Source organism: Streptomyces sp. NPDC001732, from assembly GCF_053596315.1.
Window position 1 is genome coordinate 57,672 of sequence record NZ_JBSFFY010000009.1, and the last position, 162,490, is coordinate 220,161.

Annotated in this window: 151 protein-coding genes and 2 pseudogenes; 75 read left to right on the forward strand and 78 right to left on the reverse strand. The window is 70.9% G+C overall.

Translation table 11 applies throughout. From position 1 onward, the window contains the following. Positions 1-88 precede the first annotated feature (88 nt). Both ACWCXX_RS12375 and ACWCXX_RS12380 read right to left on the reverse strand, forming a co-directional pair. Positions 89-1,411, reverse strand: a complete 1,323-nt coding sequence (locus tag ACWCXX_RS12375; RefSeq protein ID WP_451126280.1) for a PhoH family protein — start codon at positions 1,409-1,411, stop codon at positions 89-91. A 371-nt stretch (positions 1,412-1,782) separates the two neighbouring features. Next, on the reverse strand, positions 1,783-2,544 hold the full coding sequence (locus ACWCXX_RS12380) for an isoprenyl transferase (protein WP_451126281.1): 762 nt from the start codon (positions 2,542-2,544) through the stop codon (positions 1,783-1,785). 197 nt (positions 2,545-2,741) lie between these two features. On the opposite strand from ACWCXX_RS12380, the gene mgrA reads away from it, so the two are divergent. Next, positions 2,742-3,782: an L-glyceraldehyde 3-phosphate reductase gene (gene mgrA, locus ACWCXX_RS12385; RefSeq protein WP_451126282.1), complete on the forward strand. Its 1,041-nt coding sequence runs from the start codon at positions 2,742-2,744 to the stop codon at positions 3,780-3,782. Positions 3,783-3,997: 215 nt separating this feature from the next. Here mgrA and ACWCXX_RS12390 read toward each other — a convergent pair whose 3' ends face one another. The 4 genes from ACWCXX_RS12390 to ACWCXX_RS12405 form a co-directional block, all read right to left on the reverse strand. Then, on the reverse strand, positions 3,998-4,540 hold the full coding sequence (locus ACWCXX_RS12390) for a hypothetical protein (protein WP_451126283.1): 543 nt from the start codon (positions 4,538-4,540) through the stop codon (positions 3,998-4,000). A gap of 163 nt (positions 4,541-4,703) precedes the next feature. Further along, the gene (locus tag ACWCXX_RS12395; RefSeq protein ID WP_451126284.1) at positions 4,704-5,162 is read right to left on the reverse strand and encodes a hypothetical protein; all 459 of its coding nucleotides are present in this window, start codon (positions 5,160-5,162) and stop codon (positions 4,704-4,706) included. A gap of 99 nt (positions 5,163-5,261) precedes the next feature. Further along, complete coding sequence (locus ACWCXX_RS12400; RefSeq protein ID WP_451126285.1) at positions 5,262-6,068, reverse strand: class I SAM-dependent methyltransferase; 807 nt, start codon at positions 6,066-6,068, stop codon at positions 5,262-5,264. 73 nt (positions 6,069-6,141) lie between these two features. Next, positions 6,142-7,020 (reverse strand): prepilin peptidase, encoded by an 879-nt coding sequence (locus ACWCXX_RS12405; protein WP_451126286.1) that lies wholly within the window; start codon positions 7,018-7,020, stop codon positions 6,142-6,144. A gap of 97 nt (positions 7,021-7,117) precedes the next feature. Between ACWCXX_RS12405 and ACWCXX_RS12410 the strand changes: the two genes are divergently transcribed. Further along, positions 7,118-7,507 carry a DUF192 domain-containing protein gene (locus tag ACWCXX_RS12410; RefSeq protein ID WP_451126287.1) on the forward strand — a complete coding sequence of 130 codons (390 nt, stop codon included), beginning with the start codon at positions 7,118-7,120 and terminating at the stop codon, positions 7,505-7,507. 128 nt (positions 7,508-7,635) lie between these two features. Here the strand turns inward: ACWCXX_RS12410 and ACWCXX_RS12415 are convergent, their stop codons facing one another. Next, a complete protein-coding gene (locus tag ACWCXX_RS12415; protein WP_451126288.1) occupies positions 7,636-8,220 on the reverse strand; it encodes a helix-turn-helix domain-containing protein in 585 nt (194 codons plus the stop codon). Positions 8,221-8,430: 210 nt separating this feature from the next. Here ACWCXX_RS12415 and ACWCXX_RS12420 point away from each other — a divergent pair, with 210 nt between their 5' ends. From ACWCXX_RS12420 to ACWCXX_RS12440, 5 genes are all read left to right on the forward strand, one after another. Further along, a complete protein-coding gene (locus tag ACWCXX_RS12420) occupies positions 8,431-9,579 on the forward strand; it encodes a zinc-binding dehydrogenase (protein WP_451126289.1) in 1,149 nt (382 codons plus the stop codon). Further along, positions 9,576-11,006, forward strand: a complete 1,431-nt coding sequence (locus ACWCXX_RS12425; RefSeq protein WP_451126290.1) for an APC family permease — start codon at positions 9,576-9,578, stop codon at positions 11,004-11,006. Before ACWCXX_RS12420 ends, ACWCXX_RS12425 begins: the two co-directional genes overlap by 4 nt. A 196-nt stretch (positions 11,007-11,202) precedes the next feature. Further along, positions 11,203-13,212: a hypothetical protein gene (locus ACWCXX_RS12430; protein ID WP_451126291.1), complete on the forward strand. Its 2,010-nt coding sequence runs from the start codon at positions 11,203-11,205 to the stop codon at positions 13,210-13,212. A gap of 99 nt (positions 13,213-13,311) precedes the next feature. Beyond that, positions 13,312-13,884: a hypothetical protein gene (locus ACWCXX_RS12435; protein WP_451126455.1), complete on the forward strand. Its 573-nt coding sequence runs from the start codon at positions 13,312-13,314 to the stop codon at positions 13,882-13,884. A gap of 20 nt (positions 13,885-13,904) precedes the next feature. After that, complete coding sequence (locus ACWCXX_RS12440) at positions 13,905-14,354, forward strand: DUF3592 domain-containing protein (protein ID WP_451126292.1); 450 nt, start codon at positions 13,905-13,907, stop codon at positions 14,352-14,354. A 96-nt stretch (positions 14,355-14,450) separates the two neighbouring features. On the opposite strand, the gene ACWCXX_RS12445 is transcribed toward ACWCXX_RS12440, so the two are convergent. From ACWCXX_RS12445 to ACWCXX_RS12455, 3 genes are all read right to left on the reverse strand, one after another. Further along, positions 14,451-15,179, reverse strand: coding sequence for an Imm52 family immunity protein (locus tag ACWCXX_RS12445; protein WP_451126293.1), 729 nt, complete (start codon positions 15,177-15,179; stop codon positions 14,451-14,453). Between the two features lie 73 nt (positions 15,180-15,252). Beyond that, a complete protein-coding gene (locus ACWCXX_RS12450) occupies positions 15,253-17,568 on the reverse strand; it encodes a Tox-REase-5 domain-containing protein (protein WP_451126294.1) in 2,316 nt (771 codons plus the stop codon). Positions 17,569-17,884: 316 nt separating this feature from the next. Beyond that, complete coding sequence (locus tag ACWCXX_RS12455; protein ID WP_451126295.1) at positions 17,885-18,478, reverse strand: hypothetical protein; 594 nt, start codon at positions 18,476-18,478, stop codon at positions 17,885-17,887. A gap of 342 nt (positions 18,479-18,820) precedes the next feature. Here ACWCXX_RS12455 and ACWCXX_RS12460 point away from each other — a divergent pair, with 342 nt between their 5' ends. From ACWCXX_RS12460 to ACWCXX_RS12490, 7 genes are all read left to right on the forward strand, one after another. Then, positions 18,821-19,324 (forward strand): DinB family protein, encoded by a 504-nt coding sequence (locus ACWCXX_RS12460; protein ID WP_451126296.1) that lies wholly within the window; start codon positions 18,821-18,823, stop codon positions 19,322-19,324. A gap of 88 nt (positions 19,325-19,412) precedes the next feature. After that, complete coding sequence (locus ACWCXX_RS12465; RefSeq protein ID WP_451126297.1) at positions 19,413-19,805, forward strand: helix-turn-helix domain-containing protein; 393 nt, start codon at positions 19,413-19,415, stop codon at positions 19,803-19,805. Between the two features lie 123 nt (positions 19,806-19,928). Further along, complete coding sequence (locus tag ACWCXX_RS12470) at positions 19,929-20,339, forward strand: VOC family protein (protein ID WP_451126298.1); 411 nt, start codon at positions 19,929-19,931, stop codon at positions 20,337-20,339. A 103-nt stretch (positions 20,340-20,442) separates the two neighbouring features. Beyond that, positions 20,443-20,988, forward strand: coding sequence for a VOC family protein (locus ACWCXX_RS12475; RefSeq protein WP_451126299.1), 546 nt, complete (start codon positions 20,443-20,445; stop codon positions 20,986-20,988). 188 nt (positions 20,989-21,176) lie between these two features. Then, complete coding sequence (locus tag ACWCXX_RS12480) at positions 21,177-23,801, forward strand: MFS transporter (RefSeq protein WP_451126300.1); 2,625 nt, start codon at positions 21,177-21,179, stop codon at positions 23,799-23,801. A 167-nt stretch (positions 23,802-23,968) separates the two neighbouring features. Then, the gene (locus tag ACWCXX_RS12485; protein WP_451126301.1) at positions 23,969-24,442 is read left to right on the forward strand and encodes a carboxymuconolactone decarboxylase family protein; all 474 of its coding nucleotides are present in this window, start codon (positions 23,969-23,971) and stop codon (positions 24,440-24,442) included. A gap of 253 nt (positions 24,443-24,695) precedes the next feature. After that, complete coding sequence (locus tag ACWCXX_RS12490) at positions 24,696-25,268, forward strand: dihydrofolate reductase family protein (RefSeq protein WP_451126457.1); 573 nt, start codon at positions 24,696-24,698, stop codon at positions 25,266-25,268. Positions 25,269-25,343: 75 nt separating this feature from the next. Here ACWCXX_RS12490 and ACWCXX_RS12495 read toward each other — a convergent pair whose 3' ends face one another. Continuing rightward, positions 25,344-25,643, reverse strand: a complete 300-nt coding sequence (locus ACWCXX_RS12495; RefSeq protein WP_451126302.1) for a hypothetical protein — start codon at positions 25,641-25,643, stop codon at positions 25,344-25,346. A gap of 349 nt (positions 25,644-25,992) precedes the next feature. Between ACWCXX_RS12495 and ACWCXX_RS12500 the strand changes: the two genes are divergently transcribed. Further along, positions 25,993-26,709 carry a DUF899 domain-containing protein gene (locus ACWCXX_RS12500; protein ID WP_451126303.1) on the forward strand — a complete coding sequence of 239 codons (717 nt, stop codon included), beginning with the start codon at positions 25,993-25,995 and terminating at the stop codon, positions 26,707-26,709. On the opposite strand, the gene ACWCXX_RS12505 is transcribed toward ACWCXX_RS12500, so the two are convergent. Both ACWCXX_RS12505 and ACWCXX_RS12510 read right to left on the reverse strand, forming a co-directional pair. Next, positions 26,622-26,948: a hypothetical protein gene (locus ACWCXX_RS12505; RefSeq protein ID WP_451126304.1), complete on the reverse strand. Its 327-nt coding sequence runs from the start codon at positions 26,946-26,948 to the stop codon at positions 26,622-26,624. The two genes, ACWCXX_RS12500 and ACWCXX_RS12505, sit on opposite strands and share 88 nt — an antisense overlap. 142 nt (positions 26,949-27,090) lie before the next feature. Further along, positions 27,091-27,477 carry an ATP-binding protein gene (locus tag ACWCXX_RS12510; protein WP_451126305.1) on the reverse strand — a complete coding sequence of 129 codons (387 nt, stop codon included), beginning with the start codon at positions 27,475-27,477 and terminating at the stop codon, positions 27,091-27,093. 456 nt (positions 27,478-27,933) lie between these two features. On the opposite strand from ACWCXX_RS12510, the gene ACWCXX_RS12515 reads away from it, so the two are divergent. Both ACWCXX_RS12515 and ACWCXX_RS12520 read left to right on the forward strand, forming a co-directional pair. Then, positions 27,934-28,785, forward strand: a complete 852-nt coding sequence (locus ACWCXX_RS12515) for a helix-turn-helix domain-containing protein (RefSeq protein ID WP_451126306.1) — start codon at positions 27,934-27,936, stop codon at positions 28,783-28,785. A gap of 11 nt (positions 28,786-28,796) precedes the next feature. After that, a complete protein-coding gene (locus tag ACWCXX_RS12520) occupies positions 28,797-28,988 on the forward strand; it encodes a hypothetical protein (protein ID WP_451126307.1) in 192 nt (63 codons plus the stop codon). An 80-nt stretch (positions 28,989-29,068) separates the two neighbouring features. Here the strand turns inward: ACWCXX_RS12520 and ACWCXX_RS12525 are convergent, their stop codons facing one another. From ACWCXX_RS12525 to ACWCXX_RS12590, 14 genes are all read right to left on the reverse strand, one after another. After that, a complete protein-coding gene (locus ACWCXX_RS12525; protein ID WP_451126308.1) occupies positions 29,069-29,704 on the reverse strand; it encodes an OmpA family protein in 636 nt (211 codons plus the stop codon). Between the two features lie 23 nt (positions 29,705-29,727). Next, positions 29,728-30,342, reverse strand: coding sequence for a hypothetical protein (locus ACWCXX_RS12530; protein ID WP_451126309.1), 615 nt, complete (start codon positions 30,340-30,342; stop codon positions 29,728-29,730). A gap of 31 nt (positions 30,343-30,373) precedes the next feature. Continuing rightward, on the reverse strand, positions 30,374-30,982 hold the full coding sequence (locus ACWCXX_RS12535) for a pilus assembly protein TadG-related protein (protein ID WP_451126310.1): 609 nt from the start codon (positions 30,980-30,982) through the stop codon (positions 30,374-30,376). Then, a complete protein-coding gene (locus tag ACWCXX_RS12540) occupies positions 30,982-31,212 on the reverse strand; it encodes a hypothetical protein (protein ID WP_451126311.1) in 231 nt (76 codons plus the stop codon). The genes ACWCXX_RS12535 and ACWCXX_RS12540 overlap by 1 nt, the downstream gene beginning before the upstream one ends. Before the next feature lie 245 nt (positions 31,213-31,457). Then, entirely contained in the window at positions 31,458-32,567 is a 1,110-nt protein-coding gene (locus ACWCXX_RS12545) for a response regulator (protein ID WP_451126312.1), read from the reverse strand. A gap of 52 nt (positions 32,568-32,619) precedes the next feature. Continuing rightward, a complete protein-coding gene (locus ACWCXX_RS12550) occupies positions 32,620-33,936 on the reverse strand; it encodes a sensor histidine kinase (RefSeq protein ID WP_451126313.1) in 1,317 nt (438 codons plus the stop codon). A gap of 51 nt (positions 33,937-33,987) precedes the next feature. After that, the gene (locus ACWCXX_RS12555; protein ID WP_451126314.1) at positions 33,988-34,875 is read right to left on the reverse strand and encodes a DUF5936 domain-containing protein; all 888 of its coding nucleotides are present in this window, start codon (positions 34,873-34,875) and stop codon (positions 33,988-33,990) included. Between the two features lie 14 nt (positions 34,876-34,889). Beyond that, positions 34,890-35,828, reverse strand: coding sequence for a type II secretion system F family protein (locus ACWCXX_RS12560; protein ID WP_451126315.1), 939 nt, complete (start codon positions 35,826-35,828; stop codon positions 34,890-34,892). A gap of 10 nt (positions 35,829-35,838) precedes the next feature. Further along, a complete protein-coding gene (locus ACWCXX_RS12565; RefSeq protein ID WP_451126316.1) occupies positions 35,839-37,176 on the reverse strand; it encodes a CpaF family protein in 1,338 nt (445 codons plus the stop codon). A gap of 58 nt (positions 37,177-37,234) precedes the next feature. After that, on the reverse strand, positions 37,235-37,633 hold the full coding sequence (locus ACWCXX_RS12570; RefSeq protein ID WP_451126317.1) for a TadE family protein: 399 nt from the start codon (positions 37,631-37,633) through the stop codon (positions 37,235-37,237). Continuing rightward, entirely contained in the window at positions 37,630-38,022 is a 393-nt protein-coding gene (locus ACWCXX_RS12575; protein ID WP_451126318.1) for a TadE family protein, read from the reverse strand. Before ACWCXX_RS12575 ends, ACWCXX_RS12570 begins: the two co-directional genes overlap by 4 nt. Before the next feature lie 126 nt (positions 38,023-38,148). Beyond that, on the reverse strand, positions 38,149-39,429 hold the full coding sequence (locus ACWCXX_RS12580) for an AAA family ATPase (RefSeq protein ID WP_451126319.1): 1,281 nt from the start codon (positions 39,427-39,429) through the stop codon (positions 38,149-38,151). A gap of 7 nt (positions 39,430-39,436) precedes the next feature. Next, positions 39,437-40,144: a Flp pilus assembly protein CpaB gene (cpaB, locus tag ACWCXX_RS12585; protein WP_451126320.1), complete on the reverse strand. Its 708-nt coding sequence runs from the start codon at positions 40,142-40,144 to the stop codon at positions 39,437-39,439. Between the two features lie 75 nt (positions 40,145-40,219). Then, complete coding sequence (locus tag ACWCXX_RS12590) at positions 40,220-41,086, reverse strand: hypothetical protein (RefSeq protein WP_451126321.1); 867 nt, start codon at positions 41,084-41,086, stop codon at positions 40,220-40,222. 737 nt (positions 41,087-41,823) lie between these two features. On the opposite strand from ACWCXX_RS12590, the gene ACWCXX_RS12595 reads away from it, so the two are divergent. After that, positions 41,824-43,560, forward strand: a complete 1,737-nt coding sequence (locus tag ACWCXX_RS12595; protein ID WP_451126322.1) for a chitinase — start codon at positions 41,824-41,826, stop codon at positions 43,558-43,560. 273 nt (positions 43,561-43,833) lie between these two features. Next, the gene (locus ACWCXX_RS12600; protein WP_451126323.1) at positions 43,834-46,167 is read left to right on the forward strand and encodes a serine/threonine-protein kinase; all 2,334 of its coding nucleotides are present in this window, start codon (positions 43,834-43,836) and stop codon (positions 46,165-46,167) included. 61 nt (positions 46,168-46,228) lie between these two features. On the opposite strand, the gene ACWCXX_RS12605 is transcribed toward ACWCXX_RS12600, so the two are convergent. Continuing rightward, positions 46,229-46,480: a hypothetical protein gene (locus ACWCXX_RS12605; protein WP_451126324.1), complete on the reverse strand. Its 252-nt coding sequence runs from the start codon at positions 46,478-46,480 to the stop codon at positions 46,229-46,231. Between the two features lie 605 nt (positions 46,481-47,085). Here ACWCXX_RS12605 and ACWCXX_RS12610 point away from each other — a divergent pair. After that, a complete protein-coding gene (locus tag ACWCXX_RS12610; protein ID WP_451126325.1) occupies positions 47,086-49,044 on the forward strand; it encodes a protein kinase domain-containing protein in 1,959 nt (652 codons plus the stop codon). A 102-nt stretch (positions 49,045-49,146) separates the two neighbouring features. Here ACWCXX_RS12610 and ACWCXX_RS12615 read toward each other — a convergent pair whose 3' ends face one another. The 4 genes from ACWCXX_RS12615 to ACWCXX_RS12630 form a co-directional block, all read right to left on the reverse strand. Continuing rightward, positions 49,147-50,661: a GntP family permease gene (locus ACWCXX_RS12615; protein WP_451126326.1), complete on the reverse strand. Its 1,515-nt coding sequence runs from the start codon at positions 50,659-50,661 to the stop codon at positions 49,147-49,149. A gap of 267 nt (positions 50,662-50,928) precedes the next feature. Further along, positions 50,929-51,339, reverse strand: a complete 411-nt coding sequence (locus ACWCXX_RS12620) for a RidA family protein (RefSeq protein ID WP_451126327.1) — start codon at positions 51,337-51,339, stop codon at positions 50,929-50,931. Positions 51,340-51,345: 6 nt separating this feature from the next. Further along, positions 51,346-52,107 (reverse strand): IclR family transcriptional regulator, encoded by a 762-nt coding sequence (locus ACWCXX_RS12625; protein ID WP_451126328.1) that lies wholly within the window; start codon positions 52,105-52,107, stop codon positions 51,346-51,348. Continuing rightward, positions 52,104-53,108, reverse strand: coding sequence for a sugar kinase (locus ACWCXX_RS12630; protein WP_451126459.1), 1,005 nt, complete (start codon positions 53,106-53,108; stop codon positions 52,104-52,106). Before ACWCXX_RS12630 ends, ACWCXX_RS12625 begins: the two co-directional genes overlap by 4 nt. A 198-nt stretch (positions 53,109-53,306) precedes the next feature. Here ACWCXX_RS12630 and ACWCXX_RS12635 point away from each other — a divergent pair, with 198 nt between their 5' ends. Together ACWCXX_RS12635 and ACWCXX_RS12640 are read left to right on the forward strand one after the other, a co-directional pair. Further along, the gene (locus ACWCXX_RS12635; protein WP_451126329.1) at positions 53,307-54,647 is read left to right on the forward strand and encodes an alanine racemase; all 1,341 of its coding nucleotides are present in this window, start codon (positions 53,307-53,309) and stop codon (positions 54,645-54,647) included. Positions 54,648-54,847: 200 nt separating this feature from the next. Then, positions 54,848-56,479, forward strand: coding sequence for an N-acyl-D-amino-acid deacylase family protein (locus ACWCXX_RS12640; protein ID WP_451126330.1), 1,632 nt, complete (start codon positions 54,848-54,850; stop codon positions 56,477-56,479). Positions 56,480-56,567: 88 nt separating this feature from the next. Here the strand turns inward: ACWCXX_RS12640 and ACWCXX_RS12645 are convergent, their stop codons facing one another. Beyond that, a complete protein-coding gene (locus tag ACWCXX_RS12645; protein WP_451126331.1) occupies positions 56,568-57,425 on the reverse strand; it encodes a siderophore-interacting protein in 858 nt (285 codons plus the stop codon). A gap of 84 nt (positions 57,426-57,509) precedes the next feature. Between ACWCXX_RS12645 and ACWCXX_RS12650 the strand changes: the two genes are divergently transcribed. Further along, positions 57,510-58,325: a TetR/AcrR family transcriptional regulator C-terminal domain-containing protein gene (locus tag ACWCXX_RS12650; protein WP_451126332.1), complete on the forward strand. Its 816-nt coding sequence runs from the start codon at positions 57,510-57,512 to the stop codon at positions 58,323-58,325. A 189-nt stretch (positions 58,326-58,514) separates the two neighbouring features. Here the strand turns inward: ACWCXX_RS12650 and ACWCXX_RS12655 are convergent, their stop codons facing one another. Together ACWCXX_RS12655 and ACWCXX_RS12660 are read right to left on the reverse strand one after the other, a co-directional pair. After that, on the reverse strand, positions 58,515-59,375 hold the full coding sequence (locus ACWCXX_RS12655; RefSeq protein ID WP_451126333.1) for a S1 family peptidase: 861 nt from the start codon (positions 59,373-59,375) through the stop codon (positions 58,515-58,517). 201 nt (positions 59,376-59,576) lie between these two features. Beyond that, entirely contained in the window at positions 59,577-60,443 is an 867-nt protein-coding gene (locus tag ACWCXX_RS12660; RefSeq protein WP_451126334.1) for an AraC family transcriptional regulator, read from the reverse strand. A 214-nt stretch (positions 60,444-60,657) separates the two neighbouring features. Between ACWCXX_RS12660 and ACWCXX_RS12665 the strand changes: the two genes are divergently transcribed. From ACWCXX_RS12665 to ACWCXX_RS12675, 3 genes are all read left to right on the forward strand, one after another. After that, on the forward strand, positions 60,658-61,491 hold the full coding sequence (locus tag ACWCXX_RS12665; RefSeq protein ID WP_451126335.1) for an arylamine N-acetyltransferase family protein: 834 nt from the start codon (positions 60,658-60,660) through the stop codon (positions 61,489-61,491). A gap of 404 nt (positions 61,492-61,895) precedes the next feature. Further along, positions 61,896-63,107 (forward strand): pyridoxal phosphate-dependent aminotransferase, encoded by a 1,212-nt coding sequence (locus ACWCXX_RS12670; protein WP_451126336.1) that lies wholly within the window; start codon positions 61,896-61,898, stop codon positions 63,105-63,107. Between the two features lie 99 nt (positions 63,108-63,206). Then, the gene (locus ACWCXX_RS12675; protein WP_451126337.1) at positions 63,207-63,611 is read left to right on the forward strand and encodes an SCO4983 family protein; all 405 of its coding nucleotides are present in this window, start codon (positions 63,207-63,209) and stop codon (positions 63,609-63,611) included. 115 nt (positions 63,612-63,726) lie between these two features. Here ACWCXX_RS12675 and ACWCXX_RS12680 read toward each other — a convergent pair whose 3' ends face one another. The 3 genes from ACWCXX_RS12680 to ACWCXX_RS12690 all read right to left on the reverse strand — a co-directional run bounded on the left by ACWCXX_RS12680 (position 63,727) and on the right by ACWCXX_RS12690 (position 67,211). After that, on the reverse strand, positions 63,727-64,842 hold the full coding sequence (locus ACWCXX_RS12680; RefSeq protein ID WP_451126338.1) for a tetratricopeptide repeat-containing glycosyltransferase: 1,116 nt from the start codon (positions 64,840-64,842) through the stop codon (positions 63,727-63,729). A 45-nt stretch (positions 64,843-64,887) separates the two neighbouring features. Then, complete coding sequence (locus ACWCXX_RS12685; protein WP_451126339.1) at positions 64,888-66,291, reverse strand: DUF2079 domain-containing protein; 1,404 nt, start codon at positions 66,289-66,291, stop codon at positions 64,888-64,890. Between the two features lie 197 nt (positions 66,292-66,488). Further along, on the reverse strand, positions 66,489-67,211 hold the full coding sequence (locus tag ACWCXX_RS12690) for a peptidylprolyl isomerase (protein WP_451126340.1): 723 nt from the start codon (positions 67,209-67,211) through the stop codon (positions 66,489-66,491). A gap of 382 nt (positions 67,212-67,593) precedes the next feature. Here ACWCXX_RS12690 and ACWCXX_RS12695 point away from each other — a divergent pair, with 382 nt between their 5' ends. From ACWCXX_RS12695 to ACWCXX_RS12715, 5 genes are all read left to right on the forward strand, one after another. Beyond that, positions 67,594-68,616, forward strand: a complete 1,023-nt coding sequence (locus ACWCXX_RS12695) for a collagen-like triple helix repeat-containing protein (RefSeq protein ID WP_451126341.1) — start codon at positions 67,594-67,596, stop codon at positions 68,614-68,616. Between the two features lie 181 nt (positions 68,617-68,797). Then, on the forward strand, positions 68,798-69,901 hold the full coding sequence (locus tag ACWCXX_RS12700; RefSeq protein WP_451126342.1) for a hypothetical protein: 1,104 nt from the start codon (positions 68,798-68,800) through the stop codon (positions 69,899-69,901). Positions 69,902-69,992: 91 nt separating this feature from the next. After that, complete coding sequence (locus tag ACWCXX_RS12705; RefSeq protein WP_451126343.1) at positions 69,993-71,225, forward strand: toxic anion resistance protein; 1,233 nt, start codon at positions 69,993-69,995, stop codon at positions 71,223-71,225. Next, complete coding sequence (locus ACWCXX_RS12710) at positions 71,222-72,862, forward strand: substrate-binding and vWA domain-containing protein (RefSeq protein ID WP_451126344.1); 1,641 nt, start codon at positions 71,222-71,224, stop codon at positions 72,860-72,862. Before ACWCXX_RS12705 ends, ACWCXX_RS12710 begins: the two co-directional genes overlap by 4 nt. A gap of 103 nt (positions 72,863-72,965) precedes the next feature. Continuing rightward, the gene (locus tag ACWCXX_RS12715) at positions 72,966-73,556 is read left to right on the forward strand and encodes a hypothetical protein (RefSeq protein WP_451126461.1); all 591 of its coding nucleotides are present in this window, start codon (positions 72,966-72,968) and stop codon (positions 73,554-73,556) included. 28 nt (positions 73,557-73,584) lie between these two features. Here ACWCXX_RS12715 and ACWCXX_RS12720 read toward each other — a convergent pair whose 3' ends face one another. Both ACWCXX_RS12720 and ACWCXX_RS12725 read right to left on the reverse strand, forming a co-directional pair. Continuing rightward, positions 73,585-75,327, reverse strand: coding sequence for an Ig-like domain repeat protein (locus tag ACWCXX_RS12720; protein WP_451126345.1), 1,743 nt, complete (start codon positions 75,325-75,327; stop codon positions 73,585-73,587). A 337-nt stretch (positions 75,328-75,664) separates the two neighbouring features. Further along, a complete protein-coding gene (locus ACWCXX_RS12725; RefSeq protein WP_451126346.1) occupies positions 75,665-77,488 on the reverse strand; it encodes a phosphoenolpyruvate carboxykinase (GTP) in 1,824 nt (607 codons plus the stop codon). 212 nt (positions 77,489-77,700) lie between these two features. On the opposite strand from ACWCXX_RS12725, the gene trhA reads away from it, so the two are divergent. Next, the gene (gene trhA, locus ACWCXX_RS12730; protein WP_451126347.1) at positions 77,701-78,396 is read left to right on the forward strand and encodes a PAQR family membrane homeostasis protein TrhA; all 696 of its coding nucleotides are present in this window, start codon (positions 77,701-77,703) and stop codon (positions 78,394-78,396) included. Positions 78,397-78,447: 51 nt separating this feature from the next. Next, the gene (locus tag ACWCXX_RS12735; protein ID WP_451126348.1) at positions 78,448-79,080 is read left to right on the forward strand and encodes a TetR/AcrR family transcriptional regulator; all 633 of its coding nucleotides are present in this window, start codon (positions 78,448-78,450) and stop codon (positions 79,078-79,080) included. A 244-nt stretch (positions 79,081-79,324) separates the two neighbouring features. Here ACWCXX_RS12735 and ACWCXX_RS12740 read toward each other — a convergent pair whose 3' ends face one another. Continuing rightward, positions 79,325-81,340, reverse strand: coding sequence for a thioredoxin domain-containing protein (locus ACWCXX_RS12740; RefSeq protein WP_451126349.1), 2,016 nt, complete (start codon positions 81,338-81,340; stop codon positions 79,325-79,327). A gap of 199 nt (positions 81,341-81,539) precedes the next feature. Here ACWCXX_RS12740 and ACWCXX_RS12745 point away from each other — a divergent pair. After that, positions 81,540-83,313, forward strand: a pseudogene (locus ACWCXX_RS12745) (tetratricopeptide repeat protein). A gap of 201 nt (positions 83,314-83,514) precedes the next feature. Here the strand turns inward: ACWCXX_RS12745 and ACWCXX_RS12750 are convergent. Further along, the gene (locus tag ACWCXX_RS12750) at positions 83,515-83,751 is read right to left on the reverse strand and encodes a hypothetical protein (RefSeq protein ID WP_451126350.1); all 237 of its coding nucleotides are present in this window, start codon (positions 83,749-83,751) and stop codon (positions 83,515-83,517) included. A 1-nt stretch (position 83,752) separates the two neighbouring features. Next, positions 83,753-84,634 carry a mycothiol conjugate amidase Mca gene (gene mca / locus ACWCXX_RS12755; protein WP_451126351.1) on the reverse strand — a complete coding sequence of 294 codons (882 nt, stop codon included), beginning with the start codon at positions 84,632-84,634 and terminating at the stop codon, positions 83,753-83,755. Between the two features lie 97 nt (positions 84,635-84,731). Here mca and ACWCXX_RS12760 point away from each other — a divergent pair, with 97 nt between their 5' ends. Together ACWCXX_RS12760 and greA are read left to right on the forward strand one after the other, a co-directional pair. Next, a complete protein-coding gene (locus tag ACWCXX_RS12760) occupies positions 84,732-85,148 on the forward strand; it encodes a DUF4307 domain-containing protein (protein WP_451126352.1) in 417 nt (138 codons plus the stop codon). A gap of 251 nt (positions 85,149-85,399) precedes the next feature. Further along, positions 85,400-85,897, forward strand: coding sequence for a transcription elongation factor GreA (gene greA / locus ACWCXX_RS12765; RefSeq protein WP_451126353.1), 498 nt, complete (start codon positions 85,400-85,402; stop codon positions 85,895-85,897). 242 nt (positions 85,898-86,139) lie between these two features. Here the strand turns inward: greA and ilvA are convergent, their stop codons facing one another. Continuing rightward, the gene (gene ilvA / locus ACWCXX_RS12770; protein ID WP_451126354.1) at positions 86,140-87,369 is read right to left on the reverse strand and encodes a threonine ammonia-lyase; all 1,230 of its coding nucleotides are present in this window, start codon (positions 87,367-87,369) and stop codon (positions 86,140-86,142) included. 186 nt (positions 87,370-87,555) lie between these two features. Between ilvA and ACWCXX_RS12775 the strand changes: the two genes are divergently transcribed. From ACWCXX_RS12775 to ACWCXX_RS12790, 4 genes are all read left to right on the forward strand, one after another. Continuing rightward, entirely contained in the window at positions 87,556-88,086 is a 531-nt protein-coding gene (locus ACWCXX_RS12775) for a MarR family winged helix-turn-helix transcriptional regulator (RefSeq protein WP_451126355.1), read from the forward strand. 201 nt (positions 88,087-88,287) lie between these two features. Then, positions 88,288-88,785 carry a sigma factor-like helix-turn-helix DNA-binding protein gene (locus tag ACWCXX_RS12780; protein WP_451126356.1) on the forward strand — a complete coding sequence of 166 codons (498 nt, stop codon included), beginning with the start codon at positions 88,288-88,290 and terminating at the stop codon, positions 88,783-88,785. Further along, positions 88,782-89,030 (forward strand): hypothetical protein, encoded by a 249-nt coding sequence (locus tag ACWCXX_RS12785; protein ID WP_451126357.1) that lies wholly within the window; start codon positions 88,782-88,784, stop codon positions 89,028-89,030. The genes ACWCXX_RS12780 and ACWCXX_RS12785 overlap by 4 nt, the downstream gene beginning before the upstream one ends. A gap of 110 nt (positions 89,031-89,140) precedes the next feature. Next, complete coding sequence (locus tag ACWCXX_RS12790) at positions 89,141-89,332, forward strand: DUF1059 domain-containing protein (RefSeq protein ID WP_451126358.1); 192 nt, start codon at positions 89,141-89,143, stop codon at positions 89,330-89,332. Between the two features lie 116 nt (positions 89,333-89,448). On the opposite strand, the gene ACWCXX_RS12795 is transcribed toward ACWCXX_RS12790, so the two are convergent. After that, positions 89,449-90,594 carry a cystathionine gamma-synthase gene (locus ACWCXX_RS12795; protein ID WP_451126359.1) on the reverse strand — a complete coding sequence of 382 codons (1,146 nt, stop codon included), beginning with the start codon at positions 90,592-90,594 and terminating at the stop codon, positions 89,449-89,451. Positions 90,595-90,661: 67 nt separating this feature from the next. On the opposite strand from ACWCXX_RS12795, the gene ACWCXX_RS12800 reads away from it, so the two are divergent. Next, positions 90,662-91,765 (forward strand): hypothetical protein, encoded by a 1,104-nt coding sequence (locus ACWCXX_RS12800; protein WP_451126360.1) that lies wholly within the window; start codon positions 90,662-90,664, stop codon positions 91,763-91,765. Between the two features lie 116 nt (positions 91,766-91,881). On the opposite strand, the gene ACWCXX_RS12805 is transcribed toward ACWCXX_RS12800, so the two are convergent. Continuing rightward, complete coding sequence (locus tag ACWCXX_RS12805; RefSeq protein ID WP_451126361.1) at positions 91,882-92,112, reverse strand: hypothetical protein; 231 nt, start codon at positions 92,110-92,112, stop codon at positions 91,882-91,884. 358 nt (positions 92,113-92,470) lie between these two features. Here ACWCXX_RS12805 and ACWCXX_RS12810 point away from each other — a divergent pair, with 358 nt between their 5' ends. Both ACWCXX_RS12810 and ACWCXX_RS12815 read left to right on the forward strand, forming a co-directional pair. Next, complete coding sequence (locus ACWCXX_RS12810; protein WP_451126362.1) at positions 92,471-93,022, forward strand: DinB family protein; 552 nt, start codon at positions 92,471-92,473, stop codon at positions 93,020-93,022. Positions 93,023-93,380: 358 nt separating this feature from the next. After that, the gene (locus ACWCXX_RS12815; RefSeq protein WP_451126363.1) at positions 93,381-93,836 is read left to right on the forward strand and encodes a YrdB family protein; all 456 of its coding nucleotides are present in this window, start codon (positions 93,381-93,383) and stop codon (positions 93,834-93,836) included. Positions 93,837-93,936: 100 nt separating this feature from the next. Here ACWCXX_RS12815 and ACWCXX_RS12820 read toward each other — a convergent pair whose 3' ends face one another. Then, entirely contained in the window at positions 93,937-94,815 is an 879-nt protein-coding gene (locus ACWCXX_RS12820; protein WP_451126364.1) for a hypothetical protein, read from the reverse strand. A 293-nt stretch (positions 94,816-95,108) separates the two neighbouring features. Between ACWCXX_RS12820 and ACWCXX_RS12825 the strand changes: the two genes are divergently transcribed. Next, positions 95,109-95,984, forward strand: a complete 876-nt coding sequence (locus ACWCXX_RS12825; RefSeq protein ID WP_451126365.1) for an endo alpha-1,4 polygalactosaminidase — start codon at positions 95,109-95,111, stop codon at positions 95,982-95,984. A 132-nt stretch (positions 95,985-96,116) separates the two neighbouring features. On the opposite strand, the gene gdhA is transcribed toward ACWCXX_RS12825, so the two are convergent. The 3 genes from gdhA to ACWCXX_RS12840 all read right to left on the reverse strand — a co-directional run bounded on the left by gdhA (position 96,117) and on the right by ACWCXX_RS12840 (position 98,535). Next, positions 96,117-97,496, reverse strand: a complete 1,380-nt coding sequence (gene gdhA, locus ACWCXX_RS12830; RefSeq protein ID WP_451126366.1) for an NADP-specific glutamate dehydrogenase — start codon at positions 97,494-97,496, stop codon at positions 96,117-96,119. Positions 97,497-97,728: 232 nt separating this feature from the next. Then, positions 97,729-97,896, reverse strand: coding sequence for a hypothetical protein (locus tag ACWCXX_RS12835; protein WP_451126367.1), 168 nt, complete (start codon positions 97,894-97,896; stop codon positions 97,729-97,731). A 126-nt stretch (positions 97,897-98,022) separates the two neighbouring features. Next, positions 98,023-98,535, reverse strand: a complete 513-nt coding sequence (locus ACWCXX_RS12840; RefSeq protein ID WP_451126368.1) for a hypothetical protein — start codon at positions 98,533-98,535, stop codon at positions 98,023-98,025. 170 nt (positions 98,536-98,705) lie between these two features. Between ACWCXX_RS12840 and ACWCXX_RS12845 the strand changes: the two genes are divergently transcribed. Further along, the gene (locus ACWCXX_RS12845; protein WP_451126369.1) at positions 98,706-99,263 is read left to right on the forward strand and encodes an RDD family protein; all 558 of its coding nucleotides are present in this window, start codon (positions 98,706-98,708) and stop codon (positions 99,261-99,263) included. Between the two features lie 269 nt (positions 99,264-99,532). On the opposite strand, the gene ACWCXX_RS12850 is transcribed toward ACWCXX_RS12845, so the two are convergent. The 7 genes from ACWCXX_RS12850 to ACWCXX_RS12880 form a co-directional block, all read right to left on the reverse strand. Further along, the gene (locus ACWCXX_RS12850) at positions 99,533-100,798 is read right to left on the reverse strand and encodes a L,D-transpeptidase (protein WP_451126370.1); all 1,266 of its coding nucleotides are present in this window, start codon (positions 100,796-100,798) and stop codon (positions 99,533-99,535) included. Between the two features lie 282 nt (positions 100,799-101,080). Next, positions 101,081-101,509, reverse strand: coding sequence for a hypothetical protein (locus tag ACWCXX_RS12855; protein WP_451126371.1), 429 nt, complete (start codon positions 101,507-101,509; stop codon positions 101,081-101,083). 113 nt (positions 101,510-101,622) lie between these two features. Continuing rightward, positions 101,623-103,173: a histidine ammonia-lyase gene (gene hutH, locus ACWCXX_RS12860; RefSeq protein ID WP_451126372.1), complete on the reverse strand. Its 1,551-nt coding sequence runs from the start codon at positions 103,171-103,173 to the stop codon at positions 101,623-101,625. A gap of 157 nt (positions 103,174-103,330) precedes the next feature. Next, positions 103,331-104,491, reverse strand: a complete 1,161-nt coding sequence (locus ACWCXX_RS12865) for a diguanylate cyclase domain-containing protein (RefSeq protein WP_451126373.1) — start codon at positions 104,489-104,491, stop codon at positions 103,331-103,333. Positions 104,492-104,582: 91 nt separating this feature from the next. Further along, the gene (locus ACWCXX_RS12870; protein WP_451126374.1) at positions 104,583-105,395 is read right to left on the reverse strand and encodes an enoyl-CoA hydratase/isomerase family protein; all 813 of its coding nucleotides are present in this window, start codon (positions 105,393-105,395) and stop codon (positions 104,583-104,585) included. Between the two features lie 155 nt (positions 105,396-105,550). Next, the gene (locus tag ACWCXX_RS12875) at positions 105,551-106,726 is read right to left on the reverse strand and encodes an adenylate/guanylate cyclase domain-containing protein (RefSeq protein ID WP_451126375.1); all 1,176 of its coding nucleotides are present in this window, start codon (positions 106,724-106,726) and stop codon (positions 105,551-105,553) included. A gap of 210 nt (positions 106,727-106,936) precedes the next feature. Next, positions 106,937-107,800, reverse strand: coding sequence for a biotin--[acetyl-CoA-carboxylase] ligase (locus tag ACWCXX_RS12880; RefSeq protein ID WP_451126376.1), 864 nt, complete (start codon positions 107,798-107,800; stop codon positions 106,937-106,939). Between the two features lie 134 nt (positions 107,801-107,934). Between ACWCXX_RS12880 and ACWCXX_RS12885 the strand changes: the two genes are divergently transcribed. The 4 genes from ACWCXX_RS12885 to ACWCXX_RS12900 all read left to right on the forward strand — a co-directional run bounded on the left by ACWCXX_RS12885 (position 107,935) and on the right by ACWCXX_RS12900 (position 110,674). Beyond that, a complete protein-coding gene (locus tag ACWCXX_RS12885) occupies positions 107,935-109,518 on the forward strand; it encodes an acyl-CoA carboxylase subunit beta (RefSeq protein WP_451126377.1) in 1,584 nt (527 codons plus the stop codon). A gap of 14 nt (positions 109,519-109,532) precedes the next feature. Then, positions 109,533-109,742, forward strand: a complete 210-nt coding sequence (locus ACWCXX_RS12890; protein ID WP_451126378.1) for an acyl-CoA carboxylase epsilon subunit — start codon at positions 109,533-109,535, stop codon at positions 109,740-109,742. 146 nt (positions 109,743-109,888) lie between these two features. After that, complete coding sequence (gene mmpB / locus ACWCXX_RS12895) at positions 109,889-110,020, forward strand: morphogenic membrane protein MmpB (RefSeq protein ID WP_451126379.1); 132 nt, start codon at positions 109,889-109,891, stop codon at positions 110,018-110,020. Between the two features lie 42 nt (positions 110,021-110,062). Beyond that, positions 110,063-110,674, forward strand: coding sequence for a nucleoside triphosphate pyrophosphatase (locus ACWCXX_RS12900; protein ID WP_451126380.1), 612 nt, complete (start codon positions 110,063-110,065; stop codon positions 110,672-110,674). A 350-nt stretch (positions 110,675-111,024) separates the two neighbouring features. Here the strand turns inward: ACWCXX_RS12900 and ACWCXX_RS12905 are convergent, their stop codons facing one another. Continuing rightward, complete coding sequence (locus tag ACWCXX_RS12905; RefSeq protein ID WP_451126381.1) at positions 111,025-111,477, reverse strand: hypothetical protein; 453 nt, start codon at positions 111,475-111,477, stop codon at positions 111,025-111,027. A gap of 420 nt (positions 111,478-111,897) precedes the next feature. Between ACWCXX_RS12905 and ACWCXX_RS12910 the strand changes: the two genes are divergently transcribed. Beyond that, complete coding sequence (locus tag ACWCXX_RS12910) at positions 111,898-113,652, forward strand: acetyl/propionyl/methylcrotonyl-CoA carboxylase subunit alpha (RefSeq protein WP_451126382.1); 1,755 nt, start codon at positions 111,898-111,900, stop codon at positions 113,650-113,652. A 219-nt stretch (positions 113,653-113,871) separates the two neighbouring features. Then, on the forward strand, positions 113,872-114,471 hold the full coding sequence (locus ACWCXX_RS12915) for a TetR/AcrR family transcriptional regulator (RefSeq protein ID WP_451126383.1): 600 nt from the start codon (positions 113,872-113,874) through the stop codon (positions 114,469-114,471). 159 nt (positions 114,472-114,630) lie between these two features. On the opposite strand, the gene ACWCXX_RS12920 is transcribed toward ACWCXX_RS12915, so the two are convergent. Together ACWCXX_RS12920 and ACWCXX_RS12925 are read right to left on the reverse strand one after the other, a co-directional pair. Then, positions 114,631-115,611, reverse strand: a complete 981-nt coding sequence (locus tag ACWCXX_RS12920; protein WP_451126384.1) for a DeoR/GlpR family DNA-binding transcription regulator — start codon at positions 115,609-115,611, stop codon at positions 114,631-114,633. 186 nt (positions 115,612-115,797) lie between these two features. Further along, a complete protein-coding gene (locus ACWCXX_RS12925; protein ID WP_451126385.1) occupies positions 115,798-117,237 on the reverse strand; it encodes an NAD(P)H-quinone dehydrogenase in 1,440 nt (479 codons plus the stop codon). Between the two features lie 324 nt (positions 117,238-117,561). On the opposite strand from ACWCXX_RS12925, the gene ACWCXX_RS12930 reads away from it, so the two are divergent. The 3 genes from ACWCXX_RS12930 (at position 117,562) to ACWCXX_RS12940 (ending at position 120,629) form a co-directional block, all read left to right on the forward strand. Next, on the forward strand, positions 117,562-117,999 hold the full coding sequence (locus ACWCXX_RS12930; protein WP_451126386.1) for a gamma-glutamylcyclotransferase: 438 nt from the start codon (positions 117,562-117,564) through the stop codon (positions 117,997-117,999). A 101-nt stretch (positions 118,000-118,100) separates the two neighbouring features. Beyond that, positions 118,101-118,925 carry a purine-nucleoside phosphorylase gene (locus tag ACWCXX_RS12935; RefSeq protein WP_451126387.1) on the forward strand — a complete coding sequence of 275 codons (825 nt, stop codon included), beginning with the start codon at positions 118,101-118,103 and terminating at the stop codon, positions 118,923-118,925. 63 nt (positions 118,926-118,988) lie between these two features. Further along, positions 118,989-120,629 (forward strand): phospho-sugar mutase, encoded by a 1,641-nt coding sequence (locus ACWCXX_RS12940; RefSeq protein WP_451126388.1) that lies wholly within the window; start codon positions 118,989-118,991, stop codon positions 120,627-120,629. Between the two features lie 106 nt (positions 120,630-120,735). Here ACWCXX_RS12940 and ACWCXX_RS12945 read toward each other — a convergent pair whose 3' ends face one another. Further along, positions 120,736-122,181, reverse strand: a complete 1,446-nt coding sequence (locus ACWCXX_RS12945; RefSeq protein ID WP_451126389.1) for an NCS2 family permease — start codon at positions 122,179-122,181, stop codon at positions 120,736-120,738. Positions 122,182-122,466: 285 nt separating this feature from the next. Here ACWCXX_RS12945 and ACWCXX_RS12950 point away from each other — a divergent pair, with 285 nt between their 5' ends. From ACWCXX_RS12950 to ACWCXX_RS12960, 3 genes are all read left to right on the forward strand, one after another. After that, positions 122,467-123,144, forward strand: a complete 678-nt coding sequence (locus tag ACWCXX_RS12950; RefSeq protein WP_451126390.1) for a helix-turn-helix domain-containing protein — start codon at positions 122,467-122,469, stop codon at positions 123,142-123,144. Positions 123,145-123,357: 213 nt separating this feature from the next. Next, positions 123,358-124,134 carry a TetR/AcrR family transcriptional regulator gene (locus tag ACWCXX_RS12955; RefSeq protein ID WP_451126391.1) on the forward strand — a complete coding sequence of 259 codons (777 nt, stop codon included), beginning with the start codon at positions 123,358-123,360 and terminating at the stop codon, positions 124,132-124,134. A gap of 71 nt (positions 124,135-124,205) precedes the next feature. Continuing rightward, a complete protein-coding gene (locus ACWCXX_RS12960) occupies positions 124,206-125,156 on the forward strand; it encodes a DMT family transporter (protein ID WP_451126463.1) in 951 nt (316 codons plus the stop codon). A gap of 129 nt (positions 125,157-125,285) precedes the next feature. Here the strand turns inward: ACWCXX_RS12960 and ACWCXX_RS12965 are convergent, their stop codons facing one another. Then, on the reverse strand, positions 125,286-125,969 hold the full coding sequence (locus ACWCXX_RS12965) for a PH domain-containing protein (RefSeq protein ID WP_451126392.1): 684 nt from the start codon (positions 125,967-125,969) through the stop codon (positions 125,286-125,288). 181 nt (positions 125,970-126,150) lie between these two features. On the opposite strand from ACWCXX_RS12965, the gene deoC reads away from it, so the two are divergent. From deoC to ACWCXX_RS12980, 3 genes are read left to right on the forward strand one after another with little or no spacing between them, the layout of a single operon-like run. Beyond that, positions 126,151-127,113 (forward strand): deoxyribose-phosphate aldolase, encoded by a 963-nt coding sequence (deoC, locus tag ACWCXX_RS12970; protein WP_451126465.1) that lies wholly within the window; start codon positions 126,151-126,153, stop codon positions 127,111-127,113. Between the two features lie 5 nt (positions 127,114-127,118). After that, positions 127,119-128,558, forward strand: coding sequence for an aldehyde dehydrogenase family protein (locus ACWCXX_RS12975; protein WP_451126393.1), 1,440 nt, complete (start codon positions 127,119-127,121; stop codon positions 128,556-128,558). Further along, complete coding sequence (locus tag ACWCXX_RS12980) at positions 128,548-129,453, forward strand: aldehyde dehydrogenase family protein (RefSeq protein ID WP_451126394.1); 906 nt, start codon at positions 128,548-128,550, stop codon at positions 129,451-129,453. Before ACWCXX_RS12975 ends, ACWCXX_RS12980 begins: the two co-directional genes overlap by 11 nt. 124 nt (positions 129,454-129,577) lie before the next feature. Here the strand turns inward: ACWCXX_RS12980 and ACWCXX_RS12985 are convergent, their stop codons facing one another. Next, positions 129,578-129,997, reverse strand: a complete 420-nt coding sequence (locus ACWCXX_RS12985; RefSeq protein WP_451126395.1) for a hypothetical protein — start codon at positions 129,995-129,997, stop codon at positions 129,578-129,580. Between the two features lie 63 nt (positions 129,998-130,060). Here ACWCXX_RS12985 and ACWCXX_RS12990 point away from each other — a divergent pair, with 63 nt between their 5' ends. Continuing rightward, entirely contained in the window at positions 130,061-130,795 is a 735-nt protein-coding gene (locus ACWCXX_RS12990) for a uridine kinase (RefSeq protein ID WP_451126396.1), read from the forward strand. Positions 130,796-131,118: 323 nt separating this feature from the next. Here ACWCXX_RS12990 and ACWCXX_RS12995 read toward each other — a convergent pair whose 3' ends face one another. After that, positions 131,119-131,898 (reverse strand): SigE family RNA polymerase sigma factor, encoded by a 780-nt coding sequence (locus ACWCXX_RS12995; protein ID WP_451126398.1) that lies wholly within the window; start codon positions 131,896-131,898, stop codon positions 131,119-131,121. A gap of 192 nt (positions 131,899-132,090) precedes the next feature. Between ACWCXX_RS12995 and afsQ1 the strand changes: the two genes are divergently transcribed. From afsQ1 to ACWCXX_RS13020, 5 genes are all read left to right on the forward strand, one after another. Next, positions 132,091-132,768 (forward strand): two-component system response regulator AfsQ1, encoded by a 678-nt coding sequence (gene afsQ1, locus ACWCXX_RS13000; RefSeq protein ID WP_176729344.1) that lies wholly within the window; start codon positions 132,091-132,093, stop codon positions 132,766-132,768. Continuing rightward, positions 132,765-134,303 carry an ATP-binding protein gene (locus ACWCXX_RS13005; RefSeq protein WP_451126400.1) on the forward strand — a complete coding sequence of 513 codons (1,539 nt, stop codon included), beginning with the start codon at positions 132,765-132,767 and terminating at the stop codon, positions 134,301-134,303. The genes afsQ1 and ACWCXX_RS13005 overlap by 4 nt, the downstream gene beginning before the upstream one ends. Further along, on the forward strand, positions 134,300-134,923 hold the full coding sequence (locus ACWCXX_RS13010) for a hypothetical protein (protein WP_451126402.1): 624 nt from the start codon (positions 134,300-134,302) through the stop codon (positions 134,921-134,923). Before ACWCXX_RS13005 ends, ACWCXX_RS13010 begins: the two co-directional genes overlap by 4 nt. A 207-nt stretch (positions 134,924-135,130) precedes the next feature. Next, the gene (locus ACWCXX_RS13015; RefSeq protein WP_451126404.1) at positions 135,131-135,685 is read left to right on the forward strand and encodes a VanZ family protein; all 555 of its coding nucleotides are present in this window, start codon (positions 135,131-135,133) and stop codon (positions 135,683-135,685) included. A 93-nt stretch (positions 135,686-135,778) separates the two neighbouring features. Continuing rightward, complete coding sequence (locus ACWCXX_RS13020) at positions 135,779-135,979, forward strand: PspC domain-containing protein (RefSeq protein ID WP_451126406.1); 201 nt, start codon at positions 135,779-135,781, stop codon at positions 135,977-135,979. Positions 135,980-136,055: 76 nt separating this feature from the next. Here the strand turns inward: ACWCXX_RS13020 and ACWCXX_RS13025 are convergent, their stop codons facing one another. Next, positions 136,056-136,388: a hypothetical protein gene (locus ACWCXX_RS13025; RefSeq protein WP_451126408.1), complete on the reverse strand. Its 333-nt coding sequence runs from the start codon at positions 136,386-136,388 to the stop codon at positions 136,056-136,058. 163 nt (positions 136,389-136,551) lie between these two features. Next, complete coding sequence (locus ACWCXX_RS13030; protein ID WP_451126409.1) at positions 136,552-137,703, reverse strand: adenosine deaminase; 1,152 nt, start codon at positions 137,701-137,703, stop codon at positions 136,552-136,554. A gap of 102 nt (positions 137,704-137,805) precedes the next feature. On the opposite strand from ACWCXX_RS13030, the gene ACWCXX_RS13035 reads away from it, so the two are divergent. Both ACWCXX_RS13035 and ACWCXX_RS13040 read left to right on the forward strand, forming a co-directional pair. Then, complete coding sequence (locus ACWCXX_RS13035) at positions 137,806-138,567, forward strand: alpha/beta hydrolase (RefSeq protein ID WP_451126411.1); 762 nt, start codon at positions 137,806-137,808, stop codon at positions 138,565-138,567. An 821-nt stretch (positions 138,568-139,388) separates the two neighbouring features. Beyond that, complete coding sequence (locus ACWCXX_RS13040; RefSeq protein WP_451126413.1) at positions 139,389-140,039, forward strand: hypothetical protein; 651 nt, start codon at positions 139,389-139,391, stop codon at positions 140,037-140,039. 111 nt (positions 140,040-140,150) lie between these two features. Here ACWCXX_RS13040 and ACWCXX_RS13045 read toward each other — a convergent pair whose 3' ends face one another. Continuing rightward, complete coding sequence (locus ACWCXX_RS13045; protein WP_451126415.1) at positions 140,151-141,104, reverse strand: LysR family transcriptional regulator; 954 nt, start codon at positions 141,102-141,104, stop codon at positions 140,151-140,153. A gap of 62 nt (positions 141,105-141,166) precedes the next feature. Here ACWCXX_RS13045 and ACWCXX_RS13050 point away from each other — a divergent pair, with 62 nt between their 5' ends. From ACWCXX_RS13050 to ACWCXX_RS13060, 3 genes are all read left to right on the forward strand, one after another. Next, the gene (locus ACWCXX_RS13050) at positions 141,167-142,501 is read left to right on the forward strand and encodes an MFS transporter (protein ID WP_451126417.1); all 1,335 of its coding nucleotides are present in this window, start codon (positions 141,167-141,169) and stop codon (positions 142,499-142,501) included. A 238-nt stretch (positions 142,502-142,739) separates the two neighbouring features. After that, positions 142,740-143,456: a L,D-transpeptidase family protein gene (locus ACWCXX_RS13055; protein ID WP_451126419.1), complete on the forward strand. Its 717-nt coding sequence runs from the start codon at positions 142,740-142,742 to the stop codon at positions 143,454-143,456. 235 nt (positions 143,457-143,691) lie between these two features. Then, positions 143,692-144,684, forward strand: coding sequence for a sigma-70 family RNA polymerase sigma factor (locus tag ACWCXX_RS13060; RefSeq protein WP_451126421.1), 993 nt, complete (start codon positions 143,692-143,694; stop codon positions 144,682-144,684). Positions 144,685-144,907: 223 nt separating this feature from the next. Here the strand turns inward: ACWCXX_RS13060 and ACWCXX_RS13065 are convergent, their stop codons facing one another. Further along, positions 144,908-145,303 carry an STAS domain-containing protein gene (locus tag ACWCXX_RS13065; RefSeq protein WP_451126423.1) on the reverse strand — a complete coding sequence of 132 codons (396 nt, stop codon included), beginning with the start codon at positions 145,301-145,303 and terminating at the stop codon, positions 144,908-144,910. A 406-nt stretch (positions 145,304-145,709) separates the two neighbouring features. Between ACWCXX_RS13065 and ACWCXX_RS13070 the strand changes: the two genes are divergently transcribed. Further along, positions 145,710-149,015 carry a S8 family peptidase gene (locus ACWCXX_RS13070; protein WP_451126425.1) on the forward strand — a complete coding sequence of 1,102 codons (3,306 nt, stop codon included), beginning with the start codon at positions 145,710-145,712 and terminating at the stop codon, positions 149,013-149,015. Between the two features lie 117 nt (positions 149,016-149,132). On the opposite strand, the gene ACWCXX_RS13075 is transcribed toward ACWCXX_RS13070, so the two are convergent. The 9 genes from ACWCXX_RS13075 to ACWCXX_RS13115 form a co-directional block, all read right to left on the reverse strand. Then, entirely contained in the window at positions 149,133-149,723 is a 591-nt protein-coding gene (locus ACWCXX_RS13075; protein WP_451126427.1) for a Uma2 family endonuclease, read from the reverse strand. A gap of 114 nt (positions 149,724-149,837) precedes the next feature. Further along, positions 149,838-151,115 carry a thymidine phosphorylase gene (locus ACWCXX_RS13080; protein WP_451126429.1) on the reverse strand — a complete coding sequence of 426 codons (1,278 nt, stop codon included), beginning with the start codon at positions 151,113-151,115 and terminating at the stop codon, positions 149,838-149,840. 145 nt (positions 151,116-151,260) lie between these two features. Next, a complete protein-coding gene (locus tag ACWCXX_RS13085) occupies positions 151,261-151,659 on the reverse strand; it encodes a cytidine deaminase (protein ID WP_451126431.1) in 399 nt (132 codons plus the stop codon). Then, a complete protein-coding gene (locus tag ACWCXX_RS13090) occupies positions 151,656-152,921 on the reverse strand; it encodes an ABC transporter permease (RefSeq protein WP_451126433.1) in 1,266 nt (421 codons plus the stop codon). Before ACWCXX_RS13090 ends, ACWCXX_RS13085 begins: the two co-directional genes overlap by 4 nt. Continuing rightward, complete coding sequence (locus ACWCXX_RS13095) at positions 152,918-154,036, reverse strand: ABC transporter permease (protein WP_451126435.1); 1,119 nt, start codon at positions 154,034-154,036, stop codon at positions 152,918-152,920. The genes ACWCXX_RS13090 and ACWCXX_RS13095 overlap by 4 nt, the downstream gene beginning before the upstream one ends. Further along, the gene (locus tag ACWCXX_RS13100; RefSeq protein ID WP_451126467.1) at positions 154,033-155,616 is read right to left on the reverse strand and encodes an ABC transporter ATP-binding protein; all 1,584 of its coding nucleotides are present in this window, start codon (positions 155,614-155,616) and stop codon (positions 154,033-154,035) included. Before ACWCXX_RS13100 ends, ACWCXX_RS13095 begins: the two co-directional genes overlap by 4 nt. Positions 155,617-155,846: 230 nt before the next feature. Continuing rightward, a complete protein-coding gene (locus ACWCXX_RS13105; RefSeq protein WP_451126437.1) occupies positions 155,847-156,896 on the reverse strand; it encodes a BMP family lipoprotein in 1,050 nt (349 codons plus the stop codon). A 364-nt stretch (positions 156,897-157,260) separates the two neighbouring features. Beyond that, positions 157,261-158,490 carry an amidohydrolase gene (locus ACWCXX_RS13110; protein WP_451126469.1) on the reverse strand — a complete coding sequence of 410 codons (1,230 nt, stop codon included), beginning with the start codon at positions 158,488-158,490 and terminating at the stop codon, positions 157,261-157,263. A gap of 400 nt (positions 158,491-158,890) precedes the next feature. Beyond that, positions 158,891-159,304: a hypothetical protein gene (locus ACWCXX_RS13115; RefSeq protein WP_451126439.1), complete on the reverse strand. Its 414-nt coding sequence runs from the start codon at positions 159,302-159,304 to the stop codon at positions 158,891-158,893. A 380-nt stretch (positions 159,305-159,684) separates the two neighbouring features. Here ACWCXX_RS13115 and ACWCXX_RS13120 point away from each other — a divergent pair. From ACWCXX_RS13120 to ACWCXX_RS13130, 3 genes and pseudogenes are all read left to right on the forward strand, one after another. Continuing rightward, positions 159,685-160,059 (forward strand): annotated as a pseudogene (locus ACWCXX_RS13120) (replication initiator); the annotation flags it as partial. After that, positions 160,059-160,283 carry a helix-turn-helix domain-containing protein gene (locus ACWCXX_RS13125; RefSeq protein WP_451126441.1) on the forward strand — a complete coding sequence of 75 codons (225 nt, stop codon included), beginning with the start codon at positions 160,059-160,061 and terminating at the stop codon, positions 160,281-160,283. The pseudogene ACWCXX_RS13120 and the gene ACWCXX_RS13125, both read left to right, overlap by 1 nt. Then, positions 160,283-161,593, forward strand: a complete 1,311-nt coding sequence (locus ACWCXX_RS13130; RefSeq protein WP_451126443.1) for a tyrosine-type recombinase/integrase — start codon at positions 160,283-160,285, stop codon at positions 161,591-161,593. Before ACWCXX_RS13125 ends, ACWCXX_RS13130 begins: the two co-directional genes overlap by 1 nt. A gap of 155 nt (positions 161,594-161,748) precedes the next feature. Here ACWCXX_RS13130 and ACWCXX_RS13135 read toward each other — a convergent pair whose 3' ends face one another. After that, positions 161,749-162,258, reverse strand: a complete 510-nt coding sequence (locus ACWCXX_RS13135) for a DUF5958 family protein (RefSeq protein ID WP_451126445.1) — start codon at positions 162,256-162,258, stop codon at positions 161,749-161,751. Positions 162,259-162,490: the final 232 nt, after the last annotated feature.

A 162,490-nucleotide genomic window follows, 5' to 3' on the forward strand; every position in this document is an offset into this window, starting at 1 on the left:
AAGTGATTTACGAAAATGCCGCCGCAGCACGGTGCCGCCCGGCTAAGCTACTGCGCTCGCCGGGCGGCACCAACTGTCGTATCCCGTATCAGATCTGGCCTTCCTCCAGCATTTCGGTCACCAGTGCGGCGATGTGCGAACGCTCGGAGCGGGTGAGCGTGACGTGCGCGAAGAGCGGATGCCCCTTCAGCTTCTCGACCACGGCGACGACCCCGTCGTACCGGCCGACCCTGAGGTTGTCCCGCTGGGCCACGTCATGCGTGAGCACAACCCGGGAATTCGACCCGATCCTGGACAACACGGTCAGCAGGACGTTCCGTTCGAGCGACTGCGCCTCGTCGACGATCACGAAGGCGTCGTGCAGCGAACGGCCCCGGATGTGGGTGAGCGGCAGGATCTCCAGCATGCCGCGCCCCAGCACCTCCTCGATCACCTCGCGCCCGGCGACCGCCGAGAGCGTGTCGAAGACCGCCTGCGCCCAGGGGCTCATCTTCTCGGCCTCGGTGCCGGGGAGATAGCCCAGCTCCTGCCCGCCGACCGCGTACAGCGGACGGAAGACCATCACCTTCTGGTGCTGCCTGCGCTCCAGGACGGCTTCGAGCCCGGCGCAGAGCGCCAGCGCCGACTTGCCGGTGCCGGCCCGGCCGCCCAGGGACACGATGCCGACGTCCGAGTCGAGGAGCAGGTCGAGCGCGATGCGCTGTTCGGCGCTGCGGCCGTGGATGCCGAAGACCTCCCGGTCGCCGCGCACCAGGCGCACATTGCCCTCGGCGGTGACCCGGCCGAGCGCCTTGCCGCGCTCGGAGCGCAGGACCAGCCCGGTGTGCACGGGCAGTTCGGCGGCCTCCGGCACGTACAGCGTCTCCTCCCCGTAGAGGAGGTCCACCTGCTCCGCGCCGAGCGGGAGCTCCGACATGCCCGTCCAGCCGGAGTCGGTGATGGCGAGTTCGGCGCGGTACTCCTCGGCGAGGAGGCCGACCGAGGACGCCTTGATGCGCAGGGGCAGGTCCTTGGAGACGACCGTGACGTCGTACCCCTCGGCCTGGAGGTTGCGTGCGACCGCGAGGATCCGTGAGTCGTTGTCCCCCAACCGGTAGCCGGCGGGCAGCACTCCGGGATCGGAATGGTTGAGCTCGACGCGCAGCGTTCCGCCCAGGTCTCCGAGCGGGATCGGGGCGTCCAGCCGGCCGTACCTGACCCGGAGGTCGTCCAGCAGGCGCAGGGCCTGCCTGGCGAAGTAACCGAGCTCCGGGTGGTGCCGTTTGGCCTCCAGTTCCGTGACCACGACGATCGGGAGCACGACTTCGTGCTCGTCGAACCGGGCCATGGCGTTCGGATCGGCCAGCAGCACGCTGGTGTCGAGAACGTAGGTGCGCCTGTCGGGAATGCGGCGCTTTGTGCTGGTCACCACGGAAGGACGTACCCCCTCGGACGAGGTTGGGGTGCGACGGCGTCGCGGAGCATCCCAATGGGAGAGAACGGACCGGGCTCTGGCCCCGTTGCGCGGGCCGAGCACCGGCCCTCCGCGTCGGCCGCACGGTGTGTACGGTCCTTCGTGTGCAAAGGGCCTCCCGGGCGAGCGGACTCCATGCCGCTCTTCTGGACACGACATCCGCCTGGTTCCTGACCGGATGTCGACCTGTCAGGGGTATTCCCTCGAACCCGCGAAGCCATGCCGCCCGGGGCGGGTGAGCTGGGAGTTGTGCCCCGGGCTCCTGTGGCCCGGGGTGCCGTCCGCACCGTTCCGTTCCCGCGCCGCAGGGGCCGGGGACGGACGCGGCGTCAGCCGCCGTAGCGGCGGTGGCGGGCCGCGTAGTCGCGCAGGGCGCGCAGGAAGTCGACCCGGCGGAAGGCCGGCCAGAAGACCTCGCAGAAGTAGTACTCGGAGTGCGCGCTCTGCCAGAGCATGAAGCCGGACAGCCGCTGCTCGCCGCTGGTGCGGATGACCAGGTCCGGGTCGGGCTGGCCCCGGGTGTAGAGGTGCTCGGAGATCAGGTCGGTGGAGACGATCTCCGCCAGGTCCTCGAAGGACGTCCCCTTGGCGGAGTGCTCCAGCAGCAGCGAGCGGACCGCGTCCGCGATCTCCTGCCGCCCGCCGTAGCCGACGGCGACGTTGACCAGTATTCCGTCGACCCCGATCGTGGCCTGCTCGGCCTCCTTGAGCACGGTCTGGGTGTGGGAGGGCAGCAGGTCGAGCGTGCCGACGTGGTGGACCCGCCAGCGGCCGTCCGCCGCGAGGTCGCGCACGGTGTTCTCGATGATCTTGAGGAGCGGGGTCAGCTCGGCCTCGGGCCGGTCGAAGTTGTCCGTGGACAGCAGCCAGAGCGTGACGACTTCCACGTCCGTCTCGCTGCACCAGCCGAGGAGTTCCTTGATCTTGTCCGCGCCGGCCTGGTGGCCCTGCGCGGCCGTGCCGCCGGACGCCTTCGCCCAGCGCCGGTTGCCGTCGAGGATGACGCCGATGTGCTTGGGCACCTGGGTGTGGTCCAGGCGTGCCTCCACCCGGCGCGCGTAGAGCCCATACACCAGGTCACGCAAGTTCACTGAGTTCACCTCTCGGTTCCGTGCGGGCCCGCCCACCCCTGTGCCCGGGGTCCGGGGTCGCCCCCTGGGGTCACCGCGCCGGTACACAGGGTCCGTCGCCCGCCGCGTCATGACGGCCCCCGAAGCCGCCACATTACTGCGCAAGCGGCACACCGTCCCAACCCGGTCTGTCACAAGTCCGTGATAAGGAGAGAAACGTGACTGATTCCCCTCTCCATTACCTGGCCGCCGACACGCGTTACGCCTCCATGGAGTACCGCCGCACCGGCCGCAGCGGTCTCAAGCTCCCTGCCGTCTCGCTCGGCCTCTGGCACAACTTCGGCGACGACCGCACGCTGGACTCCCAGCGGGCGATCCTGCGCCGCGCCTTCGATCTCGGTGTGACCCACTTCGACCTGGCCAACAACTACGGGCCGCCGCCCGGCTCCGCCGAGCTCAACTTCGGCAAGATCTTCCACCAGGACTTCGCCCCGTACCGGGACGAGCTGATCGTCTCCACCAAGGCCGGCTACGAGATGCACCCGGGCCCGTACGGCGAATGGGGCTCCCGCAAGTACCTGCTGTCCTCGCTCGACGCCTCGCTGAAGCGGATGGGCCTGGACTACGTCGACATCTTCTACTCCCACCGCTTCGACCCGGACACCCCGCTGGAGGAGACGATGGGGGCGCTGGCCTCCGCCGTCCGGCAGGGCAAGGCGCTGTACGTGGGGGTGTCCTCGTACAACGCGGAGCAGACCGCCGAGGCGGCCCGGCTGCTCCGGGAGATGGGTGTCCCGGCGCTGATCCACCAGCCGTCCTACTCGATGATCAACCGCTGGATCGAGGACGACGGTCTGCTCGACACCCTGGAGGAGGCCGGCATGGGCTGCATCTCCTTCGTACCGCTCGCCCAGGGCCTGCTCACCGGGAAGTACCTGACAGGCATCCCCGAGGGCTCGCGCGCCACCCAGGGCAAGTCCCTGGACCCCGGCCTGCTCTCGGAGGAGGTGCTCCGCCGGTTGAACGGGCTGAACGACATCGCCCGGCGGCGCGGCCAGTCGCTCGCCCAGCTGGCGCTCGGCTGGGTGCTGCGCGACGGCCGGATGACCTCCGCCCTGATCGGCGCCTCCAGCGTGGGGCAGCTGGAGGAGAACGTCGCGGCGCTCGCCGGGCCCCCGCTGTCCGCCGAGGAATTGGCCGAGATCGACACCTTCGCCGTGGACACCGCGGGCACCAACATCTGGGCCGGACGGAGCTGACGGAGGACGGACCCGCGGGGCCGGCTCACGACCGGTGCGCGACCGGTCCCGCGGCCCGAAAGAAAACGGGCCGGTCCGTGGGGGGGGATACGGACCGGCCCGAGGGGGGGGTTTCCACCATAACCCTTCGTAAGTGCTGCCGCGTGCCACGCCACTCCACAATTACTCTCCGGGTTCACCGAACTCCGTTGCGCGCACATCGCCGGATTGACGTCTCAGTGGCCCCCGACCGGCTTCACGCAGCCGGTTCCCTCCAGGTACTTGCCGTGCGCCTCGGCCTTGACCAGCCCGTTGACCATGCCGTCCAGCGAACCCTCCACGCAGATCCTGCCGAGGTCGAGGACGAAGGTGGTGCGGTGGGTGCCGAAGGTGCCGGTGGAGACGGACTCGGACGGGTAGCCCAGGCCGGTGAGCGCGGCGCGGATGCGGGGTTCGGTGCTCCTGCGGCCCTCCGCGAGTCCGGACAGGCCCGCCACGACCTTCTTCGCCTCGGCCTCGCCCCGCTCCCGGTCGGCCGGGGACAGTTCGGCGGTGGACTGGAAGGCGTGGTTCTCCCGGTACTTCGAGGCGTCGCTGCCGTCGACCGGTTCGTCGTGGGAGGAGGCGTCCCCGGAGGGCGGTCCGCCGTTCGCACCGGGCCCCTCGGTCCCGGCTCCGGTTCCGGCCCGTTCCGTGCCGCAGCCGACGAGGAGAACGGGGACGAGAACGAGTGCTGTCGCGGTGGCGAGAACCCTGGCCGCGCATCTCACAGAGGTCATGCGCCGAGTATGGGACAGGCCCCGGACCGGCGGACCGGCGTCTCCGAATCGTCCGGATCGCGGTCGGCGACCGGACGGGGGCGGGGCATTGTGGGCACCACCCGGAGGGGGCGGGGCGCGGGGCTGTGGCCGGTGGGACCGGAGTGAGCGGGGTGAGTGGGGGTCAGGCGGTTGCCGGGGCGCCGCGGTGGCCTCGGGTGAAGCGGATCGTCATGGTGTCGCCGCCCAGGACCACGAAGCTGCCGCCCTCGCAGCGGATGACGGCCTCGCGCACCTCGCCCCGTTCGTCGCCGTGTTCCTCGGTGCGGGTGACGGTCCAGCCGCCGTCGGGCGGCGGCGGCAGGTTCGTCACGGCGGCGAACTCCCACTGGCCCGAGGGCACGCACCAGTCGGGCAGCCGGGGCCAGGTGCCGGGGGCGATCCGCAGGGTCCCCTCGGACGCGCAGGTCAGGAGCACCGACTGACCGTCGGCCAGCAGGAATTCGACGGCTTCCGGTTCCCCGACCCGGCCCTCCGGCCGGTAGAAGACACCGAGCACCCCGACGATCCGGGCGCCCCTGAGCCAGTCGGCCCTCCCCTGCCGCGGGACCCGCGGTGTTCCGTCCCCGTTTCCCGTCCTCATGGCGATCCCCTTCCCGGCGCTCACCGTCCAGGGTCGCACCCTTCGCGGGGAGCGGGGCTCCGACCGGCCGGGGCCGCGGCCCGCTCCGTACCCCGGCGACTACTCCGGTTTGCGGGCCTCGATCAGGAAGCGGGTGGTGTGGGCGACGAACGGGCCCTCGGTCTCGATCCGGTGGTGCAGCGCGGCCAGCTGCGAGCGGTACTCCTCGACGGTGAAGCCCGGCACCATCCAGATCACCTTCCGCAGGAAGTAGACGACGGCGCCGATGTCGAAGAACTCGGTGCGCAGCCGCTCCGCCCGCAGGTCGACGACCTCCAGCCCGGCCGCCTCGGCCGCGGCCCGTGCCCGCTCGGGGTCGCGGGCGCGGCGCACCTGCGGCGGCTGCGGGCCGAGGAAGTACTCGACGAGCTCGAAGACGCTGGCCGGGCCGACCTGCTGCGAGAAGTACGTACCGCCGGGGGCGAGCACCCGTGCGATCTCCTCCCACCAGGTGGTCACCGGGTGCCGGCTGACCACCAGGTCGAAGGCGTTGTCGCCGAACGGCAGCGGCGGCTCGTCCCGGTCGGCCACCACGGCCACGCCGCGCGGGTGCAGCAGGGCGGTGGCGCGGGCGACGTTCGGCGGCCAGGACTCGGTGGCGACGGCGAGCGGCGGCAGCTTCGGCACGGACGCGAGGACCTCGCCGCCGCCGGTCTGGATGTCGAGCGCGGCCCGTGCCCGCCCCATCCGGTCCGCCATGGCGCGGGCGTACCCCCAGGAGGGGCGCTGTTCCGTGGCCCGGCCGTCGAGCCAGGAGAAGTCCCAGCCCTCCACCGGTACGGCGTCGGCCTCGGCGACGAGGGCGTCGAACCGGGCGCGTTCGGCCGCCGCCGCGCCTGCTGCTTCTTCTTCGGGTGTACCGGCCATACGGCGATGGTGTCAGCCGGGCACGGGCCCGCGCGACCGCAATACTCCGGGGCCGCCGCGGATCACGGGCGGGTCAGGCGGCCAGGGCGCCGAGCAGGATGCCCAGCAGCGCACCCGTGATCATGAACGGGCCGAACGGGATGCCGGTCTTGCGCCCGGCCCGGCGCAGGACCATCAGCCCGAACCCGTACGCCGCGCCGAGCAGGAACCCGGCGAAGCCTCCGGCGAACAGCACGGCCCAGCCGTACCAGCCGAGGGCCACGCCCAGCGACAGGGCGAGCTTGACGTCGCCGAAGCCCATGCCGTTCGGGTTGATGAGGAAGAGCAGGAAGTAGAAGCCGCCGAGCGCGGCCCCGCCGAGCAGCCCGGAGACCCACGAGCCGCCGTGCTCGGGGAGCAGCGCCGCGACGCCCAGGAGTACGGCGACGGCGGCTGCGGCGGGCAGGGTCAGCCGGTCGGGCAGCCGGTGGACGCGGCGGTCGATGGTCGCGAGGAGCACGCCGACCGGGGCCAGCAGCAGCCAGACGGCCAGTTCGGGGCGGGCCCCGGTGGCGGCGGCGAGCACGGCGCAGGCGAGCGCGGTGACGACGGGGACGAGGGCGCCGGGGGCGTAACGCGCCGGATGCGTGGGGGCCGGGGTCGTGGGGGCCGGTGGCAGGGAGCCGACCGGGCCCTCATCCGGGGCGTGCGCCTCCTCGCCCGGAGTGCCCGGTCCCTCGTCCGGGGTGCCCGGTCCGGTGCTCGCGACGACGGGCACGGGCGCGGCGGCGCACATCGGGCAGCGGGTGGAGCCGAGCCAGCCGCGGGCGATCCCGGTCAGGGGGTGTCCGGCGGGGCAGGTGTCGCGCCAGGCGTCGTCCGGTTCGACGGAGAACCGGTAGGCGGCGCGCGGGACCAGCAGTCCGGCCGCTGCGCCCCAGAGTGCGGCGAGCACTGTCAGCATGGCGTCCACGGAGCCGACCCTAGGCGGGTGCCGGACACGGGTCATGGGCCCTGGGACCCACTGCGCACCGTTCCGGACCCAGTGGCCGTCACCGGGCGCTACCTTCATGGCCATGGCTCAATGGCGCAATGGCAGCGGCACGTTGACGGTCACCGACGCACAGGGAGGTCAGGGGCAGCAGATTCCGTTGCGGATCGCGGCCTCGTACCGGGCCCGCAGCCGGGGGCTGCTCGGGCAGGACGGGATCGACGGTGCTCTTCTGATCACCCCGTGCGGGAGTGTGCACTGTTTCGGGATGCGGTTCACCATCGATGTGGCGTACCTGGACCGGAAGTTCAAGGTCCTGGCGGTGCGCACGATGAAGCCGGGACGGCTGGGGATGCCCCGGCTACGGGCCCGCCACGTGATCGAGGCGGAGGCCGGGGCGATGGAGAAGTGGGGGCTGCGGCCGGGGGCGCGGGTGGAGATCGTCCAGAGCGTGGTCGACGGCAACTGAGCCGACCGTGACGTGCGTCGCGCAACAGCCGTTGCGCGACGGCCCTTTTCGCGACGAGCGTTCCGTGACGCCCCTCGTACGACGCCCCTTTCGTGAGGGGCCGGGCCGCTCCCCGCCCCCGCTCCCCGCTACGGCCGGAGCTTGGTGCGGGAGAGCGGCAGGGCGGGCGCGATCGACCAGAGGACCTCGGCCTCGTCCTCGCCGGGGTTGTCCCAGGCGTGCGCGGCCCGCGCCGAGAACGTCGTCGAGTCGCCGGCCTCCAGGAGCCGGGGCTCGCCGTCCACGCTCAGCCGCAGCGTGCCGCGGACCATGTAGGCGAAGACCGTCTCGGCCTCCAGGCTGTACGCGCCGCCGGAGCCGCCGCCGGGCCGCAGGATCGTCCGCATGACCTGGACGTGCCGCTCCTCGGCGGGCGTGAGGAGGAACTCCTCGATGCCGTGCCCGCCCATCTCCAGCCTGGCGCCCAGACCGCTCTTGACGACGTCCTGGTCCGGATAGTCGAAGAGCGTGGCGATGCCGGTGCCCAGGGCCTCGCAGATGCGGATCAGGGTCGGGACGGAGACCGAGGTCTTGCCGCGCTCGGCGAGGCTGACGAATCCCTTGGTCACACCCGCCGCCTCGGCGACCTGAGCGAGCGTCAGCCCCTGCGTCAGGCGGAGCTCGCGCAGCCGCGGACCGATCGTGGACATGTGGCTGTCAGGGGCTTCGGACATGGCGGACACGCTACCTGTCGGGGTCGTCACCGTCGGTGGCCGGGGGAAAAAGCAGGTCGGAAAGGTCTTTACCCATCGAGTTTAGTGCTGTAAAACTCTGACGAAAGTTTAATGGCACTAAACAGAGTGCCCCGACGGTCGCCGCGCCTCCCCCTCGCCGGCCGCCGCACCCCTCCCCCGACCGTTCCGCACCACCCGAGGAGTAAGCCGATGAGCTCCCCGTCCTCCCAAGAGAGCACCGCGCGCACCGTGCGTGGCGTCGTCTTCCGCTCCCCGGACCAGGAGGTGGCCGTCACCGAGGTCACCCTGGCCCCGCCCGGCCCCGGCGAGGTCGAGGTCGCCGTGACGGCGGCCGGCGTCTGCCACTCCGACCTCCACGTCCTGCGCGGCGAGTGGGACCACCCCACCCCGGTCGTGATGGGGCACGAGGGCTCCGGCGTGGTCACCGCGCTCGGCGAGGGCGTCACCGGCCTGGAGACCGGCGACCACGTCGTCCTGTCCTGGGTCCCCTCCTGCGGCACCTGCCGGTTCTGCCTCGCCGGGCGCCCCGCCGCGTGCGCCCTGGTCGCCGAGGTCGTGGCGCCCGGCGGGGTGCTGTACGACGGCACCAGCCGGCTCTCCGTCGACGGCGAGAAGGCCCACCACTACCTGGGGGTCTCCTCGTTCGCCGAGCGCGTCGTGGTCCCCGCCTCCGGTGCGATCAAGGTCCGCGAGGACGCGCCCCTCGACGTCATCGCCCTGGTCGGCTGCGCCATCGCCACCGGGGTCGGCGCGGTCCGCAACACGGCGGGCGTCGAGGAGGGCGCGACCGTCGCCGTCATCGGCTGCGGCGGGGTGGGCCTGTCCTGCGTGCAGGGCGCCCGGCTGGCGAAGGCGGGCCGGATCGTCGCCGTCGACGTCGTCCCGGAGAAGCTGGAGCTGGCCCGCGGGCTCGGCGCGACGGACACCGTCGACGCCCGGGACGGCGACGTCGTCGCGGCGCTGGGCGCCCTGGTCCCGGAGGGCCTGGACTACGTCTTCGACGCCATCGGCAAGATCGAGACCACCGAGCAGTCCATCGCGGCGCTCGGCCAGGGCGGCGCCGCCGTCATCGTCGGCCTCCCGCCGGCCGGCCGCACCGCGCGCTTCGACCCCCTCGCCCTCGCCGAGGCCGACCAGCGCATCCTCGGCTCCAACTACGGCTCGGTCGACGCCGCCCGGGACATCCCCGAGCTGGTGGACCTCGTGGTGTCGGGCGAGCTCGACGTGGAATCGATGATCTCGGCGCGGCGTCCGCTGGACGAGGCGGGCGACGCACTGGCCGACCTCGCCGCCGGTCACGCCCTGCGCCAGCTGCTGATGATGGAGGACCGGACATGAGCACCGCCGGAAAGCAGGCCACCGCCGCGAAGCCGGCCGACGGCCTGGCCCACCGCTCCGTCTCCACCTTCGAGGTCGGTGCGCAGAGCGTCGCCAACGTCGCGCCCAGCGCCGTCATCGCGTTCGCCCCCGCCAGCATGGCCGCGTCCGCGGGCAACGGCGCCTGGTTCTCCTTCTTCCTCGCCATGGCCGCCGTGCTCGCCATCGCGTACTGCATCTGCGTCTTCGCCCGCAGGCGCGCCGGGGTCGGTTCGCTGTACGCGTTCTCCCGGCTCTCGCTCGGGGCGTCCGGCTCCTTCGTGACCGGGTGGGCGCTGCTGATCGGCGCGGTGTGCATCGGTTCGGGTTCGCTCGCGGGCGCCGGGTACTACACGGCGCGCGCCCTCGACCAGATCGGCATCGGGATCTTCACCGGGATCACCGGGCAGATCCTGCTCGACCTGCTGCTGGCCGCCGTCGCGATGCGGCTGACGATCGCCAGCGTGCGCACGGCGGCCCGGGTCGCCTCGGTGCTGGAGGTCGTGTCGATCGTCCTGATCGTGGTCGTGCTGCTGCCCGCCTTCCTCAAGAGCGGCAACATCATCGACACCGACCAGCTGAGCCTGAGCGGTTCCACCCTCGACGGCATCGTCTTCGCCGTGGTCCTGGGCGTGCTGGGCTTCGTCGGCTTCGAGGGCGCCGCCTCGCTGGGCGCCGAGGCCACCGACCCGTACCGGGCGATCCCCCGCTCGGTGATGGGCAGCGCGGTGCTGGCCGGGGTGCTGTACATGTTCGCCACGTACGCCCAGGTCGCCGGGTTCGGCGGGGCGGACGCGCTGGGGAAGAGCTCCGACCCGATGGACGAGCTGGCGGAGATGTCCGGGCTCGGCTTCCTGAAGTTCTTCCTGCACGCCGGGTTCGCCGCCTCGTTCGTGGCCGTGGTGATGGCCTGCATCACCGTCGCCGCCCGGCTGCTGTTCGGCATGGCGAACGAGGGCGTGATGCCGGCCCGGCTCGGCCGCGCCCACCCGCGCCACCGCACCCCGTCCGCCGCGATCTGGACCGTCACCCCGTTCGTCGCCGTTCCGGCGGTGCTCGTGGTCGGAGCCGGGACCGCACCGCTGAACGCGACGTCGTACATCGACACCATCGGTGTCTTCGGCTACATGCTCAGCTACACCCTGGTCTGTCTGGCCGCCCCGCTGTTCGTGCGCCGGATCGGGGCACGGGGGCTGCTGGTCGCCTGGACCCTCGGCCTGATCGGGGCCGCCGCCATGGTCTACGTCTTCTACCGCAACCTGTGGCCGGTCCCGGAGTCCCCGCTGAACGTGCTGCCGTACGTGTTCGTCGGCGCGCTGGTCGTCGGGATCGCCGGATTCGCCGTGCTGAAGGTCCGCCGCCCGGAGGTCGCCGAGCGCGCCGGAACATTCGCGGACGACCTGGACTGACCCCCGGGCCCACCTCCCCGGCACCCGGTGCCCCGCTCCCCCGCCCCCGCGGGCGGGCGGGGCACCACCCGTTGGGCCCGACTTTGGGGCCAAGGGCCCAGGTCACCCGGCTCGTACATCCGTACGCTCACGCTCGAACCCGAAATGCAGAACTGCGGGCTCGGGCAGGGCAAGTGGACGTCGGAGAGGGAGAACCGTGACTGGTGGCGGGGGCTGGGGAAGCGGAAGCGCGGGCCACATACCGCCGGGCAGCGGGGGGGCCGGTTCCGGCCCGAGCGGTGGCGTGTTCTTCGCGCTGACCCGCAGCTGGGCCGCCGGCGCGCTGGTGTACATCGCCGCCGGGTACCTCATATCGCGCGGGCTCGTCGAGATGCTGGCCACCGAGGAGCGGCTGGCGAGTTTCGGCTGGCGCCTGGGACTGCTGCACGTACCGAACGTCATCACGACCGTCCTCACGGTGCTGGCCGCCGCCCGCGTCCTGCCCGACGAGCACCGCGAGTCCCGCCTCGTGTCCCTGTCGGCCTCCCTCGGCGTCCCGCTGGCCGCGTTCGCCTACGGGCTCGCCGTGTCCTGGCACGTCGTGGACGTCGAGGGCACGTTGATGCCGATCGTCTCGCTGGCGACCGGCGCGGCGGCCGGGCTGGCCGTCGACCGGCTCCTGGAGGACCGCGCGGACGAACCGGCGCCGGCCCCGTACCACCCCTACTCCTGGCGGGACGGCGGTGCCACCGCCATGGAGTACCTGGGGGTGGTCGTCCTCGTCGTCACCCTGATCGGCGCGATGTCCATGGCGGGCGTCGGCGGCCAGATCGGCGAGCGCATCCGCTGCGCGATCAGCGCGCTGGGCGGCGGCGGTGGCGGCTGTTCCACGGGCGGCGACGGCGGCACGGAGAACACCGCCAAGCCGAAGACGGACGCCGACTACGAGCCCAAGATGTGCCAGGTCTCCAGCATCACCGACACCGTCGGCGGCAAGGTGAAGATCGGCTGGTTCGAGTGGGGCAACGAGTACGGCTTCCAGCAGAAGGTCAGCCAGGCCAACACCGACGTGAACGGCGACGGCAAGGTCGACGAGAACGACAAGCTGGTCTACATGACGTTCACGGACGCCGCCTCGGCCGGTGCCACCGCCAGCACCCCCGGCGTCAAGCTCGGCAAGCTGGGCAAGGCGGACGTGGACGTCGGCGGCGGCATCAAGATCACCAACGGTGACACCTGGGTCTTCAAGAGCGAGGAAGAGGCCCAGAAGATGCGCGACGACATCGAAGAAATGAAGATGTGGGAGACCTCCACGAAGTACAGCGGCGGCTACGGCGGCGGCTGGTACTCCGGGATGAAGTGGGCCGACAAGAAGAAGCAGGTCGAGGACCAGATCGGCGACAAGAAGATCTCCTACTCGACCATCGGCCTCAACGGGTACGTGGACGGCGGCCTCTCCATCAGCGCGGGCGACGAGTCCGAACTGGGCGCGAAGCTCGGCGGCAAGGCGAAGTTCTCCCCCGAGGTGACCATCACCAAGGACGACGTCAACGGCAACGAGTCGTACACGTACACCGCCAAGCTCGAACTGGAGGGCAAGGTCAGCGGTTCGGCCGGCCCGCTCGGCGGCACGGCCGGCGTGAAGGACAGCCGGACCGGGGCGATCACCGTCACCCGCGACCAGAAGACCGGCAAGATCGTCCGCATCGACATGACCCAGACCCTCGAGGGCGGTTCGACCTCCAACAAGGGCGAGGTCAAGGGCGACAACGGCGAGAAGGGCAAGGACAAGCGGGGCGGCAAGGCCAGCGGCACCGACTCCTCCGGCGAGACCGGCATCCAGGTGCAGACCAACTCGATCGTCTTCGGCAAGGACACGGACAAGGCCACCGAGGACAAGCGGGCCATCGCCGAGCAGTGGCTCGACGGCTCCGGCAACAACACCGCCCCGTTCGAGTACATGTTCGGCGACCACTCCATGCAGGAGCGGCCCACCGGCGGCGACCCCTTCGAGCAGCTGATGTTCGAGGACGGCCTGTCGAGCTCCATGAAGTACAACGGCCTGACGGACGCCCAGGAGTTCGGCTTCGAGGTGTCACTCGGCATGAGCCTCGGGTTCTCCATCTCCGACGAGCACAAGAAGGAGACACTGACCGACGCGGAGTTCCTCGGGGCCCCGCAGGGCGACAAGCGCTCGTACCTGCCGTACAGCTACTGCGCGAAGTAGCTAAGGCCGGTGCGACCGGATGGAACCGGGTACGGCTACGGTGCGCGGGTGACCGCGGCTACCACGCACGACGACAAGGCGAAGGCGATGACGACGACGATGAAGATGTCCCGGGCGATCGGCGCAGCTGCTGCCGCCGCCATCGGCCTCGCCCTGCTCGCCGGCTGCGGCGGCGACACCGCCGCCGTCCCGGAGGGCTGGGGCACGCTCGACACCAAGAGCCTCTCCGTCGGCTACCCGGAGAACAAGGGCTACAAGGAACAGGCCGAGGCCGACCTCGCCAAGGCCAACGCCGCCGTCGCGCTCAAGAAGGAGGGCGGGCTGCGCACCGGCATGGTCTCCGTGCAGCTCGACTTCGCCACGGGTGTGGACGACGCCGCCGAGGCGGCAGCGGCGGCGGGCGCCGGGATCGGTCTCGGGGCGACCCGCAAGGAGACCGAGGACGTACGGCTCGCGGGTCCGGAGGGGGCCCGCGACGCGCGCCGGATCGACTACGAGTTCACGTCGAGCGGCAAGGACGGGACCCCGGCGCCCGGCACCCGGATGACGGGCGTCGTGGTGGCCGGTGTCGATTCCAAGGACGTGCCGTTCGCCGTCCGGCTCAACGCCGTGAAGGGGGCGCTGAGCAAGCAGGACCTCGACGCCTTCGTCGACTCGATCACGGTCAAGTAGCGGGCCGGGAGCACCCGTCCATGCAGATCCTGCCCGGCGGCACGGCCACGTTCCTGCTGTTGTTCGGCCTGTTCCTCGGTGTGTTCGCGGTCCGTTCGGCGCTGCGCCTGAACCGGGTGCTGCGGCTGCTGCGGCACGGTGAGCGCGCCGAGGGCCGGTGCGCGGACCGCCGGACGGTGGACCGCGGCCCCGGCGCGGACCACCGTTACGCCACCGAGTACGTCTTCGCGTTCCGCACCCGTGACGGCCGCGACATCGAGTTCACCGACCACGCCCCGGGCCCGTTCGGCTTCGAGGTCGGGGCACCGGTCCGGGTCAGTTACGACCCGGCCGACCCCGCCCGGAGGGCCACGGTGGCCGGGCCCGGGGCGTGGGGGCCGGTACTGATGCCGGTGGTGTTCACGCTCGTGCCGGGGGTGTTCGCAGTGGGGCTGCTGCTGGGGTTCGCGGCGATGCGCGGGTGGCTCTGAGACGTACGTACGCCCCGGGAAGTGCCCCGCGCACTCCCGGGGCGCGTGTCCGCCCGGTAGGTGCGCGACGCCCCGCAGCCGTCGGAACGTGGCGCGTCAGAACGTGGCGCGGTCGAACGGCTGCGGGAGCTTCTCCAGCGCCCCGGCCGCCCGCAGCAGGGCGTTCGCCTCGACGATCGTCTCGATGGAGGGGGACTGGGCACCACCGCGGGTGAGGTCGACGACCAGCCCGCCGTGCGCGGTACGGACGTACGTACCGGGCAGCCCCTCGGGGGCGAGCGCGGCGCGGCCGGCGGAGAGGAAGACCGCACGGCCGCAGCGGGGGTCGCTGTTCTCCAGGCCGAACCGCTCGGCCACCGCCCGGTACTGGGGCCTGTCGTACACCTGGCCGGCGTCGATCTCCCAGTGCTCCGCGAGGACGCGCAGGATCTCCGGAGCGCGCCGGACCGCCTCCGCGGTTTCGTCAACCTCGCGCGACCTGAAGGCGAGCGAGACGGAGTTCACCGCGTAGTGCGAGGTGCTGCCCGCGTGAATCGCCATGGACACGCGCGCCGCACCGGGGTTCTGCGCCCACAGCGACGCCGTACGACCCACCACGTCGAGGTCGGGGCCCGTGCTCTTGCGCTCGATGTACTCCACCAGCGCGGGGACCGAGGGCTCCAGCACGGGATCGGACGGGAGGTCGTCACCGGCCTCGTGCCACACGTCGAACGTCGGGCCGTCGATGTCCTTGAGCGCGGTGAGCGTGCCGGACCAGCGCTCGGCGATGCCCGGCACGGATTCCCCGCGAAGGCCCCAGAAACCGTTGACTACGACGTTCAGCACGACACGTTCTCCCTCGGGCTCCGGTCCGCGGTTCGCCACCCCCGTACGGCGTTCAGCCGGTCATGTCCGGCGCTCAGCCGGTCACGTCCCCCGGGGTGTGGATCACCTTAACCGGGATGCCCCGGTCCTCGAACATCTCTCGCGCCGCCTCGGCGACGTCCGGGTCGGACAGGTGCCACTCGACCGGCTTGCCGCGTGCCGCGTCGACCTGCCGGCGTGCCTGGTCCGCCCACCGGTCGGCGACCTTCGAGGTGAGCGTCCCGGTGTCGGCGTTGTAGTAGTCCTTGCCCCGGTACCCGTACTTGGCCTCCAGGTAGGTGCCCCGCGAGGCGTCCCAGCCGTCGAAGTCGACCGGCTTGCCCGTGAGCTTGTCCAGCGGCACCCGGTACTCCTTGCCGCGGCCCACCTTGGAGATCTGCTCCTGGTAGCGGGCACCCATCTCGGTCGGGTAGCTCCAGACGCCCGGCCCGATCTCCTGCCAGTTGCCCTCGCCGCCGTCCTTGGCCCCGGCCGGCGGGTCCTTCAGGTCCTTGTACCAGGCCGGCTTCGGCTGGTTCTGGGCGCGCTCCAGGTCCTTCTTCCGCTTCGCCGCCTTCGCGGCCGCGGCCGCCTCGTCGGCCAGCCGCTGGGCCTCGTCGGCAGCCGCCTTCTTCTCCGGGTCGACCTCGCCGCAGTCCTTCGTGAAGAACCCGACGGGCACGGCCGTGCGTGCTCCGGCCAGGACCCCGGTGCCGGTGCCGGGCAGCCCCGGCCCGGTGCCGCCGCCGTACGGGACCCGTACGCGACCGCCCATGCCGACGGTGCAGCCCTTGACACCGGCTTCCTCGGCGGCGTCGTCGGCGTGCCGCTGCGCTTCCTTCGCGGCCTTCTCCGCGGCGTCGACGTCGCCCGCCTTGGCGGCCTTCTTCGCCTTGGAGGCGGCCTCCGACGCCTTCTCGGCGACCTCGCCCAGCTTGCCGAGTTTCCCGAGCTTGCCCAGCTTCCCGAACTTGCCGACGAGCTTGGCCTCGCCGTACCCCGGGATGAAGAGCGAGCCGATGTTCCAGAGACCGGTGCCGATCGCCTGGCCCTCGTTGCCCTCCTTCCACATGTCCCGGACCTCGTCGCCGATGAACATGTCGTCGAGGACCTTGAGGCCGGTGCCGCCGGACGCCTTGGTCCAGTCCCAGATCGCGCCGAGGTAGTCGCCCTCGGACCACTTGTCACCGGCGTCCTTGGAGTCCTGGCTCCACTTGTCGCCGAGGCTCTTGCCGTAGTCCATCAGGCCGTTCCACGCCTCGACGGGGTGGAGGACCGTGCCGATGGTGCCGGTGATGTCGCCCCACAGGCCGTCGCCGACCAGGCCCTTGAAGAAGCCTCCGGTCTGGTGCGCGGCGCAGGAGAAGAACGCGCCGATGCCCGAGGTGCAGCTCTCGTCGGACTTGTCGTCGCCGCCGTCCCCGTCGTCGTCCGGGACGTCGCCCCCGTCCACCTCTCCCGAGGTGTCCACGTCGTCGCCGCCGTCGTCGACCTGGGTGGTGTCGCCGCCGGTGGAGCCGGAGCTGCCGGAGCCGCCCGAGGCATCGGAACCGCCCGAGGCGCCGGAGCCTCCGGAGCCGGCCGTGGTTCCTCCCGCTCCGTCGGAGCCGCCCGAGCCCGAACCGCTGGAGCCGCTGGAGCCGCTGGAGCCCGAGCCTCCGGAATCCGAGCCGCCCGAGCTCGTACCGCCGGTGGCGACCGAGCCGCCGGAGTCCGTGCCGCCGGCCGCGTCGGAACCGCCCGAAGCCGTGCTTCCGCCGGACGAGGCACCGTGCCCCGCCTCCACGCCGCTGCCGGGGGCGGGGCAGGCGCTGCCGGTGAGGCGGCAGATCGCGTCCTGCATGCCGCCGGTGATCTGGGCGCCGATGCCCGTGACGACGAGCCCGGCGATGAGGGCCACGACCACCAGGACCATGCCCAGGTATTCCATCGCGGTCTGGCCGTCGTCGCGGCGCCACCTGATCATGCGGGCGATGCTGAACCGCCGGTGCGGGGCGCGCTGTTCGGGGCGCAGGTCGAACCACTCGCGCGAGCTCGCCCGGAACAGCAGGACGACCACGACGAGGGGCATCACCAGCTGGGTGACGCCCCGCCCGCCCCCGCCCTCGCCGAGGGTCGACAGCGCTCCGACGACGAACCAGACGTGTACGGCGAGGAGCCCGCGCCAGATCCAGACGCCGCCCGTGCGCACGTAGAGCGACAGCACGAAACCGACCACGCCCGGCAGCGCCGCGTACAGCAGCAGCCCGAAGAGCTGGCCGTCGACCTCGTTGACCGCCGACGCCACCGTCAGGACACCGGCACCGCCCAGCACCGCGGCTGCGAAGAGCAGCCGGACGAGGATCAGCACCGCCTGCAACGGCCGCGGCAAGGACTGTCTGCCCTGCCGAGTCACGGCGACGCCACCACCGTCGGCGCCACCCGAAATCGCAAATCCGCCTGTGCCAGACACGACGAGTCCCCCAGCTTGCCGGTGTGCGGCCACAGTTCAGCCACTCCACGCATCCGACCACACCGACACCCTTCGGGGCATGGGCCCCAGGGCCCAATGCAACGCTCAAATTCGCCGATTCCCGCGGGAGTTACGGAGCAATGGAGCAAATAGGACACCCATTGGTGCCTCGTCGATGCCTCTTCGGCCCCGCCGTCCGCTGCTGCCGGCGCCGGTGCTGCTGCCGCCGCTGTCGCTACCGCACGGGGACCTCGCTGCCGAACAGCATCCAGGGCGACTGGTCGTAGGAGGCCACACCGGACAGCTGCGGCTGCACCGCGGCGATCTCGTGCCGCACGGCGAGCGTGTCGGGCCAACTGTCGAAGTACGTCGTCCCGTCGACGACGACACCGCTCCAGTCCGTCGCCGCGGAGGCGCCCTCGCGGTCGACGACGAACCCGATGCAGAGCACGGAGGCCCGCCCTATCGCCTCCCGGATCGCCCTCGCAGCCGCCTCCTGCTCGTCCCGGTCCAGTCGGCCGAACCCGAATTCCAGCGCGACGACTCCGTCCCGCATCCGGTAGACGCGGGCGGGAACCTCGGTGCCGCCGCTCGTCCACAACAGGAAGTCGACCGTGTCGAGCCGTTGCAGCCCGGCCAGCAACACGAGTTGCTCCCTGGTCACCCAGGACGGAGGGACCCGGGAGCCGGGCCCCGGCCCGAGCAGTGTGACCCGCCGGGTGACGGGATGCCCGAGCCGCAGCCCCGCCGCGTCGAGGTCGCCGAAGAGCGACTCGGCGTCCGGGCGGCTCCAGCCGAGATGGTACGAGTAGAAGAAACCGTCACTCATCGACACATCACCCCATGAACGGATACAGGTGGAGGGTGCAGATCAACGTGCGTGCGGGCGCGCCGGACAGACGCCCGTGACGGCGCCTGATCAGGTGTGCTCACGATTGGTCACGCATGAGCGTAATGAGATCCATCCGTGCAGGCGTGGGCCCACGGACCCAGGGACGGACCTCAATGCTCCGGCCCCGGTACCGGTTGTTTCGCCACCGCCTCCGGGGCTGCGCGGGCACCGGCCCACCCGCTTCACGCGATCGCTTCGCGCGCCCGCTTCGTACGCCCTCTTCGCGCGATCGCTTTATGCGGTGGACAGCCACCGGCCCATCGCTCATGGTGTACGCCGATGACACGCACCGACACGCCTCCCGCATGGGACGAGCGCACCCAGCTGGCCACCTTCCTCGACTACACCCGCGACACCGCACGCGCGAAGTGCGAGGGCGTCTCCCCCGACGACGCCCGCCGGGCCCCGCTGCCGGGCTCTCCCCTGATGACGATCGCCGGGCTGATCAACCACCTCAGCTGGGTCGAGTACTACTGGTTCGAGGTGGTCTTCCTCGGCGGGGAGGACGAGGGCCCCTGGACGGACGAGGACCCCGACCGCGAGATGCGCATCGCGGTGGACATGCCGCTCGCCGACGTCCTCGCACTGTACGAGGAACGGACCACCCGTTACCGCGAGTTGGTCGCCTCCCACGACCTGGACACCCCGGCCCGGCGCCGACGCGACAACGGCACGGCTCCCGACCTGCGCTGGATCGTCCTGCACCTGACCGAGGAGACCGCCCGGCACAACGGCCACCTCGACATCATCCGCGAGATCGTCGACGGCACCACCGGATCCTGATCCGGCACCACGGCTGCGACGTCCGCCCCGGCACCGCGCGGAGCACCCGTCCGGGAACACCGGGCGGATGCCGTGGTGTGATGGCTTCGTGAGCCGCGCCACCGAAGACACCAACCGCCGCATGCTCCGGGCCCGGGACGCGATGGACCGCGCCTACGCCCAGCCGTTGGACGTCCCGGCCCTGGCCCGGATCGCCCATGTGTCGCCGGCGCATTTCGCCCGCACCTTCCGGGCGACGTTCGGCGAGACACCGCACCGCTATCTGCAGCGCCGCCGGGTGGAGCGTGCGATGTTCCTGCTGCGGGAGACCGACCGATCCGTGACGGACATCTGCTTCGAGGTCGGCTTCGGCAGCCCGGGAACCTTCAGCCGTACGTTCCACGACATCGTCGGCCGGTCTCCGCGCACGTACCGCAAGGAGGCGGCGGCCGCGGGCGTGCCGACGTGCTTCATGATGGCGTGGACGCGGCCGGGCGCCTGATCCCCGGCACCGGCGCCCCGCAACCCGAAGGTCCCCGGCACCGTCCGGCCCCTCCCGCACCCGCTCTCCGGTCGAGCAGTTTCGGATAAGTTTTCGCCGGGCCCGCCTCGTAACGTGGTGCACATGTTCAACGCCATCACGCACTCGCAGATCTACGTCCTCGACCAGGACGAGGCCCTCGACTTCTACGTCGGCAAGCTCGGGCTGGAAGTCGTCGCCGATGTCGACATGGGCTTCATGCGCTGGCTGACCGTCGGCGTCCCGGGCCACCCGGAGCGCCAGATCCTGCTGGAGAAGCCGGGTGCCCCGGCGATGTCCGAGGAGACGGCGCAGCAGGTCCGCGACCTGGTGACCAAGGGGGCGACGGGCGGCTGGCTCATCCTCACCACGGACGACTGCCGCAAGACGTACGAGACGCTGCTGGCCCGGGGCGTCGAGTTCACCGAGGAGCCCACCGACCGCCCGTACGGGACGGACTGCGGTCTCCGCGACCCCTTCGGCAACCGCCTCCGCTTCACCCAGCCGAAGGGCTGAGCAACCGTCGCGTCCCCGTCCTTCCTCGATACAGGACCGGATCTGGCCTATTGGGTTCCTACGGTCGTCACGTTCCGAAGGACCACGAGGAAGGACGTGACCGATGAACCGCATCGCCCCCGAAGGCCGTACCTGCGTCGCCCCCTGGGTGGTGACCGACGACACCGGTGCCCTGTTCGACTTCCTCACCGCCGCGTTCGGCGGTGAGGAGCTCGCCCGGGTACCGGTCGAGGACGGCAGCATCGGCCACGGCGAGATCCGGATCGGCGACACGGTCGTGCTGGCCTTCGACCGGCGGTCCGACTGGCCGGTGATGCCTTCGCTGCTGCGGGTGTACGTCCCCGACGCGGACGCCGCCATGGCCGCCGCCGTCGCGCACGGGGCGCGGGTGGTCACCGAGATCTCCGACAGCGCGTGGGGGGACCGCGGCGGCAGGGTGCGGGACCCGTTCGGCAACATCTGGTGGGTGGTCGGCCGGGTCGAGCAGGTCGCGCCGGACGCCGCCTGGGAGCGGATGTCCGAGCCGAAGTACGTCGAGTCGATGCGCACGGCCCAGGAAACCCTGGACGCCGAGCTCAGCGGTCGCGCGTCGGGAGTGGCGAGCGCCCCACTGCGCCCGACGGGCCTTTCGGCCCGCCCGACCGACTGAGACGCCCGGCGGACCGAAAGGTCCGACGGGCCGAGGCGGCGTCCGGCAGACCGAGGTGGCGCCCGGCGGACCGAGGTGGCGCCCGGCGGACCGGGGTGGCATCCGGGCGCATCGCCGGTTCACCACGACGTGCCACAACTCACCACGACTCGCCACCGCGGCCTGGGCACCTCAACTACCTTGTTACCGTGGACCAGTTGATCACCGAAGACCCGACGCATATAGGCCCGTACCGCCTGATGGCCCGCCTGGGCGCCGGCGGCATGGGCCTGGTGTACCTCGGCCGCTCGGAAGCCGGACGGACCGTGGCCGTGAAGGTGGTGCAGGCCGAGCACGCCCAGCATCCGGAATTCCGCAAGCGGTTCGCACGCGAGGTGGCCGCGGCCCGGCGCGTGGGCGGGACCTGGACGGCGGCCGTGCTCGACGCCGACACCGAGGCGCAGGTGCCCTGGGTGGCGACCCAGTACATTCCCGGGCCCGATCTGACCACCGTGGTCGCCAAGGACTTCGGGCCGCTGCCCGAGCATTCGGTGCGCACCCTCGCCAACCGTCTCGCGGTGGCCCTGCAGTCGGTCCACGGGGCGGGCCTGATCCACCGCGACCTGAAGCCGTCCAATGTGCTGGTGACGGTGGACGGCCCCCGGGTCATCGACTTCGGCATCGCGCGGGCCATGGACAGCCTCGCCGGGGACAGCCTGCACACCCGCACCGGAATGCTCATCGGCTCCCCCGGCTTCATGTCGCCCGAGCAGGTGCGCGGCCTCGAACTCACCCCGGCCAGCGATGTGTTCTGCCTGGGCGCCGTCCTCGTCTACGCCTCCACCGGCCGCCTCCTCTTCGGTGCCACGGAGACCGGCCTGAACGCGCACCTCTTCCGGATCGCGGAGGAGGAGGCGGACCTGACCGGCGTACCGGAGTCGCTCGTCGATCTCGTACGCGCCTGCCTCCACAAGGACCCGGCGCAGCGGCCCACCCCCGCCGACGTGGCCGCCCGCACGGCCACCGACCGGGACGGCGAATGGCTGCCCGGCTCGGTGCTCGCCCAACTCGGGCGTCACGCGGCTCAGTTGCTGGACTTCGCGCCGGAGACGAGGACCGCGCCGGACCCCCGCGTCCCGTCCCAGCCCGGTCCCGCCGCGCAGCCCGATCCCGCCGCACGGCCCCAGCCGTCTTCCCCGCCGCCCGCGTACGCCCCGACGGTGCCGGCCGGCCCGCCCCCGTCGCCGGGGTTCGGCGCCTTCGGGGGCCCGGGGCCCGGCGGCCTGCCGGTCTCCCCCGCCCCGGCCGATGCCCAGGCCCCGCACCCCCAGCGGTGGTGGGGGCTGGGGGTGGCCGCGCTGGCTCAGCTGCTGGTGCTGGTCGGCACGACGGTCACGAGCGTGGCGCTCCCGTCCGTCCATGCCGATCTGGGCCTCTCCCTCGACTCCCTGGGCTCGATGTCCCTCGCCTACGGCCTGGCGTTCGGCGGACTTCTGCTGGTCGGCGGGCACGTCACCGACCTCCTGGGCCGCAAACGGGCACTGGTCATCGGCCTGATCGGTTTCGCGGTGGCGTGCGCGGTCGGCGGCTCGGCCCCTTCCTCCGCCGTGCTCATCGGGGCCTACGTCCTGCAGGGCGCGTCCGCCGCGCTGCTCTCCTCGGGTGCGCTGGCCCTGGTGTCGGCCGACTTCACCGAGCCGGGGGAACGGGGCAGGGCTTTCGGGATCTACGCGACGGTCGTCGGCGGCGGAACGGCGATCGGCCTGTTCTCGGCCGGCTGGCTGCTGGAGAACCTGAGCTGGCGCTGGGCCCTGTACATCTACGTTCCGATCGCCGTGCTCGCGACGATCGGCGCCGCCCTGGTGCACGACAACCCGGCCCGTACCCCTGCCCGTACCCCGGCCCGCCTCGACCTGCCGGGGCTGCTGTTCGGCTCCGTCGGGCTCGTCGTCCTCGTCCTCGGCTTCGACCGGGTCGATGCGCACGGCTGGACCGACCTCCTGGCCCTGGTCGTCCTCGCCGGCGGAGTCGCTCTGCTCGCACTCTTCGCCTGGTGGCAGACCCGAACGACCACCCCGCTGCTGCCGCCGTACGTCTTCGGGGACCGCAACCGGGTCGGCTCCTGCCTCGCCCTGTTCCTCATCGGCCTGTGCCTGCTCGTCCAGCACATGATCCTGACCAGGTATCTGCAGGGGGCCCTCGGCTACACGCCGTCCGGGATCGGCCTGGCCCTGCTGCCCCTGGCCGGTGCGATCCTCGTCGCCTCCCAGGTCTCCGCCCGGCTGTACCGCTTCCAGGCACCCCGCAACATCGTCGTGCCGGGCCTGGTGGCGGCCGCGATCGGCATGGCGCTCCTGACCGGTCTCGACGCCGACAGCACGTACATCGCCCAGGTCCTGCCCGGTCTTCTCCTCGTCGGCTCCGGCACCGGCCTGGCCTTCGTACCGCTCTTCTCCCTCGCGACCGGCGGGATCGGCGGGATCGCCCCGCAGCACGCCGGTGGGACCTCGGCGATGGTCAACATCGCCCGGCAATCGGGGGCCTGGGCCGCCTCTCCCCTGTTCGGCGGCATCCTCGCCTCGGCGGTCTCCGCCCGGCTGGAACGCACGCCGGACATGCCCGAGGGCCTGGCCGACGCGGCCGAGCAAGGCATCCTGATCAGCCCGCACAGCCTCCCGGAAGCGCTGTCCGCCGCCGTACGGAAGACGAACGAGGCGGTCCTGGACGGCTACTCCGTCGCCTTCTGGTGGGCAGCCGGCCTGACGCTGCTCGCGAGCCTGCTCGCCGGCCTGCTGATCACGGCCAGGGCCCCGAAGACCTTCCCCATCCCCTGACGCCCCCGTCCCCCGGTGCCCCCGCGCGCCGAGTACGCCGGGAGACTCACGTCTCACGCCGGGTGCGCCGGGTGCGCCGGGAGAGTCACGTCACATTCACCCCTGTCACATCTTGCCGGGCCGTTCCGTCAAGGAGGTGTAGTCATCGAAACGGCAAGGAGTGCACCATGGACGCCCGTCTGAACCTCTTCGAAAACCAGATCGCGACCAAGTTCCTGAGGCACATCGTCTCGGCGGGCAAGGTGGTCGCGGACTCGACGCTGCCGCCCACGACGCAGCATCTGATGGAGCTCCGCGCCAGCCAGATCAACGGCTGCGCCTTCTGCACCGACATGCACAGCAAGGAGGCCGCCCACGTCGGGGAGACCTCGACCCGTCTCAACCTGGTCGCGACCTGGCGCGAGGCCACGGTCTTCACCGATGCCGAGCGCGCCGCCCTGGAACTGACGGAACAGGGCACCCGCATCGCCGACGCCGCCGGTGGCGTCACGGACGAGGCCTGGGCGAATGCCGCCAAGCACTACGACGAGGACCAGCTCGCCGCCATGCTGTCGCTCATCGCCCTCATCAACGCCTTCAACCGGCTGAACGTCATCAACCAGCAGCCCGCCGGCGACTACCAGGTCGGCCAGTTCGGCTGAGCAACCCCTCCGGGTCGACGCCCCGGGCCCCCTCACCGGGCCCGGCGCGTCGGCCCACCCCTCTCCACCGGCACGGCAGGACCCCTGGCTCCGGACGATTTTTGCCACAGGCGTACGTGCGACGACCGATGAGTTTCCCGGCGCTCCGCAGTCGTATGGGCGATGGTTGGTGCACCGCAGCCGCGAAACCGCTCGAAGCGTGCCCCGACCGGACCTGGTACGAGCACGCCACATGACATGGGGAGACCTCAAGATGCGCACCCTGATCAGCACCGCTTTCGTCTCGCTCGACGGCGTCGTGGAGGCCCCCGGCGGAGAGCCCGGATACCGGAACTCGGGGTGGACCTTCAAGAACATGGAGTTCGTCCCGGAGGCATTCGACATCAAGGGCCGTGAGCAGCAGGAAGCCACCGCGGTGCTGCTGGGCCGGGTCAGCTACCAGGCGTTCAGCCCGGTCTGGCCGGACATGGTGGAATTCGCCGACTACAAGCCGATGCCGAAGTACGTCGTCTCCACCACCCTCACCGAGGCCGACCTGGTCTCCAACTGGGGCGAGATCACGATCCTGCGCTCGCTCGACGACATCGCCGCGCTGAAGGAGACCGAGGGCGGCCCGATCATCGTCCACGGCAGTGCCACCCTCAACCAGAGCCTTTCGGACGCCGGCCTGATCGACCGCTACCACCTGCTCGTCTTCCCGCTGCTGCTCGGCGCGGGCAAGCGGCTGTTCAGCAGCACGGACAAGGACACCCAGAAGCTGAAGCTCGTCGAGCACGAGGCGTACTCCAACGGCCTGCAGAAGAACGTCTTCGACGTCGTCCGCTGACACCGCGGCCGGACGGAACGAGGCAGGGCCTGCCGCACGGCCGCCCCGGACAGCCGGTCCGGGGGGCCGACGCGCTCAGTAGGCCACGAAACTCAGGTATTCACCCGCCTCGAAGCCCCGCAACGTGCCCAGGCCCCACGCCCCTCCAGTACAGTCCGCGCTTTTGTACGCGATGACCTGGGTGACATCGCTCCACCCGACGAGGAGGGTCGCGGTCGAGGGGAACGCGGTGCACTCGCCGTCAGGGTCGGGGAAGTTCGCAACCGGTGTGAGCTGGTCGGCGTCGACAGTGTAGAAGGTCAGGCCCGTCTCGTCCGGTTCGGATGCCGCTGCGGCCGGATTCGCCGTGATGAGCACGGCCGCGGCTGCGGCCACGCCGACGGTGGTACGTAGAGCCCTCATCCGCATGATGTCTCCTCAGAATCCCGGAACCAGTGGTTGAAGTTTGAAAGGTGACGGAACGGGGCGCAACCCCCTCCCTGATGCACCCGACAGCCACCCCGACACGGCCCACCGAGCCAACGCCCTCACCTCCACCGGCACCCGGCGGGGGGCTTCGGCCACGCACTCGCGCTGCCCAGGACCGCCTCCCTCGCCGCCCAGCCGACGGAGTCGGTCACCGCCTCGGCGTGACCGGCCCGGATGGGTGAGCGATGAGTTCCGGGCCCCGGCCCGGTCTATCCCTGTGTCAGTGACAGCCGCACCCGAACTCTGCGAGGGGACCATGACCACCCACCCACTGCCGCCCGTCGTCGACGCCGCCACCTGGGAGCGCCGGCTCCGGACGCTGCGTGCCAGGGAGAAAGCCGCGACACGGGAGCTGGACGCCATCGCCGCCGAGCGCCGTCGCCTACCGATGGTGGAGATGCCCGACTACACCCTCGAAGGCGAGGACGGACCGGTCCGGCTGGTGGACGTCTTCGACGGCAAGCGGCAGCTGATCGTCTACAACCACATGTGGTTTCCCGGCAAGGAGTGGCAGTGCCCGGGTTGCACGGGCTTCACCGCGCAGTTCACCCGTCTGGAGTTCCTGAACGGCTACGACGCACGTTTCGTCGTCGTCACCCAGGGGCCGATCGACGAGGCGCTCGCGTACAAGCGACGGGTCGGAAACCGGATGACCTGGTACTCGACCGCCGACAGCTCCTTCGGGACCGATGTCGGCGCGCCGCCCGGGGGAGAGTTCGCGGTGAACGTGTTCCTGCGCGACGGGGACACCGTCCACCGCACCTGGCACACCAGCGGCCGGGGTGTCGAGCAGCTCACGCACACCTTCGCGCTCATCGACCTCCTGCCGTACGGGCGGCAGGAGGAATGGCAGGACTCGCCCGAAGGGTGGCCGCAGTCCCCCGCCTACAGTCGGTGGCCGAGGTCCCAGGACATCGCCGCGCTGTACGGCGCGGGCACCGACGGGACCGAACGGCCGCGGCAAGGCCGGTGACCGTGCGGGCCTGTCGCCGCGAAGCCGTAGCCGGCCCAGTAGTTCTCGGTGACCCGTCGGCGTACGTCCTCGGGGAAGGAGTTGTGGGACGACGCGGTGACGGTGACGCCCGTGGCCGGGCCGTCGAACTGCTCGGGCAGCAGACAGCTGACGACGGACTTCCCGCCGATCCACCGGGCGTGGGCCGCGCTGAGCGGCGGCCCCAGGAAGGAGCGGCTCGCTACGGCCGTCCGAGCCACACTCTTGCATGCACCACCTACCTTGGCAGCTGATGCCTCGGTGACGCGGAAGGCCGCGCTGAAGGCGTCACCGCACACCGACGCCCCCTGCCACCAACCGATGAGCGGCTGCCCGCCCATTCCCACCCGCCCCTCGCACTTCTCAACGGGGCAGCTGCACCCATGACTTGGTGCCGCCCCACGGCGGCTTCGCCTCGCCGGAGCCCCACTCCCCGCCCCAGTCGTCCACGACGGCCGCCAGCAGCCAGAGCGCCCGGCGCCGCCGCGTCTCGCAGAGCGCGGCGACATCGGGCCGATCGTGCCGCGGATGCTGGTCCCAGACCAGAATCCGGACCGCGTCGTCCCGGTGGCGCAGGGACACGTAGAGCTCCTTTCCCGGGCTGTTCCGGACGCTGACGGCAACCAACTCGTCCACGACGTGCGTCGCGGGCCAGACGTACCGCGCAAGCCCATGCACCTCCAGCGCGGCGGCAACCGCCGTACGCCCGATGAAGGGACTGCGGGCATCACCCGGCAGCGTGAAACTCATCCCGAACCCGCGCCGGGAGGTTCCTTCCTCCGGGCGTGGGCGGGAGCGGAGGTGCGGCCGTGGAGCGGCCCGAGGGTACAGAACCGGCGCACCTCCCCCTGCGACGGCCGGACAGAGCGAGGTGGTCGAAACCGAGCGCATGACTGACTCCCCTGGTACGGGTGGCGAGTTGACGTTGTCTCTTCGCGTGGGCGCGCACGAGTGGCTCACGTTGTTGTGTCGCGGACGAGCAGTGGCCTGTCTCCTTGACGCGAAACCACCCATCCCGGGGCAGGAGGCTGCGAGCAGGACCGCGCGAGGCACTTCCGACTCGTCGACATCGTGTGAGCGGTGCGCCACTTAACGTAGCTCAGAGAGGGCAAATTTACCCTCATTGCCAGAGAAAAGAACCCTTTCGTGACAGCTGGGTGCACACAGGCGGCAGACTGCCGGTTACCGCACGCGGAAAGGAACGGCATGGCAGCAAGGACGTCCCCTACCGAACGTCAGAAGCGACTCGGCGCCGAACTGCGGAAAATGCGCACGTCAGCTGACGTGTCCGCCGAATTCGCAGCTCGCCTGCTCGGCCTGGACCGGGGCAAGATCTCGAACATCGAGGCCGGTACGCGCCCCATCAGCTCGGACCGTCTGCGCACACTGGCCTGCAACTGCGCCTGCACCGACGAGACATACGTCGACGCGCTGGTCGAGATGGCCCAGCCGGGCGGACGCGGCTGGTGGGAGAGGTACAAGGGCCTCCTGCCTCAGGGGCTGCTCGACATTGCCGAGCTGGAAACGTACGCCGTGCGCATGCGAGCCGCGTACTCCATGCACATTCCCGGCCTCCTCCAGACCTCGGACCACGCCTTGGCCCTCTTCCGCGTGGTGATCCCCCAGCTGCCGGAACGGGAGATCGCACTCCGCCTGGCCCATCGCGTGGAACGCCAGGAGGTCCTGGACGGGAGCACCCCGCCCTCGTACACGGGCATCGTTCACGAAGCCGCGCTCCGTATGCAGTTCGGTGGCCGAACCGTGGCACGCGCCCAGCTCGACCACCTGCTGGAGAAGTCCGAGCAGACGAACATCACGCTGCTGGTCATCCCCTTCGAAGCAGGCGCCTTCCCCGGCGCCGGGCAGACCGTTCTGTACGCGGAGGGGCCGGTTTCCCAACTCGACACCGTGCAGATCGACAACTCCCACGGTCCTCTGTTCGTTCATTCCGAAGCCCAACTTGCCAAATACCGAGCCCACTTGGAGTGGATGGAGAATATTGCGCTGCCACCGGACAAGTCGCGGGACTTCATCCACAACATCGCACGCCAACTCTGAGGAGATGACAGATGCCGGACGTCAACTGGGAAGACGCGTTCTGCGGCGAAGGAAACTCCTGCTACCGGATAGGAACTGATGAGCGGGGCAACAGCTACATCGCCATCGACGGCGCGGAGGATCGTTACCTCACCGACAGCCGCGAAGCGCTCCAGCAGATGATCCGCGACATCAAGGCCGGCAAGGCCGACCACCTGCTGTAGGGGGACGTAGGCGGACCACGACAGGGGCCCGGCACCGCGATGCGCTCGCGGTGCCGGGCCCCTGCTGGTGGCGCGGTTCCTCAGGAAGACGTGCCGCGCGGGAAGGAGACCTCCACGCGCCGGTTCTTCTTCCGGCCTTCTTCCGTGCTGTTGTCGGCGATCGGGTACTGCTCGCCGTAACCACGGATCTCGAAACTGATGCCCGACCCCAGTTCCTTGGCCAGCACCCCGTGCACCGCGTTGGCGCGCTGCTTGGACAGCACGTCGCCGTGGGCCGACGAACCGAGGTTGTCGGTGAAGCCGAAGACGCGCACCTTGGTGGCGTTCTGCTTCTTGATCTCGGCCGCGATGGCCGCGATGCGGGAGTTGGCCGCGGGGCTCAGCTTGGCGCTGTCCTTGCCGAAGAGGACCTCGGACTGGAGCGCGAACTTGACGTTCGCGTTGGTGTCCTCGCGACGCTCCTCACCGCCCTCGTCCTCGATCACCTGGACGATGTCGAGAACCTTGGCGGGGGCGAGCGTGCCGCCCTCGGCCATCTTCAGGTCGGGGTCGTTCGGGTCGAGCTTCACCGGCGGCACCGATGTCGCCTCGGTACCCGGCGGCACACTCGGCCCGTCATCGGCCAGAGCCGCCGAGGCGCCCATGACGGACGTACCGGCCATCAGCACGGCCGCCGCGATGGCCACGCCTGCCCGTTGGATCGGCCTACGCCGCATGCAGGTGTTTGTCATGGCACTCGTCACCCGGAGATCTTCAGCGACGTGGTGGCGAACGTCGGCAGGTTGAAGTCGACCTCCGTCGTCGTGCTGGGCGGCGCCGGGAACTGCATGAACACAGGTACCGACGCGCCCGGCTGGACAGCGGACATCCCGGCCGTGCACAGGCAACGGCCATCGGTGTCCCGGAGGATGTAGTAACGCTTCTTCCCTGCCTTGTCCACGAGCGTCGCGCCACCGACGGAGTTCAGGTTCTTGCTGACGATGGCGACTTCGCTTCCGGCCCAGGCGGACGGGTTGACGGCGGTCTGGCCCTGGTTCTTCAACTCTCCCTGAACCGTGACGAAACCGCCGGAATCCCGCTTCACCTGGTTGATGACCAGCAGCATGCCCTTGTCGCCCCTGGCCTCGGCGAGCTTCACATTCGGGTCCACGTTCTCCCCGGCCGCGGTGTCCTCCTGCTTCTTCCCCTTGTCCCCCTCGGGGGATTCCGGGGTTGCAGGAGAGGACGGCGAGCCGGGGTCCTTCGCCCCTCCGCCGTCATCGGCACCGCAGCCGGTGACGGCCAGGGTCAGTGCCGCCGCCATCGAGACGGCAGCCACCACCCTTCGGGACTTGATGGAGCGCCGAATGCTCATCGCTTCTGATTCCTTTACTCGTCGTTCGCTATCAGCTGTCGACCAGGTGCACGTCAAAGAGAATCTTGCTCACCTGAGACCAGGGCGGGGGGCTCTCCGTGCTGATCGTGAGCATTTCGCCTCCCCGGCACGAGAAGAAGTACACGTCCTGGATGCCGTCATCGGTGTAGTCCACGGACTTCCAGCTGGGGCAGCGCCACTCGATGACGGCAGTGGCATGTCCGTTCGCGAACTTCTTCTTCATCCCGGGAACCACCGACGCACCGACAGGCTTGAGGGTCTTGATGTCGACCCTGATCTTGTCGCGCTCGCCGCCGGGCATGGCGACGCAGCTGGTGACCTTTGCGTCGTTCTCCGCAGCCAGTGAATGAGCTGCGGGGCACCCCGTAACCGCGTGCCCCCGCAGGAACGCGTCCAGCATGCTCGTGGGAAGCGAAGCGAGGAACGGGCCCTCGAACTGCTCACGGGACTTCTGAGCGGCAGCCAGTGCGGCGGCGTCCGCCGCCCCCTGGCCCCCATTGCGCAAGGCCGCGGCCTTGCCGACGGTAAAGAAGGCAAACGCGAGGAAGAGCAGGCCCGCCACCATCACTACATAGATGGGGAAAGCCTGCCCTGCCTCGCCGCGAAGCTTCGCGATCATTAGCCGGCCTTGATCTGCGACACCAGGTCGGAGATCTTGCTGGAGATCGAGCTGCCGATCCCGGAGGCCGCGATCGCACCGATGATCGCCACGACCACCAGGATGATGCCCAGGTACTCGAACGCCGTCTGGCCGCGGTCCTTGGCCTCGTAGCGCTTCTTGACGGCGCTGACGGCGGTGTTGGCCCAGCCGTTGATGCGAACGGCGGTCTTCAGGGTGATGTCCGACATGGTGTTCCCCTCCGGGTTCGGCCGACCGGTAGTCGGCCGACTCGCACGTTTCCTGGGTGTCGCCCGCGGTACCGGCTTCCTCCTGGCCGGTGCCGCTGGCGACATGAGAAACATACGGCGGCGTGCCCCGCTCGCCGGAGGGTCCCAGGGCCCATTCCCGGGCCCAAAGCGTCAGTTGGGTCTGCGAGCCCGACGCACGGCGCCAGGGCCCACACCCCGCCACACTCCTGTTCGCACTGTCCCGCTCAGCCACGGCGCCCACCGGCCTCACGAACTCCGCTGCCCGCAGAGGGGGCCGTGCCGAGCCAGCGGGCGATGGCCTCGCTGCGGCTCGCACTGTGCAACTTGGTGAAGATGCGATTGATGTGGTTCTTGACCGTCTTCTCGCTGATGAAGCAGGTGGCGGCGATCTGCTGATTGCTCATGCCGGACGCGATCAGCTCCATGACCTCCACCTCCCGTGAACTCAACCCGTACTGCTGCCTGTTGAGCGCTGCCCCCGGTTCCCCGGTCATGGAAGACTGTGCCACAACCGGTTGCAGATGCGAAAGACCTTGCGGTGTTCGAACAGGTCGCGGCGCAGGTGGAGCCGGTTCCGGCTTGGGTGCGTGTGCAGGCGCACCGTGTTGCTGAACGGAACTCGGGGCGTGGTCGTCGTAGCGGGCCCCCTGGTAGGGAACGCCTGTGGTCAGTGCCGTTCCGAGCCCCTCGGGAAGCGGGCGCGACTGCGGTCCCGGGCCTTGGCGCATGTGGGCGAGGAGGGCGTTGGCCGCGGTGGCGGTGAAGTGGGCGCGGCCGTCCTTCGTGTCGCGCACGGCCTGCACCAGCTGGTCGGCCGTGAACTCGCCGTGGACCAGATAGCCGCAGGCGCCCAGGCGCAACGCCTCGTGGACGATCTCGTTCTCGCGGCTGTAGGTCAGCATCATCACGGGTGCCACCCGCACGAGGTGGGGCAGCGCGGAGATGCCGTCGACACCGGGCATCCGGACGTCGAGCAGGACGACGTCCGGGCGGTGCTGGACGGCCATGTCGTAGGCCTGGCGACCGTCCGTGGCCTCTGCGACGACTTCGATGTCCTCGCGGCCGGAGAGCAGGACGCCGAGGCCGGCCCGGACCACGGGGTTGTCGTCGGCGACGACGACCCGCAGGGCACCGGCCACCGGTCGGCTCAGCGCCGCCGGGAAGGGGGGCAGGGACTCGGATGCCGCGGGCTGCTGGGAGACGGGTTCATGGACGGGGAACGCGGAAGAGCCGGTCTCCGAGGTGAGCGGGGTGACGTGCGAGGACGTGTGCTGGGACGCGTGGTTCTGCGCGGCCCAGTCCTGGCCCGACGCGCGGGAGACGTCGTCCGGCATCTGCGACCTCCTCTCAAGGGTCTATGGGGGGTGAGGGTGGAGTACGGACGGTTCATTCGGGTTGCTCCGCGCCGGGGGCGGCGAGCAGAGCGGCGATCGGGAGTTCCAGGCGCACCTCGGTGCCCTTGGCCGCCTGTCCCTTTCCGATCCGGATGCGGGCGCCGATGGACGCGGCGCGTTCGACCATGCCGACCAGGCCGAAGTGCCCGGCGTGCCGGAGGTCGTCGAGCGTCGTGCCCGGCGGCAGACCGCGCCCGTCGTCGTACACGCTGACGCGCAGGACATCGCCCTTCACGCCTGCGAGCACGACGAGGTAGGTGGGGTGTGCGTGACGGTGGGCGTTCTCCATCGCCTCGGAGGCGATGGTGAGCAGCTGGCGGGCGACGACCTGGGGGACGTGCGGTATCGGTGCGTCGTTGAGGAGCCGGAAGGTGGCGGTGAGTTCGTGCCGTCGGGTGAAGTCCTCGGCACGGGCCTTGAGTTCGCGTACGACGTCCACTCCGCCGTCGAGGCCGGACTCGCGGCGCAGGTCGGAGAGCAGTTCGCGGGACTCGGCGGCGGCGCGGCGGGCGGCGCGGGCGACCAGTTCGGCCTGGTGCCTGACGGTGAGCGGGTCCATCCGGTCGGAGGATGCCGCCAGGCCGTCGGCCGCCAGCGCCAGGCCGTGCAGGGTCTTGGCCACCGAGTCGTGCATCTCCCGGGCGAGGCGCGCGCGCTCGCCCTCCACCGCCTCGCTGACGGCGAGCCGCGCCTTCGTCTCGGTGAGAGCCTGGCTGGCGGTACCGAAGCGGAGCAGGAGGTTGCGCAGGGTGACGCCGACCGCCCCGGCGATCACACAGAAGCCCGGCAGGAGGAACACCGTCGCATTGGCGGGTTCCATGTTCGGGTCGGTGTTGTACACGCCGATGACGATCGCGGTCTGGAGTGCCGCGAAGACCGCCGCGCCCCGCCAGCCGTAGACCAGCCCGGCCAGCAGGGGGGTGCACACGGTGACGTAGGCGAGGGTGGACTCCAGCGAGGCGGTGACCAGCAGCAGGGCGCCGAAGAAGGCGTCTATGCCGAGCAGCCAGGGGTAGCGCAGCAGGACCGGGCCGAAGCGCTCCCAGTCACGGAACAGGACGTACGAGCCCATGAACGTGACGAGGATGGCCGAGCCGATCAGCCATGAGGCCAGGCCCGACGCGGTGTGGCCGATCGCGAACGGGGTGGCTATGGCGATCATGGCGAGCCGGAAGCCGAAGACCTGGCGGCACATCGCCTGGAGGGCGTTCAGCTGGATCGCGAACGCCGGCCGTGAGCCGGGATCGGCGATCGCCTGGCGCACCTCTGCGTTCAGCGCGTTCTGGAAGCTGCCGATCTGGAACGCCACGGGCCCGTCACCTCCCTCCGCCTGTTCTGCCCACCGTCCGCCCCGTTCACGTCATCCGCCCATGAGGGTGCTGAAGTCGACGTTGACCCCGTAGACGAAGCCGACCGTCAGCATCACCAGCGTGCCGGGCAGCAGGAACGTGGTGACGGCGAAGGTCGCCTTGGGGACGGCCCTGGCCGCCTTCCGGCGGGCGTTCTGGGCGTCCGTGCGCCGCATGTCGTTGGCGATCTGGATCAGCGTCTCGACGATCGGCGCACCGAGCTCCTCGCCCTGCTGGAGCGTGGTCACGAACATCGCGACCTGCTCCGAGTCGTTGCGCTTGCGCAGCTGCTCGAACGCCTCGCGGCGGCTGACTCCCATGTCCATCTGGCGCAGGGTGATGCGCAGTTCGTCGGCCCAGGGGCCCTCGTACTTGTCGGCGACCCGGGCCAGCGCCTGCCGGAAACCGAGGCCGGCCGACACGACGACGGCGAGGACGTCGAGGAAGTCGGGGAGGGTCCGGTCGATGTGGTCACGCCGGATGCGGACCGCGGACCAGATGCCGACCTCGACCCAGAACAGTCCGAAGGCGATCAGTACCAGCGAGAGGAAGATCTGCCCACGGATGATCATGCTGAAGGCGCCGAGCGCGCCGAGCGCGCCGTAGACGGCGCGGCGGGCGGCGTAGCGGTCGATGGTCAGACCGCCCGGGTTGCCCGCCATGTCGATCTGACGGCGCTTCTTGTTCACGGCCTTGGGGCCCATCATCCGCAGGACCGCGGGGGCCCAGCGCATGCCGAGGCGGTCGATGCCGGAGCCCACCGCGCTGGTGCGGGTGGAGCCGACCTCCAGCGCGATCGCGAGGTCGCCGGGAAGTTTCGCGTCACGGCGGTACATGCGTATGCCCGCGATGGCGCCGAAGACCGCGAGACCTACGACACCTGCCAACAACAGATCCATGTGCGCGCCGCCCTTCAGACGTCGATCTTGGAGAGGCGGCGGATCACGATGAATCCGATCGCGTACAGGGCAAGGGAGACGATCACCGCGACCTGACCGAAGAACGCCCCGGTCATGCGGTCGAGGGCGCCGGGCATGACCGCGTTCATCAGGAGCATGGCGCCCAGGCCGAAAGCGGGAACGGCATAGGCCGTGACCGTCACCTGGGAGAGCTGCGTCTTGACCTCTCGGCGGGTCTCCTTGCGCTCCTCCAGGGTCTCGGTGAGGTTGCGCAGCGAGCTGACGACCGTACCGCCGGCCCGGTTGGACAGGACGAGGGTGGTGACGAGGACGACGAGTTCGCGGGAGGGCAGCCGGTCGGTCAGCTCGCTCATCGCGTCCTCGAGGGATTCACCGACGGCGAGACGGCGGGAAACCCGTGCCAGTTCCTCGCCCGCCGGGTCCTCCATCTCGTCCGCCGCCATGCCGATCGACGTGCGCAGCGCCAGGCCGGCCTGGGTGGCGTTGGCGAGGATGCGGGCGAGTTCGGGGAGCTGGTTGATAAAGTGCTCGGTGCGCTTGGTCCGCTGCCAGTTCAGGAAGGCGTTGGTGCCCCAGAGGCCGATGAGGGCGGCGACCGGGCCGAAGAAGCTGGCGAGCATGGACGAGGCGATCATCCAGAGTCCGGCCAGGGCGACGGTCGCGTAGACGAAGAACTCGCCCGGCGTGATGTCGAGGCCGGTGGCGGCCAGCTTCAGTTCGAGCTTCCGGCCCAGGCCGGTCTTCCGCAACCGGCTGTCCAGCGCCCGGAACCGGCGGCGACGGCCGGTCTCCGGGATGTGGCCGGTGTGCGAGAGCCGGTCCACCAGGGCGTCCCGGTCGGCCTTGCCACCGGAGTAGGCGTGCAGGCCCATCACGCCCGTGACGCCGGCGAGCAGCGTCACGCCGATGGTGAGAAGGGGAAGATTCGTCATGGCGCGTTACCTAGTTGGCCTCTCGGGTGGCGAGCTGTTCGGCGGATTCGGCGACCCCGAAGGCCTGCGGGATGGGCTGGCTGGCCATGTAGAGACGCTCGGCGATCTTGCGCGGAATCGGAAGGTACGAGAACTCGCCGTTGATGCGTCCTTCGGCGTCCATCGGCCGGGCATTGAACTTCGCGACGGTCACGATGCGGTAGGGGTCGCGCCCGTGCGAGTCGAGGACGGCGATCTCGGTGATCTTCCGGGAACCGTCGGCGTGCCGGGTGAGCTGGACGATCACGTCGACGGCGCTGTTGATCTGGTCGTGCAGCGCCTCGAAGGGGATCTCGATCTCGGACATCGACGCCAGGGTCTGCAGACGCATCAGCGCGTCCTCGGCGTTGTTGGCGTGGACCGTGGCGAGCGAGCCGTCGTGACCGGTCGACATCGCCTGGAGCATGTCGAGCGACTCGCCGCCACGGACCTCACCGACGACGATGCGGTCGGGACGCATACGCAGGGAGTTGCGGACCAGGTCACGGATGGTGATCTGGCCCTTGCCCTCGACGTTCGCCGGCCGGGACTCCAGCCGGATGACGTGGCTCTGCTGGAGCTGGAGTTCGGCGGAGTCCTCGATGGTGACGATGCGCTCGCTGTTGGGGATGAGCCCGGAGAGCGCGTTGAGGAGCGTCGTCTTCCCGGTACCGGTGGCCCCGGAGACGATGACGTTCAGCTTGGCCTGGACGAGTCCGGACAGCAGGATCAGCATCTGCTCGTCGAGCGAGCCGACATTGATCATTTCCTGGAGCGTGAAGGCCCTCGGGAACCGTCGGATGGTGAGCGTCGCGCCGGTCAGCGACAGCGGCGGGATGATCACGTTGACACGCTCACCACTGGGTAGACGCGCGTCGACCATGGGGTTCGACTCGTCCACACGCCGGTTGACCGTCGACACGATGCGCTCGATGGTCTGCATCAGCTGCTCATGCGAGCTGAAGCGCATGGGCAGCTGTTCGACCTTGCCGCTGCGCTCCACGAAGATCTGGTCCGGCCCGTTCACCATGATTTCGGTGATGGACGCGTCTTCGAGGAGCGGTTCCAGGATGCCGAGACCGAGCGCCTCGTCGACGACCCGGCGGATCAGCTGAGTGCGCTCGACCGTCGAGAGAACCGGTCCCTCGCGGCTGATGATGTGGCTGAGTACGCGCTCCAGCCTCGCTCGCCGGTCTGCGGCGGCGAGCGAGGACATCTCGGCCAGGTCGATCTCTTCGAGCAGCTTGGCGCGGTAGGTGGCCACCATGTGGCTGTCCTCCCGCGCCCCGCCGTTCTTCTCGGGGGCGGTCATGCGTGCCCGCAGACTCATTGCATAACTCCTCGTTCAGAAAAACTGCGGTGCCCCGGCCGTGCGGTGCGGGCGCCGGTCAGCCTTTCGGCATGGTGGAACTGCGCTCGGCCCAGCCCCAGTCGTCGATGCCGGGCACGACGGAGGGGATCCTCACGCGGGTGGTGTACGTCACTTCGTCGGATCCGCCGTTGCGGCGGAACTTCGCGTTCTTGTGGCTGCCGAGCCAGTCGCTCATCGCCTCGCGGCCCGCCCCCTCGGCATCTCCCCAGCTCATGTCCTGGGAGGCGGTTCGCGCCGCCGCACGGGCGCCGGTACCCGCCTGGTTGGCGGCGTAGGCGGCGACTCCCACCTGGATCGCGAAGAGCCCCACCAGGAGCAGAAGCGGGATGAAGCCCATGTACTCGATGGCGACCTGGCCACGCTCCTTGCGGGAGACTGTGCCCTTCCGGTCCGTTGTGCGTGCGCGCATGCTCATCGCTTGGCCTCCAGCGGCGACGCGGCGTTGCCCTCGACGGTCATCGGCCAGTTGAGTACGCCGGGCACCAGGACCGGCACCCGCAGCTGCACGGTGGCCTTGTACAGCCCGGACGAGGAACTGCACCTGGTCCGCTTCATCGACTCCCGCCAGACCTTCGGCAGGTCTTCCTCGGCCGCGTCCCGGCACGCCTGCCCGCGCATGCTCTGCGCGATGCCTCCCGCGTGTGCCGCCTGGTCCGCGGAGTTCCCCGCCAGGGAGAACGTGTAGCCGATCAGCGCGCACTGCCAGAGCGCGATCATCAGCAGGATGATCAGCGGTGTGACGCCCAGGAACTCGATCGCGGTCTGCCCCCGGTCGCGCCCGCGGCCGGACAGGCCGCCATGCATGCGGCCCCGCATCAAGCCCCGCGCGGTATTTCGTTCCGGACCCCGCGCCGGGGAAGGGTCACCGTGGTGCCTTCCCCGGGTCTCCGTGTCTCTCGTCTCGGTGATTGCCATTGGTCAACTTGCCCCCTAGGTCGTCGTCCGGTTCCGGGAATCGCTGTCACGCCGGCGCCCGATCGAGCCCCGGTCGTTCTTGAACTTCGCGCCGTTCTTCGCGCCGTTCTTTTCCGCCTTCTCAGGAACCTTGACGATGCCCAGCTCTCCCGCAAGGGCCCAGAGGGCCTGTTTGACCGTGCTCTTGGAATCGAGTTCGTGCAGCCGGCCTGCGTCGACGACGCTCTGGAGCTCCTTGAAGTTCGCGGGAACGGCCGTGTCGGCCGTCCTGGTTCCGGTGATCTTCTCGATCAGCTGCGGCTGGATCTCGGTGTTGCGGATGAAGCGGTTGACGAGGGTGACCGTCTCCTCCGCCTTGCGGATCTGGAGCCGGTCCCACATCCGTACGACCCGCTTGGCGCCGCGCACCGCGATCACGTCGGGCGTGGTGACCAGCAGCGAGGTGTCCGCCATCTCGATGGCCGCCGCGTTGGCGCCGTTCAACTGGCTGCCGCAGTCGATCACCACGACCTCGTTGCGCGAGCGCAGGGCGCTGACGATCTGCCGGGCCGAGCGGTCGGTGACCTCCTCGGCGCTCTCACCCTCGCTGGGGGCGAGCAGCAGCGACAGGCCGGTGTCGTGGCTGAACACGGCGTCGGCCAGGACGCGCGGCGAGATGTCGGTGATCGACGACAGGTCGACGATGGAGCGCCGGAACTGCACGTCGAGGTACGAGCCGATGTCACCGGCCTGGAGGTCCATGTCGACCAGGGCGACGGTGCGCCCGGACGCCTGGGCCGCCAGGGCCAGCTGCACGGCGGTGACGGTGGCGCCCACGCCGCCCTTGGCGCCGCTGACGGTGACGACCGTACCGCCGGGTCCGGTGAAGACGTCGTTGCCGGTGGACAGGTGGCGGCGGACGCCGACGGACCACTGGGCCGCGGATTGAACCCTGTTGGCCAGTTCTTCGTAGCTAAGAGGGAGGGTGACGATGCCTCGTGCGCCCGACTCCATCGCGGACGAGAACAGACCGGGGGTGACATCGGCGGTGATCAGCACGACCCCGATGGCGGGGAAGCGGAGGGAGACCTCCCGGATCAGTTCCAGTGCCGGCACCGGCCCGATGCGCTCATGGACCAGTACGACCTCGGGCAGATCTTCGAGCGATTCACCGGCGAGCCGGGCGAGGGTGTCGATGAGCTGGGTCGAATCACTGACCGGGGCGGCCGGCTCCGCTTCGGGGAGCTGGCTGAGCAGGGTGGTGACGGATCTGGCCGCGTCGACGTCACCGACGGCCGGGAGGATCCTCGTGGTCATTCGATCCTCACTTGTCCTTGTCGAGCGTGTAGGTGCGGTCGCCCGGACGGATGGTGCTGTCGCTGCCGGAGGCCAGGAGCGCGAGGCGTACGTGCTCCGCGAAGGACTCGGCGTAGGCGATGCGCTGGGTGTCGAGCGTGTTGAGCGCGAAGGTGATCGGGACGGCCTCGGTGCCCATGTTGGACTTGCCGTCGGTGCGGGGCTCCAGGGCGGTCAGCTTGCCGACGTCCAGCACCTTGGCGTTGGAGACGATGACCTTCGACTGGGAGGGGTCGCCGTCGCGCTCACCGGCGAAGGTGGCGTAGATGTTGACGGTGGCGCCGGGGGTGATCTTGCCCGCGACACCGGTCGCGGCGTCGATCATGATGGCGATCTCCTGCTCACCGGGCTGCAGCTCGGGGCGGCGCTGCATCATGTCGGACTGGAGCAGCGATCCCTTGCGCAGCTGGGTGACGGCGATCTTGCCGTTGACCTCGGAGAGGTCCGTCACCGCGTTGGTGGACAGCCAGCGCTTGGGCATCGAGATCTTCTCGAACTGTCCGGCGGACAGGGCGGTGTAGGGGGCCACGTCGGACTTCAGCTGGTAGGCCGAGATCTCCGGCCCCACCTTGGAGTTGACGTCGCTGATGACCGAGAGCACGCCGGCGAAGGCGCCGAAGGCGCACAGAACCGACAAAAGCAGGAGTATCACGCCGCGGCGCTGACGGGAGTTCATGGGCCGGACAACCTCGTTCGATTCGGATGCTTGGGGCAGCGGACGGAAGGGCGTCTACGGAGGAAAGCGGAAGCGCTAGGACTGCGGTGGTGCGAGCGCTTCATGGCTGAGGACACCGGCTGGGTGCATTCGGTTCTCGGCCGCGGACAGCGGGGAGGAGCAGAACCCGCAGCGATCACCGATGAGTTCCATTCCGCACCAGTGGCAGTTCTCTCGGCGTACGGAGGCCACCAGCTGGTACAGGACGGAGAGGTCTGGCAGATAAGCGGCGAATTCCACCAGTTTTCCGGTTCCCCACCAGGCCGGGGAAGCGGACGGGAGTGCGGCCTCGTGGACGGACTGGACCTTCCACGCGGGCGCGAGAGTCTCCTTCACCCACTCGGACTGCGACTGCCCCTTGGCGGTCATCAGATGAGTGGCGAATTCGGGTCCGGTCGGAGGATCCGTCTTGGGACCGACCTTGACGAGCTGCGGCTCGGGCGCCGCGACCACGGCGAACTGGGAGCCGGGCACCCAGGACTTGGCGTGCGTCCTGAGGTCGACCGGGACCCGGTCGAACTTGGCGACCGAGTGCAGCAGGGCGCCCGCGTGGATGTAGTGCGCCAGCAGCCGGGCGGCGGAGGCGACCACTCCCGGGCTGAAGTCGCAGATGGACAACTGGCGCAACTGCCGTACGAGCACGGCCACGCCCAGCGGCGGCAGGTCCACCTTCACCAGGGCGATGCGGTCGCTCTCCAGAACCGCGCGGACGGAGTAGAGCCGACGCTCGTGGGCGGCCGAGATGCCGGTCGGATAGACGGCGACGACATAGCCGTGCTGTTCGAGCAGCACGTGCATGTCACCGATGGCCATCTCCAGGGCCTGGGCGTCCGGAGCCTGCAGCAGGGCGGCTGTCGGCGTCTGCTGATCGGTCGGAGGTAGTACCAGGTCAGCACTGGTCACTGCTATTGCGGTCGGCACGCTGTTCCCCGTTTCGGCTCCGACCGACGCCGGTCATGACGTCGGTCGCAATCGCTCCTGCTCCGCGGTTCTGCCTCAGCACTTTATCCACGTCCTACCTGGCAGAGAACACTTTTCGGAGCCCAGTCCGACAACGTGTGCGAGACGCCCCTGTAACGCCGCGGTGCTAAATCGGATCAAATCGAAAACCGTCAACTTCTGTACAACTGCGGAGGGTTACCGGTACACCTTCCGGTTACCCGGCTCAGGAATTCATCGCCGCAGGTCAAGGCGGTCGCGGAAGCTTTCGCGCCCCCTCCGCCGAGGGGTGGTTCGTCACTGTCCGGACTCTCCCGGCGCTTCACCCGCACGAGGTTACGGGGGTGCAACAAAACGTCAATCCACAGGCTGGAGCGGGCCCCTGCGGGACACCTCCGGGGGTATTCGCGGACCGCCGCAAGACACCTGCGGGGGTATTCGCGAGCACCCGGTGGACCCCTTCCGGAACAGCCGGGCGAACGACCGGACGAGCACGCTCACCGCACCTCCCATTGCCAGAGGTCTTGACAACTCGATTGGTCTGGACCAGTTTTGTCGGCCAGCGGTGGCCACCGTTCATCGACTCCGTATCCCCTTCATCTGCCCGTCGCCCCCCGGACGTCCCGAAGTACCGCCGGTCCCCCGCCGGCTCGCCCCCAGGTACCCCGGCAGGCATCCCCGACTCCCCACGGAGGCAGCAAGTGGAACCTTCCCCCGTCAACGGCCGCAGAATCCGCAGGCGTTACAACCGCCCGCTCGTCGGCGCCGCCGCGGCCGTCCTCGCGGCCGGTGCGCTGACCGCCACGGGTCTGGTGGGCAGTGCCGAGGCCGCCGACATCAACGTCGCCAAGAACGCGGGCTTCGAGTCCGGCCTCGCCAACTGGTCCTGCACCGGCGGCACCGCCACCACCGTCTCCTCCCCGGTGCACGGCGGCACCGCCGCGCTCAAGGCCACCCCGTCCGGCCAGGGCACCGCCCAGTGCACCCAGGCCGTGGCCGTGAAGCCCGACTCGACGTACACGCTCAGCTCCTGGGTGCAGGGCGGTTACGCGTACCTCGGCGCGAGCGGCACCGGAACCACCGACGTGTCCACCTGGTCCCCCGGCTCCGGCAACTGGACCCAACTGACCACCAGCTTCCGGACCGGCCCGAACACCACCTCGGTCAACGTCTACACGCACGGCTGGTACGGCCAGGCCGCCTATCTGGTGGACGACGTGTCCGTCAGCGGCCCCGACGGCGGTGGCGGCACCGACCCCGAGCCCGGGATCCCCGCCGCGCCCGCCGGTCTCGCCGCCGGCACGACCACGTCCTCCTCCGTGTCCCTGTCCTGGAACGCGGTGCCCGGTGCGACCGGCTACACCGTCTACCGGGACGGCGCGAAGGCGACCACGACCACCGGGACCTCGGCGACGGTCACGGGACTGGCCGCCGACACCGCGTACCAGTTCACGGTGACCGCCACCAACGCGGCCGGCGAGTCCGCCAAGTCCGCCGCGGTCGGCGCCCGCACCGCCAAGGAGGGCGGCGGCGAGCCCGGCCCCGGCACCTCGGTGCCCAAGCACGCGGTGACCGGTTACTGGCAGAACTTCAACAACGGCGCGACGGTGCAGAAGCTCAGCGACGTGCCCGCGAACTACGACATCATCGCGGTCTCCTTCGCCGACGCCACCAGCACGCCGGGCGCCGTCACCTTCAACCTGGACACCGCCGGGCTGAACGGCTACACCGTCGACCAGTTCAAGGCCGACATCAAGGCGAAGCAGGCGGCCGGGAAGAACGTCATCATCTCGGTCGGCGGCGAGAAGGGGACCATCTCGGTCAACAGCGACGCCTCCGCGGCCAACTTCGCCGACTCGGTCCACTCGCTCATCCAGGAGTACGGCTTCAACGGCGTCGACATCGACCTGGAGAACGGCCTCAACTCCACGTACATGTCGAAGGCGCTGCGCTCGCTGTCGCAGAAGGTCGGCCCCGGCCTCGTCATCACGATGGCCCCGCAGACCATCGACATGCAGTCCACCTCGGGCGAGTACTTCAAGACGGCGCTCAACGTCAAGGACATCCTGACCGTCGTCAACACGCAGTACTACAACAGCGGTTCGATGCTGGGCTGCGACGGCAAGGTCTACTCGCAGGGCTCGGTGGACTTCCTCACCGCGCTCGCCTGCATCCAGTTGGAGGGCGGCCTCGACCCGTCGCAGGTCGGCCTGGGCGTGCCCGCCTCCACCAGCGGCGCGGGCAGCGGCTACGTCCCGCCGTCGGTCGTCAACGCGGCCCTGGACTGCCTGACCGCCGGCACCAACTGCGGCTCCTTCAAGCCCGCCAAGACCTACCCGGGGCTGCGCGGGGCGATGGCCTGGTCGACCAACTGGGACGCCAAGTCGGGCAACGCCTGGTCGAACGCGGTGGGCCCGCACGTGCACGGCCTGCCGTAACCGACGGCCCGCACCCGTCACCGCTGCCGCCGCCGCCCGGCAGCAGCGGTGACCGCGGCCCGGCACTCCATGACCAGTAGCGCCGCCGCTCCCCCGGCGGCGCTGCTGCATGTCGCGGGGGCCACGCTCCGGTTCCGGGGACCGGGCCGGCAGCCGGGCCGGGCATGTCGCGGACCGGCAACAGAGTGCCGGGACTTCCCCCGTTCCATGGCTGTTCGGGCGCGCGCGTGGCACCGTTGTGGGGCGCGAAAGTGGTGCGACAGGGGGAATGACATGGCCGCGGCTCGGGTGCGGGCACTGGACACGGACGATCCGACGGTTCTCGGGCCGTACCGGCTGATCGGACGGCTGGCGTCCGGCGGCATGGGACGGATCTATCTGGCCCACGACGGCGAGCGCGGCGGCCGGGGTCTCGTCGCGGTGAAGACACTGCTGGCCGAGGGGCACGTCAGCGACATCGACCGGCGACGCTTCGCCCGCGAGGTGAAGCTCGCCCAGCGTATCGACAGCGCGTACACGGCGCGGGTGCGAAAGGCCGACCCGGACGCCGAGCGGCCCTGGATGGCCATCGACTACATCGCCGCCCCCTCGCTCTCCGAACTCGTCCGCACCTGCGGGGTGTTACCCGCGTCGGCGGTACGGTGGATCGCCGCCGGCACGGCCGAGGCCCTGGTCACCCTCCACCGCGAGGGCATCGTCCACCGCGACGTGAAACCACAGAACGTACTGCTGCCCCTGGACGGCCCCCGGGTCATCGACTTCGGCATCTCGCACGCCAGTGACCTCACGCTCACCGGCCTCACCCTCGGCACGATCGCCTTCACCTCGCCCGAGCAGGCACGCGGCGAGGCGTCGACGACCGCGTCCGACGTGTACTCGCTGGGCGCGACGCTGTTCCTGCTCGCCACCGGGCGCCCGCCCTACAGCACGGACGGCGACACCCTGCGGCTGCTGGCCCGCGTCCAGCGCGGCGAACTCGACCTCGACGGACTGCCAAAGGAACTCGTAGCGACGATCCGCCCCTGCCTGGCCGCCGACCCCGCCGAACGCCCCGCGCCCGCCCAGTTGCTCGCCCGGTTCCGCAAGGACCAGGCCGGGTTGCCCACGGCCCGCGGCGGCGCCCGTTGGCTGCCGCCGCGCTGGACGGGACTGATCGGGGAGTACGCGGCCCAGGGCGAGGAACTCGCGAACGACCGCCCCGCAGGCCCGACGGCTCCGGCCGACGACCGCACGGCCGTGGTGCCGCCGCCCCGTCCGACGATGGTCTACACGGAGGAGCGCAGGGCCCGCGCCGCCCGCGCCCGCGCCCGCCGCGAAAGCGCCCGCACCCGTCAGGAGCTCGCGGCGCTCTCGGAGCTGGCGGAGCGGCAGCGGGCGGAACAGGCCGAACAGGAGCGGGCGGAACGCGAACGCGCCGAGGCCGCACGCCGGGAGGCCCTGCAGCGGGAGGAACAGCGGGCCGAACGGGAGGCGCGCGCCGAACGCGCAGCCCGTGCCGAGCGCGAACGGGCCGAAGCCGCACGCCAGGAGGCCCAACGGGCCGAACGCGCGGCACGCGCCGAACGGGAACGGGCCGAAGCCGCACGCCAGGAAGCCGCACGGGCGGCGCGGGCCGCACGAGAAGCGCGGGCCGCACGGGCGGCGCGCGCCGAGCAGGAAGCACGGGCCGAACGGGAAGCGCGGGCCGAACGGGAACGCGCCGCGGCGGCCCGAGCACGCCGGGCCGCCGCATCGGCATCGGCACCCGCATCCGCCTCGGCCTCGGCCTCGGCCAACCGTTCGCCGTCGCCTCCCCGGCCGGCCGGGTCCACGAGCGGTTCCGGGGGCTGGAAGTGGCTGATCATTCCGGTCGTCCTCGTCGCGCTCCTGTTCTGGCAGCCCTGGAACTCGACGGGGAAGGGCAACGGCGGGTCCGCGTCCGACACCACCACGTCCGGCACGGTCACCTCCGGCAGCGGCCTCGACACCCATTCCGACGAGACCACCGGCACGGACGACAACGAGAACGCCGACGACTCCACGAGTTCCACGGACGACTCGGACAGCGACGACAGCGACGAACCCTCGGAGACACCCACCCCGACGCCGACACCCACGCCGACCCCCACCCCGGACGCCATCGACCGGGCGTTCCGCGCGGTCAGCGCCGGTGACTGCCTCAACGTGTACAACGACGGGCACGGCAACATGAGCGCCAAGCGCCCGGTCCGGGTGAACTGCAGGGCCTGGAACGCCTACATGCACGTCAACCGGGTCACCTCCAGTTCCGGGGAGACCAGCGGCTGCGACCAGGGACAGGGCTTCACCTGGTGGCACAAGTCGGGTGTGGACGGGATCGAGAGAACGCTCTGCCTGGACCGGGTGTTCCAGGTGGGTCAGTGCTTCCCCGCCCAGGTCCAGGGAGCCGTCAACGCCGACCTGACGGTGGTACTGGCCTGCAACTCGTCGACCGTCCCCCGGGCCGGCCAGTCGATCCTCCGGATCACCGGGTATTACCGGGCCCCCGCGCCGGGCACCAAGTGGACGTGCCCGGCGGGGAGCGGGGAGCGGTTCTGGTACTGGCAGGTGAACAAGGGCAAGAGCATCATCTGCGCCTCGGCGGCCTGATCCGCCCCACCCTGCCCTGCCCCGCCCCGGCCCGGCCCGGGGCAGGTCGGGCCCGGTCGGATCAGGCGGCGACGGGCGGCTCCGGGTCCTGTTGTGCCTGCTGTACCTGTTGCGCCTGCCGTACCGGGGCCGGATCTTCGTCCCTCGCCCGGGGCGACGGCTCGGTCCCCCTCAGGCGCAGCCACGCCTCGCGCGTTCGTCCTGCCGAGTCGAGGACGTCCGGAATCTGGTCGAGCAGCCCTTTCAGGCTGAACAAGACGATCGAGAACACCCCGGCCACGGCGAGAATGGTGATGATGGTGGCGTCGTCCACGGTTCAAACCTTTCGGAAACGGGTTTGAACCGGGCACGCAGGGGGCTCGATCCAAACCAGACGGGTTCGGGTCGAGACACCTGCGCCGACGCGATACGCGGATGTTCTCGGAGGTGCGTCCCTCTCGGGGGCGCCGTGCAGTGAGATTCAAGATCTACAAGTAAAAGTATGTATACAAGTCGCGCCGTCCAAGCCGATCCGCCTGCGCGTCTCGGGTGCCTCGCACCCCGGGCCCATCAGGTCTGGACGGTCCCGATCTCCTCGATGGGGTGATCGGGTTCGCGTTTCATTAGAAAAAACACAAGTAAATAAGTACAAGTTCAAGCAAATATGCATGAGTTCAGCGATCTCACTAATCTCACTCGGTTTCGACTGTACCACCGGGTCCTGCACCGTCAAATGCAACACAGCACCCCTGCACGGGAGTTGATGCAACGGGCAGCGGGACGGACACGACTGCTCGCACGGGCCTCGGGCCCCGGACGGTACGGGTCCGGCCTGTCCCGGACCGTCCGCACGCTGTCCGGGACAGCCGGAACCGTGGTCCCGCGGGGGGCCGCGTGCCACCGTGGTGGGAGCGCGGTGGTGCGACAGGGGGAATGGCAATGGCTGGGGCGCGGGTTCAGGCGCTGAGCGGGGACGATCCGGCGGTTCTCGGGCCGTACCGGCTGATCGGACGGCTGGCGTCCGGCGGCATGGGGCGGATCTATCTGGCCCTGGGCCCCGCACGGGGCGGCGGGCGGGATGCCGGGGAACTCGTCGCGGTGAAGACGCTGTTGGCCGAGGGACGGGTCGGCGACGTCGACCGGCGGCGTTTCGCCCGCGAGGTGAAGCTCGCCCAGCGGATCGACAGCGCGTACACGGCGCGGGTGCGGGAGGCCGACCCGGACGCCGAGCGGCCCTGGATGGCCATCGACTACATCGCCGCGCCCCCGCTCTCCGAACTCGTCCGCACCTGCGGGGTGTTGCCCGCGTCGGCCGTGCGGTGGGCGGCGGCCGGTACGGCGGAGGCCCTGGTCACCCTCCACCGCGAGGGCATCGTCCACCGCGACGTGAAACCACAGAACGTACTGCTGCCCCTGGACGGCCCCCGGGTCATCGACTTCGGCATCTCGCACGCCGACGACCTCACCCGTACCAGCCTGACGCTGGGCACGATCGCCTTCACCTCGCCCGAGCAGGCGCGCGGCGAGGCATCGACGACCGCGTCCGACGTGTACTCGCTGGGCGCGACGCTGTTCCTGCTGGCGACCGGGCGTCCGCCCTACGCCGCGGACGGCGACACCCTGCGGCTGCTGGCCCGCGTCCAGCGCGGCGAACTCGACCTCGACGGACTGCCGAAGGAACTCGTAGCGACGATCCGCCCCTGCCTGGCCGCCGACCCCGCCGAACGGCCCGCACCGGCCGAACTGCTCGCCCGGTTCCGCGAGGACCAGGCCGGGCTGCCCACCACGCGCAGCGGGAACCGCTGGCTGCCGCCGCGCTGGACGGCACTGATCGGGGAGTACGCGGCCCAGGGCCGGGAGCTGGCCCGCGCGAACCGGATCGCCCCGGACGCCCCGACCGTGGATCAGCGCACGAGCGTGGTACCGCCGCCGAACCCCACCCGGATGTACACGGCGGAGCGCGAGGCGCAGCTGCGGGAGCGCAAGCGGGCCGCGCGGGAGCGGGAACGCGCCGCGAAGGAGCACGAGCGCGCCGAGCGGGAACGCGCCGAGAAACGGGCGGAACGCGAACGCGCACGAAAGGAACAAAAGGAACGAGCGGAGAAAGAACGCACGGAGAAGGAACGGGCCGAGCGGGAGCGGGCTGCGAAGGAACGGAACGCACGGCGTGCCCGCGCCATGTCGTCCTCGGCCCGCCCCAAGCCCGAGCCCTCATCCGCACCGGCCCCCGAGTCGACGGCGAAGAAGTCCTCCAGCGATGCCTGGATGCTCATCCCGCTCGCCATCCTCGTCCTTTTCTTCTGGCAGCCCTGGAAAACGGACGACACCGGCACCTCGGCCACCGGCAGCACCTACGGCTCCACGGCGAACCGGAGCTGGACGCCGACACCCACCCCGACCGCCAACGCCATGGACCGGGCGTTCCGATCCGTGCGCAGCGGCCAATGCCTCAACGCCTACGCCGACGGGTACGGCAAGTGGAACTCCACGGTGCCCCTCCTGGTCGACTGCGACTCCGCCAACGCGTACGTCCACGTCACCCGCGCCTACTCGACCGGCGGCACCCCCGACCCCTGCCCTTCCGGGAACGGCCGTGGCAGGTGGTACCACCGGGCGAACGACGGCATGAACACGACGCTGTGCGTGACCCGTCAGTTCCGCAAGGGCCAGTGCTTCCCCGCCGACCTCGACGGCAACGGCAACGCCGATCTGCTGGTGGTCTGGAGCTGCAACGCCGACAAGGTGCCCGTCGCGGGCCAGTCGATCGCACAGATCACCGGCTACTACCGGGCGCCCAAGTCGTACCGGGGCCAGATCTGCCCGGCGAACGGCGGGCAGCGCTACTGGTACTGGAAGGTGGACGACAACAAGAACATCGTCTGCGTCAGCCAGGCCTGAGCCACCGGGGTTCGGAGGCCAGGGGAGCAGGCGGCCGGGCAGTGGGCAAGGGACACGGATCGGAGGTCGGGGATCAGGGCAGGAGAGACAGGGCCACAGCCCTTAGATCACCAGACTCAGCAGTGCCGCCACCGCGAATCCCGCGACCGACAGGACCGTCTCCAGGACCGTCCAGGACTTCAGGGTGTCGCGTTCGGAGATGCCGAAGTACTTCGACACCATCCAGAAGCCGCCGTCGTTGACGTGCGAGGCGAAGATCGAGCCGGCCGAGATCGCCATGATGATCAGTGCCAGATGGGCCTGCGACAGGCCCTGTCCCTCGACCAGGGGGACGACGATGCCGGCGGTGGTGACGATGGCGACCGTCGCCGATCCCTGGGCGACACGCAGCACCACGGAGATCAGCCAGGCGAGCAGGATGACGGGCAGGCCGACGTCGTTGAAGGTGTCCGCGAGCGCGTCCGCGATGCCGCTGCCCTTGAGGACGGCGCCGAAGACACCGCCCGCGCCGACGACCAGCAGGATGTTGCCGACCGGCTTGAGGGAGGAGGTGGACACCGACTCCAGGGACTTGCGGGACCAGCCGCGCCGGATGCCGAGCAGGTAGTACGCGAGCAGCAGCGCGATCGTCAGGGCCACGAAGGGGTTGCCGAAGAACTCGATGACCGAGCGCGGGGTGGAGGGGTCCAGGGCGATGGAGGAGAACGTCGCGGCGAGGATCAGCACCAGCGGGGTGCCGATGATCGTGAGCACGGTGGCGAGCGCGACCGGCTCCTCGCGCGGGGTGACCCCGGCGGCCCGCTGTTCGGCGGCGACCGCGGCCTTCGCCTCCTCGGCGGCCTCGACCATGTCCTGCGGGACCGCGACGAAGATCCGCTTCCCGATCCAGGCGGCGTAGCCCCAGGCGGCGAGGACGGACGGGATGCCGACGAGGGCGCCCATCAGGATGACCCAGCCGAGGGAGACCTGGAAGAGTCCGGCGGCGGCGACCGGGCCGGGGTGCGGCGGCAGGAACGCGTGGGTCATGGAGAGGCCCGCCAGCAGCGGCATCGCGTAGAGCAGGATCGACTTGCCGCGGGGGGTCCCCCCTGCTCGAGCGGGGTCGAGAGCTTGGGGGCGTTTGGCGGCGGCGTACACGATCGGTGCGAGGACGAAGATGCCGACGTCGAAGAAGACCGGGATGCCGAAGAGGAGGCCGGTCATTCCCATGGCGAGCGGGGCCCGCTTCTCACCGAAGAGGTTCAGCAGGCGGGCGCTCAACACCTCGGCCCCGCCGGAGACTTCGAGGATCGCGCCGAGCATCGTGCCGAGGCCGATGATGATGGCCACGTGGCCGAGGATGCCGCCCATGCCGGATTCGACGACGGAGACGGCGGCGGACTTCTGGACCGTGCCGAAGAGTTCCGTGACGGAGAGACCGGCGCCGAGGCCGACGGCTATGGAGACGGCGAGCAGCGCGACGAACGGCTGCAGCCTGACCTTGATGATCAGGAAGAGGAGGAGCGCGATACCGAGGGCGGCGACGGTCAGCAGGCCGGCGGTGCCGTCGATGAGCAAGAGGAGGCCGCCGGTGTGGGGTGGCGTCTCGACCGGTTGTGGGGAAGCGGCGAGCAACATGGGCAAACTCCGTGGTCGGAGAGGGTTTTTGGGTGCGGTGGAGCGCGGCACGGCGCTTCCGTGGGGCGAAGCGCCGTGCCGTGCGCGATGAGGTGGTGGGGGAGGTACGGCAAACGGATCGGCCTGGTCGGCCAAAGTGGCCCGGTCGGCCGAAGTGACCTGCTCGGCCGGACTGGTTGAAGTGGCCCGGTCGGCCTGGTCAGATCAGTTGGATCAGTTGGATCAGCCGACTCGGCCTGATCGGTCGGATCGGTCGGATCGGCCGGTTCAGCCGAGGACCGCGAGGGCGTCGATCTCGATGAGCAGGCCCTTGGGGAGGCCGACGTAGACCGTCGTACGGGCGGCGGGGGGCGCCGTGAGGTTCTGCTCGGCGAAGTAGGAGTTGTAGATCTCGTTCATCTCGGCGAAGTGGTCCACGTCCGTGAGGTAGACGCGCATCATCATCACGTCGTCCCAGCTCGCGCCGCCCTCCTCCAGGATGGCCTTGACGTTGGCGAAGGTCTGGAGGGTCTGCTCGCGCAGGGTCGGGCCGGCGGGGGTCGGGGCCTGGCCCTCGACGGCGGGCAGGAAGCCGACCTGGCCTGCGACCTGGAGGATGTTCCCCTTCTTCACCCCGTGCGAGAACTTCGCGGGGGGCGTGGTGTGGGTGCTCGGGGTGAGGGCGATCTTCTCGGTCATGGCTGTTCAGGCTTTCTTGGGTCGGGTGTCGGTACCGGAGTACTCCCGGCTGACGGTTTCGGCGGTGCGCCGCACCAGGGGGAGCAGGGTGAGGAGTTCCTCGGCCGTGACGACGACATTGGGCGCGGAGACCGACATCGCTGCGACGACCCGCCCGTCCGCTCCCCTGATGGGGGCGCCGATGCAGTTGATGGACTCCTCGTGGCCGCCGAGGTCGGTGGCCCAGCCCTGTTCGCGGACGACGGTGAGCTCCTTGAGGAAGGCACCGGCGTTCGGGGTCGAACGGGACGTGTACATGGGGTAGTCGAGCTTCTCGGCGACGGCGCGCCGCTCGGGCTCGGTGAGGTCGGCGAGCAGCAGTTTCGCCACGGCGGCGACGGTGATCGCGACGGGCTTGCCGATCCGCGAGTACATCCGGACCGGGTAGCGGCTCTCGACCTTGTCGATGTAGAGGACCTCCTGCTCCTCGTACACCGCGAGATGGACGGTGTGGCCGCAGTTCTCGTTGAGTTCGACGAGGTGGGGGTGGGCGATCTCCCGTACGTCGAGGTTCTCGACGGCCTCCTGCGCGAGGGCGAAGAGCCGGGCGCCGAGGCGGTAGCGCTGGTCCTGCTGGCGGTAGACGAGTCCGTGCTCGTGGAGCGTACGGAGCAGGCGCAGCGCCGTGGACTTGTGGACGTCGAGCCGCTCGGCGACCTGCCCGAGGTCGGCGGGTCCCTGGGCGAGCAGCGGCAGGATGCTCAGCGCCCGGTCTACGGTCTGACTCATGTCGTACGTACCTCCTGGTCCTCCCCCGTCCAGCCGGGGCCGAGACGAAGTCTCCCCCAGGTCCCGTCGTCCAGGGCGGCAAGGGCGTCGGCGTACGCGCGGGCCGGCGGAGCGGTGAGGTCGCCGGGGACGGTGAGGACGGCGGCGGCCATGAGGTGGCCGTGCCGGACCCGGTCGCGCACGGGCAGGCCGCGGAGGGTGGCGGAGAGGAACCCGGCGGCGAAGGCGTCACCGGCGCCGACGGGAGCGACGACGTCGACCTGGAGCGCGGGGACGGTGGTGGTGCCGTCGGCCCCCGAGAAGACCGTGGCGCCCTCCGGCCCCCGCTTCACGACCAGCACCTCCGGTTCCGGCAGGGCCGCGCGGATCGCCTCGGTCCCCCGCACGCCCCACGCCTCCTCCGCCTCGTCCTCGCCGACGAAGACGAGGTCCGCGCCGCGGGCCAGGTCGAGCAGGACGGACGGCTCCGCCCCGTCCCGCCACAGGCCCGGCCGGTGGTTGACGTCGAAGGAGACGAGGGGGCGGCCGGGCCGGGGGGCGGTCAGCTCGCGCAGCAGGGCCAGGCAGTCGGCGGAGAGCGCGGCCGTGATGCCGGACAGGTGCAGGACCCGGCCGGCGAACAGCGCCTCGTACGGGGCGTTGTCCGGGGACATCGCGGAGGCGGCGGACCCGGCCCGGTAGTAGGCGACCTCGTGCACGTCGGCGGCCCGGTCGGTCGCCGTGCGGAAGTAGATCCCGGTGGGCCGCGCCGGGTCGCGTCGCACGGCGGAGGTGTCCACCCCGTATCCGGCGATCGCCTCGACGAGGTGGTCCCCGAAGCCGTCCGCGCCGACCCGGCTCACCCAGGCCGTCCGGTGGCCGGCGGCGGCCAGCGCGCAGGCGACGTTGGACTCGGCGCCCCCGATGCCGCGGCCGAAGGAGGGCACGTCGGCGAGGCGTCCGGGCTGCGACGGCAGGAACGTCACCATGGACTCGCCGAGGCACACGACTTCGGTGGCCATGTCGGCGTCGGCGGTCCTGGCCGGGGTTCCGGGCACTCGGGGCTCCTCGCGAGTTCTGGGGCGCGGTTCGGGTTCTGGGGCGCGGTTCGGTGGCGCGGTTCGGGGCACGACGGGCGGTGTGGTCCGGGGTGCGGCACGGACACGCGCCATTGACCCGGCGTTGGCTCGGATGTTAGACAGCGTCAAGCGATATACGCAATGGGTGTTGCACATGATGCAACGACTACTTCGATCGAGGAGGCCCCCTTGGCCGCCGACCGTTCCGTGGCCGGACTCGCCGACGAGCCGGTCGACCACCGCTTCAAGGCACTTCCCCCCGACGCGGAGGGCCTGACCGTGGGCGCTCTCGCCGCCGAGCGGCGCGACCTCTTCACGGGCGGGTTCACCACCCCGGTGCTCGCCCTGTCCGCCGAGTCGGTCGAGCACAACCTCGCCCTCCTGGAGACGTACGCGGAGCGCCACGGGCTCGCCTTCGCCCCGCACGGCAAGACCTCCATGTCCCCGCAGCTCTTCGAGCGCCAGCTGGAGCACGGCGCCTGGGGCATCACCGCGGCGGTGCCGCACCAGGCCCGGGTCTACCGGGCGTACGGAATCCGGCGGATCTTCCTCGCCAACGAACTGGTCGACGCGGCGGCCCTGCGCTGGCTGGGCGGCGAGCTGGACTCCGACCCGGACTTCCGCTTCGTCTGTTACGTCGACTCCGTGCGCGGCGTCGAGCTGATGGACGAGGCGCTGCGGGCGGCGGGCGCCTCCCGCCCCGTCGACGTCGTCGTGGAGCTGGGCGCGGGCGAGGGCGCGCGCACCGGCGCCCGCACCGAGGCCGACTGCGCGGCGGTCGCCGACGCGGTGGCCGCGACCGGGACCCTGCGGCTGGTGGGCGTGGCCGGTTACGAGGGCGAGGTGCCGGACGCGTCCGGCGAGCGGGTACGGCAGTGGCTGCGCCGGCTCGTCGCGCTGGCCGTCGACTTCGACCGGGCGGGCCGGTTCGCGGCCGTGGCGGCGTCCGGCGAGGAGGTCGTGATCAGCGCGGGCGGCAGCGCGTGGTTCGACGCGGTGGCGGACGTGTTCGCGCAGATCCCGGAACTCTCCGCGCCGGTACTGAAGTTGCTGCGCTCGGGGGCGTACGTCTCGCACGACGACGGCCACTACCGCCACCTCACCCCGTTCAACCGCGTCCCCGAGGAGGGGGGCCTGCGGCCTGCCTTCCGGCTGTGGGCGCAGGTGGTCTCCCGTCCCACTGCCGAGCAGGCGTTCCTGAACGCGGGCAAGCGGGACGCGGCGCACGACCTCGACCTCCCCGAGGCGCAGGTCGTGCGCTCCGGCCGCGACGGCACGGTCCGGCCCGCGACGGGCATCTCGGTCAGCGGCCTGTCGGACCAGCACACGTGGGTGCGCACGGAGCCGGGGGCGGAGCTGGAGGTCGGCGACTGGGTGGGGATGGGGTTGTCGCACCCGTGCACGAGCTTCGACAAGTGGCAGCTGATTCCGCTGGTCGCGGAGGACGGGGCGGTCGTCGACTTCGTCCGCACGTTCTTCTGACCCCGTGATCCCCGGCGGGGTCCGGGGCCCCTCCGGGGGCGTTCCTGGGGGGCGTCCCCTGCGGGGGGCTCTCCCTTCCCCGCCCCTTCCCGTAACCGGGGGCTCCGCCCCCGGACCTCCGCTCCTCAATCGCCGGAGGGGCTTGAACAGCTCCTCGACCACCGGAGGGGCTCGATTCCGCCAGTCGTCAGGAGCCATCCATGGACCTGGTCATCCGCAACGCCCACGTCGTCGACGGCACCGCCGGCCCCGCGCGCCGGGCCGACGTGGCCATCGCCGGCGGCCGGATCGCCGAGATCCACCCCGAGGGCGCACCCGGCCCGCGCCCCACCGCCCGTCGCACCCTCGAAGCCGACGGGCTCGCCCTCTCCCCCGGCTTCGTCGACATGCACGCGCACAGCGACCTCGCGCTGCTCCGCGACCCGGACCACGGCGCGAAGGCCGCGCAGGGCGTCACCCTCGAAGTCCTCGGCCAGGACGGGCTGTCGTACGCACCGGTCGACGACCGGACGCTCGCCGAGGTCCGGCGCTCCATCGCCGGCTGGAACGGCAACGGTGACGACATCGACTTCGACTGGCGCACGGTCGGCGAGTACCTCGACCGGCTGGACCGCGGCTTCGACGGCCGGGGCATCGCGGTCAACGCCGCCTACCTGATCCCGCAGGGCACGGTCCGGATGTACGCGATGGGCTGGGAGGACCGCCCCGCCACCGGCGCCGAACTGGACCGGATGAAGGAACTCGTCGCCCGGGGCATGGCGGAGGGCGCGGTCGGCATGTCCTCCGGGCTCACGTACACCCCCGGCATGTACGCGAACGACGCCGAACTCACCGAACTGTGCCGGGTGGTGGCCGAGTACGACGGCTACTACTGCCCGCACCACCGTTCGTACGGGGCGGGCGCGCTCGACGCGTACGAGGAGATGGTGCGGCTCACCCGGAACGCGGGCTGCGCCCTCCATCTCGCCCACGCCACCATGAACTTCGGCGTGAACGAGGGCAGGGCGCCCGAGCTCCTCGCCCTGCTCGACGACGCGCTCGACGCGGGCGCGGACATCTCCCTCGACACCTATCCGTACACCCCGGGCTGCACGACCCTCGTCGCGATGCTGCCGAGCTGGGCGAGCGAGGGCGGACCGGACGCGGTGCTCGCCCGCCTCGCGGACGACGCGACGGCCGAGCGCATCCGGCACCACATGGAGGAACTGGGCTCGGACGGCTGCCACGGGGTGCCGATCGAGTGGGACACCATCGAGATCTCGGGCGTCGGCACGCCCGCACTCGCCGACCACGTCGGGCGCACGGTCGCCGAGTCCGCCCGGCTGCTCGGCGAGGCGCCCTGGGCGACCGCCCGCAGGCTGCTCGTCGAGGACCGGCTCGGCTCCACGATCCTCCAGCACGTGGGCCACGAGGAGAACGTGCGGCGGATCATGCGCCACCGGGTGCACACCGGCGGCAGCGACGGCATCCTCCAGGGCGACAAGCCGCACCCGCGCGCCTACGGCACGTTCCCGCAGTATCTCGGCCGGTACGTACGGGAGTTGGGCATCCTCACCCTGGAGGAGTGCGTCGCCCGTCTCACCTCGCGCCCGGCGAGGCGACTGCGGCTGACCGACCGCGGGTACGTACGCGAGGGCTACCGCGCCGACCTGGTGCTCTTCGACCCGGCGACGGTGGCGGCGGGCTCGACCTTCGAGGAACCGCGCACCCTGCCGGTCGGCATCCCGCACGTACTGATCGACGGCCGGTTCGTCATCGAGGACGGCCGCCGCACCCAGACACTCGCGGGCCGGGCCGTCCGGGGAGCGGGAAGCACCCGGGGCGGCCTGTGAGACCCCGGCCCACAGGGGCCCGATCCATGAACCCCCTGTCCATGAACCCCCCGGTCCATGAAGCCCCCTGTCCACGAGGACTCCCGGCCTACGGGGCCGCCTCCCCCGCCCCCTCCTCCATCTGCTCCTTCGCCCAGGCCAGGTCCTCCTCGGTCGGGGCGTCGTCCTGGGTGAGGCTGCGCCGCCAGTAGCCGGTGAACTCCACGGCCTTCCTGGGCAGTCCGCGCTCCTCGACCAGGTGGCGGCGCAGGTTCCGTACCGTTCCCGCCTCCCCGGCCAGCCACGCCGCCCCGGACCCGGCGGGCAGCCGGGCTGCCCGCACCGCGTCGGGCAACGACCCGCCCCGGTCGCGGTGCACCCAGTGGACGGTCACGTCACCGGACGAGCCGAGCGGCCGTTCCTCCGCCGCGTCGGCCACCTCGATCCAGGCGAGCGCCCGCCCACCGGCCGGCAGGAACTCCAGGACCGTCCCGATCGCGGGCAGCGCCGTCTCGTCCCCGGCCAGCAGCAGCCAGTCGGCGACGGGCAGCGGCCGGGCGTACGCGGACGACGGACCGACCATGCCGAGCACGTCGCCGGGGCGGGCGCGCCGGCCCCAGCGGACGGCCGGACCGTCGTCGCCGTGGAGCACGAAGTCGACCGTCATCAGGCCGGAACCGGGGTCGTACGCACGGACGGTGAAGCTCCGCATCGACGGACGCTCGGGCTCCGGGACCGCCAGGTACGCCTCGTACCAGCGCATGCCGTACGTGTCGTCGGCGTCCGGCTCCGGCAGCCGGGGGACGTCCTGCCCCTCCCTCGGGAAGCAGAGCTTCATCTGCTGGTCGGGCCGGTCCTCCATGAGCTCCGCCAACGCGTCCCCGGTGAAGGTGACGCGCGCCGTGCGCGGAGTGATCCGCTCCACGCCCACGACTCGTACGTACGACACCGCCAACGCCTGCCCCATCGCGGCCACCGCCCTCTCCGACTGATATTTTACGCCGTAAGGAATTACCCGGGGGAAGTTACTTTACGACGTAAGGAGTCGCAAGTGGTGGTCTTTGCCGGGCAGGGCGACGCCCGCCGGTCGATGTCCCTGCTGTGGCGCGCCGACCGGCCGGAAGAGCCCGGCCGACGCCCCGGCCCCGGCCCCCGGCCGGGGCTGGGCGTCGACGCGATCGTGACCGCCGCGATCGCCGTCGCGGACGAGAAGGGCATGGCCGCACTCTCGATGCGCGCGGTGGGCGAGCGGCTCGGCCGTACGGCGATGGCGCTCTACACCTACGTGCCCGGCAAGGACGAACTGCTGGACCTGATGTACGACGCCGTCCACGCCGAACTGCCCACCCGTTACCCGGACACCGGCGACTGGCGGGCGGGGCTCACCGACTGGGCGCGGGACACCCTCGAATTCCAGCTGCGCCACCCCTGGGTGCTCCGGATCTCCCAGGCCCGCCCGGTCCTCGGCCCGCACGAGTACGCGGGACTGGACACCCTCGTGCGCCTGTTGAACCGGACCGGGCTCGACGCGGCCGTGCTGCGGCGACTGGTCGGGACGCTGTCCCACTTCGTCCGGGGCTGCGCCGGGACGGTCGCCGAGGCACGACAGGCCGCGACGGCGACGGGCGAGCCGGACGAGGAGTGGTGGTTCGCCCGCTCGGCACTGCTGGGCGAGGTGGCGCCCGACTTCGCGGACCGTTACCCGAGCCTGAGCGCGATGGAACGCGCGTCCGCCCCACAGCCCCCGGACACGTCCTCGGCGGAGGTGCCGTACCTGGAGCGCGAGGCGCGGGAGACGTTCGAGGTGGGGCTCGGCGTGCTGCTGGACGGGATCGAGGCGGCGATCCGCCGCGCCGGGACGCGATGAGCCGGGCGGGCCGGGTGGTTCGGAAGGGGCCGGGTGGACCGGCAGGTGCACAACCGCCGCGACACCCCGTCGGGCATCGCGGCGGTCACGCGCTCAAACAGTCACGCGCTCAAGCAGTCACCCACCCGGGCGTTCGCACAGCCGGGCAGTCATACGCTCCGGCAGTCGTGCACCCGGGCAGTCACGCACTCACGGCTTGGGCAGTGTGCATCCCGGCCGGTTGAGGTCGAACTTGTTGCCGGCACCGATGCACGGCACGAGGCCGTAGGTCTGCTGGGCGTAGTTGATGCCCTCGCGCACCGTCACGTTGCCGTTCTCGTCGACCTCGCACGGGTTGTTGTCCGCGCACTCCAGGCCGTCCTCGTTGCCGGTGTTGTTGACGGCGACGACCTTGCCGGTCGCGTTGTCGATCACCGGGGAGCCGGACGTACCGCCGATGGTCTTGCAGGCGGAGGTGTAGCGGACCGAGTCCTTCCAGGTCCACTCCCCTTCCTTGAGGCGGTAGACGAAGCCGTCGACGTTGCAGGAGTACGTGCGCTTCCAGTAGCCGGACACGACCGTGATCGCGGTGCCCTCGACCGGGTGCGCGGCGTTGAGCTCCAGCGCCTTGATGCCGTAGGTGCTCTCGATCTGGGCGTAGGTGCGGGTGAGTTGGTACACCGATATGTCGGTGTCGGTCATCGTCCCGTACGCGATCTTGCTCGCGCGCAGGGTGCCGACGCCGCTGCCCGAGGCGTTCAGCAGGGTGAAGCTGCGGGTGGACGGCCGGTCGAACACGACCTCGCCCGGCCCCGGGAATCCGGTCTCCATGCAGTGCCCGTTGGAGAGCACGAGCGCGGGGTCACCGGGCTGGGAGTCGGGCGTGCGGACGACGGAGCCGGAACAGTTGCTCAGCGCCACGGTTCCGGCGAAGTCGACCGCCTTGGGCCCGACCTTCTCCTTGACGGTGCCGGGTGACGCGGCTTCGTGAGCGGTGGCCGCGGTGGCCGGTGCGACACCCGCTCCGAGGAGCAGAACGGCGAACAGCGCACCGACGAGAGGCTTTTTCATGTGGGGGTCCCCTCCAGGCGTATGTGCAGGGTCCGATTGGCCCCTGCAACCGAAGTTCCTTCGGTTTTGACATGCGCATGTTGCGCCTACTGGAGGGGGCCCCACAAGGGGTGGTTTCAAGCCGCCCTCAACTCCCTTGCCCTGATGCGGACTTCGCGTCGGGCTTCGAGTCGGGCTTCACCCCGGCCTTCGCTCCGGGCTTCAGGAGGCGGCCGGTTCCACCGGGATCCAGAGTTCCGCCTCGGCCTGGGTGCCGTCCGGCGAGAGCCTGGTGCGCAGGATCTCGGGGCCGGGCCGGCTCCGGTAGGGGTTGGACGGGAACCACTGCGTGAACACGTCCCGCCACAGGTACTGGAGCGCCTGCGGGAAGGGGCCGGAGTTCTCGAAGACGGCCCAGGAACCCGCCGGGACCACCAGCGCGTCCAGGTCGTCGGGCACGTGCGCGCCCGTCACCACGCCGTGGTAGTAGTCGAGTTCGGTCCCCTCCGCACGGCTCTCGGCGAGCTTGTCGCTCACTCCGACGATGCCTTCCGGCCGCTGGTCCGACAGGGCCGCGATGCGGTCCATGGCCTCCTTGCCGATGCCCCGGACGAACTCGGCGATGGCCGGGTTCATCCCCTCGTGCACCAACGGGACCCGCGCCTTCTTGCCCACCACACGGAACTCCCCCTTCTCCACGATCCGGTATCGCATGCTGCTGCTCCCCTCGATCACGAGCCGGAAGGACATCCGGGGCTGCGAACGCAGAGCCGCACCGGCCCGTCGGGCCTCACCCGGACCGATGCCGTGCATGGCCCGGAACGCCCGCGCGAACGCCTCCCCCGAGGAGTAGCCGTACCGGACGGCGATCTCCAGCAGTGTCCGCTCCCCCATGAGCACTTCGGCCCCCGCGAGCGTCAGCCGCCTGCGCCGGACGTACTCCGACAGCGGCATCCCGGCCAGCGCGGAGAACATCCGCCGGAAGTGGTACTCCGACGTCATGGTGATCCGCGCCAGCTCGGTCACCTCGATCCGCCCGTCGAGACGGCCCTCGATGTGTTCCATGGCCTGGTTCAGCTTCTCCAGCACCCCGGACTCCTTCCCTGACGAACTCCCACGCTAGGAACGACGCACCCCCTCGGACCCGACATCCTGTGCCCGGTGCGGTCGGGTCGGGCCGGTTCGGTTCGGTTCGGTTCGGTGACCACGGCGACGGCCCGCTCCGGGCCTGGGTCCCGAGTACCGGACCCTCTCCGTCCCTGGCCCGAGGTGGTCGGCCGCCCCGCTGCGTACTGTCGGGGGCATGACCTCCGACCGCGAGCACCTGTCCGACCTCGACGCCTACCTCGGCCGCATCGGCTGGAGCGGGAAGCGCGAGCCGACCGCGGAAGTACTGCGCTCCGTGCACCGCGCCCACGCCCTGGGCATCCCCTTCGAGAACCTGGACCCGGTTCTCGGCAGCGCGCCCTCGCTCGCGATCGCCGACCTGGAGGCGAAGCTCGTGCACGGCCGGCGCGGCGGGTACTGCTACGAGCAGAACACCCTGCTCGCCGCCGCGCTGACCGCGCTCGGGTTCCGGGTCACCCGGCTGTGCGCACGGGTGGTGCTGGGGGCCCGGCCCGGCGACGTCCGGCCGCGCACCCACATGCTGATGTCGGTGCGGGTGCCGGGCGAGCCCACCCCGTACCTGGCCGACGTCGGCTTCGGCGCGGCCGGTTCGCTGCTGGAACCGATCCCGCTGGCCGCGGGCGCCGAGGTGCACGACGCCCCGCGCCGCCACCGGCTCGCGACCGTCCCGCACGACGGACCGCTGGAGTTGTGGGAGCTGCGGACGCACACCGCCGACGGGACCTGGCAGCCGCAGTACACCTTCACCCTGGAGCCCTTCGAGGCGCCGGACTACGAGGTCATCAACTGGCACATCGCGACCAACCCGCGCTCCCCGTTCTCGTCCGGGGTGTACGCCCTGCGGACCACCCCGGGCGCGCACCTGTCGCTGACCGGCCGCACGTTCGCGGTCACGGCCGACGACGGCAGTCGCGAGGAGCGGGAGCTGGCGGACGGCGACGAGGTGCTGCGGGTGCTGGCCGGCGAGTTCGACATCCACCTGCCGCCGGGCACCCGACTGCCGGAGTGACGCCCAGGCCCCCCGGGACGGCAGAGGCTGCCGGGCCCCAGCCGGACCGCTGGGGCTACTGGGGCTATTGGAGCCGCTGGGGCTGCTGGGGTCGCTGGGGTCGCTGGGGTCGCTGGGGCAACAGAGGCGGCAGGGGCCACCGCCTCATCCTCCGTCCGGCTCCGCCCCGGCCACCACCCCGACCCTCGTTCCGGCCACGTGGCCCATCTCACCCGTCCGTGTCCGTCACGCCCCCGTTCCACCGCATTCGAAGCCCCGCCCCCGTCCCCGCCCGGCGTTCCCACGGTCCGGGGCGACGGGCGCATGGCTATGGAAGACACGTCCGGCGGAGCGGACCACCCGGGCGGGCCACCCCGGGGCGGAAGCTCCGGCGGGGCGCGGGGTGCGGTCGTAAGCTCCCAGGCATGCAGGTCATCCAGTCCACGAAGCTCGCCAACGTCTGTTACGAAATCCGGGGCCCCGTCCTGGAGGAAGCGATGCGGCTGGAAGCAGCCGGTCACCGCATCCTCAAGCTGAACACCGGCAACCCCGCCGCGTTCGGTTTCGAGTGCCCGCCCGAGATCCTCGAGGACATACTGCGCAACCTCTCCGGGGCGCACGGCTACGGCGATGCGAAGGGCCTGCTGTCGGCTCGGCGGGCGGTGGTGCAGCACTACCAGACCAAGGGCATCGACCTCGACGTCGAGGACGTCTACCTGGGCAACGGCGTGTCCGAGCTGATCCAGATGTCGATGCAGGCGCTGCTCGACGACGGCGACGAGGTGCTCGTACCCGCCCCGGACTATCCGCTGTGGACCGCCTCGGTGTCGCTGGCCGGCGGCACGGCCGTGCACTACCGGTGCGACGAGCAGTCCGACTGGATGCCGGACCTCGCCGACATCGAGCGGAAGATCACCGACCGCACCAAGGCGCTGGTGATCATCAACCCGAACAATCCGACGGGTGCGGTGTACGACGACGAGATGCTGCGCGGGCTGACGGAGATCGCCCGGCGCCACAACCTGGTCGTCTGCTCCGACGAGATCTACGACCGGATCCTGTACGACGGCGCGACCCACACCCCGACCGCGACGATCGCGCCCGACCTGATGGTGCTCACCTTCAACGGGCTCTCCAAGAACTACCGGGTGGCCGGTTACCGGTCGGGCTGGCTGGCCGTCTGCGGCCCGAAGGCGCACGCCTCCTCGTACATCGAGGGGCTGACGATCCTCGCCAACATGCGGCTCTGCGCCAACATGCCCTCGCAGTACGCCGTGGCCACCGCGCTCGGCGGGCGGCAGTCGATCGACGACCTGGTGCTGCCGGGCGGGCGCATCCTGGAGCAGCGCGACACGGCGTACGAGCTGCTGACCCGGATTCCGGGCGTGACCTGCGTGAAGCCGAAGGGGGCCCTGTACCTCTTCCCGCGCCTGGACCCCAAGGTCTACAAGATCAAGGACGACCGGCAGATGGTCCTCGACCTGCTGCGGGCCGAGAAGATCATGGTGGTGCACGGGACCGGGTTCAACTGGCCGGAGCCCGACCACTTCCGGGTCGTGACGCTGCCCACGACCGAGGACCTGGCGGACGCGGTCGACCGGATCGCCCACTTCCTGGACGGGTACGGCCAGCCGTAGCGGCCGGGGCGGCGGCGGACGATTCCCGGGTCGATCCTGGACAACTTTAGACTGAATCCAATGTAGGATGGTTCCACAGCAATACGCAGGAGGCCATCCATGTACGAACCGATCCGCGCCAAATCGGTCCACACACCGGCCGACCACGCCGACGACTTCCCGCACCGTTCCCGCGAGGAGGAGCTGGACATCCAGCTCGCCGGGCATCTGGCCGCGCTTCTCGCGGTCACCGACGAACTGGACCTCGGCGAGGCGGGCGACCGCATCGCCGAACAGGTCGCCAGGCTGCGCGGTGCGCCGCCCGCCCGGCAAGCCGGTCGAACCGAAGCACCCGCACCCGCGCTGCACCGCCGCGCCCACGCCCTCGCGGGCCGTGCGCTGGTGGTGGCCGCGTCCCGTGCCGACACGGCCGCGGCGATCCTCGCGGCCGAGCGCATGGACGCCCACGCGGCGGCGGTCGCCGCCGCTCCCGCCACCTCCACGCGGCTGGTCGGCGCCCACTGACGGCCCCGGTCCACGCGCCTCGGCGGCGCGTGGACCGGGTTGCCACCCAATTGCCGCACACGACCGACCGCGCGACCCCGGGTCCGGCCCCGGTCCGGGCCTGCTCCGGCCCCGGTCAGGCGTTCACGAGTTCCCTCGAACCCAGCTTCTGCCGGGCGAATTCGAGGTTGCCGACCACACGGTCGTGGTGCTCGGGAGGCAGCTTGCCGCTCTTGAGGAGGCGTTGGCTGCAGCGCTCCGACTCCTCGTAGTTTCCGGTCCAGTAAGCGGCTACGGCGAGTTCGTCGAGCGAGCACCAGTCGTACCACTCGAACTCGACGAACAGAATGTCTTCCGGGTACGGGATCTGCGCTGCTTGCTGCGCGAACATGTACGCAAGTGGCCAGCGCCGGCCGTTCGTGCGGCAGTAGCGCGCGAGTTCACCGAGCGCTTCGGCGCGAGAAGGACGGCTTTCGTGCGCGCGAAGGTAGCGGTCGATCACCTCGGCCGGCGGCCTGCCTAGCTCTGCCGCAAGCCGTGCGGCGTAGAGGTGGGAACAGAAGACTTCCTCCGCGAAGCCGCCCATGCCTGCCCGGCGGTCGTAGGCGGCGAGTGACCTCTTCGGCTCTCCGGCATCCCGCCAGCTCTGGGCGAGGTAGAAGACGTAGCGGGAGTTGTCGGGTTCCTTGATCAGACCCTGTTGAAGGACCTTGGCGTCGCGCAGGTACTTCTTCCGCGTTCCTTCTCCTCTCAGGCGTGCGCCGCCGCCCACCGAGAGGATGTTGGCGCCTTTGAACGTCCCGAGGGTGTACGGCATTCCGCAGTCGATGTACTCGTGCAGGACGCCGACATAGCGCCAGGGCAACCGGGTCGAGACCAGAGCGGGGCGCCAGTGGGTGATGGGTCCGTCGTGCAGTGCGACTCGATAGGCGTCGTGGGTCAGCTCCGGCATGCGGAAGCCGGGCTCCACCTCCATCTCGTCGTCGGCGTCGATGAACAGCAGATAGTCCGCTTCGGCGCGCGCCAGGTCGATCGCCTCGCTGCGGCTCCCGTCGTATCCCTTCCAAGGACTTTCGTGCAGGGTGCCGGGCAGATCACTGAAGATGTCACGGATGACGTCCTGGGTGCCGTCGGTCGATCCCGTGTCCAGGATGACCCACGTGTCGATCAAAGGGCGCACGGATTCGAGGCAGCGTCTGATGACCGGGGCCTCGTTCTTGACGATCATGTTCAGGCAGACCGTTGATTTCACGGGTCACCTCCAACTCGGTGAGGCAGGAAGACCGAAGACGCGACGTCAGCTCGGACGCTTGAGCAGTACGAAGCCCTGTTCATTGCTCACGGTGAGATACCCCTGTGCCCGCGCAGCGCCCAGGGCCTGCCGTTCCTGAAAGACGTTCAGCGGCCACCGCCGGCTGAACGGCACCTTGGTGTCCACCATGATCCACTGAGGATCGGGACGGCTGTCGGGCCAGCCGTAGAGGCTGGCACTCGTACGGTTCGTGAGCTGGGGCACGAGCTCATTGGATGCCTGCACCGTGGCGCCGTCAGGAATCCGGTCCATCAGACGGTGGGCGACAGCGATGCGGGGATCGTCCCGCCAGGTGGCCGGCTGGACCAGCTGCCAGAACGGATACTGCGGAAGGACCAGGAGCGTGATCGCGGCGGAGCCGGCGAGGTACCGCCGCAGGCTGCTCCTGCTCGGGTTCCGTCGGACCAAGGCGTCGATGAAGGCGGCGAAGACGATCGGCATCAGAGAGAGCGAATAGTGGTAGGCGGTGCCCCAGTGGGTGCTGAGCTCCGAGGCAGCCCGCCACATCAGGGTCGGCACCGCGATCCACATCAACGGGGACCGCAGGGCCAGGAACAGGGTCGGGGCCAGCACGAGCAGGAGCGTCGTGATCTTGGCCTCGGGGGTGATGAGACCGATCGTGCTCCTGTACAGCAGATCCGTCAGCCCGCCCTCACTGCCTTCCGAGCCGTTCAGGAAGCCCCAGTAGTCGTAGGACCCGCTCGGACTGAAGGCCGGCAGAATGACCATCGTCGCCAGCAGTGCTCCGGCCAGGCCGACTGCTGCGGTTGTGATCCCGAGCTTGCGGTCGCCGCGCCAGGCGACGACGAGGCCGATCACGACCACGGTGAGCCCGAGGTCCTCCTTCACCAGCAACAGGGGCAGAGCCCAGCAGACCGCGGCCCGCATCCGGCCCGTCGCGAGAGCGGTGAGTGAGCACGCGAGAAGGGGGACGGCGAAGGCCCATTCATGGAAGTCGGAGCCGACCCCGCTCGCGAGACCCCAGGAGAGGCCGTAGCAGACCCCGATGACCGCGGCGGCGGGGGAGCCCAGCGCTCGGCGCGCCCAGAGGGTCAGGGGCAGAACGCTCGCGGCGATCAGCGCCGCCTGCACCACGAGCAGGGCCATCGCCGAAGGCCACAGCCAGTAGACAGGTACCACCAGGATCAGAATGGGAGAGAAGTGGTCTCCCAAGATGGGAAAGTCCGGCCCCTTGACCTCGGAGACGGGCAGGTGCCCATGTGCGTAGGAGCGGACGACCTGTTCGAAGATTCCCAGGTCGAAACTGTGGGAGAGCATGCGCTGATGGATGCGCAAGGACAACGTCGCGTACGTGAAGAACAGTGCTCCCGACAGGGCCCAGATCCACCACGGGCTGTCGGAGCGGCTCCCCCGAGACGGCTCGGCCACCGGCCCTTCGTCCACGGTCGATTTTTGTTGCACCGGGAGCATGGCACTTTCGGCGGGTGGGGCTTGCATGACTTATTCCTTCCGGAAAACTGACCCTGAGGACCTCAAAATGCCAGCAACCTTCGAGGCCTGGCCCTGAGCCGCCATATACGCGCGCGGAATACCCCGAACAGCGGCACACCTGAGGCTCGATGGAATCACCCGCGCTTCTCGCGAGGAGCGTTGACCGATGCCTGTCGCACCGTTACCGACTTGATGACAACGGCCTTCTTCGGCCTTCCGTCGGAGGATCCGTCCCGAGTCCCGTCACCGGCGATCTCCTTCAGTACATCCAATCCGCTCACGACTTTCCCGAAGGGAGTCCACTCGGACGACATGGGGAAATCAGGATCGGCATAACTGATGAAGAACTGACTGCCGTTCCTGCCGGGAGCCGCCTTGGACATCGCCAAGGTGCCGGCCGAGTATTCGGCTCCGTCCAGATTTTCATCCCGGAAGAAGTATCCCGGATCTGCCGTGCCTTTCCCCTCGGGGTCACCGCAGTCCAATACGTAAATCCCTCGGGTCGTGACGCGGTGACACGTGCTGCCGTCGTAGTACCCCTTCCGCGCCAGGAAGGAGAAGGAGTTGGTGGTACAGGGCGCCTTGTCGGTCAGTGCTTCGAAGGTGACGGTTCCCCGGTTGGTCACGATTTCTGCCGTATAGGGCCGAGCAGCGGCCGATTCGTTGAAAGTGGGAATTCCCACGGGCTTTGCACCATTGGTGAGGTTGTATGAGCAAGCGGCCGACACCTTCGCCTCGACGTCATTTCCCGTGAGGGAGACCGCCGCCCATGTCAGCCCTGAACACGTCGCAGTTACGGCGAGCGCGACCATCGCCACCTCGGCCACGCGTTTCCTGGCCCCTGTGAAGAAATTCATCTTTCCTTGTAAATCCCTGGCGGACATCCGAGCCTCGATTTGGCAAGTGGGAGCTGATGAAGCATGCAGAGCGTATCCATCCGTCCGGGCATCGGCCGCACCGACACTCACCCGGAACTAAAGCCGCTACGGGGCCACATGATCCGACTCTTCCGGGCTCATTCTCTTTCGGCCCCCCACATTCTGCCGATCGCCTGAACGTCTGGTGCGCCTCGCCCACTTTCTTGCGCATGCACCCGAGTGTTGCATCGGAGGCTCTGTACGCCTCGTCGAGACCACTCCATTCGGTTCCCCAAGGAGCAAACTCATGAGTCCTGAGAACAGGACCCCCTCACGTCTTGGCCCGGTGCCCCGCGGTCGCAGGTGGCTGGCCAGCGGTGCAATGGCAACGCTGGGCCTCGTCATGCTGGGCTTTTCCAGCCCCGCGGTGGCAGGGGCCCAGAACGTCTTCTCTCCGGGCGAGATGAACCGGCCTGTGCTTATGGGCGGTGACAAGTGCGGGAAGCAGAAGGACAAGCACGACAAGGACGAGTGCTGCGACAACCACAAGAACAAGTACGACAAGGACAAGTGCAAGGAGGAGAAGGGTAAGCGCGGACCCACCGGGCCCACCGGGCCGACGGGGCCGCGCGGTGCCACGGGACCGACCGGACCGACCGGCGCTCCGGGTGAGAACGGCGAGAACGGAGCCACCGGACCCACCGGACCCACCGGAGCTCCGGGTGGAAACGGAGCCACCGGACCCACCGGACCCACCGGAGCTCCGGGTGGAAACGGAGCCACCGGACCCACCGGACCCACCGGACCCACCGGACCCACCGGAGCGACCGGAGCGACCGGAGCGACCGGAGCCACCGGAGCCACCGGAGCCACCGGAGCCACCGGAGCCGCTGGGCCGTGCATCTCCATCGACTCCTTCCAGACCGCCAACGAGAGAGAAGTCAAGGGCGTGCTGGCCCCCGACGGGACCCCGTTCGGGGCTTCTGTGGACTTCAACGTGACCCCGCCGTACACGTGGCAGCCCCTCCCCAGCGGCCCCGGATCCGGCTTCCCGGACAACCCCTGTGGCATCGCGATCACCACGCACGCCAACTCCGTCAGGTTCGAGGTGGTCACCACCGACGGGGATGTCTTCGACCTCGAATGCCCGACGGTCATGGGCGAACCTTCGACGTTCAATTGCGCCGGCCAGACATGGACACCGGCCAATCCGCAGCCGCCCCTCGCGCTCCGGGCCGGCGGGCAGCCGCTCGCAAGCGAGGAGCCGATGACCGAAAGCCAGCAGTCCAGCTACCTGGACGCGATGGATGAGCTGCTGAACAGCCTCGGCTTCGACAGGGGGATGAAGCCCAGCACGCAGGACGCAATCGAGAAGGGACTCTCGAAGAGCCAGACGCGGTCCTGACCTCGTTGGGATCCCTCTGAAGTGTGCCGTGTCCGGGATCGTCCGGGCACGGCACACGTGCGTGCGCCGTGCGGCGCAGCCCGAGTTCCACCTGTGACCGGGTCGCCGGAGAGAATCGGCCGCTCCCGTTGCGTACTGGGATACTCACTTCACCTGCCGTCCACCCGACTCCGCCTGGAATGTGGGGTTCCGGGAGCACGCTTCAGGCGTGAGACGCATCGTGGGAATCGTCCTGGCGGTGCTGCTGATCGGCGGAGTGGCAGCAGCCGTCGCAGCAGGACGCGCCGGCAAGGACACGAGCACGGCAACGAAGACCGTGCGTGGAGTGATCGGGTCGGAGAAGGCCGAGTTCTTCGCCGATCCCGACGTGGTGAAGGCCCTCGCCGCCAAGGGGCTCACCGTCAAGGCGGAGACGTCCGGGTCATGGGCCATGGACCAGTTCCCCCTCAAGGGTTACGACTTCGCCTTCCCCGGCTCGAAGGCCCCGGCCGACGAGCTCCAGCGCGAGTCCCCCGTCAAGGGCGGACCGATCAGGCCGTTCTACTCGCCGCTCGTCGTCGTCGCGCACCGCGCCGCCGCCCAGGTGCTGGCGGACAACGGACTCGCGACGCTGGGCGGGAAGTCCAGCGGCAAGCTGCTCATGGAGCCGTACCTCGGCGCCGCGCGGGCGGACCGGACCTGGCAGCAGCTCAAGGGCGCCGACAAGCACGCCGAGCTGTCCGGGACGGTGTTCATCACCAGCACCGACCCCGTTTCGTCCAACTCCGGCGCGCTCTACCTCGCCGCCGCCTCCTACGTCGCCGACGGCGGCCGGGTCGCCGCGGACGAGGCCGCGGTCGACCGCACCGCTCCCCTCCTGAAGAAGCTGATCCGGGTCCAGGGCGCGCAGCAGACCAGCACCGACGCCCCGTTCCGCGACTTCATCAGCGGGGTCGGCAACCCGCTCGTCCTGATCTACGAGTCGCAGGTCGCCTCGTTGTTGATGCAGGGTCAGGAGACCGGTGACCTGGTGCTCCTCTACCCCGACACCACCGTGTCCAGCGACCACACCCTCGTACCGCTGACCGGCACCGGACGGCGGCTCGGCGAGCTGCTCTCCACCGATCCGCGCCTGCGCGAGCTGGCCGTGCGGCACGGCTTCCGGCCCCAGGGCGCCGCGGCCGAGTTCACCGCCGCCACCGCCGGCCACACCGACCACATCGACCAGAAGCTGACCGGCGTCCGTCAGGCGCCCGTGCCCACCGCCACGGTGCTGCGCGCGATGGCCCAACGGACCCGCGGCTGAGCGTCCGCCGGGCGGCCGTGCCCGACCGGCGGCCACCCGGCGGACTCCGCCCCGTACGCCTTCCTGCCCTCCCGTTCCTGGAGACCCGCTCATGGCCGAAGAACCGCAACCGATCACCCTCGCCCCGCCCGGCGACGCCCCGCCGCTCGTCCTCACCCCGCCGGAACCGGTCGCCCCGGTCCGCACCGAGCAGGCCGCCGGTCTCGTGCCGGTCGACGAGTCGGTGCGCACGGAGATGACCCGCCGTGCCGCCGAGTACGTCGGCGGCCTCGCCGGCCTGGACGCCCGGTCGCCCGAATTCACCACCCGGATCGGGAAGATCGCCGCCCTGGGGCAGGACGACATCCGCAGCGCCGCCCAGCAGTCCAACCGGATGCTGGACCGCACCGTCCGCTCGCTGTCCGCGTCCGGAAAGGGTGCCGGGAGCGGCTCCGGGGGCGGCGAAGCCCAGGCCCGGGTCGGCTCCTCCCTCGTCGAGCTGCGCCGCACCGTCGAGGACCTCGACCCGCGCGACGCCCCCGCCAGGGGTGCGCGCCGGCTGCTGTCCCGGCTGCCGGGCGGCAACCGGCTCCGCGACCACGTCGCCAAGTACGCGTCGGCCCAGTCCACCCTGAACCGGATCGTGGGCTCGCTGCGCGGCGGCCAGGACGAACTGCGCCGCGACAACGCCGCCCTGCACACCGGGCGCACCCGGCTCTGGGAGACCATGGGGAAGCTCCAGGAGTACGTGGTCCTCACCGAGGCGCTGGACGACGCCGTCGAGCAGCGCATCGCCGCGGCCACCGACCCCGCGCAGGCGGACGCGCTCCGCGCCGACGTCCTCTTCCCCGTGCGGCAGAAGCACCAGGACCTGCTGACCCAGCTCGCGGTCTGCGCCCAGGGCTACCTCGCGATGGACGTGGTGCGCCGCAACAACGACGAGCTCATCAGGGGCGTCGACCGGGCCGCGACCACCACCGTCTCCGCCCTGCGGATCGCCGTGATGCTGGCCTCGGCGCTGGAGAGCCAGCGCAAGGTGACCGAGCAGGTCCAGGTGCTGCGCTCCACGACCGAGGACCTGATCCGCGGCAACGCGGAGATGCTCGCCGGGCAGAGCGGCGAGATCCAGCGCATCGCCGCCGACCCGGCGGTGGGGGCGGAGACGCTGCGCACCACGTTCCAGCAGATCTACCGGACGCTCGACGCCATCGACACGTACAAGGTGCAGGCCACCGAGTCGATGGCCGCGACCGTGGAGTCGCTGACCGCCGAACTCCAGCAGGCCGGCGCCCACTTGGAGCGCAGCCGGTCGGCCGGGGTGCCGGAGGGCGGTGGTCCCGCATGACGAACCGCCCCCGGAGAGGGCTGCGCAGGATGCGGCGCCGGGTGACCCGTTCGCTCGTCGCGCTGCTGTCCGCCGCCGTGCTCGCCCCCCTCGCCGCGTGCTCCGCCCCGGAGACCGGTACGTCCGGCTCGTCCGGCGGGTCCGGGCGGGACGACGGCCGGCCCCGGGCCGGCACGCTGCGGGTCCTCGCCTCCAGTGAACTCTCCGACATGGAGCCGCTGTTGGCGAAGGCCCGGCAGGCCACCGGGATCACCGTGCGCCCCACCTGGACCGGCACGCTGGACGCCGTCGAACGGCTCGCCTCGGGGAAGGCGGACGGGGCGTACGACGCGGTGTGGCTGTCGTCCAACGACTCCCTGCGGCTGCGCCCGGAGGCGGCGCGGCGCATCACGTCGGAGACCCCGCTGATGACGTCGCCGGTCGCGCTCGGGGTCCGTCCGGCGACCGTGGAACGACTGGGCTGGCGGCCCTCGGACGTGACCTGGTCGCAGGTGCACCGGGCGGTCGCCGAGGGCCGGCTGACGTACGGGATGACCGACCCGGCCCGTTCCAACTCCGGTTTCTCCGCGCTCGTCTCGGTCGCCTCCGGGCTCTCCGGCGCCCAGTCCGCGCTGACCGACGCCGATGTGCGCGGCGCGAGCGGGAAGCTGAAGGAGTTCTTCGGCGGGCAGCGGCTGACGTCCGGTTCCTCGGGCTGGCTGGCCACCGCGTACACCCGGCGCGGCAACGTCGACGCGCTGATCAACTACGAGTCCGTGCTGCTGTCCCTGAACCGCGACAGCCAAACCGGGCTGACCGTGATCCGCCCCCGCGACGGGGTGGTGACGGCCGACTACCCGCTCAGCACGCTCGCCGGCACCTCCCCCGACGCGAAGGACGCGGTGCGCGCCCTGGCGGCGTACTTCCGCACCCCCGACGCGCAGCGGCAGCTGACCCAGGAGACCTTCCGGCGCCCGGTCGTGCCCTCGGTGCGGCCCGCGGCGCCGCTCGCCGCCGACGCGCGGCGCGAACTGCCCTTCCCCGGCTCACGTTCGGTGGCCGACGGGCTGCTCCACAATTACGAGAACAAGCTGCGGCGCCCCTCGCGCACCGTGTACGTGCTGGACACCTCCGGCTCGATGAAGGGGGACCGGCTGAAGCGGCTGAAGGCGGCGCTGACCGGGCTGACCGGGGACTTCCGGGAGCGGGAGGAGGTCACGCTGCTGCCGTTCGGCTCGTCGGTGAAGCAGGTGCGCACGCACACCGTCGACCCGGCCGACCCACGGCGCGGACCGGCCGCGATCGAGGCGGACACCGCCGCGCTGACGGCGGGCGGCGAGACGGCGATCTATTCGAGCCTGAAGTCGGCGTACGAGCGGATCGGCGGCGGCAGCGAGTCGGCGTTCACCTCGATCGTGCTGATGACGGACGGCGAGAACACGACGGGCGACACGGCCGGGGGGTTCGCCTCCTACTACCGGTCGCTGCCGGCCGCGCACCGGGTCACCCCGGTCTTCCCGATCGTCTTCGGCGACTCGGACCGCGGCGAGCTGGACCGGATCGCCGAGCTGACCGGTGGCCGGCTCTTCGACGCGACCGAGGACCGGGGACCGGGTTCCCTGGACGGGGCCTTCGAGGAGATCCGTGGCTACCAGTAGGTCCCGTGGCTCCCGGCGCGGCCCGGACGGGTCCTCCGGCGGTTCGGGCGGCAGGTCGTCCGGCCGAGGCGGGTCGTCCGGCGGCAGGCCGGCGAACCGGGTGCTGGCCTATGTCGAGTCGCGGAAGAACCTCGCCGGGAGCGCCTGCGGGATCGCCGGTCTCGTCCTCACCTTCACCGGGCTCGCGGGGGCGTACTGGCCGGTGGTGGTCGCCGGGCTGTACGGGGCGGGCGCCCTGTTCGCCCCGCCCGAGCGGCCGCCCGCCCCGGAGTTCCCGGACGCCTCGTCGCGCCTGGACGCGCTGCGGGACGACTTCGGGACGCTGCGGGCCTACCTGGACGAGGTGGACCTGCCGCCCGCCGCGTCCGGTCGACTCGCCGAGCTGACCGAACTCCTCGACGGGCTGCTCGCCCCCGGCTGGGTGTCCGAGGCCCTGGCCGCCGACCCGGAGGGCGTGCACGCCCTGTCCCGTGCCGTGCACCAGGACCTCCCGGAGTCGGTCGACACCTTCGTGCGGACTCGTTGGTGGACGCGGATCACGCCCGGTACGGAGCCGCCCGAACGCCATCTGGAACAGCAGCTGACGCTGCTGCACCGGGAGGCGGAGGCGCTCGCCGCCGGGCTGCGGGAGGCCGAGGCGCGGCGGCAGCAGATCCACACCCGCTATCTGGAGGACCGGGGCCGGAACGGGTAGCGCCCGTTCCGGCCCGGGGCGGCCTTCGTCAGCGGCGGACCTGTACCGTCGCCGACGCCGTCGATCCGCTGTGCAGGTCGTCACCCGCGTAACCGATCTCGTACGTCACCTGTCCGGCGGCCCGGGGCAGGTCGTTGACGGTGAAGGTGCCGTCGGCGGCGACGGCGGCCGACGTCAGCGTGCCGGTGCCCTTCTTGTCGGTGCGCACCACGGACAGCGTGATTCCGGAGGGGAGCGCCCTGCCCCGGCCGGTCAGGGTGCCGGTGATCGTCAGGCCCTCGCTCTTGGTCGCCTCCGCCGGGGCCTGGAGCTCGATGGCGGTCGGGGCCCTGTCGACGGTGACGGCGAGCGTGACGTCCTCGGCCGGGCGGTGGGTGACGTCCCCGGTGAAGGAGACGGTGTAGGTGGCGTCGCCGACCAGGGACGGGACGTCGAGGACGGTGAACGAGCCGTCGGCCTCGGCCTCGACGGAGGCGAGCCTGCGGTCGCCGTTCGCGTCGTGCCGTACCGCGGTCACCCTGACCGGTTCGGCGGGGGCGGGCCCGTCCAGCTCCAACCGGCCCCTGATGCCGACCGGTTCGCCGACGACGGGGCGCCCCGGGGTGGTGGAGAGACCGCCGGTGAAGCGGGAGTCGTACTGGGCGGCCGGGGGCTGGATGACGTGCAGCCAGTACTCGCTGCCGGAGGCGTTGGTGGTGAGGGCGAACAGCCGCGAGCCGTCCTTCGCCCAGTGGAGCCCGCGCGGCACGACCCGGTCCCCTTCGAGCGCACCCTCGAAGGCGAACTCCAGCGGGGCCCGGCCGGACTCGGGGTCCGCGGGCTGCACCAGCAGGTCGGCCGTGCCCCCGGTCGCGGCGGCGCCCCGGGCGATGTGGGTGCCGTCGCCGCTGAAGGCGACCGCGGACGCCGTGGCGCCCTCGGGCAGCGGCTGGTACGCGACCGGCGCGTCGGACAGGTCGGCGGCCTCCAGGAGCCGGGTGCCGTACGCGGCGTCGGCGACCGCGATCCGCCGCCCGTCGGGGGACTGCGCCACGTCCTTCATGTCGAGGGCGCCCCGGCCCTCGGCGTCCGCGAACCGGCGTTCCGGGCCGCGCACGAGCGTCTCACCGCTCGCGTCGAGCGTGGTGAGGAAGGGGTTGGTCTCGCCGGTGTTGCGGGCCTGCGCCATCACGATGCGGTCCGGGACCTCGGGGCCGCTCGTCAGCCGCAGCCGGCCCGTCGCGTTCCACCCGGTGTTGACGGACCCGGGGTTCGACGCCGCGTACAGCCAGGTCTGGCGGTTCTCGCACTCGGTGGTGAGGTACGGCGTCTCGGTGTGCCACTCCTTGCCGCCCGCGAAGGCGAGATCCCGCGGGCAGGGCACGTCGTACGCGGCGTACGTGAAGCCGGTGCGCTGCTGGGTCACGGTGTCGAAGGCGAGGATGCCCGAGGACTGCGAGACGTGGAGCGTCCCGCTGTCCGCGCTCAGGGCCATCCCGGACGGCGCGGAGGCGGTGGGCAGCGAACCCACCTTCTGGCCCTGGAAGTTGTAGACGTGGACCTGGTTCGCGTACTGGTTGCGGCGGTCGTCCGTGATGTAGACCCGCTCGTGCACCGAGTCGACGACCATCGCCGAGTACGAGGAGATCGGCAGCTTGGCCACGGTGTCGCCGGGCACGGTGCCGTCGGCCGCGCGGGCGGCCGGTGGTGCGAGTGCGGTGAGGCCCGAGGTGCCGAGTGTCAGCACGGCCAGCGTCGCCGCGATGCGTACATGGTGCCGGTTCTTGCTCAACTGAGTCCCCCACAGGCTCCGTTGGCCTCCGGTCGACCGGACCGGAGGTGATGTGAAGAAACATCGAAGCGTTGTGGAGGTCTTGTGCGCAAGCCCTGGGCGATGTACGGACGTTCGCCGCGAAAGAGCGTGAACGATCGCGAAAGAGCGTGAAAGGTGAGGGGGAAGGGGCGGCCCCCGGAACCGTGAGGGAGTTCCGGGGGCCGTACCGCAGCCGGGTGGTGACCCCACAGGTCAGGGCGGATGTCCGAGACCCGGCCGCGGGGCGTGCGGGGCGCGCCGGGAGCCTGCCGGGCGATCTCCGACCGTGCGGGCCGCCCGACAGGCTCCGAGGGGGTCAGCCCAGGCGCTGGACCAGCGCGCGGTACTCGTCCCACAGCTCCTTCGGGGTGTGGTCGCCGAAGGTGTTGAGGTGCTCGGGCACCAGCGACGCCTCCTCGCGCCAGATCTCCTTGTCGACGTCGAGCAGGAAGTCCAGGTCGGCGTCGGAGAGGTCCAGGCCGTCGGTGTCCAGCGCGCCCTTGGCCGGCAGGATGCCGATCGGCGTCTCGACGCCCTCGGCCGTGCCGTCGAGGCGCTCGACGATCCACTTCAGGACGCGGCTGTTCTCGCCGAAGCCGGGCCACACGAACTTGCCGGCGTCGTTCTTGCGGAACCAGTTCACGTAGTAGATCTTCGGGAGCTTGGCCTGGTCCTTGTCGGCGCCGACCTTGATCCAGTGGTTCATGTAGTCGCCCATGTTGTAGCCGCAGAACGGCAGCATGGCGAACGGGTCGCGGCGCAGCTCGCCGACCTTGCCCTCGGCGGCGGCGGTCTTCTCGGAGGCGACGTTGGCGCCGAGGAAGACCCCGTGCTGCCAGGTGAAGGACTCCGTGACCAGCGGCACGGCGGAGGCGCGGCGGCCACCGAAGAGGATCGCCGAGATCGGCACGCCCTTCGGGTCCTCCCACTCGGGCGCGATGATCGGGCACTGTCCGGCCGGGACGGTGAAGCGGGCGTTGGGGTGGGCGGCGGGCGTGTCGGACGCGGGCGTCCAGTCGTTGCCCTTCCAGTCGGTGAGGTGGGCCGGAGCGGTCTCCGTCATGCCCTCCCACCAGACGTCGCCGTCGTCGGTGAGCGCCACGTTGGTGAAGACGGAGTTGCCCCACATGGTCTTCATGGCGTTGGCGTTGGTGTGCTCGCCGGTGCCGGGGGCGACGCCGAAGAAGCCGGCCTCGGGGTTGATCGCGTAGAGGCGGCCGTCCTCGCCGAACCGCATCCAGGCGATGTCGTCGCCGATGGTCTCCACGGTCCAGCCGGGGATCGTGGGCTCCAGCATGGCGAGGTTGGTCTTGCCGCAGGCGCTCGGGAACGCCGCGGCGACGTACTTCGCCTCGCCCTGCGGCGGGGTCAGCTTGAGGATCAGCATGTGCTCGGCGAGCCAGCCCTCGTCACGCGCCATGACGGAGGCGATGCGCAGCGCGTAGCACTTCTTGCCGAGCAGGGCGTTGCCGCCGTAGCCGGAGCCGTAGGACCAGATCTCGCGGTCCTCGGGGAAGTGCGAGATGTACTTGGTGGAGTTGCACGGCCACGGAACGTCCTCCTGACCCTCCTCCAGGGGGGCGCCCAGGGTGTGGACGGCCTTGACGAAGAAGCCGTCGGAGCCGAGCTCGTCCAGCACTGCCCGGCCCATGCGCGTCATGGTGCGCATGGAGACGGCGACGTACGCGGAGTCGGTGATCTCGACGCCGATCGCGGAGAGCGGGGAGCCGACGGGGCCCATGCAGAAGGGCACGACGTACATGGTGCGGCCACGCATGGCGCCGCGGAAGACGCCGTTCTCGCCGGTGAAGATCTCCCGCATCTCGGCGGGGGCCTTCCAGTGGTTCGTCGGGCCGGCGTCCTCCTCCTTCTCGGAGCAGATGAACGTACGGTCCTCGACGCGGGCGACGTCGCTCGGGTCGGAAGCGGCGTAGTAGGAGTTCGGGCGCTTGGTCTCGTCCAGCTTCGTGAAGGTGCCCTTGGCCACGAGCTCCCCGCACAGGCGCTCGTACTCGGCCTCGGAGCCGTCGCACCAGACCACCCGGTCCGGCTCGGTGACGGCCGCGATCTCGTTCACCCAGGAGATGAGCTCCTGGTGCTGGGTGGGGGCAGTGAGGGGAGCCGCGATGTCGCGCGCCACGATCGCTCCTTGTTGAGGGTGTCTGTTTGGTAGTTGCCCCGTGGGGGCTGCGACCCGGATGCTTCGACCCCTTCGAATCTCGTTGGCGCTCATCCGGTGCCGACCGCACTCATTTGATCATCCGACCGTTTCGCCCATATGTCCAGGGGGCCTCACACGTGAGCATTGCCACTCCCATTCGTTACCTACGGTTGCGTAGGTACGATGCGGGAATGACTGCCGCCGCCGCGCCCGAGTCCGCCGGGCTGGAACCAGCCGAGCCCCTTCCCCTTCCGGCGAAACCGCGAATGCGCGGCTGGCTGCACGCCGGGATGTTCCCCGCCGTGATCGTCGCCGGGATCGCCCTGATCGCGTTCACGGACAGCTCCCGCGGCCGGATCGCCTGCGGGATCTACACGCTGACCGCGTGCCTGCTGTTCGGGATCAGCGCGCTCTACCACCGGGGCACCTGGGGGCCGCGCGGCGAGGCGGTGCTGCGCCGGCTCGACCACGCCAACATCTTCCTGATCATCGCGGGCACCTACACGCCGCTGACCCTGCTCCTGCTGCCCGAGTCCACCGGCACCCCGCTGCTGTGGGCGGTCTGGGCCGCGGCGGCGGCCGGGATCGCCTTCCGGGTGTTCTGGGTCGGCGCCCCGCGCTGGCTCTACACGCCCTGCTACCTCGCCATGGGCTGGGCCGCGGTCTTCTTCCTTCCGGACTTCCTGCGGACCGGCGGGATCGCCGTGCTGGTGCTGGTCGTCGTCGGCGGCCTGCTCTACAGCGCGGGCGGCGTCATCTACGGCATCAAGCGGCCCAACCCCTCCCCGCGCTGGTTCGGCTTCCACGAGGTGTTCCACTCGCTGACCCTGGCCGCCTTCGTGGTGCACTACGTCGGCATCTCGCTGGTGGCCTACAACCACGGCTGAGCATCGTCCCGACCGGTGCCGAAGACCCGCCGATGCCCGACAATGACGACCATGGCCGCCCTCTCCCGCACCCCTTCCGTCTCCGCCCCGGGAATGCCGCAGCAGCTGGGACTGCGCGAGCGGAAGAAGCTCCGGACCCGGATCGCGATCCGGCACGCCGCCTGCCGGCTGATCGCCGAGCAGGGGTACGAGGCGACGACGGTCGAGCAGATCGCGGAGGCGGCCGAGGTGTCGCCCAGCACCGTCTTCCGGTACTTCCCGGCCAAGGAGGACATCGTCCTCGCCGACGAGTACGGCCCGGTCCTGGAGGCGGCCCTGCACCGCCGACCGGCCGGCGAACCGCCGCTGGAGTCGCTCCGGCACGTCCTGACCGAGACGTTCGCGGCGGTCCTGGCGACCGAGGAGGCGGAGCTCCGGCAGCGCACCCGGCTGATGGTGGAGGTCCCCGCGGTCCGGGCCCGGGTGACGGAGAGCATGTCGGGCACGGCCAGGACCCTGGCCGCCGCCCTCGCCGCCCGCAGCGGACGCGCCCCCGACGACCTGGCGGTCCGGGTGTTCGTCGCGGCGGTCCTGGGCGCGCTGCGCGAGGTGACGCTGCACTGGGGCGAGCACGGCCAGGAGGGCGACCTCGTCGCGATGATCGGCCGGGCGCTGGACACGCTGGAGAACGGCCTGACGCTCTGACCCCGTGCCGGGGCCGCCGGAAATCCCCCGTACGACACAGGCACCCCGTACAGCACGGGCAACCCGTACGGCGCAGGCATCCCCGTACGACGCGGGAATCCCCCGTACGGCGCAGGCACCCCCCGTACGGAGTACGAGACACGTCCCGCCCCGCACGACCGCCCGGCCCACGGCCCCCCGGAGCGCCGCCGCTCCGGGGGCGTCCCGTCCCCGCCGCGCCCCCTCCCCTACCGCCCCACCGCGCTCACCGCGCGCCGAGCCGCCGCGCCAGCTCCTGCGCGTCCGTCGTCGGGGCGTCGCACACGAAGTTCCGGCACACGTACGCCGTCGGCACCCCGTCCGTCATCGGCCGGTCCGCCAGCAGCGGGAACTCGGCCCCGCCCGTCTCCCCCGCGGCCACCACCGCGCCCGGGGCCGTCCCCAGCAGCGCCGTACCGTGCAGCTCGCCACCGACCGGTCCGGCGACGGCGACCTCGCGCGGGCCGTCGAGCAGGGCCTCCGCGACCGCGAGCCCCCAGCCGTTGAACCGGGGAACCCGCGGGCCGAGCGCCTTCACCACCCCCAGCGCCCCCTCCGCGGCGGTGCGGTGGGCCTCGGAGCCGGTGTGCGCGGCGTACGAGAGCAGCGCCCCGGCCGCCGCCGTCCAGCCCGCCGGGGTCGCGTTGTCGGTGGGGTCCTGCGGGCGGCGGATGAGCTGCTCGGCATCGTCCGCCGTGTCGTACAGCTGCCCGCCCTCGCCGGTGAAGTGCTGGAGCACGATGTCGAGGAGGAAACCTGCGAACTCCAGCCAGACGCCCTCGCCGGTGACCGAGGCCAGGGCGAGGAAGCCCTCGGCGACGTCCCCGTAGTCCTCCAGCACCCCGGCGTTGGCGCCGGCCCGTCCGTCCTTCGAGGTACGGGCCAGCCGGGCGACGTCCCCCATGTGGACCCGGACCAGCAGGTCGGCCGCCTCCGTGGCGCGCTCGACCAGGTCGGGCCGGTCGAAGTACGCCCCGGTCTCGGCGAGCGCGGCGATCGCCAGACCGTTCCAGGCGGCGACCACCTTGTCGTCCCGGCCGGGCCGGGGACGCAGCTCGCGGGCGGCCAGCAGCCGGGCCCGTACGTCGGCGACCCGCTCCGCGTCCGCCACGCCCGTCCCCGGCAGCCGGAGGACGGAGAACCCCTCCTCGAACGTGCCCTCCTCCGTCACGCCGAAGTACTCGGCGGCGAAGGCCGCGTCCTGCTCGCCGAGCACTTCCCGCAGCTGCTCGGGCGTCCACACGTAGTACGCGCCCTCGACGTGCCGCCCGGCCCCGTCCGCGCTGTCGGCGTCCAGCGCGGAGGCGAACCCCCCTTCGGCGGTGCGCAGTTCGCGCACCATGAAGTCGGCGGTCTCCAACGCGGTCCGCCGGGCCGACTCCGAGCCCGTGGCCCGCCACAGGTGCGCGTACACCCGGCAGAGCAGCGCGTTGTCGTAGAGCATCTTCTCGAAGTGGGGCACGACCCACTCCCGGTCCACCGAGTAGCGGGCGAAGCCGCCGCCGAGCTGGTCGTACATCCCGCCCCTGGCCATCGCCTCGCAGGTGTCGACGGCCATCTGGAGGGCGCCCTCCGCCCCGGTGCGGGCGTGGTGGCGCAGCAGGAACTCGATGATCATGGACGGGGGGAACTTGGGCGCCCCGCCGAACCCGCCGTGCCTCCCGTCGTACTCGCGGGTGAGCCCGAGCAGCGCCTGCGCCAGTTCCGGTTCGCCCGGCAGCCCTTCACCGCCGTGCGCGAGGGAACGCCGGGAGAGGTCCTGGACGACGCGCCCGGCGACCTCGCCCACCTCGTCGCGGCGCTCGGCCCAGGCCGTCGCGACCCCTTCGAGGACCTGCCGGAAGGACGGCATGCCGTGGCGCGGCTCGGGCGGGAAGTACGTGCCGAAGTAGAAGGGTTCGGCGTCGGCGGTCAGGAAGACGGACATGGGCCAGCCGCCCTGCCCGGTCGCCGCCTGCACCGCCTCCATGTAGACCGCGTCCACGTCGGGGCGCTCCTCGCGGTCCACCTTGACGTTGACGAAGTGCTCGTTCATGAACGCGGCGGTGGTCTCGTCCTCGAAGGACTCGTGCGCGAGGACATGACACCAGTGGCACGAGCTGTATCCCACGCTCAGGAAGACGGGCACACCCCGCCGACGGGCCTCCTCGAAGGCTGCGGGCTCCCACTGCCACCAGTCGACGGGATTGTCCGCGTGCTGGAGGAGGTACGGGGACGTGGCGTGCGCGAGTCGGTTGGGCATGCCCCCAATCCTTGCGCACGCGGCGGGGCCCGCGCCCGCACGCCACGGGTGCGGTGCGTACGGACGGCCCCGGCCGGCGCGTGTGCCGCCGCGCGGTACGGGGCACACGACAGGTCGCCGCGCTCCCTCGCCCCGGCGCGTCGCGGCCAGGAGACTGGGTGGCGGCAGGGACCACCGTCGCATCCGGAGGGGGACACACATGCGGGACGGCCATCGGGCGGAAGCGGAACGGCTGTTGGTGCGCGCCGTGGAGGAGGAGGTGCGGCGCTCGGGCGGGCGGGCCGACGCCGGTGTGCTGACGGCGCGCGGGCGGGCGGCGCTCGACTCGCTGGCCGCCGCGGCGGCCGACGAGTACGCCGCGTACCTCCGGGCGCTGGACGCGGCGGAGGCCGGGACGCGGCCGTCGGCACAGCGGTTCGGCCGGGCATCTATGGGAACTCCCCTGCTGGTTACGGGAGTTGCCGCGGCCGCCGCGGTCGGTGCGGACCTCGTGTTCGGTACGGGGACGGGGCCCGCCCTCGGCGCGGGGGCCGTCGTGGCGGTCGCGGGGGCCACGGCCGCCGTCGCCGGGGCCACCGCCGCGCACCGGCCCGCCGCGCACCGGCGCGCGGGTGCGCTCGGGCAGCCGGGTGGCACCGAACAGCTGAGGTTGCAGTGGCTGGCGGCGCTGGAGGTACGGGGCATCCGCCCGTTCCTCGACCAGCAGCGGATGCTCACCGCCGCCTCCCGCACCCCGACGAAGACGGTCCCCGCGCAGAAGCGGGCCATGCCCTCGCTGCGCGGTGCGGACCGCAGCGCGGCGGCCCGCACCCGCTCGGTCCTGGAGCAGTCCTTCGGTCAGCTCCCCGCGAACGACGGCCCGTTCGCCGGTCGTCGGGCCGAACTGGCGCAGATCGCGCGGTGGGTGCGCGAGGCCCGTGCGTCGACGGAGACCCGGCCGACCGTCGTCGTCCTGCACGGCACGCCCGGTGCCGGGCGCACCACGCTCGCGGTGCGGGCCGCGCACGAGTTGAAGGGCCAGTTCCGCGGCGCCTGCGTGGTGGACCTGCGCGGCGACGTGGCCGGTGAGGCGCCGCTGCCGACCCGGGACGCGCTGCTGCACCTGCTGAACCGGCTGGGCGCACCCCGTGAGCAGTTGCTGTTCCGGGAGGGGGAGCGGGCCGGGCGGGCGGACCCGGGACGAGCGGGGCGGGGCCTGGGCGCTGACCCAGCTGGCCCGTGCCCGGCTGCTGGCCGGTGACGCGGCGCCGGCCGTGGAGCAGCTGAACCGGGCGCTGGCCCTGCACCGGGACAACGAGGACGCGCGCGGCGAGGCGTGGACGCTGTACCACCTGGGCCAGGCCCTGGAGGAGAGCGGCGACACCGACCGGGCGGTGCGGCAGCTGGAGCGGGCGCGCACGATGTTCTCCCGGATGCGGGACGTGTACGGGCTGGCGTGCGCCCGGCACCACTCGGGCCGGGTCACCCGTGATCAGCGGGCCGCGCAAACCGGGAACCTGCGCAACTCCGGCTTCGCCCGTCAGCTGCTGATGGACGCCCGCGCCGACTTCCGGCGCATCGGGGTCGCCCACGGCGAGGCGTGGACGTGTCTGGAGCTGGCCCTGATCGACGCGGGCAACAACCGGGCCCCGCAGGCGCTGGAGCTGTGCGACGAGGCGACGGAGCTGTTCGGGTCCTACGGCGACGCGCGGGGCGCGGACTGGGCCCGTTTCCTGCGCTGCACGCTGCTGCCGTACGCGTCACCGGGCGGCAGCGAGGTGGGCACGGCGGTGGCCCAGCAGGAACTGGCCGAGCTGCTCGGGGCCGGTCACGCCGCGCGCGACGGCAGGCTGGAGGAGTGCGCGGCGGCGTTCACGGTGGCGCTGAACCGGGGCGTGGACCTGGAGGACGGCTGGCAGGCGTGGCGCCTGGGCCTGACGCCCGCCCGCCGCGCCCGGGAGGTCATGGGCGTACCGCTCCCCCCGAGGCCCTGACGGACCGCCCCCCGCCCATCGGGCAGGGGCGGGCACGGCAGCGGACAGGAGCGTGCGCGGCACCGGCCGACCCGGATGCGGGCGGCCGGCGCCGCGCGGTGCGACGGGACGGCGGGGCGACGGAACGGCGGACGTGCCGGTGTCGCGCGGGGCCACGAGGCGGCGGATGTGCCGGTGCCGCCCCGTGCCTGCTTCCCGTGCCTACTTCTGCTTCGTGGTCCCCGCCCCGACGGCGGCGTCGGCCGCCACCGCGTCCGGGTCCGGGGCCTCCTCGAAGTCGACCCTGCCCATGTGCCGGTTCATGGACTTCATCAGCAGCCACACGCCCACGGCGAGCGCCGCGAAGACGATGAAGCCGAGGACGCCGGGGGTCACCTTGTTCTTGTCGAGCTCGGCGGCAAGCGGAACGAGGTCGGTCAGTGCCTGGGTCGCGTACATATCAGGCATTGTCGCGGATGCCCGCGAAGAGGTCGCTCTCGGGGAGGGAGGTATCGACGAGGGACTTCGCCAGCTCGTACTCCTCGGTCGGCCAGACCTCCTTCTGGATGTCCATCGGCACGCGGAACCAGCCGCCGTCCGGGTCGATCTGCGTCGCGTGCGCGATCAGCGCCTTGTCGCGGATCTCGAAGAAGTCGGCGCACGGAACGTGCGTGGTCAGCGTGCGTTCAACGCGCTCGAACTCCTTCCAGCGCTCCAGCCACTCGCCGTAGGGGGACTCCAGCCCGCGGGCCAGCAGCGCCTCGTGCAGGGCCACCGTGCGCGGCCGGTTGAAGCCCTGGTTGTAGTAGAGCTTCTGCGGCTGCCAGGCGGGGCCGAACTCCGGCTCGGGGAACTTCTCGGTGTCCGCCGCACCGTCGAAGGCGATCATCGTGATCTTGTGGGTCATGATGTGGTCGGGGTGCGGGTACCCGCCGTTCTCGTCGTAGGTCGTGATGACCTGCGGACGGAACGCACGGATGCTGCGGACCAGCCGGCCCGCCGCCTTCACCTCGTCCTCCAGGGCGAAACAGCCCTCGGGGAGCGGCGGCAGCGGGTCGCCCTCGGGCAGCCCCGAGTCGACGAAGCCGAGCCACTCCTGCTCGACGCCCAGGATCTCCCGGGCCTCGGCCATCTCCTTCCTGCGCACCTCGTGGATGTTCTCCTCGATGTACGCGTCACCCTGGAGCTTCGGGTTGAGGATGGAGCCGCGCTCGCCCCCCGTGCAGGTCACGACCAGCACGTCCACCCCCTCGGACACATACTTCGCCATGGTGGCCGCGCCCTTGCTCGACTCGTCGTCGGGGTGGGCGTGGACTGCCATCAGTCGCAGCTGCTCGGTCAAGACTCGATCCTCAGTGATTCGGCACATGGGCAGGCTTCTATAGTGACCGAACCGGGGGGTGGAAAATTCCTCGATCCCCGGTACGGGAGGAACGATCATGGCCGCGGTGCGCGAGTCGCTTCCGGAGAACCGCTACGGCCGCTCCGCGGACCAGCGGGCGGACCGCAAGCTCAGGATCATCGGTTCGGTGCTGGGAGTCGTCCTCCTCGGCGTGGTCGGCTGGATCGGTTACGGCTACGTCACCGGCCAGGGCATCAGCGCCGAGGTGATCAAGCGCAAGGTCGTCTCGGACGAGCGGGTCGACGTGCACCTGGAGATCCGCAAGGACAAGGACGCCAAGGGCTACTGCACCCTGCGCGCCCAGCACGAGGACGGCAGCGACGTGGCCCGCAAGGACTTCCGGTTCGACGAGAGCACGGACCGCATCGACCGCGTCGTGTCCCTGCGCACGACCGCCAGGGCGACCAGTGTCGAACTGCTCGGATGCACCACCGACGGCGGGGCGTCGCACTGACCCCGGCGGCGGCACGTCGCCCCCTCGGACGACGGGCGTGGCGTTGACCCCCGGCAGCGGTACGTTGACCGCCGCGCACCGGCGCTGAACCACCGCCGACCGCTCTGACCTGCACATATGTGGTCCCGGTGTTTTACCTTCTCCCCCTTTCCCCGGTGAATTGTTAGGCTCGTGGTTTCGCCCACCCGTAGGGGCACATGCTTACGGGTAGGGCGATGCTTTGTATTCCCAGTACCGACGAGGAGCACCCTGTGACCCAGACCAGCGAAAACGTCACCTGGCTCACGCAGGAGGCGTACAACCAGCTCAAGGCCGAGCTGGAGTACCTGTCTGGTCCCGCGCGCACGGAAATCGCCGTAAAGATCGCGGCGGCCCGTGAGGAGGGCGACCTGCGCGAGAACGGCGGGTACCACGCGGCCAAGGAGGAGCAGGGCAAGATGGAGTTGCGGGTGCGCCAGCTCACCCAGCTCCTGGAGCACGCGAAGGTCGGCGAGGCGCCTGCCGACGACGGCGTGGTCGAGCCCGGCATGGTTGTGACGATCGCCTTCGACGGCGACCCGGACGACACGCTGACCTTCCTGCTCGCCTCGCGGGAGTACGCGAGCTCGGACATCGAGACGTACTCCCCGCAGTCGCCGCTCGGCACCGGCGTGAACGGCAAGCGGATGGGCGACGACGCAGAGTACGAGCTGCCGAACGGCAAGATGGCCATGGTGAGGATCCTCGCGGCGAAGCCGTACACCGGCTGATCCCGCACCCACCGACACAGGGGGAGCCCCCGGCCCGACGGGCCGGGGGCTCCCCCTGTGTGCGCGGGACGGACGCGCCCGCGGTGGGCGGCCGACGACGGCCGGTCGGCGGGGCAGAGACCCCGCGGACCAGAGCCCGTGCGGGGTACGGCGACCGGTACGGGGCCTGAGCCCGTGCGGGGCCCGGCCCCGCACGAGGACCGGAACCCGTGCAAGGGCCGGATTCCGTGCAAGGGCCGGGGTCAGCTCATCACCAGGTAGCCCGCCTCACGCAGTGCCGTCGAGACCTCGGTGCAGTGCTCCGGCCCCTTCGTCTCCAGTTGCAGCTCCACCTCGACCTCGGTGAGCCCGAGCCGGGGATCGGTCCGTACGTGGCCGATGTCGAGCACATTGGCGTCGACCTCGGTGAGCGCCGCCAGCAGGGCGGCCAGGGCGCCGGGGCGGTCGGTCAGCCGCAGCCGCAGGCTCAGGTAGCGGCCGGCCGCCACCATGCCGTGGGTCAGGATGCGCTGCATCAGCAGCGGGTCCACGTTGCCGCCGGAGAGCAGCGCGACCACCGGCCCGTGGAACGACTTCGGGTCGCTCAGCAGCGCCGCGACCGGGCTCGCACCGGCCGGTTCCACCACCAGCTTCGCCCGCTCCAGGCAGAGCAGCAGCGCGCTGGACAGCTCGTCCTCGGAGACCGTACGGACCTCGTCGACCAGCTCCCTGACCAGCTCGAACGGCACGTCGCCGGGGCGCCCCACCTTGATCCCGTCCGCCATCGTGTTCAGCGAGCCGATCGACACCGGGTGGCCCGCGGCCAGCGACGGCGGGTAGCAGGCCGCGCCCGCCGCCTGCACCCCGACGATCCGCACGTCGGGCCGGACCGCCTTGACCGCCACCGCGATGCCCGCCGCGAGACCGCCGCCTCCGATGCCCACGACGATGGTGCGCACCTCGGGGCACTGTTCCAGGATCTCCAGGCCCACCGTGCCCTGCCCGGCGATGATGTCCGGGTGGTCGAAGGGGTGGATGAAGACCGCGCCGCTCTCCTGCGCGTACTCCTGGGCCGCCGCGAGCGTCTCGTCGACGACATGGCCGTGCAGCCGGACCCGGGCCCCGTACTGACGGGTGGCGGCCACCTTCGGCAGCGGCGCCCCGACCGGCATGAAGACCGTCGACCGTACGCCGAGCAACGAAGACGCCAGCGCGACGCCCTGCGCATGGTTTCCGGCGCTCGCGGCGACGACTCCGGACGCCCGCTCCACCGGGGACAGCCCCGCGATCCGTACGTACGCACCCCGCAGTTTGAACGACCCGGTCCGCTGGAGGTTCTCGCACTTGAGGTGGACCGGCGCGCCCACGAGTTCGGTCAGATGGCGACTGCCTTCCATGGCGGTCGTCCTGGCCACGCCGGAGAGCATCTTCTGCGCCCCCCGGACATCGTCGAGGATGAGGGGAGGGAAGTGGCCGGTGACGCGGAAGTTCATACCGCAAGTCTGGCAGCTCGCCCCGGCACCGGCCGCGATGTCCCGGCCCCTTCCGGGCCGTTGTCCCCGGGTTTGCGCGTCGCTGGTACGCAGTACGCGGGTTTGCGCAGCACTGGTACGCGTTGCCCCGGCGCCGCGTACTCTGTCCCCCACCCATCCGACACCGCACGAAGAGAGCCCCCGGCCATGCCCCCTCAGGACATGACGACAGCTGCGTCTCCTTCCGGGGGCGCCGCCCCCGAACCCACGGGTTCCGACCACGTCCTCGATGCGCTGCAGCACCAGGTCGCGGTATTCGCCCGCCGTGCCGAGCAGACCCGCCTCGGCGGTGTCGGCCAGGTGCGCAATTCCATGGACCGGGCCGCCTATCTGCTGCTCAACCGGCTGGACCAGGAAGGCCCGATGGGCGTCAAGGCACTCGCCGCAGGCATGGGCATCGACTCCTCGACGGTGACCCGGCAGGTCGCGCCGCTCGTCGACACCGGCCTGGTCAAGCGCACCTCGCACCCCGAGGACGGCCGGGCCGTGGTGCTCCAGCTGTCGCCGCGCGGCCAGGCCCGGCTCGACGAGGTCCGCAGCTCCCGGCGCGAGCTCATGACCCAGGTGACGGACGGCTGGACGGCCGAGGAGCGCGAGACGTTCTGCACGCTGCTCACCCGGTTCAACGCCTCGCTGGCCGCCCGCCAGGCCGCGCACCAGGCACCCCCGGCCGGCTGAACGCCACCTGCCCGACCGGTCGCCCCGGCCGGACAGGACCGGAAATCTCGGCCGGACAGCCCCGGAAGCACGGTCACGGGCCCCGGAAACACCGGCGCGGGGGCGGAATCCTCGCGTCCGCCGGAGGACTGCCGGAAACTGCGCTGCGGACCCGTGCACGCCTCTTGACCCGGGCCCCTCCCAGCGGCTCGTATGTGGATTGTGCGAGAGCGCCAGACGGGCCGGGAGCGGCGCCGCGCCCAGGAATTCGAGGCCTTCGTGGCGGGCGCGGCCGGCCGCTTGCTGCACACGGCCACGCTGCTCACCGCCGAGCCCCTGCGCCCGCCCGGCGCCAATCCCCGCGCCCAGCGGATGCTCACGGCCGCGCTGGCACACACCTACGCCCAGTGGGAGCGGCTGCGCGGCGAGGACCCGTACGACCGCACCCGGCGCGAGCTGGCCGTCCGGTTCGCCCACGAGGTCTGGCGGCACCACCGGCCGCGCGGCGGCCCGCTGGATCCGCTGACCCCGCAGGAGCGCCTCGTCCTCGTGCTGCGGTTGTACGAGGGGGTCGCGGAGGAGCAGGCCGCGGCGCTGCTCGGCCTGCCGGTGGAGCGGGTGCGGGCGGTCTGCAACCGCGCGGTGGCCACGATGCGCGGCACCCGTCGGCCCACGGCGCGGTGGGGGATGCCGCCGGGCCCGCTGGGGGTGGCGCCATGAGCCGCAGCGGCGACCGCGAGGACGAGGTCCGGCGGATGCTGGACGGCCCGCATCCGCAGGTGCCGGCCGATCTGGCGCGGCGGGCGGCGGAGCGGGGCGGCCGACTGCTGCGACGGCGGCTGTTCGCCCGCCGGGTGCTGTTCCTGGTGGCGTGCGCCGCGGTGGTGGCCTTCGCTGCCTGGGCGTCCGTCGTGCATCCGTGGGAGGTGCCCCCGGCGGAGACGACACCGAGCGGGGGCTGGTGAGCACCGAGCACGGGCCGGGGCCGAAGAACACCGGCCGGAGGCCGGGGTGGGGCGAACTATCCTGGAAACTGCGGTGTGCGGAACCGGCGGAACCGGCCGAGGAGGCTGCCATGACCAGGAAAGTCGCTGACTGCCGCAAGCATCCGAGCGTGTCGCACTGCTCGCTCACCATCGCGGGTGAGGAAGAGGAAGTCGTACGGGCCGCGGCGGAACACGCGGTCTCCGTCCACGAACACACCGACAGCACCGAACTGCGCGAGCAGATCCGGGCGTCGCTGGAGGACGAGAAGACCGGCGCCTGACCGGCGCGCGCCGACGGGCACCGGGGGAAGGGCGGGCGTGCCCGGACGACCGGCCACACCCGCTTCCGTTCCCGACCCCGCCCTCCGGGCGGACGACGCTACTTCCGAAACACGCCCTAGCCGAGCGCCTGCGTCAGGTCGGCCAGCAGGTCGTCGGCGTTCTCGATGCCGACGGAGAGCCGGACGAGGTCGGCCGGGACCTCCAGCGGGGAGCCCGCGGCGGAGGCGTGCGTCATGCGGCCCGGGTGCTCCACCAGCGACTCGACGCCGCCGAGGGACTCACCGAGGGTGAACAGCCGGGTCCGGTTGCAGACCTGGACCGCCGCCTCCTCGCCGCCCTCGACCCGGAAGGACACCATGCCGCCGAACGCCTTCATCTGCTTGGCGGCGATCTCGTGGCCCGGGTGCTCGGTCAGCCCCGGGTAGAGGACCTGGGAGACCTTGGGGTGCCGGGTCAGCAGGTCGACGACCTTGGCGGCGTTCTCGCTGTGCCGGTCCATGCGGACGGCGAGGGTCTTGATGCCGCGCAGCACCAGCCAGGCGTCGAACGGCCCGGCGACCGCGCCCATGGCGTTCTGGTGGTACGCCAACTGCTCGGCCAGTTCCGGGTCGTTGACGACCAGCGCACCGCCGACGACGTCCGAGTGGCCGCCCATGTACTTCGTCATGGAGTGCACCACCACGTCGGCGCCCAGGGCCAGCGGCTGCTGGAGGTAGGGGCTGGCGAAGGTGTTGTCGACGACCAGGCGCACGCCCGCCGCGCGGGCCACACCGGCGACCGCGGCGATGTCGGTGATGCCGAGCAGCGGGTTGGACGGGGTCTCCACCCAGATCGCCTTGGTGCGCGGGGTGATCGCCGCCCGTACCGCCGCCACGTCCGAGGTGTCGGCGACCGAGAAGTCCACGCCCCACCGCGAGACGACCTTCGCGAACAGCCGGAAGGTGCCGCCGTAGGCGTCGTTGGGGATGACCACGTGGTCACCGGGGGCCAGCAGGGTGCGGAGCAGGCAGTCCTCGGCGGCGAGGCCGGAGGCGAAGGCGAGTCCGCGGCGGCCGCCCTCCAGGGCCGCGAGGTTTTCCTCCAGGGCGGTACGGGTCGGGTTGGCGCTGCGGCTGTACTCGTAGCCGCCGCGCAGCCCGCCCACTCCGTCCTGTTTGTACGTGGAGACCTGGTAAATGGGCGGAACAACGGCGCCGGTGAGGGGATCGGCGGTGTTTCCCGCGTGGATCGCGAGGGTTTCGAAGCTGTGCTGGTCGCTCATGGGGCCGAGCGTAGTTCGTCGCGAGGGCCCTGACCGGGGTACCCGGCCGTCCGGTGACAATGGGGGCATGGAGATTCTCTGGTTCCTGATCGCACTGTGCATGCTCGCGGCGGTCTTCGGCCCCTTCGTGCTGCGCCGCCGCGGCGGTGTCCGGCAGGTCGCACCCGGTTCCCCGGACGCCGCCGATCCGGACGCCTATGGCTTCGTGCGCCAGGAGGACCTGGACATCCGGCTGCCGGGTCCGGACCAGGACCTCCTGGACGTGATCGAGGTCGTGCAGCGTTCCCAGGACTGGCGGGCGGCCTCGCAGCTGCTGGCCGGTACGCCGAAGGAGGACGAGACGCGGTGGCAGCGGGTGCAGGCCTTCGCCGGCGCGGCCTCGCTGGAGCTGGCGCAGCAGCCCGGCGTCGGGGGCGCGTGGCTGCGCGCGTGGCGGGCCGAGGCGCCGAAGGACGCGGGCGGCGCGGCGGTGCACGCCGAGTTCCTGGTGCAGCAGGCGTGGCGTTCGTCGACCGCGGGGACGGACGACTTCCGGATCATCCTGGAGGAGGCCCGTACGGTCTGCGGCGAGGCGGCGCTGCTGGCGCCCGGCGACCCGATCCCTTACCTCGTCGAACTGGCCGTGGGGCGCGGACTCGGTTACTCCCACGAGGAGTTCGACCTGCTCTGGGCGAAGGTGATCGACCGGGCCCCGGCCCACATGGGCGCGCACATCGCCGCACTGCACTACTGGTGCGAGAAGTGGCACGGCTCGCGCGAGGAGGCGGAGCGCTTCGCCACGACGGCCGCCGCCCGCGCCCCGCAGGGTTCACTGCTGGCCGCGCTGCCGCTCTTCGCGCTGTACGAGCACCTGCCCGAGGTCAATCTGGTGCAGGGCTTCTACCGGAGCGCTACGGTGACCAAGGCTGTCGAGGGCGCCCTGTTCGCGGTGCACGCGGCCCGCCCCGACGACCCGATGCTGGCGCACGTACGCCATCTGCTGGTGCTGTTCCTGGTCCGGATGGAACGCTGGTCGGAGGCGATGAACCAGCTCGTCCACATCGACGGCCACGTGGGCGCCCTGCCCTGGACCCAGAACCCCGACCCGGCCGCCGAGTACACGGTCTACCGCGCACTGGCAGTGGCCGGCTACGAAGCGAACGGCGGCAACCCGGCGACGCTGCCGCGGTAGCGGCGGGGGTCCGGGACGCGGGGTGTGCACGGTACGGACGTACGGCCCGCGCCCCGGTTCCGCCACCCGTGGCCGTCCGGTCCGGATGCGCGAGACGGGAACGCGGACGGGCCGGGTCAGCGGCCGAGGGCGTGGCGCAGGGTGAGGCCGTGGCGGGTCCTGAGGCGTCGCAGTTCCCAGAGGCTCACCGCCGTGACCGACAGCGGGCCGCCGAGGACCGCCGCGAGCCGCACCGGCAGGGGGGCGCCGTCGTGGGTGTCCGAGACCAGGTCCACGATCGCGAGTTCCCAGACCAGGACGGTCGCGATGATCGGGGGCAGTACCTCGTGGATGTCGGCGGTCCCCAACCCGGCTGCGGGCCACCGTGGGGCGGCCACCCCGGCTGTTGCGGGCCGTCATCGCCGGGTGGTCGGCCCTGTGGCGGCACCCCCGGGCCCCTGGGGTGGCGGCGGCCACCCCGGCTGCCCTCCGGCCGGCTGCGGACCACCGCTGTACGGTCCCCACGGACCGGGTCCAGCGCTCATCGACGTCCCCCGAATTTGTCACCCTGGCAATTTTCGTCCCCGACGATACGCCGCCGGTCTTCCCGGCTGAAGCCGGAAAGCGCCCCCGCTCCTCCCTCGTGCCCCGCCGCTCGAACACCCGGCCCGCCGCCCCGCCGGATACTCGTTTCCCACCGGTGCCGCCCTGTGTGAGGGTCGTGCGATGACTGGTTCCCATCACGACTCCGCCCACGTACTCGGCCTGCTGCGTTGGCAGTTCGACCTGACATGGTCGCTTTTCGAGTACCACCTGGAGCAGCTCGAAGCCGACGACTTCCTGTGGGAATCCGCCGCGGTCTGCTGGACGATGCACCGTGCCGACGACGGGACGTGGTGGGCGGACTGGGCGGAGACCGAGCCCGACCCCGTTCCCGTGCCGACCATCGGCTGGCTGAGCTGGCACATCGGCTGGTGGTGGGGCGTGGCCGCGGATCACGCCCGGGGGCAAACGCCCCGGGAGCGGGAGGACGTCGCCTGGCCCGGCGCGGGGAAGCCGACGGTCGAGTGGCTGCGCGGCCTTCGCGAGGACTGGCTGGGGGCGCTGGACCGGCTCACCGCCGCCGACCTGGAGGCCACCGCCCCGTTCCCGTGGCCGAACGATCCCCGGCACACCGTCGCCCACATGATCGCCTGGGTCAATGCCGAACTGATGAAGAACGCCGCGGAGATCGGCCAGCTCCGCCTCCAGCGAGCCGTGGGCCGGTCCCACGCCTGACGGGCGTTCTCCGCACGGCCCGGGTCAAGTTGGGCCGGTCCCGGTCAAGTTGGGTCGGCCCCGGTCGAGTGGGCCGGTCCCGGTCAAGTGGGACGGCCCCGCGATTTCCCGCGGGTGACTGCCCTTCGGGCCATGCGCGGCCCCGTTGCGCCGCCCCGACCGGGCCGGGGCCCGTTCGCTTCGCCGATCCGTCCGGAGTCAACCGTGCGGACCATCACCGGCATATGCTGACCACTTACTGTTCACATCATCTCCCTGCTCTCCACGAGCGGTACACACCGAAAGCGGCGATCCTCGGTATCACCGAGGCCCGCCGGTGACGAGCGCCGGGTGCCGGACGAAGAGGAGTTGTCCACCGATGACGAGCGAAGGTACCGGCTCCCCTGCCGCCCCGGCCTCGCCGCCGTGGTTCATGGCCAACGAACTCCTCGCGTTCCTCATCGAGTTGGCCGCACTGGTCATGCTGTCCTGGTGGGGTTTCACAGCCGGGGACGACACGACCGCACATCTGTTGCTGGGGCTCGGGGCCCCGGCGGTGGCCGCCGCGGTCTGGGGGTTGTTCGCCGCCCCTCGCGCCCGTTTCCAGCTGCCCCTCGTGGGAGTGCTGCTGGTGAAGGCGGTGGTGCTCGGCGGGGGCGTGTACGCGGTCCACGCGATGGGCCACTCGAAGGCGGCGGTGCTCTTCGGGATCGTGGTGGCCGCGAACACGGCCGCGGCGGAGACCTTCCGGCACCGGATGCCGGAGCACGGTCCGGGTCACGGACCGGGGCACGGACCGGACCGGGAACCGGGGCGCGAGCCGGACCGCGGCTGACCGGGCGCCGGCCCGGTCGGCCGGTCGGCGGATCACCCGGTCGGCGGCTGCCCCGTGAGGCCGGACCGCGGCTGTCCCCCTCCTGGACCCGGTCGGCGCGTCAGCCGGTCGGCGTGTAGTGCTGGAGGTAGAGGAAGATCGACTTCCAGCCGGACCCCACGTGCACGATGTGCAGTTGGCCTCCCGAGGCACCGAAGTCCCAGGCGGCGATCCCCTCGACCTCGTCCCCGGGCTCGACGTCCTGGTGGAAGGCGTAGGAGACCTGACCGGAGACCGGGTCGACGGCGTGGACCGACTTGGCCGAGTCGTCCACCGACGCGTAGAGCGTGCCCCGCCACATCGCGGCCCCCTGAATCCTGCTCAGCGGCTGCGACAGGGTCACCGTCCTCACCACCGGGAGCGTGGAGCCCGCCGGAAGGGTCAGCAGGTCGTTCAGGCTGTAGGCGACCAGCTTGTTCGTCCCCTGCGCGGCGTCCTGGGTCCAGGGCGCCGTGTAGACCAGTCCGGCGGCGGCGTCCACCGCGACCCACGGCACACCGCCCGGCATCTGCTCCAGCGGCAGTTGCACGTAACGGCCCGTGTAGCTCAGGTCGCTCGCGTTGTACAGCGCCAGCAGCGGATGTTGGTAGCCGCCCCGGCCGTCCTCGATCGGCGCGATCACATAGCCGTCGTGGTACTCCGGGTCCCCGATGTGGTCACCGCCGTACGTGCCGCTCAGCAACGGCGGGATCGGGAACGGCGACGAGGCGACCTCCGAGTCGTTCGCGACGGTGGCCTTCACCATTCCGCCCGGTCCGGCGTAGTAGAAGTACGTCCCGTCCGTCGCCACGCCCTGCCCGCGCTCCAACGCGTTGAACCCGGTCCACCGGGAGTAGTCCGCCGTCCGCGTCCAGCCCGCGGCCAGTGCGGGAGACCCCGCGCTTCCGGCGGTCAGCGCGATCGCCATCGCCGTCGTCGCCACAACCCTGCCCGGTTTCATCTGAGCCCTGCCCCTCGTTCGGCATCGCATCCACTGCGCTTTCCGTGAGCGAGAGGACTACAGCAGTGCCGGTCGCCCGGCGTCAATGGGCATGAACTCCCTTTTGCACAAAGGGACTTGAAGTCGATCCACCGTAGCGAGCACGCGGGCCCGCGAAGCTGCCGCTCGCCTTCTTGGGCGTACGGATAAAATCGGCCGACGGACGATCCGGCGCTCCGAGAGGTCGGGCCACGCGGCGCCGCTCACGGAGCCCGCCTCCCTCGCTTCTCCTCTCCCTCCGGAGCTCGCCAGCAATGCGTATCAGGGGTTTTCTCCGCCGGCCCGCCACGGCGCTCGTCGCGTCGGTCGCCGTATCGGTCGGTGTGTCACTTCTCGCCACGGCCTGTTCGGGCGGCGGGGGCGGGCACGAGGCGCCTTCCCCGGCCGAGGGGAAGGAATCGGCCGGGGTGGCTCTTCCGCCGACGCACGCGGGCTTCGACTACCAGCTCGGTGAGCCCTACACCCCGCCGGCCGGGGTTTCCGTCGTCGCCCGGGACCACACGGAGGCGCCCGCGCCCGGGATCTACAACATCTGTTACGTCAACGCCTTCCAGGCCCAGCCCGGCGCGGAGAAGGAGTGGGACGCCGATCTGCTGCTCCGCGACAAGGCGGGCGAGGTCGTCATGGACGAGGAATGGGGGGAGGCGATGCTGGACGTTCACACCGCCGCCAAGCGCGAGCGGATCGCGCGGAAGGTGAACACCTGGATCGACGAGTGCGCGGCCAAGGGCTACCGGGCCGTCGACCCGGACAACTACGACAGTTACACGCGTGCGCCCCGCGGCCTGCTCACCGCGGACGACGCGAAGGCGTTCCTCTCCCTGCTCGCCGCCCACGCGCACGCGAAGGGCCTGGCCATCGGCCAGAAGAACACTGCCGAGCTGGCCCCGTTCCGCGAGGAGGCCGGTGCCGACTTCGCCGTGGTGGAGGAGTGCGGCCAGTACGACGAGTGCGGGGACTACGCAGCCGCCTTCGGTGACCACATGATCGTGATCGAGTACACCGAACAGGGCATGAAGCGGGCGTGCGAGGGCTGGGGCGACAGGATCAGCGTCGTCCGGCGGGACCTGGACCTCGTGGCCCGCGGCCACCGGGGCTACCACCACGAAACCTGCGACGGAACCGGCTGACCTGCCCGTACCACCCTGCCCGTACCGGGTGACCTGCTCGTACCGGCCGATCTGCCCGTACCGGGTGGCCCGCTCCGGGCCGGCCGCGCGGAGGGCGGCCGGCCCGGAGGCGTCGTCGTGGGGACGGCCGGGTCAGATGAGTCCCTGGGCCAGCATCGCGTCCGCGACCAGTTCGAAGCCGGCGATGTTGGCGCCGACCACGTAGTTGCCGGGGCTGCCGTAGCGCTCCGCCGTGGTGTAGCAGGAGTTGTGGATGTGGCGCATGATCTCCGCGAGGCGCTCCTCGGTGTGGGCGAAGGTCCAGGAGTCGCGCGAGGCGTTCTGCTGCATCTCCAGGGCACTGGTGGCCACGCCGCCCGCGTTGGCCGCCTTGCCGGGGGCGAAGGCGACGCCCGCCTCCTGGAGGACGCGCACGGCCTCCGGCGTGGTGGGCATGTTGGCGCCCTCGGCGACCGCCTTCACACCGTTGCGCACCAGGGCCAGGGCGTCGGTCTCGTGGAGCTCGTTCTGGGTGGCGCAGGGCAGGGCCACGTCGCAGGGGACGCTCCAGACCCCGGCGTCGGCGACGTACTTGACGTGCGCACCGCGCCGCTGCGCGTACTCGGAGATCCGGCCGCGTCCGGCCTCCTTGATCTCCTTGAGCAGGGCCAGGTCGATGCCCTTCTCGTCCACGACGTAGCCGTTGGAGTCCGAGCAGGTCACCACGGTCGCGCCGAGCTGCTGGGCCTTCTCGATCGCGTAGATCGCGACGTTGCCCGAGCCCGAGACGGCGATGCGCTGGCCGTCGAGGGACTCGCCGCGGCTGCGGAGCATCTCGTCGGTGAACATGACGCAGCCGTAGCCGGTCGCCTCCGTGCGCGCCTGGGCGCCGCCCCAGCCGAGGCCCTTGCCGGTGAGGACGCCGGACTCGTAGCGGTTGGTGATCCGCTTGTACTGGCCGAACAGGTAGCCGATCTCCCGGCCGCCGACGCCGATGTCACCGGCGGGGACGTCGGTGTACTCACCCAGGTGGCGGTGGAGCTCGGTCATGAACGACTGGCAGAACCGCATGATCTCGGCGTCCGAGCGGCCCTTGGGGTCGAAGTCCGCACCGCCCTTGCCGCCGCCGATGGGCATGCCCGTGAGCGCGTTCTTGAAGATCTGCTCGAAGCCGAGGAACTTCACGATGCCGAGGTTGACCGAGGGGTGGAAGCGCAGGCCGCCCTTGTACGGTCCGAGCGAGCTGTTGAACTCGACCCGGAAGCCGCGGTTCACGTGGATGTCGCCGGAGTCGTCCGACCACGGCACCCGGAAGATGAGCTGGCGCTCCGGCTCGCAGACGCGCTCGATGATTCTGGCGTCCACGAACTCCGGTCGCTTCGCGAGGACCGGGCCGAGGGTCTCCAGGACCTCTCGGACCGCCTGGTGGAACTCCTTCTCGCCCTGGTTGCGCCGGAGAATCTCCGCGTACAGCGGCTCGATGACACGGCTCTCGGTGGTGTGCGGGGTCACGGAATCAGGGGTGGCCTGCATCAGGTCAAGACCTTCCGTAGATGGGCATCGCGCGCGAAGACGTCCCGTCCCGGGAACGTCAGCGGTCCCCCTCCCCATTGAGGGCGTCGCCCAGACATCGCACGCTCTGCGGCTCACGGAAGCGACGTAAGAACCGTTGTGGCACATCGATTGTCCCAGCTGCCCCGGAAAAGTCTCGCGCGGGACCCGCACAACGTCTTTTCGGCCCGATCCGGACGGGGGGCTCCCCGCCCTACGCCCGCTCGGCCCGGTACCGCAGCCACAGCCCCGCGCCCGAGGCGAGCACGATCGAACCGGAGACGATGCTGAGCACGATGTGCAGGGCGTCGTCCCCCAGGAGGTTGAGGAGGAGATTGCCGACGAGGGCGATGCAGAGAACGATCCAGAGCAGGGGCTTCATGGGGTTCCTTCGTGGTCGGTGCCGTCTTCGTACCGGCGATGTCCCCATACTGCTGGCCGGTGGCGACCGCCACGAGGGGCGCCCCTCCCGGAGTCGTGGTGTAGCCCGCTACACCATGGCGGCGGCTCAGTCGGTGACCCCGAGATCCCGCCGCATCAGTTCCCGCATCGCGTCGAGGCGTGGATCGGCCGCCTTCAGGTCCTCCAGGGCCCGCCCGACGCTCTCGCCGTCGCGGGCGAGGCCCCGGTCCAGGCGCTTGACGGCGGCGTCCCCGGCGGCGAGCACCCGGTTGAGGTCGCGGGACGCCTGCAGTATCCGCTCGGGGACGATCATCTGCGCCTCGGCGTAGTGGTCCCGGTGTTCGAGGCGGGCCGCTTCGAGCTGGGTGCGCTCCTGCTCCGTGTAGACGCCGTCCCGGATGCGGTGCAGGGCGTCCTTGAGGAGGGTGTGGAACTGCCGGGAAGCCCGGTTCATCGCCGTGTACTGGGCGCGCCGCTCCTCGAACCTGCGCCGCGCCTCCGCCGTCCGGGCCTCCTCGGCACGCTGGCGCGCGCCCAGCCGCTGGGTGAGCACGGGGGCGAGGAGAGTGCCGAGCACTCCGACCACTGCGGTGATCATGGCGGTGATGGCGACGGTCATGACCGAGAGACTAGGACGTGTCCGGCGTACCCGGAGTCCGATTTCCGGACGTGGGGTGACGGGACATCAGACATGATGTTGTCATGACAACGTCATGGGGGAAGAGGCGTACCCGGAACCCGTCCGGACCGACCCCGCCGACGCGCGGCACGGCCTTCCCGCCTCCGCCCGTGCCCACGTTCGTGCCCGTGCCCCCGCCCGCGCCCGCCTCGGGGCACCCCCTCGGGCCGCGCCTGCCGCCACGCGCGGGCGACACGCGCCGCCACCTCGCGGTCGGGCTCGACAGCTACTTCTGTCTCGTCACCGCCGGCCTGCTGGCCCGGCCGTACGTGGGCACGTCCACCACCGTCACCGAGGTCCTCGGCCTGCTGGCCGGTCCGGCACTCGCGTTCTCGTTCCTCAACCAGGTGGTCCTCACCTCGATCGCCGGGGCCGGGGTGGGCAAGCTGATCATGGGAATCCGGGTGATCAGGCTGCCCGACGCCGGACGTCCGGGTCTGCGGCAGCTGGTACGGCGCTGGCTGTACGGGCTGAGCCTGCTGTTGCTGCAACCCTGGTACGGGCTGCGTTCGCTCCTCACGAGCCCCGGGCCCGGCCCCGAGGCCCCGCACCCCGTCGCGCTCCCGAACGGCTGCAACGGCGAGCCGTACACCGATCCGTCGGGCCTGCGCCAGGTCCGCCGCAGCGACCTGGCCGCCCACCGGAACGCCACGGCCTCCCCCCGCTGAGCAGGAACGCGGACGGTCGGCGGAACCGACGGGCGTACGGGCCGAGGAACACCACAGCCCCACGGGCGTACGGACCGACGAAGACCGCGACAGCCCCGGGAACGTACGGGCCACCGGACGCCGCAGGCACCGTGGGCGCACGGACCGACGAAGGCGGCGGCACCGCGGGATCCTGGTGGATCCGGGTGCCGCCGCCTTCACACTGCGGGGTTCGGGGTGCGCCGGGTACCGGGCGTGGGGAGGTCGGGTACCGAGCGCGTGGGGTCGGGTCAGGCCGCGGAGCCCGCCGTCCACTCCGCCCAGCTCATGTTCCAGCCGTTGAGGCCGTTGTCGGGGGTGATGGTCTTGTCCGGGGAGTTCTTGACGACGACCACGTCACCGATGAGGGAGTTGTTGTAGAACCAGGCGGCGGGCTGGCCGCCGTCGCCCGCACCCTTCACGTCGGGGAGGCCGACACAGCCGTGGCTGGTGTTGACGCTGCCGAAGATCGACCGCGCGCCCCAGTAGTTGCCGTGGATGAAGGTGCCGGAGGTGGACAGCCGCATGGCGTGCGGCACGTCCTTGATGTCGTACTCGCCCTTGCCGTCGTCGTCGGTGAAGCCGACCGTCGCACCGTTCATCCGGGTCTCCTTGAACTTCTCGGAGATCACCATCTGTCCGTTGTACGTGGGGTTGTCGGGGGAACCGGCGGAGATCGGGATGGTCCGGATCGTCTTGCCGTCCTGGGTGACGGTCATCGTCTTCGTCTTGGCGTCGACGGTCGAGACCTGGTTGCGGCCGATCTTGAAGGTGACCGTCTTCTGCTGCACGCCGAAGACGCCGTCCGAGCCCTCGACGCCGTCGAGCGCCAGCTTCAGGGTGACGGTGGAGCCGCCCTGCCAGTAGTTCTCGGGGCGCAGGTCCAGACGCTGCGAGTTGAACCAGTGACCGACGACCTGCTGGCCGCTGCTGGACGTCACGGTGATGCCGGCCTGGACGGCCTTCCGGTCCGTGATCGGCTTGTTGAAGTTGATGGAGACCGGCATGCCGACGCCGACCGTGGAGCCGTCCTCGGGGGTGAAGTTCCCGATGAAGCTGTTGGCGGGCGACACGGTGGTGAAGGAGGAGTTCTCGTGCGCCTCGCGGCCCTTGGAGTCCTTCGCCGTCGCGTTGATCTTGTACGTGGTCGAGCGCTCCAGCTGGACGTCGGGCTTCCAGCTCTTGCCGTCGGCGGAGAGGCTGCCCTTGACGGTCGCCCCGGCCGAGGTCGTCATGACGACCTCGGACAGCGTGCCCTTGGCGACGGTGACCTTGGCGTCGTTGTTGATGCTCGCGTTGGTCGCGCCGTTCTTCGGCGAGATCGTTATCTGTGCTTCCGAGGCATCCTGTGCGGCCGCCTTGTCGACCTCGGCCGCCTGCGACTTCTTCGAGCCGTCGCCGCCGCTCTTGTCCGTGCCGTCGTTGCAGGCGGTGAGCACCAGCACACCGCCGAGCAGTGCGGACACGGCCATGAGACCCCTGCGCCGCTTGCTGTCCGTCATCACACGCTTCTCCATCGTCGCCGAAATCCCCAAAAACCCCGAGCGGAGCCACCGATGACCGGCGGAACCCGCCAATGTCCCTGGAAAGAACCCCCGGCAAGGGGTACTCCGTTCCACATCCGAGAGAAATGTGGGGAACAACACTCATCGACGCGTCCGCGGTTGCGGTGGTTCCCGACGTCGATCGCGTATGGGCGAGCGGTGAACGGCACGGCCCCGGCCCGTGCGGAACGGGCCGGGGCCGGTGCTCTTCACCCGCCGGGCCCGCCGCTCGCGCCGTCGCGTCCGACGTCGTCCTCACCCATTGTGCGGGACGCCGACGCCGCTCCGGCTCCCTTCCGCCTCGTCCCGCACCCGGACCTCCTCGTACTCGTCCTCGCCGTCCTCGCCGTCCTCGCCGTCCTCGTCGTCGTCGAGGTCCCAGTGGTCCGGGTCGTCCGGGTCGTGGTCGATGCTCTCGCTGCTCCAGGACGCCTGGGTGAGCAGGACGCCGGGCACCTCGCCGACCAGGTCGAACGGGTCGACGAGGGAGGCGAGGGCCTCCGCGCCGTCCTCCCGCACGGCGGCCTCGGCACGGGTGCGTTCCTCGGCGGATTCGCCGCCCGGTTCCCCGTACTCGGCGGCGATGGACTCCAGTGCGGTGCCGCTGAGGGCGGCGAGGTCCGTGATCTCCAGCACCATGTCGACCCGAAGGCGGACGAACTGCGATGTCTCAGAAGCGTTCATGCGCCGGAGCGTAGGCCCTCGCGCCGCCGGCCCTCCCACGACCCGCTGCATCTCACTGCGCCCCGTGGTTTTCCCCGCCCGGAGGGCGGACGACGCTGCTTTCGAAACACGCCCTACGCGAGCGGACCGGTCACCGGCTCGACCGCCGCGACCAGCTTCCCCGCCCGGACGAACTCGTCCGCCGTGGCCAGGTCCGGCGACAGGAAGCGGTCCGGCCCCGGGCCCTGGACACCGGCGGCGCGCAGCGCCTCGACGACGGCGCGCGAGGCGGGCCCGGGGACGAGCCCTCCGGCGGCGCGCAGTTCGATGGCGCGGGTCGCCGCGTACAGCTCGACGGCGACGATCCGGTTGAGGTTGCCGACGGCGGTACGGAGCTTGCGGGCGGCCGACCAGCCCATGGAGACGTGGTCCTCCTGCATGGCGGAGGACGGGATGGAGTCGGCCGACGCCGGGACGGCGAGCCGCTTCATCTCGCTGACCAGGGCGGCCTGGGTGTACTGGGCGATCATCAGGCCGGAGTCCACGCCCGCGTCGTCGGCGAGGAACGGCGGCAGCCCGTGCGAACGGTTCTTGTCCAGCAGCCGGTCGGTGCGGCGCTCGCAGATCGAGCCGAGGTCGGCGGCGACGATCGCCAGGAAGTCGAGCACGTACGCGACGGGGGCGCCGTGGAAGTTCCCGTTGGACTCGACCCGCCCGTCGGGGAGGACGACGGGGTTGTCGACGGCGGAGGCCAGCTCGCGCTCCGCGACGGTCCGGGCGTGGTCGAGGGTGTCGCGGCCCGCGCCGTTGACCTGGGGCGCGCAGCGCACGGAGTAGGCGTCCTGGACCCGCGGCGCGTCGTCCTGGTGGTGGCCCGTCAGGCCCGATCCGGCGAGGACCCGCAGCATGTTGTCGGCGCTGGCGCCCTGGCCCGGGTGCGGGCGGATGGCGTGCAGCTCCGGGGCGAGCACCTTGTCCGTGCCGAGCAGTCCCTCCAGGGAGAGGGCGGCGGTGATGTCGGCCGAGGTGTAGAGGTTCTTGAGGTCGTCGAGGGCCATGACCAGCATGCCGAGCATGCCGTCCGTGCCGTTGAGGAGGGCGAGCCCCTCCTTCTCGCGCAGCTCGACCGGGGTGATGCCGTGGGCGGCGAGCAGTTCGCCGGCGGGGCGCACGGTGCCGTCGGGGCCCTCCGCGTCGCCCTCGCCCATCAGCGTCAGGGCGCAGTGGGAGAGCGGGGCCAGGTCGCCGGAGCAGCCGAGCGAGCCGTACTCGTGGACGACGGGCGTGATGCCCGCGTTGAGCACGTCGGCCATGGTCTGCGCGACCTCGGGGCGTACGCCGGTGTGCCCGGAGGCGACCGTCTTCAGCCGCAGGAACATCAGCGCGCGCACGACCTCGCGCTCGACGCGCGGCCCCATGCCGGCGGCGTGCGAGCGGACGATGTTGCGCTGGAGCTGGGCGCGGAGCTCGTGGCCGATGTGCCTGCTGGCCAGCGCCCCGAATCCGGTGGAGACGCCGTAGACCGGCTCGGGCTTGGCGGCGAGCGCGTCCACGATCTCCCGGGCCGCGGCGAGCGCGTTCACGGCGGCCTCGGAGAGCTCGACGCGGGCGTTGCCGCGTGCCACGGCGATGACGTCCTGAGCGGTGGTACCGGACGTCCCCACCACGACTGTGTGCATATCCATATTCAGAAGCGTACGGACTGAATCCCTTCATGTCACCAGTGGTCGCGTGATCGACTCCTCACCCGCCCCGCACCCCGGCCCGGCACCCCCGCCCGGCGCCCCGCGGACCGGGGCGGTCACGGGGCGCGAACTCAGGGCGCGGACTCAGGGCGCGGACTCAGGGGCGGTTGCCGCGCAGGCGGCGGCGGTCGTGGGCGGGCCTGGGCGGGGAGTCGGCCAGCCGGATCACCTCGTCGTCGCGCCCCGCCACCACCGGCTTCGCCGAGCGGGCCGCCTTCGCCCGGTACTGGGCCGCGTCCGCCAGCCGGAACAGCCGCCGCGCCGACACCACGGGGCCGACCGGGTCGCCGGTCGACGCGACCCCACAGGCCACCCCGTCACCGAGCTCCAACTCGGCCGCCCGCTCGCAGAGTTCGGTGGACACCCGGACCACGTCGTCCACCTCCGTCCCCACCGCGAGCAGACAGAACTCGTCCCCGCCCAGCCGTGCCGCGAGCGCGCCGGGCAGCATCGCGCCGCACCGGGACAGCACCGAACCGAAACGTTCCAGCAGGCGGTCGCCGACCGCGTGGCCATGGGTGTCGTTGACGCGCTTCAGACCGTTGAGGTCGCAGACGACCAGGCTGACCACCACTCCTTCCGCCCGGTGCCGCTCCACCGCCTCGTCCAGCCGCACGTCGACGGCACGACGGTTGGCCAGCCCGGTGAGCGGGTCGGTGAAGGCGAGCTTGCGGACCTCTTCGAGCCGTTCGGTCTGGGAGATCCCGGCGGCGACGACCGAGGCCAGCACGGTCGCGAAGTCCGCGTCCTCCCGCCCGAACACCGGCTCGCCCACCCGGCGGGCCACGTACAGCTCACCCCAGGCCCGCCCGTGCAGCACGATCGGCGCGACCACGCAGCAGCCGCGCCCGCGCCTGCGCAGGGTGGCCCCCCGCTCCCGCCCGTACCCGCTCCCGTACCCCCGCCCGCCGCCCGGCGCCCAGTCCACCGGGCCGTCGACGGTCTCCACCCAGGCGTCGGGCTCACCGCCGCCGGCCCAGCGTTCGTGCAGGAACTCGGTGATCTCCGGGAACTGGTGCACCGGGTACGTCTCCGCCTCGGGGAACTCCTCCTCCCCCTCGGCGCGTTCACCCGCGTTCACCAGTACCCGCAGCTGCCCCCGGCCGCGCTCCCACACGGAGAGCGCGGCGAAACTGCCGCCCAGTGCCTCGCACGCCCCCAGCGCGGCCGCTCGCCACGACCCCCGTGGGGTGTGTGCCGCCGCCATCGTCTGCGCAAGCGAAACCACGGCCCGCAGCCGCGCATCATCACCCATCACTACAGCTTATGTAGCTTTGTGGCGTTTCGATCAGTTTGCGGCGTCGATTGTGTTCGCTGCGTGTCCTTTCAGGTCACAATGTCACGGAGCGTCACTCACCGGGCCAATTCGGCTTCCTCTTCTCGTTGAACGCGGCCACGCCCTCGGCGCGGTCCCCGGAGAAGGCCACCGACCGCCAGGCGGCGTCCTCGACTTCGAGACCGGCCCGCAGGTCGAGGCCGTGGCCCAGCCGCAGCGCCCGCTTGGCGGCCCGCAGCCCCACCGGGGAGTTGGCGGCGATCCGCCCGGCGAGCTCCAGCGCCACCGCCCGGTCCTGCCCGGCCTCCACCAGCTCGTCGACCAGCCCGAGGCCGTGCGCCTCGGCCGCCTCCACCCGCCGGGCCGTGAAGACCAGTTCGGCCGCGCGCGCCGCACCGATGCGCCGCGGCAGCAGCTGCGTGCCGCCGCCGCCGGGGATGACGCCGACCGAGACCTCGGGCAGACCGACCACGGCCGTGCGGTCGGCGACGATCAGGTCGCAGGACAGGGCCAGCTCGAACCCGCCGCCGAGCGCGAAGCCGTGCACGGCCGCGATGGTCGGCATCGGAAGTTCGAGCACGCCGGTGTACGCGGCACGGGCGGTGGGGCGCTGGCGCAGCAGTTCGGCGTCGGTGAAGGAGTTCCGCTCCTTCAGGTCCGCACCCACGCAGAAGGCCCGCTCGTGGCTGGAAGTGAGGACGGTGACCCGTACGTCCGGGTCGACGGCGAGCGCGGCACAGGCGGCGGCGATCGAGCGGGCCATGTCCGTGGACACGGCGTTCATCGCCCTGGGGCGGTCGAGAACCAGCTCGGCGACGTGTTCCTGCCCCTCGTGGACCCGTACGCCGACGAAGTCCCCGAACCGCTGCTCGGACGTGATGGTCATGACTGCACCCCTCCGGTTAACGATCGTTACCGGAGGGATCCTATGGCGCGCCCCGTCCGTGGCCCCGGGCCGGTGGGGGTGCGCTGCGGGGACGTGCTCCGAAGCGGCCCGGGGCAGCCTGGAACAGCCCCGGACGGGACCGGAACGGAGCGGGGTCAGGAGCTCGTGCCGCGGCGGGCCAGCAGCCAGGGCTCCACCACGCCGAGCCCGCGCACCGGGCGCTGCCACATCGGCTGCAGCCCGTAGCGGTACGTGGGCAGCGCCGCCGGTTCCGCACCCGCCCGGCGCTCCTTCTCGGCCGCCGCGGCCGCCTCCGCCGCCTGCGCCTCGGAGGCGGGGGCGTCGCCGGTCCGGGTCAGCTCCTCCGCGAACGCCCCGTCCACGAGCACGGCGTCCTTGGGCGCTATCGACGTCAACCGGCTGGCGAGGTTCACCGTCGTCCCGAAGACATCGCCCATTCGGGTGGTGACCGTGCCGAAGGCGATGCCGACGCGGAGGGCGGGCATCGTCTCGTCCTGCGTCATCGCCTCGATCAGGCGCAGCGCGATCTCGGCCGCGGTGCCCGCGTCGTCGGCGGCGAAGAGGACCTCGTCGCCGAGGGTCTTGATGAGCCGGCCGCCGTGCGCCGCGACCAGGTCGGCCGCGGTGGTCTCGAACGATTCGACCAGCTCGCCGAGCTCCTCCTCCTCCAGGCGCCTGGTCAGCCGGGTGAACCCGACGAGGTCGGCGAAGCCGACGGCGAGCCGCCGGTCGACCATCTCCTCGTCGTCGGCGGCCTGCACGACCCGGCCCGTGGCGGCGGCGAGCTGCCGGCGCCACACGTACACCAGGAACTCCTCCAGCTCCGGCAGGAGCAGCTCGACCAGCGGGTACGTGACCTCGGTACGGGTCATCCCGGGCTCGGGCGGCTCGGTCAGCCCCTCCAGGAAGGAGTCGATCTGCCACTCCGCCAGCCGGGCGGTGGTCTGGCCGGTGGACCGGGCCACCTGGATCGCCATCGGCTCGCTGAGCAACCCCGCCTCGACGAGACCGGCGAGACGGCGCAGCGCCAGTACGTCGGCCTCGGTGAGCGCCCTGGCCTGCCCGATGTCGGCGAAGCCCATGGCCCGCCAGAACCGGGAGGCCAGGTCCATGGAGACACCGGCGGTACGGGCCGCCTGGAACGGCGTGTAGCGGCGGTCGGCGCCCAGGATCAGGTGTTCCAGCCGGATCGCGAGGGGGTCGTCGCTCGGCTCCGCCGTGTGGTCGACTTCGTGATGCGGTGTCGCGTGGACCGAGGATTCCGACGGGGGCTGCGTCCCCGAGCCAGAAGTCGTGTCGTCGACGGTCACCAGCCGCCTCCTGCCCGTTCCCTGCGCACTGCCCTGCCGATCTGTCGGTGGATCGCCTCAACGATACGGCAGGTGTGCCGTGGCTCACGCCCTTGTGGCGTCCCGGAACGCACCCGAAAGCCCCGGCCCCGCCCGCCGGGGCGCCGGGGAACGTACCTGGTGGACACGTGTGCCATGGGTCGTTCCGGGGGCCGTACGCCGTTGCGGGGCTCAGACCAGGCCGCCGCCGACGCCCCGCAGATGGACGATGTCGCCCGCCGACACCGGTTCCTGCAGGCCGTCCTCCGTGGACAGGAGCAGCCGGCCGTCGCCGTCGATCGCCACGGCCTCGCCGACGAGCGTGCGGTCGCCGGGCAGCTGGGCCCGTACCGTCCGGCCGAGCGTCGCGCAGCCGGCCGCGTACGCCTCCTGCAGTCCGCTCTCCGTGGCGTCGCCGTCCGCCTCGCGCCACCGGCCGTACCAGTGCTCCAGCGAGCGCAGCACGCTCCGCAGCAGCGTCTCGCGGTCGGTGGAGACCGCACCGGCCAGGGCCAGCGACCCGGCCGTGGGCGCGGGCAGCTCGTCGGCGCGCAGGGAGACGTTGAGGCCCATGCCGACGACGACGCCGTCCCCGGCGCGCTCGGCGAGGATGCCGCCCGCCTTGCGCTCCTCGCCGCCCACCGTGACCAGGAGGTCGTTGGGCCACTTCAGGGCCGTGTCGACGCCCGCGGCCCGTGCCAGGCCGGTGGCCGCCGCGACGCCGGTGAGCAGCGGCAGCCAGCCCCACCGTTCGACGGGGACGTCGCCCGGCGTCAGGTAGACGGAGAAGAAGAGCCCCGAACGGGCCGGAGCCGTCCAGGTGCGGTCGAGGCGGCCCCGCCCCGCGGTCTGCTCCTCGGCGATCAGCACCGCGCCCTCGGCGAGCCCGTCCGCGCGCCGGACCAGGTCGGAGTTGGTGGACCCGGTGCTCTCCACCACGTCGAGCGCGGTCCACAGCCCGCCCGGCCGCAGCAGTCCGCGGCGCAGCGCGGGGACGTTCAGGGGCGGCCGGTCGAGGTCCGACCAGCGGCTGTGAGACGCATCCGAAGGTGTCATGCAACCCAGACTAGGTGTGGCAAACGACGCACTGCCGAACCGTATCCGCGCCGATACGCTACGGATCAGTAGGTGTCCGAGCAGCTGACCGGCACCACAGTCGTCCTCGTGACCAGGCAGGGAGCCGCCACCCGATGTCCGAGCCGGAAGAGATCGACATCCACACCACCGCGGGCAAGATCGCGGACCTGCAGCGCCGTATCGACGAGGCGACGCACGCGGGTTCGGCACGCGCGGTCGAGAAGCAGCACGCGAAGGGCAAGTTGACCGCCCGCGAGCGGGTGGACCTGCTGCTCGACCAGGGTTCCTTCGTGGAGCTCGACGAGTTCGCCCGGCACCGTTCCACCAACTTCGGCATCGAGAAGAACCGCCCCTACGGGGACGGCGTCGTCACCGGTTACGGCACGGTCGACGGCCGCCCCGTCTGCGTGTACTCGCAGGACTTCACCATCTTCGGCGGCTCGCTGGGCGAGGTCTACGGTGAGAAAATCGTCAAGGTGATGGACTTCGCGCTGAAGACCGGCTGCCCGGTCATCGGCATCAACGACGGCGGTGGGGCCCGCATCCAGGAGGGTGTGGCCGCGCTCGGTCTGTTCGCCGAGATCTTCCGCCGCAACGTGCACGCCTCGGGTGTGGTCCCGCAGATCTCGCTGATCGTCGGACCGTGCGCGGGCGGCGCGGTGTACTCCCCCGCGATCACCGACTTCACGGTCATGGTCGACCAGACCTCGCACATGTTCATCACCGGCCCCGACGTCATCAAGACCGTCACCGGCGAGGACGTCGGTTTCGAGGAGCTGGGCGGCGCCCGCACCCACAACACCACCTCCGGTGTGGCGCACCACATGGCGGGCGACGAGAAGGACGCCATCGAGTACGTCAAGTCGCTGCTGTCGTACCTGCCTTCGAACAACCTCTCCGAGGCGCCCGCCTTCCCCGAGCCGGCGGACCTGGCCACGACGGACGAGGACCGCGAGCTCGACACCCTCATCCCGGACTCGGCGAACCAGCCGTACGACATGCACACCGCCATCGAGCACGTGCTGGACGACGGCGAATTCCTGGAGACCCAGGCCCTGTTCGCGCCGAACATCATCACCGGATTCGGGCGCGTCGAGGGCTACCCGGTCGGCATCGTCGCCAACCAGCCGATGCAGTTCGCGGGCTGCCTGGACATCAACGCGAGCGAGAAGGCCGCCCGCTTCGTCCGCACCTGCGACGCCTTCAACGTGCCCGTGCTGACCTTCGTCGACGTCCCCGGCTTCCTGCCCGGCGTCGACCAGGAGTACGGCGGCATCATCCGGCGCGGCGCCAAGCTGATCTACGCCTACGCCGAGGCGACCGTCCCGCTGATCACCGTGATCACCCGCAAGGCGTTCGGCGGCGCGTACGACGTCATGGGCTCCAAACACCTCGGCGCCGACATCAACCTCGCCTGGCCGACCGCGCAGATCGCCGTGATGGGCGCGCAGGGTGCGGTGAACATCCTGCACCGCCGCACGATCGCGGCCGCCGAGGACCAGGACGCCACCCGCGCCGAGCTGATCGCCGACTACGAGGACACGCTGCTCAACCCGTACGTGGCGGCCGAACGCGGCTACGTCGACGCGGTGATCATGCCGTCCGACACCCGTGCGCACATCGTGAAGGGGCTGCGCCAGCTGCGCACCAAGCGGGAGTCGCTGCCCCCGAAGAAGCACGGCAACATCCCCCTCTAGAAAGGGTCCTGGCCATGATCAAGGTCGTACGGGGCAACCCGACCCCTGAGGAGCTGGCCGCCGCACTGGCGGTGGTGCGGGCCCGCGCCGCGGCGACGACGTCCGAAGCGGCCGCCGAGGCGCCGGCGCTGCCCGGACAGTGGTCCGACCCGGGCCGCATCGCGCGGCGCGCGCGCCACCTGCCGGGACCGCGCGCCTGGGCCCGGACGTACTGGCCCGGCTAGCCACGACAGCACGCGTTTCCGGAGGTCCGGCCCCTGCCGAGGGGCCGGACCTTTGTGGTGTTCGGCGCGATCCGCCCGTACGCGCCACCGCGGTTGAGTACCCGTACTCAGGCGCGGTGTCCACCCCGGGCAGCAGGATCGTTTCCATGCTGTGGTCCGACCCCGAGAACAAGCCGCCGAAGGAACTGCGCGACGCCCAGGACATGATGCGTCGCGCGGGGCTGGTGCTTGCGCTCGCGATGGTGCTCGCGATGTTGGTGATCGGTGTGCACCCCTGAGGACCGAGGACCGTACGGAAGGCCCCGGCCGCCCCTTCTACGATGGCGGGTATGACTGATCAGCGCCGACTCGTGCTCGCCTCCGCCTCCCCCGCCCGTCTCGGCCTCCTCCGGCAGGCCGGATTCGCACCCGAGGTGGTCGTCAGTGGGGTGGACGAGGACGCGCTGAGCGCCCCCACCCCCGCCGAGCTGGCCCTCGTGCTCGCCGAGGCCAAGGCCGCCGCGGTGGCCGGCCGGCCGGAGGCGGCGGGTGCGCTCGTCGTCGGCTGCGACTCGGTGCTCGAACTGGACGGCGAGGCGCTCGGCAAGCCCGCCGACGGCGAGGAGGCCATCGCCCGCTGGAAGTCCATGCGCGGCCGGGCCGGGGTGCTGCGGACCGGCCACAGCGTGATCGACACGGCGACCGGACGCACGGCCTCGGCGACCGCCTCCACGACCGTCCGCTTCGGCGAACCGACGGACGCCGAGATCGCCGCCTACGTGGCCACGGGCGAGCCCCTGCACGTTGCGGGCGCCTTCACCCTGGACGGCCGCTCGGCACCGTTCGTCGACTCCATCGAGGGCGACCACGGCAACGTCATCGGCCTGTCGCTGCCGCTGCTGCGCCGACTGCTGGGCGAGCTGGGGATCTCCGTCACCGAACTCTGGGCCTGAGAGCCGGGACCGAGGACCGGAGCCGAGAACCGGGACCGAGAACCGGGACCGGACGGTCGCGGGGCCGACGGGAACGGCCCGACCTGCCCGACCCGCCCGGTGACGGCGTGTCGCGGACCGACCCGACCCGACCCGCCCTGCGACACGCCCGCGACACGCCGTACGGAACGCCTTGCAGGAAGCGGCAATTCGGACCCGGACGGCGGGCGGACACGGGGCTCCGACGGGGCCGTTCGGGCGATCGGCGGCACGGCGCCCGGCCAGGCGGCGGTGGCGGAACTCGACAGGTCCGTCCGGGCGAACGGCACCGAGGTCCCGTCCGGCAGCGGCGACGGACCCGGCGGCTCCGTTCAGGCGACGGGGGCCGCGGTCCCCTGCTCGGCGCCGGCGACCGGTCCGTCGCGCTTCTCGTCCCCGGTGCCGTACGCCACCAGCGTCAGCACGATCAGCCCGAGCACCACCATCATGACCGCGAACGCGATCCAGCCGGCCAGGCCCACCGTGAGCGCGCCCAGCACCCCGTGCACGACGGCGCAGACGATCAGGACGATGCGGCCGATCCGGCCGGGGGCCCGGTCGCGGATGCCGGTCAGCAGGAGGATCAGCCCGCACAGCAGCAGGTACGCGCCGGAAACGCCGCCCATCACCCAGGTGCCGGTGGAGATGGCGGAGGGTTCGATACCGGCCAGGGACATGTCCTGGTTCTCGACGACCGTCGCCAGCACGACGTTGATGAACGCGATGCCCACGGCCTCCGCGAACAGCACGATCGCGGCCACGAACGCCACCGGTCTGCGGACCACGGTGTTCCACCCCCTGTTACCTGCAGTACGTGCGATAGCGCGGACCCTACTAATGGGTAACGCCTCGGACAAGAGTTTGAGCGCTCCTTGCCCGCGCCCCCCATCCGGGACGCGCGCCTCCGCACTCCCCCTCCGCCCCCTTCCCGCCGCTCTCGTGCGCCGGGCAAAGAATCGTTCGCCCATTAGTGGGGACTCGACAAAAAATCACAGAAAGTCGCTGCTCGTACGAACAGAGACCTGGACCACACCTCGTGGCTACTGTGCGGTTATGAATCCCGGCGTACCGTGGTGCCACAAGGGATTTCGCGACTTGGGCAAGCCACGAATCACACTCCGTGTGGGCAAGCTCACCATTGGGGACGGGTCGTAGGGCCGTGTCGGTAGTCCCTAAACTCAGCTTGTTTCAAGGAGGGAGCCATCGTGCGCAAGGTGCTCATCGCCAACCGTGGCGAAATTGCTGTCCGTGTTGCTCGGGCGTGCCGGGATGCCGGGATCGGGAGTGTGGCCGTTTACGCGGACCCGGACCGGGATGCTCTGCATGTGCGGGTGGCCGACGAGGCATTCGCTCTGGGCGGTGACACCCCGGCGGCCAGTTATCTGGACATGGCCAAGGTGCTGCAGGCGGCGAAGGACTCCGGGGCGGACGCGATCCACCCCGGTTACGGGTTCCTGTCGGAGAACGCGGAGTTCGCGCAGGCGGTGCTCGACGCGGGGCTGACCTGGATCGGGCCGCCGCCGCAGGCGATCCGGGACCTGGGCGACAAGGTGGCCGCCCGGCACATCGCGCAGCGTGCCGGGGCCCCGCTGGTGGCAGGCACCCCCGACCCGGTCTCCGGCGCGGACGAGGTCGTCGCCTTCGCGCGGGAGCACGGGCTGCCGATCGCGATCAAGGCGGCCTTCGGCGGCGGCGGGCGCGGGCTGAAGGTGGCCCGCACCCTGGAGGAGGTCCCCGAGCTGTACGACTCGGCGGTACGCGAGGCGGTGGCCGCGTTCGGGCGCGGCGAATGCTTCGTGGAGCGCTACCTCGACAAGCCCCGGCACGTGGAGACGCAGTGCCTGGCCGACTCCCACGGCAACGTGGTCGTGGTCTCCACCCGTGACTGCTCGCTGCAGCGCCGCCACCAGAAGCTCGTCGAGGAGGCCCCGGCCCCCTTCCTGACCGACGAGCAGAACGCCGAGCTGTACGCGGCGTCCAAGGCCATCCTGAAGGAGGCCGGCTACGTCGGTGCGGGCACGGTGGAGTTCCTCGTCGGCACGGACGGCACGATCTCCTTCCTGGAGGTCAACACCCGTCTGCAGGTCGAGCACCCGGTGACCGAGGAGGTCACCGGCCTGGACCTGGTGCGCGAGATGTTCCGCATCGCCGACGGCGAGGAGCTGGGCTACGACGACCCGGCCGTGCGCGGGCACTCCTTCGAGTTCCGGATCAACGGCGAGGACCCCGGCCGCGGCTTCCTCCCCGCCCCGGGCACCGTCACCCTCTTCGCCCCGCCCACCGGCCCCGGCGTCCGCCTGGACGCCGGTGTGGAGAGCGGCTCGGTGATCGGCCCGGCCTGGGACTCCCTGCTCGCCAAGCTGATCGTGACCGGTGCGACCCGTGAGCAGGCCCTGCAGCGCGCGGCCCGTGCGCTGGCCGAGTTCAACGTCGAGGGCATGGCCACCGCCCTGCCCTTCCACCGCGCCGTGGTCGCCGATCCCGCCTTCACCGCCGACCCCTTCCAGGTCCACACCCGCTGGATCGAGACGGAGTTCGTCAACGAGATCAAGCCCTTCACGGCCACCGCGGACGCGGAGGCGGAGGAGGAGCCCGGCCGTGAGACCGTCGTCGTCGAGGTCGGCGGCAAGCGCCTGGAAGTCTCCCTGCCCTCCTCCCTGGGCATGTCCCTGGCCCGCACCGGCCTCGCCGCCGGGGCCAAGCCCAAGCGCCGCGCGGCCAAGAAGTCCGGCTCCGCCGTCTCCGGCGACACCCTCGCCTCCCCCATGCAGGGCACCATCGTCAAGATCGCCGTCGAAGAAGGCCAGCAGGTCCAGGAAGGCGACCTCGTCGTCGTCCTCGAAGCCATGAAGATGGAACAGCCGCTGAACGCGCACCGCTCCGGCACCGTCAAGGGCCTCGCCGCCGAGGTCGGCAGCTCGGTCTCCTCCGGTGCGGTCATCTGCGAGATCAAGGACTGACGTCCCGAAGCGGTACCCGTAGCACCACCGGGGCCCTGCGAAGCCGTACACGGCCGCGCGGGGCCCCGCCGGTTTTCCCCGCTCCCCGGGCCTCACCCGGGCCGGGCCGCGTCCGTCCCTTCCCGTATCACGCCCGTTCCGCGGATGCGCCTCGCGGCGGGGCCGCCGGGCGGGCGGTGGCATCCTGGACCCCGGGACGGAGATCGGGAGGACCGCGCAATGACGACCAGTACGGCACGGACGCCGGCCCGGCCCATGCGCGCCGACGCCCGCCGGAACTACGACCGGCTGCTGCGCGAGGCCCGTACCGCCTTCGCGGAGCACGGCACCGACGCGCCGCTGGAGGAGATCGCGCGGCGCGCGGGCGTGGGCATCGGCACCCTGTACCGGCACTTCCCGAACCGGCACGCGCTGATGAACGCGGTCTTCCAGGAGGCCCTGACGTCCCTGATCGCCCGTTCCCACGAGCTCGCCGAGACCGAACAGCCCTGCCGGGGGCTGGTGGAGTGGCTGCGCGCGATCATCACCCACGCGGGCGAGTACCGGGGAGTCGCCCAGGCGCTCATGTCGACGTCCCGGGACGAGACTTCGGCGCTGTCGCAGTGCAATGTGCCGCTGCGTGAGGCGGGCGCGACCCTGCTGGCTCGGGCGCGGGCGAGCGGGGCCGTGCGGCCGGACGTGTCGATCGACGACCTGATGCAGCTGACGAACGCGATCGCCCTGGCCGCCGAGCAGTCGCCGGACGACCCGGAGCTGGCGGACCGGCTGCTGACGCTGACCCTGCAAGGGCTGAAAGGGCCGAACGCGGAAGGGAGTTGACCCCACCAGCCCGGCGCCGCGACCACGGCACCACAACGCCACGGACACAGCACCACTGCCACGCCCCCACCGCCCTGCACACCGCTGTCCGCGGGCGGCGCCCTCCCCGATGGGCCGGTGAGCCGGGGGCCGACGGGCCAGTGGGCCGGGCCGGTCCGGCTACCGGCGTCGCAGATCCGCGACCCGCGCCCGGTCCCCCTGGCCCTGGTCCGTCAGCACCGCCGCGCTCCGCAGTTGCTGCGGGCCCGGCCCCGAGGTGGTGGTGCCGCCCCCGTGCGTACGGCGCTGACCGGGCAGCGGCATGTCCCGGCGGGACTGTCGGCCGTGCGGGAGGGGCTCGGCCGGGGCCGGGCCGTTTCCGGCACCGGCCACGGCGATCTGCACGCCCTGGTCCGCCAGTGCCTGCAGTTCGGCCGAGGCACGGTCGTCGTGGCCGGGGGGCTCGTCCGTCACGAGGCGGGTGATGAGGTCCGTCGGCACCGTCTGGAACATGGTGTCGGAGCCGAGCTTCGTGTGGTCCGCCAGGACCACCACCTCGGCGGCGGCCTGTACCAGGGCCCGGTCCACGCTCGCCGAGAGCATGTTGGACGTGGAAAGGCCGCGCTCCGCGGTGAGCCCGCTCCCCGAGAGGAACGCACGCGAGACCCGCAGCCCCTGGAGGGACTGCTCGGCTCCGCTGCCCACCAGGGCGTAGTTGGTACCGCGCAGCGTGCCGCCGGTCATCACCACCTCCACCCGGTTGGCATGGGCCAGCGCCTGGGCGACCAGCAGCGAGTTGGTGACGACGGTCAGCCCGGGGATCCGCGCGAGCCGGCGGGCCAGCTCCTGCGTGGTCGTACCGGCACCGACGACGATGGCCTCGCCCTCCTCCACGAGACCGGCGGCCAGGTCGGCGATGGCCGTCTTCTCGGCGGTGGCGAGATGGGATTTCTGCGGAAAGCCGGACTCCCGCGTGAAACCGCCCGGCAAGACCGCACCGCCGTGCCGGCGGTCGAGGAGTCCTTCTGCCTCCAGCGCCCGCACGTCCCGCCGTACGGTCACTTCGGAGGTCTGGACGACGCGGGCGAGCTCACGGAGCGATACCGCCCCGTTGGCACGCACCATTTCGAGGATCAATTGACGACGTTCTGCAGCGAACACGAAACTGACAGTAACGTGACCACCCGAGCGTTTTCAGCAGTTTGCACCGATTAACGGAAGTTGCGCATACGCGGGGTCGCCAAGTGGTATGGAAGGCCCGGTTGTTGACCCGTACTGATCGAACGGCGTCCCCCGGAGCACCCGAGTTACCGGGAGTTGCCGGGGAACGACCGGTCGGGAAGGCTCTTACGCCTCACCCGCGCGCTTACGGGTGTGCAGCTGCCTGGCCACTTCCGCGATCGAACCCGACAGCGACGGATAAACGGTGAAAGCGTTTGCAATCTGTTCTACCGTCAAATTGTTGTCGACCGCGATCGAGATGGGGTGGATCAGTTCACTCGCCCGAGGGGCGACGACACAGCCGCCGACCACGATGCCGGTGCCGGGGCGGCAGAAGATCTTGACGAAGCCGTCGCGGATGCCCTGCATCTTGGCGCGCGGGTTGCGCAGCAGCGGCAGCTTGACGACCCGGGCGTCGATCTTGCCGGCGTCGACGTCGGCCTGGGTGTAGCCGACGGTGGCGATCTCGGGGTCGGTGAAGACGTTCGAGGAGACCGTCTTCAGGTTCAGCGGGGCCACCGCGTCGCCGAGGAAGTGGTACATCGCGATCCGGCCCTGCATGGCGGCGACCGAGGCGAGGGCGAAGATCCCGGTGACGTCACCGGCCGCGTAGACGCCGGGCGCACTGGTGCGGGAAACCTTGTCGGTCCAGATGTGGCCGGAGTCCTTGAGCCGGACCCCGGCCTCCTCCAGGCCCATGCCCGCGCTGTTCGGGATCGCGCCGACCGCCATGAGGCAGTGCGAGCCGGAGATGACCCGGCCGTCGGCGAGGGTGACCTCGACCCGGTCGCCCACGCGCTTGGCGGCCTGGGCCCGGGAGCGGGCCATGACGTTCATGCCGCGGCGCCGGAAGACGTCCTCCAGCACGGCGGCGGCGTCCGGGTCCTCGCCGGGCAGCACGCGGTCGCGGGAGGAGACGAGCGTGACGCGCGAGCCGAGCGCCTGGTAGGCGCCCGCGAACTCGGCGCCCGTCACGCCGGAGCCGACCACGATGAGCTCCTCGGGCAGCTCGTCGAGGTCGTAGACCTGGGTCCAGTTCAGGATGCGCTCGCCGTCGGGGAGGGCGTCCGGGATCTCCCGGGGGTGGCCGCCGGTCGCGATCAGCACGGCGTCGGCGGTCAGCCGCTCCTCCGTGCCGTCCGCGGCGGTCACGACGACCGTGCGGGAGCCGTCGGCGGCCTGGAGGCCCTCCAGCCGTCCGCGCCCGCGCATCACCCGGGCGCCGGCCCGGGTGACCGAGGCGGTGATGTCGTGGGACTGGGCGAGCGCCAGGCGCTTCACACGTCGGTTGACCTTGCCCAGGTCGACGCCGACCACGCGGGCCGCCTGTTCGAGGGGCGGGGTGTCGTCCGCGACGATGATGCCCAGCTCCTCGTACGAGGAGTCGAAGGTGGTCATCACCTCCGCCGTCGCGATCAGGGTCTTCGAGGGCACGCAGTCGGTGAGCACGGACGCGCCGCCGAGGCCGTCGCAGTCGACGACGGTCACCTCCGCGCCGAGCTGGGCGCCCACCAATGCCGCCTCGTAGCCGCCGGGTCCGCCGCCGATGATCACGATCCGGGTCACGAAAAGTCCGCCTCGCGTATGTCATCCCGCGGCCGTCTGCTGCCCCGGCCGGGGGTCCGGGGGGTGGCCCCGGGGAATGCAGTACGTACTTCATTGTCCCGCACCCGCCAAGGTGCTTCGCCCCGGGGCCCTCCATACGTGCGCCGGGCGCGCGGCGGGGCCGGGGGCCGCCGGCGGGCGGGCCCGGCCGGGAGGGCGCGCCGGGCGTGCGCGGCGGGGGCGGCGTGCGCGGCGGGGCGGGGCGGCGGCAGGAAGCGAACTCCTCGGGGGATCTTCCGCCCCGGAATCGACGTTCCTCCCGTCACCTCCCGTACTCTCGATGCCATGTCGCTCTACGCCGCGTACGCCGGCAACCTCGACGCGCGGCTGATGACGCGCCGCGCACCGCATTCCCCGCTGCGCTGCACCGGCTGGCTCAACGGCTGGCGGCTGACCTTCGGCGGGGAGCAGATGGGCTGGGAGGGCGCGCTCGCCACGGTGGTGGAGGCCCCCCGCTCCCAGGTCTTCGTGGCGCTGTACGACCTGGCGGCGATGGACGAGGACTCCATGGACCGGTGGGAGGGCGTCGGCCTGGACATCTACCGCCGGATGCGGGTGCGGGTGCACACCCTGGACGGCGAGGAGCCGGCCTGGATGTACGTGCTGAACGGGTACGAGGGCGGGCTGCCGTCCGCCCGCTATCTCGGCGAGATCGCCGACGCCGCAGAGTCCGCGGGCGCGCCGCACGACTATGTGATGGAACTGCGCAAGCGCCCCTGCTGACCCCTCGACCAGCGTATTTGTGTGAAGGTACGAAGGAACGCGTGGGGGCTCCGCGCATGGGCATCTACGCGCGTAGGGAATCACCGGCTACCCTCATCCGCGTGAACGCATCAGTTATTCCGGACAACATCCAGGGCGAGCCGTACGCCGCCGCTGCCGACGCCGCCGCCCGCCTGCGCGAGCTGACCGGCGCCGAGACCCACGACGTCGCGCTCGTGATGGGTTCCGGCTGGGCGCCCGCGGGCGATGCGCTCGGCGTCCCGGAGGCCGAGTTCCCGGTGACCGAGCTGCCCGGTTTCCCGGCGCCCGCCGTGCAGGGGCACGGCGGCACGATCCGCTCGTACCGGATCGGCGAGAAGCGGGTGCTGGTCTTCCTCGGCCGTACGCACTTCTACGAGGGCCGCGGGGTCGCCGCCGTCGCGCACGGGGTCCGCACCGCCGTCGCCGCGGGGTGCCGGACCGTGGTCCTGACGAACGGCTGCGGCGGTCTGCGCGAGGGCATGCGTCCCGGTCAGCCGGTGCTGATCAGCGACCACATCAACCTGACCGCGTCCTCCCCGATCGTCGGCGCCAACTTCGTCGACCTGACCGACCTGTACTCGCCGCGGCTGCGCGCGCTGTGCAAGGAGGTCGACGCCACCCTCGAAGAGGGCGTGTACGTGCAGTTCCCCGGCCCGCACTACGAGACGCCCGCCGAGATCAACATGGTCCGGGTCATGGGCGGCGACCTGGTCGGCATGTCCACCGTGCTGGAGGCCATCGCGGCGCGCGAGGCCGGGGCCGAGGTGCTGGGCATCTCGCTGGTCACGAACCTGGCGGCGGGGCTGAGCGGCGAGCCGCTCAACCACGAGGAGGTGCTCCAGGCCGGGCGGGACTCGGCGACCCGGATGGGTTCGCTGCTGGCCCAGGTCCTCGAACGCATCTGACCCGGCCGCGGCCGGGTCGCGCACGCACCCACCCACGACGCACACCGCAGAAAGGCGGACACCGTGCAGCAGGACCTCATCGCGCAGGCCAGGACGTGGCTCGCGGAGGACCCCGACCCCGAGACCCGTGACGAGCTCGCCGCGCTCCTCGACGCCGAGGACCTCGACGAGCTCGCCGTACGGTTCGCCGGCACGCTGCAGTTCGGCACGGCCGGGCTGCGCGGCGAGCTGGGTGCCGGGCCGATGCGGATGAACCGTGCCGTCGTCATCCGCGCCGCGGCCGGCCTCGCCGCGTACCTGAAGGCGCAGGGGCAGGGCGGCGGGCTCGTCGTCATCGGCTACGACGCCCGCTACAAGTCCGCCGACTTCGCCCGTGACACCGCGGCCGTGATGACCGGCGCGGGCCTGCGCGCGGCGGTCCTGCCCCGCCCCCTGCCCACCCCCGTGCTCGCGTACGCCATACGGCACCTGGGTGCCGTGGCCGGTGTCGAGGTGACCGCCAGCCACAACCCGCCGCGCGACAACGGCTACAAGGTCTACCTCGGCGACGGTTCGCAGATCGTCCCCCCGGCGGACGGCGAGATCGCCGCCGAGATCGCCGCGGTGGGCCCGCTCGACGGCGTGCCCCGCCCCGACGGCGGCTGGGAGACCCTCGGCGAGGAGGTGCTGGACGCCTATCTGGCCCGTACGGACGCCGTGCTCGCCGCCGGCTCGCCGCGCACCGCCCGCGTCGTGTACACGGCGATGCACGGGGTCGGTACGTCCGTGCTGACGGCGGCCTTCGAGCGGGCGGGCTTCCCCGCCCCGGTGCTCGTCGCCGAGCAGGCCGAGCCCGACCCGGCGTTCCCCACCGTCGCGTTCCCCAACCCGGAGGAACCCGGCGCGATGGACCTCGCCTTCGCGACCGCCCGCCGCGAGAACCCCGACATCGTCATCGCCAACGACCCGGACGCCGATCGCTGCGCCGTCGCCGTCCCGGACCCCGCGGCCGACGGGGGCTGGCGGATGCTGCGCGGCGACGAGGTCGGCGCGCTGCTCGCCGCGCACCTGGTGGACCGCGGCGCGAGCGGGGTGTTCGCCGAGTCGATCGTGTCGTCCTCGCTGCTCGGCCGGATCGCCGAACGGGCGGGCCTGGGCCACGAGGAGACGCTGACCGGCTTCAAGTGGATCGCCCGCGTGACAGGGCTGCGGTACGGCTACGAGGAGGCGCTCGGCTACTGCGTCGACCCGGAGGGGGTGCGCGACAAGGACGGCATCACGGCCGCGCTCCTCGTCGCCGAACTGGCCTCGGGGCTCAAGGAGCGGGGCCGTACGCTCCTCGACCTGCTCGACGACCTCGCGGTCGCGCACGGGCTGCACGCCACCGACCAGCTGTCGGTCCGGGTGGAGGACCTGTCGGTCATCGCGGACGCCATGCGCAGGCTGCGCGAACGGCCGCCGGCCGTGCTCGCCGGGCTCCCCGTCGTCTCGGCCGAGGACCTCACGCGGGGCACCGCGCAGCTGCCGCCCACCGACGGGCTGCGCTACCGGCTGGAGGGCGCCCGGGTGATCGTCCGCCCGAGCGGCACCGAGCCGAAGCTCAAGTGCTACCTGGAGGTCGTGGTGCCGGTCGGTTCGGCGGACGAGCTGCCGGCGGCCCGGGAGAAGGGCGCGGAGCTCCTCGCCGGGATCAAGCGCGACCTGGCGGCCGCGGCCGGGATCTGAGACGAAGCCGAAGCGCCACCGGGGCGGCCCGACAGAAGTCGGGCCGCCCCGGTGGCGTATGTCCGTACAGGGGGCTCGCACGTGTCCGTACGGGTGCCCGTGCGGACTACTTGATGCCGAGCAGCTGCTCCAGCGGGTCGATGCCGAAGTAGACGAGGAAGAGCGCCGCGGTGCCCCAGAGCAGCCAGTGCACCTCGCGGGCCTTGCCCAGGCACGCCTTGATGACCACGTACGAGACGAAGCCCGCGCCGATGCCGTTGGTGATGGAGTAGGTGAGCGGCATGACGGCGATGGTCAGGAAGGCGGGGACGGCGAGCTCGTACCGGTCCCAGTCGATGTGCTTGACCTGGGTCATCATCAGGAACCCGACCGCGACGAGGGCGGGGGACGCGGCCTGGAGGGGAACGATCGTCAGGACCGGGGTGAAGAAGAGGGCCAGGGCGAACAGACCACCGGTGACGAGGTTGGCGAAACCGGTGCGCGCACCCTCGCCGACGCCCGCGGCGGACTCGATGTAGGTGGTGGCGGACGAGGCGGAGGCGGCACCGCCCGCGACGGCGGCGGCACCGTCGATGAGCAGGACCCGGCCCAGACCGGGGACCTGGCCGCGCTCGTCGAGCAGGCCGGCTTCGGCGGTGACGCCGACGATGGTGCCCATCGTGTCGAAGAAGTCGGACAGGATGAGGGTGAAGATCAGCAGGATGACGGTCAGCACGCTGATCTGGCTGAACGAGCCGAACAGGTCGAAGTTGCCCAGGAGCCCGAAGTCGGGGGCGGCGATGGGCTTGTCGGGCAGCGCGGGCTCGGTCAGACCCCAGGTCTTGACGTCGGCGACCGCGTCGATGATGACGGAGAGCACGGTCATCAGGACGATGCTGATGAGGATGGCGCCCTTCACCTTACGCGCCAGGAGAACGATCGTCACCAGCACGCCGAGGCAGAAGACCAGCATGGGCCAGCCGGTGAGGGTGCCCGTGCCGAGCTGAACGGGCACGGTGGTGTTCGCGGCGTCCGGGATGCGGGTGACGAACCCGGAGTCCACGAAGCCGATGAAGGCGATGAACAGGCCGATGCCGACGCTGATGGCCTGCTTGAGGGGCTGCGGAATGGCGTGCATGACGGCCTCGCGCAGACCGGTCATCACCAGGACGCAGATCAACAGACCTTCGAGCACGATGAGACCCATCGCGTCGTCCCAGCTCATCAGAGGAGCGATCTGGAACGCGACGACGGCATTCAGCCCCAGACCCGCGGCCAGGGCGAGCGGCAGATTACCGGCCACACCCATGATCACGGTCATCACTGCAGCAACTAGGGTTGTTGCGGTGGCCAGTTGGGCGGCATCCAGTTGCTCGCCGAACTTGTCCTCGGTGCTGCCGAGAATGATCGGGTTGAGCACGAGGATGTACGCCATGGTGAAGAATGTGGCGAGCCCGCCGCGTATTTCACGCCCGTACGTCGAACCGCGTTCACTTATGCGGAAGAACCGGTCGAGCGGGCCGCCCGATCCGGCTGACGGCTCGTGTACCGGAGCTGTCGCGCTGGTCTTCATGACTGCGTCTCCTGGACCTGCTGGGGGAGAGGGAAAAAGGGAAAAAAGGGCGGTGCCGCCGGGAGCGCGTAACAGTCGGCGATGCGAACACACATGCGGCGCCTTGCGAGCGGATCATACGCGGCAACTATTCGAGCTCAACCTGTTTGCAGCTTTCTCCAGTTGACTCGCCCACACGGCCCGTGCCAGTTCCTGCAAAAACAAGGGCGACCTGTCCCACAAAAATAGGAAGAGGGCGACAGCGCCCTCTGGAATTGACCAGGGGTAACTCTTTAGTCTCGGACCGTGCATCCACCACTCCCCTTCAACGCGCGCGCCGCCCGCATCCTGCGCGAGAAACTCGGGATGGCACCCGGTCACGTCGCTTACGGCATGCGCGCCTCGTACGGAATGACCCACATAACCCCCGACCACATCACCGCGTGGGAACGCGGCACCGCTCTCCCGACCGACGGCGAAGTCGCCGCCCTGGCCGCCGCTTTGTGGTGCACCCCCGGTGAACTCATGGGAACCCCCCACACCTTGCGCGAGCACCGGATGGCCCGCGGGCTCGCCGCCGAGGACGTCGCCCGCGCCACCGGCCTCCCCCTCGACGCCTACCGCCACATGGAAGAGACCGGTCTGTGGACCGGCGACAAGCGGCACTCCGCCGAACTCGGCGCCCTCTTCAACCTCCCGCCGCGGGACTTCATCGCCATCACCGGCCGCCAGGACGAGCTCGCCCAGCTCCTCACCGAGGCAGTCTCCACCCGCTGGCAGGCCCACATCCGCCCCATCGCCCGCCTCGTCTCCGCGGACCGCCGCAGCCTTCAGGACCCCCTGCGCACCATGCACCAGGAGTACCAGGGCCTCATGGCGGCCACTCTCAGCCGGGCCGGCGGCACCACCGCCTCCGGCGAGGACGGTCGGCGCTACATCGAGGGCATCGTCGACCGCTTCTGGTCCCTGGTACCGGAGCCCTAGACCGTGTCCGGCGGAGGTCGTCCGGCTGCCACGCACCGGGCGGCTTCCGCCGAACACGGTCCGGCACCTCCGGACCCTTCCACCTCCCTCCCCCAACCGCTCCCCCCACTCCCCTCTCCCTTCTCTCCCCCCTCCCCCGCTCTCACCGCTTCGGGAGCCGTCTGCCCACATGATTAGGTAGACTGGTCTACCCAATCACGGAGAGGGGCGGCCATGACCGATGCGAAGGCCACCGGAAAGCAGCCGGTGAAGCGGCGGCAGGGGCCCGCGCGCGGGCGGATCCTGGACGCCGCCGCGCGCCGGTTCTACGCCGACGGCGTGACGGCGACGGGGATCGACACGATCACCGCCGAGGCCGGTGTGGCGAAGATGAGCCTCTACAACAACTTCTCCTCCAAGGCCGACCTCGTCACCGCCTACCTCCGGGCCCGGCACGAGGAGTGGCTCGGCCTCTACCGGCGGCGGCTGGCCGACGCACGGGCCCCCCGGGAAGCCGTGCTGGCCGTCTTCGACGCCTACGCCGACCATGCCGACCTCGCCTACGAGCACGGTTTCCGCGGCTGCGGCCTGCTCAACGCCGCCGCCGAACTGCCCACCGGGCACGAGGGCCGGGCGGTGGTGCGTCAGCACAAGGAGGAGGTCGAGGGCCTGCTCGTCACCCATCTCCAGGAGCTGCTGTCCGACCGGACCGAAAAGGCCCTGACCGAAAAGGCCCGGGACGAGAAGGCCCGGGACGAGAAGGCCCGGGACGAGAAGGCCCGGGACGAGAAGGCCCGGGACGAGAAGGCCCGGGACGAGAAGGCCCGGGATGGGAACACTCAGCCCGAGAAGCGCGGCGCCGAGAGGACCCTCGACGAGAGGGCCCGGGGCGCGGCGGAGCACCTGGCGTTCCTGCTCGAAGGGGCCATCGTGCGGGCGGGCCTGGAGGGCGACGGGGCACGCATGCGGCGCGCACGCGCCATGGCCGCGTCCCTGGTGGACGAGCTGTGACGCGGCCGACCGGGCACGCCGCCGGGGCGGGTACCGGGACGAATACCGGGGCGGGCGCGGGGGTGCTCGCCGTGCTGTTCGCCTCGGTGCTCTGGGGCACCACCGGCACCGCCGCGACCTTCGCACCGCAGGTGGGGCCGCTGGCGATCGGCGCGGCGGCGATGGGGCTGGGCGGACTGCTCCAGGCCCTGCTGGCCGGGCCCCGCATCGTGCGGGACCGCGCGGCGCTGGCGGCGCGGTGGCGGACGGTGCTGCTCGGAGGGGCGGGCGTGGCCCTGTACCCGCTGGCGTTCTACACCTCGATGCGGCTGGCCGGGGTCGCGGTGGGAACGGTCGTCTCCATCGGCTCGGCCCCACTGGCGTCCGCCCTGCTGGAACGGGTCGCCGACCGGCGGAGCCTGTCCCGGCGCTGGACGGCCGGTGCCGCCCTGGGGCTGACCGGCACGGTGCTGCTGTGCGCGGCCGAGGCCGCGCAGGCCGGCGCGGGGACAGGCTCCGCCGGGCGGACCGTCGTCGGCGTGCTGCTCGGGCTGGTCGCGGGCGCAACGTACGCCGTGTACGCGTGGGCGGCGCACCGCCTCATCGCGCGCGGCATCGCCTCGCGCGCGGCCATGGGCGCGGTGTTCGGGCTGGGCGGGCTGATGCTCGCACCGGTCCTGCTGGTCACCGGTGCCCCGCTGCTCGCCTCCTGGACGAACGCGGGCGTCGGCCTCTACATGGCGCTGGTGCCGATGTTCACCGGGTACGTCCTGTTCGGCTTCGGTCTGTCCCGCGTCCCGGTCAGCACCGCGACGACCCTGTCCCTGCTGGAGCCGGCCGTGGCCGCCGTGCTCGCGGTCCTGGTCGTGGGCGAGCACCTGCCCGCGCTCGGCTGGGCCGGGATCGCGCTCGTCATCGCCTGTCTCGGCGTCCTGACCACCCCCTCCCGCCCCCGGCGCCGCCCGCCCGTGCGGCAGGGGGCCGATCCGCACCCCCTCGAACAGGCCCCGACCGTCACCGGCGGCACGGGCGTGAACGACTGAGCCCACCGGCCCGCCACCGGCCGATCACCGCCGAGCAGCCGGGCCGACAGAGGAAGCCAGGACATCCGGGGCAGCCGCCCCAGGTCCGGGAGTTGCCTCCGACCCGACCCGCCCCGCCCCGTCCCTGCCTCAGCCGGTCGCGAGCAGGATCGCCAGCAGTACGGCACCCACCACCGCCGGCACGATCACCTCGTACGCCCAGCGCACCGACACACCCGACTCCGCGTCCTCCGAGGAGGCCGAGGACGAGGCCGCGGCGGACGAAGCAGAGGGCTTCACGCCCGACTTCGCGCGTTCCGCCAGTTCTCGCAGGTCCGCCATGGTCTGGTCGGCCGTCGCCGTCCGGGCCTTGGTGTCGCGGACGTCGGCGGTCACGGACGTGCGGTCGTACGGGTCGTCCAGCGAGCGCCGGGACTGCTGCCGGGCCGCCTTCTTCCGCTGCCGCAGCGACACCGGCACCGCCCACAGCTGGTACTTGGCGCCGCCCTCGGTGAACAGCTCGCTCGAATACCCGGCCCGCAGGTCCGCGACCTCGGTCCACGGCATGGTGATCGTCCGGAACGGGTTGCGGATCCGGATGCGCCGCTCGTTGGCGGACACGACGGGTCGCAGCGTGAACGCAACGATCAGCGGCACCGCCGCCAGCGCCCCCGCCAGTGCCAGCCACGGCACCCGGCCGCTCCCCCGGAGCACGGCGTCCCCGCCGATCCAGCAGATGAGCAGGAGCAGCAGAACGCCCCCGGCCATCCCGGCGGGCGAGCGGAAGGTCCGGTCGGCGTAGACCGGCTCGGCGGGTGGCGTGGGGCTCGTCATGGGCCCGATTCTGCCTGACGGTCCCGAGCGATGCCGGGGCGGCCGTCCCGTACCGTCCGGGCCCCGCCCCGTACCGCACGACGCACCGCCCCGCGTTCCGCTCCGCCCACCGCGTTGACCCCCGAAGGACCTGGGCCCCTGTACAGGCCGCTACGCGCGTAGATATGCTCCTCTGGTGACCATGCCCACCACAGCTCCCGCATTCGCCGACGCGACCGCGTCCGACAGTGCGCTGCGCCGCTTCCTGCACGGGCTGCCCGGCGTCGACGCCGTCGGCCTCGAAGCGCGTGCCGCCTCCCTCGGAACCCGTTCGATCAAGACGACGGCCAAGGCGTACGCCATCGACCTGGCCATCTCGATGATCGACCTGACGACGCTGGAAGGCGCGGACACCCCGGGCAAGGTCCGGGCCCTCGCCGCCAAGGCCGTCAATCCCGACCCGACCGACCGCACGACTCCGCGCACCGCGGCGGTCTGCGTCTACCCCGACATGGTGCCCACCGCCGCTGCCGCGCTGGCCGGCTCCGGCGTGAAGGTGGCCTCCGTGGCGACGGCCTTCCCCGCCGGGCGCGCCGCGCTCGACGTGAAGCTCGCGGACGTCCGCGACGCCGTGGCCGCCGGGGCCGACGAGATCGACATGGTGATCGACCGGGGCGCCTTCCTCTCCGGCCGTTACCTGAAGGTGTACGAGGAGATCCTCGCCGTGAAGGCGGAGTGCGCGCGGCCCGACGGCCCCGACGCCCGCCTGAAGGTGATCTTCGAGACGGGCGAGCTGTCCACGTACGACAACATCCGCCGCGCCTCCTGGCTCGGCATGCTGGCGGGCGCCGACTTCATCAAGACGTCGACCGGCAAGGTCTCCACCAACGCCACGCCCGCGAACACCCTGCTGATGCTGGAGGCGGTGCGCGACTTCCGGGCGCAGACCGGCGTACAGATCGGCGTGAAGCCGGCCGGCGGCATCCGCACCTCCAAGGACGCCGTCAAGTTCCTGGTGCTGGTGAACGAGACCGCGGGCGAGGACTGGCTGGACAACCACTGGTTCCGGTTCGGCGCCTCCAGCCTGCTGAACGATCTGCTGATGCAGCGTCAGAAGCTCAGCACCGGCCGTTACTCCGGCCCCGATTACGTGACGGTGGACTGATCCCCATGGCATCTGCATTCGAATACGCGCCCGCGCCCGAGTCGCGCTCGATCGTCGACATCGCGCCCTCGTACGGCCTGTTCATCGACGGCGAGTTCACCGACGCGGCCGACGGCAAGGTCTTCAAGACCGTCTCGCCGAGCAGCGAGGAGGTGCTCTCCGAGGTCGCGCAGGCGGGGGCGGCCGACGTGGACCGGGCGGTGAAGGCGGCCCGCAAGGCGTTCGAGAAGTGGTCGGCGCTGCCCGGCTCCGAGCGTGCCAAGTACCTCTTCCGGATCGCCCGGATCGTCCAGGAGCGCAGCCGCGAGCTCGCCGTCCTCGAAACCCTCGACAACGGCAAGCCGATCAAGGAGACCCGCGACGCGGACCTCCCCCTGGTCGCGGCGCACTTCTTCTACTACGCGGGCTGGGCCGACAAGCTGGACCACGCCGGTTTCGGCGCGAACCCGCGTCCGCTCGGTGTCGCGGGCCAGGTCATCCCGTGGAACTTCCCGCTGCTGATGCTGGCCTGGAAGATCGCCCCGGCGCTCGCCACCGGCAACACGGTGGTCCTGAAGCCCGCCGAGACGACCCCGCTCTCCGCGCTGTTCTTCGCGGACATCTGCCGCCAGGCGGGCCTGCCCAAGGGTGTCGTGAACATCCTTCCGGGCTACGGGGACGCGGGGGCCGCCCTCGTCGCGCACGAGGACGTGAACAAGGTCGCCTTCACCGGTTCGACCGCGGTCGGCAAGGCCATCGCCCGCCAGGTCGCCGGCACGGACAAGAAGGTCACCCTCGAACTGGGCGGCAAGGGCGCCAACATCGTCTTCGACGACGCCCCCATCGACCAGGCCGTCGAGGGCATCGTCACCGGCATCTTCTTCAACCAGGGCCAGGTCTGCTGTGCCGGTTCGCGCCTGCTCGTGCAGGAGTCGATCCAGGACGAGCTGCTGGACGCCCTGAAGCGCCGGCTGTCCACGCTCCGGCTGGGCGACCCGCTGGACAAGAACACCGACATCGGCGCGATCAACTCCGCGGAGCAGCTCGCCCGGATCACCGCACTCGCCGAGACGGGCGAGGCGGAGGGCGCCGAGCGCTGGTCCGCGCCCTGCGAACTGCCCTCCGCCGGTTACTGGTTCGCCCCGACGCTGTTCACCAACGTCACCCAGGCGCACACCGTCGCGCGCGACGAGATCTTCGGCCCGGTGCTTTCGGTGCTGTCCTTCCGCACCCCCGACGAGGCGGTCGCCAAGGCCAACAACAGCCAGTACGGCCTCTCGGCCGGCATCTGGACGGAGAAGGGCTCCCGCATCCTCGCGGTGGCGAACAAGCTCCGGGCGGGCGTCGTCTGGGCCAACACGTTCAACAAGTTCGACCCGACCTCGCCCTTCGGCGGCTACAAGGAGTCGGGCTTCGGCCGCGAGGGCGGTCGTCACGGCCTGGAGGCGTACCTCGATGTCCGATAACCGTCTGAGCGTCTTCAAGACCTACAAGCTGTACGTCGGGGGCAAGTTCCCCCGTTCCGAGAGCGGCCGGGTGTACGAGGTGACCGACTCCAAGGGCAGGTGGCTGGCGAACGCCCCGCAGTCCTCCCGCAAGGACGCGCGTGACGCGGTCGTGGCCGCCCGCAAGGCGTTCGGCGGCTGGTCGGGCGCGACGGCGTACAACCGCGGCCAGATCCTCTACCGCATCGCGGAGATGCTGGAGGGCCGCAAGGACCAGTTCGTGCGGGAGGTCGCGGAGGCCGAGGGCCTGTCGAAGTCCAAGGCGGCGGCCGTCGTGGACGCGGCGATCGACCGCTGGGTCTGGTACGCGGGCTGGACCGACAAGATCGGCCAGGTGGTGGGCGGGGCGAACCCGGTCGCGGGCCCGTTCTTCAACCTGTCCACGCCCGAGCCGACCGGGGTGGTCGCGGTCCTGGCCCCGCAGGAGTCGTCGTTCCTGGGCCTGGTCTCGGTCCTCGCCCCGGTGATCGCGACCGGCAACACCGCGGTCGTCGTCGCCTCGGCAAACGCCCCGCTGCCCGCGCTCTCCCTGGGCGAGGTGCTCGCCACCTCCGACCTGCCGGGCGGCGTGGTGAACGTCCTGTCCGGCAGGACGGCGGAGATCGCGACGCCGCTCGCGTCCCACCAGGACGTCAACGCCATCGACCTCACGGGTGCGGACGCCGCGCTCGCGAAGGAGCTGGAGATCGCGGCGGCGGACAACCTGAAGCGCGTCCTGCGCCCGCAGGTCACCGACGGCGACGGCACCGCGGACTGGACGGCCACCCCGGACACCCACCGTCTGACGGCCTTCCTGGAGACGAAGACGGTCTGGCACCCGACGGGCGCGCTGGGCGCGTCGGGCTCCTCGTACTGAGGCACTGACCAACCCTCCCCGTGCCCCGGGCCGGCCCGTGTGTTCCCCCCGACCGCCGGCCGGCCCGTGCGGCAGGGCGGCGGCCCGCTCCTCCGGAGTCCCGGAGGGGCGGGCCGCCGTCGTTTCAGCCGCCGTGCAGCGCCTGGGCCACCGGCCCCACCACAGGCAGGTCCTTCAGCGCGCCGCCGCTGGTCAGCGGGTCGGTGACGGCGGTCGTGGAGAGCGGCTTGAAGTCGGCGATCTGGGTCTCCAGGCCGTTGTCCAGCGGGTCCGTGCCCGTCCCGGCCAGCGGGTCGAGGCGCAGATGCGTGACCGGGGCGATGCCGTGCTTGAGGGACTGCCCGAGCGCCCCGGCCACCGCGCCCGTCGCCGCGTCGGCGTCCTCGCCGAGGCCGGTGTCGGCACCCGCGACCGGTGCGAGGGGCAGCGGCGCCGCCTGGGCCGCCGCACCTCCCGCACCGAGCGCGGCACCCACCGCGGTGACGGTCAGACCTGCCCGCAGCAGGGCGCGGCGCCGGGACTTGGAAACTGCGTGACGTGCCATGTGGTTCCCACCTGATCGAGACGATCGAGTAATCATCTGAGTGCGTAGAGTAGTTGAGGTGTGATGCTGGATACCAACACGGGTACCGGGGGATCCCCTGCGCGGGTGGATGCCTCACACTCGTGTCCTGTGAATTCCCAACCGATCCCGACCCGCGTGGTGCTTCTCGCGGGCCCTTCCGGCTCCGGCAAGTCCTCCCTCGCCGCCCGCACCGACCTGCCGGTGCTGCGCCTGGACGACTTCTACAAGGAGGGCGACGACCCCACGCTGCCGCTCGTTCCCGGCAGCACGGACATCGACTGGGACTCCGCACAGTCCTGGGACGCGGACGCGGCGGTGGCCGCGATCGTCGAACTGTGCCGCACGGGACGCACGGACGTCCCGGTCTACGACATCGCCACGAGTGCGCGGGTCGACCGGGAGACCCTCCACATCGAGCGCACGCCGCTGTTCGTGGCCGAGGGGATCTTCGCGGCCGACATAGTCGAGCGGTGCCAGGAACTGGGCGTGCTCGCCGACGCGCTGTGCCTGCGCGGCCGTCCGACGACGACGTTCCGCCGCCGACTGCTGCGGGACCTGCGCGAGGGCCGCAAGTCGGTGCCGTTCCTGCTGAGGCGCGGCTGGCGGCTGATGCGGGCGGAACGGCGGATCGTGGCCCGGCAGACGGCTCTGGGCGCGTACCCCTGCGGCAAGGAGGAGGCCCTGGGCCGCCTGGCCGCCGCCGCGGCGGGCCGATGCCGCCGGGCACCCGCCTCACACGGAACGGCGAACGGCGTGCCGGCGAAGCCCGGCCCGTGAAGGACCGGGCCGGCGGGAAACCGGGTCGGCGGGAAAACAGGTCCCTGAGGAACCCGGCCGGTGAGGAACCGGATTGGTGGAGAACCAGGTCCCTGAAGGGGCGGGCCGGTGGAGAACCGAGCTCGCGGAGAACCCGGCCCCGAAGAACCCGGCCCGCAAACACCCCGGTTCATGCCGACGGGGCCGGACAGGACCCCCCGGCCTGTCCGACCCCGCAGCTTTTCCCTTTTTCCCTTTTCCCCCGTACTACGCCGCCTCCCCCGAAGCGGCGCCCCCGTAGGTCCCCCTGGTTTCCCCCTTGATCCCCCTGCTCCCCCTCGCCTTCAGGCCACCAGCTCGCCGAAGGACTCCTCCTGGTCACGGCCGAAGCTGAGGACCTCGTCCTCACGCAGCCGGCGGAGCGACCGCCAGATGCTGGACTTCACCGTGCCGACACTGATGTCGAGGATGGCCGCGATCTCCGGATCGGTGCGGCCCTCGTAGTAGCGCAGGACCAGCATCGTGCGCTGGAGTTCGGGCAGCCGCGCCAGCGCCTGCCAGAGCACGGCGCGCAGTTCCGTGCCGCGCATCGCGTCCGTGTCGCCCGCCGTCTCCGGCAGCTCCTCGGTCGGGTACTCGTTGAGCTTGCGCCTGCGCCAGGCGCTGATGTGCAGGTTCGTCATGGTGCGGCGCAGGTAGCCGCCGACCGCCGCCTTGTCGCTGATCCGGTCCCACGCCCGGTACGTCGAGAAGAGGGCGCTCTGCAGCAGGTCCTCGGCCTCGAACCGGTCACCGGTCAGGTGATAGGCGGTCGCGTACAGAGAGGCGCGGCGCTCCCGGACGTAGGCGGTGAACGCCGCTTCGGCGTTCTCGGCCTGCGCCGGGGCCTTCCGCTCCCCCGTGCCCTCCCCGTACGCGCTGCCCCCGTTGTTCCCCCCGTTGCCCCCCGCAGGAGCGTCGACCACCGTCATGCACGACGCGTGCTGACGCCCGGCACCACGAACGCACCCCCGCCCTCCCCCGAGGTCCCGGCTGCGCTCCGTCCCGGACTTCTCGGTGCTCCGGCCGACATCGTGGAGACGCGTGACAACTGCGCTTGCGGTGATGCTGTGAGTTGTGTTCATCTCGCGCCCCCCATCGGTGGAGTCCGTCCGTTCCTTGTGTCGAAGAGCTTGCCGGGGCAGTTTCATGGCGTTGTCCGCCGACTGTCACAGGCCTGTCACAGGGGCTGTCGCCCGTGCGCCGGGGGTGCGCCGGGGGTATGAGTCGGCCGCAACGGTCGAACTGGGGCTCCCCCATGGGTCAGAATGACCAGCGTGCCTTTCCTGTTGCTGATCGAGGACGACGACGCCATCCGCACGGCCCTCGAACTCTCGCTGTCGCGCCAGGGCCACCGCGTGGCCACTGCGGCGACGGGAGAGGACGGCCTGAAACTGCTGCGTGAGCAGCGGCCGGATCTGATCGTGCTGGACGTGATGCTGCCCGGCATCGACGGTTTCGAGGTGTGCCGGCGCATCCGGCGCACCGACCAGCTGCCGATCATTCTGCTGACCGCGCGCAGCGACGACATCGACGTCGTGGTCGGGCTGGAGTCCGGCGCGGACGACTACGTGGTGAAGCCCGTGCAGGGCCGGGTGCTCGACGCCCGTATCCGCGCGGTGCTGCGCCGCGGCGAACGCGAGTCCACCGACTCCGCCTCCTTCGGGAACGTGGTGATCGACCGGTCCGCGATGACCGTGACCAAGAACGGGGAGGACCTCCAGCTCACGCCGACCGAGCTGCGGCTCCTGCTGGAGCTGAGCCGCCGTCCGGGCCAGGCCCTGTCGCGGCAGCAGCTGCTGCGGCTGGTCTGGGAGCACGACTACCTCGGTGACTCCCGGCTGGTGGACGCCTGTGTGCAGCGGCTGCGCGCCAAGGTGGAGGACGTGCCGTCCTCACCGACCCTGATCCGTACCGTCCGTGGTGTGGGCTACCGGCTGGACTCGCCTCAGTGAGCGATGCCACCGCGCGGCGCCTGCTGACCGGGCTCCGCTGGACCAGTCTGCGGCTGCGTCTCGTCGTCGTGTTCGGGCTGGTCGCCCTGACCGCCGCGGTCTCCGCCTCGGGAATCGCGTACTGGCTGAACCGCGAGGCCGTACTGACCCGTACGCAGGACGCCGCGCTCGGGGACTTCCGCCAGGAGATGCAGAACCGGGCGGCCACGCTGCCGCTGCACCCCACCAAGGACGATCTGCAGAACGCCGCCACACAGATGGCGAACAGCTCGCCCGGCTACAGCGTGCTGCTGGTCGACGAGCGCGACGCGGGCAAGCCGATCGTCGGCAACTCCGACCTGGACACCTTCACGCTCGACAACGTGCCGCGGGCGTTGCAGAAGGCCGTGAACGAGAAGCAGGCGCTGGAGTCGGGCAACAAGTACGAGTACCACCTGTTCTGGCAGCGGACCAGCATCCGGGGCACCCCGTACCTGGTGGGCGGCACGAACATCGTCGGGGGCGGCCCGACCGGTTACATGCTGAAGTCCCTCGACCAGGAACGGCAGGACCTCAACTCCCTCGCCTGGTCGCTGGGGATCGCCACCGGGCTCGCGCTGGTGGGCTCGGCACTGCTCGCGCAGGCCGCGGCGACGACCGTGCTGCGCCCCGTGCAGCGGCTCGGCGACGCCGCCCGCAAGCTCGGCGAGGGCAAGCTCGACACCCGCCTCACGGTGTCCGGCACGGACGAACTGGCCGATCTCTCCCGTACGTTCAACAGGACCGCGAGTTCGCTGGAGAAGCGGGTCGCGGACATGAGCGCCCGGGAGGAGGCGAGCCGACGGTTCGTCGCCGACATGTCGCACGAGCTGCGCACCCCGCTCACCGCGCTGACCGCCGTCACCGAGGTGCTGGAGGACGAGGCGGACGGTCTCGATCCGATGATCGCGCCCGCGGTGCATCTGGTGGTGAGCGAGACCCGGCGCCTCAACGACCTGGTGGAGAACCTGATGGAGGTGACCCGCTTCGACGCGGGCACGGCCCGGCTGGTCCTCGACACCGTCGACGTCGCCGACCAGGTCACCGCCTGCATCGACGCCCGTGCCTGGCTGGACGCGGTGGACCTGGACGCCGAGCGCGGCATGATGGTCCGCCTCGACCCGCGCCGCCTCGACGTGATCCTGGCGAACCTGATCGGCAACGCGCTCAAGCACGGCGGTTCGCCGGTACGGGTCGCGGTGCGGACCGAGGGCGACGAACTCGTCATCGAGGTCCGCGACCACGGCCCCGGCATCCCCGAGGACGTGCTGCCGCACGTCTTCGACCGGTTCTACAAGGCCAGCGCCTCGCGCCCGCGCTCCGACGGCAGCGGTCTCGGCCTGTCGATCGCCATGGAGAACGCACACATCCACGGCGGGGACATCACGGCCGCGAACTCGCCGGACGGCGACGGCGCGGTGTTCGTGCTGCGGCTGCCGCAGGACGCCGAACAGCTCCCCCGCTCCGACGAGGGACACGGCACCGGGGCCCGGGACGAGGAGGGCGACGCGACATGAGGGACGGCAAGAACCGTCGGACGCTCCGTCCGGCCCTGGCACTGACCGGGGCGGTGGCCGGGGCTGTGCTGCTCTCGGCCTGCGGGATCAGATCCACGTCGGTGCCGGTGGACGCCGGGGCCGCGCCGTCCCAGGTGCCCTGCACGACGTCCGCGAAGAACGTGGCGACGCAGGACCTGCGAGGGGAGCCCGTACAGGTCTACCTGGTCTGCTCCTCGCAGCTGGTCACGGTGGACCGTACGGTGCGGACGACCGACGGGACCGGGCCGAACCGGGTCCGGGTCGCGCAGGAGCTCCTCGACGAGCTGCGCCGGAAGCCGCCCGCCGACGAGCGGAAGGCCGGGTACTCCACGACCGTCCCGGAGACCCTCCGGGTCGGCCCGGCCCGCACCGGCGACCGGCCGGGCGCGCTGCGGCTGAGCAAGCAGCCGGAGGACCTGCAGTCCGAGGCACTGGCCCAGATCGTGTGCACGTACGCGGAGAACAAGTCGCTCGCCCCGGACGGCACGGTGGTACTGGGCGGCCCCGGGAACTACGAGCCGCGCGGATACCTGTGCACCTCGGAGATGAAGACCCGCCCCATGACGGTACCGACCCTGGGCATGGGCACGGGGCTTTGACGGCAGGCGCACGGGTTCGGGCACGGGTGCGGCTACGGACACGGACGTAGATACGGGCACGGCCGTCGGCACCGGTACGGGCACGGGTTCGGGCGCAGGTAGGGGCGCAGGCACGGGCCTTCTCCTCCCCTGCCCCAGCCTTCCTCGCCCCGGACCGGATTCCAGCGATGCGGAACCGATCCTGCCGTGTGACGCGTCTTGGGGGGCGTGCGTCAAGGTTCGGACGGTCAGACCGTCATCCGTGTCCGCGCGGCCGGGGCATCTCTCCTCCTCGCGCATCTGCTGTTCGTCGGGTGGATGACCCTGCGCCCGCTCGATGTGCCCTGGATGACTGCCTCCAATCTGCAACCACTCGCCGGCATCAGAGCGGACCTGTCCCTCGGCCCCGTCGAGGCCACCCGTCGGATCGGCGAAGGGCTGCTGCTGCTCGCCCCGCTCGGCGTGCTGCTGCCGATGGCCGGGGGTCGGCTGTTCGTCTCCCCGTGGGCCTCGTTGGCCCGCACCGCCGCCGCGGGCGCGCTGATCTCGCTGGGCATCGAGCTGGCGCAGACCGGCGTCCCCGGCCAGGTCGTCGACGTCGACTCGCTGCTCCTGAACACCATCGGCGTGGCCTTCGCCCATCTGCTGGTCGTCCCCATGTGCCGGGCGCGGCTGCGCCGCCGGAAGCAGGAGCAGGAGCGGGACGGGGCGGTGCCCCACCCCAGGGGTGAGAGGGGTCAGGGTGCGACCCCGACGATTCCCAGGGTCGGGATCGCCCCGTAGATCGACGCTTTGCCCCTGTTCGTCGGGCCACCATGGATGCATCGGGAGCACGACGGAGCTGCTCCCCAGCAACGGTTCGCGAAGGAGCCCACCATGGCCGCACTTGCCCGCCCCCAGGACGGACGCATGATCGGCGGAGTGTGCGCAGCGCTGGCACGGCGCTTCGGCACCTCCGCGGGAACCATGCGGATCATCTTCCTGGTCTCCTGCCTGCTGCCTGGGCCGCAGTTCCTGCTCTACCTGGCGCTGTGGGTGCTGTTCCCCTCCGAGAAGACGTCGGCCACCGCCTGGTGACCTCGTACGTGCATACGCCTGTGGGCGGACACCCGGTCCGGGTGTCCGCCCACAGGCGTATGCACGTGGTGCGGGATCAGCCGCCGAGCGGGAGGTTGCTGGTCGACAGACCGTTGGCGGTCAGGCCGTTGGCGTTCAGGCCACCTGCGGGCAGACCGCCGATCAGACCCTTGGCCGGGGCGGTGACGTCGCCGACGAGCTTCTGCTGGCCCTTGCCGAGGAGCGTGGTGGCGGTGTCCTCGACCGGCAGGGCCCGGGTCGCGGTCTCCAGCGCCGCACCGGCGACCGGCAGGGCGGTGGTGGCGGCGTCGGCCGGCAGTACGGCGGCGGAGGCGGTGCCCGCGGCGGCAGCGGCGAAAGCGGCACCGAGAACGGCGACGCCGAGAGTCCTGGCAGCAGACTGCTTCATGTGAAATTCATCCTTGGGGAGAGGGACGTGGCGTCTGAAAATTAGTCAGCCCAGCGCCTTCCCGCAAACATGACGACACGCGGAAAATTCGAAAGAAGATCGAAAAAAGAAGGCCGACGCCCGGGAGATTGCCGTCCCGGGCGCCGACCGCGCCGTCACCGAATCAGTCGGTGGAGGCGGAAGACACGCTGGTCGCAGCGGTCTGCTCGAAGAGCCACTCGGACTTCAGCTCGGCGTATCCGGGCTTGATCACGTCGTTGATCATCGCCAGACGTTCATCGAAAGGAATGAATGCCGACTTCATCGCATTGACGGTGAACCACTGCATGTCGTCGAGCGTGTATCCGAAAGTCTCGGTCAACTTCTCGAATTCATTGCTCATGGTCGTACCGCTCATCAAGCGGTTGTCCGTGTTCACAGTGGCCCGGAAATGCAGCTTCCGCAGCAGCCCGATGGGGTGCTCGGCGTACGAGGCGGCGGCGCCGGTCTGCAGGTTGGAGGTCGGGCACAGCTCCAGCGGGATGCGCTTGTCCCGTACGTAGGAGGCGAGGCGGCCGAGCTTCACGCCGGTGTCCGTGACCTCGATGTCGTCGATGATGCGGACGCCGTGGCCGAGCCGGTCCGCGCCGCACCACTGGAGGGCCTGCCAGATCGACGGCAGCCCGAACGCCTCGCCCGCGTGGATGGTGAAGTGGTTGTTCTCGCGCTTGAGGTACTCGAAGGCGTCGAGGTGGCGGGTGGGCGGGAAGCCCGCCTCCGCGCCCGCGATGTCGAAGCCGACGACGCCCTGGTCGCGGTAGCGGTTGGCGAGTTCGGCGATCTCCAGGGAGCGGGCGGCGTGCCGCATCGCGGTCAGCAGCGCCCCCATCCGGATGCGGTTGCCGTCCTCACGGGCCCTGCGCTCGCCCTCGCGGAAGCCCGCGTTGACCGCCTCGACGACCTCTTCGAGGGTCAGCCCGGCCTCCAGGTGCTGCTCGGGGGCGTACCGCACCTCGGCGTAGACGACCCCGTCCGCGGCAAGGTCCTCGGCGCACTCGGCGGCCACCCGGAACAGCGCCTCACGGGTCTGCATGACGGCGCAGGTGTGGGCGAACGTCTCCAGGTAGCGCTCCAGCGACCCGGAGTCGGCCGCCTCGCGGAACCAGATGCCGAGCTTGTCGGGCTCGGTCTCGGGAAGTGCGTCGTAGCCGCTCGCGCGAGCGAGGTCGACGATCGTTCCCGGGCGCAGACCACCGTCGAGATGGTCGTGGAGAAGGACCTTGGGGGCACGCCGGATCTGATCCTGGCCGGGCAGGTGAAGGGTCGGGCTCATCATCTGCGCACTCTAGCGCCTACGCGCGTAGATGTCGCTTGTCGATACGTAACAGTGACCGCGAATACGGGTGGCGTACACCCGCCCTTCTGACACTGTTCTGCCATGGCACAGCGCGCACTCCCCCTGCCTGCTGCGAGGCTGGGACGGGCCGTCGGAACGGCCGGAGCACCAACAGCGGTCAGCGGCGTGGTTCTGCTGCTCCCGGACGGCGAGGCCGACTCGCACCGCCGACCTTCCCCCATCTCCTACGCACTCCAACTCCCCCTGGCCCGCACTCTGGCCCGCGCGGGCCGCGAGGACGGACTCGCCACACACGTGGTCCGTTACCGCTGCCGCGGCTGGAACGCGACGGCCGCCCATCTCGCGGCGGACGCCGAGTGGGCGGCGGACGAGGTCGTACGACGATACGGCGACGTCCCCGTCTGCCTGGCCGGCCACGGCATGGGCGGCCGAGCAGCCCTCCGCGCGGGCGGCCACCCGGCGGTCAGCTCCGTCCTCGCGATGGCCCCCTGGCTACCGGAGGACGAAACCGACCCCCCGGAGCCGGTGAAGCACCTGCTCGGCCGCCAGGTCCTCCTGGTCCACGGCACCAACGACGCCCGCACGGACCCCGAACTCTCCTTCCGCCTGGCCGAACGCGCCAAGAAGACCAACCGCGACACCTGCCGCTTCGAGGTCCACTCCGACGGCCACTCCCTCCGCCAGCACCGATCCGAAGTCTCAGCCCTGGCAACCGACTTCATCCGAGGCTCCCTCTTCGACCGTCCCTACGCCCGCCCCGTCGCCGACGCCCTCGCGGCCCCGCCACCCCTGGGCCTGCGGATGCCACTGGCGGCGGGATTCGGCAAGTCCTTGCGGAACTGAGGGGTTGAGGAGGTGAGAAGAGGCGAGAAGTCGAGGAGGGGAGAAAATGATTCGAGACGATCGCACCGCACGAACACCAACCCGCCAGCCGAGCAGGACAACCCCTATGACCGTTATGCCGGAATCTATGAGAGTAAGTAAAATCGACACCCTGCCGCGATAACGTCGCAGGTCACGAACTGTGGTCCCCGCGCGTGCGGGGTTGGTCCCGAGGGGGATCGTCCGGTGCCGGGGGCGGAGCTGTGGTCCCCGCGCGTGCGGGGTTGGTCCCCAGATCCGTCCGCAGCGGGCGACGCCGAGCGTATGGTCCCCGCGCGCAGGGAGCAGGCCTCGCGACCAGCAGTGATGCGCCGCGAGCACCCGGATTTCGAGCACTTTCACTGATACCGACCGTACCGACATGGCCTTGTTCGGGCGGTCGAGTTCAGGGGCGGGGGCAGTCTGGTGGGAGTACAGCCACAGCAGGGTTCGCCGACAGGCCGCCGCACTGATCCTCAGCCACACCAGAACGGCGGCGCCGGTCGCGTGAGATCGAGGCTGCCATGGTGGCCGCGCTGGGCCACGTCGCGTGCCTCGCCGAGGCCATCGCCGACCAGCAGATCGACGTAAAGTCCGGGCGGGTGCAGTCACTCGCGGCGCTCAGCGGGTGCGAGACCGTCGACGCTGCCGCGCGCGGAGCGCAAGCCGTATCCACGCGACCGAATCCGTCACCTTTCCCGCGCTATTCGATCACAAATCCGTCACTTCCGGAGTACGCGTCTCACCCGATCACAAGGCCCAGCTACGGTCATTCCTCTATGAACCACCATTGGGGGGACAACTTGAGCACCCGCACAGTCACTGCCGCGCTCGCCTGCCTGGCTGCCATTGCCCTGACCGGATGCGAGCCGGCCACCACCGCCCAGCAGCCCGCCTCCCAGCAGTCCACCACTCCGCCGCCTTCCCCGGCCGTCTCGGACGCTGCACTGCCGGAGAAGGACGACAAGCCCGTTGAGCGCGCGACCGTCGCGGACTTCGTCGGCATGGGTCTGCAGTCCGCGCAGGACAAGGCGCAGGCCGACGGCTTCCATCTCCTGGCGTCCCATGACAGTGCCGGTCGTGGCCGCATGCAGGCATTCGACCGGAACTGGAAGGTCTGCACCCAGAACCACAAGGCGGGGAAGAGCCTCCCGGTCGACACCAAACTCGACTTCGGAGCGGTGAAGCTTGAGGAGTCCTGCCCGTCCAAGGACGAGAAGGATCCTGCTCCGGCCGGGAACACCATGCCCAACTTTGTTGGAAAGTCCGTCAAGGTGGCGCGAGGAGCCCTCGACTCGGGCACCTCGATCACGGTCACCGACGCCCGCGAAGACCGCATGGTCCTGATGGAGAGCAACTGGAAGGTCTGCACCCAGGCCCCGAAGGCGGGAGCGGTGCTCAACGGCCGGCCTGTTGAGTTCGCTGCAGTCAAGTTCGACGAGTCCTGCCCGTAGACGACAGGAAAGCCCCCGCCGAAGGGCGAATTCCAGGGGCGTTGTTCGTGGCCCCCGCACCCGTGGAACCCGTAACGGCAAAGGACGCCCCCGCCCCTCGCCGCCATCCCCTCAATCCGGCAGCAGGTTCCCCCGGCGGGACAGCAGGAAGCGTTTGAAGGCGGCCACCGGTGGGGTGTCGGGGTGGCCGTCGAGCCAGGCGACGCCGATCTCTCGGGCGGCTCTCGGGGCGGTGACCGTCAGTTCGACGACTCCGGGGCGGGGCACTGCCGGAGGGGGGAGGAGGGCCACGCCGAGGCCGGCGGCCACCAGGCCGCGGAGGGTTTCCGCCTCTTCGCCCTCGAAGGCGACGCGAGGGGTGAAGCCCGCCTCGGCGCACAGGTCGTCGGTGATCCGCCGCAGGCCGTAACCCGGTTCCAGGGTGACGAACTTTTCGTCGGCGGCCTCCGCGAGGCGGATGCGGCGGCGGCCGGCGAGGCGGTGGTCCTCGGGGACGACGAGGCGCAGGCGTTGTTCGTCCAGTCGGCGGGCGACCAGGTCGGGGGCGTCCGGGACGGGTGAGGTGAGGCAGAGGTCGAGGCCGCCGGCCCGGAGGCGTTCGATCATCGCCTCGCCGTAGTTCTGCACGAGCTGGAAGCGGACGCCGGGGTGGTCGGCGCGGAAGGCGCGGATCAGGGCGGGCACGGTCTCGGAGCCCATGGTGTGCAGGAAGCCGAAGGCGACCTTTCCGGTGGCCGGGTCGGCGTCGGCCCGTACCGAGTCGGCGGCCTTCTCCACCTCGGCGAGGGCCCGCTCGGCGGAGCCGAGGAAGGTGCGGCCCGCCGGGGTGAGGGAGACGGTACGGCCCTTGCGGGCGAACAGGGCGACGCCCAGGTCCTGTTCGAGCCTGGCCATCGCCCGCGACAGCGTCGACTGGGGGATGCCGAGTTCCTGCGCGGCGCGGGTGACGTGCTCGTGGCGGGCCACCGCCTCGAAGTGGGCCAGCCTCGGCGCGAGGACTGCGCAAATGTCTTCTTCGTAACTACTGGGTGACAGTCGAGGCTGTGAGCTGCGTTCATGCACCATGGGATTGATTATCGCCACTTCATGCATTGGACGCATGAAACCGGGGCGCCTACTTTCGAAGCATGCCTCCTGCCAGTACCGGGGCGTCCACGCTCGTCGTGGCCGCCTCGCCCCAGCCGTCCCCCCTCGCCTCCCCCGTCGCCGCGCCCGTCGCCACCGCCGACCCGGCCGCGACGGATCGCCTCGAACCCGGCCGCCCCGGCTACCGCCGGATGAGCTTCGCGCTCTTCGCCGCGGGTGTCGCGACCTTCGCGCTCCTCTACTCCACCCAGGCCCTGCTGCCCGCCGTCTCCGCCTCCCTCGGCGCCACGGCCGGCCAGGCCAGCTGGACGGTCTCCGCCGCCACGGGCGCGCTGGCGCTGTGCGTGCTGCCGATGAGTGCGCTCTCCGAGCGGTTCGGGCGGCGGCAGATGATGACCGCGTCGCTGACGGTCGCCGTACTGGTCGGGCTGCTCGTGCCCTTCGCCCCCTCGCTGGGCTGGCTGATCGCGCTGCGCGCCGTCCAGGGCGCGGCGCTGGCCGGACTGCCCGCCTCCGCGATGGCGTACCTGGCGGAGGAGGTACGGCCGAAGGCGCTGGTTGCCGCGATCGGGCTGTTCGTGGCCGGCAACAGCATCGGCGGCATGAGCGGTCGCATCGTCACCGGCTGGATCGCCCAGCTGTGGGGCTGGCGGGCGGCGCTCGGCGCGGTGGGGCTGATGGCCCTGGCCTGCGCGGTCGTCTTCCACTTCATGATCCCCCGGGCCCGGCACTTCACCCCCGGAACGCTGAACCCGAAGGCCCTCGCCAGGACCGTGGGCGGGCACCTCTCCGACCCGCTGCTGCGCCGGCTGTACGCGATCGGCGCGCTGTTCATGACGGTATTCGGCGCGGTCTACACGGTGATCGGCTACCGCCTGGTGGAGGCGCCGTTCAACCTCCCGCAGGGTGTCGTCGGCTCGATCTTCCTGGTCTACCTCGTCGGTACGGTCTCCTCCGCCGCGGCCGGCAAGCTGGTCGCCCGGCTCGGCCGCCGGGGCGCGCTGTACCTCGCCGTCTCCACCACCGCCGCCGGTCTGCTGCTCTCCCTCGCCGACCAGCTGGCCGCCGTGCTCCTCGGCCTGGTCCTGATCACGGCGGGCTTCTTCGCCGGGCACGCGGTCGCCTCCTCGTCCGTGAGCCGTACGGCCACGAAGGGCCGGGCCCAGGCGTCGGCGCTCTACCAGTCCGCGTACTACCTGGGTTCCAGCGCGGGCGGCACGCTCGGTGCGGTCGCCTTCCACGCGGGCGGCTGGGCCGGGACCGTGTCGCTGGGGCTGTTCGCGGTCCTCGGCGTCGTCTCGATCACGCTGTACGGCTCGCGGGTCGCCCGCGCCGAGCGGCTCCGGCTCGCACCGGTGGCGTCCGCACGGGCCTGAGCCCCGGCAGCGCACTTGGCGGTACTCGTACGGGTACCGGCTCCCGCATTGCGCCGGGAACCGGTGCCCGTACGGGGCCGGAAGCCGGTGCCCGCACCGGACCGGGAACCAGTACTGGTACGGGGCCGGAATTCGACGCCCGTGCAGAACCGAGACGCCCGGCGCACAACCATCGACTCCCCGACGCGCGTCTAGCAGGCGGAAACACCTCACGGCGCGCGAAGGGGAGTTGGCGTACATGGGAGTCGCGGGGAACATACGGGGAGTACGGCTGCGGCGCGGCATCGCGCTGACGGTCGCGGGGCTGACCTCGGTGCCTGCCCTGATCCTCGGTACCGGCGGATCGGCGCAGGCGGCGTCCTGCACGACGTCCACCGGGCCGTACCAGAAGCAGGTCGAGAAATACCTGCACCGGCCGGTCGACGGCAAGCAGTCGTCGGCCGACTGCAAGGCGATCCGGTCGTTCCAGAGCACGTACGGGGTCACCCCCACCATCGGGTACGCGGGACCGGTCACCTGGCGCACGATGAAGACGCTCACGGCCCAGAAGGCGGCCGGCAAGAACCCGAACAAGGCCAAGAAGTGCCCCACCAACAAGGGGCGCATCGCGTGCGTCGACCTGACCCGGCAGCTGAGCTGGATCCAGGACGGCAGCAAGCTGAAGTTCGGCCCCGTGCCGGTACGGACCGGACGCAACGGCTACGAGACCCGCACCGGGTCGACGAAGATCTACTGGCGGCACATCGACCACGTCTCGTCGATCTACCACGTGGCCATGCCGTACGCCCAGTTCTTCGACGGCGGGCAGGCGTTCCACTCGGTGGGCGTGAAGATGTGGAACCCGCCGGGGTCGCACGGCTGCGTCAACATGCGGTCCGCCGACGCGAAGTCCTACTGGAAACTGCTGAGGAACGGCGACGACGTCTACGTGTACGGGCGCAAGCCCGGCACCTGATCCCGGCCCGGCCGACCCGGCCGACCGGGTCCGGAGTCGTCCCCGAGCCGCCCCTGATCCGTCCCGGCCGCGCCCCGGAGCCCGGTCGGAATCCGCCGCGAACATGGCTGGAACCCGCTTGGGATGCGGCCGGCGCAGGGGCGGCTTCGGCGCTTTCCGCCTCTGTTGTCAGTGGCCTGCTGTAGCTTCCGAAGTGCTCAAGTGGGCGGTGGCACAGCGCAACAGGGGTGGAGCGATGAGTGATCTGACGGCGACGACGGACATCGGCAGCCGTCTGGAGGGACACCGGGTCGAGCTGACCGGCTACTGCTACCGAATGCTCGGCTCGGCCTTCGAGGCGGAGGACGCCGTGCAGGACACGCTGGTGCGTGCCTGGCGGAACTTCGAGAAGTTCGAGGGGCGTTCCTCGCTGCGGTCCTGGTTGTACCGCATCGCCACCAACGTCTGTCTGGACATGCTGAACGCGGGCAACAAGCGGGCCCGTCCCGTCGATCTGACAGGGCCGACGCCGCTCGCCCAGGCGGCGCTCAACCCGCTGCCGGAGAACACCTGGCTGGAGCCGATGCCGGACGGACGCATCCTGCCGACGGTGGCCGACCCGGCGGAGGCCGCCGTGGCGCGGGAGTCGGTGCGGCTCGCGTTCGTCGCCGCGCTCCAGCACCTGCCGCCCAAGCAGCGGGCCGTGCTGATCCTGCGCGAGGTGTTGGCCTGGAAGGCGAGCGAGGTCGCCGAGCTGCTGGACACCTCGGTCGCCTCCGTCAACAGCGCCCTCCAGCGGGCACGGGCCACCCTCACGGAACACGAGGGGAAGCCCGTGGACACCACGAATCCGCTCGACGAGGAGCAGCGCAAGCTCCTGGAGCGTTACGTGGCGGCCTTCGAGGGGTACGACATGGCGGCGCTGACCGCGCTGCTCCACGAGGACGCCGTGATGACCATGCCGCCGTTCGACCTCTGGCTCCAGGGGCACGACGACATCACCGGCTTCATGCTCTCCATCGGCGCGAGCTGCGCGGGCTCCCGCCTGGTGGCGACGTTCGCGAACGGCACCCCGGCGTTCGCCCACTACAAGCCGAATCCGGAAGGGCCCGGGTTCGTGCCGTGGGCGGTGCAGGTCATCGACATCTCGGAGGGCTCCATCACCGGGATGCACTGCTTCCTGGACACGCCGCGCTGGTTCCCGCTCTTCGGGCTGCCGGACCACCTCGACGACGACGCGGCGGCATGAGGCCGCGCCGGTGAGACGCGGCGTGCGGAACGGGCTGGTGGCCGACTGGGGGTGCCGGTGGCCGGGGGCTGACCCAGCGGAGGGGTGAGCCCGCCGCCACCGGCCTCTCCGCCCCGGTGACGCCTCCGGCCTCCGAGGCGGAGAGGCTCGGAGACCGGAGGGCCCAGGACGCGGAGAGGCCGGGACGCGGAGAGGCCGGGACGCGGAGGGGCAGCGGAGTCGCTCAGCCCGTGGCCTCCCCGGCTGCCGTCCCGCACCCCGCATCCGGCACGTCCGACACATCCCTCGGATCCAGCACACCCGGTGCATCCCCCGCATCCGTCACGTCCACCACGTCGGCCAGCCCCACCAGGTCCAACAGGCTCCGCAGCTCCGGGGGCGTGTTGCGCAGTCGTAGCCTTCGGCCGCCCGCCCGGCGCGCGACGAGCCCCAGTCGCGCGATCGCCTCGACCAGGGCCAGGTCCGCCCGCACGACCCCGCCCACATCGCAGTCCACCCCGGCCTCCGGGGCGCGGGCGGCGCCGTCGGGGCCGGACAGCAACGCTTCCAGCTCGGCACAGAGTCCCGGCACCGCGTCCCTGGTGACGCGGCCGGTGACGACGAGAACGATCGGGGTCATGGCTTCCACATCAGGAGAGACCGATGTGGCGGCCGAAACTCATCGCTGCCCGATCCCGCTCCTCCCGCTTCCCCGCTTCTCCACTTCCCCGCTTCTCCACCCCCTGCTTCCCCTCGGCCGTCATGCCCTCGCAGCCCCCACCCGGCCCCGGGGTTGCTCTGAACAGTGCCGTCCCGAGGCACCCCCGAGGCGTCCCGAGCCATTCCGGACCGATGATCTTTCGTCAACTTCGTTTATCTGTGCGACTTCTGTGAACCCGTACGCTCAATTCCCCCTCTAGGTACGTGAACCGGTCGGCACCGGCGTCCCCGCCCTGCCGACTGACCAGTGGCCCTCGGGGCCGCCTGATTCTCCAGGGGGAGAGTTGCGCAAACACGTGAAAAATGCGTGTGTTTCAACCGTCGCCATGGCCGCTGCCGTGGCGCTCGCGGCCGGGATGACCAGCCCGGCCGTCGCACAGCCCGACACCGCACGGACGACCGGCGGCAAGTCCCTGACCCAGCACCGGTTGACGCTGATCACCGGTGACCGCGTCACGGTGGACGCCAAGGGCCGGATCGTCGACTTCCGCGCCGCCAAGGGCCGCGAGCACATACCCGTGCAGCGCCAGATACACAACGGCCACACCCTGCTCGTCCCGGCCGACGCACACCGGCTGATCAGCTCCGGGAAGCTGGACCGCCGACTGTTCGACGTCACCGAGCTGAGCCGCGCGGAGAACCGCCGGGCCCAGAAGGCGGGCCTGAAGCTGATCGTCGCCTACCGGGGCGCGAAGGCCGCGACCGCGAAGGCCGAGGTCCACGACGCAGGCGCCACCCGGGTCGCCCGGACCCTGAAGACCCTGAACGCCGAGTCGGTGATCACCCCGCAGCGCGACGCCCGGGACATCTGGCAGGCACTCACCAGCAAGACCTCACGCGGAGGCCAACTCACCACCGCCGCCGGGATCGACCGGGTCTGGCTGGACGGCGTGCGCAGGGCGAGCCTCGACAAGAGCGTCCCGCAGATCGGCACCCCGGCCGCGTGGAAGGCCGGTTACACCGGGAAGGGCGTCAAGATCGCCGTTCTGGACACCGGAGTGGACGCCACCCACCCCGACCTCCAGGGGCAGATCCTCGACACGAAGAACTTCACCGCCTCCCCGGATGCCAAGGACCGGGTCGGCCACGGCACCCACGTCTCGTCGATCGCGGCCGGTACGGGCGCCAAGTCGGGCGGCAAGTTCAAGGGCGTGGCCCCGGACGCCAAGCTCATCGAGGGCAAGGTCCTCGACGACGACGGCTTCGGCGACGACTCCGGCATCCTGGCCGGGATGGAGTGGGCGGTCGCGCAGGGCGCCGACATCATCAACCTGAGCCTCGGCGGCAGCGACACCCCCGAGGTGGACCCGCTGGAAGAGGCGGTCAACAAGCTGTCGGCCGACAAGGGCGTCCTGTTCGCCATCGCGGCGGGCAACGAGGGCTCCGACGCCGGAACCGTCGGCTCCCCCGGCAGCGCGGACGCCGCGCTGACCGTCGGCGCCGTCGACGACAAGGACAACCTGGCGGACTTCTCCAGCCGCGGCCCGCGCATCGGCGACAGCGCGATCAAGCCCGACGTCACCGCCCCCGGCGTGGACATCACGGCAGCCGCCGCGCCCGGCTCCGCCATCGACCAGGAGGTCGGGCAGAACCCGCCGGGCTACCTGACGATCTCCGGCACCTCGATGGCGACCCCGCACGTCGCGGGCGCCGCCGCGCTCCTCAAGCAGCAGCACCCGGAGTGGAAGTACGCCGAGCTCAAGGGCGCGCTCACCGCTTCGACGAAGCCGGGCGCGTACACCCCGTTCGAGCAGGGCACGGGCCGGATCGCCATCGACCGGGCGATCGCCCAGACCGTCGTCGCCGAGCCGGTCTCGGTGAGCTTCGGCCTGCAGCAGTGGCCGCACACCGACGACACCCCGGTCACCAAGAAGCTGACGTACCGCAACCTCGGCACCAGCGACGTCACCCTCGACCTCGCGGTCACCGCGACCGGGCCGAAGGGCAAGCCCGCCCCGGCCGGCTTCTTCACCCTCGGCGCCGACAAGGTCACCGTCCCCGCGGGCGGCACCGCCGACGTGCCGCTGACCGCGGACACCAGGCTCGGCGGCACGGCGGACGGCGTCTACTCCGCGTACGTCGTCGGGACCGGCGGCGGCCAGAGCGTCCGCACGGCGGCCGCGGTCGAGCGCGAGATCGAGTCGTACGACGTCACCGTCAAGACCATCGGGCGCGACGGCAAGCCGGCCCAGTTCGCCGAGACCAACCTCTTCGGCCTCTCCGGAACGGCGATCGGCCAGTGGCTCTCCCCCCCGAGCACCGACGGCACGGCCAAGGTCCGTGTCCCCAGGGGCGGTTACACCCTGAACGGGGCCGTCACCGTGGACCCCGAGGACTACGTCAAGGGCACCGACTGGCTGTCCCAGCCGAAGCTGGACGTCACCAAGAACCTCACCGTGACGCTCGACGCGCGCAAGGCGAAGCCGGTGAACATCACCGTGCCCGCCACCGGGACGAAGTCCCTGCTGGCCGCGCCCGACCTCCAGCTCGCGGCCGACGCCGGCACCTACACCTACGGCTGGATCCTCGACACGTACAAGAACTTCCGCACCGCGCACTTCGGCCCGGCGGTGACCGACGGATCGCTCTCCCAGCACTGGCTCGGCAGCTGGTCCAAGGGCGCCTCGACCCGGTACGACATCGCGACCGGCGGCCCGGTGACCCGGGCGGCCACCGGTTTCGAGCGGAAGTACACCACCGCGCAGCTGGCCAAGGTCGGCCTCTCCCTCGGCTCGCCCGCCAAGGGCAAGACCGGTGAGATCGCCGCCACGGGCTGGCTGCCCGGCTCGGACAACAGCTGGTCGGCCTGGTCCCTCCACAAGGTCCCCGGCAACGTCACCGCCTACGTCTCCACGGCCGACAAGGTGCGTTGGAACTTCGACTTCAGCCAGCTCGGCGGGGTCGACGAGGACGGCTACCCGGTGTACGAGGCGCAGTACTCCCTCGGCGCCCCGCAGTCCTTCAAGGCGGGCAAGTCCTACACGAAGAAGGTCAACACCGCGGTGTTCGGCCCTGCGGTCAACTCCGAGTACGGCATCGTCCGCGACGGCAACGACATCATCGGCATGCTGCCGCTGATGGCCGACGGAAGCGGCAACATCGGTGGTTCCGCCTACAGTTCGGCCAAGACGGTCCTGTACCGCAACGGCAAGAAGCTCGCCCAGAACGAGGACCCGCTGACGGGCGAGACCCCCATGACCGTGCCGTCCGGTGTCGCCGACTACCGGCTGACGACCTCGGTGCGGCGCAGCACCGCGCTCTCCGCGGTCTCCACCCGGATCGACGCGAGCTGGACCTTCCGCTCCAAGCGGACCTCGGCCCCGGCCATGCTGCCGGTCTCCACGGTGCGGTTCACGCCCAACGTCACCTCCGACAGCAGGGTCACGGCCGGCCGGACCGCTTCCGTGCCCGTGACGGTGCAGGGTGCCGCCGCCGGTAAGAACCTCAAGTCGCTGACGGTGTACGTCAGTTACGACTCCGGCAAGACGTGGAAGAAGTCCACGGTGAAGAAGGGCAAGCTCTCCGTGAAGAACCCGGCGAAGGGGAAGTCCATCTCCTACCGGGCGAACGTCACGGACAAGAAGGGCAACAAGTCGTCGGTGTCGATCTACAACGCCTACTTCGGCAAGTGACCGACCCCGGGCGGTGAGCCGACAGGCCCCCGCCCACGCACGACAGCGGCCCGCCGGGACGGATCCCTCCGCCCCGGCGGGCCGTTCGCGTCCCCGCACCGCACCCGTGGGAGCTTCTCAGCCCACCGGGAACACCCCGGTGTCCAGGACGAGCCCGAACGGCTCGGGCAGCGTCAGCTTCTCCCCGTACTCGACCGTGTCCAGCACCCGGTAGGTACCACCTTCGGGCTCCCCGTACAGCGTGGCGGTGGGGCGGCCCGAGTGCCACGGGTCGAGCAGCAGGAACAGCTCGACACCGGCCTTCGCACATCCGCGCACCTTGCCGACGCGGTCGTGGTTGGCGTTGGCCTTCGAGGTGATCTCGACGACGAGCCGGGCCTCTTCGGCGGGGACGCGGTTGCCCGGTCCGGTCGCCACGGCACGCGGTACGACGACGAGGTCGGGGATGTAGAGCCCGGACCGGCCCGGTACCGAGACGCCGAGTGTCTGGTAGATCCCCCGGTCCTCCGGAATGACGCTGTAAAGCCTGCGCTGCAGCAGCTCCGCGGTGGTGTTGTGGTCGTTGGACGGCGGCGGCGCCACGGTGACGATCTCTTCGATGATCTCCACCTTGCAGCCCTCGGGAGCGTCCGTCTCCTCCCGGATCCGGACGAGGTCGTCCCAGTCCCGGCCGTGGTCCGGAGCGGGACCGCCGGTGAGTGCGCTCATGGCGGTCTCTTCCTGTCGGTGCGTCATCTCATCGGTGCGTCACCGGGTCCAGCATGCCGAACGGGACCGGCGGCGGTCCGCCGGTCCCGTTCACCCGTATGGGAAAGCCGCAGGTCAGGCGATACGTTCCCGCACCACGGGGGTGGCGGTGAACGCCGTGCCCGCCGGGGCGATGTCGTACGCGTCGGGCAGGGCCTTCAGCGCGTAGTCGAACTTCTCCGGGGTGTCGGTGTGCAGCGTCAGCAGCGGCTGGCCGGCCGTGACCGTGTCGCCCGGCTTGGCGTGCAGCTCGACGCCCGCGCCCGCCTGCACCGGGTCCTCCTTGCGGGCCCGGCCCGCGCCGAGGCGCCAGGCGGCGACGCCGATGTCGTACGCGTCCAGGCGGGTCAGTACGCCGGTGGACGGGGCCGTGACCACGTGCTGCTCGCGGGCGACCGGGAGCGGCGCGTCCGGGTCGCCGCCCTGGGCGGAGATCATGCGGCGCCAGACGTCCATCGCGGAGCCGTCGGCGAGGGCCTTCTCCGGGTCGGCGTCCTTGAGGCCCGCCGCGTCCAGCATCTCGCGGGCCAGGGCGAGGGTGAGGTCGACGACGTCCTTCGGGCCACCGTCGGCCAGCACCTCGACGGACTCGCGCACCTCCAGGGCGTTGCCCGCGGTCAGGCCGAGCGGGGTGGCCATGTCGGTGAGCAGGGCGACCGTCCGCACCCCGCTGTCGGTGCCCAGGGCGACCATGGTGGAGGCCAGTTCGCGGGCGTCCTCGATGGTCTTCATGAAGGCGCCGGAGCCGACCTTGACGTCCAGGACGAGCGCGCCGGTGCCCTCGGCGATCTTCTTGGACATGATCGAGCTGGCGATCAGCGGGATGGCCTCGACGGTGCCGGTGACGTCGCGGAGCGCGTACAGCTTCTTGTCGGCGGGGGCGAGCCCGTCACCGGCGGCGCAGATGACCGCGCCGGTGGTGTCCAGGACGTCGAGCATCTCCGCGTTGGAGAGGTGGGCGCGCCAGCCGGGGATGGACTCCAGCTTGTCCAGCGTGCCGCCGGTGTGGCCGAGGCCCCGGCCGCTGAGCTGCGGCACGGCGGCGCCGCAGGCGGCGACCAGCGGGGCGAGCGGCAGGGTGATCTTGTCGCCGACGCCGCCGGTGGAGTGCTTGTCGGTGGTGGGCCGGGAGAGCGAGGCGAAGTCCATCCGCTCGCCGGAGGCGATCATCGCGGCGGTCCAGCGGGCGATCTCGGTGCGGTTCATGCCGTTCAGCAGGATCGCCATGGCCAGCGCGGACATCTGCTCGTCGGCGACCTCGCCGCGGGTGTACGCGTCGATGACCCAGTCGATCTGCTCGGGGGTCAGCTCGCCTCGGTCCCGCTTGGTGCGGATGACGGAGATGGCGTCCATGTCCTGGGAGTCCTTCCGGCCGGTACGTACATACGTGCATGCGGTACACGAGAGTCCCGAATGACTCTACGCGCATAGAGGGTGGAGATGGGAGTGGCCCTCCCGAGGGGCGGGAGGGCCACGGTGAACGGGTCGTGCCCGCCCGCTACTTCAGGTGGTCCGGGCCGAAGGCCTGCGGCAGCATCTCGTCGAGCGTGCGCAGCCCGTCCGGCGTCTCCAGGAGCAGTTCCGGCCCGCCGAACTCGTACAGCAGCTGTCGGCACCTGCCGCACGGCACCAGGATCTCGCCGGCCCCGTCCACGCAGGTGAAGTGGGTCAGCCGGCCGCCGCCGGTGGCGTGCAGCTCGGAGACCAGGCCGCACTCGGCGCACAGCCCGATCCCGTACGAGGCGTTCTCGACGTTGCAGCCGGAGACCGTACGGCCGTCGTCGACCCGGGCCGCGGCGCCGACCGGGTAGTGCGAGTACGGCACGTACGCATGCGCCATGGCGGCCCGTGCGGCGCTGCGCAGCGCCTCCCAGTCGACCTCCGCGGCGGCCGTCACTTGCCCTGGCCCTTCCGGTAGACGAGGCCGTCCGCCTTCGGCATGCGCAGCCGTTGCGCGGAGAGCGAGAGGACGAGCAGCGTCGTGACGTAGGGAGCCGCGTCGACGAACTGGCTCGGCACCTGGTCCGTCAGCGCGTACCAGGTGAAGAGCAGCGCGGAGACGGCGGCGGAGATCACCGCTGCCACGTACTTCTTCCGGTACAGCTGCCAGAGCAGTGCGGCCACCAGCAGGATCGCGAGCAGCAGGAGCATCGCGTGCACGTTCTCGGCACCGCCGCGCAGCTTGAGGCTGTCGGTGAAGCCGAACAGGCCCGCGCCGAGCGCCATCCCGCCCGGCATCCAGTTGCCGAAGATCATCGCGGCGAGACCGATGTAACCGCGGCCACCGGTCTGGCTCTCCTGGTAGATGCCGGTGGAGACGATCGCCAGGAAGGCACCGGCGAGTCCGGCCAGACCGCCGGAGACGACGACGGCGATGTACTTGTACTTGTAGACGTTGACGCCGAGCGACTCGGCGGCGACCGGGCTCTCGCCGCAGGAGCGCAGCCGCAGCCCGAACGAGGTGCGCCACAGCACCCACCAGGTGCCGGGGATCAGCAGCAGTGCGACGACGGTCAGCCAGGACAGGTTGGTGATCAGGCCACCGACGACCCCGGCGATGTCGGAGACGAGGAACCAGTGCTTCTGCTGGAGGTCGAGAAGCCAGTCCGACAGCCCTGGAATGGTGATCCGGTCGATCGCCTCGATCCGCGGGGACTGCTTGGACGAACCGCCCTCGACGCCCTCGAAGGCGTAGTTGGAGAGGTAGCGGGTCAGTCCCACCGCGAGGATGTTGATGGCCACACCGGAGACGATGTGGTTCACCCCGAAGGTGACGGTGATGATCGCGTGCAGCAGACCGCCGAGGGCGCCGCCGACGATGCCGAACAGGACGCCCACCCACGGGCCCCACTGGAACCCGGCCCAGGCACCGAACCAGGTGCCCAGGATCATCATGCCTTCGAGACCGATGTTGACGACGCCCGCGCGCTCGGCCCACAGACCGCCGAGCCCGGCGAGACCGATCGGGACCGCCAGTTCGAGCGCGCCCGCCACCTGTCCCACGGACGTCACGTCGTTGGCGCCGCTGATCAGGCGGACGAGGGAGACCAGCGCCAGCCCGCCCGCGATGATCAGCAGGATGACGGGCAGGGTGAGCTTGCGGCGACCGCCGCCCTTCTTGGGGGCGACGCTCGCGGCGGAAACCTGGGTTGCGCTCACAGTGCGGCCTCCTTCTCGGTCTTGAGGGCATGGCCGGCGGCGAGTTCCTCGCCGACCTTCTGCTGCTGGCGGCGGGTTCCGTAACGGCGCACGAGTTCGTAGCTGACGACGACCGAGATCACGATCAGCCCCTGCATGATCGTGGCGATCTCCTTCTCGTACCCGAACTGGTCGAGCGAGGCGGACGACTTGTCCAGGAAGGCGATCAGCAGGGCGCTGAAGGCGATGCCGATCGGGTTGTTCCGGCCGAGCAGGGCGATGGTGATGCCGGTGAAGCCGATCCCGGTCGGGAAGTCGAGGCTGTAGGTGTGCGCGTCACCGAGGAGCGTCGGCATGCCCGCGAGGCCGGCGACGGCACCGGAGATCAGCATCGAGGTGAGGATCATCTTCTTGGCGTCCACGCCGGAGGCCTGGGCGGCGCTCTCGCTCTCACCCGTGGCCCGCAGGTCGAAACCGAAGCGGGTGCGGTTCAGGACGAACCAGTAGACGACACCGCAGGCGGCCGCGACGAAGGTGAAGCCGTAGATCTCCCCCGCCTCCGCGCCCATGGACAGACCGGGGAACCAGGCGGACTCCGGGAGGTCGCCGGTGGTCAGGTTGTTGGAGCCGGCGGGCTGCACGCCGAAGTTCTTCGGCAGGATCAGCCAGGCGATCAGCGCGGTCGCGATGGAGTTGAGCATGATCGTCGAGACGACCTCGCTCACTCCCCGGGTGGTCTTGAGGAATCCGGCGATGCCCGCCCAGAAGGCGCCGACCAGCATCGCGACGATCACGATCAGCGCGATCTGCAGCGCTCCCGGCAGGTCGACGTTCGCGCCGACCAGCGCGGCCATCATCGCGGCGAGCCGGTACTGGCCGTCGACACCGATGTTGAAGAGGTTCATCCGGAAGCCGATGGCGACCGCGAGGGCGGCGAGGTAGTACGTGCCCGCCTGGTTGATGATCAGCACCTGCACGTCGACGTAGCCCGCCGAGTCGAACATCAGCCGGTACGGCTCGAACGGGTTCTTGCCCGAGGCGAGCAGCACCACGGTGGTGAGCGCGAAGGCGACGACCAGGGCGAGAACGGGGCCGGCGAAGCCCAGGATCAGCCGGTCCTTGTCGATTTTCTTCATCGGTCCTCGTCCTCCGGTGCTGCCTCGAGATGACCGGTGGCGGCGCCGGTCATGGCCGAGCCCAGTTCCTCCGGGGTGATGGTCGCCGGGTCGGCGTCCGCGACCAGCCGACCGCGGTACATGACGCGCAGGGTGTCGGAGAGCCCGATCAGCTCGTCCAGGTCCGCCGAGATGAGCAGGACGGCGAGACCCTCCCGGCGTGCCTCGCGGATCTGGTCCCAGATCTGCGCCTGTGCGCCGACGTCCACACCGCGGGTGGGGTGGGCGGCGATCAGGAACTTCGGGTCGTGGCTCATCTCCCGGCCGACGATCAGCTTCTGCTGGTTGCCGCCGGAGAGAGAGGCCGCGGTGACCTCGATGCCGGGGGTGCGGACGTCGTACTCGCGCACGATCCGCTCGGTGTCGGCGCGGGCCGCCTTGATGTCCAGCAGTCCGCCCCGGCTGTTGGGGCGTTCCGTGACGTGGCCGAGGATACGGTTCTCCCAGAGGGGCGCCTCCAGCAGCATGCCGTGCCGGTGGCGGTCCTCGGGGATGTAGCCGATGCCGCTCTCGCGCCGCTTGCGCGTGGGGGTGTGCGAGATGTCCTCGCCGTCGAGGGTGATCACTCCGGCGTCGGGGGCCCGCATGCCGATCAGGGCCTCGATCAGCTCGGTCTGGCCGTTGCCCTCCACACCGGCGATGCCCAGGACCTCGCCCTTGTGGATGGTGAGGTCGATGCCGGCCAGCACGTCACGTACGGCGCCGTCCGGATCGGTCACGGTGAGCGCGAGGTTCTCGACGCGCAGCATCGGAACGTCCGTCACCGTGGACTCACGGGTCTCGGGAGAGGGCAGCTCGCTGCCGACCATCAGCTCGGCGAGCTGCTTGGTGGTGGTGTTGGCCGGGTCCGCGGTGCCGACCGTCGTGCCGCGGCGGATCACCGTGATGTCGTCGGCGACCGACAGGACCTCGCCCAGCTTGTGCGAGATGAAGATGACGGTCAGGCCCTCGGCCTTGAGCTCGCGCAGGTTGTCGAAGAGCGCGTCGACCTCCTGCGGCACGAGCACTGCGGTCGGCTCGTCCAGGATGAGGATGCGCGCACCGCGGTAGAGGACCTTGAGGATCTCCACGCGCTGGCGGTCGGCGACGCCGAGGTCCTCGACGAGGGCGTCGGGCCGGACCCCCAGACCGTACGCGTCCGAGATCTCCATGATCTTCTTGCGGGCGGCGGAGCCGATGCCGTGCAGCTTCTCACCGCCGAGAACCACGTTCTCCAGGACGGTGAAGTTGTCGGCGAGCATGAAGTGCTGGTGCACCATGCCGATGCCGCAGCCGATGGCATCGGCCGGGCTGCCGAACGTCACCTCGGTCCCGTCGACCGTGATGGTGCCCTCGTCCGGCTTCTGCATGCCGTAGAGGATCTTCATCAGGGTGGACTTGCCGGCACCGTTCTCACCGACGAGGGCGTGCACCGTGCCCTTGCGGATGGTGATGTCGATGTCCCGGTTGGCGACGACACCGGGGAAGCGTTTGGTGATGCCGTGCAGTTCTACGGCGGGGGGGCTGGACGCGTTGATGACGCACTCTCCTTGGCCGGACAGGAGCGGGGCGGAGGGGCAGGGGCGGGGTGAAGTTATCGCGCCGGAGGGCCGTCTACACGCGTAGCGCTGCCGAATCGTAAGACGCCTGTTCGCAGCACGAGGAGGACCGGGGTCGGTCCCGTGCCGGAGAGGCGCCTGGCGGGCGGAACTTCTCGGGACGAACACCCCATGAGCCCGGAGCGGCGATGTGCGCTCCGGGCCCGGGGACACCAGTCGTACGGCAGGTGCCGTTACGGGGTGGTCTTGACGGTGACCTTGCCGTCGATGATGGCCTTCTTCGCCTTGTCGACAGCGGCGACGACGTCGGTCATCTTGGTGAAGGCCGGGTTGGAGTCGGCCAGGCCGACGCCGTCCTTGTCCAGGCCGTAGCGGACCTCACCGGACTGCGGCTTGCCGTCCTTGACCGACTTGATCAGGTTGTAGACGGAGTCCGCGACGTCCTTGGTGACCGAGGTCAGGATCTGGTCCTTGTACTGCGCCAGACCCTTCTGGTTGTACTGGTCGGAGTCCACACCGATGGCCCACTTGCCCGCCTTCGCGGTGGCCTCGATGGCCCCGGAGCCGGCCAGACCGGCCGCCGCGTAGATGACGTCGGCCTTCTTGTCGAGCTGGCCCTGGGCGGCGGCCTTGCCGAGGTCGGGCTTGGAGAAGCCGTCGAAGTTCGGCGGCTGGGTCAGGTACTGCGGCAGGACCTTCACCGACGGGTCGGTGTCCTTCACGCCCTGCTCGAAGCCCGCCTGGAACTTCTTGATCAGCGGGGTCTCCACACCGCCGATGAAGCCGACCGTCTTGGACTTGGTCACCTTGGCCGCCGCGACACCGGCGAGGTACGAGCCCTGCTCCTCGTTGAAGACCATGTTGGCGATGTTCTTGCCGGTCACCGAGGCGTCGTCGATGATGCCGAAGGTGGTCTTCGGGAACTTCGCCGCGACCTTCTTGATGGCGGGCGCGTACGCGAAGCCGACACCGATCACGGGGTTGTTGCCGGCGCGGGCCAGCGTGGTGAGGCGCTGCACCTTGTCGGCGTCCGCCTCGCCGTCCGACGGCTCGGCCTCGGTGCCCTTGAAGCCGAGTTCCTTCTCGGCCTTGGCCAGGCCCTCGTAGGCGGCATCGTTGAACGACTGGTCGCCGCGACCGCCGACGTCGTACGCGATGGCCGTCTTGGCTTCCTTGGAGTCGGAACCAGCATCCGACGACGTCTTACTGCCACAGGCCGTGGCGCTGAGTGCGAGCGCCGCGGACGCAAGGCCCACGGTGGCAATCCGGGTGATCCGGCGCAAGGGAAGGCTCCTTCAAACCTGACCGAAGCGCCTCTTCCGGCGCTGGTTTCGCGGCGATCGTAACGCGCGTAGATGTCAGATAAAGCCCCGTACGGAAGCCGTTATCGGATCGTCGCGAACGAGAGGTGACGCACCCGACTACGGGTGGTTGCCATTGGGCAACACGGAGGTAGCGAAGGGCTCGACAACACGGTACCCGGTGCACGAAAGGGGCCGTTCGGGTGGTCGGGAAACGGGGCCGACCCGCATCCGGGGGCCCTTCGGGGCGTGCGGGACCGGGCGGGGGCGTCGGCGGACCGCCGACGCCCCCGCCCGGTCCTGTCCTCCACGCCCTTCCCGCCCGTCCCCGTTCTTCTCTTCCCGTTCAGTCGACGCGGCCGTCGAGCAGCGCCGCCGCGGTGAAGAGCTCGACGGCGACCGTGATCGCCTCCTCGTCCGCGTCGAAATCGCCGCGGTGCAGGTCGAGGCGGGCGGTGTCGCCGGGGGTGCGGACGCCGAGGCGGGCCATGGCGCCGGGGACGTGTTCCAGGTACCAGGAGAAGTCCTCGCCGCCGAGGCTCTGCTCGGTGCTCTCGATCGCCTGCGCTCCGCGGCGTACGGTCATCGCCCCGGCGAGCAGGTCGATCATGGCGGCGTCGTTCACGACGGGCGGGACGCCCTGGATGTAGTTGATCACGGTCTTGGCTCCGTGCATCCCGGCCACCTCGTCGATCGCGGCGTGCACCAGGTCCGGCGCCTCCCGCCAGGCCGCCAGCTCCAGGCAGCGGACGGTGCCCGACAGCTCGGCGTGCTGCGGAATCACGTTGCAGGCGTGGCCCGCCTCCAGCCGTCCCCAGGTGACGGCGAGACCGGCGCGGGCGTCGACCCGGCGGGCCAGCAGCGCGGGCACCTCGGTGGCCACCTTGGCGGCGGCGGTGACCAGGTCGGTGGTCAGGTGCGGGCGGGCGGTGTGGCCGCCCGGTCCGTCGAGGGAGACCTCCAGCCGGTCGCAGGCCGAAGTGATCGCCCCGACCCGCAGCCCGATCCGGCCCACGTCCACCTTCGGGTCGCAGTGCACCCCGATGATCCGCCCGACGCCCTCCAGCGCCCCGGACAGGATCGCCTCGGGCGCCCCGCCGGGCAGCACCTCCTCGGCCGGCTGGAAGATCAGCCGCACCGGGTTCGGCAGCAGCCCCTGCCGGTCGAGGCCGGCGAGCACGAGACCGGCGCCGAGGACCGCGGTGGTGTGGACGTCGTGCCCGCACGCGTGGGCCCGGTCGGGGACGGTGGAGCGGTACGGGACGCCGCTCTTGGTGTCCGGAATGGGCAGGGCGTCGATGTCGGCGCGCAGGGCCAGGACGGGCGGGGTGGAGTCGTCCCGCGTGCCCACGTCGCAGATGAGTCCGGTTCCGGTGGAGAGCACCCGGGGCCGGAGACCGGCCTTCTCCAGCCGGGCCCTGATGGCCGCGGTGGTGCGGAACTCCTGGTTACCGAGCTCGGGGTGCATGTGCAGGTCGCGTCGGAAGGCGATCAGCTCGGCACGCAGGTCCTCGGGCAGGGTGCCGGGAAGCTGTTCACCGTGAGGCGTCGGCTCGGCGTCGGAATCGCGGGACATCAACTGGTTCACCTGGCGAAGGGTACGGCCCTTCCCCCTTCAACTGACCATGAAACAAGAAAAGTTCAGCCACATAGACGAACAAAGGATGGTGTGAAGGAGTGTTATGTGGTTGCAAGACGGGTAAGCTGCCTCGCCACTTCGAGGGTACGGCCCATGTGAACTGGGCGTTCCGGCACGTCCGCCGGGGGCGCGACCCTCGACGGAACCCCGGCACTGCCCGGCCGCCCGGCCGACACACCGACCGGAACATCACCGGCAAGATCGACCAGAAACCGCCGCTTTCCTCTTCCTGCACCCCGGAGCAGGCAAAGCGGCGCGGGCCTCGCCCGGGGCGAAGCCGTGACCGCCGGAACCGCCGGAGGACGTCTCACGCCCCGGTGGAGCGAGTCTCACCGGTTCAGTGGGGCTCCTCCACCCATTTCTCGGGCACGAGCGGTACGGGCATCAGGAAGCAGGCGAACACGAGCTGGGCCACGAATTCGACCAGCAGAGGCTCGGCCGTGCTGCCGGCCAGACACGGCCAGACGAACACCAGCATCGGAACCACCAGTACCCCCCGGAACCGGGCCGTCGCCATCTTTCTGTGCCCCAAGCCCGCCAGGATCGCGAGAAGAAGCGTCGGAAGGCCGATGAGGGCGAGCATGCCGAGGCTGGTCCCCACCATTTGCTCGGTGGAGTCTTCCCACGGAACCAAGAGCGAGATGATCACCCACGCCGTGGCGTGCAGGAGCAGATACGCCAGGAGGCATCGGCCGATCCGACCGAGCACCCGGCGCACCCCGGGAACGGATGACTGTTCGGCTTCCTGCACCAACACCCCTCCACACACCGCCCGCCCGTCCGGGTCTTCAGGAATCGACACCGTTCAGTCGGAATCCACTGGCGTCGGTCCACCCCGGTCCCGAGAAGATGAAGATTCCCGGAAAAAGGGAATCCCGCAGGACTCTATGTAGAGGCCGTGTGCACAGCCAGTGGGACGTTCCGCCCTCATCCCGCAAAACGGGACATGCGGTATGTGATGTGACCCATGACGTCCGGTGACAAGAACGTGCCCGACAGCGTCCGCACCCACCCCACGTCTTCGTGACCCTCGCCCAGCCGCCCTTCGGCCCCGTCCACAACCGCCCCACCACCGCAGCGGCGACATCCGCCCCTGTCCTCTGCCGCAAGCTCCACGAACCCACGGACACCCTGCCCCGGCTCGCCGTCGCCCGGCATGTCCGGCAGATGATCCGCACCTGCTGGGAACTGGGCAGGCTGCCCGAGTTCGCGCGCCTCAAGCTCTGGAAGTGGGCGCACATGCTCGGCTTCCGCGGCCACTTCTCCACCAAATCCCGCAGCTACTCCACCACCCTCGGCGCGCTGCGCGACACTCGCCGCGCCTGGTGCACCCAACAGGCCCGCGCCCACGCCGGACTGTCCGACATCGACCTGACCACCACTCTCGTCGTCGGGTACTGGGCCTACCACGGCTCGGGCTACAGCCCCGGCGCCGGACTCCTCGCCGCCCACGTTTGGCACCGCAAAGAACTGGAACGGCAGTTCGCGGCCGAAGGGGGCTGCTGATGGCGTCGGCCCCTCTTGCCGTCCTCCGCTCGGAAGCGGCACCGGTGCTGGATCTGCTTACGGTGCCGCAGGTGATGGCCCGTCTCCAGCTCGGCCGCTCGGCCGTCTACGACCTGCTCCGCTCCGGCCAGCTCCCCTCGATCACCCTCGGCCGCGCCCGCCGCATCCCCACCCACGCGCTCACCGACTTCATCCGCATCCGCCTCGAACAGGAAGCTTCCTAATGACACCCCGCCCCGCTCCGTCCCGCCGCCCCCGCACCCGCACCCGCACCCGCACCCGCACCCGCACCCGCACGAACGGAGACGGAACCGTCTACCAGCGCAAGGACGGACGCTGGGAAGCCGCCGGATACGTGCTGGCCCCCGTCAACACCCGCAAGCGCATCCGCGTCTACGGCACCACCCGCAAAGACGCGCTGTCCAAGCTCACCGAGAAGATCGCCGCCAGCAACCGCGGCCTTCCCATCGCTGCGACCGACAGCACCGTGGGTGCCTACGTGACGTACTGGCTGGACAACGTCGCCGTCCATCACCTCCGGGAGAACACCCACACCCGCTACGCCGCCTGCATCCGCCTCCATCTCCTCCCCGGACTCGGCGTTAAGAAGCTCGCCCGGCTCACCGCCCGCGACGTCCGCACCTTCCTCGACGGACTCCGCACCACCTGCCAGTGCTGCGCCCAGGACCAGGACGCGAACCGACGGCTCTGCTGCGCCATCGACCAGTGCTGCGGCAAGTCGCTGTCGCCGCTGACCGTGACGTACGTTCACGCGGTCCTCAAGTCCGCCCTGGAGCACGCCGTCCGCGAGGATGAGCTGCCGCGCAACGTCGCCCGGAACGTCAAGACCGCCGCGCCCCGACCCAGACGCTTCCAGCCCCTCACCGCCGCCGAAGCCCGGCGACTCCTTCATGCGGCCACCCGTGACCGGCTGCACGCCCTGTACGAACTCGCCCGGCGCACCGGACTCCGCAAGGGCGAACTCCTCGGCCTCCACTGGGAAGACCTCGGCCTCGACGGCGGCACCGCCACCATCCACCGCTCCCTCCAGCGCACCCGCACTGGCGGCCTGACCACCCTGCACACCAAGACCCGCGCCTCCGAACGCCGCATCGCCCTCCCCACCGAATGCGTCCACTCCCTCAAGAACTACCAGGAACGCCAGCAGGAGGAACGTCGAGTCGCCGGGACTGCCTGGTCAGACAGCGGGCTCGTCTTCACCACCCCGACCGGCGGCCCTCTCGACCCCGCCAACCTCACCCGCCGCTTCGGCCGACTCCTCAACCGGGCCGGACTCCGCCGCATCCGCTTCCACGACCTCCGACACTCGACCGCGACCCTGCTCCTGGAACAGGGCGTCGACCTCGTCGTCATCAAAGAACTCCTCGGCCACACCCACATCGGCGTCACCGCCGGCGTCTACGCCCACGTACGACTCCGCCTCCAACGCCATGCCATCGACACCCTCAACGACGTACTCGGCACGGGCAACGACGACCAAGGAGACCCGCCCTCCACGACAATCATCCGCTGACGTTGCCGTCACCGTTGCCGTCAAACGACCGGGAGCCCCCACCAGGCACGCACCTGGTGGGGGCTCCCATTTTGTACGCCGCCCCGAATTCAGGTAGACGTGGTGACCGGTACTTGATGGCGCTGCCGAGAGGCCGCAAGGCCCGCCGATCACTCCTACGTCAGGTTATGCCAAGCGTGGCTGCAACTTCCTCGACACTCCAGCTCTCTCCGCCGCGTATCCGCCACGACGAAAGTGGAAAGGAGGACGCGGAATGCCTTCACGTACTCAGCTTGAGGAAGATTAATAATCTTTCCCATTTGCTGGAGTAGCGGTTCCCTGACGATCAGAACAGCGGGATTTGCTGTCGGCTTCACTCCGGATCGCAAAACGCCCTCTCGGCCGTCCTCCGCCGTTGCGTGGGCCTGCATGGAGTGGCGAACTACTTCATGCAGTACCGCCTTTTGCTCGACCTGCTCCAGGGAAGAGAACCAGCTCACCCCCTGCTCCAAGCCAAGGAGACCCTGGGCAACCTCGTTGATGATTCGCTCCGAGGCTTTCAATTGATCACCGGCTCCGGGGCTCGAATATGACATAGGGCTTACTCGGGTCCAATTCTGCATAGTCCGGCCGACTTGGATTGTAGTTCTGCCAGAAGTCGCGCCCTCGGCCACTTCCTTCGCCATCCCCGGTCCCCCTTGGCAGGGAGCTCTGCTGACTATGCCGGGACCTCGACGGGCCAGACAAAATGTAATCCCAGTCCGATGCCGAGTTGGCGCTACCGTTCGCGCGGCTTCCAACTACGATGACCGGCTGCCCGGCCTTATTGATCCGAAACGCTTTGGGTTCATGCTCGTTGACGGTGTGTGAGTGATCTGGTGGGGATGCGCGGACCTGGTCGTCGGATGCGCAGGAGGC

Excerpts from the sequence above, each read along its gene's own strand:
- ACWCXX_RS13010 (WP_451126402.1), top strand. The coding sequence starts at position 134,300 with ATGAGGGACGGCAAGAACCGTCGGACGCTCCGTCCGGCCCTGGCACTG.
- ACWCXX_RS12625 (WP_451126328.1), bottom strand. The coding sequence starts at position 52,107 with ATGAGTCAGACCGTAGACCGGGCGCTGAGCATCCTGCCGCTGCTCGCC.
- ACWCXX_RS12915 (WP_451126383.1), top strand. The coding sequence starts at position 113,872 with ATGACGACCAGTACGGCACGGACGCCGGCCCGGCCCATGCGCGCCGAC.
- ACWCXX_RS12855 (WP_451126371.1), bottom strand. The coding sequence starts at position 101,509 with ATGAACGCTTCTGAGACATCGCAGTTCGTCCGCCTTCGGGTCGACATG.
- ACWCXX_RS13045 (WP_451126415.1), bottom strand. The coding sequence starts at position 141,104 with ATGGTGCATGAACGCAGCTCACAGCCTCGACTGTCACCCAGTAGTTAC.
- ACWCXX_RS13080 (WP_451126429.1), bottom strand. The coding sequence starts at position 151,115 with ATGGACGCCATCTCCGTCATCCGCACCAAGCGGGACCGAGGCGAGCTG.
- ACWCXX_RS12555 (WP_451126314.1), bottom strand. The coding sequence starts at position 34,875 with ATGGATCTGTTGTTGGCAGGTGTCGTAGGTCTCGCGGTCTTCGGCGCC.
- ACWCXX_RS12460 (WP_451126296.1), top strand. The coding sequence starts at position 18,821 with ATGACACGCACCGACACGCCTCCCGCATGGGACGAGCGCACCCAGCTG.
- ACWCXX_RS12740 (WP_451126349.1), bottom strand. The coding sequence starts at position 81,340 with ATGCCCAACCGACTCGCGCACGCCACGTCCCCGTACCTCCTCCAGCAC.
- ACWCXX_RS12400 (WP_451126285.1), bottom strand. The coding sequence starts at position 6,068 with ATGGCCGGTACACCCGAAGAAGAAGCAGCAGGCGCGGCGGCGGCCGAA.
- ACWCXX_RS13025 (WP_451126408.1), bottom strand. The coding sequence starts at position 136,388 with ATGAAGCAGTCTGCTGCCAGGACTCTCGGCGTCGCCGTTCTCGGTGCC.
- ACWCXX_RS12610 (WP_451126325.1), top strand. The coding sequence starts at position 47,086 with ATGGCTGGGGCGCGGGTTCAGGCGCTGAGCGGGGACGATCCGGCGGTT.
- ACWCXX_RS12735 (WP_451126348.1), top strand. The coding sequence starts at position 78,448 with ATGGCCGCCCTCTCCCGCACCCCTTCCGTCTCCGCCCCGGGAATGCCG.
- ACWCXX_RS12570 (WP_451126317.1), bottom strand. The coding sequence starts at position 37,633 with ATGAGCATGCGCGCACGCACAACGGACCGGAAGGGCACAGTCTCCCGC.
- ACWCXX_RS12440 (WP_451126292.1), top strand. The coding sequence starts at position 13,905 with ATGCAGATCCTGCCCGGCGGCACGGCCACGTTCCTGCTGTTGTTCGGC.
- ACWCXX_RS12785 (WP_451126357.1), top strand. The coding sequence starts at position 88,782 with ATGAGCCGCAGCGGCGACCGCGAGGACGAGGTCCGGCGGATGCTGGAC.
- mmpB (WP_451126379.1), top strand. The coding sequence starts at position 109,889 with ATGCTGTGGTCCGACCCCGAGAACAAGCCGCCGAAGGAACTGCGCGAC.
- ACWCXX_RS12885 (WP_451126377.1), top strand. The coding sequence starts at position 107,935 with ATGTCCGAGCCGGAAGAGATCGACATCCACACCACCGCGGGCAAGATC.
- ACWCXX_RS12615 (WP_451126326.1), bottom strand. The coding sequence starts at position 50,661 with ATGTTGCTCGCCGCTTCCCCACAACCGGTCGAGACGCCACCCCACACC.
- ACWCXX_RS12880 (WP_451126376.1), bottom strand. The coding sequence starts at position 107,800 with ATGACACCTTCGGATGCGTCTCACAGCCGCTGGTCGGACCTCGACCGG.
- ACWCXX_RS13125 (WP_451126441.1), top strand. The coding sequence starts at position 160,059 with ATGGCGTCGGCCCCTCTTGCCGTCCTCCGCTCGGAAGCGGCACCGGTG.
- ACWCXX_RS12420 (WP_451126289.1), top strand. The coding sequence starts at position 8,431 with ATGAGCTCCCCGTCCTCCCAAGAGAGCACCGCGCGCACCGTGCGTGGC.
- hutH (WP_451126372.1), bottom strand. The coding sequence starts at position 103,173 with ATGGATATGCACACAGTCGTGGTGGGGACGTCCGGTACCACCGCTCAG.
- ACWCXX_RS13075 (WP_451126427.1), bottom strand. The coding sequence starts at position 149,723 with ATGAGCGCACTCACCGGCGGTCCCGCTCCGGACCACGGCCGGGACTGG.
- ACWCXX_RS12760 (WP_451126352.1), top strand. The coding sequence starts at position 84,732 with ATGGCCGCGGTGCGCGAGTCGCTTCCGGAGAACCGCTACGGCCGCTCC.
- ACWCXX_RS12810 (WP_451126362.1), top strand. The coding sequence starts at position 92,471 with ATGACTGGTTCCCATCACGACTCCGCCCACGTACTCGGCCTGCTGCGT.
- ACWCXX_RS12815 (WP_451126363.1), top strand. The coding sequence starts at position 93,381 with ATGACGAGCGAAGGTACCGGCTCCCCTGCCGCCCCGGCCTCGCCGCCG.
- ACWCXX_RS12425 (WP_451126290.1), top strand. The coding sequence starts at position 9,576 with ATGAGCACCGCCGGAAAGCAGGCCACCGCCGCGAAGCCGGCCGACGGC.
- ACWCXX_RS12470 (WP_451126298.1), top strand. The coding sequence starts at position 19,929 with ATGTTCAACGCCATCACGCACTCGCAGATCTACGTCCTCGACCAGGAC.
- ACWCXX_RS12630 (WP_451126459.1), bottom strand. The coding sequence starts at position 53,108 with ATGGCCACCGAAGTCGTGTGCCTCGGCGAGTCCATGGTGACGTTCCTG.
- ACWCXX_RS12695 (WP_451126341.1), top strand. The coding sequence starts at position 67,594 with ATGGCAACGCTGGGCCTCGTCATGCTGGGCTTTTCCAGCCCCGCGGTG.
- ACWCXX_RS12600 (WP_451126323.1), top strand. The coding sequence starts at position 43,834 with ATGGCCGCGGCTCGGGTGCGGGCACTGGACACGGACGATCCGACGGTT.
- ACWCXX_RS12395 (WP_451126284.1), bottom strand. The coding sequence starts at position 5,162 with ATGAGGACGGGAAACGGGGACGGAACACCGCGGGTCCCGCGGCAGGGG.
- ACWCXX_RS12575 (WP_451126318.1), bottom strand. The coding sequence starts at position 38,022 with ATGCATGGCGGCCTGTCCGGCCGCGGGCGCGACCGGGGGCAGACCGCG.
- ACWCXX_RS12510 (WP_451126305.1), bottom strand. The coding sequence starts at position 27,477 with ATGAGTTTCACGCTGCCGGGTGATGCCCGCAGTCCCTTCATCGGGCGT.
- ACWCXX_RS12515 (WP_451126306.1), top strand. The coding sequence starts at position 27,934 with ATGGCAGCAAGGACGTCCCCTACCGAACGTCAGAAGCGACTCGGCGCC.
- ACWCXX_RS12840 (WP_451126368.1), bottom strand. The coding sequence starts at position 98,535 with ATGACCGTCGCCATCACCGCCATGATCACCGCAGTGGTCGGAGTGCTC.
- ACWCXX_RS12890 (WP_451126378.1), top strand. The coding sequence starts at position 109,533 with ATGATCAAGGTCGTACGGGGCAACCCGACCCCTGAGGAGCTGGCCGCC.
- ACWCXX_RS12955 (WP_451126391.1), top strand. The coding sequence starts at position 123,358 with ATGACCGATGCGAAGGCCACCGGAAAGCAGCCGGTGAAGCGGCGGCAG.
- ACWCXX_RS13035 (WP_451126411.1), top strand. The coding sequence starts at position 137,806 with ATGGCACAGCGCGCACTCCCCCTGCCTGCTGCGAGGCTGGGACGGGCC.
- ACWCXX_RS12410 (WP_451126287.1), top strand. The coding sequence starts at position 7,118 with ATGGCCATGGCTCAATGGCGCAATGGCAGCGGCACGTTGACGGTCACC.
- ACWCXX_RS12900 (WP_451126380.1), top strand. The coding sequence starts at position 110,063 with ATGGCGGGTATGACTGATCAGCGCCGACTCGTGCTCGCCTCCGCCTCC.
- ilvA (WP_451126354.1), bottom strand. The coding sequence starts at position 87,369 with ATGAACTTCCGCGTCACCGGCCACTTCCCTCCCCTCATCCTCGACGAT.
- ACWCXX_RS12455 (WP_451126295.1), bottom strand. The coding sequence starts at position 18,478 with ATGAGTGACGGTTTCTTCTACTCGTACCATCTCGGCTGGAGCCGCCCG.
- ACWCXX_RS12620 (WP_451126327.1), bottom strand. The coding sequence starts at position 51,339 with ATGACCGAGAAGATCGCCCTCACCCCGAGCACCCACACCACGCCCCCC.
- ACWCXX_RS12665 (WP_451126335.1), top strand. The coding sequence starts at position 60,658 with ATGACCTCCGACCGCGAGCACCTGTCCGACCTCGACGCCTACCTCGGC.
- ACWCXX_RS12655 (WP_451126333.1), bottom strand. The coding sequence starts at position 59,375 with ATGAAAAAGCCTCTCGTCGGTGCGCTGTTCGCCGTTCTGCTCCTCGGA.
- ACWCXX_RS12490 (WP_451126457.1), top strand. The coding sequence starts at position 24,696 with ATGCGCACCCTGATCAGCACCGCTTTCGTCTCGCTCGACGGCGTCGTG.
- ACWCXX_RS12795 (WP_451126359.1), bottom strand. The coding sequence starts at position 90,594 with ATGAGCGACCAGCACAGCTTCGAAACCCTCGCGATCCACGCGGGAAAC.
- ACWCXX_RS13060 (WP_451126421.1), top strand. The coding sequence starts at position 143,692 with ATGAGTGATCTGACGGCGACGACGGACATCGGCAGCCGTCTGGAGGGA.
- ACWCXX_RS12750 (WP_451126350.1), bottom strand. The coding sequence starts at position 83,751 with ATGTACGCGACCCAGGCACTGACCGACCTCGTTCCGCTTGCCGCCGAG.
- ACWCXX_RS12475 (WP_451126299.1), top strand. The coding sequence starts at position 20,443 with ATGAACCGCATCGCCCCCGAAGGCCGTACCTGCGTCGCCCCCTGGGTG.
- ACWCXX_RS12965 (WP_451126392.1), bottom strand. The coding sequence starts at position 125,969 with ATGACGAGCCCCACGCCACCCGCCGAGCCGGTCTACGCCGACCGGACC.
- ACWCXX_RS13130 (WP_451126443.1), top strand. The coding sequence starts at position 160,283 with ATGACACCCCGCCCCGCTCCGTCCCGCCGCCCCCGCACCCGCACCCGC.
- ACWCXX_RS12990 (WP_451126396.1), top strand. The coding sequence starts at position 130,061 with ATGCTGGATACCAACACGGGTACCGGGGGATCCCCTGCGCGGGTGGAT.
- ACWCXX_RS12820 (WP_451126364.1), bottom strand. The coding sequence starts at position 94,815 with ATGAAACCGGGCAGGGTTGTGGCGACGACGGCGATGGCGATCGCGCTG.
- ACWCXX_RS13070 (WP_451126425.1), top strand. The coding sequence starts at position 145,710 with ATGGCCGCTGCCGTGGCGCTCGCGGCCGGGATGACCAGCCCGGCCGTC.
- ACWCXX_RS12710 (WP_451126344.1), top strand. The coding sequence starts at position 71,222 with ATGACGAACCGCCCCCGGAGAGGGCTGCGCAGGATGCGGCGCCGGGTG.
- ACWCXX_RS12975 (WP_451126393.1), top strand. The coding sequence starts at position 127,119 with ATGGCATCTGCATTCGAATACGCGCCCGCGCCCGAGTCGCGCTCGATC.
- ACWCXX_RS12565 (WP_451126316.1), bottom strand. The coding sequence starts at position 37,176 with ATGAGTCTGCGGGCACGCATGACCGCCCCCGAGAAGAACGGCGGGGCG.
- ACWCXX_RS13135 (WP_451126445.1), bottom strand. The coding sequence starts at position 162,258 with ATGGCGAAGGAAGTGGCCGAGGGCGCGACTTCTGGCAGAACTACAATC.
- ACWCXX_RS12500 (WP_451126303.1), top strand. The coding sequence starts at position 25,993 with ATGACCACCCACCCACTGCCGCCCGTCGTCGACGCCGCCACCTGGGAG.
- ACWCXX_RS12825 (WP_451126365.1), top strand. The coding sequence starts at position 95,109 with ATGCGTATCAGGGGTTTTCTCCGCCGGCCCGCCACGGCGCTCGTCGCG.
- ACWCXX_RS13065 (WP_451126423.1), bottom strand. The coding sequence starts at position 145,303 with ATGACCCCGATCGTTCTCGTCGTCACCGGCCGCGTCACCAGGGACGCG.
- ACWCXX_RS12705 (WP_451126343.1), top strand. The coding sequence starts at position 69,993 with ATGGCCGAAGAACCGCAACCGATCACCCTCGCCCCGCCCGGCGACGCC.
- ACWCXX_RS12930 (WP_451126386.1), top strand. The coding sequence starts at position 117,562 with ATGTCGCTCTACGCCGCGTACGCCGGCAACCTCGACGCGCGGCTGATG.
- ACWCXX_RS12835 (WP_451126367.1), bottom strand. The coding sequence starts at position 97,896 with ATGAAGCCCCTGCTCTGGATCGTTCTCTGCATCGCCCTCGTCGGCAAT.
- ACWCXX_RS12525 (WP_451126308.1), bottom strand. The coding sequence starts at position 29,704 with ATGCGGCGTAGGCCGATCCAACGGGCAGGCGTGGCCATCGCGGCGGCC.
- ACWCXX_RS12540 (WP_451126311.1), bottom strand. The coding sequence starts at position 31,212 with ATGTCGGACATCACCCTGAAGACCGCCGTTCGCATCAACGGCTGGGCC.
- ACWCXX_RS12870 (WP_451126374.1), bottom strand. The coding sequence starts at position 105,395 with ATGACCATCACGTCCGAGCAGCGGTTCGGGGACTTCGTCGGCGTACGG.
- deoC (WP_451126465.1), top strand. The coding sequence starts at position 126,151 with ATGCCCACCACAGCTCCCGCATTCGCCGACGCGACCGCGTCCGACAGT.
- ACWCXX_RS12980 (WP_451126394.1), top strand. The coding sequence starts at position 128,548 with ATGTCCGATAACCGTCTGAGCGTCTTCAAGACCTACAAGCTGTACGTC.
- ACWCXX_RS13110 (WP_451126469.1), bottom strand. The coding sequence starts at position 158,490 with ATGTCCCGCGATTCCGACGCCGAGCCGACGCCTCACGGTGAACAGCTT.
- ACWCXX_RS13030 (WP_451126409.1), bottom strand. The coding sequence starts at position 137,703 with ATGATGAGCCCGACCCTTCACCTGCCCGGCCAGGATCAGATCCGGCGT.
- ACWCXX_RS12520 (WP_451126307.1), top strand. The coding sequence starts at position 28,797 with ATGCCGGACGTCAACTGGGAAGACGCGTTCTGCGGCGAAGGAAACTCC.
- ACWCXX_RS12800 (WP_451126360.1), top strand. The coding sequence starts at position 90,662 with ATGGAGATTCTCTGGTTCCTGATCGCACTGTGCATGCTCGCGGCGGTC.
- ACWCXX_RS13055 (WP_451126419.1), top strand. The coding sequence starts at position 142,740 with ATGGGAGTCGCGGGGAACATACGGGGAGTACGGCTGCGGCGCGGCATC.
- trhA (WP_451126347.1), top strand. The coding sequence starts at position 77,701 with ATGACTGCCGCCGCCGCGCCCGAGTCCGCCGGGCTGGAACCAGCCGAG.
- ACWCXX_RS12535 (WP_451126310.1), bottom strand. The coding sequence starts at position 30,982 with ATGATCGCGAAGCTTCGCGGCGAGGCAGGGCAGGCTTTCCCCATCTAT.
- ACWCXX_RS12545 (WP_451126312.1), bottom strand. The coding sequence starts at position 32,567 with ATGCCGGACGACGTCTCCCGCGCGTCGGGCCAGGACTGGGCCGCGCAG.
- ACWCXX_RS12530 (WP_451126309.1), bottom strand. The coding sequence starts at position 30,342 with ATGAGCATTCGGCGCTCCATCAAGTCCCGAAGGGTGGTGGCTGCCGTC.
- ACWCXX_RS13050 (WP_451126417.1), top strand. The coding sequence starts at position 141,167 with ATGCCTCCTGCCAGTACCGGGGCGTCCACGCTCGTCGTGGCCGCCTCG.
- ACWCXX_RS13095 (WP_451126435.1), bottom strand. The coding sequence starts at position 154,036 with ATGAAGAAAATCGACAAGGACCGGCTGATCCTGGGCTTCGCCGGCCCC.
- ACWCXX_RS12415 (WP_451126288.1), bottom strand. The coding sequence starts at position 8,220 with ATGTCCGAAGCCCCTGACAGCCACATGTCCACGATCGGTCCGCGGCTG.
- gdhA (WP_451126366.1), bottom strand. The coding sequence starts at position 97,496 with ATGCAGGCCACCCCTGATTCCGTGACCCCGCACACCACCGAGAGCCGT.
- cpaB (WP_451126320.1), bottom strand. The coding sequence starts at position 40,144 with ATGAACTCCCGTCAGCGCCGCGGCGTGATACTCCTGCTTTTGTCGGTT.
- ACWCXX_RS12790 (WP_451126358.1), top strand. The coding sequence starts at position 89,141 with ATGACCAGGAAAGTCGCTGACTGCCGCAAGCATCCGAGCGTGTCGCAC.
- ACWCXX_RS13020 (WP_451126406.1), top strand. The coding sequence starts at position 135,779 with ATGGCCGCACTTGCCCGCCCCCAGGACGGACGCATGATCGGCGGAGTG.
- ACWCXX_RS12985 (WP_451126395.1), bottom strand. The coding sequence starts at position 129,997 with ATGGCACGTCACGCAGTTTCCAAGTCCCGGCGCCGCGCCCTGCTGCGG.
- ACWCXX_RS12435 (WP_451126455.1), top strand. The coding sequence starts at position 13,312 with ATGAAGATGTCCCGGGCGATCGGCGCAGCTGCTGCCGCCGCCATCGGC.
- ACWCXX_RS12560 (WP_451126315.1), bottom strand. The coding sequence starts at position 35,828 with ATGACGAATCTTCCCCTTCTCACCATCGGCGTGACGCTGCTCGCCGGC.
- ACWCXX_RS12775 (WP_451126355.1), top strand. The coding sequence starts at position 87,556 with ATGCCCCCTCAGGACATGACGACAGCTGCGTCTCCTTCCGGGGGCGCC.
- ACWCXX_RS12390 (WP_451126283.1), bottom strand. The coding sequence starts at position 4,540 with ATGACCTCTGTGAGATGCGCGGCCAGGGTTCTCGCCACCGCGACAGCA.
- ACWCXX_RS12670 (WP_451126336.1), top strand. The coding sequence starts at position 61,896 with ATGCAGGTCATCCAGTCCACGAAGCTCGCCAACGTCTGTTACGAAATC.
- ACWCXX_RS12675 (WP_451126337.1), top strand. The coding sequence starts at position 63,207 with ATGTACGAACCGATCCGCGCCAAATCGGTCCACACACCGGCCGACCAC.
- ACWCXX_RS12690 (WP_451126340.1), bottom strand. The coding sequence starts at position 67,211 with ATGAATTTCTTCACAGGGGCCAGGAAACGCGTGGCCGAGGTGGCGATG.
- ACWCXX_RS12580 (WP_451126319.1), bottom strand. The coding sequence starts at position 39,429 with ATGACCACGAGGATCCTCCCGGCCGTCGGTGACGTCGACGCGGCCAGA.
- ACWCXX_RS12485 (WP_451126301.1), top strand. The coding sequence starts at position 23,969 with ATGGACGCCCGTCTGAACCTCTTCGAAAACCAGATCGCGACCAAGTTC.
- ACWCXX_RS12850 (WP_451126370.1), bottom strand. The coding sequence starts at position 100,798 with ATGGAGAAGCGTGTGATGACGGACAGCAAGCGGCGCAGGGGTCTCATG.
- ACWCXX_RS12995 (WP_451126398.1), bottom strand. The coding sequence starts at position 131,898 with ATGAACACAACTCACAGCATCACCGCAAGCGCAGTTGTCACGCGTCTC.
- ACWCXX_RS12645 (WP_451126331.1), bottom strand. The coding sequence starts at position 57,425 with ATGGGGCAGGCGTTGGCGGTGTCGTACGTACGAGTCGTGGGCGTGGAG.
- ACWCXX_RS12640 (WP_451126330.1), top strand. The coding sequence starts at position 54,848 with ATGGACCTGGTCATCCGCAACGCCCACGTCGTCGACGGCACCGCCGGC.
- ACWCXX_RS12945 (WP_451126389.1), bottom strand. The coding sequence starts at position 122,181 with ATGAAGACCAGCGCGACAGCTCCGGTACACGAGCCGTCAGCCGGATCG.
- ACWCXX_RS12635 (WP_451126329.1), top strand. The coding sequence starts at position 53,307 with ATGGGTGTTGCACATGATGCAACGACTACTTCGATCGAGGAGGCCCCC.